217 protein-coding genes, 2 pseudogenes and 1 riboswitch (2 of these 220 cut by a window edge) are annotated in these 228947 nt (G+C 72.1%); of the genes and pseudogenes, 93 read left to right on the top strand and 126 right to left on the bottom strand.

Annotated elements, in window-relative coordinates:
• Positions 1-79: the 5' portion of a methionine synthase gene (gene metH, locus O7597_RS25275; protein ID WP_281580922.1), read on the bottom strand. It extends 3437 nt beyond the left edge of the window; the window shows 79 of its 3516 coding nt (coding positions 1-79); the start codon lies at positions 77-79; the stop codon falls past the left edge of the window.
• Between the two features lie 291 nt (positions 80-370).
• On the opposite strand from metH, the gene O7597_RS25270 reads away from it, so the two are divergent.
• Complete coding sequence (locus tag O7597_RS25270; protein ID WP_093402074.1) at positions 371-1240, top strand: PAC2 family protein; 870 nt, start codon at positions 371-373, stop codon at positions 1238-1240.
• Between the two features lie 130 nt (positions 1241-1370).
• A complete protein-coding gene (locus tag O7597_RS25265; protein WP_269741185.1) occupies positions 1371-2162 on the top strand; it encodes a GntR family transcriptional regulator in 792 nt (263 codons plus the stop codon).
• Positions 2163-2436: 274 nt separating this feature from the next.
• Here the strand turns inward: O7597_RS25265 and mshC are convergent, their stop codons facing one another.
• The 4 genes from mshC to O7597_RS25245 all read right to left on the bottom strand — a co-directional run bounded on the left by mshC (position 2437) and on the right by O7597_RS25245 (position 5941).
• Positions 2437-3675 (bottom strand): cysteine--1-D-myo-inosityl 2-amino-2-deoxy-alpha-D-glucopyranoside ligase, encoded by a 1239-nt coding sequence (gene mshC / locus O7597_RS25260; protein ID WP_281580921.1) that lies wholly within the window; start codon positions 3673-3675, stop codon positions 2437-2439.
• 64 nt (positions 3676-3739) lie between these two features.
• Positions 3740-4558, bottom strand: a complete 819-nt coding sequence (locus O7597_RS25255; protein WP_269741183.1) for an SCO1664 family protein — start codon at positions 4556-4558, stop codon at positions 3740-3742.
• Positions 4555-5133, bottom strand: coding sequence for a DUF3090 domain-containing protein (locus tag O7597_RS25250; RefSeq protein WP_164447233.1), 579 nt, complete (start codon positions 5131-5133; stop codon positions 4555-4557). The genes O7597_RS25255 and O7597_RS25250 overlap by 4 nt, the downstream gene beginning before the upstream one ends.
• A 94-nt stretch (positions 5134-5227) precedes the next feature.
• Entirely contained in the window at positions 5228-5941 is a 714-nt protein-coding gene (locus O7597_RS25245) for a histidine phosphatase family protein (protein WP_269741182.1), read from the bottom strand.
• Positions 5942-6416: 475 nt separating this feature from the next.
• Here O7597_RS25245 and O7597_RS25240 point away from each other — a divergent pair, with 475 nt between their 5' ends.
• Complete coding sequence (locus tag O7597_RS25240) at positions 6417-7010, top strand: hypothetical protein (RefSeq protein WP_281580920.1); 594 nt, start codon at positions 6417-6419, stop codon at positions 7008-7010.
• A 279-nt stretch (positions 7011-7289) separates the two neighbouring features.
• Here the strand turns inward: O7597_RS25240 and O7597_RS25235 are convergent, their stop codons facing one another.
• Positions 7290-8126, bottom strand: coding sequence for an undecaprenyl-diphosphate phosphatase (locus O7597_RS25235; RefSeq protein ID WP_269741180.1), 837 nt, complete (start codon positions 8124-8126; stop codon positions 7290-7292).
• On the bottom strand, positions 8123-9175 hold the full coding sequence (locus tag O7597_RS25230; protein ID WP_269741179.1) for an LLM class F420-dependent oxidoreductase: 1053 nt from the start codon (positions 9173-9175) through the stop codon (positions 8123-8125). The genes O7597_RS25235 and O7597_RS25230 overlap by 4 nt, the downstream gene beginning before the upstream one ends.
• A gap of 139 nt (positions 9176-9314) precedes the next feature.
• Between O7597_RS25230 and O7597_RS25225 the strand changes: the two genes are divergently transcribed.
• The gene (locus O7597_RS25225) at positions 9315-10286 is read left to right on the top strand and encodes an aldo/keto reductase (protein ID WP_164447238.1); all 972 of its coding nucleotides are present in this window, start codon (positions 9315-9317) and stop codon (positions 10284-10286) included.
• 55 nt (positions 10287-10341) lie between these two features.
• Positions 10342-10533: a DUF5703 family protein gene (locus O7597_RS25220; protein WP_053655860.1), complete on the top strand. Its 192-nt coding sequence runs from the start codon at positions 10342-10344 to the stop codon at positions 10531-10533.
• A 70-nt stretch (positions 10534-10603) separates the two neighbouring features.
• Here O7597_RS25220 and O7597_RS25215 read toward each other — a convergent pair whose 3' ends face one another.
• Positions 10604-11257 (bottom strand): hypothetical protein, encoded by a 654-nt coding sequence (locus tag O7597_RS25215; protein WP_269741178.1) that lies wholly within the window; start codon positions 11255-11257, stop codon positions 10604-10606.
• A 54-nt stretch (positions 11258-11311) separates the two neighbouring features.
• A complete protein-coding gene (locus O7597_RS25210) occupies positions 11312-12640 on the bottom strand; it encodes a M20/M25/M40 family metallo-hydrolase (protein ID WP_269741177.1) in 1329 nt (442 codons plus the stop codon).
• 114 nt (positions 12641-12754) lie between these two features.
• Between O7597_RS25210 and O7597_RS25205 the strand changes: the two genes are divergently transcribed.
• The 3 genes from O7597_RS25205 (at position 12755) to O7597_RS25195 (ending at position 14686) form a co-directional block, all read left to right on the top strand.
• Positions 12755-13354, top strand: coding sequence for a hemerythrin domain-containing protein (locus tag O7597_RS25205; protein WP_269741176.1), 600 nt, complete (start codon positions 12755-12757; stop codon positions 13352-13354).
• Between the two features lie 77 nt (positions 13355-13431).
• Positions 13432-14430: a LysR family transcriptional regulator gene (locus O7597_RS25200; protein ID WP_281580919.1), complete on the top strand. Its 999-nt coding sequence runs from the start codon at positions 13432-13434 to the stop codon at positions 14428-14430.
• A 19-nt stretch (positions 14431-14449) separates the two neighbouring features.
• Positions 14450-14686 carry a hypothetical protein gene (locus tag O7597_RS25195; protein ID WP_164447243.1) on the top strand — a complete coding sequence of 79 codons (237 nt, stop codon included), beginning with the start codon at positions 14450-14452 and terminating at the stop codon, positions 14684-14686.
• Between the two features lie 62 nt (positions 14687-14748).
• Here the strand turns inward: O7597_RS25195 and O7597_RS25190 are convergent, their stop codons facing one another.
• From O7597_RS25190 to O7597_RS25180, 3 genes are read right to left on the bottom strand one after another with little or no spacing between them, the layout of a single operon-like run.
• Positions 14749-15099, bottom strand: a complete 351-nt coding sequence (locus O7597_RS25190; protein WP_281580918.1) for a DUF3140 domain-containing protein — start codon at positions 15097-15099, stop codon at positions 14749-14751.
• Complete coding sequence (locus O7597_RS25185; protein WP_166458402.1) at positions 15099-15263, bottom strand: hypothetical protein; 165 nt, start codon at positions 15261-15263, stop codon at positions 15099-15101. Before O7597_RS25185 ends, O7597_RS25190 begins: the two co-directional genes overlap by 1 nt.
• 15 nt (positions 15264-15278) lie before the next feature.
• Complete coding sequence (locus O7597_RS25180; protein WP_281580917.1) at positions 15279-17831, bottom strand: ATP-dependent Clp protease ATP-binding subunit; 2553 nt, start codon at positions 17829-17831, stop codon at positions 15279-15281.
• 116 nt (positions 17832-17947) lie between these two features.
• Here O7597_RS25180 and O7597_RS25175 point away from each other — a divergent pair, with 116 nt between their 5' ends.
• The 5 genes from O7597_RS25175 (at position 17948) to O7597_RS25155 (ending at position 23142) form a co-directional block, all read left to right on the top strand.
• Positions 17948-18337, top strand: a complete 390-nt coding sequence (locus tag O7597_RS25175) for a hypothetical protein (RefSeq protein ID WP_269741173.1) — start codon at positions 17948-17950, stop codon at positions 18335-18337.
• 147 nt (positions 18338-18484) lie between these two features.
• A complete protein-coding gene (locus O7597_RS25170; protein WP_092379879.1) occupies positions 18485-18745 on the top strand; it encodes a hypothetical protein in 261 nt (86 codons plus the stop codon).
• An 8-nt stretch (positions 18746-18753) separates the two neighbouring features.
• Positions 18754-19815 carry a hypothetical protein gene (locus tag O7597_RS25165; protein ID WP_281580916.1) on the top strand — a complete coding sequence of 354 codons (1062 nt, stop codon included), beginning with the start codon at positions 18754-18756 and terminating at the stop codon, positions 19813-19815.
• Positions 19808-22477, top strand: coding sequence for an FtsK/SpoIIIE domain-containing protein (locus tag O7597_RS25160; protein ID WP_281580915.1), 2670 nt, complete (start codon positions 19808-19810; stop codon positions 22475-22477). Before O7597_RS25165 ends, O7597_RS25160 begins: the two co-directional genes overlap by 8 nt.
• Complete coding sequence (locus O7597_RS25155; protein ID WP_281580914.1) at positions 22474-23142, top strand: hypothetical protein; 669 nt, start codon at positions 22474-22476, stop codon at positions 23140-23142. The genes O7597_RS25160 and O7597_RS25155 overlap by 4 nt, the downstream gene beginning before the upstream one ends.
• Positions 23143-23156: 14 nt before the next feature.
• Here O7597_RS25155 and O7597_RS25150 read toward each other — a convergent pair whose 3' ends face one another.
• A complete protein-coding gene (locus tag O7597_RS25150) occupies positions 23157-24470 on the bottom strand; it encodes a cupin domain-containing protein (RefSeq protein WP_281580913.1) in 1314 nt (437 codons plus the stop codon).
• 9 nt (positions 24471-24479) lie between these two features.
• On the bottom strand, positions 24480-24722 hold the full coding sequence (locus O7597_RS25145; RefSeq protein WP_093402782.1) for a hypothetical protein: 243 nt from the start codon (positions 24720-24722) through the stop codon (positions 24480-24482).
• A 200-nt stretch (positions 24723-24922) separates the two neighbouring features.
• On the opposite strand from O7597_RS25145, the gene O7597_RS25140 reads away from it, so the two are divergent.
• Together O7597_RS25140 and O7597_RS25135 are read left to right on the top strand one after the other, a co-directional pair.
• Positions 24923-25660 (top strand): PIG-L deacetylase family protein, encoded by a 738-nt coding sequence (locus tag O7597_RS25140; protein WP_281580912.1) that lies wholly within the window; start codon positions 24923-24925, stop codon positions 25658-25660.
• 8 nt (positions 25661-25668) lie between these two features.
• Positions 25669-26433, top strand: coding sequence for a DUF72 domain-containing protein (locus O7597_RS25135; protein WP_281580911.1), 765 nt, complete (start codon positions 25669-25671; stop codon positions 26431-26433).
• A 52-nt stretch (positions 26434-26485) separates the two neighbouring features.
• Here O7597_RS25135 and O7597_RS25130 read toward each other — a convergent pair whose 3' ends face one another.
• The 5 genes from O7597_RS25130 to O7597_RS25110 all read right to left on the bottom strand — a co-directional run bounded on the left by O7597_RS25130 (position 26486) and on the right by O7597_RS25110 (position 30460).
• On the bottom strand, positions 26486-26914 hold the full coding sequence (locus tag O7597_RS25130) for a DUF2267 domain-containing protein (RefSeq protein ID WP_164447248.1): 429 nt from the start codon (positions 26912-26914) through the stop codon (positions 26486-26488).
• Between the two features lie 727 nt (positions 26915-27641).
• Complete coding sequence (locus tag O7597_RS25125) at positions 27642-28517, bottom strand: DUF72 domain-containing protein (protein ID WP_281580910.1); 876 nt, start codon at positions 28515-28517, stop codon at positions 27642-27644.
• A gap of 45 nt (positions 28518-28562) precedes the next feature.
• Positions 28563-28961, bottom strand: coding sequence for a TraR/DksA C4-type zinc finger protein (locus tag O7597_RS25120; protein ID WP_093402778.1), 399 nt, complete (start codon positions 28959-28961; stop codon positions 28563-28565).
• A 122-nt stretch (positions 28962-29083) separates the two neighbouring features.
• Positions 29084-29725, bottom strand: coding sequence for a uridine kinase (locus tag O7597_RS25115; RefSeq protein WP_281580909.1), 642 nt, complete (start codon positions 29723-29725; stop codon positions 29084-29086).
• A gap of 123 nt (positions 29726-29848) precedes the next feature.
• Positions 29849-30460 carry a winged helix-turn-helix domain-containing protein gene (locus tag O7597_RS25110; RefSeq protein WP_269741164.1) on the bottom strand — a complete coding sequence of 204 codons (612 nt, stop codon included), beginning with the start codon at positions 30458-30460 and terminating at the stop codon, positions 29849-29851.
• Positions 30461-30844: 384 nt separating this feature from the next.
• Between O7597_RS25110 and O7597_RS25105 the strand changes: the two genes are divergently transcribed.
• Positions 30845-31237: an ankyrin repeat domain-containing protein gene (locus O7597_RS25105; RefSeq protein ID WP_269741163.1), complete on the top strand. Its 393-nt coding sequence runs from the start codon at positions 30845-30847 to the stop codon at positions 31235-31237.
• Positions 31238-31241: 4 nt separating this feature from the next.
• Here the strand turns inward: O7597_RS25105 and O7597_RS25100 are convergent, their stop codons facing one another.
• The 4 genes from O7597_RS25100 to secA2 all read right to left on the bottom strand — a co-directional run bounded on the left by O7597_RS25100 (position 31242) and on the right by secA2 (position 35884).
• Positions 31242-31997, bottom strand: a complete 756-nt coding sequence (locus O7597_RS25100; RefSeq protein ID WP_269741162.1) for a class I SAM-dependent methyltransferase — start codon at positions 31995-31997, stop codon at positions 31242-31244.
• 82 nt (positions 31998-32079) lie between these two features.
• On the bottom strand, positions 32080-32580 hold the full coding sequence (locus tag O7597_RS25095) for a DUF2231 domain-containing protein (protein ID WP_332317146.1): 501 nt from the start codon (positions 32578-32580) through the stop codon (positions 32080-32082).
• A gap of 78 nt (positions 32581-32658) precedes the next feature.
• The gene (locus tag O7597_RS25090; protein ID WP_269741160.1) at positions 32659-33399 is read right to left on the bottom strand and encodes a GAF and ANTAR domain-containing protein; all 741 of its coding nucleotides are present in this window, start codon (positions 33397-33399) and stop codon (positions 32659-32661) included.
• A 190-nt stretch (positions 33400-33589) separates the two neighbouring features.
• Positions 33590-35884, bottom strand: a complete 2295-nt coding sequence (secA2, locus tag O7597_RS25085) for an accessory Sec system translocase SecA2 (protein WP_269741159.1) — start codon at positions 35882-35884, stop codon at positions 33590-33592.
• A 319-nt stretch (positions 35885-36203) separates the two neighbouring features.
• Here secA2 and O7597_RS25080 point away from each other — a divergent pair, with 319 nt between their 5' ends.
• The 3 genes from O7597_RS25080 to ctaD all read left to right on the top strand — a co-directional run bounded on the left by O7597_RS25080 (position 36204) and on the right by ctaD (position 40091).
• A complete protein-coding gene (locus O7597_RS25080) occupies positions 36204-37187 on the top strand; it encodes a glucosyl-3-phosphoglycerate synthase (protein ID WP_269742728.1) in 984 nt (327 codons plus the stop codon).
• An 83-nt stretch (positions 37188-37270) separates the two neighbouring features.
• A complete protein-coding gene (locus tag O7597_RS25075) occupies positions 37271-37999 on the top strand; it encodes an ATP-binding protein (protein ID WP_269741158.1) in 729 nt (242 codons plus the stop codon).
• An 88-nt stretch (positions 38000-38087) separates the two neighbouring features.
• Positions 38088-40091 (top strand): cytochrome c oxidase subunit I, encoded by a 2004-nt coding sequence (ctaD, locus tag O7597_RS25070; RefSeq protein WP_281580908.1) that lies wholly within the window; start codon positions 38088-38090, stop codon positions 40089-40091.
• 67 nt (positions 40092-40158) lie between these two features.
• On the opposite strand, the gene O7597_RS25065 is transcribed toward ctaD, so the two are convergent.
• The 4 genes from O7597_RS25065 to O7597_RS25050 form a co-directional block, all read right to left on the bottom strand.
• Complete coding sequence (locus O7597_RS25065) at positions 40159-41034, bottom strand: SigB/SigF/SigG family RNA polymerase sigma factor (RefSeq protein WP_164447257.1); 876 nt, start codon at positions 41032-41034, stop codon at positions 40159-40161.
• Positions 41035-41253: 219 nt separating this feature from the next.
• Positions 41254-42624, bottom strand: a complete 1371-nt coding sequence (locus O7597_RS25060) for a hypothetical protein (protein WP_281583318.1) — start codon at positions 42622-42624, stop codon at positions 41254-41256.
• A 130-nt stretch (positions 42625-42754) separates the two neighbouring features.
• Positions 42755-44038: a thiamine pyrophosphate-binding protein gene (locus O7597_RS25055; RefSeq protein WP_281580907.1), complete on the bottom strand. Its 1284-nt coding sequence runs from the start codon at positions 44036-44038 to the stop codon at positions 42755-42757.
• On the bottom strand, positions 44031-45149 hold the full coding sequence (locus tag O7597_RS25050; protein ID WP_269741155.1) for a Vms1/Ankzf1 family peptidyl-tRNA hydrolase: 1119 nt from the start codon (positions 45147-45149) through the stop codon (positions 44031-44033). Before O7597_RS25050 ends, O7597_RS25055 begins: the two co-directional genes overlap by 8 nt.
• A gap of 147 nt (positions 45150-45296) precedes the next feature.
• On the opposite strand from O7597_RS25050, the gene O7597_RS25045 reads away from it, so the two are divergent.
• Positions 45297-45836 carry a hypothetical protein gene (locus O7597_RS25045; RefSeq protein WP_269741154.1) on the top strand — a complete coding sequence of 180 codons (540 nt, stop codon included), beginning with the start codon at positions 45297-45299 and terminating at the stop codon, positions 45834-45836.
• Positions 45837-45899: 63 nt separating this feature from the next.
• Here the strand turns inward: O7597_RS25045 and O7597_RS25040 are convergent, their stop codons facing one another.
• Positions 45900-46244: a DUF3817 domain-containing protein gene (locus O7597_RS25040; RefSeq protein ID WP_269741153.1), complete on the bottom strand. Its 345-nt coding sequence runs from the start codon at positions 46242-46244 to the stop codon at positions 45900-45902.
• Positions 46245-46333: 89 nt separating this feature from the next.
• Here O7597_RS25040 and O7597_RS25035 point away from each other — a divergent pair, with 89 nt between their 5' ends.
• On the top strand, positions 46334-47812 hold the full coding sequence (locus O7597_RS25035) for a glutamate--cysteine ligase (RefSeq protein WP_281580906.1): 1479 nt from the start codon (positions 46334-46336) through the stop codon (positions 47810-47812).
• An 86-nt stretch (positions 47813-47898) separates the two neighbouring features.
• On the top strand, positions 47899-49026 hold the full coding sequence (locus tag O7597_RS25030; protein ID WP_281580905.1) for a hypothetical protein: 1128 nt from the start codon (positions 47899-47901) through the stop codon (positions 49024-49026).
• A 130-nt stretch (positions 49027-49156) separates the two neighbouring features.
• Here O7597_RS25030 and bla read toward each other — a convergent pair whose 3' ends face one another.
• Positions 49157-50071 (bottom strand): class A beta-lactamase, encoded by a 915-nt coding sequence (gene bla, locus O7597_RS25025; RefSeq protein ID WP_281580904.1) that lies wholly within the window; start codon positions 50069-50071, stop codon positions 49157-49159.
• A 278-nt stretch (positions 50072-50349) separates the two neighbouring features.
• On the opposite strand from bla, the gene O7597_RS25020 reads away from it, so the two are divergent.
• The 3 genes from O7597_RS25020 to O7597_RS25010 are packed head-to-tail and all read left to right on the top strand — an operon-like array spanning position 50350 to position 51985.
• Positions 50350-50778: a hypothetical protein gene (locus tag O7597_RS25020; protein ID WP_281580903.1), complete on the top strand. Its 429-nt coding sequence runs from the start codon at positions 50350-50352 to the stop codon at positions 50776-50778.
• A complete protein-coding gene (locus O7597_RS25015; protein WP_269741149.1) occupies positions 50772-50996 on the top strand; it encodes a helix-turn-helix transcriptional regulator in 225 nt (74 codons plus the stop codon). The genes O7597_RS25020 and O7597_RS25015 overlap by 7 nt, the downstream gene beginning before the upstream one ends.
• Positions 50993-51985, top strand: a complete 993-nt coding sequence (locus tag O7597_RS25010) for an NAD(P)-dependent alcohol dehydrogenase (protein WP_281580902.1) — start codon at positions 50993-50995, stop codon at positions 51983-51985. Before O7597_RS25015 ends, O7597_RS25010 begins: the two co-directional genes overlap by 4 nt.
• A 26-nt stretch (positions 51986-52011) precedes the next feature.
• Here the strand turns inward: O7597_RS25010 and O7597_RS25005 are convergent, their stop codons facing one another.
• Together O7597_RS25005 and argG are read right to left on the bottom strand one after the other, a co-directional pair.
• Positions 52012-52989 carry a hypothetical protein gene (locus O7597_RS25005; RefSeq protein ID WP_281580901.1) on the bottom strand — a complete coding sequence of 326 codons (978 nt, stop codon included), beginning with the start codon at positions 52987-52989 and terminating at the stop codon, positions 52012-52014.
• Between the two features lie 399 nt (positions 52990-53388).
• Complete coding sequence (argG, locus tag O7597_RS25000; RefSeq protein ID WP_269741146.1) at positions 53389-54837, bottom strand: argininosuccinate synthase; 1449 nt, start codon at positions 54835-54837, stop codon at positions 53389-53391.
• Between the two features lie 123 nt (positions 54838-54960).
• Between argG and O7597_RS24995 the strand changes: the two genes are divergently transcribed.
• The 6 genes from O7597_RS24995 (at position 54961) to O7597_RS24970 (ending at position 59092) form a co-directional block, all read left to right on the top strand.
• Positions 54961-55542, top strand: a complete 582-nt coding sequence (locus O7597_RS24995; protein WP_281580900.1) for a carboxymuconolactone decarboxylase family protein — start codon at positions 54961-54963, stop codon at positions 55540-55542.
• On the top strand, positions 55539-56417 hold the full coding sequence (locus tag O7597_RS24990; RefSeq protein ID WP_281580899.1) for an RNA polymerase sigma-70 factor: 879 nt from the start codon (positions 55539-55541) through the stop codon (positions 56415-56417). Before O7597_RS24995 ends, O7597_RS24990 begins: the two co-directional genes overlap by 4 nt.
• Positions 56418-56564: 147 nt before the next feature.
• A complete protein-coding gene (locus O7597_RS24985) occupies positions 56565-57284 on the top strand; it encodes a GNAT family N-acetyltransferase (RefSeq protein WP_281580898.1) in 720 nt (239 codons plus the stop codon).
• Positions 57285-57410: 126 nt separating this feature from the next.
• A complete protein-coding gene (locus O7597_RS24980) occupies positions 57411-57905 on the top strand; it encodes a nitroreductase/quinone reductase family protein (RefSeq protein ID WP_269741142.1) in 495 nt (164 codons plus the stop codon).
• 91 nt (positions 57906-57996) lie between these two features.
• The gene (locus O7597_RS24975; RefSeq protein ID WP_269741141.1) at positions 57997-58611 is read left to right on the top strand and encodes a GNAT family N-acetyltransferase; all 615 of its coding nucleotides are present in this window, start codon (positions 57997-57999) and stop codon (positions 58609-58611) included.
• 130 nt (positions 58612-58741) lie between these two features.
• The gene (locus tag O7597_RS24970) at positions 58742-59092 is read left to right on the top strand and encodes a UBP-type zinc finger domain-containing protein (RefSeq protein ID WP_269741140.1); all 351 of its coding nucleotides are present in this window, start codon (positions 58742-58744) and stop codon (positions 59090-59092) included.
• Between the two features lie 47 nt (positions 59093-59139).
• Here O7597_RS24970 and O7597_RS24965 read toward each other — a convergent pair whose 3' ends face one another.
• Positions 59140-60108: a LysR family transcriptional regulator gene (locus tag O7597_RS24965; protein WP_281580897.1), complete on the bottom strand. Its 969-nt coding sequence runs from the start codon at positions 60106-60108 to the stop codon at positions 59140-59142.
• A gap of 81 nt (positions 60109-60189) precedes the next feature.
• Here O7597_RS24965 and O7597_RS24960 point away from each other — a divergent pair, with 81 nt between their 5' ends.
• Entirely contained in the window at positions 60190-61161 is a 972-nt protein-coding gene (locus O7597_RS24960) for a DMT family transporter (protein WP_281580896.1), read from the top strand.
• Between the two features lie 10 nt (positions 61162-61171).
• Here O7597_RS24960 and O7597_RS24955 read toward each other — a convergent pair whose 3' ends face one another.
• The 5 genes from O7597_RS24955 to O7597_RS24935 are packed head-to-tail and all read right to left on the bottom strand — an operon-like array spanning position 61172 to position 66834.
• Complete coding sequence (locus tag O7597_RS24955; RefSeq protein ID WP_281580895.1) at positions 61172-62353, bottom strand: acyl-CoA dehydrogenase family protein; 1182 nt, start codon at positions 62351-62353, stop codon at positions 61172-61174.
• A complete protein-coding gene (locus O7597_RS24950; RefSeq protein ID WP_281580894.1) occupies positions 62350-63297 on the bottom strand; it encodes a hydroxyacid dehydrogenase in 948 nt (315 codons plus the stop codon). The genes O7597_RS24955 and O7597_RS24950 overlap by 4 nt, the downstream gene beginning before the upstream one ends.
• 5 nt (positions 63298-63302) lie before the next feature.
• Positions 63303-64742: an aldehyde dehydrogenase family protein gene (locus tag O7597_RS24945; RefSeq protein ID WP_281580893.1), complete on the bottom strand. Its 1440-nt coding sequence runs from the start codon at positions 64740-64742 to the stop codon at positions 63303-63305.
• Positions 64739-65791 carry an oligopeptide/dipeptide ABC transporter ATP-binding protein gene (locus tag O7597_RS24940; protein WP_281580892.1) on the bottom strand — a complete coding sequence of 351 codons (1053 nt, stop codon included), beginning with the start codon at positions 65789-65791 and terminating at the stop codon, positions 64739-64741. The genes O7597_RS24945 and O7597_RS24940 overlap by 4 nt, the downstream gene beginning before the upstream one ends.
• Positions 65791-66834 carry an ABC transporter ATP-binding protein gene (locus O7597_RS24935; protein ID WP_281580891.1) on the bottom strand — a complete coding sequence of 348 codons (1044 nt, stop codon included), beginning with the start codon at positions 66832-66834 and terminating at the stop codon, positions 65791-65793. The genes O7597_RS24940 and O7597_RS24935 overlap by 1 nt, the downstream gene beginning before the upstream one ends.
• A gap of 125 nt (positions 66835-66959) precedes the next feature.
• On the opposite strand from O7597_RS24935, the gene O7597_RS24930 reads away from it, so the two are divergent.
• The 4 genes from O7597_RS24930 (at position 66960) to O7597_RS24915 (ending at position 71652) form a co-directional block, all read left to right on the top strand.
• Positions 66960-67487, top strand: coding sequence for an Lrp/AsnC family transcriptional regulator (locus O7597_RS24930; RefSeq protein ID WP_281580890.1), 528 nt, complete (start codon positions 66960-66962; stop codon positions 67485-67487).
• A gap of 23 nt (positions 67488-67510) precedes the next feature.
• Positions 67511-68458 (top strand): nickel ABC transporter permease, encoded by a 948-nt coding sequence (gene nikB / locus O7597_RS24925; RefSeq protein ID WP_281580889.1) that lies wholly within the window; start codon positions 67511-67513, stop codon positions 68456-68458.
• Positions 68448-69362 carry an ABC transporter permease gene (locus tag O7597_RS24920; protein WP_281580888.1) on the top strand — a complete coding sequence of 305 codons (915 nt, stop codon included), beginning with the start codon at positions 68448-68450 and terminating at the stop codon, positions 69360-69362. The genes nikB and O7597_RS24920 overlap by 11 nt, the downstream gene beginning before the upstream one ends.
• A 163-nt stretch (positions 69363-69525) precedes the next feature.
• Entirely contained in the window at positions 69526-71652 is a 2127-nt protein-coding gene (locus O7597_RS24915) for a thiamine pyrophosphate-dependent enzyme (protein WP_281583317.1), read from the top strand.
• A 114-nt stretch (positions 71653-71766) separates the two neighbouring features.
• Here O7597_RS24915 and O7597_RS24910 read toward each other — a convergent pair whose 3' ends face one another.
• From O7597_RS24910 to O7597_RS24885, 6 genes are all read right to left on the bottom strand, one after another.
• A complete protein-coding gene (locus O7597_RS24910) occupies positions 71767-72747 on the bottom strand; it encodes a D-2-hydroxyacid dehydrogenase (RefSeq protein WP_281580887.1) in 981 nt (326 codons plus the stop codon).
• Positions 72744-72944, bottom strand: coding sequence for a tautomerase family protein (locus O7597_RS24905; RefSeq protein WP_281580886.1), 201 nt, complete (start codon positions 72942-72944; stop codon positions 72744-72746). The genes O7597_RS24910 and O7597_RS24905 overlap by 4 nt, the downstream gene beginning before the upstream one ends.
• Positions 72945-72948: 4 nt before the next feature.
• Positions 72949-73842, bottom strand: a complete 894-nt coding sequence (locus tag O7597_RS24900) for a tetratricopeptide repeat protein (RefSeq protein ID WP_281580885.1) — start codon at positions 73840-73842, stop codon at positions 72949-72951.
• Between the two features lie 82 nt (positions 73843-73924).
• Positions 73925-75538, bottom strand: a complete 1614-nt coding sequence (locus O7597_RS24895; protein WP_281580884.1) for an ABC transporter substrate-binding protein — start codon at positions 75536-75538, stop codon at positions 73925-73927.
• A gap of 30 nt (positions 75539-75568) precedes the next feature.
• A complete protein-coding gene (locus O7597_RS24890; protein WP_281580883.1) occupies positions 75569-76612 on the bottom strand; it encodes a membrane dipeptidase in 1044 nt (347 codons plus the stop codon).
• Between the two features lie 663 nt (positions 76613-77275).
• Positions 77276-79051 (bottom strand): cellulose binding domain-containing protein, encoded by a 1776-nt coding sequence (locus O7597_RS24885; RefSeq protein ID WP_281580882.1) that lies wholly within the window; start codon positions 79049-79051, stop codon positions 77276-77278.
• Positions 79052-79680: 629 nt separating this feature from the next.
• On the opposite strand from O7597_RS24885, the gene O7597_RS24880 reads away from it, so the two are divergent.
• The 3 genes from O7597_RS24880 to O7597_RS24870 all read left to right on the top strand — a co-directional run bounded on the left by O7597_RS24880 (position 79681) and on the right by O7597_RS24870 (position 83002).
• Positions 79681-80661 carry a hypothetical protein gene (locus O7597_RS24880; protein ID WP_281580881.1) on the top strand — a complete coding sequence of 327 codons (981 nt, stop codon included), beginning with the start codon at positions 79681-79683 and terminating at the stop codon, positions 80659-80661.
• A 233-nt stretch (positions 80662-80894) separates the two neighbouring features.
• On the top strand, positions 80895-81773 hold the full coding sequence (locus O7597_RS24875) for an inositol monophosphatase family protein (protein WP_281580880.1): 879 nt from the start codon (positions 80895-80897) through the stop codon (positions 81771-81773).
• A 116-nt stretch (positions 81774-81889) separates the two neighbouring features.
• Positions 81890-83002 (top strand): hypothetical protein, encoded by a 1113-nt coding sequence (locus O7597_RS24870; protein WP_281580879.1) that lies wholly within the window; start codon positions 81890-81892, stop codon positions 83000-83002.
• Between the two features lie 13 nt (positions 83003-83015).
• Here O7597_RS24870 and O7597_RS24865 read toward each other — a convergent pair whose 3' ends face one another.
• Both O7597_RS24865 and O7597_RS24860 read right to left on the bottom strand, forming a co-directional pair.
• Entirely contained in the window at positions 83016-84155 is a 1140-nt protein-coding gene (locus O7597_RS24865; RefSeq protein WP_281580878.1) for a helix-turn-helix transcriptional regulator, read from the bottom strand.
• Positions 84142-84312: a hypothetical protein gene (locus O7597_RS24860; RefSeq protein WP_269741132.1), complete on the bottom strand. Its 171-nt coding sequence runs from the start codon at positions 84310-84312 to the stop codon at positions 84142-84144. The genes O7597_RS24865 and O7597_RS24860 overlap by 14 nt, the downstream gene beginning before the upstream one ends.
• Before the next feature lie 196 nt (positions 84313-84508).
• Here O7597_RS24860 and O7597_RS24855 point away from each other — a divergent pair, with 196 nt between their 5' ends.
• On the top strand, positions 84509-85633 hold the full coding sequence (locus tag O7597_RS24855) for a helix-turn-helix transcriptional regulator (protein WP_269741131.1): 1125 nt from the start codon (positions 84509-84511) through the stop codon (positions 85631-85633).
• On the top strand, positions 85630-86202 hold the full coding sequence (locus O7597_RS24850) for an HD domain-containing protein (RefSeq protein WP_269741130.1): 573 nt from the start codon (positions 85630-85632) through the stop codon (positions 86200-86202). Before O7597_RS24855 ends, O7597_RS24850 begins: the two co-directional genes overlap by 4 nt.
• A 115-nt stretch (positions 86203-86317) precedes the next feature.
• Here the strand turns inward: O7597_RS24850 and O7597_RS24845 are convergent, their stop codons facing one another.
• The 4 genes from O7597_RS24845 to glgX form a co-directional block, all read right to left on the bottom strand.
• Positions 86318-87337 (bottom strand): DUF6236 family protein, encoded by a 1020-nt coding sequence (locus O7597_RS24845; RefSeq protein ID WP_281580877.1) that lies wholly within the window; start codon positions 87335-87337, stop codon positions 86318-86320.
• Between the two features lie 135 nt (positions 87338-87472).
• Complete coding sequence (treZ, locus tag O7597_RS24840) at positions 87473-89197, bottom strand: malto-oligosyltrehalose trehalohydrolase (RefSeq protein ID WP_281580876.1); 1725 nt, start codon at positions 89195-89197, stop codon at positions 87473-87475.
• Between the two features lie 16 nt (positions 89198-89213).
• Positions 89214-91499 carry a malto-oligosyltrehalose synthase gene (gene treY / locus O7597_RS24835; protein ID WP_281580875.1) on the bottom strand — a complete coding sequence of 762 codons (2286 nt, stop codon included), beginning with the start codon at positions 91497-91499 and terminating at the stop codon, positions 89214-89216.
• 1 nt (position 91500) lies between these two features.
• Entirely contained in the window at positions 91501-93618 is a 2118-nt protein-coding gene (gene glgX / locus O7597_RS24830; RefSeq protein WP_281580874.1) for a glycogen debranching protein GlgX, read from the bottom strand.
• 358 nt (positions 93619-93976) lie between these two features.
• Here glgX and O7597_RS24825 point away from each other — a divergent pair, with 358 nt between their 5' ends.
• Positions 93977-95380: a glycosyltransferase family 4 protein gene (locus O7597_RS24825; protein ID WP_164447279.1), complete on the top strand. Its 1404-nt coding sequence runs from the start codon at positions 93977-93979 to the stop codon at positions 95378-95380.
• A gap of 85 nt (positions 95381-95465) precedes the next feature.
• On the opposite strand, the gene O7597_RS24820 is transcribed toward O7597_RS24825, so the two are convergent.
• Positions 95466-95951: a DinB family protein gene (locus tag O7597_RS24820; RefSeq protein ID WP_281580873.1), complete on the bottom strand. Its 486-nt coding sequence runs from the start codon at positions 95949-95951 to the stop codon at positions 95466-95468.
• A gap of 129 nt (positions 95952-96080) precedes the next feature.
• Positions 96081-96527, bottom strand: a complete 447-nt coding sequence (locus tag O7597_RS24815; protein WP_269741123.1) for a hypothetical protein — start codon at positions 96525-96527, stop codon at positions 96081-96083.
• Positions 96528-96626: 99 nt separating this feature from the next.
• Here O7597_RS24815 and O7597_RS24810 point away from each other — a divergent pair, with 99 nt between their 5' ends.
• From O7597_RS24810 to O7597_RS24795, 4 genes are all read left to right on the top strand, one after another.
• The gene (locus tag O7597_RS24810; RefSeq protein WP_281583316.1) at positions 96627-97196 is read left to right on the top strand and encodes a hypothetical protein; all 570 of its coding nucleotides are present in this window, start codon (positions 96627-96629) and stop codon (positions 97194-97196) included.
• Positions 97197-97372: 176 nt separating this feature from the next.
• Entirely contained in the window at positions 97373-98029 is a 657-nt protein-coding gene (locus tag O7597_RS24805; protein ID WP_269741122.1) for a response regulator transcription factor, read from the top strand.
• Positions 98030-98150: 121 nt separating this feature from the next.
• Entirely contained in the window at positions 98151-100250 is a 2100-nt protein-coding gene (locus O7597_RS24800; RefSeq protein ID WP_281580872.1) for a M14 family zinc carboxypeptidase, read from the top strand.
• A gap of 82 nt (positions 100251-100332) precedes the next feature.
• Positions 100333-101001, top strand: coding sequence for a fasciclin domain-containing protein (locus O7597_RS24795; protein WP_281580871.1), 669 nt, complete (start codon positions 100333-100335; stop codon positions 100999-101001).
• Positions 101002-101082: 81 nt separating this feature from the next.
• Here O7597_RS24795 and O7597_RS24790 read toward each other — a convergent pair whose 3' ends face one another.
• The 9 genes from O7597_RS24790 to O7597_RS24750 form a co-directional block, all read right to left on the bottom strand.
• Positions 101083-102366 (bottom strand): citrate synthase, encoded by a 1284-nt coding sequence (locus O7597_RS24790; RefSeq protein WP_269741119.1) that lies wholly within the window; start codon positions 102364-102366, stop codon positions 101083-101085.
• Positions 102367-102605: 239 nt separating this feature from the next.
• On the bottom strand, positions 102606-104738 hold the full coding sequence (locus O7597_RS24785; RefSeq protein ID WP_281580870.1) for a sulfatase-like hydrolase/transferase: 2133 nt from the start codon (positions 104736-104738) through the stop codon (positions 102606-102608).
• The gene (locus tag O7597_RS24780; protein ID WP_281580869.1) at positions 104735-106210 is read right to left on the bottom strand and encodes a class I SAM-dependent methyltransferase; all 1476 of its coding nucleotides are present in this window, start codon (positions 106208-106210) and stop codon (positions 104735-104737) included. The genes O7597_RS24785 and O7597_RS24780 overlap by 4 nt, the downstream gene beginning before the upstream one ends.
• A gap of 9 nt (positions 106211-106219) precedes the next feature.
• Positions 106220-106369 (bottom strand): hypothetical protein, encoded by a 150-nt coding sequence (locus tag O7597_RS24775; RefSeq protein WP_155220336.1) that lies wholly within the window; start codon positions 106367-106369, stop codon positions 106220-106222.
• Between the two features lie 148 nt (positions 106370-106517).
• Complete coding sequence (locus tag O7597_RS24770) at positions 106518-107741, bottom strand: dolichyl-phosphate beta-glucosyltransferase (RefSeq protein WP_281580868.1); 1224 nt, start codon at positions 107739-107741, stop codon at positions 106518-106520.
• A gap of 5 nt (positions 107742-107746) precedes the next feature.
• Entirely contained in the window at positions 107747-109888 is a 2142-nt protein-coding gene (locus O7597_RS24765) for a glycosyltransferase family 39 protein (protein WP_281580867.1), read from the bottom strand.
• 45 nt (positions 109889-109933) lie between these two features.
• On the bottom strand, positions 109934-111370 hold the full coding sequence (locus tag O7597_RS24760) for a HAMP domain-containing sensor histidine kinase (RefSeq protein WP_281583315.1): 1437 nt from the start codon (positions 111368-111370) through the stop codon (positions 109934-109936).
• A 17-nt stretch (positions 111371-111387) separates the two neighbouring features.
• Complete coding sequence (locus O7597_RS24755) at positions 111388-112134, bottom strand: response regulator transcription factor (RefSeq protein WP_269741114.1); 747 nt, start codon at positions 112132-112134, stop codon at positions 111388-111390.
• A 91-nt stretch (positions 112135-112225) separates the two neighbouring features.
• On the bottom strand, positions 112226-112450 hold the full coding sequence (locus O7597_RS24750) for a hypothetical protein (protein WP_281580866.1): 225 nt from the start codon (positions 112448-112450) through the stop codon (positions 112226-112228).
• 164 nt (positions 112451-112614) lie between these two features.
• Here O7597_RS24750 and O7597_RS24745 point away from each other — a divergent pair, with 164 nt between their 5' ends.
• From O7597_RS24745 to O7597_RS24735, 3 genes are all read left to right on the top strand, one after another.
• Positions 112615-113562 carry a serine/threonine-protein kinase gene (locus tag O7597_RS24745; RefSeq protein WP_269741113.1) on the top strand — a complete coding sequence of 316 codons (948 nt, stop codon included), beginning with the start codon at positions 112615-112617 and terminating at the stop codon, positions 113560-113562.
• A gap of 60 nt (positions 113563-113622) precedes the next feature.
• A complete protein-coding gene (locus tag O7597_RS24740; protein ID WP_164447287.1) occupies positions 113623-114045 on the top strand; it encodes an OsmC family protein in 423 nt (140 codons plus the stop codon).
• A gap of 342 nt (positions 114046-114387) precedes the next feature.
• Positions 114388-115242: a hypothetical protein gene (locus tag O7597_RS24735; RefSeq protein ID WP_269741112.1), complete on the top strand. Its 855-nt coding sequence runs from the start codon at positions 114388-114390 to the stop codon at positions 115240-115242.
• A 42-nt stretch (positions 115243-115284) separates the two neighbouring features.
• Here the strand turns inward: O7597_RS24735 and O7597_RS24730 are convergent, their stop codons facing one another.
• From O7597_RS24730 to O7597_RS24720, 3 genes are all read right to left on the bottom strand, one after another.
• Positions 115285-115731, bottom strand: coding sequence for a response regulator (locus tag O7597_RS24730; RefSeq protein ID WP_269741111.1), 447 nt, complete (start codon positions 115729-115731; stop codon positions 115285-115287).
• A gap of 224 nt (positions 115732-115955) precedes the next feature.
• On the bottom strand, positions 115956-117002 hold the full coding sequence (locus O7597_RS24725; RefSeq protein WP_269741110.1) for a cobalamin-dependent protein: 1047 nt from the start codon (positions 117000-117002) through the stop codon (positions 115956-115958).
• Entirely contained in the window at positions 116999-118750 is a 1752-nt protein-coding gene (locus O7597_RS24720) for a SpoIIE family protein phosphatase (RefSeq protein WP_269741109.1), read from the bottom strand. The genes O7597_RS24725 and O7597_RS24720 overlap by 4 nt, the downstream gene beginning before the upstream one ends.
• Before the next feature lie 285 nt (positions 118751-119035).
• Between O7597_RS24720 and O7597_RS24715 the strand changes: the two genes are divergently transcribed.
• Both O7597_RS24715 and O7597_RS24710 read left to right on the top strand, forming a co-directional pair.
• Positions 119036-119344, top strand: a complete 309-nt coding sequence (locus O7597_RS24715) for an STAS domain-containing protein (RefSeq protein WP_269741108.1) — start codon at positions 119036-119038, stop codon at positions 119342-119344.
• Positions 119345-119399: 55 nt separating this feature from the next.
• Complete coding sequence (locus O7597_RS24710) at positions 119400-119747, top strand: STAS domain-containing protein (RefSeq protein ID WP_269741107.1); 348 nt, start codon at positions 119400-119402, stop codon at positions 119745-119747.
• 66 nt (positions 119748-119813) lie between these two features.
• Here O7597_RS24710 and O7597_RS24705 read toward each other — a convergent pair whose 3' ends face one another.
• A complete protein-coding gene (locus tag O7597_RS24705) occupies positions 119814-120116 on the bottom strand; it encodes a hypothetical protein (protein WP_269742724.1) in 303 nt (100 codons plus the stop codon).
• Positions 120117-120329: 213 nt separating this feature from the next.
• Here O7597_RS24705 and O7597_RS24700 point away from each other — a divergent pair, with 213 nt between their 5' ends.
• Positions 120330-121310: a DUF2267 domain-containing protein gene (locus O7597_RS24700; protein ID WP_281580865.1), complete on the top strand. Its 981-nt coding sequence runs from the start codon at positions 120330-120332 to the stop codon at positions 121308-121310.
• 70 nt (positions 121311-121380) lie between these two features.
• Here O7597_RS24700 and O7597_RS24695 read toward each other — a convergent pair whose 3' ends face one another.
• The 5 genes from O7597_RS24695 to O7597_RS24675 form a co-directional block, all read right to left on the bottom strand.
• Positions 121381-122682, bottom strand: coding sequence for an NAD(P)/FAD-dependent oxidoreductase (locus O7597_RS24695; protein ID WP_281580864.1), 1302 nt, complete (start codon positions 122680-122682; stop codon positions 121381-121383).
• A gap of 57 nt (positions 122683-122739) precedes the next feature.
• On the bottom strand, positions 122740-123021 hold the full coding sequence (locus tag O7597_RS24690; RefSeq protein WP_164447296.1) for a DUF6510 family protein: 282 nt from the start codon (positions 123019-123021) through the stop codon (positions 122740-122742).
• A 13-nt stretch (positions 123022-123034) separates the two neighbouring features.
• Complete coding sequence (locus O7597_RS24685; RefSeq protein WP_269741104.1) at positions 123035-123757, bottom strand: ferredoxin reductase; 723 nt, start codon at positions 123755-123757, stop codon at positions 123035-123037.
• 8 nt (positions 123758-123765) lie between these two features.
• Positions 123766-124365 carry a sulfite oxidase-like oxidoreductase gene (locus tag O7597_RS24680; RefSeq protein ID WP_164447298.1) on the bottom strand — a complete coding sequence of 200 codons (600 nt, stop codon included), beginning with the start codon at positions 124363-124365 and terminating at the stop codon, positions 123766-123768.
• A 72-nt stretch (positions 124366-124437) separates the two neighbouring features.
• The gene (locus tag O7597_RS24675) at positions 124438-125451 is read right to left on the bottom strand and encodes a TerC/Alx family metal homeostasis membrane protein (protein ID WP_269741103.1); all 1014 of its coding nucleotides are present in this window, start codon (positions 125449-125451) and stop codon (positions 124438-124440) included.
• Positions 125452-125693: 242 nt separating this feature from the next.
• Between O7597_RS24675 and O7597_RS24670 the strand changes: the two genes are divergently transcribed.
• Positions 125694-126860: a CaiB/BaiF CoA-transferase family protein gene (locus O7597_RS24670; protein ID WP_281580863.1), complete on the top strand. Its 1167-nt coding sequence runs from the start codon at positions 125694-125696 to the stop codon at positions 126858-126860.
• A gap of 20 nt (positions 126861-126880) precedes the next feature.
• Here O7597_RS24670 and O7597_RS24665 read toward each other — a convergent pair whose 3' ends face one another.
• Entirely contained in the window at positions 126881-127291 is a 411-nt protein-coding gene (locus tag O7597_RS24665; protein ID WP_269741101.1) for a DUF2267 domain-containing protein, read from the bottom strand.
• Between the two features lie 146 nt (positions 127292-127437).
• Here O7597_RS24665 and O7597_RS24660 point away from each other — a divergent pair, with 146 nt between their 5' ends.
• On the top strand, positions 127438-127710 hold the full coding sequence (locus tag O7597_RS24660) for a DUF2795 domain-containing protein (protein WP_269741100.1): 273 nt from the start codon (positions 127438-127440) through the stop codon (positions 127708-127710).
• A 209-nt stretch (positions 127711-127919) separates the two neighbouring features.
• Here the strand turns inward: O7597_RS24660 and O7597_RS24655 are convergent, their stop codons facing one another.
• Both O7597_RS24655 and O7597_RS24650 read right to left on the bottom strand, forming a co-directional pair.
• The gene (locus tag O7597_RS24655) at positions 127920-128582 is read right to left on the bottom strand and encodes a hypothetical protein (protein ID WP_281580862.1); all 663 of its coding nucleotides are present in this window, start codon (positions 128580-128582) and stop codon (positions 127920-127922) included.
• Positions 128583-128723: 141 nt separating this feature from the next.
• The gene (locus tag O7597_RS24650; RefSeq protein ID WP_269741098.1) at positions 128724-129266 is read right to left on the bottom strand and encodes a TetR family transcriptional regulator; all 543 of its coding nucleotides are present in this window, start codon (positions 129264-129266) and stop codon (positions 128724-128726) included.
• 67 nt (positions 129267-129333) lie between these two features.
• On the opposite strand from O7597_RS24650, the gene O7597_RS24645 reads away from it, so the two are divergent.
• Positions 129334-130488, top strand: coding sequence for an alpha/beta hydrolase (locus O7597_RS24645; protein ID WP_281580861.1), 1155 nt, complete (start codon positions 129334-129336; stop codon positions 130486-130488).
• Here O7597_RS24645 and O7597_RS24640 read toward each other — a convergent pair.
• The 5 genes from O7597_RS24640 to O7597_RS24620 all read right to left on the bottom strand — a co-directional run bounded on the left by O7597_RS24640 (position 130451) and on the right by O7597_RS24620 (position 136493).
• Entirely contained in the window at positions 130451-131422 is a 972-nt protein-coding gene (locus O7597_RS24640; RefSeq protein WP_269741096.1) for a pirin family protein, read from the bottom strand. The genes O7597_RS24645 and O7597_RS24640 overlap by 38 nt on opposite strands.
• A gap of 65 nt (positions 131423-131487) precedes the next feature.
• Entirely contained in the window at positions 131488-132420 is a 933-nt protein-coding gene (locus tag O7597_RS24635; RefSeq protein ID WP_281580860.1) for a hypothetical protein, read from the bottom strand.
• 308 nt (positions 132421-132728) lie between these two features.
• Complete coding sequence (locus O7597_RS24630; RefSeq protein ID WP_269741094.1) at positions 132729-133361, bottom strand: hypothetical protein; 633 nt, start codon at positions 133359-133361, stop codon at positions 132729-132731.
• A gap of 13 nt (positions 133362-133374) precedes the next feature.
• The gene (locus tag O7597_RS24625) at positions 133375-135159 is read right to left on the bottom strand and encodes a DUF4012 domain-containing protein (RefSeq protein ID WP_281580859.1); all 1785 of its coding nucleotides are present in this window, start codon (positions 135157-135159) and stop codon (positions 133375-133377) included.
• 80 nt (positions 135160-135239) lie between these two features.
• Positions 135240-136493 carry a glycosyltransferase family 4 protein gene (locus tag O7597_RS24620; RefSeq protein ID WP_281580858.1) on the bottom strand — a complete coding sequence of 418 codons (1254 nt, stop codon included), beginning with the start codon at positions 136491-136493 and terminating at the stop codon, positions 135240-135242.
• A 162-nt stretch (positions 136494-136655) separates the two neighbouring features.
• Here O7597_RS24620 and O7597_RS24615 point away from each other — a divergent pair, with 162 nt between their 5' ends.
• Positions 136656-137210 (top strand): low molecular weight phosphatase family protein, encoded by a 555-nt coding sequence (locus tag O7597_RS24615; RefSeq protein ID WP_281580857.1) that lies wholly within the window; start codon positions 136656-136658, stop codon positions 137208-137210.
• Here O7597_RS24615 and O7597_RS24610 read toward each other — a convergent pair.
• Entirely contained in the window at positions 137191-138657 is a 1467-nt protein-coding gene (locus O7597_RS24610) for a polysaccharide biosynthesis tyrosine autokinase (protein WP_269741090.1), read from the bottom strand. The two genes, O7597_RS24615 and O7597_RS24610, sit on opposite strands and share 20 nt — an antisense overlap.
• A 368-nt stretch (positions 138658-139025) precedes the next feature.
• On the opposite strand from O7597_RS24610, the gene nhaA reads away from it, so the two are divergent.
• A complete protein-coding gene (gene nhaA, locus O7597_RS24605) occupies positions 139026-140357 on the top strand; it encodes a Na+/H+ antiporter NhaA (RefSeq protein WP_269741089.1) in 1332 nt (443 codons plus the stop codon).
• A gap of 13 nt (positions 140358-140370) precedes the next feature.
• On the opposite strand, the gene O7597_RS24600 is transcribed toward nhaA, so the two are convergent.
• From O7597_RS24600 to O7597_RS24560, 9 genes are all read right to left on the bottom strand, one after another.
• Positions 140371-140661, bottom strand: a complete 291-nt coding sequence (locus tag O7597_RS24600) for a DUF1622 domain-containing protein (RefSeq protein ID WP_269741088.1) — start codon at positions 140659-140661, stop codon at positions 140371-140373.
• Positions 140658-141008, bottom strand: a complete 351-nt coding sequence (locus O7597_RS24595) for a DUF1622 domain-containing protein (RefSeq protein WP_269741087.1) — start codon at positions 141006-141008, stop codon at positions 140658-140660. The genes O7597_RS24600 and O7597_RS24595 overlap by 4 nt, the downstream gene beginning before the upstream one ends.
• A gap of 96 nt (positions 141009-141104) precedes the next feature.
• Positions 141105-141692 carry a TMEM165/GDT1 family protein gene (locus O7597_RS24590; protein WP_269741086.1) on the bottom strand — a complete coding sequence of 196 codons (588 nt, stop codon included), beginning with the start codon at positions 141690-141692 and terminating at the stop codon, positions 141105-141107.
• Between the two features lie 263 nt (positions 141693-141955).
• Positions 141956-142921: an L-histidine N(alpha)-methyltransferase gene (gene egtD / locus O7597_RS24585; protein ID WP_281580856.1), complete on the bottom strand. Its 966-nt coding sequence runs from the start codon at positions 142919-142921 to the stop codon at positions 141956-141958.
• A 75-nt stretch (positions 142922-142996) separates the two neighbouring features.
• Entirely contained in the window at positions 142997-143743 is a 747-nt protein-coding gene (egtC, locus tag O7597_RS24580) for an ergothioneine biosynthesis protein EgtC (RefSeq protein ID WP_281580855.1), read from the bottom strand.
• Between the two features lie 22 nt (positions 143744-143765).
• On the bottom strand, positions 143766-145100 hold the full coding sequence (gene egtB, locus O7597_RS24575; RefSeq protein WP_281580854.1) for an ergothioneine biosynthesis protein EgtB: 1335 nt from the start codon (positions 145098-145100) through the stop codon (positions 143766-143768).
• Positions 145097-146332: a glutamate-cysteine ligase family protein gene (locus O7597_RS24570; protein ID WP_281580853.1), complete on the bottom strand. Its 1236-nt coding sequence runs from the start codon at positions 146330-146332 to the stop codon at positions 145097-145099. The genes egtB and O7597_RS24570 overlap by 4 nt, the downstream gene beginning before the upstream one ends.
• A gap of 271 nt (positions 146333-146603) precedes the next feature.
• Positions 146604-147356, bottom strand: coding sequence for a hypothetical protein (locus O7597_RS24565; RefSeq protein WP_281580852.1), 753 nt, complete (start codon positions 147354-147356; stop codon positions 146604-146606).
• A gap of 1 nt (position 147357) precedes the next feature.
• A complete protein-coding gene (locus O7597_RS24560; RefSeq protein WP_281580851.1) occupies positions 147358-147999 on the bottom strand; it encodes an RNA polymerase sigma factor in 642 nt (213 codons plus the stop codon).
• Between the two features lie 508 nt (positions 148000-148507).
• Between O7597_RS24560 and O7597_RS24555 the strand changes: the two genes are divergently transcribed.
• From O7597_RS24555 to O7597_RS24535, 5 genes are all read left to right on the top strand, one after another.
• Complete coding sequence (locus O7597_RS24555) at positions 148508-149875, top strand: serine/threonine-protein kinase (RefSeq protein ID WP_281580850.1); 1368 nt, start codon at positions 148508-148510, stop codon at positions 149873-149875.
• 105 nt (positions 149876-149980) lie between these two features.
• The gene (locus tag O7597_RS24550; RefSeq protein WP_269741078.1) at positions 149981-151243 is read left to right on the top strand and encodes a nucleotide sugar dehydrogenase; all 1263 of its coding nucleotides are present in this window, start codon (positions 149981-149983) and stop codon (positions 151241-151243) included.
• Between the two features lie 178 nt (positions 151244-151421).
• On the top strand, positions 151422-152879 hold the full coding sequence (locus O7597_RS24545; RefSeq protein WP_281580849.1) for a hypothetical protein: 1458 nt from the start codon (positions 151422-151424) through the stop codon (positions 152877-152879).
• 148 nt (positions 152880-153027) lie between these two features.
• Positions 153028-153249 carry a DUF2188 domain-containing protein gene (locus O7597_RS24540; RefSeq protein ID WP_164447321.1) on the top strand — a complete coding sequence of 74 codons (222 nt, stop codon included), beginning with the start codon at positions 153028-153030 and terminating at the stop codon, positions 153247-153249.
• Between the two features lie 157 nt (positions 153250-153406).
• Complete coding sequence (locus O7597_RS24535) at positions 153407-154630, top strand: SLC13 family permease (protein ID WP_281580848.1); 1224 nt, start codon at positions 153407-153409, stop codon at positions 154628-154630.
• 41 nt (positions 154631-154671) lie between these two features.
• On the opposite strand, the gene O7597_RS24530 is transcribed toward O7597_RS24535, so the two are convergent.
• The 3 genes from O7597_RS24530 to O7597_RS24520 form a co-directional block, all read right to left on the bottom strand.
• On the bottom strand, positions 154672-155490 hold the full coding sequence (locus O7597_RS24530) for a MerR family transcriptional regulator (protein ID WP_269741075.1): 819 nt from the start codon (positions 155488-155490) through the stop codon (positions 154672-154674).
• A gap of 68 nt (positions 155491-155558) precedes the next feature.
• Positions 155559-157169, bottom strand: coding sequence for an asparagine synthase-related protein (locus O7597_RS24525; protein ID WP_281580847.1), 1611 nt, complete (start codon positions 157167-157169; stop codon positions 155559-155561).
• A gap of 2 nt (positions 157170-157171) precedes the next feature.
• Positions 157172-158128, bottom strand: a complete 957-nt coding sequence (locus tag O7597_RS24520) for a DUF5715 family protein (protein WP_269741073.1) — start codon at positions 158126-158128, stop codon at positions 157172-157174.
• A gap of 228 nt (positions 158129-158356) precedes the next feature.
• Between O7597_RS24520 and O7597_RS24515 the strand changes: the two genes are divergently transcribed.
• A complete protein-coding gene (locus O7597_RS24515; protein WP_269741072.1) occupies positions 158357-159211 on the top strand; it encodes an alpha/beta hydrolase in 855 nt (284 codons plus the stop codon).
• 49 nt (positions 159212-159260) lie between these two features.
• Here the strand turns inward: O7597_RS24515 and O7597_RS24510 are convergent, their stop codons facing one another.
• The gene (locus tag O7597_RS24510) at positions 159261-159836 is read right to left on the bottom strand and encodes a TetR family transcriptional regulator (RefSeq protein ID WP_281580846.1); all 576 of its coding nucleotides are present in this window, start codon (positions 159834-159836) and stop codon (positions 159261-159263) included.
• Positions 159837-159994: 158 nt separating this feature from the next.
• On the opposite strand from O7597_RS24510, the gene O7597_RS24505 reads away from it, so the two are divergent.
• On the top strand, positions 159995-161695 hold the full coding sequence (locus O7597_RS24505; RefSeq protein ID WP_281580845.1) for a DEAD/DEAH box helicase: 1701 nt from the start codon (positions 159995-159997) through the stop codon (positions 161693-161695).
• Positions 161696-161802: 107 nt separating this feature from the next.
• On the opposite strand, the gene O7597_RS24500 is transcribed toward O7597_RS24505, so the two are convergent.
• From O7597_RS24500 to O7597_RS24490, 3 genes are read right to left on the bottom strand one after another with little or no spacing between them, the layout of a single operon-like run.
• On the bottom strand, positions 161803-162900 hold the full coding sequence (locus O7597_RS24500; RefSeq protein ID WP_164447329.1) for an ABC transporter substrate-binding protein: 1098 nt from the start codon (positions 162898-162900) through the stop codon (positions 161803-161805).
• Positions 162901-162927: 27 nt separating this feature from the next.
• Entirely contained in the window at positions 162928-163812 is an 885-nt protein-coding gene (locus tag O7597_RS24495) for an ABC transporter permease (RefSeq protein ID WP_164447330.1), read from the bottom strand.
• Positions 163790-164560, bottom strand: a complete 771-nt coding sequence (locus O7597_RS24490; protein ID WP_208020872.1) for an ABC transporter ATP-binding protein — start codon at positions 164558-164560, stop codon at positions 163790-163792. The genes O7597_RS24495 and O7597_RS24490 overlap by 23 nt, the downstream gene beginning before the upstream one ends.
• 777 nt (positions 164561-165337) lie before the next feature.
• Between O7597_RS24490 and O7597_RS24485 the strand changes: the two genes are divergently transcribed.
• The 4 genes from O7597_RS24485 (at position 165338) to O7597_RS24470 (ending at position 170394) form a co-directional block, all read left to right on the top strand.
• Positions 165338-166243 carry a LysR family transcriptional regulator gene (locus tag O7597_RS24485; protein WP_164447332.1) on the top strand — a complete coding sequence of 302 codons (906 nt, stop codon included), beginning with the start codon at positions 165338-165340 and terminating at the stop codon, positions 166241-166243.
• Positions 166244-166476: 233 nt separating this feature from the next.
• Entirely contained in the window at positions 166477-167583 is a 1107-nt protein-coding gene (locus tag O7597_RS24480; protein ID WP_208020873.1) for a glycerate kinase, read from the top strand.
• 210 nt (positions 167584-167793) lie between these two features.
• The gene (locus O7597_RS24475; RefSeq protein ID WP_164447334.1) at positions 167794-169194 is read left to right on the top strand and encodes a hypothetical protein; all 1401 of its coding nucleotides are present in this window, start codon (positions 167794-167796) and stop codon (positions 169192-169194) included.
• Between the two features lie 117 nt (positions 169195-169311).
• Positions 169312-170394 (top strand): tartrate dehydrogenase, encoded by a 1083-nt coding sequence (locus O7597_RS24470; protein WP_164447335.1) that lies wholly within the window; start codon positions 169312-169314, stop codon positions 170392-170394.
• A 69-nt stretch (positions 170395-170463) separates the two neighbouring features.
• Here the strand turns inward: O7597_RS24470 and lon are convergent, their stop codons facing one another.
• On the bottom strand, positions 170464-172806 hold the full coding sequence (gene lon / locus O7597_RS24465; RefSeq protein WP_281580844.1) for an endopeptidase La: 2343 nt from the start codon (positions 172804-172806) through the stop codon (positions 170464-170466).
• Positions 172807-173079: 273 nt separating this feature from the next.
• Here lon and O7597_RS24460 point away from each other — a divergent pair, with 273 nt between their 5' ends.
• Positions 173080-173427 (top strand): Lsr2 family protein, encoded by a 348-nt coding sequence (locus O7597_RS24460; protein ID WP_164447337.1) that lies wholly within the window; start codon positions 173080-173082, stop codon positions 173425-173427.
• Positions 173428-173563: 136 nt separating this feature from the next.
• Here the strand turns inward: O7597_RS24460 and O7597_RS24455 are convergent, their stop codons facing one another.
• On the bottom strand, positions 173564-174814 hold the full coding sequence (locus O7597_RS24455) for a hypothetical protein (RefSeq protein WP_269741065.1): 1251 nt from the start codon (positions 174812-174814) through the stop codon (positions 173564-173566).
• 286 nt (positions 174815-175100) lie between these two features.
• Positions 175101-175985 carry a DUF2726 domain-containing protein gene (locus tag O7597_RS24450; protein ID WP_281580843.1) on the bottom strand — a complete coding sequence of 295 codons (885 nt, stop codon included), beginning with the start codon at positions 175983-175985 and terminating at the stop codon, positions 175101-175103.
• Between the two features lie 197 nt (positions 175986-176182).
• On the opposite strand from O7597_RS24450, the gene O7597_RS24445 reads away from it, so the two are divergent.
• The 3 genes from O7597_RS24445 to O7597_RS24435 all read left to right on the top strand — a co-directional run bounded on the left by O7597_RS24445 (position 176183) and on the right by O7597_RS24435 (position 178176).
• The gene (locus O7597_RS24445; protein ID WP_281580842.1) at positions 176183-176908 is read left to right on the top strand and encodes a helical backbone metal receptor; all 726 of its coding nucleotides are present in this window, start codon (positions 176183-176185) and stop codon (positions 176906-176908) included.
• Between the two features lie 164 nt (positions 176909-177072).
• The gene (locus O7597_RS24440) at positions 177073-177642 is read left to right on the top strand and encodes a hypothetical protein (RefSeq protein WP_269741062.1); all 570 of its coding nucleotides are present in this window, start codon (positions 177073-177075) and stop codon (positions 177640-177642) included.
• Between the two features lie 153 nt (positions 177643-177795).
• On the top strand, positions 177796-178176 hold the full coding sequence (locus tag O7597_RS24435; protein WP_269741061.1) for an FKBP-type peptidyl-prolyl cis-trans isomerase: 381 nt from the start codon (positions 177796-177798) through the stop codon (positions 178174-178176).
• 94 nt (positions 178177-178270) lie between these two features.
• Here the strand turns inward: O7597_RS24435 and O7597_RS24430 are convergent, their stop codons facing one another.
• The 5 genes from O7597_RS24430 to pdhA form a co-directional block, all read right to left on the bottom strand.
• Positions 178271-178621, bottom strand: coding sequence for an STAS domain-containing protein (locus O7597_RS24430; RefSeq protein WP_269741060.1), 351 nt, complete (start codon positions 178619-178621; stop codon positions 178271-178273).
• 181 nt (positions 178622-178802) lie between these two features.
• Positions 178803-180062 (bottom strand): Ig-like domain-containing protein, encoded by a 1260-nt coding sequence (locus O7597_RS24425; protein ID WP_281580841.1) that lies wholly within the window; start codon positions 180060-180062, stop codon positions 178803-178805.
• A gap of 286 nt (positions 180063-180348) precedes the next feature.
• Positions 180349-181788, bottom strand: coding sequence for a dihydrolipoamide acetyltransferase family protein (locus O7597_RS24420; RefSeq protein WP_281580840.1), 1440 nt, complete (start codon positions 181786-181788; stop codon positions 180349-180351).
• Positions 181785-182801, bottom strand: a complete 1017-nt coding sequence (locus O7597_RS24415; RefSeq protein WP_281580839.1) for an alpha-ketoacid dehydrogenase subunit beta — start codon at positions 182799-182801, stop codon at positions 181785-181787. The genes O7597_RS24420 and O7597_RS24415 overlap by 4 nt, the downstream gene beginning before the upstream one ends.
• On the bottom strand, positions 182801-183967 hold the full coding sequence (gene pdhA / locus O7597_RS24410; RefSeq protein ID WP_269741056.1) for a pyruvate dehydrogenase (acetyl-transferring) E1 component subunit alpha: 1167 nt from the start codon (positions 183965-183967) through the stop codon (positions 182801-182803). Before pdhA ends, O7597_RS24415 begins: the two co-directional genes overlap by 1 nt.
• Positions 183968-184071: 104 nt before the next feature.
• On the opposite strand from pdhA, the gene O7597_RS24405 reads away from it, so the two are divergent.
• Complete coding sequence (locus O7597_RS24405; protein ID WP_281580838.1) at positions 184072-184578, top strand: Lrp/AsnC family transcriptional regulator; 507 nt, start codon at positions 184072-184074, stop codon at positions 184576-184578.
• A 5-nt stretch (positions 184579-184583) separates the two neighbouring features.
• On the opposite strand, the gene O7597_RS24400 is transcribed toward O7597_RS24405, so the two are convergent.
• On the bottom strand, positions 184584-185555 hold the full coding sequence (locus O7597_RS24400) for a DNA primase small subunit domain-containing protein (RefSeq protein WP_281580837.1): 972 nt from the start codon (positions 185553-185555) through the stop codon (positions 184584-184586).
• Positions 185556-185730: 175 nt separating this feature from the next.
• Here O7597_RS24400 and O7597_RS24395 point away from each other — a divergent pair, with 175 nt between their 5' ends.
• Positions 185731-186231, top strand: a complete 501-nt coding sequence (locus O7597_RS24395; protein WP_281580836.1) for a hemerythrin domain-containing protein — start codon at positions 185731-185733, stop codon at positions 186229-186231.
• A gap of 33 nt (positions 186232-186264) precedes the next feature.
• Here the strand turns inward: O7597_RS24395 and O7597_RS24390 are convergent, their stop codons facing one another.
• Positions 186265-187134 carry a metallophosphoesterase gene (locus O7597_RS24390; RefSeq protein ID WP_269741052.1) on the bottom strand — a complete coding sequence of 290 codons (870 nt, stop codon included), beginning with the start codon at positions 187132-187134 and terminating at the stop codon, positions 186265-186267.
• A gap of 131 nt (positions 187135-187265) precedes the next feature.
• A riboswitch (ZMP/ZTP riboswitch) is annotated at positions 187266-187356 on the top strand.
• Positions 187357-187374: 18 nt separating this feature from the next.
• Here O7597_RS24390 and O7597_RS24385 point away from each other — a divergent pair.
• Positions 187375-188811, top strand: coding sequence for a glycine hydroxymethyltransferase (locus O7597_RS24385; RefSeq protein ID WP_281580835.1), 1437 nt, complete (start codon positions 187375-187377; stop codon positions 188809-188811).
• 108 nt (positions 188812-188919) lie between these two features.
• On the opposite strand, the gene O7597_RS24380 is transcribed toward O7597_RS24385, so the two are convergent.
• Positions 188920-189180, bottom strand: coding sequence for a hypothetical protein (locus O7597_RS24380; RefSeq protein WP_164450148.1), 261 nt, complete (start codon positions 189178-189180; stop codon positions 188920-188922).
• Between the two features lie 85 nt (positions 189181-189265).
• On the bottom strand, positions 189266-190357 hold the full coding sequence (locus O7597_RS24375) for an alpha-hydroxy acid oxidase (protein WP_269741050.1): 1092 nt from the start codon (positions 190355-190357) through the stop codon (positions 189266-189268).
• A 65-nt stretch (positions 190358-190422) separates the two neighbouring features.
• On the opposite strand from O7597_RS24375, the gene O7597_RS24370 reads away from it, so the two are divergent.
• The gene (locus O7597_RS24370; protein ID WP_269741049.1) at positions 190423-190866 is read left to right on the top strand and encodes an MmcQ/YjbR family DNA-binding protein; all 444 of its coding nucleotides are present in this window, start codon (positions 190423-190425) and stop codon (positions 190864-190866) included.
• Between the two features lie 239 nt (positions 190867-191105).
• Here O7597_RS24370 and O7597_RS24365 read toward each other — a convergent pair whose 3' ends face one another.
• Entirely contained in the window at positions 191106-192338 is a 1233-nt protein-coding gene (locus O7597_RS24365; protein WP_281580834.1) for an MFS transporter, read from the bottom strand.
• A gap of 88 nt (positions 192339-192426) precedes the next feature.
• Between O7597_RS24365 and O7597_RS24360 the strand changes: the two genes are divergently transcribed.
• Together O7597_RS24360 and O7597_RS24355 are read left to right on the top strand one after the other, a co-directional pair.
• On the top strand, positions 192427-193047 hold the full coding sequence (locus tag O7597_RS24360) for an ABATE domain-containing protein (protein ID WP_269741047.1): 621 nt from the start codon (positions 192427-192429) through the stop codon (positions 193045-193047).
• Positions 193048-193147: 100 nt separating this feature from the next.
• Positions 193148-194077, top strand: a complete 930-nt coding sequence (locus O7597_RS24355) for a sialidase family protein (RefSeq protein WP_281580833.1) — start codon at positions 193148-193150, stop codon at positions 194075-194077.
• 360 nt (positions 194078-194437) lie between these two features.
• Here O7597_RS24355 and O7597_RS24350 read toward each other — a convergent pair whose 3' ends face one another.
• From O7597_RS24350 to O7597_RS24310, 9 genes are read right to left on the bottom strand one after another with little or no spacing between them, the layout of a single operon-like run.
• A complete protein-coding gene (locus O7597_RS24350; RefSeq protein ID WP_269741045.1) occupies positions 194438-194794 on the bottom strand; it encodes an antibiotic biosynthesis monooxygenase family protein in 357 nt (118 codons plus the stop codon).
• A complete protein-coding gene (locus O7597_RS24345) occupies positions 194794-196041 on the bottom strand; it encodes a beta-ketoacyl synthase N-terminal-like domain-containing protein (protein ID WP_281583314.1) in 1248 nt (415 codons plus the stop codon). Before O7597_RS24345 ends, O7597_RS24350 begins: the two co-directional genes overlap by 1 nt.
• Before the next feature lie 38 nt (positions 196042-196079).
• Entirely contained in the window at positions 196080-197354 is a 1275-nt protein-coding gene (locus O7597_RS24340) for a beta-ketoacyl-[acyl-carrier-protein] synthase family protein (protein WP_281580832.1), read from the bottom strand.
• Positions 197351-197749 carry a cupin domain-containing protein gene (locus O7597_RS24335; RefSeq protein ID WP_164450155.1) on the bottom strand — a complete coding sequence of 133 codons (399 nt, stop codon included), beginning with the start codon at positions 197747-197749 and terminating at the stop codon, positions 197351-197353. The genes O7597_RS24340 and O7597_RS24335 overlap by 4 nt, the downstream gene beginning before the upstream one ends.
• A complete protein-coding gene (locus tag O7597_RS24330; protein ID WP_281580831.1) occupies positions 197742-198518 on the bottom strand; it encodes an SRPBCC family protein in 777 nt (258 codons plus the stop codon). Before O7597_RS24330 ends, O7597_RS24335 begins: the two co-directional genes overlap by 8 nt.
• Positions 198515-199894 (bottom strand): acetyl-CoA carboxylase biotin carboxylase subunit, encoded by a 1380-nt coding sequence (locus O7597_RS24325; RefSeq protein WP_281580830.1) that lies wholly within the window; start codon positions 199892-199894, stop codon positions 198515-198517. The genes O7597_RS24330 and O7597_RS24325 overlap by 4 nt, the downstream gene beginning before the upstream one ends.
• A 12-nt stretch (positions 199895-199906) precedes the next feature.
• A complete protein-coding gene (gene accB / locus O7597_RS24320) occupies positions 199907-200494 on the bottom strand; it encodes an acetyl-CoA carboxylase biotin carboxyl carrier protein (protein WP_281580829.1) in 588 nt (195 codons plus the stop codon).
• Positions 200491-202191: an acetyl-CoA carboxylase carboxyltransferase subunit alpha gene (locus tag O7597_RS24315; RefSeq protein ID WP_281580828.1), complete on the bottom strand. Its 1701-nt coding sequence runs from the start codon at positions 202189-202191 to the stop codon at positions 200491-200493. Before O7597_RS24315 ends, accB begins: the two co-directional genes overlap by 4 nt.
• Positions 202188-202514, bottom strand: coding sequence for a TcmI family type II polyketide cyclase (locus tag O7597_RS24310; protein WP_269741039.1), 327 nt, complete (start codon positions 202512-202514; stop codon positions 202188-202190). Before O7597_RS24310 ends, O7597_RS24315 begins: the two co-directional genes overlap by 4 nt.
• 398 nt (positions 202515-202912) lie before the next feature.
• Here O7597_RS24310 and O7597_RS24305 point away from each other — a divergent pair, with 398 nt between their 5' ends.
• The 6 genes from O7597_RS24305 to O7597_RS24280 all read left to right on the top strand — a co-directional run bounded on the left by O7597_RS24305 (position 202913) and on the right by O7597_RS24280 (position 208279).
• A complete protein-coding gene (locus O7597_RS24305; RefSeq protein ID WP_269741038.1) occupies positions 202913-203755 on the top strand; it encodes a BTAD domain-containing putative transcriptional regulator in 843 nt (280 codons plus the stop codon).
• 90 nt (positions 203756-203845) lie between these two features.
• Positions 203846-204193 (top strand): TcmI family type II polyketide cyclase, encoded by a 348-nt coding sequence (locus O7597_RS24300; RefSeq protein WP_210825448.1) that lies wholly within the window; start codon positions 203846-203848, stop codon positions 204191-204193.
• 14 nt (positions 204194-204207) lie between these two features.
• Complete coding sequence (locus tag O7597_RS24295; protein WP_269741037.1) at positions 204208-205557, top strand: NAD(P)/FAD-dependent oxidoreductase; 1350 nt, start codon at positions 204208-204210, stop codon at positions 205555-205557.
• A 221-nt stretch (positions 205558-205778) separates the two neighbouring features.
• Positions 205779-206603, top strand: a complete 825-nt coding sequence (locus tag O7597_RS24290; protein ID WP_281580827.1) for a helix-hairpin-helix domain-containing protein — start codon at positions 205779-205781, stop codon at positions 206601-206603.
• Positions 206604-206780: 177 nt separating this feature from the next.
• Complete coding sequence (locus O7597_RS24285) at positions 206781-207986, top strand: low temperature requirement protein A (RefSeq protein ID WP_269741035.1); 1206 nt, start codon at positions 206781-206783, stop codon at positions 207984-207986.
• Positions 207987-208072: 86 nt separating this feature from the next.
• Entirely contained in the window at positions 208073-208279 is a 207-nt protein-coding gene (locus tag O7597_RS24280) for a hypothetical protein (protein ID WP_269741034.1), read from the top strand.
• A 78-nt stretch (positions 208280-208357) separates the two neighbouring features.
• On the opposite strand, the gene O7597_RS24275 is transcribed toward O7597_RS24280, so the two are convergent.
• The 5 genes from O7597_RS24275 to O7597_RS24255 all read right to left on the bottom strand — a co-directional run bounded on the left by O7597_RS24275 (position 208358) and on the right by O7597_RS24255 (position 216885).
• Positions 208358-209929 (bottom strand): hypothetical protein, encoded by a 1572-nt coding sequence (locus tag O7597_RS24275; RefSeq protein WP_269741033.1) that lies wholly within the window; start codon positions 209927-209929, stop codon positions 208358-208360.
• Positions 209930-210121: 192 nt separating this feature from the next.
• On the bottom strand, positions 210122-212212 hold the full coding sequence (locus tag O7597_RS24270) for an amino acid transporter (RefSeq protein WP_281580826.1): 2091 nt from the start codon (positions 212210-212212) through the stop codon (positions 210122-210124).
• Between the two features lie 149 nt (positions 212213-212361).
• A complete protein-coding gene (locus tag O7597_RS24265; protein ID WP_269741031.1) occupies positions 212362-212757 on the bottom strand; it encodes a hypothetical protein in 396 nt (131 codons plus the stop codon).
• A gap of 289 nt (positions 212758-213046) precedes the next feature.
• A complete protein-coding gene (locus O7597_RS24260) occupies positions 213047-213826 on the bottom strand; it encodes a DUF5995 family protein (protein ID WP_269741030.1) in 780 nt (259 codons plus the stop codon).
• Positions 213827-214011: 185 nt separating this feature from the next.
• Positions 214012-216885: a LuxR family transcriptional regulator gene (locus O7597_RS24255; RefSeq protein ID WP_269741029.1), complete on the bottom strand. Its 2874-nt coding sequence runs from the start codon at positions 216883-216885 to the stop codon at positions 214012-214014.
• Positions 216886-217022: 137 nt separating this feature from the next.
• On the opposite strand from O7597_RS24255, the pseudogene O7597_RS24250 reads away from it, so the two are divergent.
• Positions 217023-218198: pseudogene (locus tag O7597_RS24250) on the top strand (adenylate/guanylate cyclase domain-containing protein); the annotation flags it as partial.
• 798 nt (positions 218199-218996) lie between these two features.
• Here O7597_RS24250 and O7597_RS24245 read toward each other — a convergent pair.
• Positions 218997-219563, bottom strand: coding sequence for a dienelactone hydrolase family protein (locus O7597_RS24245; RefSeq protein WP_269742722.1), 567 nt, complete (start codon positions 219561-219563; stop codon positions 218997-218999).
• Positions 219564-219714: 151 nt separating this feature from the next.
• Positions 219715-220077, bottom strand: a pseudogene (gene paaI, locus O7597_RS24240) (hydroxyphenylacetyl-CoA thioesterase PaaI); the annotation flags it as partial.
• Between the two features lie 326 nt (positions 220078-220403).
• Between paaI and O7597_RS24235 the strand changes: the two are divergent.
• Positions 220404-221162, top strand: a complete 759-nt coding sequence (locus O7597_RS24235; RefSeq protein ID WP_281580825.1) for a class I SAM-dependent methyltransferase — start codon at positions 220404-220406, stop codon at positions 221160-221162.
• 36 nt (positions 221163-221198) lie between these two features.
• Complete coding sequence (locus O7597_RS24230) at positions 221199-221909, top strand: MBL fold metallo-hydrolase (protein WP_281580824.1); 711 nt, start codon at positions 221199-221201, stop codon at positions 221907-221909.
• Between the two features lie 19 nt (positions 221910-221928).
• On the opposite strand, the gene O7597_RS24225 is transcribed toward O7597_RS24230, so the two are convergent.
• Both O7597_RS24225 and O7597_RS24220 read right to left on the bottom strand, forming a co-directional pair.
• Positions 221929-222264 carry a hypothetical protein gene (locus O7597_RS24225; protein ID WP_281583313.1) on the bottom strand — a complete coding sequence of 112 codons (336 nt, stop codon included), beginning with the start codon at positions 222262-222264 and terminating at the stop codon, positions 221929-221931.
• Positions 222265-222384: 120 nt separating this feature from the next.
• Positions 222385-223647, bottom strand: a complete 1263-nt coding sequence (locus tag O7597_RS24220) for an MFS transporter (protein WP_281583312.1) — start codon at positions 223645-223647, stop codon at positions 222385-222387.
• 154 nt (positions 223648-223801) lie between these two features.
• On the opposite strand from O7597_RS24220, the gene O7597_RS24215 reads away from it, so the two are divergent.
• The gene (locus O7597_RS24215; RefSeq protein WP_281580823.1) at positions 223802-224785 is read left to right on the top strand and encodes a LacI family DNA-binding transcriptional regulator; all 984 of its coding nucleotides are present in this window, start codon (positions 223802-223804) and stop codon (positions 224783-224785) included.
• An 18-nt stretch (positions 224786-224803) separates the two neighbouring features.
• On the opposite strand, the gene O7597_RS24210 is transcribed toward O7597_RS24215, so the two are convergent.
• Entirely contained in the window at positions 224804-225430 is a 627-nt protein-coding gene (locus O7597_RS24210) for a TetR/AcrR family transcriptional regulator (RefSeq protein ID WP_281580822.1), read from the bottom strand.
• Positions 225431-225497: 67 nt separating this feature from the next.
• Here O7597_RS24210 and O7597_RS24205 point away from each other — a divergent pair, with 67 nt between their 5' ends.
• The 5 genes from O7597_RS24205 to O7597_RS24185 all read left to right on the top strand — a co-directional run.
• Positions 225498-226655 (top strand): FAD-dependent monooxygenase, encoded by a 1158-nt coding sequence (locus O7597_RS24205; protein ID WP_281580821.1) that lies wholly within the window; start codon positions 225498-225500, stop codon positions 226653-226655.
• Positions 226656-226823: 168 nt separating this feature from the next.
• Entirely contained in the window at positions 226824-227645 is an 822-nt protein-coding gene (locus O7597_RS24200; RefSeq protein WP_281580820.1) for a DUF3153 domain-containing protein, read from the top strand.
• Positions 227646-227726: 81 nt separating this feature from the next.
• Complete coding sequence (locus O7597_RS24195) at positions 227727-228062, top strand: hypothetical protein (RefSeq protein WP_164450182.1); 336 nt, start codon at positions 227727-227729, stop codon at positions 228060-228062.
• A gap of 12 nt (positions 228063-228074) precedes the next feature.
• The gene (locus O7597_RS24190; protein ID WP_281580819.1) at positions 228075-228683 is read left to right on the top strand and encodes a glycine zipper family protein; all 609 of its coding nucleotides are present in this window, start codon (positions 228075-228077) and stop codon (positions 228681-228683) included.
• On the top strand, positions 228680-228947 hold the start of the coding sequence (locus tag O7597_RS24185; RefSeq protein WP_281580818.1) for a carboxypeptidase regulatory-like domain-containing protein. Its footprint extends 425 nt past the window's final position; 268 of the gene's 693 nt are visible here — the first part of the coding sequence; its start codon is at positions 228680-228682; the stop codon falls past the right edge of the window. The genes O7597_RS24190 and O7597_RS24185 overlap by 4 nt, the downstream gene beginning before the upstream one ends.

Below are 228947 nucleotides of genomic sequence, written 5' to 3'. Positions count from 1 at the left end.
CAGCCTGCAGCATCGTGCCCATCGCCCCGTCGGTGACGAGGATCCGGTCGGTCAACGCGTCGAGCAACGAGGTACGCACCACCTCAGGTTAGTGCGGTCGGCCGGGCCCGCACCCCTGCGTACCGTCCGATCCCACATTGTGTCATCGGGATCACGTTGCCCGTTTTGGCCGGCAATGCCCAACATCGTGGCCTGCGCGCAGCCCGACGGCGGCGCCGACGCCCGGCCCATCCGGCGCGGCCGGCGGGCCGGGTCCGGGCCTGGCACGTAGGCTGACTGACGTGAAGGACTACAGCGACACCGCCACGCACCGTGGGCGGACGACCGGGACCGCGTCCCGGACCGCCGGTGACGAGCAGGAGGTGACGGCGTGACCGAGTTCGACGGGCTGCCGGTGCTGCGGTCCCCGGTCGCCATCTGCGCCTTCGAGGGGTGGAACGACGCGGCGGACGCGTCCACCGCGGCGGTCGAGCACCTGGAACAGGTGTGGGAGGCCCGGCCCGTCACCGAGCTCGACCCGGAGGACTTCTACGACTTCCAGGTCAGCCGACCCACCATCGCCATGTCCGACGGTGCCACCCGCCGGGTGGAGTGGCCGACCACCCGGTTCACGGTCGCCAGCCCCGCCGGCACCGAGCGGGACGTGGTGCTGATCCGTGGCATCGAGCCGAGCATGCGGTGGCGGACCTTCTGCGAGCAGGTGCTGGAGATCTGCCACAGCCTGGAGGTCGAGCGGGTGGTGCTGCTCGGTGCCCTGCTGGCCGACGTGCCGTACACCCGGCCGCTGCCGATCAGCGGCAGCGCCTCCGACGCCGACGCCGCGCGCCGCTACCAGCTCACCCCGACCCGCTACGACGGGCCGACCGGGATCGTCGGCGTGCTGCACGACGCCTGCACCCGCGCCGAGGTCGACGCCGTTTCGTTCTGGGTCCACGTACCGCACTACGCCAACAACCCGCCCTGCCCGAAGGCCACCCTCGCCCTGCTGCACCGGGTCGAGGAGGTGCTCGACCTGCCGGTGCCCATGGCCGACCTGGCCGAGGAGGCCGCCGAGTGGGAACAGCGGGTACGCAGCGCCGCCGAGCAGGACGCCGAGCTGGGCGAGTACGTCCGCGAGCTGGAGGAACGCGTCGGTGACGCCGGCATCACCCCGTTGACCGGGGACGAGATCGCCCAGGAGTTCGAGAAGTACCTGCGCCGCCGGGGGGGATCCGCCGGCCCCACCGCCGGTTCCTGGTGACCCGCTAGCCCCGTTCCGCTTTCGAGACCCCGGGCGATCACCCGCCCGGGGTGTCGTCGTGTGTGTCGGGGTGGCGGCGCCCACCACCCGTACGGCATCCTAGGAACCTAGCTGAAATGAGGAGGCGGGGATGCAGATCAACCCGGGGGCGGCCGAGTTCCCGCACCGGCAGATCGCGGCGCAGCTCAAGACCCAGATCCGACGCGGCGACTGGGCACCGGGCGAGCGGCTGCCGTCCATCCCGGCCATCGCCGAGATGTTCGGCGTCGCCAAGCAGACCGTGCAACGCGCCGTCGACCAGCTGCGGGTCGAGGGTGTCCTGATCACCAAACCCGGTTCCGGTACGTACGTCCGAGGCACCCGGCGGCGACTCAACCGACTCTCCCGGGGCCGCTACGGCGGCTTCCGCGGCTACCACACCGACCTGGCCGCCCGCTATCGCCAGCAGCTCGTCTCCGTCGGCCGCTCCCCCGCGCCGCCCGAGGTGGCCGACGCGTTCGGCGTGCCCGACGGCACCGAACTGCTCTGCCGCCGCCACCTCGTCCGCGCCGAGGACTCACCGGTGGAGGTGGGCGCCTCCTGGTTCCTGCCCGCCGACACCGCCGGCACCAGCCTGGAGCGGGCCGAGGCGTTCGGCCGCCCGCTCTACCAGGAGGCCGAGGAGGCCACCGGTCGGCGGTACGCGACCGCCACCGACACCATCACCGCCCGCCAGCCCAGCCGCGAGGAGTCGGAGACCCTCCAGATCCGCCCGGACACCCCCGTGCTGCACCTGCTGCACGTGGCGTACGACCCGCAGCGCCGCCCCATCGAGGTCGCCCAGGCCACCTGGCCCGGACCGGTCACCACCCTCACCGAGGAGTACCAGATCCCCGCCCCCGCCGAATCCCCCGACCCGGACCCCGGCCTCGTCCTCGGCTGACGTCCCCCACCACCCCACGCCCGCCACCCATGGGGTCCTCGCCCCGACGGGGAACAGGAAGCAGCAACATCGGGGATGTTGTCCCCTCACCGGCGCCCGAGACAGCAACGTCGGGGAAGTTGCTGTCTCAAGGCGTCCGGGCAGGGCGCGCACGACAACAACATCGCGGACGTTGTCCTGCGGCGTCCGAGGCAGCAACATCGGCGATGTTGCTGCCTCGGGCGGGAGGGGCACAGGGCGGGAGGGGCGACGTCGGGGAGCTTGCCGGATCTGGTCAGAGGCGGATGCCGAGCAGGGCGTCGACGGTGTCGGCGAACAGGCGCGGCGCGGCCGGGTCGTCGTCGGCGCCGGCGAGCGTCCGATCGGCCCACTCGTCGGCCAGCCGCAGGGCACCGGGCGTGTCGAGATCGTCGGTGAGTCGTTCGCGTACGCCGGCCAGGAACGCGGCCCCGGACGGCCCGGCGGTCGCGGCGGCGGCCCGCCGCCAGCGGCCCAGCCGCTCCTGGGCGGCGGTGAGCAGGTCGTCGGTCCAGGACCGGTCCGCGCGGTAGTGCCCGGAGAGCAGGGCCAGCCGGACCGCCATCGGGTCGACCTTGTCGGCGCGCAGCCGGGACACGAAGACCAGGTTGCCCCGGGACTTGGACATCTTCTCGCCGTCCAGCCCGATCATCCCGGCGTGCACGTAGTGACCGGCGAAGGGTGCCGCGCCGGTCAGCCGCTCGGCGTGCGCGGCGGAGCACTCGTGGTGCGGGAAGAGCAGGTCGTTGCCGCCACCCTGCACGTCGATGGTGGAGCCGAGCAGGCCCAGGGCGATCACCGCGCACTCGATGTGCCAGCCTGGCCGGCCAGGGCCGAGGTCGCCACCCGGCCAGGACGGCTCGCCGTCGCGGGCGCCGCGCCACAGCAGCGGGTCCAGCGGGTCACGCTTGCCGGCGCGGGCCGGGTCGCCACCGCGCTCGGGGAAGATCTCCAGCATCTCCGCGCGGGAGAGGTTGGACTCGTAGCCGAAGCTCGGCGCGGCCGAGATGTCGAAGTAGACGTCGCCGGTGCCGTCGTCGAGGCGGTACGCGGCGCCGTCCTTGAGCAGCACCAGCACCTTCTCGGCGATGTCCGGGATCGACTCCACCGCGCCGACGTAGTGGGCGGGTGGGATGATCCGCAACGCCTCCATGTCCTCCCGGAACAGCGCCGTCTCCCGCATCGCCAGGACCTTCCAGTCCTCCCGGTCGCGTTCGGCCCGCTCCAGCAACGGGTCGTCGATGTCGGTGACGTTCTGCACGTAACGGACCTCATGGCCGGCGTCCCGCCACATCCGCTGCACCAGGTCAAAGGTGATCATGGTGGCGGCGTGACCGAGGTGGGTGGCGTCGTACGGGGTGATGCCGCAGACGTACATGGTGGCGGTGCCGTCCGGGTCGCTCGGCTGCACGCTCGCGCGCGCCGAGTCGAACAACCGCAACGGCTCGCTCCGGCCCGGCAGCCGCGGCACCTCGTGCCCCACCCAAGACTCCATGCCCGTCAGCCTAACCAGCCGTCGGGCGACGTCACGCCGGCCGGCGAGTGATCAACGCGACAGCTCAGATCGGCGGCCAGGGCACCGCCGGCCAGTCCTGGGAGGGCTGCGGAAAGCGGCCGCTGCGGCACAGCCGGTCGATCCGGGCGGCCAGCTCGGCGATCTCACCGAGGGTGAGGTGCTCGGCCAGTTCCTCGCCGAGCGGGCCGGCGACCTGACGGGACAGCCGACCGAGCATGTCGACCGCGTCGTCCGGCAGCGAGCGGCCGGCCCAGCCCCAGAGCACCGTCCGCAGCTTCTCCTCCACGTGGAAGCTCACCCCGTGGTCGACCCCGTGGATCCGGTCGTCCGGGCCGACCAGGACGTGGCCGCCCTTGCGGTCCGCGTTGTTGATCACCGCGTCGAGCACCGCGAGCCGGGCCAGGCGCGGGTCGTCGGCGTGCGCGAGGGCATACGCGGTGCCGTCGTCGTCGCGGGCGGCCGCGATCGGGAACCAGCGGGGTGGTACCGAGTCGGCCGGCACGAATCCCACGAGCGGTTCGGCGTCGGCCGGCTCGTCGATCCACAGCTGGCAGGATCCGGTCCCGAACGGCCCGTCCCGCAGCACCGTCGGCGGCACCAGATCCCAGCCCGTGGCCGCGGAGACCAGGTAGGCGGCCACCTCCCGGCCGGCCAGGGTGCCGTCCGGGAAGTCCCACAGCGGTCGCTCACCGCGCACCGGCTTGTACACGCACCGGGCCGACATCCCGTCCAGGGTGAGCACGCCGCGCAGGGTGGTGTTCGACGCGTCGACCAGTCGCCCCTCCACGGTCAGCTCACCGTCCCGCAGCAGGCGCAGCGCGGCACCCCCGTCCTGTCGGGGAGCCACGCCGGAGGAGGTCACCGGTGGTAGCCGTTGTTCCGGGGGCAGAGATGGCCGGCCGGGTCGAGAGGCTGGCCGCACAGCGGGCAGGGCGGCCGGCCGGCGTTGACCACCCGCCGGGCCCGCTCGATGAACGCACGGGTCGCCTCGGGGGTCAGCCGGACCCGGAGCCGGTCGAGATCCTCGTCGGGCTCCACATCGTCGGGCTCGTCCTCCGCCTCCGCCTCGCCAAGCTCGATCTCGGTCTCCGCCTCGCCGACCGCGATCGCCTCGATCACCACGGTCGCGGTGTCGGCGTCGAAGGCCAGGCCCAACGTGCCGACCCGGAACTCCTCGTCGACCGGTGTCTCCAGCGGGTCGTTGTCACCGACCGGGACGGTGGCCTCGGGCAGTTCCACACCGAACCGACGCTGAGCCTCGGTGAGCAGCTCCTCCAGCTTCTCGGCGAGCAGGGAGACCTGGACCTTCTCCAGCGCGACGCTGACCAGCCGGCCACCGCCGCGCGCCTGGAGGAAGAACGTACGCTCCCCCGGCGGCCCGACGGTCCCGGCGACGAACCGCTCCGGCGGCTCGAAGGCGTGCACCTGGTGGGTCATACCCACGACCCTATCCGGCGGCCCCACGCAGCGCGCACCCCACCGACCCGAATCGCGACGCACCCGAACGTGCCGGGGTGCGGAGCCGGACGGCTCACCGGGACACCCCCGCGCCACCGCCGACCGCGGCGTCCGAGTCGGTCGGCCGGCGGCCCCGCCGACGCCGCTTGCCGGGCGGCGGTACCAGACCGGCCAGGTCACCACCGACGTCGTTGAGGCGTACCAGGAACGGTCGCAGGGGGGTGTAGCGGATCGCGGTCACCGACGCCGGGTCCACCACGATCCGCTGAAAAAGATCCAGGTGTACGCCGAGCGCGTCGGCGACGATGGCCTTGATCACATCACCGTGGCTGCACGCCAGCCAGACCGCCTCGGGGCCGTGCTCGGCGGTCAGCCGGGCGTCCCAGACGCGTACCGCCGCGACCGCGCGGGTCGCCATCTGCGCCATCGCCTCGCCCTCGGGGAAGACCACGGCGCTGGGATGCTGCTGCACCATCGGCCAGAGCGGCTCCTTGGCCAGCTTCTTCAGCGGCTGGCCCTCCCAGCTGCCGTACCCGCACTCGATCAGACCGTCGTCCACCACCGGCGACGCCTCGGGCAGCGCCAGCTCCAGGGTCTGCCGGCAGCGGATCAGCGGGCTGGTCACCACGGCCGTCAGCGGCACCTGCCGCAACCGTTCGCCCACCGCGGTGGCCTGGGCGCGGCCGGTCTCGTCCAGCTCGACGGGCTGCCGACCGGCGAGGCCGCCGTCGGCGTTCGCGGTGGTGCGTCCGTGCCGCAGGAGCAGAAGAGTCGCCACCCGCACCACCCTAGGCCCTCACCCCACACCGCTCAGCGCGGTACGGAACTCTCAGACAGGACACCTGGCAGCCAGATCCGCCACCGGCCCCGCCCTCAGCCAGGGTGGCAAACTGGGGCTGAGCTGGCCAGGTGGGCGCGGTGTCCGGTTTCCGGGGTCGGTGGCGGGCGACCGGGCGGAATCACCGGCCGGTGGCGGGCGTTGTAACCGGTGGCTGACGAAGCAGCACCCACCCACCCCCCGGACGTGGGCGGCGGGATGTGGGAATGACCCGCCCCCGCCGGTCGTTGCACATGGTCCCGGCGCGCGATCCACCCCCGCCCCGCACACCTGCGGGACGCGCGCCCCGCCTTTCCCCTGATACGCCCGGCACCACGACCGGGTCGACGTCCCCGCTGTCTTCTGGCGCTCGACCGCGCCCCGGCCCACCCGTCATCCCCCTCCCCGACGGGCGAGGCCCACCCCCGACGCGAAGGAGCCCTCGATGAACACCACGCTGCGCAAGAGCATCCTCGGCATCGCCGGCCTCACCGCCGCCGCCGGACTCGCCGCCGGCCCGCTGAACCACGGCACCACCACCGGCAACGAGCTCACCCCGACCACCCCCATCGCCGCCGTCCAGGCCGACAAGCCCGACATGGGCACGCTGCTGCCGCACGGCACCCCCACCGGCCAGTCCCACGTCGACCTGAACGACGAGCAGATCACGAATGTGAAGGCGATCATCGCGGCGACGAAGAAGGCCGGCATGGACGAGCGTGCCGCGGTGGTGTCGATCGCGACCGCGTTGCAGGAGTCGAAGCTGGAGAACCTGGGCCACCTCGGTGACCGCAACGACCACGACTCGCAGGGCCTGTTCCAGCAGCGCCCCTCCTCCGGCTGGGGCACGGTGGAGCAGATCACCGACCCCGAGTACTCCACCCTGGCGTTCCTGAAGGGCTTGAAGCAGGTCGACGGCTGGCAGGACATGCCCCTGACCCAGGCCGCCCAGACCGTGCAGGTCTCGGCCTACCCCGACCACTACGCCCAGTGGGAACAGCAGGCCGCCGACCTCGTCGCCGAACACTGGACCAGCTGACAACCACCAGCTGACCCCAGCTGACAACCGAAGACATTCCTCCACAGGGGGAGCAGAAAGCCGCCGGCCGGCACCCGAACCCGGGTGCCGGCCAGCGGCATGTCCAGCAGACAGCAGACAGTCAAACCCACCCGGGCCGGCTGGCCCACACCCGTGCGGAGGCCAACCAGGTCAGGCTGGGGGCGACCGTGCCCGGCGCAGGGATCAAGCCTGACCGCCCGAAGCCGGGCACGGTCGCCCCCAGCCCGAACCGCAACCACCCACCACCAGAACTCAGACTCAGGTGGCGCTGATGGTTCCGGTCAGCAGCAGGGCCAGGACGAGCGTGCCGACCGCGACCCGGTAGAGCACGAAGATGTACAGGGTGTGGTGCGCGACGTAACGCAGCAGCCAGGCGATGGCCGCGTAGCCGACCCCGAACGCGATGAGCGTGGCGACGATCATCTGCGCGACGGTGGGCACCGAGGTGCCGGGCGCCGCCGGTTCGAAGACGTCCCCGAGGCTGAAGATCCCGGACATCACCACCGCCGGAATGGCCAGCAGGAACGAGTAGCGGGCCGCGGTCTCCCGGGTCAGGCTCAGGAAGAGACCGAAGGTGAGCGTCGCGCCGGACCGGGAGACGCCCGGGATGAGCGCCAGCGCCTGGGCGAAGCCCATCACCACGCCGTCGCGCAGCCGGAAGTCGCGCAGGGTCCGGGTCTGCCGGCCCCAGTACTCGGCGAAGGCGAGCACGAAGGCGAACACGATGAGGGTGGTGGCCACCACCCACAGGTTGCGGGCGGTCTCCCGGATCTGGTCCTTGAACAGGAAGCCGAAGAACCCGATCGGAATCGAACCGACGATCACGTACCAGCCCATGCGGTAGTCCAAGCTGGCCCGGACGGACTTGTCCCAGATGCCGACCACCCAGGTCCGACCGATTCGCCAGATGTCCTTGGCGAAGTAGAGCAGTACCGCCGCCTCGGTGCCCAGCTGGGTGACCGCGGTGAAGGACGCTCCGGCGTCCTGCTCGAAGAAGATCGCCGAGGTGATCCGCAGGTGACCGGACGAGCTGACCGGAAGGAACTCGGTCAGGCCCTGGACGATGCCCAGGACGATGGCTTCGATCCAGGTCACTCCCCGACTCCCGAGAGGTCCAGCGCCTCGGCGACGGTCCGCAGGGTCTGCACACCGGTGTCACGGTCGGCGGCGAAGAGGGTCACCGACAGGGTGGTGACCCCCGCCTCGGCGTACTCCCGCATCCGATCGGCGATGCGCTCCTTCGGTCCGAGCAGCGAGGTCCGGTCGATGAACTCCATCGGCACGGCGGCCGCGGCGTCGCGCTGCCGCTTGGCCAGGTAGAGTTCCTGCACCTCGCGGGCGGCGTCACCGTAGCCCATCCGGGTCGCCAACTGGTTGTAGAAGTTCTGCTGGCGGCTGCCCATGCCACCGACGTACAGCGCCGCGTACCAGCGGACCAATTCGGCGCACGAGTTCAGGTCGTCGCCGACCACGACCGGCACGGAGGGCACCACGTCGAAGCCGGCCAGTTCCTTGCCGGCCCTGGCCCGACCGGCCCGCACCGCCGCCAGCTGCTCCTGGGCGAACTCGGGGGCGTAGAAGACCGCCAGCCAGCCGTCGGCGATCTCGCCGGCCAGTTCCAGGTTCTTCGGGCCCACCGCGGCCAGGTAGATCGGGATGTGCTCGCGCGGCGGGTGGAAGCCCAACCGCAGTGCCTTACCGGGGCCGTCGGGCAGCGGCAGCGTGTAGAACTCGCCGTCGTAGGCAACCTCCTTGCGGCCCACCGCCAGCTTCACGATGTCCACGTACTCGCGGGTGCGGGCCAGCGGCTTGCCGAACCGGACGCCGTGCCAGCCCTCGGAGACCTGCGGGCCGGACACCCCCAGGCCGAGCCGGAACCGCCCCCCGGAGAGCGAGTCGATCGTGGCGGCGGTCATCGCGGTCATCGCGGGCGTCCGGGCGGGGATCTGCATCACCGCGCTGCCGATGTCGATCCGCTCAGTCTGTCCGGCCATCCAGGCCAGCATGCTCGGCGAATCGGAGCCGTAGGCCTCGGCGGCCCACACCACCGAGTAGCCGAGCCGGTCCGCCTCCTGAGCCAGGGCCAGGTGGTCGGCCGGCGTGCTCCACGCTGTCTGGTATCCGAGGCTTAGCCCGAGTCGCACAGAGTCCTCCCCCATCCGCAGTCGCATCAGGTTACGCGGTGCGGGTGGCCGGGACGATCACCGGCTCACCCCGATCCGCGGGCAGACTCGACGGGAGCGAGGATATCCGTCCGGCCCTGGTTCGAAATAAGGTTCACCCATGCAGCAGCGACCGCTCGGCCGCAGCGGGCTGGCGGTTTCCCGGCTCGCGCTCGGCACCATGACCTGGGGCCGGGACACCGACGCCGACGACGCCGCCGCACAGTTGAAGAGTTACCTCGACGCCGGTGGCAACCTGATCGACACCGCCGACGTGTACGGCGACGGCGACGCCGAGTCGGTGATCGGCTCGCTGCTTGGCAGCCTGGTGCCCCGCGAGGAGTTGCTGATCGCGACGAAGGCGGGGCTTCGGCCGGGCGGCGCCCGGCGCCGGGACGGCTCCCGTGGTCACCTGCTGCGTACGCTGGACGCCTCGCTGCGCCGGCTCGGCACCGACCACGTCGACCTGTTCCAGGTGCACGGCTACGATCCGCAGACCCCGCTGGAGGAGACCCTCGCGGCCCTGGACCACGCGGTGGCCAGCGGCCGGGTGCGCTACGTCGGCGTGTCGAACTTCTCCGGCTGGCAGACCGCCCGGGCGGCGGCCTGGCAGGCGGCCTGGCCGGGCCGGGCGCCGGTGGTCGCCGCCCAGGTGGAGTACTCCCTGCTGGAGCGAGGGGTGGAGCGGGAGGTGCTGCCCGCCTGCGAGGCGCTCGGGTTGGGGGTGCTGCCCTGGTCGCCGCTCGGTCGGGGGGTGCTGACCGGCAAGTACCGGCACGGCCGACCGGCGGACTCCCGGGCGGTGTCGCCGCATTTCGAGCGGTTCGTCGCCACGTATCTGGAGCCGCGCTGCTCCAGCATCGTGGAGGCGGTGGCCACCGCCGCGAGCGGCCTCGGCGTCTCCCCGCTGGAGGTGGCGCTGGCCTGGATCCGGGATCGGCCGGGGGTGACCGCGCCGATCCTCGGCGCGCGTACCTCGGGGCAGTTGCTCGGTGCGCTTCAGGTGGAACGGATGACCCTGCCCGACGAGATCACCACGGCGCTGGACGACGTCTCGGCGCTGGAGGTCGGCTATCCGGAGCGCGACGGTTGAGCATCACGCGCCGAAGGCTGGCGCTGCGGGGGTCCGGCTGGGCAGCATAGGCCACATGGACTACGAATACGCGCCGCTGCGGTTGCCGCCGAACGTCGACCGGTTGACCGCCGCGGCGCAGCTGGCGATCCAGGCGGAGTTCTCCGGCTGGGAACTGGCCCGGGTGCGGCTGTTCCGTGACGGTACGCGGCAGGTGGTGCTGCGTCGCCGGCGGGTCAACCAGCCGCAGCCGGGCCTGTCGTACTGACCGTCGGCGGCGCGCCGGTAACCGGGCCGACCGTTGCGGCCGGCCCGGTTACCGCTGGGCGCCTCCGCTGTCAGTGCACGTGGTCGTGCTCGTCGTCGAGTTCCAGGAAGGGGTGCTCGTCGAGGCGGCCGACCAGGCGGTCGTCGGCGCCCGGCTGGAACGGGCCCACCGGGTCGTCGTCGGCGAACGACTCCAGGTCGACCGGAGTGCCGACCTCGCTGACCATCACCACACCGTCGAGCGGCTCCAGCTCCGGCACGTCGAGCGCGCCCAGCGAACCGTCGCCGCTCTGCAGCAGCTCCAGCACCGCCTCGCCGACGCCCTCCACCGGCGGCACCTCCTCGTCACCGGGTACGCCCTCCCGGCGGGCCGCCTCGGCGACCCGGATCAACGCGGAGACGCTCGGCACCCGGTAGTCACGGCGCTGGCGTACCGAGATCACCTGCGGGTGCGGGTCGGTCGACTCGACACCCTCACCACCGCCGAAACGCTGATCGGCCTCGTCCGGGTCGATGGACTCGACGTCCCACGGGGTGACCTCGCCGAAGGCGTCCATGAGTTGCTCGTCGTAGGCGAACGACGCGTTGTTCAGCGCGACGTACGCCTGCCAGACGTCGTCGTCGTCGATCCGGCCCTGCGCGGCCCGGACGGCGGCCAGGTGGTGGCGGGCCGCTTCGATCACGCGCTCGAGGGCGGCGTCCAGCTCACCGTGCTGGTCGGTCATGTGAGGCGTCCCCTTCACGAAGAATCCAGGATGTCGCGTCCATCCGGACGCGGGCTAACAGGTGCGCAGGAACCGGTCGAGAACCCGCACGCCGAACTGTAGTCCGTCCACCGGCACCCGCTCGTCGATGCCGTGGAACAGCGCCGAGAAGTTCAGATCGGCCGGCAACCGCAGCGGCGCGAACCCGAAACACCTGATGCCCAGCTGCGCGAAGGCCTTGGCGTCGGTGCCGCCGGAGAGCATGTACGGCACCGGCCGGGCACCCGGGTCCTCGGCCCGCAGCGCGGCGGCCATGGCCGCGACCAGGTCGCCGTCGAAGGTGGTCTCCAGCGCCGGCTGCCGTTGCACGTACTCGATGGCGATGTCCGGGCCGACCAGCTCACGCAACTGCCGCTCCAGCAGCTCCGACTGGCCGGGCAGGCTGCGGCAGTCGATGGTGGCGCTGGCCCGGCCGGGGATGACGTTGTCCTTGTAGCCGGCGGCGAGCCGGGTCGGGTTCGCGGTGTTGCGGATGGTGGCGCCGATGATGTTCGCGATCGGGCCGAGCTTGGCGATGGCGGCCTCCGGGTCGTCCGGGTCCAGCTCGACGCCGAGGACCTCGGAGATCTCCGCCAGGAAGGCGCGCACGGTGTCGGTGACCACCACCGGGAAGCGGTGCCGGCCGATCCGGGCCACCGCCTCGGCCAGCGCGGTGACCGCGTTGTCGTCGTGCAGCATCGAGCCGTGCCCGGGCCGGCCCTTGGCGTGCAGCCGCAGCCAGTCGATGCCCTTCTGGGCGGTCTCGATCAGGTAGAGCCGCTGCGACGGGTCCACCGTGTAGGAGAAGCCACCGACCTCACCGATGCCCTCGGTGCAGCCGTCGAAGAGGTCGCGGTGCCGGGTGGTCAGGAAGTGCGCGCCGTACTCGCTGCCCGCCTCCTCGTCCGCGGTGTACGCGAGCACGATGTCCCGGGGCGGACGCACCCCCGTACGCTGCCAGTGCCGCACCACCGCGAGGACCATCGCGTCGAAGTCCTTCATGTCGATGGCACCGCGACCCCACAGGTAGCCGTCACGCAGCTCGCCCGAGAACGGGTGCACCGACCACTCGTCGGCGTCCGCCGGTACCACGTCCAGGTGCCCGTGCACGAGCAACGCACCGCGGCTGGGATCGGTGCCGGGAATCCGGGCGACCACGTTGGCCCGGCCGGGCGCGGACTCGTGGACGACCGGGGTGATGCCGACCTCGGCGAGCTTCTCGGCGACGTACTCGGCCGCGCCGCGTTCGCCGACGCTCGTGTCGTTGTCGCCGGTGTTCGTGGTGTCGATGCGCAGCAGGTCCCGGCACAGCTCGACGACCTCGTCGGTCGGCGCGGGGAGGGCGGCGTGGGCGTCGCTCGTCATCGTGCCTTCATATCAGCCCAGGGTTTCGGTTCGGGCTACCGCGGGTACTGCCGCGCCTGCCCGATGCCCGCCGAAGCCCCCTCGTCGCTCCGCCCGCCCACCCAGGAGGCGACCATGTCCGTCCACCTGCCGCCGCTGCCGCCCACCCCCGGGGAGGAGTACAAGCCCACCGGGCGCAGCATCGCCGACCTCGTCGCCGAGGAGCACCGGCAGCTGCTGGAGTTGACCCGGCGGCTGATCGAGCCCGGGCCGGACCCGGAGCACGGCCGCGACGTCCTGGTCGCCGCCCTGTCGCGGCATCTGTCCGGGGAGGAGCAGTACCTGCTGCCCGCCGTCCGGCACGCCGTGGCGGACGCGAACCCGCTTGTCGACGAGGTGTTGGCCGGCGACGTCGAGCTGCTGCGGACCCTGCAGGGGCTGACCGACGACGCCCTGCCCGACGTGGCCGCGCGGGTCGAGGCGCACGCCCGGGCGGTCGACCCGTTGATGCGGCGGCTCTGCGCCGCCGCCACCGAGGAGGAGCTGATCCGGCTCGGCAACCGGCTGGAGATCGCCGAGGAGGCGGCACCGACCCGCCCGCATCCGGCGGTGCCGCACAGCCCGCCGTGGAACCGGATCGTCGAGCCGGCGGTCGGGGTGGTCGACAAGGTTCGGGACGTCCTCGCCGGCCGGCACACCCAGTTGGGTGAGCTCACCGAGCCGCCACCTCGGTGAGAGACCCACGACACGTTCACGGTCGTTGATCCGTCCAGGCACTACCGCCAGCTGCGCCGTGGCCCTACCGTCACGCTATGAACCTGGAGTTGCGCCACCTGCGGGTGGTCTGCGCCATAGCGGAGACCGGGAGCGTGACCAAGGCGGCCTCGACGCTCGGCCTGGCCCAGCCGGCGCTGACCGCCCAGCTCCAGCGGATCGAACGTACCCTCGGCGGGCCGCTGTTCGAACGGGACCGGCGCGGCGCGCGGCCCACCGCCCTCGGCGAGCTGGTTCTGGCCCGGGCCCGGGTGCTGCTGCCGGCGATGAAGGGTCTGCAGGACGAGGCGGCCCGGTTGGCCGGCGCCGGCGACGCACCCCGCCGGTACCGGTTCGGCGGGGTGAACAGCCCGATCCTGGGTCGGCTGGTGCACCGGCTGGCCGCCGAGCAGCCGCAGGCACAGATCAGCACGCACGCCTCCTGGTCGGTCGACGAGCTGGCCCAGTTGGTCGCCGGTGGCCGGTTGGACTACGCGCTGACCGGGGTGTGCGGTGACTCAACACCGTCGGCGGACTACGGGTTGAGCTGGCGGGAGGTCGCCGTCGACCCGGTCATGGTGCTGCTGCCGGAGACCCATCCGCTGGCCGGGCGCGACGAGGTGGACCTGGCCGACCTGCGACACGAGCAGTGGGTGGCGGCGCCGGGGGACGGCTGCTTCGGCGACTGCTTCGCCGCCGCCTGCGCCCGCGCCGGGTTCACCCCCCGCAAGGTGTACGAGGCCGACGTGCGCAGCTGCATCGACCTGGTGGACGCCGGTGAGGCGGTGGCGCTGTGCCAGGCCACCTTCCGGCCGGTGGCCGGTCTGGTGACCCGTCGGCTGGTCGACACGCCGCTGCGCTGGCGGCTGATGCTGGGCTGGCATCCGGAGTCCGCCGCCGCCCGCACCGCCGACCTGGTGCTGGAGACCGCCCTGGTCGCGTACACCGACGCCCTCGCGCCGCATCCGGCGTACCTGGCCTGGCTGCTGCGCAACCCGGCGTTCGGTGTCCGGCGACCCGCGCCGGTGGTGACGGCACACCGGGTGCGAACCGGCTGAGCGCGGGTAAGGGGCGGGTATGACCGACCTCTATCCCGCCGCCGACGAGCGCGAACTGCTCCGTCGAGCCGCCGCCGCGCACACCGCCGCCGTCCGGGAGTGCGAAGCCTTCCTCCGCCGGTTGCCGGAGGTGCCGGACCCGGCCGACCTGGCCGAGTACGCCAACCTGCTCACCCGCGAGGAGCAGACCCGCGCCGACCGGCAGGCCGCCGCCGACGCCGCCGGGCTGGCCATCGCCAGCCTCGAAGCCGAGTAGCCCGGCCGGACGTGCCGGTATCCCCGGCGCGGTGCGGCAGCGCCGGGGACGACCCGGGGGGGTCAGCGTTCGACGAGCACGTCGTGACCCAGGTCGAGCAGGCTGTGTCGCCATTCGTCGTCGGCGTTGCCCCGGCCGGGCTTGGCGGCGGTCAGCGAGCGGATCCGCTCGACGGCGTCCCGCATCACGTCGATGTCCTCCGGGGTCAGGTCGACCTTGCGCTTGCGCAGCACGGCGAGGATCTGCCGGCCCGGCTCGGGCAGGTTCAGGTCGGGGTCGGGGCCGAACGCGTCCGCACCGGAGCCGCGGGTCAGCAGCCACTGTCGCAGTTGCTCGGACGGCATGTTGACCTCGGCGTGGAAGTCCTCCCAGAGCACTTCCACCTCCGGGTCGAGTCGCTGTTCGCGTACCATCAGCCCTCCTCTGCCGGCGGCGACCCGGACTCCTCCGGGTGCCCCTCGTCGGTCTGCCCGCCCAGCCCCTCCGGCGGCACCTGCACCCGGGCGGGGTTGGCCGTCGGCGGCGCCAGGATCGCCTCGGTCCGCTCGTCCTCGCGGGCCTCGTCCGGTTCGGTCATCGGTGCCCTTCCCGGTCAGCGGGGATGCGAGGTCGTCGCCCTGGCCTGCCCCCGACCGGCCGCCACGTCGAAGGCCAGCCGGTCGTCCCGGGCGTCGACGGTGACCCGCTGTCCGGGTGAGATCTGTTGTTCCAGCAGCATCCGGGACAGGTGGTTGTCGACCTCCCGCTGGATCACCCGGCGCAGCGGCCGGGCACCGAACTCCGGCTGGTAGCCGTGCTCGGCCAGCCAGTCGATGCCGGCGGTGGTGAAGTCCACCTCGATGTCCTGGGCGTGCAGCCGGCGACGGGTCTCCTCCAGCAGCAGCTCGGTGATCTGGCGCAGCTGCTCGGCCTCCAGCCGACGGAAGATGATCACCTCGTCGATCCGGTTGAGGAACTCGGGGCGGAAGTTCTCCTGCAACCGGCGCATCAGCCGCTCACGCAGCTCGTCGCTCTCTTGGGCGCTGCCCGGCTCGCCGGCACCGAAGCCGACCGCCCGCTGCGCGCCGGTGATCAGCTCGGAGCCGATGTTGCTCGTCATGATGAGTACGGTGTTCTTGAAGTTGACGGTGCGGCCCTGGCTGTCGGTCAGCCGCCCGTCGTCGAGCACCTGCAACAGCACGTTGAACACGTCCGGGTGGGCCTTCTCGATCTCGTCGAGCAGCACCACCGCGTACGGACGGCGACGGACCGCCTCGGTGAGCTGGCCGGCCTCCTCGTACCCGACGTAGCCGGGCGGCGCGCCGACCAGCCGGCTCACCGTGTGGCGTTCCTGGAACTCGCTCATGTCCACCCGGACCATCCGGTCCGCCTCACCGAACAACGCCTCGGCCAACGCCCGCGCCAGTTCGGTCTTGCCGACGCCGGTGGGGCCGAGGAACAGGAAGCTGCCCATCGGCCGGTTCGGGTCGGCCAGGCCGGTACGGGAACGCCGGACCGCCTCGGCGACCGCGGTGACCGCGTCGTCCTGCCCGACGACCTTCTCGTGCAGCTGGCCCTCCAGCCGCAGCAGTCGGTCCCGTTCCTCCTCGGTGAGCTGGCTGGCCGGGATGCCGGTGGCCCGGGAGACCACCTCGGCGATCTCCTCCGGCCCCACCTCCGGCACCTGGCTGCCGCCGCCGTCGTCGCCCCGGGCCCGCTGCACCTGGCTCTCCAGTTCGGCGACCCGGTCGCGCAGCGCGGAGGCGCGTTCGTACTGCTCGTCGGCGACCGCCTGCTCCTTGTCCCGCCGTACCTCCTCGAGCTGCTGCTCCAGGTCGCGCACGTCGGCGTCCGGGGTGCGGGTACGCAGCCGGACCCGGGCGCCGGCCTGGTCGATCAGGTCGATCGCCTTGTCCGGCAGGAAGCGGTCGGTGAGGTAGCGGTCGGACAGCTCGGCGGCGGTCACCAACGCCTCGTCGGTGAACCGCACCTGGTGGTGCGCCTCGTAGCGGTCCCGCAGCCCGCGCAGGATGGCCACGGTGTCCTCGACGGTGGGCTCGGGCACGAAGACCGGCTGGAAGCGCCGGGCCAGCGCGGCGTCCTTCTCGATGCTGCGCCGGTACTCGTCGAGGGTCGTCGCGCCGATCACCCGTAGTTCGCCGCGCGCCAGCGCCGGCTTGAGCATGTTGGAGGCGTCCATGCCGCCCTCGCTGCCCGCGCCGCCCGCACCGACCAGGGTGTGGATCTCGTCCAGGAAGATGATCAGCTCCTCCCGGTGGGCCCGGATCTCGTCGATCACCTTCTTGAGCCGTTCCTCGAAGTCGCCCCGGTACCGGGTGCCGGCGACCAGGCCGGCCAGGTCGAGCTGGATGACCCGCTTGCCGAGCAGCGTCTGCGGCACGTCGCCGTCGCAGATCTTCTCCGCCAGGCCCTCCACGATCGCGGTCTTGCCGACGCCGGCCTCACCGATGAGCACCGGGTTGTTCTTGGTACGCCGGGACAGGATCTCCACCGCCTGCTCGATCTCGTCGGCGCGACCGATCACCGGGTCGATCTGGTCGTTGCGGGCCAGGTCGGTGAGGTCCTGGCCGTACTGGTCGAGCGTCGGCGTGCCCCGGTCCGGCCGTGGACCGTTCGCCGGTCCCCGTTCGGCGTTGGCGGCCTGCAACGACTCCGGCTGGATCCGTCCGGCGGCGAGCATCCGGCCGGCCGGTGACTCGGGATTGAGCGGCAGGGCCATCAGGATGTGCTCGGGCCCGATGTAGTTGGCGCCCATCGCCCGGGACAACTGGTGCGCGTCGAGCAGCGCCCGTTTGGCCGCCGGGGTCAGCGACAGGTTCGGCGGCACCTCGCCGTGCGGGGCGCCGTCACCGCGTCCGCCCAGGGCGTTGACCAGGGTGTCCGGGTCCGCGCCCGCCCGCCGGACCAGGTCACGCAGCGGTTCCCGCTGCAACGCCGCCCAGAGCAGGTGGTCGGTGTCCAGGTCGTTGCTCTGCTTCTGCGCGGCCCGACGCGCCGCGTCGGCGAGCATCTCCCGCGCGTCCGCGGTCATCAGTCGGGTGATGTCGACCCGGTGCGCCGGGCGTCGCCCGCCCTCGCCCCGACCGAAGTACCGCGCCAGGAACTCGTCCCACGGGTCGGAGCCGAAGTCACCGGGTCCAATCATGTCTGTCCTCCGCGGTCGGGCGCGAGACGGTCGGCACGGGCTACCCCGGCACCGGCCGGACAAACGCCACGAAGGGCCAACCAGCCGATGCCGCCACCGGATGGCAGGCTGAGCGGATGGAACCGACACCGCTGCTGATCGTGGACGCGGCGAACGTGGTGGGCTCGCGCCCCAACGGCTGGTGGCGCGACCGGGCCGGCGCCACCGCCCGACTACGCGACACGCTGGCCCCGTTGGGTGGGCGGGGGCTGCCGCCGGACCTGCCGCCACCGGTCGAGGTGGTGCTGGTGGTGGAGGGCGCGGCCCGGGACGTGCCCGGGGTCGAGGGGGTACGGGTGGTCTCCGCCGCCGGGTCCGGCGACGACGCCGTGGTCGATCTGGTCGCCCGGGCCGGGCAGCGCCGACGGGTGGTGGTGACGGCCGACCGGGAGCTGCGGGAACGGGTCACCGGGTACGGCGCCGAGGTACGCGGGCCACGGTGGCTGACCGACGGTGGCGGTGGGTGAGCGCCCGCCCACCGGTCCCACGAATCGGACCAGGGGCGTCTGTGGTCGACAACCGGTCAGCGGGGCAGGAACACTGACAGGGCACGTGCTTCGTCCCCTACCGGCATAGGCTCTAATGGAGTCCTCCCCGCCCCCAGGAGGTTCCGCGTGGCGAGCGTCGCCGAGCTCAAGGCAGCCATCGATGTCGCACTGCAGCAGATCGGTGACGGCCAGAGCGCCGTGCAGGCCGCCGGCGAGAAACTGGCCGAGGCGCAGCAGACCCTCGCCGGGGCGCTGGAAGGAAGCGGCCACACCACGGTCGAGGCGGCGCAGGCGTCGCTGACCCAGGCCAGCCAGGAGCTGGAGGAGTGCCTCGCCGCGACACTCGTCGCGGTCGAGCAGGCCCAGCAGTACGTCTCGACGCTGTAGGGGCGGGCGTGTCCATCGTCGAGGAGGTCGGCGCGCAGGTCCGCGCCGCCGCCGAGGAGTTGCCGCTGGGCCTGCTCGGGCAGGCGCTGGAGAAGTTCGGCCTGGCCAGTGAGCGGCTGCGCTGGGTGCGTCAGGAGTCGGCCAACCCGATGGGGGTACCGGAGCTGTCCGCCGCCACCGAGCACGCGGAGACCGCCGGCTACGCGTTGCGGCTGGCCCAGGAGCAGCTGACCGCGTACCTGGCCGCGATCGGGCTGGCCCCCGACGGCGCGCCACCGGCCCCGGGGCAGCCCGAACGGCGACCGGTGCACGACGCGCCCGGGGCGGCCGAACCGGTGCTCGCCGCACCGGAGCCGGCCGGCGAGGTGCGGCTGCGTCGCTGGTGGTCGGTGCGGGTGGCCGAGCTGACCGGCGGGCGGGAGGGCTCGGCGGAGCAACCTGACGAACGCATCGCCGACTCCCGGGAGCTGCTGCACCGGGTGGTACGCGGGGTCCGGGCCGGTGATCGCGACCGACTGCACCGCGATCTACGCGGCGCGCATGCCGACGTCGGCCTGGGCCTGGCCGCCGTGGCCCCGCCGCTGCTGCGCGACCTCGCCAGCGAACTGCTCGGGCATCCGCCGCGCGGCGACGACCTCGCCCGGTTGCACCGCGAACTGGACGGTCGGGTCCGCGACCTGCTTCCCGGCCTGCCGGCCCCGGTGCTGGACACCCTGCTCAGCCGGGTGTGCCGGATGCCTCCGCCGCGCCGGGGCGAGGGCGAGCAGCCGCACGCCGCCGACCCGGCGGTCACCGCCGGCGTGCTCACCGGCGTCCTGCTCGACCGCCTCGGCCGCGACCTGCCGGCCGAGGGCGCGGGTGGGGTACGGACCGACAACGGCGGGGCGTCCGGCGGCCGGCCGGTCGGACGGGTCGGCGAGCCGGATCCCGGCAGGCGGGCGCAGCCTGGTCGGCCATCCCGGCCGACCGGTTCCGGGGACGGCCGGGACGGACCATGGTCAGGGGCACCGTCACGGTCCACCTCCAGCGACGGATCCGGCGGCCGGCCGAGGCGCGGGATCGATGGCTGACCGGCGCAACCAGCTGGTCACCCGCGTCCGGGAACTGCTCGCCGAGGCACTCGGCGCGTCCCGGGAACGGTCGGGCACGGCACAGGTCACGCTCACCGCCGCCCGCGAGCGGGCGGTGCGGGTCCGGCGGGCCGCCGCCGGCGTGCCGGAGCGCGTCGGCGCCGAACGCGACCGCCGCCTGGCCGAGATCGACTCCCGGCACGGAGCGCGGTTGGCGGTGCTGGCCCGGGAGGCGGCCGAGGCCGCCGCCCGGGAGGCGCCCGGCGCGGGCTCGGCGAACTGGCCGGACTGGCGACCCACCCCGGCCGGTCGGGCCGAACCGCCGGGAGCGACCCGGATCGGCACCGTCCGGCTGGCCGGCACCGAACCGGTGCCGGCGCTGGTGCCGCTGCTCGACGCCGGGCACGTGCGGCTGGACGGCGACGCCGACGGCTGTGCGGCCGTGGTCGCCGCGCTGCTGCTGCGCAGCCTGGGCCGGGCGGCACCGGGCAGTGTCCGGCTGGTCGGCTACGACCCGGACCGGCTCGGTGGCGGGCTGGCCGGATTCGCCCCGCTGGGTCCGGCCGGGCTGCTCACCTTCGTCGGTCCGGGTGGTCTGGGCCGGCTCCTGGACGACCTGGTGGAACAGATCCGCCGGATCAACGAGACCGTGCTGGCCGGCGAGCACGCGTCGCTGCGCGACCTGGCCGCCGCGACGGGACGACGCCCGGAGCCGTGGCGGGTCGCGGTGCTGCTCGGCGGGGACGAACTGTCCCGGCACGAGCGCGGCCAACTCGACCGGGTGGTACGCGCCGGGGTGGCCTGCGGCGTACACCTGATCGTGCGGGGTGTGCCGGTGCCCGACGGCCCGGCGGTCACCCGGGTGACGGTGACCGCCGACGGCGCCCGGATCGACAGCCTGGCGGTGCGGCTCGACCCGCCCCCGCCGGCCACCCTGATCACCGAGACCTGCCGGGACATCGCCTCCGTGGTCAGTGCCGGCCCGGCGCCCACCCCGTTCACCGACCTGCTGCCGCCGGCCGACCGGATGTGGCGGGAGGACTCGGCGAGCGGGCTGACCGCGCCGATCGGTGAGGGACCGCACGGCCGCCCGGTGCTGCTCACCCTCGGCGACTACCCGCCACACGCGTTGATCGGCGGACCCTCGGGCACCGGCAAGACCAACCTGATCTTCGCCTGGATCGGGGCCCTCGCGGCCCGCTACTCCCCCACCGAGCTGGAGTTCTACCTGCTCGACTTCAAGGAGGGGGTGTCCTTCGCCCGGTTCGCCAAGGGCCGGCGGGACCCGAGCTGGCTGCCGCACATGCGGCTGGTCGGCATCAACGTCAACACCGACCGGGAGTTCGGCCTGGCGCTGCTGCGCTTCCTGGCCGAGGAGTTGCGTCGGCGGGCGGACGCGGCCAAGAAGCACGAGGTCACCAAGCTGGCGGAGCTGCGCGCGGTGGACCCGACCGGGCACTGGCCCCGCATCGTCGCGGTGGTCGATGAGTTCCAGATGCTGCTGGCCGGCCGGGACGCGGTCGCCCGGGAGGCGGCCGACCTGCTGGAGGACCTGGCCCGTCGCGGCCGCTCCCAGGGCATCCACCTGGTCCTGGCCTCGCAGGACGTACGCGGCATCGAGGCGTTGTGGGGTCGACCCGCGCTGGTGGCCCAGTTCACCCTGCGCATCGCGCTGCCGAAGGCGCTGCGTATCCTCGCCGAACGCAACGACGCCGCCCAGTCGCTGCCGAAGTTCCACGCGGTGGTTAACGCCGAGTCGGGTCTGACCGAGGGCAACCAGGTGGCCCGGATCCCGTCGGCCAGCGACTGGGAGACGTGGAGCGACCTGCAACACCGGCTGTGGCGGATGCGTCCGGCCGACGCTTCGCCCGCCCGCCTGTTCGACGGCGACGCCGTGCCCCGGCTGGCCGACGCGCCGGACTTCCGGGCGCTGCGGGCGCCGGAGGTCGGTACCCCCCGAGGTCCGGTCGCGCTGCTCGGCGAGATCATCGACGTGCAGGCCCGCTCGGCGGTGCTGCGCCTGCCCCGGGCACCGGGCCGCAACCTGGCCGTCCTGGGTACCCGGGTCGACGAGGCGTGCGCGGTGCTGGACGCCGCGGCCCGCTCGCTGGCCCGGCAACACCGTCCCGGCAGCGCCCGCTTCTCGATCGCCTGCCTGGACCCGGACGCCGACCCCGCGGCCCGGGCCCTCTACGAGGATCTCGCCGACGACGCCGCCTGGTACGACGAGGAGACCGTGGCCGAACTGATGGCCGAGACCGCCGAGGCGCTGGGCGCGCCCGGTGCCACCGGCGCACCGCACTATCTGCTGCTGTTCGCCGTCGACGCGGCGGCCGGGACGCTGGCCGCACGCGCCGGACGGGCCACCGGGCTGGAGAACCTGCGCCGGATCCTGCACGACGGTCCCGAGCGGCGTACCCACGTGCTGGCCTGGTGGCGCGGGGTGGCCCGGATGCGCGCCGACCTGGGCGGCACCGGCGCGCGTACCGATCAGATCGGCGCCTGGGTGGCACTCGACACCCACGGCGGAGAGCTGGGCCCGTCGCTGTACCCGGGCAGTGGTGGCCCGGACTGGTATCCCCGCCCGTGGCGTGGGCTCTTCTTCGACCGGGCGGTGCACCGGACCGGGCAGACCATCATCCCGTACGGACCGGCCCGATGAACGAACCGGTCACCAGCCAGACCTACGCGGCCCAGTTGCGCCGGCTCGCCGAGCTGACGACCCGGGTGCGGGAGCAGCGCGAAGAGGCGCGGACGTGGTACGAGCAGCAGTGCGCGGCGGCGGACCGGGCGGTGGCCGAGTCCGCCGACGAGGTGAGCCGCGCCGAGCGGGAGCTGGCGGCCGCACGCGAGGCGCAGGAGCGGGTGGACGCCGAGGTGGCGGTGCTGTGGCAGGAGCTGAACGCCCGGCTCGGCGGCGGTGGGCGACGGGCCGGGGCGCCGCCGGCCCCCGCGCCGGATGCCACCGGCGACCCGTTCGCCCTGCTCGACGGGGTGCGCGATCTGCTGCGCCGTACCCGTCAGCCCGGTGAGCTGCCGGGCAACGTCAACCCGCTGCTGGCGCTGTGCGGCGTCGGCGGCGCGCTGCTGGCGTACGCGCTGGGTGCCGTCGCTCGCGCCCTGGGTACCCGCAACGACGGTGACCTGGCCGTCGGTCTGCCGGTGCTGGCTCTGGTGGTGACGTTGCTCGGTCCGGTGCTGGGTCTGATCCCGGCGCGCGTGATCGCCGACCGCCGCCACGCCGTGCTCAGCCCCCGCCCCGTTCTCATCGTCGTCGTCGCCGGCCTCGTCACCACCCTGCTCCTGCTGACCCTCCCCCTCCCCTGACCGCCCCGGCGCCGTCAGGCGGGGGTGAGGGCGGCTTCGCGGAGCAGGCGGCGGGTGAGGGTGAGGCGGTCGGCGTCGGTGTCCAGGCCAGGGAGGTCGCCGACGCGGATCGGCGGGCCGGCGAGCAGGGCACGGACGGCGGGCCCGCACTGCGCGGGCAGGGTGACCGTACGGTCGAACAGGCGCAGCGCCACCCGGTCGCCCGCGGTGATCAGCTGCCAGCGCAGGCCCGCCCGGGCGGTGACCCGGCTGTCGGCGCTCAGCGCGGTGATCGCGGCGGCCTGGGCCAGTGGCCGGATCGGTGCCGGGCGCGACGCCGGCCAGGCTCGCTGCCGCAGCCGGGCGGCCACGTCGGCCGGGTCGGCCCGCAGCAGCCACTCCCGCAGCGCCTCGACCGTCTCGGTCAGCTCCGGTTCGATGTCGTCCGGGTCGGCCACGTCGGTGCCGAACGGCAGGGTCGCCCGCAGTCGCTGATCATCGGCGGCCAGCGTGAGCAACTCCTCCACCAGCGCGTACCGGGTCAACGCCCGGACGCCGACGGTCAGGTGCAGCGAGCTGGACTCCTGCGCCTGGGCGCTGTGCAGCCATCCCCGGGGCAGGTAGAGCGCGTCACCCGGTTCCAGGACCACGTCCAGCGCGGCCGCACCCTGTGCGGTCGCCGCGACCTCGTCGGCCCGGCCGCCCCACGGCTGCCGCTCCAGCGGGTCGGGCAGCACCGGCGGGTGGATCCGCCAGTGTTTACGGCCGTCGACCTGGAGCACGAAGACGTCGTGGGTGTCGTAGTGGGTGGCGAAACCCTGACTGTCCGGTGGGGTCAGGTAGGCGTTGACCTGCAACGGCTGCCGTACCGCGAGGCTCAGGTCCCGGGTGAAGTCGATCAACGCGGGCCAGGTGCGGTGCAGGCCCTGCAGGACCAGCGTGGCGCCGTCGGCGTACAGCTGGAGGACCTTCTCGTCGAGGACCTGATCGTCGATCTCGGCGCCGGCGCCGCCGCCGCCGGTGTACCGCGCCGCCGGCAGCACCTGGCCGTCCTTGGCCACCCGCAGGAACGGGGTACGCAGACCCCGCCGGCTGAGTAGTTCGTCGGCGTCGGCGGGGCTGAGCAGGTCGGTGAAGCCGTCCGGGTTGGGCAGTTCGGCGGCGCGGGACAGCAGCGGGGTACGCCCCCAGTGGGCGGCGGCGAACTTGGCCGCCTCCACGCTGACGCAGCGGGCCAACGCGGCCGCGGCCGAGGTCCGCCCGGCCGGCTCGCCGAGGTCGGACGAAACGGCGGCCGGAGACGGAGCCGCCGGGCGGCCGTGGCCGCCCGGCGGGTCGAGATGCGTCATGGCGATCCGTTACCGGGCCGCGCCGTCGGCGCCGCCGTCCTGCTGACCCGGGGTCGCACCGCCGTCGGCCGGGCCCTCGGCACTACCGTCCGCGCCGCCGTCGTGCTGGCCCGGAGTGGCACCGCCGTCGGCCGGACCCTCGGCACTACCGTCCGCGCCGCCGTCGTGCTGGCCCGGAGTGGCACCGCCGTCGGCCGGACCCTCCGCCCCGCCGCCGCTGGTCGTCTGCATGTCGTCGTCGTTGAGTGGCATCGTGCTCCCTCGGATTGACCCGCCCCCGCCGCCATTGGTCGGGTGCGTCCTGCCGCGGGTGGTACCCCGCTCCCGATCTTCTCTAACCCCGCCTCCTCCCACCGTAATCGTGCGAACCATCCGACATGACCGGTTCGCCGTCGCGGGCGGGCCGGCGGCTCGGGTGGCAGGATTGGTCGAACCCTGCGACGGAGGTGCTGATGACCGAGCCACTGGAGCCGGTGACCGAGGACTGGCAGCGCGCCCTGGCGATCGTGGCCCACCCGGACGATCTGGAGTTCGGTGCCGCCGCCGCCATCGCCCGCTGGACCGGGCAGGGCAAACACGTCGTCTACTGCCTGGTCACCAGCGGCGAGGCGGGCATCGACGGGATGCCGCCGCCGCGTGCCCGGCAGGTACGCGAGCAGGAGCAGCGGGAGTCGGCGGCCCTGGTGGGCGTGGACACGGTCGAGTTCCTGGGCCTGCCCGACGGGGTGCTGGAGTATGGCGTGCCGCTGCGCCGGGAACTGGCCGCCGTGGTCCGTCGGCACCGCCCGGAGATCGTCATCACCAACAACTTCCGGGCCACCTGGGACGGGGCGGACGTGCTCAACCAGGCCGACCACATCGCGGTGGGCCGGGCCACCCTGGACGCGGTCCGCGACGCCGGCAACCGTTGGATCTTCCCCGAGCAGCTGGTCGACGGCGTCGAGCCGTGGGGTCGGGTACGACAGGTGTGGGCGGCCTCGTCGCCGCGTTCCGGGCACGGTGTGGACACCACCGACACGTTCGACCGGGGGGTGGCGTCGCTGCTGGCCCACGAGGCGTACCTGACCGGGCTGGGTGACGGCAGTTTCGACGCCGAGGAGTTCCTGGAGGGCGGCGCGCGGCCGGTCGGTGCCCGGCTGGGCGTGCGCTACGGCACCTCGTTCGAGGTGTTCCACTTCGACCTCTGGTAGGGCCGATCGTGATCCTGGTCGGCACCTCCGGCTGGCAGTACCGTGACTGGCGGGACCGCTTCTATCCTGACGGGCTACCCCAGCGGGCCTGGCTGGAGCACTATGCCGACCGGTTCGCCACGGTCGAGGTGAACAACGCGTTCTACCGGTTGCCGGAGCGGGAGACCTTCGCCGCCTGGCGCGCGCGTACCCCGGGCGACTTCTGCGTGGCGGTCAAGATGAGCCGTTACCTGACCCACATCAAGCGGTTGCGGGATCCCGCCGAGCCGGTGGCCCGATTCCTCGCACGGGCCACGGCGCTGGGCGACCGGCTCGGCCCGGTGCTGCTGCAGCTGCCACCGACCCTGCGCGCCGACCCACCGGCCCTCGACGCCACGCTGCGGCTGTTTCCGTCGTCGGTGCGGGTGGCGGTGGAGCCACGGCACGCCTCCTGGTGGACCGACGCCACCCGGACGGTGCTGGAACGGCACGACGCCGCGCTGGTCTGGGCCGACCGGCACGGCCGGCCGATCGCCCCCCGCTGGCGGACCGCGGGATTCGGGTATCTGCGCCTGCACGAGGGCCGGGCCCGCCCCTGGCCGCACTATGGACGCACCGCACTGGCCTCGTGGGTGCGCCGGCTGAGCGAGGCGTTCGGCGACGACGAGAGGGCGTACGTCTACTTCAACAACGATCCCGGCGGCGCGGCCGTCGCCGACGCGACCACCTTCGCCGGGCTGGCCGTGCGGGCCGGTCGCCGGGTCAGCCGGGTGCCCGAGCCGCCGGCCCGGTGATCCGGACCCGCTGGACCCGCCCCACGGCGGGGCGGGTCCTCGTGGGCGCGGGTCAGGGCATGATCCGGGCGAGGTCGGTGGGCATGGTCGCCTTGACGTCCTCCCACTCACCCTGCGTGATGTGCCGGCGCAACGTGTCCAGCACCACCTGGACCACCCGCTGCGGGCCGCCCGCCACGTCGTACGGGAAGCCCTGGCGAACCTCGTAGAGGAAGTCGTCCCGGTTCAGCTTGATCGGCACGTTCTGCGGCTGCCAGCCGTCGAAGTAGATCCCCCGCACCACGACCGGCAGTTGGGCGGAGAACTCCACGCTCTCCTGCACCGGCATCCGGTCGCGCAGCAGGTGCAGCACGGTACGCAACGCGGCGTACGACTGGTTGCGCTGCTCCTTCGGCCACCCGTACGCCTGCTCGATGTCCTTGAGGATCAGGTTGGTCTTGTCCATCGAGGACTCGATCGCGGACTGGAACTGCTCAGCCATCTGTCCACCCCCGTAGGTCGGTCTCCCACCGTCGGTCGTCGTGACGTCGCGGCGGGCCCACCGGGCCGCGCCGGTACCGGACCGGACTGCTCCATCCGAGCCGCGACGTCCGACGGGTGTCCCCGGCCACTCCGACGACATGCAGCACCGCGTCTCGCCGTCGGTGCGCTGCCACCCGAACCGTCATCGCCAACCACCTCCGTGGTGTCGCTTCCGCACGGACCATCGCCCGAGCACCGCGCCGCTGCCACCATGCTGCGCACGGACCAGGTGAGTCGCCGTCACCCCACCCGGGTGAGAACCGGCCGGCGCACTACCACCGGACAACCGCACTACCACCGGACAACCGCCGGCCGGGTCGGTGAGGTGCCGGAAAGCAACAGTCACCTGCCGTAACGTCGTTCGTTTGACGGCGACCCTCACGCTGGGTGATTGCCTGGGCGTGGGTGCCTACTGTCCTCACGCGCCCTTTGCTCTGCTTCAACCGACGCAACGGCCGGTGAACTGGTCAGACGGGGCAGTGCACCAGAGGGGTCGTCGGCCAGGTCGGTACGGAGAGTAAACCTGTGCGTCGGTTGAAGCAGAGCAAAGGAAGCAGGGGGAGGGTCTGGTCGGGCATGGCGGCTACGGAAAGTGTCCGCCCGCCGCGTCGCAGGCCGGCCGGTGGCTCCGCCGGTCCAGCCGGCGCTTCCGCATACTCGACGCTGGTCGGCGGGGGCGGGGGCGGTCAGCCGGTCTCACCCAGCAGGGCCTGGAGTTGCTGGGCGTTGGTTTGGGCGTAGTCGCGGTAGCAGTTGTTCATCAGGACGTGGGTCTGTTCGGTCTCGCCGGCCAGTTCCCGGAGCCTGGGTGCCCAGTCCTTGAGTTCCCGCGCCGAGTAGCGGTAGCCGAACTTCTCGTGGATGTCCTTGCTGGTCCACTTGTCGCTGTGCCCGTGGAAGCGCACCACCGCGAGTTCCGAGGTGGCGGCCAGCATCGGCGGGATCGACGAGCGGTGCCCCTGGGGCATGTCCACGCTGACGTACGCGAGCCGGTGCTCGCGCAGGAAGTCGAGGGTCTCGGTGGCGTTGTCGCCGTCGAACCAGGAGGCGTGCCGGAACTCGAAGACCGGACGCAGCGGCGCACACCGCCGGGCCACCTCCAGCAGGTACTGCTTGTTGTCGCGTCGGATGGTGAACCAGGGCGGGAACTGGAACAGCAGCGCGCCGAGCTTGCCCGCCTCGACCAGCGGGTCCAGGGCGCTGAGGAATCGGGTCCACACCTCCTCGTACGCCTGCGGCGGCAGGTCGTCCGGGTAGAGGTTGCGCTTGTCGGTCTCCGGCCGCAGGTCCTTGTAGATCGCGCTGACCTTGGTGGGGTGGCCGGTGAGCAGGCTGAACGCCTTCACGTTGAAGGTGAAGCCGGCCGGGGTGCGGTCGGCCCACAGCCGGGCGGTGCGCTCGGCCGGCGGGGAGTAGTAGGTGGCGTCCACCTCGACCACCGGGAACTGGCGCGCGTAGTAGGCCAGCCGTTTCTCCGGCGTGTCGGCCGTCTGGGGGTACCAGCCGGAGTCCAGCAGGGTCCGGTCGGTCCAGGACGCGGTGCCCACCTTGATCTCACCCATGGGTGGAGTCCACCGTGTCCCGGACCGGCCGGCAACCGTTTCGGGTCAGGCCGCCCGACGCTCGCGCGTCTGCTTGCAGGTGACGCAGGTGGTGGCCGACGGGAAGATCTCCAGCCGCTCCACCGGGATCGGCGCGGTGCAGCCCTCGCAGAAGCCGTAGGTCCCCTCGGCCAGCCGGGCGAGGGCGTGTTCGTACTGGGCGCGACGGTCCAGGATGGTCCGCAACAGCGACTGCGCGGTGTCCCGCTCGGCCGTCTTGGTGCCGCTGTCGGCCTGGTCGTCGCCGGCGGTGTCGCCGACCTCGACCAGCCGCAGCACCTGGCTCTGCTGCACCGCCTGCTGGTACTCCTCGGTCAGCTCGTCGTGGCGGGCCTGCAGGGAGAGCCGGATCTGGTCGGTCTCCGCCTGGGATCGGCCGGTGCCGACCGTGTCGTGGACGAGCATCGCTGCCTGCCTTTCCTGGGCCTTACGGTCACCACGGGTGGGTCGGTCCGCACCCGGTCAGCCCACCCAGGTCATCGCACCCGGGCGCTGTGAGCCCCGCGTTTACCCTTGTCGCCGACGGCTCAAACCGGCCCGTCGCCGGATTCCACGAACGCCGGACGACGTGGGTCGTCGACCCGGACCACCACGTCGGCGAAGCTGGCCGGGGCGACCTCGGCGGCGTAACGGTCGAACGCGGGCAGGGTCCAGGCCAGCGCGGAGTCGGTGCGCCGACGTAGCGCGGCGGACGACATCTCCAGGTGTACGACGACGTCGAAGATCAGCCCACCGCCGAGCAGGAACGCACCGCTGACCAGCACCACCCCGCCGGCGGGCAGGTCGACGTACGCGGCCCGGCTGGCCCGGTCCGTTCGGGCGTCCCACAGCGAGGGCAGCACCCTGCCGGGCCCGTCCGATCCCGCCGGGTCCAGCACCTCGCGCCGCAGGCCGGCCTCGTCCACCCAGCCCTCGTAGTACGAGTCCGGGTTGGTCCGACCCCGTTCCAGACGCAGCGACGCGGGGCGCAGGAAGTCGTCGGTCCGCACGTGCAGCACCGGGTGACCGAGCGCACGCAGTGGATCGACCAGGGCGTCGGCGAGGTGGTCGGGTCGGGCGGCGGGGGCGCCGTCCACCGCGACCCGCAGCCGGCCGGTCGACACCGCGCCGGCCAGCCGCTCGGCCAGTTCGCCGACCAGCAGCGGTGGAGAGATGGGACGCACCCGCATCCGACCATGGTGCCCGCTGGTCGACGACGCCGCCGCACTCCCCCGCCGCCCGGGCCGGGCGGTGATCGCACCTCGGGTCCGATGGACTCGGCCGAGCGCCGGGGCCGGGCGGCGCGACGGGCGTCAGCCGGTGCGGTCGAGGGTGACCCGGGCGTCGTCGGCCAGCCGGTAGCCGACGCCGTAGACGGTGGTGACCAGCGGAACGTCCACGCCGACCTTGCCGCGGAGCCGGCGCACGTGTACGTCGACCGTGCGTACGCCGGCGTGCTCGTAACCCCAGACGGCGTTGAGCAGCTGGAGCCGGGTGAAGACCCGACGGGGATTCGCGACCAGGTGCAGCAGCAGGTCGAACTCCAGCCGGGTCAACGGCAACGGCTCGCCGTCCCGCAGCACCGACCGGGACGAGGCCAGGATGTGCAGGGCGGGAATGGCCGGAGCGAGCTGCCGCGACGGCGTGCGGCCCGCCGGCACGGTCTCGGCGCGACGTTCCGGCACCACCGGGCCGACGGTGGTGATGGTTCCCTCGCCGCACTCCAGCATCTCCCGTGCCGCGTCGAGCAACCGACGCGCGGCCGGCGTCAGCGACTCCTCACACGCCAGCGGGATGGACAGGGTCACCGTGAGCACCGGAGCGGCGGTGTTGACCGGACGGCGCTGGCCGCCGGGAGGTCGACCGGGCACCGCGGGTTGGGACGTATGCCATCCGGCGCGCGACGAAGCGGGGCTGACCGACATGGTCCTCCTTGGCTGGTCCGGGTGTTCCCCACGGCCCCGGGACGCCGCTCTATCGATGCTTCCCGGCGCCCATGCGAGGGTCAAGGGGCGGCTGCGTTGCATGAATGTGACAATTGACCGACACATCGGAGCCGTCCGCTCGCTCTGCGTACGAGGCCAGATGATTACAGCAGAGTCGCCAAGTTGACCTGATACGGGGGTGGTCCATTACCGTTCGCGGCCTTCGGGGCGGGATGTCCGCACCCGCCCCGACGTCGACTGTTCGCGCTCCCACGCCGGCAACCGTCACGCGGACGGGACAGCGCTTGGGAGACGGAGGTCGGTCACGATCACTGGTCGGCCGGTGGGCGCGAGTGGTACGCCGCCGCCGACTAACCTGGACCGGTGAGCGACGAACTCGACGCCGAGACCCTGGAATTCGCGCACCGGATGTTCGACCTGGCGCGCGACGGCGCGACCACCGAACTGGTCGGGTACGTCGACGCGGGGCTGCCGGTCAACCTGACCAACCAGAAAGGTGACAGCCTGCTGATCCTGGCGGCCTACCACGCCCGCCCGGAGACGGTGCGCGCGCTGCTCGACCGGGGCGCCGACCACTCCCGCGCCAACGACCGGGGACAGACGGCGCTGGCCGCGGCGGTGTTCCGCAGCAACGCCGAGGCGGTACGCGCACTACTCGACGCCGGCGCCGACCCCGAGGGCGGCAATCCGTCCGCGGTGGCCACGGCCGAGTTCTTCGACCTGCCGGAGATGCTCGCGATGCTCCGCTCCGGCTAGCCGGCTACGCTCTGGCCTCGATGAGGAAGCGGCGGGCGTGGGCCACGAACGGACCCTCGACCCGGATCCGGTCGTGCAGTCGCCGCAGCGCCGGTCGGTGCGCCGCCACCGTGAAGCCGGGCACCGTCCAGATCACCTTACGCAGGAACCAGACCACCGCACCGATGTCGTGGAAGACCGTCCGCAGCGTCACCTCGCGCAGGTCGACCACGGTCAGGCCGGCCGCCCGGGCGGCCGCCACCGCGTGCTCCGGACGGCGGTGCTCGGGCGGTGGCAACGGACCGAGGATCGCCTCGCTGAGTTCGCGGACCGTACCCGGTCCGATCTGCTGGGACAGGAACGTACCGCCGGGGCGCAGCACCCGCGCCACCTCGGGCCAGTCGGTGCGCACCGGGTGCCGGCTGACCACCAGGTCGAAGACGGCGGCCCGGAACGGCAGCGGCGCGTCACCGGCCACCGCCACCACGCTCGCCCCGAGTGGCGCCAGGTTGGCCCGCGCCACCGGCACGTTCGGTGGCCACGCCTCGGTCGCGACCAGTAGCGGGGGCGGGTGGGGCACCTCGGCCAGCACCTCTCCCCCACCGGTGTCGATGTCCAGCGCCGCGCGGACGCTCGCCATCCGCGCCGCCACCAACCGCGCGTAACCCCATGGTGGACGCTCCTCGGTGGCCCGCCCGGCGAGCCAGTCGAACGCCCACCCATCGATCGGGGCGGCGGCCCCCTCGGCGATCAGATCCTCGAAACTCGTCTCCCGTGGCACACGCCTCAGCGTGTCCGGCCCGGCCTGTCACGGCAACGCCTTATCCGCCGCCCCCGGTCCGGAGGCCGCCGGGCAGTCGGGCCTACGGGCGCGGACGTACGATCTCGGCGGTGGGGGCGTCCAGGCCGCGGACGATCCCGGCGCCGGTCGTCTCGGGCGGGGTCGCCTCGAAGTGGCGCATCAGCCGCGCACCGAGGTGTACGCCCACCCCACCGACGGCGAGGCCGAGCACCTCGACGACCAGCAGCGCCGGGGTGGCTCCACGGTTCGTCGCATCGGCCCGCACCAGGCAGGAGAGCAGGAACAGCCCGGCCATGCCGGCGTTCACCACGTTGAAGCTGATCGCTGTGTGGCGGGTGCGGTCCGGCGGCACGTCCCACAGGTCGACCATCCCGGCCACCGCGGTCAACGCCGCCGTCACCAGGGCGGCCACCGCCGTCCAGTAGCCGACCTCGCCGAGGAAGACCGGGCCACCGACCACGTCGGCGAGGTCGAAGATGACGGCACAGACGAAGAGCCCGTACGGAAATGTCACAAGCATCGGTTGGATGGAGTGTCCCTGCACCCGCAGCCGGCTCTGCATCCTGTCCCCCTGGATAGGCTCACCTCGTCAGCCCAGGGTGCTACCCGCACGCCACGCGGGCGAAACGACACGCCCCGCTCAGTTGTCCCGGGGCCGGGAGACGGTGCTGACGAGCCGCTCCGCCACCTCCCGCAGCGGTATCGACAGCGACGCCGCCGCGCCACGCAGGACCTCCAGGGCGTCCGGCGCCGGGCAACCGCGCTGGGTCATGATGACGCCGACTGCCTGGCCGATGACGCCGTCGTTGAGCAGGGCGAGATCCTGCTGCACCGTCAGCGCGGCACGCCGCTCCCGGTCGCGCACCGCCGCCAGCAGCAGGCCGGCGTGTTCGGCGAGCAGCATCGCGGTCAGCTGGTGACCCGGGGTCAGCGCGTCGGGTTCGGCGGCGTACAGGTTCACCGCGCCGATCACCTGGTCGTCGATGTCGACAGGTGCCGAGATGACCCCGCGTACGCCCAGTTCGTGAGCTCGGGGCGTCCAGTCCGGCCAGCGCGGTTCGCCGTCCAGTTCCGCCGCGCCGACCATCTCCCGGCGGCGGATCGCGTCCAGCGCCGGGGTGTCCGGGCCGCACCGCAGGTCGTCCAGCCCACTCAGCCGGGCGTCGGAGGCGGCCACGCCGGCCGGCTCGCCGGCCCGCAGGGCGGTGAACCCGCACCAGGCGACGCCGGCGAGGGCGTCCCGGGTGATCCGGACCAACGCGGACAGCGCCGCGTCGAAGTCGTCCACGGCGATCAGACCGGCGGTCAGTTCCCGCAGCAGGGCGGCCGTCTCCAGCACGCCGAGCGGCTCCGCCAGCGGGGTACGCGTCTCCAGGTTCACCGGCCCGCGGCTCCCGTACGCCCGGTCAGCCTCGTCACCCGTCTCCTCCTCGGCGGGGCTCCCGCGCTGGAGCCGCCTTCGACATCACGATCCGCCCTACTACCCCCGCCGACAACGGTCGAAACGGCGCAAAACGGGGCCCCTCCCAGGGTACGGGTGCGCCCGGGAGGGGCGTGCCGGACCGGACGGGTCAGCGGGAACCGGCCCCGCTGAGCCGTCGCCCGACCGAGGCGATCAGCCGGTCCAGCTCGGAGCCGAACGGGTTGTCGTGTACCAGGTACGTCCAGGTGGCGCTGGGGCGGACCAACTCCGCCGCGTCGGGCTCCCAGTCCTCGTCGAACTCGGTCTCGGCGAACGTCGCGAGGGTCCGCGCCTCGATCGCCGGTACCAGTTCGGTGAACGCCGGCACCGCGGCCCGGTGGAACTCGTCGAGCGGGTCGAGCCGGCCCAGGGCGCGCAGGTGCACGCCCTCGCGGACCTCCGACAGCTCGGCCAGGTGCGACGCCCACAGCCGGTCGAGGTGGTAGAGGGCGATCGACCGGGCCACCTGGGCCAGCAGGTCCTCGTCCATCTCGCCGGCCTTCTCCGGCATCTTGTCCAACAGCATCAGGGCCGCGACGTCGCTGGTGAGCAGCCGTTCCCGCCGCTCGGCGAGGGCCTTGCGCTGCTGCTCGATGACCACGCTGTACCGCCAGGTGTTGCGGTGGATCTCGTGGTTGACCCCCTCCGCCACCCGCTGGGCGTGCTCGACGGCGTAGTCCACCTGCGCGTCGGTGACCAGACCGTCGGCGTTCATCCGGGGCGACGGCGGCACGGTGTCGCCGGCGTGCCGGACGACCAGGTCGTCCTCCAGGCTGACGAAGAAGACCGACCCGCCCGGGTCGCCCTGGCGACCGGCCCGACCACGCAGCTGGTCGTCGACGCGGCGGCTGTCGTGCCGGCCGCTGCCGATCACGTAGAGGCCGCCCAGCTCGGCAACCCGCTCCCGGTCGGACTGGTCGCTGCCGCCGAGGCGGATGTCGACGCCCCGGCCGGCCATCTGGGTGGAGACGGTGACCGCGCCGTACGCGCCGGCCTCGGCGATGATCGCCGCCTCCTCGTCGTCGTTCTTCGCGTTGAGCACCACGCAGGGCACCCCGGCGGCGTTGAGCCCGGCCGCCAACTGCTCGGACTCCTTGACGTCCAGCGTGCCGACCAGCACCGGGCGACCGTCGGCGTGGCAGCGCCGGATCTCGTCGATCAGCGCCTCCTCCTTCTCCGCCCGGGTGGCGTAGATGCGGTCCGGCTCGTCGACCCGCACGCACGGGGTGTTCGGCGGGATCACCGCGACCTCCAGGCCGAAGAACTCCCGCAACTGGTCGCCGACGAGCACGGCGGTGGCGGTCATGCCGCAGACCATCGGGTAGAGCCCGACGTACGCCTGCACGGCGATCGTGCCCAGCACCTCGCCCTCGGCGGAGGCGTCCAGCCCCTCCTTGGCCTCGACCGCCGCCTGGAGGCCGTCGGGCCACCGGCGACGCTGGGCGACCCGACCCCGCATCTCGTCGATCAGCTCGACCGTGCCGTCGCGGACGATGTAGTCCACGTCCCGGTGCAGCAGGGCGTGCGCGTGCAGCGCCACGTTGACGGCGGAGAGCTGCTCGACGTTCTCCTCGTCGTACAGGTCGATGCCGAGCTTGGCCTCGACGGCGGCCAGGCCGGCGGAGGTGAAGGCGACACTGCGGCCGTCCTCGGCCACCGTGAAGTGCCGGCCCTTGCGCAGGCCGCGCACGAGCGCGGCGGCGGCGTGCACCGGGTCCTGCTCGCCGGGCACCGAGCCGGCGAGGACCATCGGCACCCGGGCCTCGTCGATCAGGATCGAGTCGGCCTCGTCGACGATCGCGGTACGCAGCGGCCGCTGCACCCGGTCCTCGATGTCGGTGACGAGCTGGTCGCGGAGGAAGTCGAAGCCGGCCTCGCTGACCGAGACGTAGGTGACGTCGCAGGCGTACGCGGCACGGCGCTCGAGCGGGGTGGACGCCTCGTTGACCCAGCCGACGGTGAGGCCGAGCAGCGTGTAGATCGGCTCCATCCACTGGGCGTCGCGGCGGGCCAGGTAGTCGTTGACGGTGAGCACGTGCACCGGCCCGTTGCCGAGCCGGACGTGTCCGTACGCGGCGATCGCCGCGGTGAGCGTCTTGCCCTCACCGGTGGCCATCTCGGCGACCTTGCCGGAGAGCAGCGACATCGCACCGAGCAGCTGGACATCGTACGGGCGCTGGTCGATGCCCCGGCGGGCCGCCTCGCGACCGAGGGCGCAGATCTCCTCGTAGCTCGACGCCGCGCCGGCCGCCTCGGTGAGCTCGGCGTCGTCGAACGCCGAGATCTCCTCCTCGCGGGCCTCGATGACCGGCAGCAGCTTCTCCAGCGGGGCCAGATCGACCGTGGTCCCCGGGCGCTGGAGGAACCGACGAAACCTGGTCTTCAACCGTTGCGACACACCCATGAGCCGCAACGGTACGCGACCGGAGCGATCTTGAACGTCCCGCCCGCCCTCCCGAATTCGCGCGATCTTGCACCTTCTGTCTCGACATAAGGGGCACGCCGGACATAAAGCCGACCGGAAGTGCAAGATCGCGGAAACCGGGATGGCCGACGAGGCGCAATCAAAGGTTCATCGGCCGGGAACGTGGACGGAGCACGCTTGTGATCAAGCTGGGAGACCGATCCGGTTAGCGTGCGGGGTGCTGGGAAATCCATCTCCCGGTCTTCCCGCCGAGGAGGGGGTGCCTGTGCGCAACGACGAATCTCTGGTCTCGCCGGTGGTGGAGGCCTGGGCCACCTATCGGACCACCTCGGCGGCCGACTGGCCGACCCGACGACTCCTTCGGGCCAAGGGAGACAGCCGGGTCAGTGTGGTGCTGCCGGCGCGCAACGAGGAAGCCACCGTCGGGGCGATCGTGGCGACCATCCGCGAGCACCTGATGGACCGCGTGTCACTGGTCGACGAGCTGATCGTGGTCGACTCGCGGTCCACCGACCGCACCGCGGCGGTGGCCCGCGCCGCCGGGGCCGAGGTGGTCAGCCAGGACGCGATGACCCGCGGGCTGCCCCGGCTGACCGGCAAGGGCGACGCGCTCTGGGCCGGCCTGGCCGCGGCGGAGGGCGACGTGGTGGCCTTCGTCGACGCCGACCTGCGCGAGTTCCGGCCGCACTTCGTCACCGGGCTGCTCGGCCCGCTGTTGACCGACCCGTCGGTCGACTTCGTCAAGGGCTTCTACCACCGGCCCCTGGTCAGCACCAGCGGGGTGGAGGCCGACGGCGGTGGCCGGGTGACGGAGCTGATGGCCCGGCCGATGCTGAACCTGTTCTGGCCCGAACTGGCCGGGTTCGTGCAGCCCCTCGCCGGGGAGTACGCCGGCCGCCGGGAGGTGCTGGCGCGGGTGCCGTTCGTCTCCGGCTACGGCGTCGAGACCGCCATGCTCATCGACCTGCTCGAACTCGTCGGGCTGGACGCGCTGGCCCAGGTGGATCTCGGTGAGCGCAAGCACCGGCACCAGGACACCGCCGCGCTGGGCCGGATGTCCGCCCAGATCATGCTCACCGCCTGGTCCCGGCTGCAGCAGCGGGGCTGGGCGAACCCGGAGATGCTGCCCACCGCCCTGCTGACCCAGTTCCGCCGGGGCGGCTCGGACGCGCTGCCGAACCTGGACCGGGAGATCGTGGTCAACGACGTCGCCGTGGCGGAACGACCACCGCTCGCGCAGGTGCGGCACCAACTGCCGCGACGGCAGGTCGCCGCGGCCTGAGGTGTCCGGCCTCACCGTGGCGTTTCACCGGGTGAGGGGCCGGGTACCTGCCAGGCTGCGACATCGCCGAGACGAGGGTGGAGATGGCGAGCCGGATCACCTGCCAGGTGCACGACGGAGCACAGGTCACCGTCGTACGGCTTGCCGGCACCCTCGACATGATCTCGATGCGCGAGGTGTACGCGCACCTGGAGAGGTGCCTCGCCCGGCAGCCCGACGCGCTGGTGGTCGACCTGGCCGAGTTGGCCGTGCGCGACCAGTTGGCGGTGTCCGTCTTCGCCGCCGCGGCGCGTCACGCCGCGGACTGGCCGGCGGTGCCGCTGGTGCTCTGCGCGCCACACCCCGAGGCGGCCGCCCTGCTGGCCGGGTCGACGGCCTGCCGGGTGGTGCCGATGCGGGACGACTGCGACGAGGCGAGCCGATTCGCGGGCGCGGCCGCCGTGGACCGGCTGCGGCTGCGCCTGGACCCGGTGGCGGCGGCCTGCCGGCGAGCCCGGGAACTGGTGGCCGACGCGTGCGCCCGGTGGAACCTGCCCGATGCGGTCGGTCCGGCCTCGGTGGTGCTCAGCGAGCTGGTCGGCAACGTGGTCCGCCACGCGGGTACCCCGATGCAGGTCACGGTGACCCTGCGGCGACCCTGGCTGCACCTGGCGGTGGTCGACGGCAGCAGCGCGGCGGCCCGGCCCGGCCCGGCCGGCCAGCGCGACGAGGGCGGTCGTGGGCTGATGTTGGTACGCGAACTGGCCGACCGTTGGGGAAGTGCCCCGGCCGGCGACGGAAAGGCCGTCTGGGCCACACTACCGGCCAATTGACCGAAATTACCGCTCTCGCCTGGTTACATGGTCGGCGGGCTGGGTAGCCACGCCCGTCCTTATCCGTCGTCAACGCAGGTGAGCGCTCATGCCCAAGCGGGTAACCACCGAACCCGGACAGGACCGGGGTCCGGCGATCCTCGCCCCGGCCCGTTTCGGCGGCTATCCCGGACCGCTGCGCAGGCCGCTGCCGGGCGGAAAGCTGGTCAGGTTCCTGGCCACCACCGACCACAAGCAGATCGGCCTGCTGTACCTGCTGACCTCGTTCGGCTTCTTCGTGCTGGCCGGGATCGAGGCCATGCTGATCCGGGCCGAGTTGGCCCGGCCGGGTCTGCAGTTTCTCGCCCCGGAGCAGTACAACCAGCTCTTCACCTCGCACGGCGCGGTGATGCTGCTGCTGTTCGCCACGCCGGCGGCGTTCGGCTTCGCCAACTACATCGTGCCGATCCAGATCGGCGCTCCGGACGTGTCGTTCCCCCGGCTCAACGCGCTGGCCTACTGGCTCTACCTGTTCGGCGGGCTGATGGTGGTCGGCGGGTTCCTCACCCCGGGCGGCTCGGCCGACTTCGGCTGGACCGCGTACACGCCGCTGAGCACCGTCGAACACTCCCCCGGGGTCGGCGCGAACATGTGGGTGATCGGCCTGGTGGTGTCCGGTCTGGGCACCATCCTCGGCGCGGTCAACCTGATCACCACGATCCTGACCCTGCGCGCGCCGGGCATGACCATGTTCCGGATGCCGATCTTCACCTGGAACATGCTGTTCACCAGCGTGCTGGTGATCCTGGTCTTCCCGCTGCTGGCCGCCGCGCTGCTGGCGCTGAGCGCCGACCGGCTGCTCGACGCACAGGTCTACAACCCCGACACCGGTGGGCCGATGCTGTGGCAGCACCTGTTCTGGTTCTTCGGCCACCCCGAGGTCTACATCATCGCGCTGCCGTTCTTCGGCATCATCACCGAGATCATCCCGGTCTTCTCCCGCAAGCCGATCTTCGGCTACACCGGGCTGGTGCTGGCCACCATCGCCATCACGATCCTGTCCATGGCGGTGTGGGCGCACCACATGTTCGCCACCGGTCAGGTGCTGCTGCCGTTCTTCAGCATCCTGAGTTACCTGATCGCGGTGCCGACCGGGGTGAAGTTCTTCAACTGGATCGGCACCATGTGGAAGGGCCAGCTGACCTTCGAGACGCCGATGCTGTTCGCCATCGGCTTCCTGGTCACCTTCCTGCTCGGCGGGCTCACCGGCGTGCTGCTGGCCAGCCCGCCGGTGGACTTCCACGTCACGGACACGTACTTCGTCGTCGCCCACTTCCACTACGTGGTCTTCGGCACCGTGGTCTTCGCGCTCTTCGGCGGCTTCTACTTCTGGTGGCCGAAGATGACCGGTCGCCTGCTCGACGAGCGGCTCGGCAAGCTGCACTTCTGGACCATGTTCATCGGTTTCCACGGCACCTTCCTGGTGCACCACTGGCTCGGCAACGAGGGCATGCCCCGCCGGTACGCCGACTATCTGCCCAGCGACGGGTTCACCACGCTGAACACGATCTCCAGCGTCTTCGCCTTCGTGCTCGGCGCGTCCACCCTGTTCTTCATGTGGAACGCCTGGAAGTCCTGGCGCTACGGCGCCGAGGTGACCGTGGACGACCCGTGGGGCTTCGGCAACTCCCTGGAATGGGCCACCACCTGCCCGCCGCCGCTGCGCAACTTCGACCGGATGCCCCGGATCCGCTCCGAGCGTCCCGCGTTCGACGCCAAGTACGGCGAACTCGTCTCCGACCTGGGCCGCGACCTTCCACAACGGACCACGAAACCCCCGCAGGACTTCCGCGAGGAACTGCACATGGAGAAGCACGTGTCCGAGTCGCCGGCCGCCGAGGGCGCGCACGGCGCACGCGAGGCGGAGGCGTACCAGCCCGCGCCGCAGTCCGGCGCCCGGCCGGTCGACGTGCCGGAGCCGGAACAGGTACGCCGGCCGAGCTTCGAGGAGACCGACGAGCCGGAGGAGAACCCGCTGGGCGCGCAGCGCGACCCGCAGCCCAACGACCGGTGGCGGCATCCGCGCGGGCCCGGGGACACCCCGGAGAACTGACCGGTCGGCCGGGTACCACTCGGGGCGGCACCGGTCGGTGCCGCCCCGACGACGTTCGGTCGACCGGTCAGCGGCCGCGAACCGGAGCCACGGCGCGCGTCTGGTTGGCCGCCTCGGACTCGCCCGGACCGTTCTGCCACGGTGGCGGCGCGTCGGCGAGCATCGCCTGGCGCAGCCAGGTCAGCGCCCTCGACAACAACCGGGACACGTGCATCTGGGAGATGCCGAAGCGGGCGGCGATCTCGGCCTGGGTCTGATTGCCGTAGAACCGCATGGCCAGGATCCGCCGCTCCCGCCAGGGCAGCCGGTGCAACAGGCCGCTGACGGTCACCCGGTCGTCCACCGACTCCAACGCGATGTCCGACTCGCCGACCAGGTCGCCGAACTCCGCCGAACTCTCCCCGCCGACCGGCGCGTTGAGCGACGCCGGACTGTAGCCGGCCGCCGACTCCAGCGCGGCGAGGATCTCCTCCTCCGGCGTCTCCAACCGTTTGGACAGTTCGGCCACCGTGGGTGCCCGGGACAGCTCACTGGTCAGCGCCGCCGTCGCCTGTCCGACCTCCAGGATCAGATCGCGCAGCCGGCGTGGCACGTGCACGCCCCAGGTGCGGTCCCGGAAATGCCGCTTGATCTCACCCACGATGGTGATCGCCGCGTACGCGGTGAAGGAACCACGTTCCGGGTCGTACCGGTCGACGGCGTTGACCAGCCCCAGGCGGGCCACCTGTTCCAGATCCTCCAACGGCTCCCCACGCCCCCGGTAGCGGCGGGCCAACCGACCCGCGAACGGCAACGCGAACCGGACCAGGTCGTCGCGGGCCTCCTGGCGACGCTCCGGCGGTAGCCCTTCGATCCGTGCCGCGTACGCCAACGCCGCGGCGTCGAGGTCCTCGAGCCCCCGATCGGTGGTTGGTGGTGTGGTTGTGGTGGTCTGTCCGAACATCCGCGCCTCCCTCGGGAAGGACCCCGCCCGGATTCGCCGACACCGGGCACGCGCGTAGGCACGCACGGGCCTGTGACTGGGTTACGTGACTGGGATGCCAGCGGGCGACGGCGCCGCGCCACGCGAGGTGATCAGCCTGTCGCAGCCGGCGGTGTTCCCGCTCCGTAGGTACTCAATCACGGGATCGCGGGTTCGCGAGGATGTTTCGTCAGCCCGGTCTCAACAGATCAGCAGGCCGTGGTGGCTGCCGCCGTCGCGCAGCGCGGCCAGAGCCTCGCCGGTGGCCAGCGGCGCCGGACTGGGCAGGTCGTACGGCTGGGCGCGGAGCACCTCGGTGGCTCTGCGGGTCGGCACCGAGGTGACCGGGTAGCCGCGCGCCGCGGTGCGGTCGAGGGCCCGCCGCCGCCGACCGAAGCCGGCGACCGCCAGCCACTGCGGCAGGCCGGCCAGCGCCGGTGAGCGTACGCCGGGCGGCTCCGGCAGCACGTCGACCGAGGTGAACGACTCGCTGCCGGCCAACCACCACTCCACCTGCTCGACGCTGCGCCGGGTGGCGTTCTCGCACCAGTACGGCACCAGCCCGGCCCGGAGCACCTGCCAGGGGTCGAGCAGCCGCCCGCACTCCACCACCAGGCGGTCACCGGTCTTGCCGGCGGCCCGCAACCAGCGCCGGTACAGGTCCGCCGTGGCGGCGCTGAGCGCGGCGGGCGTGGGTACCAGGATCTGGTGCAGCGGATGACCGTGCCGGGCGGCCCAGTCCCGTACACCCCGGTCGAAACCGGACTCCACGCCGTGCTCGGCGGCGGCCGGCGGAGCGGCGATCTCCGGCGGTTCCCAGCGTTCGCTGTCACCGCCGGCCGCGCGCAGCACCTGCCGCAGCGCGTGGCTGTCGGGATGGAAGTCCACCGGGTTGAGCCCGCTGGCCGGGCAGCCGAGCTGGAAGCTGTGTCCGTCGGCGGCGTCGACCACCGGCCAGGTCCGGGTGTCGCGCAGCATCAGCACCGGGGCGCCGGGGGCCAGCCGGTCGGCCAGGAAGCTGCGGTACGCCGCCGGCAGCGCCCGCCAACGGCCGGTCAACGCCACGGTCGCCCCGGCCAGCGCACCCCGGCTGGCCGGGCAGTGCACCTGCCGCACGTGCAGGTCGGGACTGCCGGCGAGCACCCGGCCGGCGAGCGCCGCCCCGTGATCCAGGGCGGCGCGCGGCCGGTCCACCGCGCCCTGCGGCCAGTGCGCGATCATCTCGAAGCCGGCGGGCAGCCAGGGCATGCCCAGCGCAACCGCCAGATGCGCGACACCGCCGTGCGGGGAGCCCAGCAGCGCCCCCGGATAACGGCGTCGCGGGTACTGGTCGACGAACCACCGGGCGACCCGCCCCGCGTCGACCTCGGCGGCCTGCCCGGCGGTCAGGGCGGTCCGGCCGGCGGACCGGATCGCCGCCGCCCGCCGCACCGGGTCGGGCGTGCCGGCGAACCGGGACACCGGTCCGACGTGCCCGAGGTCGGCGCAGTCGCTGCCACTCAGCGCGCGGGCGATGGCCGCGACCAGGATCCGGGCGGTGCTGCCCGCCGCGACGACGCGGTCACCGGCCATGCCGGCGCCGGCCGCCGTCAGTCCCGGGCGCACCTTGCGCACCGGTCCCACCTTCCCTCGATCGCTCACCACGCGGCCCGGCTTCCCGCCACGATGCGGGTTAAACAGGGCATCTCCCCACCGGACGGCATCAACCAGCGGATCTTGCCCCTTCCCGCCAAGAGCGCCAGCCCGCCATCGCCGGCGCACCGTCGCCGTCCGGCAACATCGGGGATGTTGCTGTACCGCCGTCGCCTGGGACAGCAGAATCCCCGATGTTGTCGAATCCCGGCCGGTTCCACGAGCCGAAGGTGAGGGCGTTCGTCACGATCTCCAGCACGCACGGGCGGTCGGCGTTCAGCGCCTCGTCCCAGGCCGCGCCGACCAGCTCCGGCCGGTCGACGCGCACCCCGTGCAGGCCGAGCAACCGGGCCCAGCCGGCGTACGGGACGTCGTCGGTGACCGGCCGGGCCGGGTCCAGGCACCGGGGGTGACCGGACCGGGTGTTGTGCACCAGCACCACCAGACGCGGGTCGGGCCAGGCCGGTCGCCGCCGCGCGATGGTGATCAGCTCGGACAGCCCGTGCGAGCGCATCCCGTCGTCGGTGACCAGAGCGATCACCGGCCGGTCGGGCGCGGCCATTTTCGCCGCGAGGGCGTACGGCAGCGCGCTTCCGGGCAGCCCGGCCGGGCCGATGACAACCTCGGCCGGCGAACCCGCCGGGTTGGCGAACCCGGCCGTCGGCCCGGTGCCGTCGGCGGTCACCACGCTGTTCGGGGGCAGCCGACTGGACAGTTCGTCGAGCACCAGCCGGACGTCGATGCCGGGGCCCGACGCCGCGACCCGCATCGCACCGTGCGGCGCCGAGTGCGGCACGACCAGGCCCACCGGACCGCGGGCGCGCGTCGCGGCGCGCAGCGCCTCGTCCACCAGCTCCGGCGCCCGCGCCGGCTCGGTGACGTACCGGAGGCGGTGGCACACCTCGGCGAGCTGTCGGTGGACGACCCGGGCGGCCTCGGACGCGGAGACAACGGGCTCGGCGACGACGGGCTCGGTGACGACGGGCTCGACGACGACGGGCTCGGTGACGACGGGCTCGACGACGACGGGCTCGGTGACGACGGGCTCGACGACGACGGCGAGCACCGGCAGGCCGGCGCCCCGGGCGGCGTCGAGACCCGCGAGCAGGCCTGCGGCGGCCACCCCGCCGGCCGCCAGGCAGACGCCCGGCTCGCCGGTGAACCGGGCGTGCCCGGCCGCCATCACCGCGGCGTCCTCCGCGTCGCGGACGGGTACGAACTGCGGGTCGTCACCGGTGGCGTCGAGCGCCTCGACAACCGCCGCGACCGCCTCCTGCGGGTGGCCGAAGACGCGCGGAATCCGCCAGGCCCGCAGCCTATCGACCACCGCGTCAGCGACGCCCGGGTCAGGCACCGCCCCGTCCCGGGGTGACCGGGTCGACGTAGCGCAGCACCGCGCCCACCCCGTCCACCAGCTCCGGCGCCTCGTCGGGGCCGAGCACGGTCAGTTCGGCGTCGGTGCCCACCAGGGCACGCACCAGCGCCGCGTCGGCCCGGACCCGCTCCGGTTCGGCGACCGTGGCCAGGTGCCCCGGCTCGGTGGCGATGTCGGTGGCCGCCGGGCCGATCCAGAGCTGACCGTCGGCCGAGGGGTCGTCGACGATCAGCATCGTGTCGACCTGGTTGCGCTGCAACGCGGCCACCACGGCGTCGAGCCCGGCGCCGACGTCCTCCTGCGTGCCGAAGCGGTCCAGGGCCGCGTGCACCCGCTGATCGGCCACCTCGGCGATGGTCTGCACGGTCAGGTCGTCGAGCAGGGTCTGGTCGGCACCGCCGGCCCGGGAACCGGCGTCGGTGCGTACCACCAGGTCCTGCCAGCGGTCCGGCATCTGGGCGGCGATCATCCCGGTGGCACGGACGTCGCCGGCCACCACCACCACCTCGGCACCGACCCGCTCGGCCAGTTCGACGGTCGCGGCGGTGACGTCACCGGCGTTGTGATGCCATGCCTCCATCGCGGCCCGCTGGTAGCGCGACTGGGACCAGCCGCCCGGCTTGACCCGGCGCAGCTGGTAGCTCTCCCGGCCGGTCACGTGTGCTCGGCGCGGCACTCCGCCGGCGCTCACCGACATCGCGTCGGCGCCGGTGCGGTCGGCGAGCACCCGCACCCACGCCACCTGCTCACCGCGCTGCGCCAGCAGCGGCATCACGTGCGGCAGCGGGGCGTACGCGGCCAGATCCCGACGGGGCGGGGCGGACAGGTACTCGGAGAGCACCACCTGTCCCTGGGTGCCGAACACGGCCAACCCGTAGTCGCCGGGCATCGGATCGTGTCCCCGGATCACCCGGTCGATCGCGGCGATCGTCGGCTCGTCCGCCCCCTGTTCGGCAAGTTGCCGTTGCAGACCACGCCAGCGCAGATCGAGTGCCGCGTGCGCGTCCTCGGTGTCCAGGGAGGCGTCCAGGTAGACCGAGCACCACGGGCCCGGACGCTGGTACAGCGGGCGCAGGAAGGACAGCTGCATGCTCGACCCCTTTCCGGCTCGACCCACCGCTTACCCGCGTCGCCGTGCTTGTCACCTGCCGGCAACCGCGTGACCGGTTTTCATTCACGTCGTTCAACCCCGAGGATCGATACGATCTGTAGGCGTAGGCGAACTCTGGGTGGTGGAATGGACGCGACATCGTACTCCCGACGCAGTCTGCACCCCACCGGGCGGATCCTCACCGCGCAGATCGTGCGCCTGATGGACGGCTATCCCCGGGAGGTGCGGGTGGGGCAGCCGGCGCTGGTGGTGGTGCTCGCCGCGGCCGGCGTGGCGGGTCTGCTGGCCGGGCTGGTGCGAGCCCTGCTGTCGGCCGGTTCCGGCACCGGCCGGCGCAGCTTCAAGGAGCTGAAGAAGGGCCCTGAGTACCTGGTCACTCCGGTCCGCCTCCGCGACGGCGCCGGCCGGCTCTACGAGGTGGAGTTGCACGGGCACCTGCCGCAGAGTGCGCTGCATCCGGCCGACCACGTCCAGCTGACCCTGCGCGACCAGGGCGATCCCGACCTGGCACCGAAGATCGAACGGATCGTCAACCTCACCACGGGGCAGTTGCTCCGGCCTCGCACGGCCACCATGTGGTCGCACCTGGGGCCCCCGCTGCTGCTTCAGGCGGTGCTGGGGGTACTGGTCCTCGCCACGGTGGCCGCCTGCGCGGCGGTGACCTGAGGCGGCCGTCCGGCTGACGCCGCCGACGCACGTCGACGGCGGGACCGGCTGACCGGCCCGGCGTCAGCCGACCGGAGCCGGCTCCCGGGCCGGCGCGACGGAGCCGAGCATCCCCCGCCGCCGCGCCCAACGCTCGAAGACGACGGTGGCGAACGGTGGCACCGCGCAGGCCAGCGCCACGAGCGTGGCCAGCGGGCTCCACCGGTGCACCCGGGCCACCGCCAGCACCAGCACTCCGTACGCGACGAAGAGCGCGCCGTGGATCGGGCCGAAGACCTGCACCCCCAGCTCGTTGCCGGGTGGGCCGTACTTGACCACCATCCCGGCCAGCAGCCCGGCCCAGGAGATCGCCTCGGCGATCGCCGCCACCACGAACAGTCGGGTCACCTTGTCACGCACGCCCGCCATGGTACGGACCTTCCCGACCGGTCCCGGCCGGGTGTAGGTGGCATGGACGTGCGACGTTTGGGGTACCAGCGGTGACAGGGTGGTGACCTATGGGCGAGGAAGTCGGCGTACAGACCTTCAGCCGCCAGGATCGGGCTCGCTACCGGGACAAGGTGCGCCGCTGTCTCGACGTCTTCGCCGAGATGCTGCGCGAGTCCCGGTTCGACGTCGAGCGGCCGATGACCGGGTTGGAGATCGAGCTGAACCTGGTCGACGCCGACTCGATGCCGGCGATGCGCAACGCGGACGTGTTGCGTGCGGTGGCCGACCCAAGCTTCCAGACCGAGCTCGGCCAGTTCAACGTCGAGATCAACGTCGCACCACGGCGGCTGGCCGGCACCGGCACCGCCGAGTTCGAGGAACACGTACGCGCCGCCCTGAACGCGGCCGACCAGCGGGCCCGCACGGTCGACGCCCAGCTGGTGATGATCGGCATCCTGCCGACCGTGCTGCCGGAGCACCTGACCGCCGCCACCCTGTCGGCCAATCCCCGGTACGCGCTGCTCAACGAGCAGATCTTCGCGGCCCGGGGCGAGGACCTGCGGATCGCCATCAACGGGGTCGAGCGGCTGGCGGTCACCGCCGACACGATCACGCCCGAGGCGGCGTGCACCAGCACCCAGTTCCACCTCCAGGTCGGCCCCGCCCAGTTCGCCGACTACTGGAACGCCGCCCAGGCCATCGCCGGGATCCAGGTGGCGCTCGGCGCGAACTCACCGCTGTTCTTCGGCCGTGAACTGTGGCGGGAGACCCGCATCCCCCTGTTCCAGCAGGCCACCGACACCCGCCCCGAGGAGATCAAGACCCAGGGCGTACGCCCCCGGGTCTGGTTCGGTGAACGCTGGATCACCTCGGTGTTCGACCTGTTCGAGGAGAACGTGCGCTTCTTCCCGGCGCTGCTGCCGGTCTGCGACCCGGAGGACCCGTCCGAGACGCTCGCCGCCGGAGGCGTGCCGACCCTGGCCGAGTTGCGGCTGCACAACGGCACCATCTACCGGTGGAACCGGCCGGTCTACGACGTGCTGCGGGGCCGTCCGCACCTGCGGGTGGAGAACCGTGTCCTGCCGGCCGGACCGACCGTGCTGGACACCATCGCCAACGGGGCGTTCTACTTCGGGCTGGTCCGCGCGCTCGCCGAGGCCGACCGGCCGCTGTGGTCCCAGATGTCGTTCAGCGCCGCCGAGGAGAACTTCAACACCTGCGCCCGGCACGGCATCGACGCCCACGTCTTCTGGCCCGGCCTGGGCTACCTGCCGGTCGCCGAGCTGGTGCTGCGCCGCCTGCTGCCGCTGGCCCACCACGGTCTGGACCGGTGGGGTGTCGAGCCGGACGAGCGGGACCGGCTGCTCGGCATCATCGAGCAACGCTGCCTGACCGGCCGCAACGGCGCCACCTGGCAGGTGGCGACGCTGCACCGGCTGGAGTCGACCGATCAGCTGGACCGCCCGGACGCCCTGCGTCAGGTGGTCCGGCACTACGTGGAGCTGATGCACAGCAACCGCCCGGTCCACGAGTGGCCGATCCCCTGACCACCTCCCGACACAACGTGTGACGACTCCGTCACAGTCGCTACCGTGAGTGGGTTTTCGTCCGCCGGGTGGAGAGGATCCCGCCGATGCCGCGGTCACCACGTCACGCCGTCCCACTCACCGTCGCCCTGCTCGTCGTCAGCCTGCCGCTGCCCGCTGCCGCGAGCCCCGGGCTCGCCCAGTCCGCCGCCGCCCCGCGCGCCACCGTCGCCGCGCCGTCCACGCCCACGTTCGCCACCGCGTCCCACCGGCATGAAGCCGGTCGGACCACCGTCGACACCACTGCGGGCGAGGTACGGACCACGTTGCGCGACCGGACCACCGGGGCCCCCGTACGAGGGTGCGTGTCCCTGGTTCCCGTCGACCGCGACCGGCTCACCGTCGTGTATCAGGGGGAGGCGCAGGAGGGCCGGCACGGCGGCTGCACCGGCGTCGACGGTGGCGACCTGCTCGCCAGCAACGTGCCGCCCGGGCGCTATCACCTGCTCGCCAAGCCCTACGACAACGCGCAGTACGGCATGCAGTGGGTCGGTCGGCACGGCGGCACCGGGCAGCGGGAGCGCGGCGTGACGATCCGGGTGCGTCCGGGCAGGACGGTCACCGCCCCGACGGTCCGGCTCGACCCGCCGGGCAGCGTCACCGGCCGGGTCACCCGCGCGGCGGACGGCACCCCGGTCTACTTCGGATACGTCCTGCCCCTGCCGGTGGTTCCGCATCCCAAGTACAGCGACTACGGCGTCATCACCGATGACGACGGCCGGTACACGCTCACCGGTCTCGGACCGTACCGCTGGCCGTTGTACTACACCGGTCCCGGACTGGCCAGCCAGTGGTCCGGCGGGGTGGCCGACCGCCGGAAGGCCGACACCGTACGGGTCCGGTCCGGCACGTCCGTGACCAGCGATCAGACACTCGTCGCCGGCACCGTGGTCAGCGGCACCATCGCCGTCGACGAGATGCCGAACTACTCCCAGGTGATCGCCTTCCACGCGCGGACCGGCGACGTGACCGGGGTGGTCGACGTCGGCGCCGACTACACGCTGCGGCTGCTGCCGGGGCAGCGGGTGCTGCTGCGGTGCGACTGCGCTTTCGTGCCCAGCCGCTGGTTCCCCAACGCCGCGCAGGTGTCCGAGGCGCAGCCGGTGCGGATCGGCCACACCCCGGTCACCGCCGACTTCGACCTGACCGCCCCCGCCACGGTCCCGGCCCCCTGACGGTCGTCCGGTTAAGGCCGCGCCGACGGGCGGCGCGGCCGCAACCGGGACGCACACGAGCCGCGCCACCGACCGGGACCGGCCGCCAGGACGACCGGCGCGTCGCCCGGTCCCGGCTGCAGCGGCCGGCTCAGCTCAGCGCGTCGAGGGTCAGCTCGGCGGCCCGGGCGAGCAGGGCGTCGTCGCGCTCGGCGTCGGGCTCGGTCCGGTCGGAGAGCACGGCCAGCACGATCGGCGCCCGGTCCGGCGGCCAGATGACCGCGATGTCGTTGCGGGTGCCGTGGTCGGCCGAGCCGGTCTTGTCACCCACCGTCCAGCCCTCGGGCACGCCGGCCCGGATCGTCCTGTCACCGGTGGTGTTGCGCGTGAGCCAGTCCACGAGCACGGCCCGGTCGGCCGGGCTGAGGGCGTCGTCGACCGCGTACGCCCGCAGCGTGGTGGCCAGGGCCCGGGGTGTGCTGGTGTCGCGGCGCTCGCCCGGGACGTACGCGTTGAGCCCGGTCTCCCAGCGCACCGGCTCGGTCACCTCGTCGCCGACCCCGCGCAACACCCGCTTGAAGCCCGTGGGCCCGCCGAGCTGCTCGAGCAGCAGGTTCCCGGCGGTGTTGTCGCTGTAGCGCACCGCCGCGTCGGCGATCGCCCGCAGCGACAGGCCGGTGTCGACGTGCCGCTCGGTGATCGGCGAGTAGGCGACCAGGTCGTCACGGGAGTAGCTGACGACCCGGTCCAGCTCCGCGTCCGAGGTCGCGGCGAGTACCGCGCCGGCGGCGAGGGCCTTGAAGGTCGAGGCGTACGCGAAGCGCTCGTCGGCCCGGTGCGCGACGGTGCCGCCGCTGCCGGTGTCGATCGCGTACACACCGAGCCGGGCATCGAACTCCCGTTCCAGCGGCGCGAAGTCGACGGTGACCGGCGCGGCGGACGCCCTCGGCGTGGACAGCGTCGGCGTTGGTGTCGGCGTGGACGGGGTGCCGGCGGAGCAGCCGGCGAGCAGGCCGAGTGTCAGCGCGAGCGCGACGGCGCGGGTACGGCGGTCGGTACTGGTCACGGCTGGGTCCTTCCCTCGATCAACCGGCCTGCCGGACGTCGCCCGGGCAACCGGCACCCAGATTCGCAGCGCCGTCTCATGCTGTCGAAGACACCGACGACGGTACCGCTGGCGGATCGGATCAGACGCGGCGAACTCGACGGTGCCTGCGGGATCACGAAGACGCCCGGCAGGTCTCGATCACCCGGCATCGACCCCGCGATGTAAAACTTCCTGGACATGATGTCTAGAAAACCTTACTCTCAGATGTCACGAATTCTTTACATCGGGGAGTCGTCATGACCCATCAGGAGAAGCGGGCCTGGATCATGCTGGTGGTCAGCGTGGTCGGCTACGCCGTCTACGTGGCCGTGGTCCTGAGCCGGGTCGACGACGGCCGGCTGACCGCGACACCGTACGCCGGCGTCCTGCTCTGGACGGTCGGCGGCGCCATCGCCGTCAGCATGCTCCTCGAGATCGGGCTCGGCGTGGTGAATCCGCGTGCCTCGCGGGTCAGCGACGTGCGCGACCGGGAGATCGGGCGGCTGGGCGACCACGTCGGGCAGGCGTTCGTGGTGATCGGCGCGGTGTCGGCGATGCTCATGGCGATGGCACAGTGGCACTGGTTCTGGATCGCCAACGTGGTCTACCTCTGCTTCGTGCTGTCGGCGTTGGTCGGTTCGCTGGCGAAGGTGATCGTCTACCGCAGGGGCGTGCCGCAGTGGTGAAATCGACCCGCGTCACCAACAACATCCGGGCGCTGCGGTTCGCCCGCGACGAGATGACCCAGGCAGCGCTGGCCGAGCGGATCGGCGTGACCCGGCAGACCGTCATCGCCATCGAGCAGGGCCGCTACTCCCCCTCGTTGGAAATGGCCTTCCGGATCGCCCACGTGCTCGGCGTACGGCTCGACGAGGTGTTCCAGTATCCCGAGGAGGCATCGTGAAGGCCATCGTGCACGACCGCTACGGTCCGCCGTCCACTGTTCGACTCCGCGACCTCGACCGACCCGGCGTCGGCGACCACGAGGTGCTGGTGCGGGTCCACGCCGCCGGTGTCGACCCGGGGGTGTTGATCTTCCTTTCCGGCCGCCCCTACCTGGTCCGACTCGCCGCCGGGCTGCGCCGCCCCCGGGTACCGGTACTCGGTCGGGACGTGGCCGGCGTGGTGGTCGAGGTCGGCACCAAGGTGACCCGCTTCCGGCCCGGCGACGAGGTGTACGGCACCACGCTGCGCGGGTCGTACGCGGAGTTCACGGCCACCCACGAGCGGCGGCTGGCCGGCAAGCCGGCGAACCTGACATTCGCGCAGGCCGCCGCCGTGCCCGTCTCCGGGATGACCGCCCTGCGCGCGGTCCGCGACACCGGCCAGGTGCGACCGGGTCACCGGGTGCTGGTCATCGGCGCCTCCGGCGGTGTCGGTTCCCAGGCCGTCCAGATCGCCAAGGCCTACGGGGCGACGGTCACCGGGGTCTGCCACCCGACGAAGACCGACTTCGTCCGCTCCCTCGGCGCCGACGACGTCCTCGACTACACCAGCGAGGAGATCGACCGGGACGGCCCGGTGTACGACGTGGTCATCGACACCGGCGGCAACCGTCCGCTGTCGCTGCTGCGCCGCGCGCTCACCCCGCGCGGGACGCTGGCCCTGGTCGGCGGCGACTGGACCCGGGGTGCGCTGCTCGGCGGCTACGGCCGGCAGATGTTCGGCGCGCCGCTGTTGTCCATGGTCGTCGGCCACCGGCTGCGCGCCGTCAGCGCTGGTGAGCGCGTCGAGGACCTCGACGAGTTGCGCGACCTCGCCGAGTCCGGCGCCCTCGACCCACAGGTCGACCGCAGCTACCCGCTCGCGGAGACGGCGGACGCGCTGCACCACTTCACCGACGGTCATCCGGCCGGCAAGCTCGTCATCACCGTCTCTGCGCCGGAAACATAGGCGGTCACCGTCGCTCGGCCGGCACGCTACCGGAAAAGCGTGGCGCGCCCGGCCCGGCTCCCCACCAGGCGGCTCCGGATGTCCAGGTCATTGACCACGTCCGTGGCACTCAGCCCGTGGGCGGTCAGGTCGACGGTGCGCCCGGCCCACCACAGGACGGGTCGTCGGGCACCGGGGGCGGTGTCGGCGCTGCCGAGGACCACCCCCAGGTCGTTCACGGCGGTCGCCCGGCTCGTCGCGCCGCCCAAGGTGCCCAGGTCGGTCAGCACCCCGGCGCGCCAGCGGAAGGCCCGGCCGCCGTCGATGCCGACCACGTCGCCGAGGTTGTTGATCGCCGTCGCCTGGTCGCCGACAGGGGTGAGGACGCCGTCCCGCAACCGGCCACCCACGCAGGTGCACGGGTAGTCGTACGGCGGGACGTTGAAGGTGCCCACCACGTCGCCCCGGTTGTTGAACCCGGTGGTCAGCTCGTAGAAGTCCTGCCGGCCCAGGTCGGTGATCGCACCGTCCTGCCACAAGACACGGTGCGGGATGTCGGTGGCCGGGTTGCTCAGGCCGAGCACCTGCCCCCGGTCGTTGACGGCGACCGCCTCGCTGTAGTCGCCGCCGAGGGTACCCAGGTCGATCATCTGGCCATTTCGCCAGAGCACGGCCCGGGTGATCAGCTCAGGGCCGGTCGAGGTGCCGACCACCTCGCCGCGCTCGTTGACGTCGACAGCGGTGGACTCCACGTGCCCCGGCAACACTCCGAGGTCGGTCATCAACCCGTTGCGCCAGACGAACGCGTGCCGGGAGCCGTCGGCCGTCAGGCTCCAGCCGACGACGGTGCCCCGGTCGTTCGTCGCGGTGGCGGCGCTGGCGGCACCGCCCAGGGTGCCCAGGTCGACAGCGCGATAGGCGTACGCGGCCGGGGCGGCGGAGGCAGCGGCGGGCAGGACGGTCAGCGCGGACGCGACGAGCACGGTCGCCGTCACGGCGGCGGGCAGGCGGGTGGGATACCTCAACGGTTCCTCCTCGGCAGCGATGACGGACCGACGACACCGTCAAACCGCGAACGGTGCGCGATCGGTCGATTACGCAAAGTAGATCGAACATCCGAGCAGGTCGCCTCGGTCGATCGGCCATCGATCGATGTCCACACGCCGCCCACGACAGTTCGAGTGACTCCAAGGCCGCAGGTGGGGCGACACGCGCCGGTCAGAGCGGGCGCGATGGTCAGCCGCCCGCCTGCCACACCGTCCACAGTTCGTACGGGTCGCAACGCCCAGTGCCACCGTGCCCAGCGCGACCGACCGGCGATACCGCCCGCCCGATCGCGGATCGGCAGGCCGGAGACGGCACCGTCCGCCGCCGGCGGGGGTGACCGTGGGTGGCGAACGGCGAGCCTGGCCGGAGCCGGCCGGTCAGTCCACGCCGAACTCCATGGCGGCGCGGTCGAGCGCCTCGTCCTCCGCCGACGGCACCCCCCGGGAGGCGATGGCCTCCGCGCCACCTTCCGGCATCGCGCCGATCAGCCCGGTCGAGGCCGCCTGGGCGGCACCGACCACCCGCTGCGGAGCGCCGCCGACCATGCCCAGGTGCGCGTACTGCTCCAGTTTGGCCCGGGAGTCGGCGATGTCGAGGTTGCGCATGGTGAGCTGGCCGATGCGGTCGGCCGGGCCGAAGGCGGAGTCCGTCGTGCGCTCCATCGACAACTTGTCCGGGTGGTAGCTGAAGGCCGGGCCGGTGGTGTCCAGGATCGAGTAGTCCTCGCCCCGACGCAGCCGCAGCGTCACCTCGCCGGTGACGGCCGTGCCGACCCAGCGTTGCAGCGATTCACGCAGCATCAGCGCCTGCGGGTCCAGCCACCGGCCCTCGTACATCAGCCGGCCCAGCCGACGGCCCTCGTTGTGGTAGTTGGCCAGGGTGTCCTCGTTGTGGATGGCGTTGACCAGCCGCTCGTACGCGGTGTGCAGCAGCGCCATGCCGGGGGCCTCGTAGATGCCCCGGCTCTTGGCCTCGATGATCCGGTTCTCGATCTGGTCGGACATGCCGAGTCCGTGCCGGCCGCCGATGGCGTTGGCCTCCAGCACCAGGTCGACCGCGCTGCCGAACTCCTTGCCGTTGATGGTCACCGGCCGGCCCTGGTCGAAGCCGATCGTCACGTCCTCGGTGGGGATCTCCACCGACGGATCCCAGAACCGGACGCCCATGATCGGGTTGACCGTCTCGATGCCGGTGTCGAGGTGTTCCAGGGTCTTCGCCTCGTGCGTGGCACCCCAGATGTTGGCGTCGGTGGAGTACGCCTTCTCGGTGCTGTCCCGGTACGGCAGGTTCCGGGCCAGCAGCCACTCCGACATCTCCTTGCGACCGCCCAGATCGCCGACGAAGTCGGTGTCCAGCCACGGCTTGTAGATGCGCAGCTGCGGGTTGGCGAGCAGGCCGTAGCGGTAGAACCGCTCGATGTCGTTGCCCTTGAAGGTCGAGCCGTCGCCCCAGATCTGCACGTCGTCGGAGATCATCGCCCGCACCAGCAGCGTGCCGGTGACGGCGCGCCCCAGCGGCGTGGTGTTGAAGTAGGCCCGCCCGCCCGAGCGGATGTGGAAGGCACCGCAGGTCAGCGCGGCAAGACCCTCCTCCACCAGGGCCGCGCGGCAATCGACGAGCCGGGCGACCTCGGCGCCGTAGCTGAGCGCCCGGTCGGGCACCGAGGCGATGTCGGGTTCGTCGTACTGGCCGATGTCGGCGGTGTAGGCGCACGGAATGGCGCCCTTGTCGCGCATCCACGCGACCGCGACGGAGGTGTCGAGGCCGCCGGAGAAGGCGATGCCGACACGTTCACCGGTGGGCAGGGAGGTCAGGACCTTGGACACAAGGAAAAGTATGCACCATGGCGTATGGTCATGCAAACGCTTGGTCGGTGTTTCCGGCCGGGCTGTCACAGCGCCTCGCCGGCCGGTGTCTGGATGGGCAGGACCGACAGGCGAGGAGGAGACATGGCCCGCATTCCCGCGGCGGAACTCACCGGCGTACACGGCGCCCTGCTCAAGCGGATCATCAGGAAGAAGTTCGGCGTGGTACCCGACGCGCTCGGAGTCATGTGGCACAACCGGCGGGTGCTGCGCACCAGCATGGGCATGGGCCGGGCGGCCACCCGGTGGAACGCCTGCGACCAGGATCTCAAGTCGTACGCCCACATGGCGGCCGTCTCCCTGATCGGCTGCTCCTTCTGCCTCGACCTGGGCTACTTCCAGGCGCACCACGAAGGGCTCGACCTGACCAAGGCCCGCGAGGTGCCCCGGTGGCGCGAATCGGAGGTCTTCACCTCGCTGGAACGCGACGTCCTGGCGTACGCGGAGGCGATGTCGCAGACCCCACCGACGGTCACCGACGACCTTTCCACCCGACTGCTCACCCAACTCGGGGCCCCGGCGCTGGTCGAACTCACCGCGTTCGTCGCCGCCGCGAACCTGGCCGCGCGGATGAACGTCGCGCTCGGCATCGAGGCGCAGGGCATGGCGGCGGCATGTGGCCTACCGCCCCTGGCCCAGCCGAGCCACGTAACCTCGCGGGCATGACCGGCGACCACTTCGTCGCGCACCGCAGCCTGCTCTTCACCGTCGCGTACGAGATGCTCGGTTCCGCCGCCGACGCCGAGGACGTCGTGCAGGAGACCTGGCTGCGGTGGGCGGACCTCGACACCGAGGTCCGGGCCGAGGTCCGCAACCCGCGCTCCTACCTGGTGCGGATCGTCACCCGCCAGGCCCTCAACCGGCTACGTACGCTGGCCCGACGGCGCGAGGAGTACACCGGGCAGTGGCTTCCCGAACCGCTGTTGACCAGCCCCGACGTGGCCGAGGACGTGGAACTCGCGGAGAGCGTGTCGTTCGCCATGCTCACCGTGCTGGAGACGCTGGGCCACACCGAACGGGTCGTGTTCGTGCTGCGCGAGGTGTTCGACACCCCGTACGACGAGATCGCCGCAGCCGTCGGCAGGACACCGGCGGCGGTCCGCCAGATCGCCCACCGCGCCCGGGAACACGTGGCGGCGCGGCGCCCCCGGGTACGGGTCAGCCGCGCCGAGCAGGAGGCCGTCGTGGACCGCTTCCTGGCTGCGGTGCGCGGCGGTGACCTGCGGGAACTGCTCGAGGTGCTGGCACCCGACGTGATCGTGGTCGCCGACAGCGGTGGCCTCGCCCCCGCAGCCCGCCGCCCCGTCGAGAGCGCCCGGCGGGTGGCCCCGCTGCTGGCCAAGCTGACCGAGATGGGCCTCGATTATCAGGTCACGCCGATGTGGATAAACGGCGCCGTCGCGGTCCGGTTCGATCTCGACGGCAGACTGTTCGCGGTCGTCAACCTGCTCATCGTCGACGGCCGGATCAGCCGACTCTACTCGGTGCTCAACCCGCACAAGCTCGCCCACCTCGACCGGCGGACGCACCTCACCCGCTGAGCGCGTCGCATCCGGCGTACCGGCTCGACGGCTGGCCGCTGAGCCGGTTCCCGCCGGGGGGCGGACGGGTCGCGTGGCCGGACAGGTCGTCCCCGCCGAAGGGAATATCAGTGGCCGACGCTGACGATCGGGCAGCAGGCTGCTGACATGGATGTCGACCCGTTGCTGGCGCAGGCCCGGCAGGTGTGGACCGGGCTGGCCGGCTCGCCGATCAGCTTCCCCGCCCGGCACGTCGCGGTGGCCGCCTCGGCGAACTCGTCGATGTGTCCGCCGGGCTGGCTCGGCGTCGTCGCCCTGGGTGACGCCGCGATCTGTACGGTACCGACGGACGACCTGGTGGGCATGGTGACGCACGCCTGCCAGACCCTCCCGGTCGAGGCGCTGACCGACCCCGACCGGCTGTCCGCCGTGCTACCCGTCGCACAGGTGCTGGGTCCGGCCACCCTGGCCTACTGCGATGAGCACAGCTACCGGCCGCACCGGCGGGAGGCGACGGAACGACTACCCGTCGACCACCCTGATCTTGTCGACTTCGTGGCGTCGGTGCCGGCCGAGGACGCGGCGGAGTGCGGGCTGGTCGACATCACCTCTACCGCGTACGTCCTCCGGGTCGGAACCGCCATCGTCGCGGCGGCCGGCTACCGGCACTGGCCGGGACGGGTGGCCCACCTGAGCGTGCTGACCGCGCCGAGCCGGCGTGGACGCGGCTTCGCCCGCACCGTCGCCGCCGCGGCGACCGCAGACGGCCTGGCCCAGGGGTTGTTGCCCCAGTGGCGGGCTCGACCGGCAGCCTCCCGTCGGGTGGCGCGGGCGCTCGGTTTCCGCGAACTCGGCGCCCAGCTCAGCGTCCGCGTCGACGGCAGGTGACTCGGTCCCACCTCGCGAACAGTCGGGCCGGCTGACGTCCGCCGTCTCGGGACTTCCGCCCCTGAGCAACCGACAGCCACCGCCCTACCGTCGACGCGAGGGACGCGACGCCGGGAAGGACCCATCATGGAACAGGTCAGCGACCGACCGCTCCACCGGTTCAAGCGGTGGATGTACCGCAGCGGCAGGCCGAACTGGTTGGCCCGGTCGATGAACCGCGTCTCGGCGTGGCAGTTCTCGGCGGGCTTCCTCGCCCCCGGCAACTGGGTCACCCTGGAGGTGGCGGGGCGGCGTAGCGGTCGGACGGTGTCGTTCCCCGTGGTCACCGTCGACCACGACGGCCGGCGGTACCTGGTGTCGATGCTCGGCGAGCAGGCGAACTGGGTACGGAACGTACGGGCCGCCGCCGGGCGGGCGGTGCTGCGACACGGCCGCCGCCGACCGGTGCTGCTGGTGGAGGAGCCGGTCGAGCGGCGGGCGCCGATCCTGCGTCACTATCTGGAGAAGGCCCCGGGCGCGAGGCCGCACCTGCCGGTCCACCGGGGGGCGCCGCTCGCGGAGTTCGCGCGAATCGCCGCCGAATACCCGGTGTTCCGGATACTGCCCCGATCGGACAGCTGAACCGGCCGGGCCGGCATCCGGGCCGCGCCGCTGCCCGGGGCGAGGCGAAAATCCCGCGTCGTGCGGTGCCGGGTCGTGCGATCGTGGCCCGATGCCGCAACCGATTCTGCGTACCGATCGTCTGCTGCTGGTCCCGCTCGCCGACCGGCACCTCGACCTGGAGGTCGAGCTGGACTCCGACCCGGAGGTGTTGCGTTACCTCCACGGCCGGGCCCGCACCAGGGACGAGGTGGTCGGGTCGCACGCTAACCGGATGGCGCTGGCCGACAAGGTGGACGGCCTGGGCTACTGGATGGCGTTCGGCACCGACGGCGGGGCGCACGGTTCGACGCCGCCGACGACCGAGGACGACGGCGAGTTCGTCGGGCTGATGATGCTTCCGCCGGCACACGGCCCCGACCAGCCGGACGACCCGACGGTCAGCGATCTCGGCTACCGCCTGCCGCGCCGGCACTGGGGCAAGGGTCTGGCCAGCGAGGCCAGCCGGGAACTGCTGCGGCACGCCTTCGACACGGTCGGCCAGCGTCGGGTCATCGCGCAGACCATGACCGTGAACACCGGATCCCGCCGGGTGATGGCGGCCGTCGGCCTGCGCCACATCCGCACCTTCTTCCCGTCCTGGGACGATCCGCTGCCCGGGACGGAACAGGGCGAGGTCGAGTACGCGATCACCCGCGAGGAGTGGCAGGCCACCCGACCCGAATGAGCCGCCCGACCGGGGACCGTGCGGCGCGGAACCAGGGCGTGACCCGCCCGGACGGGCCGGGGGTAGAGTTGCCGGCTGCTGGCGCGCGGTGCTCGCCGCCGGGCGGACCGCATGACGGAGAGGACACGCCATGGAAGGCATCGACCCCGAGGTGCCGCCGAGCGGCCCGGGCTGCGCCGACTGCATGGCGGCCGACCCGCCGGGCTGGTGGTTCCATCTCCGGCGGTGCGGCCAGTGCGGTCACGTCGGATGCTGTGACTCCTCGCCCAGCCAGCACGCCAGCGCCCACCACGCCGCGACCGGGCACCGGTTCGTCCGCAGCTTCGAGCCGGGCGAGGAGTGGTTCTGGGACTACGACCAGCAGGTGCTGTACGAGCAGGGTCCGCCGCTGGTGGCACCGGCGCACCGTCCCCCGGAGCAGGGCGCACCGGCCCCGGCCGACCGGGTGCCGGCCGACTGGAAGCGCCACCTGCACCGCTAGACCCTGGCCGCGGAGCATCGCCGCACCCTCGCCTGAACTCGACGAGGTCATGCGGTTCCGGCACCGGGGAAGCCGGAATCACCCCGCCCGTCAGGCCCGACAAGTGCATGATCAGCACCGAGCGGTCGGGCGGAGTGGGCGGCGTCGCGCAGGGCGGCGACCGCCGTCCTGGCCGCCGGGGTGTGCTCGACGGCGTCGTGCACCACCACGTGGATCGACCGGGTCGGCGTCGGGCGGAGCAGCCGCACGCAGGTCACCCCCTCGGGCAGGTGTGCCGCGCCGAGCGCGGGGAGCACCGTGAGGCCGATGCCGGCGGCGACGAAGGCCAGCGCGGTCCGGTAGTCGTGCGCCTCGACCCGGAAGGCCGGGCGGAAACCAGCGGCGGTGCAGGCTTCGAGAAGGTTGGCGCGGCACCAGCCCCGCGCGAAGTCGTTGTCGACCCAGCGTTCGTCGGCGAGGTCGACCAGGTCGGTCTCCGTCCGGCCGGCGAGGCGGTGCCCGACCGGCACCACCGCGACGTACGGATCGTCGAGAAGGTGATGGGCGGTGAAGCCCGGCCCGGGGTCGAAGCCGCCACCCGCCACGACCACCTGCACGTCGGCGCGCTCCTCCCGGCTGTCCGGGATGTGTTCGCGCAGTTGCAGGTCGAGCCGTACGCCGGGGAAACCGGTGAGGACGGACCGCACCACGTGCGGCATCCACGCCGCGCCCACCGACGCGAAGTACGCGATGGACAGGGTGCCGGTGCGGCCGGTGCGCAGATCCGCGATGAGCGACTCGGCCGCACCGACCCGGGCGAGCACCCGGTCGGCCTCGGCAGCGAGGGCGTGCCCCGCGGCCGTGGGCCGCAACCCTCGCCCCGCCTTGGCGAGGAGGGTGAGGCCCGTCTCGCGTTGCAGTGCGCTGAGGTGCTGACTGACGGCGGAGGGGGTGTAGCCGAGGTTGGTGGCGGCGGCCTGGACGGACCCGGACGCCACGACGGAACGGAAGACCCGGAGGCGGTGAACGTCAAGCACCACCCAACGATAAAGCGCGACTTAATCGTTGTGAAGAAACAGTCGCTGGTGCTGAATCGTCGGGCGGCCGAGAATCATCCCATGAGCAGCCCGTCGATGACCGAGCCCGCCGCCCCGATCCGAGCCGTGCCCGCGTACACCTGGCCGGAGGACCGGCCCCGGTCCTGGCCGATCGTCGCCGCGGCCGGGACCACGGTCCTGCTCTGGGCCTCGGCGTTCGTGGGCATCCGGTTCGCCGGGCACGACTACTCCCCCGGTGCGATGGCCCTGGGCCGCATGGTGGCGGCGTCGGCCGCGCTGAGCGTGTTCGTCGCGGTCACCGCCGGTCGCCGGCGCGCCCGGACACCGTACGTCGGGACCCGCCCGGCCGCCCTGCCCCGGGGTGCGGTGCTGGGACTCGTCGCGCTGTGGGGCGTGGCCTGGTTCGGCGGGTACAACGTGGCGCTCAACGCCGCCGAGCGGCTGGTCGACGCCGGGACGGCGGCACTGCTCGTGGCGGTCGCGCCCATCCTGGTCGCGGTGGCCGCGGTCCTCGTCCTGGGCGAGCGGCTCACCCGCCGGCTCGGTGTCGGGGTGGCGGTCGCCTTCGTGGGCGTGGCCCTGATCGCGGCCAGTGGCTTCACCGGGCACGCCGACCAGGTCGGCGTCGCGCTGGCGGTGCTCTCCGCCCTGCTGTACGCCTTCGCCGTACTGCTGCAGAAGCGTCTCCTGGCGCGAATGGCCGCGCCGACGATGACCTGGCTCGGCGCGCTGGCCGGGACGGCGGCCCTGCTGCCGTTCGCCCCGACGCTGCTGGCGGAACTCGCGGCAGCCCCGCCAGCGGCCACCGTCGGTGTGCTGTTCCTGGGCGTGTTCCCGACCGCGATCGGTTTCCTCACCTGGGGTTACGTGTTGTCTCGCTGGACGGCGGGGCGCACCACCGCCGCCACCTACCTGGTCCCGCCGGTCACCGTCCTGCTGTCCTGGACGCTGCTGGGCGAGGTGCCGGCACCGCTGGCCCTGCTGGGCGGCGCGCTCTGCCTGACCGGTGTGGTCTTCGCGACGCGCCGCTGACGCCGTGCCGTCATCCGCGAAACGCGGCGTGACCCGTCAGCACCTGACCGATGATCAGTTGGTGCACCTCGGATGTGCCCTCGTAGGTGAGCACGGACTCCAGGTTGGCCGCGTGCCGGATCACCGGATAGTCCAGAGTGATACCCGCTGCCCCGAGTATCGCCCGGCACTCGCGGGCGATCGCGATCGCCTCCCGGACGCTGTTGAGCTTGCCCAGGCTGACCTGTCGATGATCGAGGGTGCCGGCGTCCTTGAGGGCGCCCAGGTGCAGCGCCAGCAGCATCCCCTTGCCGAGCTCCAGGCCCATGTCCGCGAGCTTGAGCTGCGTCGCCTGGTACGCGGCGAGCGGCCGGTCGAAGATCTGCCGGCTGCGGGCGTATCCGATTGTGGTCTCCAGGCAGTCGTGGGCGGCGCCGAGCGCGCCGAAGACGATGCCGAAGCGGGCCTCGTTGAGGCAGGACAGCGGGCCGGACAGCCCGACGGCGTCGGGCAGCAGCGCGTCGGCCGGCAGCCGGACGTCGTCGAGGACCAGCTCGGAGGTGACCGAGGCGCGCAACGACTGCTTGCGGGTGATCTCCGGCGCGGAGAAGCCGGGGGTTCCGGCCGGGACGAGGAAGCCCCGGACGCCCTCGTCGGTGCGGGCCCACACCACCGCGACGTCGGCGATGGACCCATTGGTGATCCACATTTTGACGCCGTTGAGCAGCCAGTCGTCGCCGTCGCGGCGGGCCCGGGTGCGCATGCCCGCCGGGTCGGAGCCGAAATCCGGCTCGGTCAGGCCGAAGCAGCCGATCGCCTCGCCGACCGCCATCCGGGGCAGCCACTGCTGCTTCTGCTCCTCCGAGCCGAAGCGCCAGATCGCATACATGGCAAGTGAACCCTGCACCGAGACCAACGAGCGCAGCCCCGAGTCGCCCGCCTCCAGCTCGAAGCAGGCCAGCCCGTACGCGGTGGCCGAGGTGCCGGCGCAGCCGTAACCCTCCAGGTGCATGCCGAGCACCCCGAGCTCGCCCAACTCCCGGGCGAGTTCCCGGGCCGGCAGCCTGCCGTCTTCGTACCAGCCGGCGATGTGTGGGCGCACCCGCCGGTCGACGAAGTCACGTACGGCGGCCCGCAGCTCCCGACTCTCGTCGTCGATCAGCGCCTCGGCGCCGATGTAGGTGAGAGCGGAGACGGGGTCGGTGAGGGTCATCGGGTTCCTTCCGGACTGAGGTACGCGAGCACGCCACGCGCCACGGCCATAGCCATCGCGTCCAGCGCATCGTGGGTCATCGCCGCCATGTGTGGGGTGGCCAGGACCCGGGGATGGTGCAGCAGCGGATCGGCTGCGTCGGGAGGTTCGGGCGCGAAGACGTCCACCGCGTACCCGCGCAGCCGACCGGTGTCGAGGGCGGCGAGCACGGCGGCGGTGTCCACCACCCCGGCCCGGGCCGTGTTGACGAGCAGCGCGTCGGGACGCATCCGGGCCAACGCGGCGGTGCCGATCAGCCCGCTGGTCGCCGGGGTCTGCGGCACGTGCAGGCTGATCACGTCCGCCTCGGACAACAGCCGGTCCAGGTCGACGAGCCGTACCCCCTGCGGTGGGTCGACGGCGGCGACGTCGTACGCGAGCACGGTCATGCCGATGCCCCGGGCGCGGGCAGCGACGCCCCGACCGATCGCGCCGAGCCCGATCAGGCCGAGGGTCCGCCCGGCGAGCATGGTGCCGGTGAGCCCGGTCGCGACCACCGACGACGGCAGCGAACGCCCCTCGGCGAACTCGGCGGCGGCCAGCGTCGCGACGGCCCGGGGTAGCTGCCGGGCCAGGGTGAGGGCGGCCAGGATCACGAACTCCGCGACGGATTCGGCGTTGGCACCGGGGGTGCCGACCACCGGGATGCCGAGCCGCTCGGCGGCGGCCAGGTCGATGCCGTCCAGCCCGGCGCCGTGCCGGCCGATGACCTTCAGCCGCGGTGCGGCCGCCAGCATCTCGGCAGTGACCGGTGAGGAGCGCACCACCAGGGCGTCGGCGGTGGCCAGCGGGCCGGCCAGGGTCGCCGGATCGGTGGCGTGGGCGACGTGCACCTCGCCGGCCGCGCGTAACAGGTCCAGCCCGGCGGCGGCGATCGGCTCGGTGAGCAGGATCTGCGGTGTCATGGCGCTCACCATCCCGTGTAGCAGGTGACCGGCACGGTGTAGAAGTCCCGGGCGTAGCCGCCCTGCTCCCGCGGGCCGTGGTTGGAGGCGCCGGTGCCGCCGAACGGCAGGTGCAGTTCGGTGCCGGCGGTGGGCAGGTTGACGGTGACCAGGCCGGCCCGCGCTTCCCGCTTGAAACGTTCCGCCGCGGCCAGCGAGGTGGTGACGATCCCGGCGGAGAGCCCGTACGGGGTGTCGTTTGCCACGGCGATCGCCTCGTCCGGGTCGTCAACCCGGATGACGCAGCTGACCGGGCCGAAGATCTCCTCACGGGCCACCCGCATGTCGTTGCCAGCGCCGGCGAGCAGGGTGGGGCGCATGAACTGCCCCGCAGCACGGGAGTGCTCGGCCGCACCGGCCACCACCGTCGCACCTTCGGCGACGCCGATCCGCACGTAGTCGAGATTCTGGTCGAGCTGCTCGGGGCTGACCACCGGGCCGAGTTGGCTGGCCGGGTCGAGCGGGTCGCCGACCCGCAGCGCGTCGGTCGCCTCGGCCAGGGCCGCGACGAACCGGTCGTGGATGCCCGATTGCACGATCAGGCGGCTGGACGCGGTGCACCGCTGCCCGGTGCTGAAGAAGCTGCCGTCGAGCGCGCAGGCCACCGCCACGTCGAGGTCGGCGTCGTCCAGCACGACGAGTGGGTTCTTGCCGCCCATCTCCAGTTGGAACCGCTTGTTGCCGTGAGCGAGGCACTGCCGGGCCACCTGCCCGCCCGTCGTGCTGCCACCGGTGAAGGAGATCCCGTCCACCTCGGGCGCGGTGAGCAGTTCCTCGCCGACCTCCCGGCCCGGCCCGAACACCAGGTTGAACACGCCGGGCGGAACGCCCGCGTCGACGATGATCCGGGCCAACTCGCCCGCTGAGGCGGGAACCAGTTCGGCTGGTTTGAGCACCACCGTGTTGCCGTACGCCAGGGCCGGCGCGACCTTCCACGCCGGAATGGCCAGCGGGTAGTTCCACGGGGTGATCAGCCCGACCACGCCGAGCGGCCGGCGGCGCACCTCGGCGTGCACGTCCGGCCGGGTGGAGGCGTACACCTCACCGGCCGGTTGCAGCAGCTGGTGGGCGTAGTAGCGGAAGGTCTGGCCGGCCCGGGTGACCTCGCCGCGCGCCTCGGCCAGCAGCTTTCCCTCTTCCCGGGCGAGCAGTACGGCAAGCTCGTCGACCCGGGCCAGGATGGCGACACCGATCCGGTCGAGCAGGGCCATCCGCTCACTGACGGCGCTGCGGGCCCAGGCGGGTTGGGCGGCGCGGGCCGCTTCGACGGCCGCCCGGGTGGTCTCCCGGCCGGCCTGTGCGTACTCGCTGACCAGTTCGTCGGGGCGGGCCGGGTTGGTGTTGGGCCGACGGTCGCCGTCGACCCACCGCCCGCCGACGAGGTTGCGGTGGAATTCCACGGTCACCGCCCTCCCACCGTGGCGGCCAGGGGTTGGTCCTGCGGCCCGGAGTTCTCCGGAAAGTGGCAGGCGACCTGGTGGCCGTCGGCGGTCGTCGTCAACTGGGGCTCCTGGGTGGCGCAGACGTCCTGCGCCTTCCAGCAGCGGGTGCGGAACCGGCAGCCGGTCGGCGGGTTCAGCGGGCTCGGCACGTCACCGGTGAGGATCTGCCGGTCACGCTCGGACTCGACGAGCGGATCGGGGATCGGCACCGCGGAGAGCAGTGCCTGGGTGTACGGGTGCCGAGGGCGGGTGTAGATGCTCTCGCACTCACCGACCTCGACCACCGTGCCGAGGTACATCACCGCGATCCGGTCGCAGAGGTGCCGGACCACTGCCAGATCGTGGGCGATGAACATCATGGTCAGCCCCAGCTCACCCTGGAGCTCCTCGAGCAGATTGACGGTCTGCGCCTGAACCGAGACGTCGAGCGCGGAGACCGGTTCGTCGGCGACGACGAACTCCGGGCTACTGACCAGCGCCCGCGCGATGCCGATCCGCTGTCGTTGGCCGCCGGAGAACTCGTGCGGGTAGCGGCCGTGCCACTGTGGACTGAGCCCGACCAGTTGCATCGTCTCCACCGCACGGGCCCGCCGGCCGATGCCGTCGAGGTCGGAGTGGACGAGCAGTGGCTCCTCGATCAGCTCGCCGACGCTCATTCGAGGGTTCAGCGAGGCGTACGGGTCCTGAAAGATCATCTGCATGCGGCGTCGCATGGCACGCATCCGGCCACGGCTCAACGTGGTCAGCTCGGTGCCGTCGAAGGTCACTGTCCCGCTGCTGGGCGGGATCAGTTGAAGCAGGGCCCGACCGGTGGTGGACTTGCCACAGCCGGACTCCCCCACCACGCCCAGGATCTCGCCGCGGCGGATGTCCAGGTCGACTCCGGAGACGGCGCGCAGCCGAGCCGGGCGCAGCTTGCCGCGCACCGGCACCTTGAACTCGACGGACAGGTCACGAACCCGGAGCAGGGCCGGCTCCGGCTCGGTGGGCAGCGGGTCGAGGGCTTCGGGCATCAGCTTTCCTCCGTCGTCGGGTCGAGGTGCCGGTGCCCGGTGGAAAGCCAGCCGCCCTGCTCGGCGGGGCGCATTCCCCAACACCGGGTCAACTGACCCCGTTGCGGAGTCTCGGGCGCCGTCACCAGGTCGGGCGGGCTGGCGTGACACTGTTCGCGGGCATGTGCACAGCGGGGGGCGAACCGGCAGCCGCCCGGAATCTCGGAAAGCTCCGGCGGCCGGCCGGCGATCGGGCGCAGTTTGCCGCCGCGGACGAGATCCAGCCGGGGCACCGAGCCGAGCAGCCCCCAGGTGTAGGGCATCTGCGGGCGGTGGAACAGGTCGACGGTCTCGGCCCGCTCGACGATCTGGCCGGCGTACATGACGTTCACCCGCTCGGCCATGCCGGCGACGACGCCGAGGTCGTGCGTGATCATCAGGACCGCCGTGCGGGTCTGCCGAGCCAGGTCGCGCAGCAACTCCAGGATCTGCGCCTGGATGGTGACGTCGAGCGCGGTGGTGATCTCGTCGGCGAGGATCAGACGGGGTTCGCAGGAGAGCGCCATCGCGATCATCACGCGCTGCCGCATCCCGCCCGAGAGCTGGTGAGGGTACGACGCCAGGCGGCTCTCGGCGGCCGGGATGCGCACCATCTCCAGCAACTCGACGGCGCGGGTCCGGGCCTCCCGGCGACTCAGATCAAGGTGCAGATGCAGGGATTCGGTGAGCTGTCGCCCCACGGTCAGGACCGGGTTCAGTGAGGTCATCGGGTCCTGGAAGATCATCGCGATGCCCTTGCCCCGCACGGCGCGCATCTGACGTGGGGGCAGCCGTAACAGGTCCTGCCCCTCGAAGATCACCTGCCCGCCGGTGACCTGACCGGCGGGCGGCACGATCAGGCCCATGATGGACTGCGCGGTCGCCGATTTACCGCAGCCGGACTCGCCCACCAACGCCACCGTCTCGCCCGCGTCGACGGTGAACGAGACACCGTCCACAGCGGTCACCGAGCCGCGGGCGGCACGGAATTCGGTCCGTAGGTCCCGTACCTCCAACAAGGTCATGGAGCCCTCCCGCAACTAGTTCACCTGAACGCCGCCATTCGTCAACCGGGAGTGTTGCACAGACGATGTTCGTCGTCTAGGCTCCCGACAGCGACGAATTACGTCACTAGGTCAGATGGAGCGAGATGGCATCCAAGAGCTCGATCGAAAAAGATCGCAGCATCATCCGGGAGCTGGTCCAGGATCCGAGGCAGACAAATGTCGCGCTGGCGGCGAAGGTCGGCCTCTCCGAGGGATCGGTGCGACGGCGATTGGACCGACTGATCACAGAGGGTCAGTTGCAGTTCGCCGCACTTCCCAGTGCCGCCTTCATGGGGCGCCCCGTGCACACCCTGTTCGAGATCCAGAGCGCACCCGGCGCCACCGAACGACTCATCGACAAGCTCGCGGGCATGCCAGAGATCGCGTACGTATACCACGTCACCGGGCAGTTCGACGTGATCGCGGTCGGCTACTTCGCCTCCAGCAACGCGATGCGCGACTTCTGGACCGAGCGGTTGGGCAACCTCGACGGGGTGATGGAGAGCCGTTCGGTGATGGTGCTGCGGGTCGCCAAGCGCGCCCTGGAATGGGCACGCGACATCGCCGGCACCGAAGCGGAATCCACAGTGGATGTTTCACCGGAGTTCGGCCTCGCCGGATCCGGGGCCTGAGGCCGAGGTAGGGGAGCCGAGCCGTGCTGCGCATCACGCTGATCCGGCTGTTGTCGGTCGTACCGGTCCTGTTCGGGATCTCGGTGATCTCGTTCCTGGTCATTCGGATGATTCCCGGTGACGTGATCAGCTCGATCATGGGCCAGGACTTCGCCGACCCCGTGGTCGAGGCGGAACTACGCCGCTACTTCGGCCTCGACGTTCCGGTGCACGAGCAGTTCCTGCACTGGCTCGGCGCCCTACTGCAAGGAGACCTGGGCACCTCGATGCGCACCGGCCAGCCGGTCCTCGAGGAGATCATGGATCGTCTCCCGGCGACTCTGCTGCTCGCCGTGTCGGCGCTCGTGGTCTCGATCCTCATCTCGATCCCGCTCGGGGTGGTGAGTGCCACCCGGCGAAACGGCCTGCTCGACGCCGGCACCCGGGTCGGCTCGCTGATCGGGCTGTCGCTGCCGAACTTCTGGCTGGGCATTCTGCTGATCTACGTCTTCTCGGTCACCCTGGGCTGGCTGCCCTCGCAGGGCGCCGGCGAGGGGCAGGGCTTCTGGGGCAGCCTGAAATACCTCATCCTGCCGGCCGTCACCCTCGGCGCCAGCCTCGCCGCGATCAGCATGCGGATGACCCGCTCCAGCATGCTGGAGGTGCTCAACCAGGATTACGTACGCACCGCCCGTGCCAAGGGTCTCGCCGAGCGGGTGGTGGTCGGCCGACACGCGCTGCGCAACTCGCTGATCCCGGTGGTGACCGTCATCGGCATCCAGGCCGGCGCACTGCTCGGCGGCACGGTCATCGTCGAACAGGTCTTCGCCTGGCCGGGGCTGGGCACGATGGTGCTCCGTGGGATCAGCCAGCGCGACTACCCGGTGGTCCAGGGCACCCTGCTCTTCCTGGCGTTCTTCTACGTCGTGGTCAATCTGATGGTCGACCTCATCTACACCTACCTGGATCCGAGGCTGCGCAGTGGTCACTGAAGTCGTCTCCGCCCGCCCCTTCTGGCAACGCCCGATCGAGCCCCTGACCAGGGCCGGGCGCCGCAGCGGTCAGCTGCTCCGGCTGATCGCCCGGGATCGGGTCGGCCTGGTCGGGCTGGTCATCGTGGTCCTGATGACCGGGGCTGCGGTCCTCGCCCCACTCATCGCGCCCTACGACCCGACCGCCATGTCCAACCAACGGCTCGTCCCGCCCAGCGGCACCTTCCCGCTGGGCGCCGACGAGGCCGGGCGGGACCTGCTCAGCCGAGCCCTGCACGGCGCGCGCACCTCGTTGACGGTCAGCCTGATCGTGGTCAGCTGCGCCGGGGTGATCGGCGTCGCGCTCGGACTGCTCGCCGGTTTCTACCGAGGCTTCCTCGACGCGATCATCACGCCGGCCACCGACATCATGTTCTCCTTCCCCACCCTGCTGCTGGCGCTCGCCGTGGTGGCCGCCCGGGGACCGGGCACGGAGAATTTGATCATCGCGCTGGTCATCGTCTTCGTCCCCAGCTTCGCCCGGATCGTCCGGGGCACCGCCATGGCGATCCGCCGTGAGCCATACGTCGAGTCGGGCGTGGCGGTGGGGCTGAGCAACACCCGGCTCATCGTCAAGTACATCCTGCCCAACTCGGTGGCCCCGATCGCCGTGCAGTTCACCACCAGCCTCGCGTACGCGATCCTGATCGAGGCTTCGCTGGGCTACCTCGGGCTCGGCGTGCAGCCGCCGCAGCCGTCCTGGGGCTCGATGCTCAACTCCGGCAAGGCGTTCATGGAGTTGTCGATCTGGCCGTCGGTGGTACCCGGGGTCTGCATCATGATCACCGTGCTCGGCTTCAACCTGCTCGGCGACACCCTGCGCGATGCGCTCGACCCGCGACTGCGCGGCAGGTCCGGCCGCTGAACCCCACGGCAGCCCGCCGCGACCCCGCCGACCGGCCGCCGCATCCCGTCAGACCCGGCGGCCAACCCGCTCGGGTCCGCCACGCCGAGAACAAGGAGCACCCGTGGAGACCATCGACGAGCATCTGACTCGACGCCTCACCGAATGGTCCACTGGTGCGAACCTGCCGCCGGAGCCGAGCGATCAGGTCGACGTCGACGCCGGCCGGCTACTGGCGTACCTCGACGCTCAGGTGCAGAGTCGGCACCTCGACCTGGCCCTGCGATGGTTGCAGTCCCAGCGGGAGGGGTTTTACACCATTGGGTCCAGCGGCCACGAGAGCAACGCCGCAGTGGCCCTGGCGCTGCGCCCCACCGACCCGGCCCTGCTGCACTACCGTTCCGGGGGGTTCTACGCCGCCCGCGCCGGCCAGCTTCCCGGCACCGACCCGATGAACGACGTGCTGCGCTCGGCTGCCGCATCTCGGGAGGACCCCATCTCCGGCGGCCGGCACAAGGTCTTCGGCCACCGGATGCTCAACATCATCCCGCAGACCTCCACCATCGCCTCGCACCTGCCGCGGGCGGTGGGGTTGGCCTTCGCCCTCGGCCGAGGTGCTCCGGGATCCGGATTTCCGGGCGACCCGGTGGTGGTGTGCAGCTTCGGAGACGCCTCCGCCAACCACTCAACCGCCGCAGGCGCGTTCAACGCCGCCGGCTGGTGTGCCCACCAGGGGCTACCCCTGCCGCTGCTGCTCGTTTGTGAGGACAACGGCATCGGCATCAGCACCCGTACTCCCCGCGGCTGGTCCTCCCGGATGCTGGCCGCGCTGCCCGGCATCGAGTACGTCCACGCGGACGGCACCGACCCGGTCCGGCTGCTGGCCACCGCCGCCGAGGTGGCCCACCGGATCCGCACCACCGGTCGACCAGCCGTGCTGCACCTGGGCACCGTACGGTTCATGGGGCACGCCGGCTCCGACGCGGAGCTGGCGTACCGGAGCCGCGCGGAGATCCTCGCCGACTACGCCCGCGACCCGATCCTGGCCACGGCGGTGGCGCTGGCCCGGCGCGGCATCCTCAGCCCTGCCGAAACCCTCGCCCGCTACGAGGACGCGCGCAAGCAGGTGACGGACCGGGCGGAGGCTCTGATCGGCCGGGTCGAGCGGCTGGACAGCGCGGCGGCGGTGACCGCACCCCTGACCGCCCGCCGGGTGGCCGAGGTCCGGGTGGCTGCACGCCGGGCCGGCGCCGGGCGGGAGCGGGTCTTCGCCGGGAAGCTCCCCGAGCACCGGGGCCCGCTCACCCTCGCTCAGTCGATCAACGCAGCCCTGCACGACGCCCTGCTCACCTGGCCCAACGCTCAGGTCTTCGGGGAGGACGTGGCCCGCAAGGGCGGGGTCTACGGGGCCACCCGCGGGCTGCAACGGGTCTTCGGGCCGGAGCGGGTCTTCGACACCCTGCTCGACGAGCAGACAATTCTCGGTGTGGCCCTCGGTGGTGCCCTGGCCGGCACCCTGCCCATCCCCGAGATCCAGTATCTGGCCTATCTGCACAACGCCGAGGACCAACTGCGCGGAGAAGCAGCCTCGCTGCGTTTCTTCTCCGCCGGCCAGTACCAGAACGGCATGGTGGTCCGGATCGCCGGACTGGCGTACCAGAAGGGTTTCGGCGGGCACTTCCACAACGACAACTCGGTGGCTGTGCTGCGCGACATTCCAGGGCTCGCGCTGGCGGTCGCCGCCCACCCGGCCACCGCCCCCGCCCTGCTGCGGCAGTGCCTGGCCCTGGCCGCGCAGGAGGGCCGGGTCTGCGTCTTCCTCGAGCCGATCGCGCTGTACCACCAGCGCGACCTGCGCACCGAGGGCGACGGCGAATGGCTCGCCGCCTATCCCGCACCGGCCGACTGTTCGACGGCCCCCCTGGGCGACGTGCGCACCTTCCGCGACGGCACCGACCTGGCCCTGGTCACCTTCGGCAACGGCGTACCGATGAGCCTGCGGGTGGCGGCGGCCCTCGCTGCCGAAGGGACACAGGCCCGGGTGATCGACCTGCAGTGGCTGGCGCCGCTGCCGGCGGTGAGCCTGCTCGCCGCGCTCGACGGAGTCTCCCGGGTCCTCGTGGTCGACGAGACCCGGCACAGCGGCGGGATCGCCGAGGCGGTGGTGACCGCGCTCGTGGACGCCGGTTTCGCCGGCCGGATCGCCCGCGTCAACAGCGTCGACAGCTACGTGCCACTGGGGCCGGCCGCCGATCACGTGCTGCTTCGCGAGCCCGACGTCCTCGCCGCCACCCGCAACCTGCTGGCCTGAGACGCACGGAAGGTTCCCCTCCTGACGCCTTCGCGGAGGAGGGGAACCTTCCTGACCTGAAAACGATGTCGCCGCCGGCGGTGCAGGAGGTGCGCCGCCGACGGCGACTGTGGTTCAGTAGCCCAGTTCGGGCTGCCGTTTTGTGCCGAATAACTGCTCTCCGGCCAGGTAGCGGTCGAAGTTGGCGCAGAAGTCGGCATACAGCCGCTGCAGGTTGCCGGAGCCTCGGAACGAGGTGTGCGGGGTGAGGGTGGTGCGCGGCAGATCCCACAGCCGGCTGGTCGCCGGCAGCGGTTCCTCCTCGAACACGTCGAGCACCGCGCCCCCGATCCGGTTGGTCCGCATCGCCTCGACCAGGGCGTCCTCCAGGATCAGGGCGCCCCGACCGACGTTCACCAGGACGGCGCTGTCCTTCATGGCGGCGAACCGGGCCGCGTCGAAGAAGCAGCGGTTCTCGCTGGTCAACGGCATGGCGAGCACCACCGAGTCGGCCTCCGGCAGCAGGGCGAGGTGCTCGGCGAAGGGAATCACCCGCTCGAAGCCCTCCGCCTCGGTGCCGGCCCGGTTGACCCCGATCACGCTGGCGCCCAGCGCCCGGGCCCGCCAGGCGACCTCACGGCCGATGGCCCCGGTGCCGAAGACCAGCATGGTGCTGCCGATGACGTCTCGCGCCATCACCCGGATCCACTCGCGTCGCTGCTGAGCGGCGGCCAACTCGGGGAAGGCTCGCGCGTGCAGCAGCACCGCGCCGATGACGTACTCGGCGATCGGTACGTTGTACGAGTTCGGGGAACGGGTGTAAATCAGACCCTCGTCGAGCCGGCGGTGCCAGATCTCACCGCCCACCCAGTCGAATCCGGCGGCGGTGATCTGCACCCAGCGCAGTTGCTGGCACTTGCTCAGCAGTACGTCGAAGGTGTCCTCGTTCATGGCGCTGCGCAGGATCACCTCGGCGTCGAGGTACTCCTCGCGTACCGGCTCGTCGTCGGGGACGGCGGTGAACCGGCAGTTCGGGTACCGCTGCTCCAGCTGCGGCAACAGCTCGGCCAGGTTCGGGGTGATCAGGACGTGCGGACCGGCGGTGGCGGCAGTCATGATTCCTTCGCCTGTGCCGCCCGCCTGGTGTACGACAACCCGCCCTTGGCCCAGTTGTCGTGGGACACCTCGTACAGCAGGACGTGGGTGTTCTCCCGAGGGGAGCCGTAGCGGACCAGGACATCGGTCAACTCGGCGATGATCTTGTCTTTCGTTTCCTGGTCCCGGGGGCTGATCTCGGCGCGAATGATGGCCATGTCGTCACTTCTCCTTGCTCGTGGCAGCGAGGTCCTTGTTCTCGGCAGCGGCGGCGAGGTTCGGGTCGCGGGCGTACTCGGCCTGCACGGCCAGATACGCGAACGCCTGTTTCACGCCGGTGGCGAGCACCCCGTCGAAGACCTCCCGGGCCTGGTCGAACTCGCCGTTGTAGTAGTGCCAGTTGCCCAGCCCATAGCCCTGGGTGACGGTGCGTAGACCGTTGCCGTCGCACATCTCCCACAACTGCTCCGGGCGGATCTCACCGGTGTAGAGGCGCATCCGGCCCTCGTAGCCAACCAGGTGGTCCTCCTCGACGAGCGAGATCCTGCGGAACCGGTCCAGCACCTCCTCGGCCTCGGCGGTGCGACCGAGCCGGCGCAACGCCATGTACTGCCAGTCCTGCGAGGCCACCGTGCCCTCCTGGTGTCGGGAGGACAGCTCCGCGGCACGGAAGCTGGGCAGGCAGCCCTCGAAGTCGCCGAGCAGGTACTGCGCGACGCCGAGGTGGTACCAGATGGAGGTGTGCAGGGTGGTCATGTACCGGCCGAGGACGCCCGGGTCCTGCGCCGCCGCGGTGTCGGACAGGTGCTGCGGGCGCACCTGTTCGGGGCGGCCGAGGATCAGGTGGACGACGTCCTTCTCGACCTCGAGCTGGTACATCTCGTACTCGTCCTCGACGGTGTCGAGCTGGTCGGCGGCGGCGCGCAGGTCCTCGATGGCGCCCGTGTAGTCGCCGACGGTGATCCGCCGGTGCCCCCGGAAGCGCAGCAGGCGGGCGTCACCCGGCTCCAGCTCCAACGCCTCGGTCAGCAGGGCGACCGCTTCGGTGGGCTTGTTGAGATAGCCCTTGAGCCGAGCGGCGATGATGTAGCGCTCGGTCAACGGTACGGTGGTCATGGGCTGCCTTTCGTTCGAAGGTCACGGCTACGCCCGGTGGGTGGCGGGGACCCGGTGGGTCGGGTCCCCGCCACCGTCGGTGTCAGCGGTCGAGCCAGAGGTTCTTGTAGAACCGGTAGGTGGGAGTCGGGTCACCGCGGTAACCCATGACGTCCTTCTGCACCACGTCGAAGTCGGCGTTGAGGAAGGTCATCGCCACCGGTCCACGCTCGGCCAGGATCTTCTCGGCCTGCTGGTAGAGGGCGGCGCGCTTGTCCCGGTCCAGCTCCGAGCGGGCCTGCACGACCAGCTTCTCGTACTCCGGGTCGCTCCAGTTGCCGTAGTTCAGCCCACCACCGTCGAGGAAGCTGGCGGTGAACCGCTCGTCCGGGTCGTAGGTCAGGCCGAAGCCGGACTGGTACATGTCGAAGTCGGCGGAGTTCGTCCGGCTGGTGGCGATGGTGGCCTCGACCGACTCGAGGGTCACGTTGATGCCGATCTTGGCGAGCTGTTGCTGCTCGACCTCGGCCGAGCGCACCTGGAACGCCGAGGTGGAGATCACCATCAGGGTCGCGTCGAAGCCGTCCGGGTAGCCGGCCTCGGCCAGCAGCTCCTTGGCCTTCTCGATGTCCGGCTCGCCGTACACCGGCTCGGTGAGCGCGCCGAACCGGTCCGGCGGCAGGTAACCGGCGTTGAGCGGGGTACCGAAGCCGGAGTTGGCCACGTTGAGGATCTCCTGGCGGTCCAGCGCCAGGTAGATCGCCTGCCGGACCTTCACGTTGTCGTACGGCGCCTTGGAGGTGTTCAGCCGCAGGTGCAGCGAGAGCGAGCCGGAGCCGCCGTACCACTTGAGGGCCTCGTCGCGCTTGAGCGCGTCGATGAACTCGGGGGCCGGCCGCCAGAGGAAGTCGACGGTGCCGCTGCGGATGGCCGCGGCGCGGGCGTTGTCGTCGGGGTTGAAGCTGAAGTCCATGCCGTCGAGGTACGGCACGCCCGGCTGCCAGTACTTGTCGTGCTTGTCCAGCCGGATGGCCTGGCCGGTGACCCGGGAGGCGAGCTTGAAGGGGCCGCTGCCGCCGTCGACGCTGCCGTTGAGACCGCCCTCGGCCTCCACCACCGTCCGGTCGACGATCGAGGATGCGGCGGTGGAGAGCAGGGTCAGGATGGCCGCGTTCGGCTGGGCGAGAGTCATCTGGACGGTGCGGTCGTCCACCGCCGTGACCGAGGTGATGCCCTCGTAGCTACGGGCACGGGGGGCCCGGGTGGCGGGGTCCTGGATCCGCTCGATCGAGTACTTCACGTCGGCGGCGGTGACCGGCCGGCCGCTGTGGAAGAAGGCGTTGTCGCGCAGCGTGAAGGTGAGCTGCGTACCGTCTTCGCTCTGCTCCCACGACTCGGCGATCGCCGGCTGGATCTCGCCCCGGTACGACTGCACCAACGACTCGTAGATCTGCTCGTTGATGACGAAGGCCGAGGTCTCCGACATCTTGTGCGGATCCAACTCGTCGGCGTCGAGCCGGATCATGATGCTCAGCCGACCGCCGGCCTTCGGCTCACCGGACGGCTGCGTCTCGTCCTCGAGCCGGACGTTGGACGTCAGGCCGTCATTGCCGTTTTCCCCGTTTGTGGTGGAGGGCGGCTCACCGCCTCCGCAGCCGGCCGCGAGCGCCGCAACGACGCCCACCGCCAGCACCCTTGTCAGAAGTCGAGTTCGCATGGGGGTCTCCTTGCCTGTCTCAATGCGGCGCTACCGCTCGCCCGGCTTCCATGTCTCGCCGAGCACCCGAAGCCAGTTGCCGCCGAGGATTTTGGTCACTTCCGCCGGCGTGAAACCGCCGGTCAGAAGCGCCTCGGTGAAGTTGGGGAAGTTGGCGGCGTCGTCCATGCCGATCGCGCGCCGCTCGTCCCATCGCCAGTCTCCGAGCAGGCTCTTGAACTCCGTGTTCTTGAGCTGCTCGTCCCGCATCGCCTCGGTCAGCGTCTCGTCGTAGTCGGTGGCGATGGCGACGTGGTCGACGCCGCCGGTCACCTCCACCACGTGCTTGACGTGCTCCACGAAGCGGGTCAGATCCGGGCGCCGGGACGGTGCGTCCGGGTAGTAGAGGAATCCGGAAAGAGTGGTGATGCCCATGACGCCGCCCTGCTCGCCGAGGCGACGCAGGTAGGCGTCGGACTTGGCGCGGATGTGCGGCGACAGGACGTCACAGAACGAGTGGGTGACCACGACCGGTTTGGTGGACATCTCCATGGCGTCCAAGCCGGTGCGCTCACCGCAGTGTGAGACGTCGACCAGGATGCCCAGGTCGTTCATTGCGGCGACGAACTTGCGTCCCTGGTGCGTCAGCCCCGGGTCGGTCTGCTCGCCGCAGCCGGCTCCCAGCAGGTTCTGCCGCTGGTAGGTCAACTGCAGGATGCGGATGCCCAGGTCGTAGAAGGTCCCGAGCAGATCGAGGTCGACGCCGATCATCTCGGTGTCCTGCGGGCCGAGGATGACCGCCTCCTTGCCCTCGGCCTTGGCACGTTCGATGTCGGCGACGGTGAGGGCGAGCAGGACCTCGTCGGGGTGCTCGTCGATCCACCGTCGGCAGCGGTTCAATTCCCGCAGGGCGGTGCGGGTGTCCGCGTACGGGGTGGTGACTGTGTGGTTCACAGCCGTGACACCACCTTGGCGGATTCGGTGCAGATGGGCGTCGCTGAGTTCGATGACCGTGCTTCCGTCCATCACCGTGGCGGCGGCATGCAACTCGGCAGCATCCGTGCTGGTGGTGGCCTCCGGGGCGGCAGTGTTCACTTCATCTCCATCAGGTGATCGGAAGATGCACGGACTCTACGATTGACGCCACTTGAAGTCCATAGAGTTGACGAAATCGTCGTCAAACTTCTTGAAAGTGACGAATTTCGTCGCTTCTTACTTCGAAACCTGTCGCTAGGGCGTAGCTACGGCGTCGCGTAGGGCGGCCAGGGACGGTTGGGCGCCCGGTGTGTGCACGTTGGCGCGGCACCAGCCGCGGGCAAAGTCGTTGTCGCTCCACGTGTGGCATCCAGGCCACGCCCACCACCGGGGTGCTGTTCCTGGGCGTGTTCCCGACCGCGATCGGCTTTCTGACCTGGGGTCACGTCCTGTCTCGCTGGACGGCGGGGCACCACTTACCTGGTCCCGCCGGTCACCGTCCTGCTGTCCTGGACACTGCTGGGCGAGGTGCCGGCACCGCCGGCACTGCTGGGCGGGGCTCTGCCTGACCGGCGTGGTGTACGCGACGCGTCGCTGACGGGGTGGAGACCGACCCAGTGCGAGTCGCCACCAGACAGATATGTCACCCAGACATGATCATGTCTGGGTGACATACCGCTGTCACTCACGTAGCGCCTCGCCGCCGCGTGTAGGCAGTCAACGGTGGGGCGGCGCACGCCGGCGAGTGCCGGCGTGCGCCGCATCCGGTCAGGAATGAGCTGCTCAGCTACAGGCGGCGCCGTTGAGGGTGAAGCCGGTGGGTGGAGTGTCGTTGCCGCCGTGAGTGGCCTGGAAGCCGATGGTGACGGAGGCTCCTGGCGGGATGGAGGGGTTGTAGCTGACGTTCGTCGCGGTCACCTGACCGCTTGTCGGTGAGTACGTGGCACCCCAGCCGGAGGTGATCGTCTGCCCGGGAGCGAGAGTGAATCTCAGCGACCAGCCGTTGACGGCGCTCGTACCGGTGTTGGTGATGGTGATGTTGTCGACCAGGCCGTTGTTCCACGCGTTTACCGCGTTTGTCACCCGGCACGCCCCGGTGGGCGGGTTGATCGTCGGGCTGGGGGTGGGCGTCGGGGTCGGGCTGACCGTTGGCGTGGGCGTCGGAGTGGCCGTCGGCGTCGGAGAGGCGGTCCCCTCGGTCAGGACGATCGTGGAGATGCTCCGGGCGGGCACGTTCACGGTCGCCTGGCCCCCACTGACGTTCACCGCCTGTGACTGGGCGCCCGAGGTCCGCGAGGTGACGGTGTACTCGGCCGCCGAGATGTTCTGCGGCACCTGGACGACCGCGTCGTTGACCGTGTTGTTCGACCGGTTGAGCAGCACCAGCACGACCTTGCCCCGGCCACGGTAGGCGGTGACCTCCAGCCCGGAGGTCCGCGAACTCTTCGACACGCCCACCCGGCGGTCACCGGGACGGACGTACTTGGCGTACTGGGAGAACGCCTGACCGCGCCGGAGGACCGCGCCCTTGGTGGTGCCGTACTGCGCGTCGCCGTCACCGATGAAGGAGTAGAAGCGGCGGCCGTACCACCAGATGTAGGCGCTCCAGTTCGCCTCCATCGACCGGTGCACGGTCCGCATGATGTCGTCGAGGGTCTCGTTCCAGACGGCCGTGTTGCCGGGGTCTCCCCAGATGTTCGCGCCGTTTCCGTCGGCGGCGTGCAGGTTCCACTCGGTCATCCACTGGTTCTTGCCGTACTGCGCGGCCAGCGGGTACGGCGACAGGTTTCCGCTGTTCTCGGCGTCGTACAGGTGGCCGCCGACGTATCCGATGTTGTTGCGCGCGGTCGCGTCCTGCAGGGTGGGGTCGGAGTACTGGCGCGCGAACCGCAGGGACTCGCCGACCATGAGCTGGGTGTCCCTGACCCGGGCACCGTGGTCGCGGACGAAGTTCCGCATCTCGGTGCCGGTCCAGTCCATCGAGTCGTAGTCGGGGTGCCAGTCCGGCTCGTTCTGGACCGAGGTCACGTCGACGGTGACGCCTCGGCCCTTCATGAACTGCACGTAGCTGTTCAGGTGCTCGGCATAGTCGTCGTAGTAGTCGGTCCTCAGCTTGCCGCCGTTGACCCTGCTGTTGTTCGTCTTGAAGTGGGCCGGCGCGGTCCACGGCGAGGCGAGGATCTTGACGTCGGATCCGTAGGACTTCGCCGTCTGCAGGCTGGCCGCGTACAGACCCCATTCGCTCGTCACGGGCGACACCACGGTCCGTACGATCGACAGACCGAGCTGTCCCGGCCCCGTACCGACGAGGGTCTGGGTTTCGCTCGTCGTCCACGGGTCACCGGAACCACCGAAGATCGGCGTCGCGGCGCCGAACCCGTCGATCGTCTGGTAGCTCGACGAGGTGTTGACGGTGATGTCGGGGGTTGCGGCCAGCGAAGGTGGCGCGGTCAGGATTCCCGCCACGGTGACCAGCGAGGTCGTCGCGGCGAGCACGGCGACCGCGACAGCTTTCCGGCGGCGGGACGGTGGGACGGTGTCAGGATGGGCAAGCCTCATCGGGCTTCCTCTCTACCGCCGCTGCGACGCAGGTGGCGGCGTTTCGGCGCAGCTGGCAGGGGTCAGCCCGAGCGGCCGGACGGGCAGCCGACCGGCCGCCTGCCGTCGCCCCCAGCTACAAGTCGATCAGGAACATCCGATGCCCGGCCGTTGCCCTCGGCTCAGGTCATCAATCGCTGCCACTCCCACGCGACGCATCGACAGCCATCTTGCCAGTGCGTCCCGAGGCACTGCAATCGTTTGCCGCCCGCCTGCGCCGTTCCCGCCCGCCCGCCAACTCCGCCGGCCCCACCCAGTCGATCAAGACCTTTGCGCCCTGGCCGCGCCGTTCCGGGGACGTAACCCTCTTGGTCAACACCGCCCGGCCGGCTTACCCGCCGCTGGGCATCCTGCCCTGGCAGATGGTGGGACGTCGGTGCGGCACGACCGGGTCTCGTGGTCGGGCCACGGGCAGCGGTAGGGACGGGACCGGTCGTAGACTCCCCGGACCGCGTCGCAGCACGGCGCACCGAGTCGGGAGGACGTCCGTGGCGAGTGAGGCACCCGAATCGGGCAACGACTCAGCTGCCGCCGGCGCCGAGGGGCCTCCGGATGGCAGGCGCAGTCGCCGGATCCTGATCCTGGGGGTCGTGACGACCGTGGTGGCGGTGGTGGCGGGCCTGACCGTCTGGGCCACCCGACGGGCACCGGAGACAGATACGCAGGGTGATCCACCCCGTTCGGCACCCACCCGATTCGACCCCGGCCAGCAACTGTTCCGCCTCAGCCTTCTACCTGGCCCTGTACACCAGATCCGCTACCAGACCGAGCCGGACCTGCACATCATCAACATGGCCGGACGACCCGATGCCCCCCGGAAGAGCGACGAGACGTCGACCGCATCGACCTGGCGCGTCGAGGTCTTGATGGGGGCACGGGACACCGATGTCCATCGTTACGATCGGGAGTACGACCAGGAGGCCGGATGGCGCGTCCCGGGTGAATCCGTCGCGCCGGTACGTGGTCGTCCCGCCTTTCAGAACGAGGGCGGCGTTCTGTCCTGGGAGTACGCGCCGGACGCTTGGATGCGAATTTCGGCGACCGGTGATGACCCACACGAGATGACGCGTCAGGTGGCCGAGGGCATTCGTTGGGAGACGACGCCACTAGCCTTGCCGGTCCAGGCGATGGAGCTGCCCGACGGTGCCGTGCTCGGCGGTGCCGACCTGCGATGGACCGACGACGAGCTGAGGGCCGACGACGAACCACTGGAGAACTACGCCCACGCCCAGTACGTGTTGCAACCCATCAAGGGTTACGGCGGCTTTCTGAGGCCCGACATTCAGGTCGGCATCAATACCGAGAGCCTGGCCAGCGGCAGACACAACGGCACCGATGACGTCACCGTGGCAGGCCGTGCCGCCACCGCGGTCGACTGGGTCAGGACTGGCGCAGGGGTCTACCGGGTGGAACAGCTTCCCGGTGGGTGCGCTGAGTGCGTCGCGGAGACAAGAATCATGAGCCGGCGCGGCAACGAGGCGCTGGGGGGCCGAGACATGGCGCTACGGCTGGCGGCCTCGATCCGCCTGGCCGACGGCGTCGAGGATCCCGCCGACTGGCGAGCGCGATGAGTCGACCGGCAACCGTTCGGCGGCCATAGGGATTCGTGGCAGTGCAGGAAGTCCCGACCCGGCGTGTCGGGTACCGGCACTGCCACAAATCGGTCCACCGACTCCGCAGCAGGGCCGTCTTAGAGCTCTTAGGCGGGCGACGCTGGGCCAGCACGGCGATCTATCGCCGGAGTGGGATGATGGGACCATCGATCGAGCGGTGCCGAGAGCCGGTCGCGAGGAGTGTCGAGTCGATGAACCTTGACCCGTTGTGGACCGACCTGACGACTGAGCTGTTGGACATCCTCGCCTCGTACCGATCCCGGGTAGCCAAGTTGAACGTGCGGGAAAAGGCCGACCACACCCTGCTCACCGAAGCCGACCTCGCGGTCGAAGACATGGTCATCAGCAAGATCCGGGCGGTGGACCCTGATGCTCGCGTGCTGGCCGAGGAGTCGGGCAGTGGCTCGTGGCGGCCCGGCCACGACGAGGAACCCGAGCGGATCTGGGTGATCGACCCTATCGATGGCACCGCCGAATTCGTCAATCCGCGCAGCACCGAGTTCTGCTCGGTCGTCTGTTTACTGGAGCGACGGGAGCCGGTTGCCGCGCTCATCGTCGCGCCTGAGCTGGGAGACGGCGGCAAGCCGATCGTGGTGGTCGCCTCCCGGGCCAACCAGACGATCACCGTCAACGGCAGCGTGGCGGCGTACAACAGCGAATCCGTCCGTGTCGCATCCCTGACCCGCAGCGCCCGATCGGAAGCCCCGCCGCACGAGACTGCCATGGCCGAGGCCGGCTACGCCCTGAAGACGCGCACCACGTCACAGACGCTGGACATGCTGCGTACCGCTCTGAACCTCACCGATCTCACGACGGACGCACCGCGTTTCGACCTCTTCTACCGCCCTCGCCAGAAGGTCTGGGACGGCCTCGCAGGCTTGTGCCTCGGTGAGATCGTCGGTCTAATGTCCACAGATGTGAATGGGAGCCGTCATCTGCCGGTGCCCATGGAAACGCTCGCCCAGCCAGAGCCGACTTTCGCCAGCACCGTGATGGGTCGCCCGGAGGCCGTCAAGTGGTTCGTGGAGCTAGCCCGGGACTCCCCCACCGGAACACCGAAGTCCTCGTAGACGTCACGTCGATCATCAGCGCGGAAGATTTCGTCGTTGCGCAGAACCGCGCGACTCGGCCCGACGACCCGTTCGCCCGCCAAGCGTTTGTCGAACTGATCCAATCGCTGATCTTCATGGAACGGGTATGGGTGGCCCATCCGGTACTCGCCCACCCCAGGGCCGTCGACTTCGGGGCCAGGCCCTATCTCCTCCGGGCGTTGGCCGACGCGGGGCTGCTGCATCCTCTGCAACTGACCGATGACGAAACCGGTCGGGTACGCGAGGCCGAGGAAGCGGCGCTGCACGAGTTGCAGAGCTGGCGCGGCAACCAGGTCCTCGGTCAGTTCATCGGGCAAGCTGTCACCTGCGACGAGGCCCTGCCCGACTCACGGAACTCGCTGTCGAAGCGGATCCACGGCTGGTGCGCCTTCCAGGCGGCCAATGTACGGGTAGCCGGTCATCACACGGATCGAATCACCACCTCCGACGGGGTCGAGGACGACCCTTTCGGCACCTGGGCACGAGCGGCCTCGATCGTGCTACGTGGGCCGTTACGACTGATGGCACCGCCCGGCGAGGAGGTCTACGTCGCGGCGACATTGGCGCGCGGGCTGAAGTATCAAGCGCGCGCGGACGCCACCAGCCTGTCCTATCAGGCCCATCCCGTCCGGCGCGACTTCCTGCTGACCTTCGACCTCTCCACCGAGGGTGCGACGGAAACGGTGGTCCTCGACGTCATCAAGGCCATCCGGGGGATCCACCAGTCCCTCGTGACGGCCGCGGACGACAGCGACACGCACCGCGTACAGCTTCTCGAACTCGAACTTCCGCTGCTGGGCGGCCGTCTCTGGCAGGCGAACGAGACCGGCCGGCTCGGTGAACGCGAATGGATCGACCTGATCGTCGCCCGGATCGCCGACTACCGGGACAAGGCAGCCGAGCTGCGGGCCGCCGTCGCCCGCTGCGTCACCGACGAGGATCATCTCCGCCTCGCCCGCGACATCAACGGGGCGAAGCGACAGCTCCTGGAACGGCTCGGTCTGCGCCGGGTGGCGCTCTCGCCGGTCGAACAGGAACTCGTCAACGGGGTGGCATCGGTGACCGAGTCGGTCCCCGGCGTACCCAAGGTCGCCGGCATGTGGATCGGCGCACGAGCGCTCGGCAAACAGGTCTCCGCCACCGGCACCCCGGTGCAACGCTTCCTATACAAGGAGTTCTACCGCGCCTGGAAACGCGCCGGCCGCTGATCCGCCGGGCTGGTCAGCGGGTGAGACCGACGAGGGTGGCCAGGCGAGCGACGCCGGCCGGGACCGGGTGACGGTGGGCGAGATCGGCGATGACGGTACGCGCCAACGGCCGGCAGCGGATCTCGGCCGGCGCGATGGCGTCGGCGTCGACCAGCGCGCGGGCCGCACCTCGCAGGTCACCGATCTGGAGGTACGCCCGCGCCACGTCCACCAGATACGCGCCCCGATGTTCGGCCGGCAACCGCCGCCATCCGTCCCGCCGCATGATCACCGAGTGGCCGTGCACCGCCGCCCCCGCGTCCCCCAACTCGATCGCCACCACCACCCGTGCCAACTCGACGGCCGCCGGCCCGAACCCAGTCCGCTGCGTGTCTTCACGAACCTTGGCGGCGAGCCCGGCCGCCCATCCAATCAACTCGGCGGCACGTCGGGCTTCGCCGCACCCTGCGGCAGCCAGCGCACCCTCAAGCAGCAACGTTCCTTGTACGGCGGCATGGTGTGGCCCGAGGTGGCTCGCGGCGGCATTCGTCGCGGCCAGGGCCGGCCGGTGCCGGCTCAGCGCCCGCAACGCCTGCCCCACCGACACCGCCGCCGACGCGGACAGCAACGCGTCACCGCTCGCCGCGCCCATCGCCCGGTCTGCGGCCAGCCAGCCGAGGTCGGCCTCGCCGAGCTTCACCAGCACCGACACGGTGATCCGGTACGCCTGCACTAGCAGGTCTCGCACCGGCGACGCATGAGCGGCGTCCAGCAACCCCGGCAATGCCCGCACCAACGGCGCGTAGTGCGCATGCTGGAAACTCAACCAGGCATGCTCGACCTGCCGACGCACCTCGACAGGCGAGACAGGATCGCCGAGCGCCCGGTCGTAGCGGGCCAGCGCCGCCCGGATCCCGTCCACCCCGTCCGGCGTACCGGCATCCTGCTGCTGCGGCGGGCGACGCTGACCGAGCAGCACCATCGGATCGACCCGCAACACCTCGCCGATCTGCTGGATCGTCGGGTACCGGTCCAGTCGCCGGGCACCCCGTTCCACCTTGTCCACCCAGCTTTTCGACTTACCCAACCGGTCGGCGAGCATCTGCTGGGTCATCCCACGCCGGACCCGCCAGCGCGCCACCCGCCGACCGATCGGCAGCTCACCGCTGCTCACGCCGCCACCGCCGGTCCGGCACCGCCCGCGTGGTCTCCTCAACCGGTACGCGCTCCGCCTCAGCCTGCTCCAACAGCCGCCGCCTAGCCGCCTCGCGCTCAGCCGCCTCCACCTGCTCGCTCCGGCTCACCGCCGACTTGTCGCGTGCCCCAGACATGTCGTGTCCTTTCCAGCAGTGCGGACATGGCCGAACTCGAATCACGGCCCGGATGTGGCACTCTCAGTAATCACGACGCTACGATCACGACGGCAGTCGTAGGACTCACCAGCAGTACGGATGCGCAGGCCACGCTCCGCGCGAGAGAGGCAGTCGGCGGGACAAACATCGACCACTGGTCAACGTGGGGGTATAGGTGTCGGTTCACGCTCGATCGTCCAGGCCGCAGGGCTACGTGACCGGGTACTTGCTGAAGCTGATCCGCGAGTCCATCCCGTTGACGCAGGAACAAGTTGCCGCCGAGTTGGGGGTCGACCGCGCAACGGTGCAGAGCTGGGAATCCGGGCGACGGTCCTTCACGGCCGTGCCTTTCGGGCAGGCGCTCACAGTCCGTCAGAAGCTTGGCAGGCTCGGAGCCAGTGTCCGATTGCTTGCCGCCGTCGACGACGCCGCCGAGGCAGACTCCATCGTCGCCAACATCCTTGACCAGCAGATGGAGCGAGCCGACCTGAGTCAACAAGCGCTTGGCTGGTCGGTGCTCACCCACCGGCTGAGTGATCTGATCGTCTGGGCGGTCACCGGCCGACGACCGAGCTTCGTGAGAGACCTCCCATCACCTCACCCGCGCCGAGGTCCGGTCGCCGACGGACCGATCCTCCCCGCCGATCAGCGTCACGCCTTCTTCCAGCAACTTCACGTGCTGGCCGAACGTGCTGCCGCTGGTCGGCACGACCTGCTACACCGGCAAGCCTGCTTCCTCGCCGGCACCGATCCCACGAAGGAGTCCGCCTCCTGGCTCGCGCAGCACAACTCCCGGACGGCACGCCGGATGACCAGCCTCCACACCTGGTCACCGACGTGGGCTGACGCCCGATCAGTGGTCACCTCGCTGGCCAACCAAGGCAACCCAGAACCACTCCGCGACTTCATCGCACGCGCCCACCCGGACGATGCCTGCCAGCACGCGGCGCTGAACTACTCGGCCTACTGGGTCGGCGAACTTCCCTACCGCCAGCGAAACGACTCCTTCATGCCCGCCGCTCGCACCGACTGGCGCGGGTCACGCCTCCTCCGCCACCTGGTGGCGCGCCTCAGAGCCGGACACCCGTTCGTGGACCTCAACATTCACAACACGTGGGCTCTGCTCGCCGCCCGGCGAGGACTCTCCCACGACGACCCTGCCACCAGCCGAGCGTTGGTCGACCGCAGCACCGCCCTACTCGATCACTACAGCATCTCTGCACAGTCCAGGCAGGAACTAACGTCTATCGTCTACAGCCTGCGAGCGGACGGAATCACGGGCACAAGGACGGGCACATGAGCGACGACCACGAGGCCGCCGGGGCGATGAGCTTCATTTTCGAGGCAGGTGTGCTCAAACGCGCCGCCCGCACCGGCTGGTGGTTCGCCGGGGTCAAGCACCCTGAGTCGATCGCCGAGCACTCGTTCCGCACCGCGATCATCGGCATGATCCTCGCCTCGATGGAGGGCGCCGATCCGGCTCGGGTCTCCATGCTCTGCACCCTGCACGACACCCAGGAAACCCGGATCACCGACATCCCGCACATCGCCAAGCGTTACCTCACCGCCGTGCCCAACACCACCGTCACCGCCGACCAGGTCGCCGCCTGCCCACCCGTCGTCGCCGACGTCATCAACGCTGCCGTCGCCGAGTACGAAGCAGGCGAAACCCTCGAATCCATCGTCGCCCGCGACGCCGACAAACTCGAATGCCTCGTCCAAGCCGTCGAGTACCGGCATCAGGGCATCGACGACGTTCAGCGCTGGATCGACAGCTCCCGCGCCGCCCTCAAGACCGCATCCGCCCACCGTCTCGCCGACGCCGCCCTCACCGGACAACCCCTCGCCTGGCTTCAAAGCCGCCCGTAAGCCCCCTGAAAGGTTCACAACTCACCCCATCCCGCGCGAACGTCGGCGCCGGAATGCGGCAGAGCGTCTTAATCACCCTCGTCCCCGATTAGCTGTTTTCAGCCGCGATTATCGCTCAAGCAGCACCTCCTACTGCTTCTTTCACGCGGTGCAAGTACTTGAAGTCTGCCAGTTTTCTTGAGTCATTACCGGCGCGCCGGATTCGACCCGTCGCTATATTCACCACGAGCGAGGAGAGGACTCCCATAGGAACAGCGAGTGCCGGCTCGGCGATCGCCCCAATGCCGGCAGCCCCGATGGCGACCGTCACCGCAAGCGGCCGAGCAACAAGGTTCAACTTCCGCCCTTGGGCAGCAGCACGCACATCGGTCAACGCTTCGCTGAGTTCTTTTTCGACGAGACTGATGGCGTCCTGCGGATGCCGGCCAGCCTGCTTCAGCCTGTGAAGCATCTCATCGATTGCGAACATCAGTCGCTGACGCTCGTCATCATATTCTTCGCGAAAACGCACGAGATCGTTGATTCGAATGTCACTGCTCGGAACCGGCAGCAGCGACCCTACATCGACGTGCCAACAGGCGGTCACGTCATAGTCCGACAGCGGCTCCGTACCGAGGCGGTGAGCAACCTCATGGTCCGTGTACGGGCGCAACCCTTCCGGCCCGGTACAGCCGGAACGATCATTGTGCTCGGCTGCGATTCGTCCGGCGATAAGGCTCACCACGACGTTGAGCAAGGCGGGCGCGGCCACAAGCCGGGAGGGGCTGTCCGGGTGAGGATACACCAACTGCCGTTGCAGCAGTTCATCGACGACGCTGCCATGCAGCTTTTCGACGTGGAGCGTACTGAATTCGCCGCTCGGCGGTGCCGTTGGCGGCAGCAGGTCGTCGGTCGGAATCCTTCTCAGCACACGTTCGAGTTCCCCTTCGATCTCGTGGAGCGCATAGGGGCCGAATGCACGATTGGCTTCGAGTGGTCGATAGAGGCCCGCATCCTGAACCTCTCGCATCCACGCGCTCAGCCTGGCTTCCCATCCCGGAGCCACGACCGTCGCAAGATTATCCCAGTAAAGGATCGCCCGCTGCAAAACCGACCGGGGCGCATTCGCGAAAGGATAGTAGAGCATCCCGGCCATATCGACCTCCAGAACACCGGCTCATCCCAAGCTAACCGACGCAAGCCAACTAGCTTTCGCTAGAAGGTCAAGTCGACTGTCGCGATGGTGACAGCAACGATTGATGTCCAGCATCACCGGTTCGGGTCCACTGGATCACAATGCGACGATGGCTGCTGTCTCTGCTGGCAACTCGATGCGGTCGCGTTGCACGGTGACACCGCTCCCGGTTGCCAGCAGAACCCGCCTCGCCACCCCCGGCAGGGTCACCCGCTGCGGCTTGCCGGCCAGGTTCGCCGCGACCAGGCAGCCACCCCGGCGCATCACCAGGAACTGGTCGCCGTGGCGTACCTCCATCGCGAACAGGTGTGGATCCGACAGCTCCGGGCGGGACTTGCGCAGGGCGATGAGGCGGCGGTGGAAGTCGTACATCTCGCGGTGTTCGGGTTTGTCCAGCTCGGCCCAGTCGAGCCGGGAGCGGAGGAAGGTCTGCGGGTCCTGCGGGTCCGGCACGTCGCCGGGTGGCCAGCCGTGGGCGGCGAATTCGCTGCGGCGGCCGGTGACCACGGCGGTGGCCAGTTCCGGCTCCGGGTGCGAGGTGAAGTACTGCCAGGGAGTCGAGGCGGCCCACTCCTCCCCCATGAACAGCATCGGGGTGAACGGCGCGGTCATCAGCAGGGTCGCACCCACCCGCAGCAACGCCGGGGAGAGCGAGGCCGACAGGCGGTCACCGACCGCGCGGTTGCCGATCTGGTCGTGGTTCTGCAGGTACGCGACGAAGCGGTGGCCGGGGGTGCGCTGGTCGACCGGGCGGCCGTGTTGGCGGCTGCGGAAGCTGGACCAGGTGCCGGTGTGGAAGAAGCCACCGGTGAGCACCTCCACCAGGCACTCCATGGTGCCGAAGTCGCCGTAGTAGCCCTGCCGTTCGCCGGTGAGCAGGGTGTGCAGGGCGTGGTGGGCGTCGTCGTTCCACTGGGCGTGCAGGCCGTGGCCGCCGGCCTCCCGGGGGGTGATGAGCCGAGGGTCGTTGAGGTCGGACTCGGCGATCAGGGACAGCGGGCGGCCCAGGTGGGTCGAGAGGCTCTCGACCTCGACGGCGATCTCTTCGAGCAGGTGCACGGCGCGGGTGTCGGGCATGGCGTGCACGGCGTCCAGGCGCAGCCCGTCGACGTGGTAGTCGCGCAGCCACATCAGCACGCTGTCGATGATGAACCGGCGCACCCCGTCGGAGTGCGGGCCGTCCAGGTTGATCGCCTGACCCCAGGGGGTGTGCCGCTCCCCCACATAGGGCGCGAACTTCGGCGCGTAGGCCCCGGAGGGCCCGAAATGGTTGTAGACGACGTCGAGGATCACCCCCAGACCGCGAGCGTGGGCGGCGTCCACGAACCGTTTCAGGCCGTCCGGTCCGCCGTAGGGTTCGTGCGGGGCGTACCAGCAGACGCCGTCGTAGCCCCAGTTGTGTTCCCCGTTGAAGGCGTTGACCGGCAGCAGTTCGATCAGGTCGACACCCAGGTCGACCAGGTGGTCGAGTCTGCCGATCGCGGCGTCGAAGGTGCCCTCCGGGGTGAAGGTGCCGACGTGCAGCTCATACAGGATGCTGCCGGGCAGTTGCCGGCCGGTCCACGTGCCGTCGCTCCAGCGGAACGCCGCGTGGTCGTAGATCCTGCTGGGGCCGTGCACCCCGGAGGGCTGCCAGGCCGACCGGGGGTCGGGCAGCGGCTGGTCGTCGTCGTCGAGCAGGAACGCGTAGTCGGTGCCGGCGTCGGGCACCTCGACGCGCCACCAGCCGCCCCGGCCGGCCCGCATCTCGTGGTCGGTGACACCCGGCAGGTGCAGCCTCACCCGTCTCGCCTCGGGTGCCCAGACGGTGAACTCGGTCATGACGCAGCCTCCCGGGTCAGGTGGTGGGCACCAGCAGCGCGACGGGATAGGTGGTCGACAGGTCCGCGAGGCGGACCTGAGAGCCACTGTAGACCCGACCGGTGAACAGGCACGACATCTCTTTAACGGGTAGTGACAGGGTGGTGTCCCGCCAGCCGCCGGCCGCCGCCAGCCGCAGCGGCAGCCGGGCGGCCACGGCGACCGCGCCGCCCCGGTCGAAGGCCACGGCGTGCCGGGCCGCCGGCCCGTGGACGATGAGCGGCTGGTAGTCGCCGAACAGCTCCGGGTGGTCGCGACGCGCCCGCAGGGTCCGCGACACCACGAGCAGCTTCGCCGCGCCGGTCTCGTCCACCGGCGGCTGCCAGCCGGCGTCGAGCCGGGCCAGCAGATCCCGGCGTACGGCGAAGTCGACCGGCCGGCGGTTGTCCGGGTCGACCAGGGAGTTGTCCCACAGCTCGGTGCCCTGGTAGGTGTCGGGTATCCCGGGCATGGCCAGTTGCACGAGTTTCTGCCCGAGCGAGTTCGACCAGCCGGGCGGGGTGATCTCGGCGGCGAAGGCGGCCAGCTCGGAGCTGACCGCCGGGTCGTCGTACATGGCGTCGACCAGGGCGTGCATGGCGCGTTCGAAGGCCGGGTCGGGGTCCGTCCAGCTGGTCGAGGCCGCCGCCTCCCGGGCGGCCTTCTCCGCGTACGCGTGCAGGCGCTCGCGTTCGATGGGCCAGGCACCGACGGCGGTCTGCCACAGCAGGTGGGCCAGGGCGGCGTCGGGCAGCGGCACCGCGGCCATCCAGCCGGTGACCGCGTCGGCCCAGCGCTGGGGCAGCTCGGCGAGGACGGCGAGGCGGGCGCGGACGTCCTCGCCGCGTTTGGTGTCGTGGGTGGACAGGGTGGTCATGCTCGCCGGCCAGCGCTCGTGGCGGGCGGCGGCGAAGCGGTGGAACCGGCCGGGCAGGGTGCCGAAGTGGGTGGGGCTGCCGCCGACCTCGTTCAGCGCGATGAACCGGCTCCACCGGTAGTACGCGGTGTCCTCGACGCCCTTGGCCATCACCGCGCCGGTGAACTGCGGGAAGCGGCGGGCCAGTTCGTCGTCGGGGTCGCGGAGCCGGCGGGTGATCGCGTCCAGCGCGCCGGTCAGGTCGGTGCGGCGGCGACCGGCCTCGGCGCGGGCGTTGGCCAGGTGCCGGGCCCCGTCGGGCGGGTAGCCCCGGTAGACGGCGAAGGCGGCGGCGAGTTCGGCGAGGGCGGCGCGGGCGGCGTCGGGGTCGACGTCGGGGGCGAGCGCGGCCAGCCGGGTCAGTTCGGCGGCCAGCAGCCGGGTGGCGGCACCGAGTTTCGTGTCGTGGGTCAGGTCGGCCCAGGAGGTGGCCCGGCCGGCGAGGCGGGTGTCCAGGGCGGTGAAGTCGGCCTCGGCGTCGCCGTCGACGAAGAGCCCGCCGACGGCGCCCAGCGCGTCGTAGCCGGTGGTGCCGTCGACCGGCCAGCCGGGCAGCTCCTCGCCGTACTCCAGGATCTTCTCCACGATCAGCCAGGCGTCGGGGGCGGCTTCCCGCAGCCGGGCCAGGTAGCCGGCGGGGTCGCGCAGCCCGTCGGGGTGGTCGACCCGGATGCCGTCGACCTCGCCGGCAGCCGTCCAGGCCAGGATCAGCTCGTGGGTGGCGGCGAACACGTCCGGGTCCTCCACCCGCAGCCCGGCCAGGCTGGAGACGGCGAAGAACCGGCGGTAGGTCAGTTCGGCGTCGCCGCGTCGCCAGGACACCAGCTCGTAGTGCTGCCGGTCGTGCACCTCGCGGGCGGTGCCGTCGCCGGTGCCGTCGGCGACCGGGAAGCGGTGCTCGTGGTAGCGCAGCTCCCCGTCGGCGAGCTTGAGGTCGTCGAGCGCGTCGGGGGTGTCGGCGAGCACCGGCAGCAGCAGCCGCCCCCGCTGCCAGTCGACGTCGAACCAGTCGGCGTACGCCGACTCGCGGCCCCGGCGCAGCAGGTCCCACCAGGCCGGGTTGGCTGCCGGCACGGCCACTCCGGCGTGGTTGGGCACGATGTCCACGACCAGACCGAGACCGGCGTCGCGCAGCGCCCGCAGCAGCCGCTGCCGGCCGGCCTCGCCGCCGAGTTCCGGGTTGACCTGCCGGTGGTCGACGACGTCGTAGCCGTGCGCGCTGCCCGGGGCGGCGGCCAGTAGCGGCGCGCTGTAGAGGTGGGTGACGCCGAGGTCGGCGAGGTAGCCGGCGAGGTCGGCGGTGGCGTCCAGGTCGAAGCCGGGGCGCACCTGCACCCGGTAGGTGGCGGTGACGGGCTTCGCGGGCATGTCAGGCCACCCTCTCCAGCACCAGCAGGGAGCGGTCCGGTACGCAGAGCGTGCCGCCGGCCTCCGCGGTGGTCCTCTTGTCCTGGTCCGGTTCGGCGGTGCTGATCACCAGTTCCCAACGCTGGCCGAACTCGACCGGCGGGAGGGTGAAGTCCAGCGGCGCGTCGTGGGCGTTGAAGCAGAGCCAGAACGAGGCGTCGTGGTGGCGTTGGCCGTACTGGCCGCGTTCCCGGATGCCCTCGCCGTTGACGAAGAGCGCCACCGAGCGACCGAAGTCGTTGCCCCAGTCCTCGCCGGTCATCTCCCGCCCGTCGGGGGTGTACCAGGCCAGGTCGGGCAGCGGCTCGTCGACCTCGCGGCCGTGCACCCGCAGGCCGGTGAAGAAGCGGCGACGCTGGAACACCTGGTGCTGGCGGCGGAACTCGACGAGCCGGCGGGTGAAGTCGAGCAACTCGGTGTCGGCGTCGTCCCAGTCGATCCAGGCCAGTTCGCTGTCCTGGCAGTAGGCGTTGTTGTTGCCCCGCTGGGTGCGGCCCAGCTCGTCGCCGTGACCGATCATCGGTACGCCCTGCGACAGCAGCAGGGTGGCGATGAAGTTGCGGCGCTGCCGGGCGCGCAGGCCGAGCACCCCGGGGTCGTCGGTGTCGCCCTCGACGCCGCAGTTCCAGGAGCGGTTGTGGCTCTCGCCGTCGCGGTTGTCCTCGCCGTTGGCCTCGTTGTGCTTGTCGTTGTACGACACCAGGTCGTTGAGGGTGAACCCGTCGTGGCAGGTGACGAAGTTGATGCTGTGGAAGGGGCGGCGGCCGTCGTCCTGGTAGAGGTCGGCGGAGCCGGAGATGCGGGAGGCGAACTCGGCGAGGGTGGCCGGTTCACCACGCCAGAAGTCGCGGACGGTGTCCCGGTACTTGCCGTTCCACTCGGTCCACTGGGGCGGGAAGTTGCCGACCTGGTAGCCGCCGGGGCCGACGTCCCACGGCTCGGCGATCAGCTTCACCCGGCTGACCACCGGGTCCTGCTGCACCACCTCGAAGAAGGTGGAGAGTCGGTCCACCTCGTAGAACTCGCGGGCCAGGGTGGCGGCCAGGTCGAAGCGGAAGCCGTCGACGTGCATCTCGGTCACCCAGTACCGCAACGAATCCATGATCAGTTGCAGGGAGTGGGGGCTGCGGACGTTGAGGCTGTTGCCGGTGCCGGTGTAGTCGACGTAGTAACGTCGGTCTTCCTCGGACAGCCGGTAGTAGCTGGGGTTGTCGACCCCCTTGAAGCTCAACGTGGGGCCCAGGTGGTTGCCCTCGGCGGTGTGGTTGTAGACCACGTCGAGGATCACCTCGATACCGGCGGCGTGCAACGCCTTGACCATGCCCCGGAACTCCTGCACCTGCTGGCCCAGGTGCCCCAGGGCCGAGTACGCGTGGTGCGGGGCGAAGAAGCCGATGGTGTTGTAGCCCCAGTAGTTGCGCAGCCCGAGGTCGGTCAGGCGGTGGTCGTTGACGAACTGGTGCACCGGCATCAGTTCGATGGCGGTGATCCCGAGCCGGGTCAGGTGTTCGATCATCGGGGGCGAGGCGATGCCGGCGTACGTGCCGCGCAGCTCCTCGGGGATGCCGGGCAGCCGCATGGTCAGCCCGCGGACGTGGGCCTCGTAGATGACCGAGTGGTGGTACGGGATACGCGGTGGCGCGTCGTTGCCCCAGTCGAAGTAGGGGTTCACCACCACCGACTTCGGCATGTACGGCGCCGAGTCGTCGGTGTTGATCCGCTCGGGGTCGCCGTGGACGTAGTCGTAGACCGCCGGATCCCACCGCACGTCACCGTCGATGGCCTTGGCGTACGGGTCGATGAGCAGCTTGGCCGGGTTGCAGCGCAGCCCGTTGGCCGGGTCGTACGGGCCGTGCACCCGGTAGCCGTAGCGCTGGCCCGGCCCTACCCCCGGGATGTACGCGTGCCAGACGTACGCGTCGACCTCCCGCAGCTCGACCCGGCGCTCGTGGCCCACGTCCCACTCGTCGAAGAGGCAGAGTTCGATCTTCTCCGCCACCTCGGAGAAGATCGCGAAGTTGGTGCCCATCCCGTCGTAGGTCGCCCCGAGGGGGTATCGCTCGCCCGGCCAGACCTGCATCTCGCTCCTTCGGCCCACATGTCATGAGCGCGCCCGCACCATGAGCGCACCCGCCGGAGCCACCGGTGATGCGCGCGGCCGTAATGCCCCGCACGGTCCACCGCCAATCCATCCGATCGGGTGAATGCCCGGTGTCCGCGCGACCGAGTGCAGATGAACCCTGCGGTGTCGTCGGTCACTGAGGCCCTCTTCGAGATGCGGGATCGGCCGTCATGACGTTTCCTTGTTCGCGGGCGCGTCGTCCGCGCGCCTACCAGATCCTCGCACCGCCGGCGCGCTCACGCGTGTCCGAAACCCACCCTGCCCGCTCGCCGCCACCGACGTCGGCGCGTTCCTTCCTGCACGGACGGAGACTGATGTGACCACCCTGCGGGTCGGCGGACGGACCGCCACCGCTCCGGACCGCGTCCACCGCCCCACGCTCACCTCGCGTCCCCAGGTCCCGGCGTCGTCCGGTCCCACCGTCGGGTCGCAGCCCCGCCGCATCCTGATGCTGTCGTGGGAGTACCCGCCGGTGCTCGTCGGCGGGCTGGGTCGACACGTGCACGCCCTGTCGGTGGCCCTGGCCGCCGCCGGTCACCAGGTCACCGTCGTCACCCGCCACACCGACGGCGCCCCGCTGGAGGAGTACGTCGACGGGGTGCGCGTCGTGCGCGCCGCCGAGGACCCGGTGACGTTCCCACTGGCCACCAGCTCGCTGCTGGCCTGGACGATGGCGTTCAACCACACCCTGACCCGGGCCGCGCTGCGCGCCGCCGCCACCGGCGGCTACGACGTGATCCACGCCCACGACTGGCTCGTCGCGCACACCGCGATGACCCTGCGCGACCACCTCGACCTGCCGCTGGTCACCACCATCCACGCCACCGAGGCGGGCCGGCACCAGGGTTGGCTGCCCGAGGAGATGAACCGCACCATCCACGGGGTGGAGCACTGGCTGGGCGGCGAGTCGAACCGGGTCATCGTCTGCTCCGGCTACATGCGCGACGAGGTGACCGGCCTGTTCGGCGTGCCGAACGGGCGGGTCGACGTGGTGCCCAACGGGGTCGAGCCGCACCGCTGGCGGGTCTCCGCCGCCGCCGTGGCGGCGGCGCGGGCCCGGTTCGCCGGGGACGGTCCGCTGGTCACGTTCGCCGGCCGCCTGGTGTACGAGAAGGGCGTGCAGCACCTCATCGCCGGGCTGCCCCGGCTGCGGGAGCGGCACCCGGGGCTGCGCGCGGTGATCGTCGGCGACGGACCGTACCGGAGTGAGCTGGAGGCCGACGTGCATCGGCTCGGCCTCGCCGGCACGGTCAGCCTGCCCGGCTTCCTCGGCGGCACCGACCTGCCCGCGGTGATGGCCGCCTCGGACTGCTTCGCCGTGCCCAGCATCTACGAGCCGTTCGGCATGGTCGCGCTGGAGGGTGCCGCCGCCGGCGCGCCGCTGGCGGTCGCCGAGACCGGCGGGCTGGCCGAGATCGTCGAGCCGGGCGTCACCGGGGTCACCTTCCGGCCGCACGACCCGGACGCGCTCACCGACGCGGTGCACACCCTGCTGTCCGACGCCGAACGCGCCCGGACGCTGGCCCGCCGGGCCCGGGCCATGGTGCACGACCGGTACGGCTGGGCGGCCATCGCCAGCCGTACCGCCTCGACGTACGCCTCGGCGATCGCCCAGGCACCGGCGTTCACCGCCGACCGCGCGGCACGGCAGATGGCGCACGGGCGGGCCCTGCCGGCGATCCCGGACGGCAACCTGCTCGCCGCCGCCGGCCTGCGCTGACCCCTTCTACCACTCGCGCTTGCGTGCGCCCCGACCCGGACCTCGACCGGGTCGGGGCGCTGACCCACCGGCGATCGGGTGGCGGCTATCGGGGCCCGAGGCCGGTCCTGCCGTCGAGCAGCTCGCGCGCCGCGTCGAGATGACCCGCGTGACGTGCGGTTTCCTCGATCATGTGCAGGACGACGCGCCGCAGGTCGGTGATCTCCTCTCCGAGCGGACCGGGGTGCCGTTGGCGTACCGGCGCGGACAGCGGCGTGCCGGCGAGGACGGCGTCGGACCGCTCGCACTGGGCCCGGTAGAACTGCAGCACCACCGCCGGCGGTCGGGGCGTGGTCAGCGGCGCGTGGTCGTCGTCGGGCCAGGCCAGCGGCTCGACCGAGCCGAACATGATCTCCTGGAACCAGTGCCGCTCGGCGTAGCCGAGGTGTTCCACCAGGCCCAGCGGCGTCCACCCGGAGGGCAGCACGGCGGTGGTCAGGGCCGTCACGTCGAGCCCGTCGATGATCGCGAGGACGCTTGCCCGCTGCGCCCTCAGGAACATCGACAGCGCGCTCTTCTCCTCGTCGCCCATTGCGTGCACCCTCTCCCCCGCCAGCCGGTGGCCCCTGTCGGAACGCGTCGCCCGGATCGGCTCCAGCGAATGCGGGACGGTAGCAGCCCCGACCGACAGCACTCGCTACACGACCCCTGGCGGCAACCCCTAGTCCAGCAGCCAGTGGTGCAGTCGCATGCCGTACGGGGTCAGCGCGAGGACGGCTGTCGCGCACCACAGGGCGGTGCCGACGGCGAGCCGACGGAACGTGGACCGATCGCCGACCTGCCAGGTGCGGGCGAGGGACACCAACCCGAGAAGCAGGGCCAGCGCGGCAAGCGGCTGGACGAACATCGCCACCACGCGGCTGAGTTCGAAGACCCAGAGCAGTGGATTCCACACCGAGTCGGGCCCGAAGGGCGGGAGGGAGTCCTTCGGATCGCCCAACCGCTCCACCCCCGGGCTCAGCAGCGCCGGCAGGTCGTCGACGCGCAGGGCGGCCGTGAGCAGCACACCGAAACTGCCGACGAGCGCGGCGGCCAGCATCGACAGTTGGGCCGCCAGCACCACCCGCCCGCCGAGCGAGATCGGTCGGACCCGCACCTGCTGACTCATGGGCGGCACCGTACCGCTCACCCGGTTGGTGCGGCAGCCCCGGAAAAGACGGGGCCGCCGGCCGGCCGGGCGACTGGCAGCATGGTGGACATGACGGGGATGGACGGTGGCGAAGTCGACCAGGCGGTGGCCGAGATGGTGCGGGCGCTCACGCCGCACGTGTCGCGGGACTGGCGGGAGCACCGGGCGGGCACCCTGGAGTGGAGTTGCTGGACGACGGCGGCCCACGTCGCCCACGACCTGCTGGCGTACGCGGGTCAGGTCGCAGCCCGCCCGGACGAGGCGTACCTGCCGTTCGACCTGGTCGTCCGGGACGACGCCGCGCCGCGCGACGTTCTCGCCGTGGTCACCGCCTGCGGGCGGCTGTTGGGCGACGCGGTCGGTGCCGCGGATTCGGCCGCCCGTGGCTGGCACTGGGGGGCGACCGACCCGGGTGGCTTCGCCGCACTCGGGGTCAACGAGACGCTCGTGCACACCTGGGACATCGCCCAGGGGCTCGGCATCGACTGGCGGCCACCGGCGGAGCTGTGCGCGGCGGTGCTCGCCCGGCTCTTTCCGCAGGCCCCGGCCGGGGACCCGGTCGATGTGCTGCTCTGGTGCACCGGCCGGGCCGAGCTGGTCGGCCATCCCCGGGTGACGTCCTGGGTGCTGAAGGCCGCCGTCGGCTGACCCGCCCGGCGGGCACACCGCCGGGCGGCACGTGGGACCGCACCCGCCGGGTGCTACCGGACCTGTTCGGGTGGTTCAGTCCGCCGTTACGATCTTGTGTCCACACTGGTCGGCACGGCTGCGCATCCGACACACTCGCAGGCATCCGGCAGCGGTGCGGTCCGAGGAGGGCGCGGGTGCGGGTGCTCCTGGTGGAAGACGACCTGCGCGTCTCGGCGGGGCTCGCCTCGGCGCTGCGGCGGCGGGGGCACGAGGTGGTCCAGGCGGTGACGGCCGCCGAGGCGGTCGAGGCCGATCCGGTCGACCTGGTGCTGCTCGACATGAACCTGCCCGACCGCGACGGCCTGGAGGTGTGTCGGTGGATCCGCCAGCACGACGAGGGGGTCGCGATCATCGCGGTGACCGCCCGGGCGGAGGAGCACGACCGGGTGGCCGGGCTACGGGCCGGCGCCGACGACTACGTGGTCAAGCCGTTCTCGATGGTCGAGTTGCAGGCACGCATCGAGGCGGTGATGCGGCGCACCGCCCGTACCGTCCGGCCGGCGACCACGCTGTGGGTCGGTGCCCTGCGCATCGAGGTGGATGCCCGGCGGGTGCGGGTCGGTGACCGCGAGGTCGGCCTGTCCCGCAAGGAGTTCGACCTGCTGGTGGCCCTGGCCCGGCAGGCGGGCACGGTGGTGCCCCGGGACCGGTTGCAGCTCGAGGTCTGGCAGACCACCTGGGCCACCCGGCACAACCTGGACGTCCACGTCGCCGCGCTGCGCGGCAAGCTGGACGACCCGGGTCTGGTGGAGACGGTACGCGGCGTCGGCTACCGGCTGCGCGTCACCTGACCGGCCGACCAGTCGCCGGCAACCTCAGAGCATCCTCAAGAATCCCAGCTCGCGACCCCGTGGCCGGGTGAGGGCGGGTGTGCTGTGCGTACCCAGCCATCCCTCCTGTTTGGAGATCCCCTTGAGATACAGACGGACAACGGCCGGTGTCTTCTCCGCTCTGCTCGCCGTCACCCTCGCGGCGACCGCACAACCCGCCCGGGCGACGACGGCGGCCGAGCCGCACCAGGTGCAGGACCTCACGGTCGTGCCGGGCGACGGGTACGCGACCCTGGCCTGGACGCCGGTCGACGGGGCCACCGATTACCAGATCGAGCGCACCCCGGTCGCCGAGGACGGCACCGCCGCCGGAGCATCGGTGATCGTCGGCGTCTGGCGGCCCAACCGGCAGATCAACAACTCGGCGCCGACCTTCGCCGACGCCGGCTTCGCCCCCGGCAACCGGTTCCAGTGGCGGGTCCGAGCCCGCCTCGACGGCACCGAGCAGCCGTACTCGAACCCGGTCAGCGACATCACCCGGGGGCACTGGGGCGACCCGGACGTGCCCGGCCAGAGCCTGCGTACCCAGTGGGAGACCACGTTGGGCGCGCAGTACACGGACGACGTGAACGAGTACGCCTACACGGCGGCGATCGACGAGTTGAGCGACCGGGTTCGGGTGGTCGAGATCGGTCGCACCGTACAGGACCGGCCGATCAACATGTTCGTCATCGGTCACCCCACCCCACCGGCGACCCCGGAGGCGGTGGCCACGACGAACCCCCTGGTGGTCAACTGCAACGTGCACGGCAACGAGCCCGGTGACCGCGAAGCATGCCTGATCATGGCCCGGCAGCTGGCGTTCACCGACGACCCGACCACGCTCGGCCTGCTGTCGAGGACCACCATGCTGATCGTCCCGACGATCAACGGCGACGGTCGGGCGGCCAACAGCCGGGGCAACTCCACCGGGCAGGACCTCAACCGGGACTACTCGCTGATCCGTCAACCGGAGACCCAGGCGTTCGTCGAGATGGTCCGCGACTACCGGCCGATCGCCAGCTACGACGGTCACGAGTACGGCAACGCCAACACCGGCGACCTGCCGATGCTGCCGCCCCGGCACCAGAACGTGGCACAGGGGATCTTCGACCGGTCGCAGCACATGATCGAGGGACACATGTACACCCAGGGCGCCCGGGACGGCTGGTGGGCCTGCCCGTACGGGTGTACCGGGGCCAACGTCGGCCTCGGCGAGGAGACCATCCTGCGCAACACCCTCGGGCTGAAGAACGTGGTCAACTCCCTGCTGGAGCTGCGCAGCTCGGGCGGGCCCACCCGGCCGGACGAGGGCAACACCGCCAACAACCGCCGACGCAAGACGTACTCGGCACTGTGGACGTTCCACCAGTTCCTCGCGTACCACGGGGCGAACGTCGGTGCCATCACCGCCGCCCGCGCCGAGGCGATCAGGTTCCAGTCGGCGAACACCGGCCGGATCGTCTTCCGGGGCTCGCGCCCGATCGAGGCGTACCCGGCGCCGCACCCGGGCGACACACCGCCGCCGCTGGACGCACCGAGTGCGGACCAGATCCTGGCGCAGCCGCCGTGCGCGTACCAGCTAACCGAGGAGCAGTACCACGGTGCGCGTACCGACGGCCCGGCCGGCCGGCAGACCACGGTGGCCGAGCGGCTCGCCGCGCACGGCTGGACGGTGGTCAAGGTGGCCGGCGGCTACCTCGTACCGCTGTCCCAGCCGGAGCGGGGGCTGGTGCCGCTGCTGCTCGACGAGCAGGCCGCCGAGGGCCTGGTGGCCGGGGAGCGGATCGCGCCTACGCGCACCGGCACCCACAACGGCCCGCTGACGGTCACCGGCGTGGCCTGCCTCGCCGACGCCACCGTCCGGGGTCCGGTCCGGGTCCGGCCCGGCGCCACCCTGATCGTCAACGGTGGCTCGATCAACGGTCCGGTGGACGCCGCCGGCGCGGCCGGTCTCGTGCTGACCGCCGGCACCGTCAACGGCCCGGTGAACCTCACCGGCACGACCGGTCCGGTCCTGCTGGTCGGCAATCGGATCAGCGGCCCGGTCAACGTGGTCAACAGTGCGGGCGTCGCCCCGCTGCTGGCCGGCAACACCGTCAACGGTCCGCTGGGCTGCGCCGGCAACGCCGCCGCCCCGGTGAACATCGAGGTCGCCAACGCGGTCAGCGGCCCACGGTTCGGCCAGTGCGCCGGCCTGTGAGCCGCTGAGCCGTACCCTCTCGTGCCGCCGGGCCGGACCCGCGCCCGGCCCGGCGGCCGACCGACGCAGGAGTGAGGCAACCATGACCGACACCAACTCCGCGACCACCCGACCCGCGCCGCGCCGGACCCTGCCGATCGTCGGTGCCGCCCTCGCCGCCGTGCTGCTCGTCGTGGTCGGCAGCACGGCCGACGGCGGCACCGGCGGGGCCGACGCCGGGCCGGCCGGAACCGCCGTGACCGGGCCGCTGTGCGAGCTGCTGCCCGCCGGCACCGAACCGGGCAACCCCGCCTCGCTCGCCGACCAGCCCGCCGGCGAGGCGCTGCGGTGGATTCCGGTGCTCACCACCTTCGAGGCGGCGGTACGGGCCACCGGTCTCGCCGAGGAGTTGACCCGGGAGGTGACCATCCTGGCGCCCACCGACGACGCGTTCGCCGGCAAGTTCTCCCGGACCAATCTCGACGAGCTGCTCCTGCGCGACACCGACGAGCTGCGCGGGTTGCTGCGCGATCATGTGGTCGCCGGGGCGCTGCCGGTGGCCGGCCTGGTCGCCGCCGGCACCGTGACCACGGTCGCCGGCACCCGGCTCACCGTCACCGGTGTCGGGCCGGGTGCCCGCCTCGGTGACCGGGCCGAGACGGTGTGCGCCGACTACCGGGCCGGTGCCGCCCGCATCCACGTCGTCAACGAGGTGCTCGGCGACCTGCCGACCACTGCCGGTCGGGACGACGACGGTCATCCGGCGCACTGAACACCGCACGACGACGGCCGCCGTACCCGTGGTCCGGGTGCGGCGGCCGTCGTCGTGCGGGCTGCGTCAGGTCGCTCGCGGTCAGCGCTGCTCGACGGGGAGGTAGTTTCGCTCGGCGGCACCGGTGTAGACCTGCCGCGGACGGCCGATCTTGGTCTCCGGGTCGTTGATCATCTCGCGCCACTGGGCGATCCAGCCCGGCAGCCGACCCAGGGCGAACAGCACGGTGAACATCTTCGTCGGGAAGCCCATGGCCTTGTAGATCAGGCCGGTGTAAAAGTCGACGTTCGGGTAGAGCTTGCGCGAGACGAAGAAGTCGTCCGCGAGGGCGATCTCCTCCAGCTGCATCGCGATGTCCAGCAGCGGATCCGGCTTGGCCATCCGACCGAGCACGTCCTGCGCCGCCGTCTTCACGATCGCGGCCCGCGGGTCGTAGTTCTTGTAGACCCGGTGGCCGAAGCCCATCAGCTTGACGCCGTCCTGGCGGTCCTTCACCTTGCGGACGAACGACTGCACGTCACCGCCGTCGGCCTGGATGCGCTCCAGCATCTCCAGCACCGCCTGGTTGGCGCCGCCGTGCAGCGGGCCGAACAGCGCGTTGACGCCGGCCGAGACCGAGGCGAACAGGTTGGCGTTGCTGGAGCCCACCAGCCGCACCGTCGAGGTGGAGCAGTTCTGCTCGTGGTCGGCGTGCAGCACGAAGAGCATGTCCAGCACCCGGGCGATCACCGGGTCCACCTCGTACGGCTCCGCCGGCACACCGAACGTCATCCGCAGGAAGTTCTCCACGTAACCCAGGGAGTTCTCCGGGTACAGCAGCGGCTGCCCGATCGCCTTCTTGTACGCGTACGAGGCGATGGTGGGTACCTTCGCCATCAGCCGGACCGTGGACATCTCCACGTGCTCGGCGTCGAACGGGTCGAGGCTGTCCTGGTAGAAGGTGGAGATCGCGCTGACGGCCGAGGAGAGCACCGCCATCGGGTGGGCCTCCCGGGGGAAGCCGTCGAAGAAGCGCCGCATCTCCTCGTGCAGCAGGGAGTGCCGACGGATCCGCTCGGTGAACTCGGTCAGTTCCTGGGTGGTCGGCAACTCGCCGTAGATCAGCAGGTAGGAGACCTCCAGGAAGGAGCTCTTCTCGGCCAGCTGTTCGATCGGGTAGCCCCGGTAACGCAGGATGCCCGCGTCACCGTCGATGTAGGTGATCGCGGACGAACAGGCGGCGGTGTTGACGAACCCGGGGTCGTACGTCGTCAGCCCGGTTTCCTTCAGCAGCTTGCCCACACCGATCCCGGCGGGGCCCTCGACCGCGGAATGTACCGGCATCGACAGCTGCCCGCCGGGGTGATCGAGCTTGACTTCCGTCATGTGGTTCCTCGCTTCGCCGGCAGATCTACGTTGAATTGCCTTCGCTTCTACCGTAATTGCGGTTGCGGCAACACCGCCCCTCGTGGTTCGGCGGTGAGGCATGCGTCACCCGATTCCCGACCGAAGCGCTGGGAAACCCGGACGGCGGGGACGGACAGCCACGAAAGGCACACGTGATGTGCAACCAGGCGACGTGATCGGGAGCGATCCGGCACGTACCGGCCGCGCCGTCCGACCGGTCAGGAGATCGACAGCTGGCGCAGCCGACCGTCGGGGTCGACCAGGTAGAGGTCGAGCCGGTTGCCGCCGGCCCGGAAGAGCCGGTCGTCGGCGAGCAGGGCCGCGAAGCGTCGGCCGCCCGGGTCCGGGGCGACCACCGGCACCACCGTCGCGACCGTGCCGTTGACGGCCACCGCCAGTTCGGTGCCGTCGGTGACCTCGTCGCCGACGGTCCCCCAGATCATGCCGGGCAGCACACCCTCGTCGGGATCGACGGCGCGGAAGGCGCCCAACCCGCCGACCCGGGCGCTGCCGGCGGCCGGCGCCGCACCCACGGCGGTGCCGACCAGCCGGTGCGGGGGTGCCGGTGGCGGCGCGACCGGCACCCCGCCGCTGATCGGCATCGGTTGCGACGGCCGGTCGTAGAAGACCTTGCCCGCGTCGGTGCGGGGTGCCTGTCGGGCGGACCGACCGTCGACCCGCCAGGGCAGCCGGATGGCGGCCTCCTCGGCGACCGTCGGCAGCAGGTCGACGTGTTGCCAGTTGCGGTCGTCGACCCGCCCGCCGCGCTGGCCGGGTGTCTTGACGAACAGCGGCACCCAGGCCACCTCGTCGGCGGCGGCCCGGATCGCGTCCTCGCCGCGCCCCTGCACCCCCTTGGTGAAGCTGACCCCGTGGTCGGCGGTGACCACCACCAGCGCCTCGTCCCACAGGCCGCTGGCGCGCAGCGTACGCATCGTCTCGCCGATCAGCCGGTCGGTGTAGCCGAGCTGGGCGAGGTGCCGGGCGCGGGCCAGGTCCACCCAGCCGTCACCCTCGTTGGGGAAGTCCTCCGGGGCCTCGTACCGTGCGCCGGACGGCAGGAACGCCCACGGCGAGTGGGGCATCAGCAGGTGCAGGAAGTGCAGCGTCGGTCGCGCCGACGGGGTCAGTCCGTTGAGGAAGCTGGTGAACCGGGCCGGCTGGTTGACGTTGAGGCTGTCCCAGCGGAACTTCGGGTCGGTCGGCACCGGCTCGGCGGCGTCGACACCGGCCTCCGCCGCGGTGCGCTCGCGGTAGGAGTCCTCCGGGTCGATCCGACTGTCGTGCGGGGCGGTCAGCTGACGCAGCAGCCCTGCCGTCTCCCGTACCAGCACGCCGATCCCCTGCTCCGGGGTGACCGGCTGCTCGCAGCGGCTCGGTGGGCAGAGCCGGGTGATGCTCTCCTCGGCGCGGATGTCGTAGAGCCCGCCGAAGGCGGTGAAGAGGTTGTCCGGGTAGTGCGAGTAGTGCGGGGCGACCGGCTCCGCCGGGTAGCGGCCGGTCAGCATCGCCGGCAGCGCGTACGGTGTCCAACCGCTGACCCCGGTCGCGTTGCGGTACCAGGTCGAGGCGGCGGCCAGCTCGGCGAAGTGCGGAAACCGGGCCGCGTCGACGCCACCGGCGGCGTCGAGCAGGGAGACCAGCGGAAGTTCGTCGAGGATCAGCATGACCACCGGCGGGTGCCGGTTGCCGGTCGCCGTGCCCGCCACGCCGCCGTCGCCGAGCGGCAGCACCACCGGCCCGGTCGGCGAGGCGAACAGGAACAGCCCGACGAAGATCGGCGGGCCGGCGGCCGCCAGGCGCAGCACCCGGCCGAGGGCCGTCCAGCGCCGGTGGGCGACGGCCGCGCCGGCACCGACCGCCAGCGCCACCAGCAGCAGCGGTACGCCCCGCAGCGGCGTGGTGTGCCGGCCCACCTGCACCGCCAGCGCCGCGACCAGCAGTCCGAGCAGCAGGCTGTGCGTCACCACGCGCGCCGCGGCTCCGGCCAGACCGGCGAGCAGGCCCACCAGCCCGAGCGCCACCGTCGGCACCACCGCGACCAGGGCCACCAGCAGCAGGATCTCACCCCGGTCGGCGCGGTGGAACAGGAAGAAGTCCGGGCTGCGGCCGAGGATGTCCAGCAGCGGTTGGGTGACCACCAGTCCCACCAGCGCGGTGACCTCCAGCAGCCGCCGGCCCTCGGCCCGCCGACCGGCCCAGCCCCGCCACCGCCGTACGGGCGGGGCCGGCTCCCGGGGCGCGCCCGGAGACGCGGATCCGTCAGGCGTCGGATCGCCGTCGAGGGTGTCGGCGGGCCGGGCGGCACCGCGGCTGCTCGCCTCGGCTCCGGTGCCGGGGCGGTCGGTCACGGAAGCGCCACCCGGTACAGGGTGCGGGTGCCCGAGGGCAGCTCCAGGCGATCCTCGACGGTGCCGTGTTCGGCGAGCAGCGTCTCGAAGGCGTCCCGGCGGTAGTCGGGGAAGATGCCGTCGGGCTTGTTGGCCAGCAGCCGGGCCGCCATCGGGTCGTCCGGGTGGACGAACTCGACCACCAGCCGGCCGCCGGGTGCGGTGAGGCCGGCGAGGCAGGCCACCACCTCCGGCAGCGGCACGTTGCGCCCGATCGCCAGGTGGTGCACCAGGGCCAGGGCGAGCACGGTGTCCGCGTCGGCCCGGGCGGCGAACGAGGCCCGCTCGATACCGCGCCAGCCACCTCCGGGGGACGGGTCGGCCAGATCCATCACCAGTGGCAGCACGTGCCGTTCACCCTCGCCCCGCAGGGTGCGGTACAGCCGGTCGACCACCGCCGGGTCCTGCTCGACGGCGACCACGTAGTCGGCGTGCCGGGCGGCGAGCCGGGCGTACCGTCCGTCGTTGGCGCCCAGGTCGAGCACGAGCCGGCGCCGACCGGCGGCGCTCAGCGCGGCGACCACGAAGTGCTCCTTGCTCGCCCGGTCGTCGCCGGAGTAGCCGCAGGTGTGCTGGTAGTCGACCCAGTGGGTGGCCGGCGGCTGATGGTCCAGCCGGCGGACCAGCTTCTCCAGCCCCCGCACGGTGGCGACCGCCAGCTCACGGGTGTAGCCGGCGTCGCGCAACTGGGCGCGTACGTCGGCGGTGCTGGTGGCGGCGCTGCGGCGCTGCACCGAGCCGTGCAGGTGGACGTGGGTGAGCACCCCGGGCAGCAGCCGGCGGGTGCCCCGGAACAGCGGTCCCATCTGCTCCGGCTCGATGCCGTCGACCCGGGCCCGCAGCCACGGCTGGAAGGCCAGCCCCAGGTGGGCGCCGAGCATCAGCGGGTAGAGCAGCGTCTGGCAGAACTGTCGGTAGCCGGCCCAGGGTTCACCGTCGCGCAGCGGGGTGAACGACCCGACGTCGATGAAGACCGGCTCGGTGCCGCGCCACTGGAGGTTGTACGCCGAGCCGTCCTTGGTGGTGAAGCCCGCCGGCAGGGCGGCCCGGAGGATCTCCAGGTGCAGCAGCGCGGCGTCGCGCAGCATGGCGAAGGACCATTCGTACGGGTGTGAGACGAACGGAACGCGCTCGTGCCGCAGCACCGTCGCCCAGCCCGACGCCGCCGGACCGGACGGCAGTTCCCGCAACGGCGACTCCGCCGGCAGTTCCTCGGTGCCGCAGACCTTGCCGGCGGCGAGCAGCGGCGGAAAGAAGCTGCTGGCGGCGAGGGCACGCCAGTCCTCGGCGGCGGTCCGGTCGAGCGCGCGCAGCACGTCCTCGCCGGCGTGGAACACCCGGTTGGCCGGGTCGCGGAACGAGCCGGGTTCCGGCCGGGGGCCGACGTGCGGCGGGGCCGGCCGTGGCGACCGGCCAAGGTCCGGGATCACCATCGGGTCGGGTCAGCTCTGGTCGGTGGGCTGGCGGCGGAACCGGCTGACGAGCCTGCGCCAGTAGAGCTTGGCCGCCACCGCGACCCCGGCGATTCCGCCGACCACCGCCTGCACGATCAGGCTGCCGGATCCCGCGTCCAGGTAGGCCAGGTGGTTCACCGACCGCTCCTTCCCTATGCCGTCACAAACCGACACCGCCGCCGTAGCTCACATTTCGGATACGAGCGGCCTGGCCGGACCTATGCCACCGTACGCCGCCCATCGCCCCCAGTCGGTCACAACCGCCCACTTCCCCGGGAAAAGGGGTTCAGGGGTGGTGGTGCATGGCTAGGCGGAGGAGGACGAAGCGGAGCACGGTGGCGGCGAGGTTGGCCGCCACCAGCACCGCCAGTTCCACCGCCCGGCCGGGATCGGCGGCGGCGTGCAGGGTGGCCAGCGAACCGCTGGTGAGTGCGAGGCCGAGGGCGAACGCCAACAGTCCCTGCGCGTGGTGCCGGGCGCCGTGCCGGCGTCCGGTGATGCCGAAGGTGAGCCGCCGGTTGGCGGCGGTGTTGGCCACCGCGGTGAGCAGCAACGCCAGCAGGTTCGCCGGCTGGGCACCGAGCGAAGTCCGGATCAGCGTGAACAGCAGCAGGTACGCGCAGGTGCTGGCCACCCCCACGACGGCGAACCGGACCAGTTGCCGGGGCAGTCCGGCGGGCGCCGGCTCCGGCGGTGCCGCCAGCGGCGCCCGGCCGAGCTGCGCTCTCAGCTCGGCCAGGGGCAGCGCACCGGTCAGCAACGCCCGGCCGAGGCGACCGATGCCGCGAAGATCGGCCAGGGCGGTGGCGACCACGTCGACCCGGCTGTCCGGGTCGTCGATCCAGTCCACCGGCACCTCGTGGATGCGCAGCCCGGCCCGCTGTGCCAACACCAGCAGCTCGGTGTCGAAGAACCAGCCGGTGTCCTGCACCAGTGGCAGCAGCTCGCGGGCCACGTCCGCCCGGATGGCCTTGAACCCGCACTGCGCGTCGGAGAACCGGACGGCCAGGGTGCCGCGCAGCAGCAGGTTGTACGTCCGGGAGATGACCTCCCGCCGGGCACCGCGCACCACCCGGGCGGTACGCGCCAGCCGGGTACCGATGGCCACGTCGGAGTGACCCGAGATCAGCGGCGCGACCAGCGGCAGCAGCGCCGCCAGATCGGTGGAGAGGTCCACGTCCATGTACGCCAGCACCGGCGCGTCCGACGCCGTCCAGGCCGCCCGCAGGGCCCGGCCACGGCCCTTGGCCGCCAGGTGCCGTACCCGGACCTCGGGCAGCTCGACGGTGAGGGCCTCGGCCACGGCCAGGGTGCCGTCGATGCTGGCGTTGTCGGCGATGGTGATCCGGAACGGGTACGGGAAGTGCTCGGCGAGGTGGCCGTGCAGTCGTCGGACGCACGGGCCGAGGTCGACCTCCTCGTTGTGGACCGGGACGACGACGTCCAGCACCGGGGTCGACGCGCCGGGTCGGGCGGGCACGGCGGTCCGGGACTCGATCGAGGTGATCATCGCGGTCACCCCTGCCTTCCGCTGCTCACGTCGTAGAGGCTGACCTCGTCGACGGTCTGCGTCGGGAAGTTCGCCGCGACCCAGGCGGCGATCTCCGAGGAGGCGGAGCTACCGCCGTTGGTGTTCCGGAAGCCACCCCCGCCGACGAACCAGTGGATCCTGCCCTCGGCGACGTACCGCTGGAACTGCTCCAGGGTGGGCGACGGGTCGCTGCCGTTGAAGCCGCCCACCGCCATCACCGGCCGGCCGGTGGCCAGCTGGTAGCCGGAGGCGTTGTTGGAGCCGACGGTGGCCGCGATCCAGGTGTAGTCGTCGCCGTCGCGTTCGAGCAGCTCCCGCAGTTCGGCGCTCGGCTCGCGGGAGTCGAGCAGACCGCCCGGGCCGCCACGGTTCGCTCCGGTCCGTCCGGCCGCACCCGGTCCACCCCGGACCTGATCACCGGAGGCCGCACCGCCGGGAACCTGACGGCCCTCGGCCGGGCCGGTGGCCGGTCGCCCGTCGGTCCGGCCGGTACCGGCGCTGGTACCCGGCGGGTCGAAGCCGGACCGACCGTCGCCGGGCCGACCGGTGCCGTCGAAGCGGCCGGACGGACGGCCGGCGTCGGGGCCGGCGGTGATACGTCCGCCCCCGCCCGGTCCGAAGCCGCCGCGCGCCTGGGGACCGGCCGTCGGGATCGCGCCGGTGTGCGGGGTGGCCGCGGTCTGCATCGCGTACGCGGCCGGCCCGACCAGCGCCACCACCGCACTGACCAGCAGTGCCGGGACGGCCGCGCGCCGGACCAGCCGGTGGGCCAGCAGCAACGCCGGCACCGCGATCAGCCCGCCGGCCAGGACGGCGGTACGGAGCCACGGGTACCACTCGGCGGTACGGCCCAGAAGCGTCGCCGACCACACCGCGGTGACGGCGACGGTGCCGGCGAGGACCAGGGTGGACGCGATCCGGCGCGCCCTCGACGCGACGGTGCGGGCCTGCCAGAGCAAGGTCGCGCCGATGCCGACCAGCGCGGCGACCGCCGGTGCCAGCGCCACCGTGTAGTACTCGTGGAAGATGCCGGACATGTAGCTGAAGATGCCGCCGGTGACCAGCAGCCAGCCGCCCCAGAGCAGCAGCCCGGCCCGCGCCCGGTCGGTACGCGCCGCCCGGCCGGCCAGCGCCAGCCCGGCCACCAGCAGGATCAGTGCGGCCGGCAGCAGCCAGGAGATCTGCCCACCGACCTGCGTACCGAACATGCGCAACGGGCCGGCCTGCCCGGAGAACGGGCCGCCGCCGGGCCCGCCGCCACCGCCGACGCTGCCCACCTCGGTGCCGGTGATCCGGCCGAGGCCGTTGTAGCCGAGGGTCAGTTCCAGCACGCTGTCGGACTGCGACCCGCCGATGTAGGGGCGGTGCTCGGCGGGCACCAGCTCCACCACCAGCACCCACCACCCGGCGGCCACCACCACCGCCAGCCCGGCGATCAGCACCTGCCGCAGCCGGCGGCCCGGCGTGGTCGGCGCGGCGACCAGGTACACCGCCGCGAAGACCGGCAGCACCAGGAACGCCTGCAGCATCTTGGTCAGGAAGCCGAAGCCGACCAGGGTGCCGGCCAGCACCAACCACCGGGTGCTCGCCGTCTCCAGGGCGCGGACCGTGGCGTACGCGGCGGCGACCAGCAGCAGCACCAGCAACGCGTCCGGATTGTTGAACCGGAACATCAGGGTGGCCACCGGCGTCACCGCGAGCACCACGCCGGCGATCAGGCCGGCGACCGGCCCGTACCATCGGCGCACCGCGGCGTACAGCAGGCCGACCGTGGCCACCCCGCAGAGTGCCTGCGGCACCAGCAGCGCCCAGCTGTTCAGACCGAACAGGCGGACGGAGAGCGCCATCAGCCACAGCGACGCGGGTGTCTTGTCGACGGTGATCGAGTTGGCCGCGTCCGACGAGCCGTAGAAGAAGGCCGTCCAGTCCTGCGAGCCGGCCTGCGCCGCGGCGGCGTAGTAGGAGTTGGCCCAGCCGGAGGCGCCCAGACCCCACAGGTAGAGCAGCCCGGTGGCCAGCAGCAGCGCGGCCAGGGCCGGCCGCACCCAGGCGGGGTCCGGCCTCGCCGGGGTCGGCGACGCGGTGGATGCACCGGTCGGGTGCGACGGGTTGCCTGTGTTGTCCATGCCAGCCAGCCTCGGCCGGGCAACTGTCGGGTCGCCGTGCCTCGCCTATGCGTGGGCTGTGGAGTTGGGCAGCCGGACGGTGAACACGGTGCGGCCCGGCCGGGAGTCCAGGGCGACGGTGCCGTGGTGCGCCTCCACCACGGCGACGACGATGGCCAGGCCGAGGCCGGTGCTGCCGTGCGCGCGGGACCGGGAGCTGTCGCCGCGGGCGAAGCGTTCGAACACCTCCGGCCGCAGCTCGGGAGGTACCCCGGGGCCGTCGTCGGCCACGCTGATCTCGGCGGCGTCGCCGGTTCGGCGCAGGCTGGTGGTGACGGTGCTGCCGGGCGGTGTGTGCACCCGGGCGTTGGTCAGCAGGTTGGCCAGCACCTGGTGCAGCCGGGCGGGGTCGCCGGGCACCCGGATCACCGTCTCGGGCAGGTCGAGCTGCCAGCGGTGCTCGGGGCCGGCCACGTGCGCGTCGCTGACGGCGTCCACCACCAGCGCGGTGAGGTCGACCGGTTCGACCGCGAGGGGTCGACCGGCGTCCAGCCGGGCGAGCAGCAGCAGGTCGTCGACGAGGCTGGTCATCCGGGTGCTCTCCGACTCGACCCGGCGCAGCGCGTGGGCCACGTCGGTCGGCACCTCGGCACGGCCCCGGCGGGCCACCTCGGCGTAGCCACGGATCGCCGCCAGCGGGGTACGCAGTTCGTGACTGGCGTCGGCGACGAACTGGCGTACCCGGGTCTCGCTGGCCTGCCGGGCGGCGAGGGCGGCGGCGACGTGGCCGAGCATCCGGTTGAGCGCGGCGCCGACCTGGCCCACCTCGGTACGCGGGTCGGTGTCGGCGGCCGGCACCCGGTCGGAGAGCGCCACCTCGCCCCGGTCGAGCGGTAGCTCACTGACCCGGGCTGCGGTGGCGGCCACCCGGCGCAGCGGGCGCAGCGTGGCCCGGACGATCAGCGCCCCGGCGGTGCCGGCGACCAGCAGGCCGACGGCGGTGACCCCGGCCTGCGCGGCCACCAGCGCCCAGACGGTCTCCTGCACGCCGGCCAGCGGCACGCCCAGCACCCGCACCGTCCCGGTGGCCGACCGCCGGGCCACCACCCGGTAGCCGCCCCGCTCGCCCAGGCCGACGCTGTGCGCCCGGCCGTCGGTGGGCACCTCGGCCAGCGCCCGCACCTGGTCGACCGGTACCGACTGCTCCTGTCGACCGACAAGCGTCCACGCCTCGGTGACCCGGCCGTCGACGACCTGGGCGCTGATCGTGCCGGGCGGGAAGCCGCGCGGCACCCGCACATCGCCCCACGGGCCGGTGCCGGGGCCGGGTTCCCACGGCGCGGTGGGCCGCCCGCCGGGCGTGAAGCGCAACTGCTCGTCCACCCGGGAGATCAGGAACTGCCGCAGCGCCACGGTGGTGAGACCGCCGATGGCCAGGCTGACCACGGCGAGCAGCGCCACCAGGGTCAGCACCAGGCGGGTCCGCAGCGACCAGCCGGCCAGCCACCGGCGCACCCCGGTCACTCCGCCGGCTTGAGCAGGTACCCGGCTCCGCGCAGTGTGTGGATCATCGGCTGGCGGCCGGCGTCGATCTTCTTCCGCAGGTACGAGATGTACAGCTCGACGACGTTGGCCTGGCCACCGAAGTCGTAGTTCCACACCCGGTCGAGGATCTGTGCCTTGCTGAGCACCCGGCGGGGGTTGCGCATCAGGTACCGCAGCAGCTCGAACTCGGTGGCGGTGAGGGTGACCAGTTGCCCGTCCCGGCGTACCTCGTGGCTGTCCTCGTCGAGGGTGAGGTCACCCACGGTGAGCATCGCCTCCGTACGGGTGGCCACCGCGAAGCCGGAGCGGCGCAGCAGCGCGCGCAACCGGGCGATGACCTCCTCGAGGCTGAACGGCTTGGTCACGTAGTCGTCGCCGCCGACGGTCAGCCCGGCGACGCGCTCCTCGACCGCGTCCCGGGCGGTGAGGAAGAGCACCGGCACGCTATCGTTGTCCGCCCGCAGCTTGCGCAGGACCTGGAGACCGTCCAGGTCGGGCAGCATCACGTCGAGCACCACCGCGTCGGGTCGGAACTGTCGGGCGGCGCGTAGCGCCGCCATGCCGTCGGCCGCCGTACGCACCTGCCAGCCCTCGTAGCGCAGCGCCATCGACAGCAGGTCGGTCAGGGTCGGCTCGTCGTCGACGACCAGCACCCGGACCGGCTCACCGTCCGGTCGGCGCAGCTCCACCCGATCCAGTCCGGCACCGTCGGAGATCCTCATGGCTGCCATGGTGCTGCCGCGCACTTGGTGGCGCTTGTGTGGCGGCTGTGTGCCAGCTGTGCGGTCGGGCCGGGGTGCGGTCGGTGTCGGGTCACTCGGTCACGCCGACCGGGTCGGTCCGGACGAAACGCATGGACCAGATTCCCGAGCCGTCGGGGCGTTGCCGCACGTAGAGATGGTCCGCTGCCGGCGTGGGCGCCTCCTGGGGGCGGCGCAGCACCCACAGTCGTGGTGGGGTGCCGTCCGGGCCGGCCGGCAGCGACCGGACCAGGTCGTGGGCCGGACCGCCGACGAAACGTACGGTCACTTCACTCATCACGTTCCGCCTCCAGCCCGCCCGGCGCGTCGGGCGTCCCGGCTCGCACGCTAACGCACCAGCCGCCGTCCGAGGCGGGTTTGCCCTGATCGGACCCGGGGTACCGTGCGCAGGCCACGGTTTCGCACGTCGTGGCGGAGCGACACGAGGGTAGGAGGCGGTCGATGCGTACGCTGGACGGGCGGTACCGGCTCGACCAGCGCATCGGCATCGGCGGGATGTCGGAGGTGTGGCGGGCGCACGACACCGTGCTGGACCGGCAGGTCGCGGTGAAGCTGGTCTCGCCGGGTCAGCCGGACGGGGCGGCCGCGGTGGAGCGGATCCGCTCCGAGGCGCGGTCGGCGGCCCGCCTGGTGCATCCCAACGTGGCGAGCGTGCACGACTTCGGTACCTGCGACACGGGGACGGGCCACCAGCTGCCGTACATCGTGATGGAGCTGGCCGAGGGACAGACCCTCGCCGCGCACCTGCGCACCGGCCCGTTGGACTGGCGGATCGCGGTGCGCGTCTGCGCGGAGGTCGGCGCCGCGCTGGCCGCCGCGCACGCCCACGGCATCGTGCACCGCGACATCAAGCCGGCGAACGTGATGCTCACTCCGTCGGGGGTGAAGGTGCTGGACTTCGGCATCGCCACGCCGGCCGGCGCCGCCGACACCGCGCCCGACGGTTTCGTGGTCGGTACGCCGGCGTACCTGGCGCCGGAACAGCTACACCGCGCTCCGGCGACCCCGGCGGCCGACATCTACGCCCTCGGCGTCCTCCTCCACTACTGCCTGGCGGGACGCCTGCCGTACCCGGCGGACAGCGTGAGCCAGCTGCTCGGACGGGACCGGCCCCGGGTGCCGCGGCCCCTGCCGGAGCTGCCCGGACTGCCCGCCGAGGTGACCGACCTGTGCCAACGCTGCCTCGCCGACGACCCGACCCGGCGGCCGAGCAGCCTGGTGGCCGCGCTGCTGCTGGCCGAGGCGGTCGACGCCCGGGTGTACGTGCCGATGCACGAGCCGCTGATGCCACGGCAGCGGCCGGCGGCGGTGAGCCCGTGGACGGAGCGGGCGGCGGCCGAGGTCACCGAGGCCGCCGCCGTCGCGCAGTGGAGCCGGCACGGCGGATGACTTCCCGGTTTCACGCGTCCGGGCCCGGGTAGCCGGGCGGGGAGTGACGGGAGGAACGCGATGCCGAGTTCCTGGTTGAACGAGGTTGCCGCCGCGACCGCCGAGGGCGGTCACATCCACACCGACGACGAGGCGCTGTCGACCGCCCTCGCCTCGCCGCTGGCGCCGCACTGCACCGGGCTGACCCCGTCGCAGCTGCTCGCCGCGGCGTTCGCGTCCTGCCTGCACCACGCGGCGGTGGAGGCGGCCGGCGGGATCACCGACGAGGCGCACACCGTGCAGGTACGCGCGGAGGCGAAGCTGGGGCGCGACGACGACGGCCGCTACCGGGCCGACGTGCACGCCTCCATCTCGTCGGTCGGGCTGAGTCGACAACAGCTCACCGAACTGGTCGAGCACGCCGACCGGCTCTGGCCGTTCTCCAGCGAGGACGGCGGCCGGCACCGGCTCACCGTCAGTCCGGCGGAGAACGGCCGACACTGATCCGCGTGGCGCGGTGAACGGGCCCGGCTTCGGGTCGTCCGGGCCGACACCACGGGCCGCGGCCACACCCATGGTCCGACCGCCCCCCACCGCCCCCGGTTGGACCGACCTCAGCCTCGTCCGTTCGGCGGATGCGGCCGAGCGGCGCGATCGACGTCAGCAAGATCCCGTTTCCGCCCTGTTTTATACGTTGATTTCCGACATTTACCCAGGGACGGACAGGCGTAGCTGGTCCGGTATGTCGAACAGCGCGGAGATTCACCGGGCGGATAGCCGCGAATTGTGACGCATGCCACCAACCGGGCCGATGGCAGTCGGCCGTCAACTTTCTAGCCTCGGCGGGTGCATCCCGACGACGACTTCGACCAGCAGCTGACCCCCGGGCAACCGGCGAGCCCTTCGGCCGACGAGGCATCACCCGAAAGGATGATGGGACGGCATCGCGCCGTACCCGCACCGCGCCGGGGTGTCCGCGCGGTGCTCGCCTCCACCCCGGTCCGGGTGGCTCTGGCCACCGGCGTCACCTGCTGCCTCGGCGCCACCGCCGTCGTGGCCGCCCGGCACGACGACGAGGCACCGCCGCCCCGGGTGACCGAGGCGCTCACCGACCGCGCTCTCGCGGCTCAGGAGAAGGCCGCCTCCCGTTCCCTCGACCGCAGCCCCACCCCCGCACCGACCAGCGCCAGCCCCTCCCCCACCGCCAAGCCGTCCCCCACCGCGAAGCCGAAGCCGAAGAAGAAGGCCCCCGCCAAACCAACGCGCCCCCGGCCCGTCGCCGGGCTGAGCCAGGCACAGATGGACAACGCCAAGGCGATCGTGGACGTCGGCGTCAAGATGAAGATCCCGCGTCAGGGGTTGGTGATCGCGGTCGCCACCGCCATGCAGGAGAGCACCCTGCTCAACTACGCCAGTGGGGTGCTGCCCGAGTCGCAGAACTACCCGCACCAGGCCGTCGGCTGGGACCACGACTCCGTCGGGCTGTTCCAGCAGCGCCCCAGCAGCGGTTGGGGCAGCGTCCGGGACCTGATGCGGCCGGCGTACGCGGCGCGCGTGTTCTACGAGGCGCTGCTACAGGTGCCCGGATGGCAGCAGATGAGCCTGACCCTGGCCGCCCAGGCGGTGCAGATCTCCGCCTTCCCCTACGCCTACGCCCAGCACGAGGAGCGGGCCGCGACCGTGGTGGCGGCTCTGACCTGAGCCGGACCCGGCCGTCGGGTCCGGCTCGCCGGCGACGGCGGGTCAGACCCGCTTGGGCAACACGACCACCCGGCCGAAGAACTCGTCGATCCGGTGCACCACGTCGTTGAAGTCGTCCAGGTCGATCGGCTTGGTGACGTAGGCGTTGGCTTGGAGGGTGTAACTGCTGATGATGTCGGTGTCCGCGTTCGAGGTGGTCAGCACGACGATCGGGATGGTCCGCAGGTCCTCGTCGTTCTTCACCTCGCCCAGCACCTGACGCCCGTCCTTGCGGGGCATGTTGAGGTCGAGCAGGATCACGTCCGGACGTTGGGCGTCGCCGTGCCGGCCCTCGCGACGGAGAAACTCCATCGCCTCCTCGCCGTCGCCGACCACGTCGATCACCTTCTCGACGTCCGAGGTGGCCAGGGCCTCCTCGATCATGAGCACATCGCCCGGGTCGTCGTCCACCACCAGGATGCGAACCGGAGCGAGGGTTCGTGCGCCCATCTCTACCTGCCTCAGGTCGGCCAGGACGGAACCTACCGGCCCCGTGCTGGCGGAAATGTAGCCCATCATCGGACGATCGGCGACCGCCGGGTTCCACCACGTCACAGCCGTACCCGAGCAGCCGGTCCGAGACGGTCCGGGTGCGCACCCGCCACTCGGAGACGGGTGTTTGCTGCCCGGCAAGTATAAGGAGCCCGCCCGGCAGGCCGGACGGCACGCTCCGGTCAGGCAGCTTGCCGATCCACCGCCGCCAGCACCGCGCGGCCCCGCCGGAGATGGTCCACCGCCCGGGGAAAATCGTGCAGCAACCGGCCGTAGTGCGCCAGCGACGCGTCCACCGCCGCGGCCGGCACGCCGCGACTGTCCAGGATGGTCACCAGCCACTCGACGAACTCGGTGAACAGCGAACCGTCGTCGACGTAGAGGGCGGCGCCCAGGAAGTCCAGGATGTATCCGAGGTCGCTGACCGTCGAGTCCAGTTGGGCCGGGGTGTGGTCGCGGGTGGCCGGGAACCGCTGGGCCAACTCGGCCAGGGCGCTGTCGATCAACTCGCCGCGTCGGTTGACCAGGGTGGCGTACTCGTCGTCGGCCAGGTGCGCCAGGTCGGCCGGCGGCACCGCGCGGAGGGCCCGCTCGTCAGCGAGCAGGTCGGCGGCGGCGGGGGCGTTGGCGGCCCAGGCCGCCCCGAGCCGCCGCGCCCACCGGCCGTCCACGCCGAAGCCCCGACCGCCGACCAGCACCGGCACGTCCGCGCGCCGGCACGCCTCGATCATCCGGTGCGCGTGGGGTAGCCGCATCGGCAGCGCGGAGGCCAGCGCCACGGCGTACGCGTCGTACCGGTGCAGGTACGACACCAGGTGCGCGGCGGGAACACTCGCCCCCAGGAAGGTGACCTGCCAGCCACGCAGCCGCAGCACCTCGGCCACCAGTCGGGCCGGCAGCGCGTGCCACTCACCGTCCATGCAGGCCACCACGATCCGGGCGCGGGTCGGGCGCACGTCGGCGTACGCGGCGACGGCCGCCACCACCTGCTCGCTGACGTGTGTCGCCGCGTGTTCCTGGGCCACGCTCCACTCGTTGCGCGCCCACCGCTCCCCGACCTCGGCCTGCGCCGGCGCGACCAGGTCCAGCAGCACCCGGTCGGCGGCCACCCCCGCGTCGAGCAACCCGCGCGCCACCTCGACGGCGGCGTGCTCGTCGGCCTCGGCGAGACAGTGCAGGTAGTCCGGATAGACGGCCTCGGGTGAGGTGCCCCGGGTCGCGGCGGTCACCGGTCCGTCGCCTCCGGGGCCGGCTCGGCCACGGGCGGCACCGCGTGCAGGTGCCGCTGCGGGCGGCCACCGACGCCGGTGGCGCGCAACGCCAGCACCGCGATGTCGTCGTGGTCACGCTGGGCCAGCCAGTCGCACGTCACCTGCTCGATCCGCTCGGCGAGCGCGGGCGCCGGCATCCGGTGACACCCACCGAGCGCCTGCACCAGACGATCGGTGCCGAGCAGTTCCTCACCTCGCCGACCGCCCCGTGCCTCGGTGACTCCGTCGCTGTAGAGCAGACACGTCTCACCGGGAGCGAGCCGTGTGGTGACCTGACCGATCCGCGGGTCCGGCACCACACCGATGAGCATGCCGTTCAACGGCAGCTGCTCCACCTCGCCGGAGGCGCGCAGCACCAGCGGCGGCAGGTGTCCGCCGCCGGCGAGCGTCAGCCCGAGGCCACCGTCACGGTGTGGACGGACCACCCCCAGCACCATGGTGGCGAACCGGCCCTGTCCGTGCGCCAGGGTCGTCTCCAACAGTGCGTCGTTGAGCAGCCGCAGCAGCCGGGCCGGCTGCTGCTCGACCCGGTGCAGCGCGTGCAGACACTGACGCAGCTGCCCGGTGAAGACCGCCGCCTCGACCCCCTTGCCGGAGACGTCGCCGAGGAAGAACACCGAGCCACCGTCGGGCAGCCGGTGCGAACCGTAGAAGTCGCCGCCGATGCGCAGGCCGGCCTGGGCCGGACGGTACGCCGTACCCCACTGCACACCCGGTGCCGGCGCCGGCTCGACGGGCAGCAGGCTGGCCTGCAACATGTCGGCCACCTCCGCCTGTTCGCGGTAGAGCAGCGCGGTGGTCAACGCCGCACCGGCCCGGGCGGCGAAGGCGCGGACCAGGTCGAGGTCGTCCTCCCCGTACCAGCCGCCCGCACCCCGCGCGACGAGCAGCACCCCGGCGGGCGCGTCCCGGCCCGGCAACGGGACCAGGCGGGCGGCCACCTCGGCGGCGGAGACACCGGGCAACCAGCCCGCGTCGATGGCCTGCTCGACCAGCCAGTCGACGGTGTGCGGCGACGTGCCGCGCAGACTCTCGACGATCGCCGGAGGCAGCTCCGTCGCGGCGAGCACCCCGCGATCGACAGTGGGTGTCTCGTCGGCGTCCTGGCGGGCGCGCCACCATCGGGCCCGCCCGGATCGGGGCGCGAGCACCAGTACCGCGACGTCGGCCAGGGTCGGCACGGCGAGTCGGACGACCGCGGCGGCGGCCCGGTCCGGGTGCAGCGGATTGCCCAGCTTGTCGCCGACCGTGGTGAGAAAGGCCGACCTGGACCGCTCGGCCGCCAGTTCCTCGGTCCGCGTCTCGTGGTCGCTGACATCCTCGACGTACCAGCAGCTACGCCCGGCGGACAACGGGACCTGACGCACCCGTAGCCGTCGGCCGTGCCGGCTCAGGTGTGGCTCGCTCGAGGCCAGCCGCTCGACTGCCGCGGCCGTACCGCCGACGACCACCTCGGGCAGCAGACGCCGGGCGGTCGGGCTGACGTGCCGCACGGTTCCGTCCGGACCGCACACCACCACACCCTCGTGGAGATGTTCGGCGATCTCCGGCCAGTCGGCGGCGAGCTGACCCGGTGGCGACTCCAGGGCGGGCAGCCCGGTGGCCGGCGCGGACGTGATCGAACGCCAGGCGGCGACCCGGGCGACGCTCGGCGTGGCAGACCGTCCGTCGCCGGGGTCGAGGTCCCTGACGTCGGCACCTGTCACCAGCTTGAGCCTCGCTCCTTGTCGGTTCCGCAGCCGCTTCGAGCGGCGTGCATGGTCGCGTCCTGGCACCCAGCCTACGCGGCTCTGCCGGTGCCGCCACCCGGGCGAGCGTCGCGGCGCGTACCGGCGGCCGTCCGAGAGGCGGGCCAGCTCACGGGTTGTTACGATCCGAGCGCCCCTGCCCGCCCGCCACCGCGGAAGGCGTGATCGTTGCTGTCCCACGGTCGCAGACCCCCGACGCCGCCGCTGAGCATGTCCGTCGACCGGTCCGTTCCGCTCGCACCGGTGATCCGGGTCGTCGGTGATCTCGCCTACACCACCGCCGCGCCGCTGCGGGCCGAGATCGACCGGTTGATGGGCACCGAGCCGACCACCCTGGTACTCGACTTCGGTGGCCTGCAGTTCATCGACAGCACCGGGCTCAGCGTCATCGTCCACGCCTGGCGCGAGGGGCAGCAGCGGAGCGTCCGACTGAGGTTGCGGGCGGTTCCCCGATTCCTCGAAACCATCCTCGACATGACGGGGGTCACCGGCCTGCTGTCTCGCGAGCCCGCCGGCACCGAACCGGACGGCCAGACCCCGGTCACCGCTTAGCGGTTGCCGGAGAACCTGGCCCCCGCGACTTGCGCTTGACCGGCGTACTGGGAGCATGGAGGCACAGCTGTTGGTCATCGAGGTCGTCCGGCACGACACGGGGCATGCGGAGTTGCGGCTGACCGGTGACCTCGACTTCGACAGCGCGCCGGAACTCGTCGACGCCGTGGCCGCCCTACGGCGTGAGGGCTTCGAGCAGTTCGTCATCGACCTCACTGGTGTGAGCATGTGCGACTCGTCGGGGTTGAGCGCGTTCGTGATCGCCCACCGGGGCGGCTCCGTCCCGCTGCGGCTGGTCGGCGTCAACGCCACACTGCACCAGCTGCTGGTCCGCACCGGGCTCGCCGAGCTGCTGGAGCTTCCCCCGGCCATCGGGGACCGGGACACGCAGGCGGCCGGCTGACCCACCCGGGCCACCGAAGGGGTGGCCCCCGACCCTGGGACCAGGGGTCGGGGGCCGGAGGATGGCTCAGGGAGCCGGGACCGGATACGGGCCGCTGCGGTGGGGCCGGGTGGTCGGCTCCGCGTCCTCCGGTACGCCCGAATCCGGCGTTTGAAACAGATAGCGGACGAACTCCGCACCTGATCCGTCGTCCCGATCGCCGGGCCACTGGCCGGCGCAGTCGACGCCGATCACCTCGCGACCGCCGCCGTCGGCCTCTTCCAACAGCGCCCACAGGCTCACCGGGTAGCAGCGGGTGCGCTCGGGTGCCAGCCGCCACCTCGCGTACCAACCGGGTCGGGCGGGGACGATCTCGACTATCCGCTTCATCACGACCTTCCCTTCCGCCGTGCCTCGGAAGATCTCCGGTCCACCGCGATCGTCGACCCCGCCCGGGTGACCGGCCCTCACCCCGGCCGGATGAAGCCTCGCCGTCGTGGTCGAGGGCTCCACTGCCGGCACCGAACTGATCGTTTCGCCCGGCGACCGCCGGGAAGGCCATCGACGAAGCCCGGCACCACCAGCGGAAGCGAGGTGTGCACCATGCGTAAGCAGATGGAGGGCGACAACCAGCGCCGGAGGGCACTGGCCCGCCAGGCGCGGGAACGGGGCATGCGGGCCGCCGACACCGGTGCCAGCCTGAGCGCGTCCAAACAACTGACCCACCTCGACCAGCACGAGCGGGCCGGCCCGGCGCCGGCCGGCAGCCACCACAAACCGGACGCCACGCGCGGCGGGCCCGCTCCCCCACCGGCCGGTTCCGCGCAGAACCCCCGGCCCCGCCCCGAGCCGGGCGGGCCGGCGCCCGGGGTCACCACGGTGGGTTACCGCGAGCTGGTCGAGGACGTCGTGCGCCGCGCCGGCGTCGACTTCCGTACCGCCAAGGTCGGGGTCGAGTCGACGGTGCTGGTCCTGGCCTGGGCCTTGGAGGCCGGCGAACGGCGACGGCTGCTGGAGGCGGTGCCCGCCTCGCTGCACGACGTGGTGCCGGTGGACGGCATCGAGCGACGCCAGGATCTGGCCGGCTTCCTGTCCGAGGTGGGTCGGATCAGCGGTCGACCTCCGGAGCAGGCACGCTATCAGGCCGAGGCGACCCTCGCCGCGCTCGCCGCGCACGACGGTGATCTGATCGAATCACTGCACGTACCGGACGAGCTGCGGCAACTGCTGGAGCCGCCGGAGGTCGGCGGCGGCGTGGTCGGTCCGGTCAGCGCGCTGCCACCGTTGTCCGCGGCCGAACTGCGCGCGGCCCTGACCGACCTGCCGTACTGGTCCGGAGACGGGACCGCGCTGTCCCGGACCCTGGAGCTGCCGCCAGGCAACCTGGACCGGGTGCTGGACCGGCTCGACCAGCTTCGCCAGCAGACCGGCCGCGGGCCACGGATCGGCCGCGCCGATCCGACGACCGCCGTGCTGACCGTCGCCTCGGCCAACGCCGGGGCGGTGACCGCGATGGACATCGACCTGGCGCACACGGTCGACGACGCCATCGACGAGGCGGGGGCCGGCATGGCCGCCGGCTGAGCGGCCGAGATGTCAGCCGTGCGGTCGTGGGTACCCCCACGACCGCACGCCACGTCGGTCGGCCCCGTGGTCAGCGGACCCGCACGGGCATCTCGGGCGACGAGCTCTCCAGTGGTACGGCGGTGGCGGAGATCAGTCCGAGCTGCGCCGCCGAGCGCGGCAGCGCGGCGTCGAGGAACCAGTCCGCGCTCACCCTGGCCCGGTTGCCGGGCATCGCGAGCAGGTGGTAACCGCGGGTGACCGCCTTCGCGGGCAGGCCGGACAGCGGCACCTTCAACGGGTTCGCGGCGGCCTGCTTGCCGCCCAGGTCGACCACCCAGCCGAGGTCGTGGTGCTTGTACGGCCGGCGGCGTCCCTGCCCGTACGAGGCGGCGATGTTGTGCGCGGCCAGCTTGCCCTGTCGCTGCGCGTGCTGGGCGGTCATCGTGCAGATCTCACCGGGCCGGGTCAGGTCGGGCACCGCGGCGGCGTCGCCGCAGGCGTAGACCTCGGGGAATCCGGGGACGTTGAGGTACTCGTCGACGACCAACCGCCCCTTCTCGGTCCGCAGGCCCAGTTCGGCCACGAACGGGTCGGGGCGTACGCCGACGCACCAGACCAGCGAGCAGGTGGGCACGTACTCGCCGTCGGTGAGCTTGACGCCGTCGGAGGTGGCGACCGCCACCGAGGTGCCCATCCGTACGTCGACCCCGCGTCGTCGCAGCACCTTGTCGGCGGTGACCGACATCCGTCGGTCCAGCTCGGGCAGCACGCGGGGGGCGACGTCGAGCAGCAGCCACCTCGGCCGGATCTTCAACCGGGGGTGCTGGGCGGCCAGTTCGTCGGTGAACAGGATGCCGTGGGCGGCCACCTCGGTACCGGTGTATCCGGCACCCACCACCACGAACGTGGCGCGGGCCTGCTGTTCGGCCGGATCCTCGGCCTGCTCGGCGAGTTCGATCTGCCGGACCACGTGATCGTGCAGGTAGAGCGCCTCGGGCAGGCCACGAAAGCCGTGCGCGTACTCGGTCACCCCGGGAATCGGCAGCAGTTTGTTCACGCTGCCGACGGCCAGCACCAACCGGTCGTACGCCAGCCGGTTGCGGTCACCTTCCGGCTGGGTGAAGCCGACCCACCGGTTCTGCAGGTCGACGCTGTCCGCCTCACCGATGACCACCCGCACACCGTCCAGCGTGCCGGACAGCGGCACCGCGATCCGGCCCGGCTCCACCACCCCCGCCGCCACCTCGGGCAGCAGCGGCAGGTACAGGAAGTAGTCGGTCGAGTTCAACAGGACGATCTCGGCTCGACCGCGGGCCAACCGGGTCAACGTCTTCGCCGCGTGGTACCCGGCGAACCCGGCCCCCACGATCACTACACGAGGCTTCGTCATTCCGGCCCGGTTCCCGTGATCCGCGTCGGCAAACGTCCAACCGCCCTGTCGGCGGGTCTAGCGGGTGCGTTCTGGCGGCAACGGGAACTGGAGGAAGGTGGCGCCGCGCAGGTCGAGCCAGGCACGGTCAGGGGCACGGACCAGCCGCAACATCACTTCGACGCAGGTCGGGCAGCGCCCCACCAGGCCGGGCGCGTGCGAGTAGACCCGCAGCCCGGCCACCGGGCCGGGGGTGCCGCAGTTGGCGCACCGGGCGGTGGCGGTGCTCAGGTCGACCGCGAACACCTCCCCCAACGGACCGTCGAGCATGTTGCCGTCCACGTAGGGCAGCGCGGTCATCCGCGGCCTCCTCTCAACCGGTCGGGCCGAAACGTTCGGTGCGTACCCGTCGCGCCGGATGCCCCAGCCCGACGAGCAGATCGGAGACGGCCTCCACGAAACCGGTGGGTCCGCACACGTACACCAGCGGCTCCAGCTCCGGCGGCCAGCCGTTGTTGTTGACATCGGCGAGGCCGAGCCGGTGCGGCTCGCCGCGCCATCCCTCGGGCGCCTGCCGGGTGTAGACGTGGGCCACGTCGAGACCGGCGTCGTCACGTACCCGGCGTCGCAGTTCCTCGGTGTAGAACGCGTCGTCGGGGGTGCGCACCGAGTAGATCAGCCGGAACGGGACCCGGCTTCCGGCCGCCCGCCGGGCTCTGATCATGGCCATCAACGGCACCACCCCCGATCCGCCGGCGACCAGCAGCACCGGTTCGGTCTGCTGTGGCCGCCACACGAACCAGCCGCCGATAGGGCCACGTACCTCGACCGGGTCGCCCTCGCGGTAGCCGTCGACCAGAAACGGCGACACCTCGCCGTCGGTCACCCGCTGGACGCACACCTCGATCCGGTCGCCGTCGGCGGGCGCGGCGAGCGAGTACGACCGGGCGGCCTGGTATCCGTCCGGCGCGGTGAGCCGGATGTCGACGTGCTGGCCGGGCAGGTGGGCCGGCCAGCCCGGCACCTCCAGCACCAGGGTTCTCGCTGTCGGTGTCTCGGCCCGGTCCGCCACCAACCGGGCCGCCCGCCAGCTCATCCGCCCGGTCAATCGCCCTGGTACCGCTGCTCACGCCACGGGTCGCCGTAGTCGTGGTAGCCGGCGGTCTCCCAGAAACCGGGGGTGTCCTCGACGGTGAGCCGGATGCCGCGCGCCCACTTGGCCGACTTCCAGAAGTAGAGGTGCGGTACCAGCAGCCGCGCCGGCCCGCCGTGCTCGGCCGGCAGGTCGTCGCCGTCGTAGCTGTGCACGAGCCAGGCCTGCCCGTCACGCAGGTCCTCCAGCGGGAGGTTCGTGGTGTATCCGCCGTAGGAGTGGGCCAGGGCGTAGTCGGCGGCGGTTTCCACGCCGTCGAGCAGCGTGTCCAACGAGACTCCCCGCCAGGTGGTGCCGAGCTTTGACCACCGGGTGACACAGTGGATGTCGACGGTCGGCGTCTCCTGCGGCAGCGCCATCATCTCGGCCCAGCTCCACCGATGCTCCGTACCGGTCTCGGTGCTGATCACGAACTCCCACTGCTCGCGCGGGACCCGAGGCGTCGGGCCGGCGGAGAGCACGGGAAAGTCCGGCGTCAGGTACTGGCCGGGTGGCAGATCCGCGGCGTCGGCGCGCGGCCGACCCTGGAAGCCCGGTGTGACGATACCCACCGCTCAGTCCTACCACGGCGCACACCGCCACGGGCGGGTTCGACCGGCCCGGGCGCACCGGGCCGGGAACTCTCACTTCCGCTCGGTGACGACCTCCTTGGATCCCGGCACCACGTTGCGGGTGGCCCGCAGGCTTGTGATCGTGACCACGGTCAGCACGCCGAGGATGACCAGCAGCGAGACCACGGTGGGGATCTCCGGGACGCCCTCCCAGATGCCGTGCGCCCAGTGCAGGCCGAGCTTGACGCCGATGAAGGCCAGGATGATCGCCAGACCGTAGGTGAGGTGGACCAGCCGGCTCAGCGCCGCGTGCAGCACGAAGTACAGCGCCCGCAGGCCCAACAGGGCGAAGGCGTTCGTGGCGAAGACGAGGTACGGGTCCTCGGTGATGCCGTACACCGCCGGCACCGAGTCGACGGCGAAGACCACGTCGGTGGCGAGCACCGCCACCACCACCAGCGCGAGCGGGGTGAGCGCCCGGCGTCCGTCGACCCGCACGGTCATCCTGGTGCCGTGGTACTCGTGGACCACCGGCATGAACTTGCGCAGCAGTCGCACCGAGCGCATGGTGCCGATGTCCACCGACTGCTCGTGCCCGGTGAACGCGTCGCGGAGCAGCTTGGCGGCGGTGAACAGCAGGATCAACGCGAAGATCAGGAAGGCGAAGTCCAGGGTCTGCAGGGCCGCGGCGCCCAGGGCGATGAAGATGCCGCGCAGCACCAGCGCTCCGGTGATGCCGAACAGCAGCACCCGTTGGGCGAGCTCGGTGGGCACCGCGAAGGCGGCCAGCAGCAGCATGAAGACGAAGAGATTGTCGACCGACAGTGACTTCTCGACCAGGTAACCGGTGAGGTACTCGAAGCCCCGTTCGGAGCCGTACCGGTGCCAGACCCAGGCGCCGAAGGCCAGGGGCAGGGCTATGTAGAAGGCGCTCCAGCCGAGTGCCTCCTTGAGCGACACCTCGTGCGGGCGCCTGGTCACCAGGAAGTCGAGCACCAGCAGGGCGAGCACGCCAAGGATCGTGATCGCCCACAGCGAGGGCGTGCCTACCGAATCCAGACCGGCCGCGACAGACAAATCGGACATGAGGCCTCCTCGAACACCGTGTCATGTTCGAGGTCTCCTTCACCCACGTTTCGTGGGCAACCACCCGAGGCGCGCTCCGGGCGCGCCGTACTGACCGGCATGGTTCGTGGGAAGTACTCCCCTCGTGCTGCCAAGGTTAGGGCAGCCGAATTCCGCCCGCCACGCGGGGCGCTGCCCGCCGCAGTGGCTCCGCTCACGACGAGCGGCCCGCCGGTCCCGATCCGAGCGCCTATCGTGACCCGGTGAGCGCAGACCTGGCGACCGGCCCGCTGGCCGGCGTACGCGTGGTGGAACTGGCCGGGATCGGCCCCGGGCCGTTCGCCGCCATGATGCTGGCCGACCTGGGCGCCGACGTGATCCGGGTGGACCGGGTCACCGAGGTGGACGCCTCGGTCTTCGGCACCCCGCACCCCGATCTGCTGAACCGGGGACGCCGCTCGATCGGAGTCGACCTGAAGTCCGCCGACGGACGCGAGGTGGTGCTGGCCCTGGTCGGCGACGCGGACGCCCTCGTCGAGGGGTTCCGGCCCGGGGTCACCGAGCGGCTCGGCGTCGGCCCGGCCGACTGCCAGGCGGTCAACCCGGCACTCGTCTACGGCCGGATGACCGGATGGGGTCAGGACGGTCCGAACGCCCCGTACGCCGGACACGACATCGACTACCTGGCGCTGACCGGCGCGCTGCACGGCATCGGGCGGGCCGGCGAGCCTCCGGTGCCGCCGATGAACCTGCTCGGCGACTTCGGCGGCGGCGGCATGATGCTCGCCCTGGGTGTCGTCTCCGCGCTGTACGCGGTCCGCGGCGGCGGCACCGGCCAGGTGGTGGACGCGGCCATCGTGGACGGCGTCGCGGTGCTCAGCACCCAGATCCACGCGCTGCACCAGCTCGGCATGTGGCGTACCCCGCGCGGGGTCAACCTGCTCGACGGCGGGGCACCCTTCTACGACACCTACGAGTGCGCCGACGGGCGGTACCTCGCCGTCGGCGCACTGGAGCCACACTTCTACGACGAACTGGTCCGGCGTACCGGTTTCCCACTCCCGCCGGACGGGCCGATCGACCGGACCGACCCGGCGAACTGGCCGGCGTTGCGGGCCGCCTGGGCGCGCCTGTTCCGCACCCGTACCCGGGACGAGTGGGCGGCGCTGCTCACCGCCTCCGACGCCTGCGCCGCGCCGGTGCTGGACTGGCAGGAGGCGTCGGAGCACCCGCACCTGGCCGCCCGGAGGACGTTCGTGCTCCGCGACGGGGTCGTCCAGCCGGCGCCGGCGCCCCGGTTCTCCGCCACACCGACCGCGATCCGGCGGCCGCCACCCTGGCCGGGTGAGCACACCGACGAGGTGCTCACCGAGGCCGGCTTCGACCGGAACCGGGTCGCCCAGTTACGCGCCAGCGGAGCGGTCGGTTGACATCGCGGGGCGACAACCGCTCAACGGCGGCGCAACGTCGCACCGGGGGCCAGGGCGGGCTCGACCATGTCGCGGTAGTCGCGGGGCAACTGGACCACCAGTTCGTCGAACTCTCCGCCGGTCACCGCCTCCCGCAGTGTCGTGAAGACGGCCCGGACCGCGTCCCGGGCGGCCGGCTCGGCCACCCCGGCACGCACGGCCACCCGGGCGACGAACTCGGCGGCGCCGAACCGTTCCGCCGCCTCGATGTCCGGTGTCGGGCGCATTGGCAGCCGCAGCGGGGCCGGCAGCTGAACGGCCAGGTCCAGCACCTCGCCACCGGTGAGTCGCTCGGCCAGCGTCTCCAGCGTCGCCCGGATCAGCTCTGCCGCCCGCGACGACGAGGTGGCGGTGCGCTGGGCAACCTGGTCGACGAAGGTGTCGTAGTTCATCGCGTACCCCCTCGGGCCGGCGCTTACCCAGCCGACCGGTACGGAAACGGCGACCGCATTTTCGTCGACCTCGGCGCGTGAGCTGTCCCGCGTCGGGTATCCGCGCCCGGTCGTGGCCGGATCGAGGCCCGGGAGGAGTCGACACCATGGCGAGCTACGCCGACGTCCTGCAGTACCTGTCCAGCCTGGACTACCCCGCCGGGAAGGACGAGGTGCTGCGCGAGGCCGAGCGGGAAGGGGCACCGCCGGAGGTACTGCAGGCGCTACGCGCGCTGCCTCCGGTGGATTACGCCAACGGCAACCAGGTGGCCCGGTCGGCCGGCATCGACGCGGCGCCCGAGATCACCGACGCGCAGCGTGGTGCCCAGGGGCGCGACAAGCGGCACCAGCGGGTGTCACAGCACCTGCGCGGCATTTAGCCGGGCGGCTCGGACAGGGGGACGCCCCGGCCGCGAACCGCGGCCGGGGGCGCTCCTGAGTAACCGCCTGCCCTGGCGACGGTGTGCGCCCGAACCGGGTCGCGGCCACCAGGCGGCCGACAGCCACCCGAACCGGGTGGCTGCGTGCTACTGCGATGAGCTTACCGCACGCCATCAGCCGAACGGACAGTGGGTGCCGACAAAGGGGCTCATCCTGTCAGCTCGGCGTATCGCCCCTCCAGATCGACCCGGGCCAGCGCGCCGACCAGCCAGGCGAGCCGCTCCGACTCGCGGCCGCCGGCCAGCCCGGCGAGATCCTCGGCCGAGCGCCCCAGTCCGAGCCGTCGGGCCGCCGTCAGGGCCCGCCGGTCGGCGACCGGCGCGACCTCGCCCCACAACGCCTGCACCTCGCGCAGGAACAGGTCGGCGACCCGGTCGTCGACCCCCGGCAGGGCGGTGAGCAGTGCCCGCTCGCGGGCCGGGTCACGGCGCGCCGCCGACCGCAGCCGCCGCAGGTCGCCCCGGTAGCGCCCGACGACCGCACCGGCCAACTCGCCCAGCAGGTCGGCCAGCGCCTCGATGTCACCGCGCTGGCCGCTGTCGCGCAGCGTCCTGACCCGATCGGAGCGGGATGAACCGGACAGCCGGGCCGCGCTGTCCCAGCCCGCGTCGGGCAGCGCGTGCGCTCCGTCGAGGGCCCGCCGGAAATCCCCCCGGCGGGCCAGCAGCAGGGACAGGCAGAGCAACTGGAACAGGCTGGACGGGTTGTTGGTGACCCGGAAGCCGTACTGCTCGGCGAAGCCCCGGCCACTGCCGGCGAGCCGGCGCGCCAACCGCTTCCTGTCCTCGATCGTGGCAACCGTGGTGGGCATGGGCGGCTGTTACCCGCGCCCGGGGTGAGTACGCCGGACCACGCCCGGCTGCCTGGGCCCAGATCTCAGCGCCGGTCCAGCGTTGCGGAACTGTCGACTGTCGGATCGGTAGGTCGTCGGCTGGTCCGGCCGGACCTGGGGTCACTCGGCACCCACCAGCCTCGCGAGGGTGCCTTCCAGCTCGGCGCGGCCGCGTTGCTGCCCCTCGGTCGCGGTGAGTTCGGCGAGGAGCAGTCCGTCGATGAGCGCGAGCGCGGCGTCAGCCACCTCCCGTGGGCTCGTCACGCCACGCTCGCGGAGTCGCTGCTCGATGGCACCACGCACCCGGTGCGTGCCGGCCGCCAGGAACCCGCGCAGCTCGGGGCGTCGTACGGATTCGAGTGCCAGCTCGTAGCGGGCGAGGAGCCGCTCCCGGTCGGCGCCGAGCAGCCGGTCGACCACGCGCGCGAGGTCTGCGGCGAGGGGCCCGGCGGCGGCGGGGGCGATGGCCGCCTCGTCCAGCTCGGCCAGCCGATCGACGGCCGCCCGGAGCAGGTCCGCCCGGGTACGGAAGTAGTAGGAGGTCGAGCCCATCGGAAGCCCCGCCTCCCGGTCCACGGCCCGGTGCGTGAGTCCACGTCCACCTGCCCTGGCCAGCGTGGTGATCGCCGCATCCGCGATCACGGTCCGACGCTCGGTCACCATGGGCTTCCCCTCCCGATGCTCTACAGGTGTAGAGTAGCAGGCCTCGACATCTGTAGAGGAGGAGCCCGTGTCGAACGACTACCTGGTGCACGTCCTCGTGCTCGGCCTGGCCACCACCGCCGCGTTGGTCCCACCCACTCGACCACGGCTGCTGGCGCGGGCCGCCTTCCTGGCCGGGATGGTGGTGAACGAGGTGCCGCACCTGGTCCTGGCGCTGCTCGCCGCCTCGACCGCCGCGGCGATCTGGAGCGGAGACCTGCGCACCGACGTGCTGTCGGGCGTCCTGCTGGCGGGCGCGGTGGCGACCGCGGTGATGCTGATCCTGTTGACCCGCCGGGCCGCCCGTTCGAGGTCCGTCGCCGGCGCCGCACTGCGAGCGGCCGGCATGGACCGCGCACCGGCTCGGCGCAGCTGGTGGCGGACCGCCCTCACCCCGCTGCCGATCCGACCCCGTTCCGTGCGGCGACTGCGCAACCTGCGCTACGGCGACCACCGGCGCCAGCGGCTCGACGTCCTGCGCCGCCGGGACCGACCCACGGGTGGCCCGGTGCTGGTCTACTTCCACGGCGGCGGCTACTTCTCGGGCAGCAAGAACTGGGAGGCTCGTGGCCTGCTGCATCACCTCGCCGCCCGCGGCTGGGTGTGCGTGAGCGCGACCTACCGGCTCCGCCCCGGGGCGGGTTTCGAGGAGCACCTCGCCGACGCCGAGGCCGCGGTGGCCTGGGCGCGTACGCACGCCGGAGAGCACGGCGCGGACGCCACGACGGTCGTGCTGGCGGGTAGCTCCGCAGGGGCCCATCTGACCTCTCTCTACACGCTGCGCGCGAAGCCCGAGGAACGGCCGGCCGCGGCGGTCTGCCTCTACGGCTACTACGGCCGTTACTACGGCCGCGGCGCCGACGAGGCGGTCACGTCGACCCCGTTCGCGCTGCCGGCATTCGACGCACCGCCCTTTCTGATCGCGCACGGAAGCCTGGACAACTACACCTCCGCCGGCACGGCGCGCGCCCTGGCGGAGAAGCTGCGGGCCGAGTCGTCACAGCCGGTGGTCCACCTCGAACTGCCCGGTGGCCAGCACGCGTTCGACATCGTCTCCTCCTGGCGGCTGACCGCTGTCCTGGACACCCTGGACACACTGCTGGCCGTCGTCGGCGTGGGAGCGGAAGAGACCTGCCAGCGAACGCCTAGCCGTGGAAGCCGCCGGAGCGGTCCCGGGCCTTGAGTCGGACGGTGGGCAGCGCCGGGGCGGGCAGCGGCGGGTCCGGGTCGTCGGCGACGACCCCGAACCGCCGGCCGGCCATCCAGTCCTCGCGAGCGGCGGCGATCTCGTCGTGGTCCCGGCCGACGAAGTTCCACCACATCACCAGCGGCTCCTCGAACGGTGTGCCACCGAGCAGCATCAACCGGCTGCCCGGCTCACCACGCAGGCTCAGCGCGTCCCGTCCCGAGCCGAGCCAGAGCAGCGCACCGGGGGTCAGCGGCAGGCCGTCGACCTCGCCGGCACCGTCGAGGGCCAGCAGCGCGTACTCGAAGTCACGCCGCAGCGGCAGTCCGGCGGGCGCCGGCCCGGCCAGTTCCAGTTGCGCACCGAGCAGCGGGGTGTGCACCCGCGCCGGTGAGCGTTCCCCGGCCAGTTCCCCGACCAGCAGGGTGACGTCGAGATCCCCGTCGCGCCACCGGGGCAGCTCGGCGTGGTGGGCGAAGTCGGGCGCGCCGGCCCGGGCCCCGTCCGGCAGCGCCACCCACAGCTGCACCCCGTGCATCAGGGGCGGATGCCGCGCCGGTGAGCGTTCGGAGTGGGCGATGCCGTGACCCGAGGTCATCACGTTCAGTTGACCGGGACGGATCGGCTGCTGGTTGCCGAGACTGTCGCGGTGCAGGATCTCGCCGTCGAGCAGCCAGGTCACGGTCTGCAGGCCGGTGTGCGGGTGCGGCGGCACCTCCATGCCGGGCCGCTCGGCCACGTCGTCGGGTCCGAAATGGTCGACGAAGCACCAGGCACCGACCAGCCGTCGGGTGCGCTGCGGCAGCAGCCGGCGCACCGTGGTGTACCGACCCAGCGGCACGTCGTGGCCGGGCAGCAGCACACTGCCGGGATCGACCGTCGCCACACCGGGTGGTCGGGTCTGCGCTGGCATCGCTTCGGCACGCTCCACGGTTCGACTCTACGCCCGCCCCGGTCGCCCGCCCGCTCGTCGGCGAGCCGGCGCCCGGAGGAGGCTCAACCGCCGCGTACGGTCACCACGTTGGCACCGGCCACCAGGTCCAGGAAGATCCGTCCGGCGGCCCGGTCCCAGCCCGCTGAGCCGAGCACCGTACCCGGGGCGACGCCGTCGCGGCGCTCGCCGTACACCTCGACGGCTCCGGCGCCGGAGCCGGCCCGGACGCGTACCGGCACGCCGTCGGTGACCGTGACGTCGAACTGGTTGACCCCACCGGTGACCCGCACCACGAGCGGGCCGTCGACGCCGGGCAGTCGAAGGTCGGTCCGGGTCGCGCCACCCACCAGCTCCAGTCCGGACAGCCGGGCGGCGCTCAGGTCCACCCGTCGCTCGGCGGCCCCGCCGGTGAGCCGCAGGTGCCAGGACACCCGGGCGTTCAGCAGCACCTCGACCGTGCCCGGCTGCTCGCCGACCCGCTCCATCCGCAGTGCCATCCGATCGCCCACCAGTACCGGACGTGCCCGCGCGCCGGACCCGGCGGGGCTGACCACGCGGTACAGCTCCTCCCCCAGCTCGGTGACCCGCAGGTCGACGCGGTCGAGCCCGTCAACCAGCTCGAAGCTGGCCCGCCGTCGATCGTGCAACGGTGCGGTCCACACCTGCTCGGGGTTCTCCCGCGCGGCCCGGGCGGCACCGCCCAGTCCGCCGGCGTCGTCCGGCACGGCGGTCGCGCCGGCCACCGGGTCCGTTCCGCCGGAGAAGACCAGGCCGAGCCGGTACGGGTCGGAGAGGATCGCCACGACCGCGACCGCTCCCAGACCCAGCACCAGTACCACGGCGGCGACCAGCAGCCGGGCAGCCGGCGACCAGCTCGACCGATCCGGTGGTGCCGCATCGACGTCGGCGGGCGTCGCCAGTGACATCTCGACCTGCGACACCGGGATCGACCCGGCTGGTGTTCGATCCTGTCCGTCCCGCACCGATCCGGCCATCGGTCTCCCCTTCCACGGTCCCCTACCGAGGGGTACGCGCCAGGAGGCGGGACGGATCAGTCGACCGGGCGTTGAACCCGGGCCTGAGCTGGCAACGGACCGCGGCGCACCGGACGGTGGTGACGGACCGTATCCGAGGACGCGCGACGCAACCGAGGCCCGGGCCGGGCCGGACATCGACGGTTCCGCCGGGTCGCCGAGGCGGTGCCGGCGCACAGCCCGGTGTCGGGCGCAACGGTACCGGTGCCCGTCGGAGGGAGCGGCGGGCACCGGTACCTTGGTCTCCGGGCCCTGCCCGGAATGGTGGGTCAGCTCGCGCCACCCGCACCGAAGCGGTTGCGCCGCCGCCAGACCAGCGTGCCGAGCAGCAGGACGGCACCGGCGGCGACGAGCCCGCCGCCGACCTTCATCGGCGTGTCCAGGCTGCTGCCGGTGACCGGCAGGTGCGGCTTCTTCTTGGGCAGCACCCGCAGCTGGGTCGAGGCGGTGCGGCCGGACTCCCGGCCGGTCGCGGTGAAGGTGAGCAGGCCGGTCACCGAGGGCGTGTACCGCCGGGTGAAGACCCCTTCGGAGTTGGTCCGGGCGGTGAAGCTCAACGGGGCGCTGGCCTGGAATGCCACCGGTGCCATGGCGACGGTGCTGCCGTCGCTGCGCCGTGCCGTACCGGCGGCCGGCGCGGCCAGCGGCGACACCGAGACGACGATGTCCACCGTCTCGTTCGGCCCGAAGTTGCGGCCGGTGAGGATGACCGTCTCACCGATGAAGATGGTGGGTCGGTTCACCGTCAGCGACGCCAGCACCGGCGGATACGGCGGTGGCTGGGGCGGATCGGTGACTGTTGGCGACGGCTGCGGCTGCGGTTGCGCCGCCCCCGCCGCAGCCGGCACGGCCACCACGGCCAGACCGACCGTGAGCGCCATGATGATGCGGGATAGCCGCATGGTTCGTTCCCTCCTACTGAGAACAGCTTGGTGCGGTAACAACATGGGTGGTCCATGGGGTGGCGGTCGGGGTCAGCCACAGCTCGGCCGTACCGCTGTCCGTCTTCCCGGTCAGCAGCGAGACCTCCAACGTGCGGGTCCCGCCCGGTCCGATCTCGACGTTCACGGTGGCGACCTGCCGCCGCCGTTCGGTTCCGTTGCCCACGGAGGTCTCGGCACCGTCGAGTCGGGTGTCGAGCACCGCCCCGCCGGTGGGGCCGTACACCGACACCAGGGTCCGGACGGTGTACGGGTCCCCGGCCCGACCGAGACCGAGAACCGACTCGCTGAGCCCCGAGGCCGGTGCGGTGGACCGGAGCGTCACCCGGAGGCTCAACTCACGGCGGCCGTCGGCGTGGCAGTCGCCGACCCTCAGGTCGGCGGTCTGCCGGAGGTAGTAGCCGAGCTTCGCGCCGCTGCCGTCGTTGAGGAACACGCCGACAGTCGGCACGGTGTCCTGTTCCGGAAGCGCCCCGGCCATCCGGCTGTCGCCGATTGTCCGCTGTTCCTCCGGTCGGGCACTCCAGAACAGTATCCGACGTTCTTGTATAGAGCGGTCGAATGCGGACAACAACCCATTCGGGTGGATGTTCCGGGCAAAAAGCGTGTCAAACACCGTGGCTGCCGCACCCGCGAAGAAGCCGTCCTGTTCCCCCGGACTCATCCGCTGGTAGGTGTCGCTGAGCAGGGTCCGGACCGCGTTCTCCGCACTCAACGCCACCCCGCCCGGCACCCGCACCGGCCCGGTGGCCTTGAGCAGGTACGACAGCACCACCGGGTCGACCGCGAGGACGCCGTCCACCTTCTCCCCGCTGTACCGCTTGTACATCTCCCGGTACAGCGCGGCGGCGGTCGGGAAGTGTGGACTGAGGTTGACGTCCGCCGGGTAGATGCCGGGCAGCTCACCCCAGAGGGCGCGCACCTCCGCCGGGATCTTCAGCGGCGCGGGAAACCGACCGAGGCTCGAACTGCTGCCCTGGGCACCCATCTTGACCCGGCCCTTGTTCGTCTCGATCACCGCGTACGCGCCGAACATGCCGCCGGTCGCGCGCAACTCCGCGGAGTTCTGCGACACCAGCAGGTAGCGTCGCGGCCCGTCCACGCCGAGCAACGGCGGCAACAGGCGGCTCGCCCGGTCCGCCGCCGAGGTCATCGCGACCAACCGGTCGATCTCGCCGCGCAGCTCCGCCAGGGCGCGCCGGACCTGCCCGACCAGCCGGTCGTCGGAGACCTCGGCCAGCTGCGTGCGGGTCCGCTGCACCTCGTCGTGCACCGCGACCAGATCGTCGGTGACGGCCCGCAGGCCGGTCAGGTCCAGCCGGCCCTCCTGCGGCACCAGCCCGCCGAGGTCGACGCGGAGCAGCGCCGGGAACGCCTGGCGCGCCAGGTCGTCGATGGCGACGGCGATCTGCCGGACCGCGGTGAGGTTCGCCCCGGCGACCGGGGCCTGCCGGCCGAGCCACCATCCGGGATCCCCGGTGGCCCGCCGCGCCGCCCCGGACTGCTCCTGCAGCGCGGCGAGGGTGCGCTGGGCGCGGGCGGTGTCGCCACCGACCAGATGGGCGCTCAGCTCACCGGCCAGACCGGCGGCGTTGACCAGGTGGGCGCGGGCCTGCCAGCCCCGGAAGCCGACCCAGCCGGCGAGGCCCAGCAGCAACGAGCCGACCACCAACGTGGTCAGCAGGACGCGACGCAGTCGGGCGCGCCGACGACGGCGGGACCGACTACGCCGCCGTCGAGGGCTCTCGCTCTGCGTCACGTCACACCTCTTTCCGAAACGGACAGAAGACCACATTGTTCCTAACACCTAACGGCGATTCGGGTGCGTTAATGACGGAATCAGGCGTTACGAGAGATCCGTTCGACTCTCGTGTCGCGTCTCGTGTCGCCGGCCGCCGCCTCGCGCAGCAGTTCCTCGATCCGGTCGACGCCGGACGACAGCGACATCTCCCGCAGGTACGCATCCCGACCACGCCGCCCCATCTCGACCCGCGCCGGTGCGGGGATCTGCGCCGCCAGCCAGAACCGATCCGCCAGGCTGGCCCAGTCCTCCGGCGGGCAGGACAGCCCCGCCCGGGCCCGTTCGACGAGGGCCGCGGTGTCGCCGCCGGCCGAGGCGACCACCGGCGCGCCGCACGACAGCGACGCCTGGAGCTTATCCGGCACGCTGCCGCGCAACTCCGGCAGATCACGCATCATCACCAGCTGGTAGTCCGCGGCGGCGTACAGCTCCGGCATGTCCAACGGGGAGCGCCGGTCCACGAACCGGACGTTGTCGGCCCGCAGCTCGGCGGCGAGGCCGCGCACCCGCCGCTCCTCGGCACCCGAGCCCACCAGAACCAGGTCCACGGTGTCGCCCAGGGCGGCCGCCGCCCGTACCGCCGTGTCCAGCCCCTGCCGCGCACCGATGGTGCCGGCGTGCATCACGACGCACCGCTCGTCCCGGCGGACCAGCCGTCGGGCGGCCGGGCTGGCCGGCACCGGACGGAAGATCCGCTCGTCGGTCCAGTTGAGCACCACCCGGACCCGTGCCTGGTCGATCCCGTCCGTCAGCACCGCGTAACGCAGTGAGGGGGAGGTCACCGCGACCCGGCTGGCGGCCCGGTAGGTCCGGAGCGTGGCCGCCCGGACCCGGGCCGCCCACCTGCCGTCGTCGACGGACTCGGGGAGCTGTTCGGCCCAGACGTCCGGCACGTGCAGCACCAGCGGCACCGGGCCGAGCAGGCGGAGCAGGGCCGCCGAGGCGAACGCCGCGGCCGGCGGCTGATGCACGTACAGCACGTCCACTCCGGCCAGGAAGCGCCGGCCGACGAGCGCCGCGCTGCCGGCGAAGGTGAGCCAGGAGGCCATCCGGCCCCGTACGGTGGCGTCCCCGGTGCTGTACCGGGGCACCCGCCGCACGGTCAGCCCCCGGCTGCGGGTCTCGTGGTGCCAGCGCTGCCGCCAGCCCGGGTAGACGTGCCCGCCCGGATAGTCCGGGAATCCGGTCAGCACCCGTACCTCGTGGCCCCGCGCGGCCAGTTCCTCGGCGAGGCTGCCGGGGATGAACGCCGGCTCCGGTGGGAAGTGGTACGTCACGAGCCCGATTCGCACCGGGACACCCCCGTCTCCGCGTTCCGGTTCGGCGCGCCGCCCGGGACCGGGGACGCGACGACTGCGTACGATCTCGGCATCCCCTCATCGGGTGGACGCCGCCGGCGACCGCCCGTCGTCGCGGTGCCACCGCCCGCGACCGCGTCGTCCAGGGGGTTCCACATGCTCAGCGCGGTGCTGTTCGTCTGCCACGCCAACCTGTGCCGGTCGCCGATGGCCGAGTACGCCGCGCGTCGCCTGCTCGCCGGGCGACCGGTGACGGTGGCCAGCGCCGGCACCGACGCCGTCGAGGGCCTGGCCATGCATCCGTACGCGGCGACGATCGCCGCCGAGACCGGTGACGACCCGACGTCGTTCCGCAGCCGGCGGCTGCTGCCGGAACACCTCACCGGGGCGGTGCTGGTGCTGACCGCCACCCGGCGCCAGCGCTCGATCTGCACCGCGCTGGCACCGGCCGCGCTGCATCGGACGTTCACGCTGCGCCAGTTCGGCCGGCTCGCCGCGGCGGCCGAGCCGGCAGGGAGCGAGCAGGACGATCCGGTCCGGGCCGCGGTGGCCGCCGCGGCCCTGGCCCGGGGGCGGTTGCAGCCCGCCCCCGGGGACGCCGACGACCTGCGGGACCCGGTGGGCGGCACCCCGGAGGATTTCCGACGCTGCGCGGAGGAGATCGACCGGGCGCTGCGGCCACTGGCGACGCTCATCGGGACAGCCGGGTGAGTTCCTGCGTGTGGTCGCTCACCTCGCCGGCGCGGGTCCGCTCGGCATGCCGGCCGGCCCTGCTCCGGTCGGTCGGCACCGACTGACCACCGGTCGCGGCGGCCACCACCCGGTACGCCTCGTACTGGTACGCCTCGGCCTTGGGCACCCGGGCCATGTTCAGCACGCAGCCGAGCAGCCGCACCGACACCGAGTGCAGGGCCCGGGCGGCCGCGGCGACCTGAGCCCGCGAGGTACGCCCCTGCTGGGTGACCAGCAGCGCGCCGTCGGCCTGCACCGCGACCACCACACCGTCGGTGACCGCGAGCAGCGGCGCGGTGTCGATGATGACGATGTCGGCGGACTCCCGAAGGGCGAGCAGCAGGTCCGACATGGCCTTGGAGCCGAGCAGTTCGCTCGGGTTGGGTGGTGCGGAGCCGCTGGGCAGCACGAGCAGCGACTTGTCGCCCCAGCGCTGGACCACGTCGCCCACCTGCACGTCGCCGACGAGCACGTCGGTGAGCCCCACACCCCGGTCGATGCCCAGGTAGTCGCCGACCTTGGGCCGGCGCAGGTCGGCGTCGACGAGCAGGACCCGCCAACCCGCCTCGGCCAGGGCGATCGCCAGGTTGCACGACAGCGTGGTCTTGCCCTCGCCCTGCAGGGCACTGGTGACGGCGATGACCCGGGCCGGCTCGTGCACGTCGACGAAGCGCAGGTTCGTACGCAGCTTGCGGACGGCCTCGGCGCGCGCCGAGGTGGCGGCCTCGCCGACGATCAGGGGGGCCGACCGCGCGCTGGTGTCGATCGGGATCTCACCGAGCAGCGGACTGCCGGTCACCCGCTGCAGACCGGCCGCGTCGCGCAGCCGGACGTCGGCCATGCCGCGCAGGAGCGCCAGACCGATGCCCGCCAGCAGGCCGAGCAGGGCGCCGATCGCGGTGTTGCGCACCGGCTGTGGCGACACCGGCGTGGGGGTCACCCGCGGCCCACTCACCACTTCGATCTTGATCGGCCCGGGGCTGCCGTCCGGTCGCGTCTCGACCTTCTGCACGAGTTCGACGAACTTCGCCGAGAGCGCCTCGGTCACCCGCAACGCCCGGGTCTGGTCGGTGTCGGTCACCGACGCGCGCAGCAGCACGGTACCGGTCTCGGTGGAGGTGCTGACCCGCCGCTGGACCTCCTCGGCGGTCAGCCCGAGCTGGCTGTCGGAGACCGCGGCCTGCGCCAACCGGTCACTGGTCAGCAGCTCCGCGTACGACTTCACCCGCTGCTGGAGGAAGAGCCCGCCCTGGTAGGCGTCGGTGACGCCCTGGCTCGGTGTGGTGACGAAGAAGGTGACCGAAGCGACGTAACGAGGCTGGGCCCGCACGGTGACCAGCGCGGTCACGCCCAGCGCCACCATGAGGGTGACCAGGACGATCCACCAGTGCCGGCGCACCAGGCGTAGTTGGCGGTACAGGTCCATCAGGCGGGCCTCCGTACCGGGCCGGTAACGCCAAAGAACTTCACGAAAACCCCCAAGGTCGACTCAATCTCGTGAAACCATTAAAGCGGCTCATGCGGCTTATGTCCGGAGTTAGGTATTTCTGAATAGCCGATCTCGTCCGCAGTGACCAACCGGACCAGCGGTCCGTCGGAATCGCTCCGACCCGGAAAAAATGCGATGTCGTCGCCGAGCGCCCCGGGCGGCTCGGCTCTCTCCTGTGGGAAGAGTCGCGTCGGCTCCGCTCGCGACGGCCGTCGGCACTGGATAGGGTCTTGCACGGGTGTGCCGGGAAGCCTGGTCGGCGATGGTGCCGTGCTGCCCTCCGACGGACGAGGTGGACCTCACGTATGACCGACCAGAACCCGCGCCCTGAGCGCCGCGGCGTGAGCCGCCTGTTCTCCCGCACCTCCTGGCCGGAGGCGCGCTTCGTGGCCGACGTGCTGCGTACCGAGACCGTCGGTGGAGCCCTGCTCCTCCTCGGTGCCGTGATCGCGCTGGTCTGGGCGAACTCGCCATGGGGTGACGCCTACGCGGAGCTGGGCCAGTGGGTGCCCTGGTCCGGCGGCGCCGCGCTGCACCTCGACCTCGACCTCGCCACCTGGGCCGCCGACGGCCTGCTGGCCATCTTCTTCTTCGTGGTCGGGTTGGAACTCAAGCGCGAGTTCGTCGCCGGTGAATTGCGTGATCCGCGGCGGGCCGCGCTGCCGGTGGTGGCGGCGGTCGGCGGAATGGTCGTGCCGGCACTGATCTTCGTGGCCGTCAACGTCGCCGGCGGTGGCGACGGACTGCGCGGTTGGGCGATCCCCACCGCCACCGACATCGCGTTCGCGCTGGCGGTGCTGGCCGTGATCGGGGCCTACCTCCCGCAGGGACTACGGGCCTTCCTGCTCACCCTGGCCGTGGTCGACGACCTGCTGGCCATCACCATCATCGCGGTGTTCTACACCGACGACTTCAGCGTGCTCCCACTGCTCGGCGCCCTGGTGCCGATTGCCCTGTTCGGCCTGCTGGTGCAGCGCCGTCGCACCTGGTGGTGGGCGCTCATCCCGCTCGCCGTGGTGGCCTGGACCCTGGTGCACTCCTCCGGCGTGCACGCCACGGTGGCCGGTGTGCTGCTGGGCTTCACCGTGCCGGTGCTCGCCGGCAAGGGCGGCGACGGGCGTCGCCCGATGCCCGGTCTCGCCGAGCACCTGGAGCACGTGTGGCGACCGGTCTCGGCCGGCTTCGCGGTGCCGGTCTTCGCGTTCTTCGCCGCCGGCGTCTCGCTGCGCGGCGCGGACCTCGGCGCGGTGGTCACCGACCCGATCGTCCTCGGCATCGTGCTCGGCCTCGTCGTCGGCAAGTGCGTCGGCATCCTCGGCTCCACCTTCCTGCTGGCCCGGTTCACCCGGGCCAGCCTGGACGAGGACATCAGCTGGTCGGACCTGCTCGGGGTGTCGTTCCTGGCCGGTATCGGCTTCACCGTGTCGCTGCTCATCGGCGAACTGGCCTTCGGCTCCGACGGCGCCGAGGGCGACAACGTCAAGGCGGCGGTGCTGGCCGGCTCGTTGATCTCGGCGTTGCTGGCCACCGTCGTGCTACGGCGGCGCAACAAGGTGTACCGGGCGATCGCCCTCAAGGAGCAGGCCGACGAGGACCAGGACGGCGTGCCGGACGTCTACCAGAAGCCGGCCGGCTGACCACCGCGCTCACTCATCTGGGCAACGCCCGGTCGACCCGCTCGGCCGGGCGTTGCCCGTCTCGTGACCGTCGGCGGAAGTCCGCAGTCAGCGCGGTACGCACCAGCAGGCGCAGCGCCACGATCGCCACCAGTACGGCGATCTCCGTCCAGGACTGCTCCCCGGCCAGCCGCAGCAGGCCGGCGGCGAGCAGCATGTCGAGCAGCACCCCCAGGGCCGTCGCGCGGGAACCGGTGGTCAGCAGCGCCACGGTCGCGCCGAGCACGCCGAAGGCCGTGACGAGCGCGGACAGCAGCATCCTCATCGGTCGTCGACCTGCCGCTGCTCGTGTTCGATCTCCCGGCCCAGCACGTAGTTCAACACCGTCCGGATGGCGGCGATGGCGGCCAGTTGGCCGATCTGCGCGAAGGTCGGCGACAGCGCGGTACGCAGAATGTCCGCCGCCAGCTGGAACTCCAGGCCGAGGGTCAGGAAGCGCCCGAGGGACAGCCGGATCCGGGTGAACACCGCGGCGTCGCGGTGACGCAGCCCGTCGACCACGAAACGCAGCGCGGCCATGGCCGCACCGACGACGATGACGAACGCGCCGACCAGTTCGACCCCGGTCACCAGCAGTTGGTGACCCCGTTGGAGGAGGACCTCGACGTCCACCCCGGCGCCTTACCCGGCCTGCGTCCGGGTAGTCGACGCCCGGGGGCGCACGAGTCAAGCCGGTCAGCGCGGTCGCGGGCCGGGTGTCGCCGCCGCTCAGCGCAGCTGGGTCACCGCGTCGACGATCAGCCAGACACCGCTGACGGCGAAGAGCCCGGCGGCACCGTACCGGATGGTTCGTTCCGGCAGTTTCCGGCCGAGCAGCCGGCCGGCGACGATCGCCAACGCGTCGGCCGCGACCATGCCGACGGTCGAGCCGATCCAGGTGCCGAACCAGCCGTACTGGGTGGCCAGCGTGATGGTGGCGAGCATCGTCTTGTCACCCAGTTCGGCGAGGAAGAACGCGACGCCGACGGTGAGCACGGCCGACCGGCCGCCACGGGCGGCCCGCCGCTCGTCGTCGGCGGTGAGCCGGTCGCCCCGCAGCGTCCACGCGCCGAAGCCGAGAAAGGCCAGACCCGCCAGCAGCGAGATCCAGCCGGTCGGCAGGGTCGCGCCGAGGCCGTGGCCGATCGCCACCGAGGCGAGGTGCACCAGGGTGGTGGCGACGGTGATGCCGATCAGCACCGGCAGCGTGCGGTATCTGGTGGCGAAGGCCAGCGCCATGAGCTGGGACTTGTCTCCCAGCTCGGCGACGAAGATGACGCCGAAGCTGACCACCAGCGCGGCGAGGAACCCGTCCATGATGTCCTTCCCGGATCAGGCCGGGAAGGAGGTGTGGGGACGCCCTCGACCCGGCCGCGACAGCCTGGTCGAAGGTCTCGCCCGCCTTCGCCGAAACGAGGCCGGATGGCCGGATGCGAAACGCACCAGTATGTCGACCACGCCGTTATGGGCTACTCCCCTTCGCTGCGCCCAGCCTAGCCGATCACCCTCCGGTGCCGCACCGCGGTCCAGGGGGCGGTCGGGCCTGCGGCGACATGGTCCGCGCGGACGGTACGCTCCGCTCACTCGGCGCGGGCGAGGGTCACCCCGAACAGGCCGTCCGGGTCGGTCCAGAACCGCTCGGTACGGAATCCGACGGCGGCCAGCTCACCCGCGATCCCCTCGGGGCGGAACTTCGCCGACACCTCGGTCCGCAGGTCCTCGCCGGCGGCGAAGTGCACATCGAGGTCGAGCACCCGCACCCGCATGGATCGCTCCGCCCGCAGCCGCATCTCGATCCACTCCTGTTCCGGATTCCAGAGCGCGACATGGGCGAACGCCGCCGGGTCGAAGTCGGCGTCGAGTTCCCGGTTGAGCACCCGCAGCACATTGCGGTTGAACTCGGCCGTCACTCCGGCCGCGTCGTCGTACGCGGGCACGATCACCGCCGGATCCTTGACCAGGTCGGTGCCGACCAGCAACCAGTCACCCGGCTCCAGGGCGGCCCGCATCGCGGCGACGAACTCGGCCCGTTCCACGGGCAGCAGGTTGCCGATCGTGCCACCCAGGAAGACGACCAGCCGCCGCCCACCTGTCGGCAGGTGATCCAGGTGGCGGGTGAAGTCGCCGACGATGCCGCGCACCCGCAGCCCCGGGTAGTCGGCGGTGAGGGCGGCGGCGGACCCGGCCAGCGCGCTCACCGACACGTCCAGCGGCACGAACGTCCCGAGACCGCCGCGCTGGGTGAAGGCGTCCAGCAGCAGGCGGGTCTTCTCCGAGGAACCGGAACCCAGCTCGATGAGCGTCTTCGCGCCGGTCAACTCCGCGATCTGGACCGCCTGCTCGGCCAGGACGGCACGCTCGACCCGGGTCGGGTAGTACTCCGGCAGGCGGGTGATCTCGTCGAACAGCTCGCTGCCCCGGGAGTCGTAGAACCACTTCGGCGGAAGCCACTTCTCCGTGGCGGTCAACCCGAGGCGCACGTCCTGCCGCAGACTGCGGCTGATGTCCTGGTCGTCGAGGTGGATCTCGAGTGGCTCAGCGCCCATCTGCTGTCCCCTTCCGTCGTGTCTGACAGGTGCGTGCGACTCCGCGCACGCCCGGTGGTGCGTCGTCGGCCCGCCTCACCACGAGGCCAGTGCCTGCTGGCGCACCTCGGTCGCGGTGGCCTGCACGAGCTGCCCGTCGGGCACCTCGCGCCACCCCGGTTCGTCGTCGTGCGGCTCGGAGACCAGCAGCACCGAGGCGGCGGTGGCGCGCAGCGACAGGGCGTGCCCGGCCGCGCTGGCGACCACCGTGTGACCGTCGGTGAGCAGCAGGTTGAGCCGGGAGCCGGGTGCCGCCGCGGCCACCGAGGTGACCGTCTCGGCCACCGCCCGGGCCGGCGCGACACCGGCGCGCAACCGGTCGCGGACCAGCGCCCACAGCAGCGCCGAGTCGGTGGTCGCGTCGAGGGTGAGCAGGTCCCGTACGGGTAGCTCGGCGGCGAGCGGGACCATCGAGTCGGGCCAGCCGCGCACCACGCCGTTGTGGCTGAACAGCCACCGACCGTCCGCGAACGGTGCGGCGGCGGTGTCGACGATCGCCATGCCGACGGTGGCCGAGCGGACGGCGGCCAGCACCGCGCCGGCCGAGGTGACCGCCGCCAGCTCGGCGATCGTCGGGTCGCTCCAGATCGGCTGAGCCCGGCGGTACCGCACCGGCGCGGCGCCGTCCGGGTACCACCCGACGCCGAAGCCGTCGGCGTTGATGGTCCCGCCGCCGCGCATGTCGCGTGGCGCCCAGGACTGGCGCAGCAGTGAGTGCGGCGGGTCGAACAGCAGGTCCCGCAGGGTCACCGGCGGCCCCAGATAGGCCAGGTGTCGGCACATCAGACGACCGGCTTTCCGACCGTCACCGGTGCGCCTCGTCGGGCCGGGCGTCGCGAGCGCAGCGGAAGCCGCTGAAGATCTGTCGCCGGATCGGGTAGTCCCAGTTGCGGAACGTGCCGCGGCAGGCCGCCCGGTCGGTGCCGAACGAACCGCCCCGCAGCACCTGGTGGTCGTCGCCGAAGAAGACCTCGGAGTATTCCCGGTAGGGGAAGGCCGCGAAGCCCGGGTAGCCCCGGAAGGGGGTGGCGGTCCACTCCCACACGTCGCCGATGAGCTGGTGCACGCCCAGCGGCGAGACGCCCGCCGGGTAGGCGCCCACCGGTGCCGGCGCCAGGTGCCGTTGGCCCAGGTTGGCGTGCGCGGAGGTGGGGTCGTCGTCGCCCCACGGATAGCGTCGGGACCGGCCGGTCGCCGGATCCCACCGGGCGGCCTTCTCCCACTCCGCCTCGGTGGGCAGCCGCTTGCCCGCCCAGGTGGCGTACGCCTGCGCCTCGTGGAAGCAGACGTGCACCACCGGCTCGTCGTCGCGAACCCGGTCCCAACGGCCGAACCGCAGGTAGGACCAGCCGTCGCCGTCCCGCCGCCAGTGCATCGGCGCGGTGAGCCCGGCCTGCCGACGATGCCGCCAGCCCACCTCGGTCCACCAGCGCGGGTCGTCGTATCCCCCGTCGGCGATGAAGGCGCGGTACGCACCGTTGGTCACCGGCGCGGCGTCGATGACGTACGCGGGCAGCTCCACCCGGTGGGCCGGCCGCTCGTTGTCCAGGGCCCAGGGGTCCGTGTCGGTGCCCATCACGAACGGGCCGGCGGGCACCAGCACCTCGGCGGGCACCCGTACGGTCGGCTCGGGTGGCGGCGACGCGTGCAACGCCACCGGGCCGGACCGCAACTGGTGGGTGGCGAGCATGGTCTCGTCGTGCTGCTGCTCGTGCTGCACGATCATGCCGAAGGCGAACCCGTCGGCGACCAGCCGGGAATCGTCGAAGGTGACGCGGTCCAGCAGGTCGTGGACCTTCTCCCGAACCGTGGCCACGTACGCCCGGGCCTCCGCCGGAGGCAACAGCGGCAACGACGGGCGGTCCCGACGCGGTTGCTTGAACGCGTCGTACAGGTCGTCGATGTCGCACCGGACCGCCTCCCGCCCGCCCACGTCGCGCACCAGCCAGAGCTCCTCCTGGTTGCCCACGTGCGCCAGGTCCCAGACCAGCGGGGACATCAGCGGTGAGTGCTGGCGCATCAGATCGGCGTCGTCCACCGCCTCGGTCAGCAGAGCGGTCCGGGCACGGGTACGGGCGAGTTCCGCCGCGATCCGGTCGCGCAACCCCTCGGTGTCGCGGTCGGTGCTGGTGTCGGTCACGGCTGACTCCTCTCCGCGGCGGCACACCGCCGTCGTAGTCCCTGGTCGATCTCGCGGTGCAGGGCGGGCGGCAGCTCCAGCCTCGGGAGCGCGCTCCGGGCCAGGTCGAGCAGATCAGTGGCGGCGCGGGCCAGGGTCGCGTCCCGCAGGCCGTACCGCGCGGCGCGGTGCCAGCCGTCGACGGCGGGCGCGGTCACCGCGATCGCCGCGTCGATGGTGTCGGGGCCGCTGAGCAGGGCGCTGAACACCGCCAACGGCAGGATCCAGCCCCGCCCCGGTTGGGCGTCGAGGTATCGGATCTCCAGGTAGCCACGCGGACGCACCGGCGGGAAGAGTGTGCTGACGTGGTACTCCAGGTCGTCGACGCGCGGCGGCCGGTGCAGCGCCCCGTCGATCCAGTCGGCGAACGTCATCTCGGGTGGTGCGGTCCAGTCCGGACCGTCACCCCGCACGCAGAGCAGCGGCGCGGCCAGCACGTAGGCCGTCCAGGCGGCCACCGGATCCCGGTCGGCCCGGTCCGGCGTCCAGACCGGGGCGGTCCGGGCGGGGTCGATGCGCCACCACGCGCCCATCCGGGCCGACGCCCAGCCGGTGTCCCGGCCGGCGTGCCGGCCGGCGGTGGCGAAGGTGGCGAGCAGGGGTGGGCCGGCCGCGTGTACCAGTTGCCACCGGGCCAGCAGGTGCTCGGGCTGCCCGGCGTCGAGGCAGATCTGCAGGCCGGCCGTGCTGTACATCATCGTGCGCCCGTCCGGGCCGCGCCGGTCGAAGACCTGGCGCATCGCCCGGTAGCGGGGAGTGTCGATCACCGACCGGGGAGGTCGGTACGGATCGATGCCGGACCGGCCGAGGGTCAGGCCGGCGGCGTGCAACAGTCTGGTTGCCTGCGCCACGTCGGACTGGGTGGCGTCGATCAACGAGGCGACGCGGGCTCGCGGTGGGGTGGAGATCTCCAGTTGCCCGCCCGGTTCGACGGTCATCGCGCCGCCCTGCAGGAGGCACCGGGCCGGGCTGGTCGGGTCCAGCGTGGTGGGGGCGTACGGCCCCAGTGCCGCGCGTAGCCGCGCGGCGTCGACGGAGCGGGCCGGATCGACGGCGTCGTGGACCGTCCATTCCAGCTCGACCCCCGTGAGCGTGGGTGGACCGGTCTTGAAGCAGATCCGGGCGAGGTGCCGGGCCGCAGCGGCGCGGTCCCGCAGCACCGGGATCCGGTCCACCTCCGGTGACATCACCATGCGTGGCTCCCTTCCCGATCGGATCCGCCGCCACGGTAGCCCACCCCGGTGACATCGACGCCCGACGAACCTGGACCACTCGGTGCCGGCGCACCGGCTCCGAACGCCCGGCACAGCGCGGTGACTGGCAGGAGACGAGGCGCTTCGTCCGATGTCGGCCCGGACGATGTCGCCACAACCTGTCTAGCAGGGGCACACAGCGCGTCGAAAGGATTTCACGATTCGGTCGAATTCGGTCCGGGTGGGAAGCGTGCGGGCTGTCCGGCCCGATTCAGCCGCCGGGGCTCGCGGTCGGCTCCGCGTCGGCACCGGCCCGCAGTTCGCGGCAGTACTCCTCGACGTGTTCCGCGCCGCCGGCCGCGACCACCAGTTCCTCGAACGCGGGCTTGCGTAGTGCCTTTTCCCGCTGCCGTTCCGACTTGGCCAGGTAGGCCCGACACAGCCCCGGCCGGTCGGCGGTGTTGTCCGAGTTGCCGGGACCGACGTACCCGCTGGTGTCGGGGCTCGGTGTCGCCGACGCGCTCGGCGACACCGAGGTGCTCGGTGACCGCGTGGGCACGGAGGTCGCCGTACCGGTGGGCGCACCGGTCGGGGTCGCGGTGGCCTCGCCGGCGGGCGTGCGGTCGTCGACGCCGGGGGCCGGCACGGCCGGGCTGGTGACCACCGGTGACGTGCCCGGACCGGCGCGGTTCAGGCCGACCCCGGCCAGGGCGGCGCCCGCGGTGGCGGTGGCCACCAGCCCGGCGATCCAGGCCACGGCACCGGCGGTGAACCGGTGCCGTCGTCGCCGGGCCACCGGTACCGCCGCCTCCGGCTGGCGGGCGGCCCGAAACGCCGCGACGGCGGCGTCCTCGCCGGCCAGTTCCCGCTCCCGGGCCGGAGCGGCCGCGGCCCGCAACAGGTCGGCCAGCGGGCCGGTCGGGCCCGGCGCCGCCCGGGTGGGCCGGGCGTCCGGGGCGGCGTCCAGCAGCCGCTCGTGGTCGGCACGACGCGACCGGCGCAGCATCAGCAGCAGTCCGCGCATGTCAGCCGTCCACCGGTTCGATCTGGGGCGGGAGGCCGGCCGGCCGGGTGTCCGTCCGGCTCGGGGCCCCGTCCGGTCCGGCCGCCGCGTCGCCCGGGGTGGTGGCCGCTCCTCGCTGGTCCAGTAGGACGGCCAGTCGGCGCAGCCCGCGGTGGGCGGCGGTACGCACCGCACCGGCCCGACGGCCGAGCACCCGTCCGGCGGTCTCCGCGTCGAGCCCGATCACGGCACGCAGCAGGACCGCCTCGGCCTCCCGGGGCGGCAGGCTGGCGATCAGCGCGAGTGCCGCCTCGGTACCGAGGGTCTCACCCGCCCGCTCGGCGGTGTCCGCGTCCCCGGCCAACTCGCTCAGTTCCTGCACCGGCACTGACAGTGCGGGGCGACGGCGCTGCCGGCGCAGGTGATCCATGGCCCGGTTCCGGGCGATGGTGACGGCCCAGGCACGAAATTCCCCACCGGTGAAGGTGGGCAGGTCCCGGGCGACCTGCAGCCAGGTCTCCGACGCGACGTCCTCGGCGTCCGCGCCGACCAGGGCGGTCAGGTAGCGCAGCAGCCCGGGCTGCAGGGTGCGGTAGAGCTGGCGGAAGGCGTCCTCGTCACCGGCCCGGGCTGCCGATACCAGGTCGTCCAGTTCACCGGGCACGGTCGCACCGCCGCTGACCCACCGGCCGCTGACGCGACGCCCGCCTGGCCGGGGCACGCGACGGTTCGGCCCGCTGCGCGCGCCGAACCTCGATCCGCAACCCGCCCCCGTCCACCTGACCGAACCGGGCCGGTGCGGCCCGGTAGCGGATTCTCGCCGACAACGCCGGGGATCACAACCTGGACCGCGCGACCCGCGTCGGCCGACCTGACCGGGCTGAGGTCGGGACCGCCGACGCCGCCGACCGGACGGGTCGAGGCGTACCCGCAGTGAGAATTGTCTACCCGTGTCGCTGCGGTTCGCCGTAACGCGGTGCGGGGCGACGACGCTGCGGCCACCGGCAGCCCGGACGTACCGGGCGGTACCGACGACGATGTTGCACCCGGTGCCGGTGCGATCACCAGCTGACACGTCCGTGGCCCGCCGCCGACGGACATGTCGGTTGCGGCACCGGGACGGCCCGACCCGCCGACGCGCCGGTCGAGCCCGCTGTGGGTACGGTGGTGCCGTGTTGTCTTCGGAGGTCGTACTCAGCGGCCGGTACCGCTTGGACGAGCGTGTCGCCACCGGCGGCATGGGCGACGTCTGGCGGGCAACCGACTTGATCCTCGGCCGGCAGGTCGCGGTCAAGGTGCTGCTGCCCGCGCTCGTCTCCGATCCTGACTTCATCGCCCGGTTCCGCGCCGAGGCGCGGATCATGGCGGCGCTGCGGCACCCGGGGATCGTGCAGGTCTACGACTGCGGCGAGGACGATCTGCCCGACGGTGGCCGAGCCGACTACCTGGTCATGGAGTTCGTCACCGGTCAACCGCTGTCCAAGCGGATCGAGGCCGAGGGCCGCTTGGACGTGGGCGTGGCCATGTCGGTGGTGGCCCAGGCGGCGCAGGCGTTGCACGCCGCGCACCTCGGCGGGATCGTGCACCGCGACGTCAAACCGAGCAACCTGCTGATGCAGGAGGACGGTACGGTCGTCCTGGTCGACTTCGGGGTCGCCCGGTCGACAAACGTCACGAGCATCACCAGCACGAACGCCGTCCCGGGCACCGCCCTCTACATGGCTCCCGAGCAGGCCGCCGGGCGGCCGGTCTCGGGGGCGACCGACCTGTACGCGCTCGGCGCGGTCGCCTACTGCTGCCTGACCGGCAGTCCGCCGTTCACCGGCGACAACCCCCTCCAGGTCGCCGTCCGGCACCTCGACGACCCGCCACCGGAACTGCCGCACGACATACCCGAGGCGGTCCGGGTGCTGGTCGACCGGGCGCTCGCCAAGGACCCGGCCGACCGGTTCAGCAGCGGCGCGGCGATGGCGGAGGCGGCCCGGGCCGCCGTTTCGGAGGGCAGCCTGCCCACCACGGTGACCCCGATGGGACCGGCGCTGCGCGACGCGGGACCGGACACGCGCACCGGGCAGCCGGTGTTCGACCCACGGCCACCGGGCCGACGACGGCGCGGCAAGCTGGTCGGCGCGCTGACCGCCGTGCTGGTCGGGATGACGGCGCTCGGTGCGGCGCTCGGCGCCACGCAGGAGGCGAACACCCCGGCGGTCAAGCTGCCGACGACCGCGCCGACGGCGGAGTCCAGCGTCGAGGACGAGGCACCGCCGAGCCCGCAGGAGAGCGCACCTGCGCAGGCGCCGTCGCTGCGTCCGGCGGGCTCGACCAGCCGACCGACCGAGTCCCCGTCGCCCGAGCCGTCCTCCCCGCAGCCCAGCGAGTCGAGCGAACCCCCGTCGCCGGATCCGACCGGCTCCAGCCCCGACACCCCGGATCCGACGGGCACGTCCAGCAGCCCCACCCCACCGGCCTCCCCCACGCCGTCGGCGACGAGCACCGAACCCGAGGTGGATCCGGGCACCGGCGAGGGCGAGGGCGGCTGACCACACCAGCCTCAACCTTCCCGAAATCCCCGAAACGGACGTACGGCACCACACCGCGTTCTAGGCTCCTCACCAGCAGTTATCTCCTAGGGTGTGGGAGTTCGGGTGAGCGTGGAGAAGTTGGTCGTCGTCGGCCAGGGTTACGTCGGTCTGCCGCTGGCCATGCAGGCCGTCGAGGCCGGGATGGACGTGGTCGGCCTGGACGTCGACGCCGACCGGATCAAGCGGCTCGCCTCCGGCGAGTCGTTCGTGTCGGACATCCCGGCCGACCGGCTCGGCCGGGCCCTGGCCAGCGGTCGCTACCAGCCGAGCACCGAGTACGCCGATGCGAAGGACTTCGACGTCTGCGTCATCACCGTGCCCACTCCGCTGCGCGACGGCACCCCCGACCTGAGCTTCGTGGAACAGGCCGGTACGAGGATCGGACCGTACCTGCGGCCCGGCTGCACCGTGGTCCTGGAGTCGACCACCTACCCCGGCACCACCGAGGAGCTGCTCCGCCCGCTGCTGGAGGCGGCCAGTGGGCTGCGTAGTCCCGGGGACTACCACCTCGGGTACAGCCCCGAACGCATCGATCCGGGCAACCCGACGTGGCAGCTGGCGAACACGCCGAAGGTGGTTTCCGGGGTGGACGCCGCCGCGCTGGCGCGGGTCGACTCGTTCTACCGGCGACTGGTCCAGCGCACGGTGCCGGTGGACTCGACCCGGGTCGCCGAGCTGACCAAGCTCATCGAGAACACCTTCCGCCAGGTCAACATAGCGCTGGTCAACGAGCTGACGATGCTCTCGCACCAGTTGGACATCGACGTGTGGCAGGCCATCGAGGCGGCCGAGACGAAGCCGTTCGGATTCATGCCGTTCCGGCCCGGGCCCGGCGTCGGCGGACACTGCCTGCCGATCGACCCCTGCTACCTCTCCTGGCAGGTCAAGCGCCGGCTCGGCCGGCAGTTCCGGTTCATCGAACTGGCCAACGACGTCAACCACGAGATGCCCGAGCACGTGGCCCAGCGGGTGATGGCCGGGTTGAACCGCTCCGGGCGGGCGGTCCGGGGCGCCCGGCTGCTGCTGCTCGGGTTGGCGTACAAGCGCAACACCGGTGACATGCGTGACTCGCCGGCCGTCGAGGTCGCCCGGCGGCTACGGGAACTCGGCGCCGAGGTCCGGGCGGTCGAGCCGTACGCCGAGGCGCACCACCTCCCCGACGGGGTGCTGACGGTGAGCCTGACCGAGCGTGAGCTGCGCGAGGCCGACGGGGTCGTGGTGGTCACCGACCACGACGTGTTCGACTACGACCTCGTGGTCCGCCATGCCCGATACGTCTTCGACACCCGCAACCGCTGCGCCGGCTCCATGGTGGAACGCCTCTGATGTGACGGTGGCGAACGGGCGTCCACGCCGGGCGGTCATGCCCTACCGTCTCCGAGTCGAGGTCGCCGCGATCGCATCCATTCACATTGGACGCTGAATGTGATCTGGATCACATCGACGACACTCATCTGCGAGTAGGGTACGGCCAACGTCACTACCCTCTCGAAGGGCGTCGCCGATGGTCGGATTGACCCTGCCACGGGGGCGGCAACTGCGCATCGTCAGTGTGGCCGCCACCGGGCTCCTCCTCGCCAGCGTCGCCGTTGCCTCACCCGGCAACGCGCAGACGGTCTCGTCAGCGGCAACCGAGCCAGCCGCGGCCGTCGAGGCACCGCTCGCTGTCGACGAGATCGCCAGCAGCCCCAACCTCAAACTGATCGCCAACCTGCCGAAGCAGGCGCCGTTCAACACCACCGCGGCGCTCGGCACCGACATCGCCTTCCAGGGCAGGTACGCCTTCGTCGGCAACTACGACGGCTTCGTCATCTACGACGTCGCCAAGCCGAGCAAACCGACGATCGTCTCCCAGGTGCTCTGCCCGGGCGCGCAGAACGACGTCTCCGTCTACGGTGACCTGCTCTTCCTGTCGACGGACGCGTCCCGCAACGACGACTCGTGCGGCAGCACCTCCCAGTCCGCCACGATCAAGGAATCGTGGGAGGGCATCAAGATCTTCGACATCAGCCACAAGGCCAGCCCGCGCTACATCAAGGCGGTCGAGACGGCCTGCGGCTCGCACACCCACACCCTGGTACCGGCGAAGGACAAGAAGTCGGTCTACCTGTACGTCTCCTCGTACAGCCCGAACGCCGCCTTCCCGGACTGCCAGCCGCCGCACGACTCGATCAGCATCGTCAAGGTGCCGCTCAAGAAGCCCACCGACGCGGCCGTGGTCGCCACGCCGAACCTCTTCCCCGACGGCGGTTACGGGGGTCGCACCGGCGGCTCGGCGACCTCCGGTTGCCACGACATCACCGCCTACCCGTCAAAGGACCTCGCCGCCGGCGCCTGCATGGGTGACGGGGTGCTGCTGGACATCAGCAAGCGGGAGGCACCACGGGTGCTGCACACCGTGCGGGACACCACCAACTTCGCGTTCTGGCACTCGGCCACCTTCAACAACCGCGGCACCAAGGTCGTCTTCACCGACGAGCTGGGCGGTGGCGGCGGCGCCACCTGCAACGAGGCCGTGGGCCCGGAGCGCGGTGCCAACGCCATCTACGACATCACCGGCCGGGGTGACGCGCGCGAACTGGAGTTCCGCAGCTACTACAAGATCCCGCGGACCAACGCCGACACCGAGAACTGCGTGGCCCACAACGGTTCGCTCATCCCGGTCCTCGGCAAGGACATCATGGTCCAGGCCTGGTATCAGGGCGGCGTCTCGGTGTGGGACTTCACCAACTCCCGCAAGCCCAAGGAGATCGGCTACTGGGAGCGCGGCCCGCTGTCGGAGGACCAGCTCATCATCGGCGGCTCCTGGTCGGCCTACTACTACAACGGGCACATCTACTCCTCCGACATCCAGAAGGGGCTCGACGTGCTCGAGCTCAACGACTGGCGGACGTGGACGGCCAAGCTCGCCTACTTCCGCGAACTGAACGTGCAGACCCAGCCCAGCTACCTGAGCTGGTAGGACCAGCACACCGACCGGGCCCGGTCGCCCCCGCGGGGGGTGGCCGGGCCCGGTCCGTGCCGGACCACGCCCACCAGCCGCCGCAGTGGCCACGTTTTCCCCCGCCCGTCCCGGGTACCTCGTCCGTCACGCAGGGAAGGGGTGGGAGATGACGCGCAACGAGTACCACGTGGTGCCCGACGGCACCGGCTGGAAGGTCGAGCAGGGCAGCACCGTCGTCGGGACGTACGACACGAAGCAGCGGGCGGTCGAGGTCGGGCGCGAGACGGCGCACGGCAACGAGCCCAGCCAGCTCGTGGTGCACACCGCCGACGGGAAGATCGAGACCGAGTACACCTACCAGGACGACCCGTACCCGCCCGCCGGCTGAGCGGGCCACACCGGCGGCGGCCTGCCGACACCATCCACTCCGGGTGCGGTCGGCAGGCCGCCGTCCCGGTTGCGCTGTCACCGCCGGCCGTGCCCGCCGTCACCGGCACCGGCACCGGAACCGGCAGCGTACGCCGGGCGTGTCAGGATGGCCGACCGTGACCTCCGCCGGGGCTGCCCCGCCCGCCCCGATCCGACCGACCCGACGACGCCCGCACCCGCTCGACGCGATCGCCGTCGCGCTCGCCGTCGTCGGGGCCGGCTGCGTGGCGACCGGGCTGCTGCCCCGTCCCGAGGCCGCCGCCACCCTCGGCCGGATCCTGCCGCTGCTGATCTTCCTCGGCACCGTGGTGATCCTCGCCGAACTGACCGCGGCCGCCGGCGTCTTCGACGTGCTCGCGACCCGGTTGGCCGGCGCCGCCGGAGGTAGCTGGCCGGCGCTGTTCGCGCTCTGTGTCGGCTTCGCCGCGGTGACCACCGTCGTGCTCAACCTGGACACCACCGCCGTGCTGCTCACCCCGGTGCTGCTCACCCTGGCGGTCACGCTGCGCACCGCGGTGGCGCCGCTGGCGGTCACCACCGTCTGGCTGGCGAACACGGCCAGCCTGCTGCTGCCGGTGTCCAACCTGACAAACCTGCTCGCCGCGGACCGGATCGGGCTGGACCCGCTCACGTACGCGAGCCTGATGTGGCTGCCGCAACTGGCCGTGCTCGCGGTCACCACGGTGCTGCTCTGGTACTGCTGGTGGCGGCCGGAGCGACCGCCGGGCAACCGGTTCCCGACACCGGCACCGCACCGTCCGCCCGACCCGGTGCTGTACCGCATCGCGCTCGCGGGCTGCCTGGTGTTCGTCGGCGCGATCCTGACCGGCGTGCCGGTCGGCCTCGGCTCGGCGGTCGCCGCCGGTCTGCTGGTGGTCGCCTTCGCGCTCCGCTCGCCCGCCGCGCTGCGGTACGCGCTGGTCCCCTGGCGGTTGCTGCTCTTCGTCACCGGACTGTTCCTGGTGATCCAGACGGTCGGTCGGCACGGGTTGAACGACCTGGTGGTCGGACTGGTCGGGCGGGACGGTGGGGTCCTGGGCGCGCTACGCGCGGGCGGTACCGGAGCTCTGCTGGCCAACCTGGTGAACAATCTGCCGGCCTATCTGGCCGGTGAGGTGGCGCTGCCCGCCGGGGAACGGCAGCGACTGCTGGCGCTGCTGATCGGCACCAACGTGGGACCGCTGGCGCTGCCCTGGGCGTCGCTGGCGACGCTGCTGTGGCTGGAACGCTGCCGAGCCGCCCGGGTCCGGGTACCGGTGCTTCGGTTCCTGGTGACGAGTGCCGCGGTCGCGGTGCTCGGCACGCTCGTCGCGGTCGGCGCCCTGCTGCTCACGGGCTGACCTGGACCACCGCGCGGCGGGTGGCCGGCCACCAGCCCGGTTCAGGCCCGACGTACCGGCAGCTGCAGCTCGGTGACCCCCTTGTCGGCCTCCTCCGGCCAGTACTCGACATAGAACTCGCGAGCGTAGCCGTCCGGCCGCCAGTCGTTCTCCTCGATCCACCGGGCCAGCACCTGCATGCTGCGGTCGGCCGTGTCCATCGGGCCGTGGTGGATCGTCGTCGCCGCCGTGATCTCCGGCAGTTCCACCACGGCGACGTCACCGGCCGCCGTTGCGCCTTCGATCCCCACCCCGGCATGCACGACCACGCCCTCACCGTCGGCGGCCTGGTCGTACCAGGCCACCGCCGGTCCGGCCGGGTGCACCCCGGCCTCCTCCAGCCGGCGGAACAGCTCCGGGTAGAGCGGCGTCAGTACCGGACCGATGTCCGCCGGCTCGTAGCTGCGGGCGACGGCACTCAGCTCCGCGACCCGGATCGGCGGCACCTGCTTGAGTACGACATCCTGGCTGGTCATCTGACCCTCCGTCTCGATCATGTGGAGCCTCGCCTCGACGCTCGACAGCCGCGCCGTGTCCGCCGCCACCTGGGCCGCCAACTGGGCCCGGCGCAGCCGCAGCATGCCCCGCAGCTCACCGAGGTCGACAGTCTCGTCGAGGATCGCCCGCACCTGGGCCAGGGTCAGCCCGAGGTCCTTCAGCGCGATCACCCGGTTGAGCCGACCCAACTGGGCGGCGGTGTAGTAGCGGTAGCCGCTGTGCGGATCGACGGCGGCCGGCGGTAGCAGCCCGAGGCTGTCGTAGTGCCGAAGCATCCGTACCGACACGCGGCCGAGGCTGGCGAAGTCTCCGATGGTCAACATGGCACCTCCACGGTCGGCGCTGACACCGTGTCAGAGTCAAGCCTGGCCCACCGGACGCCGGCAACGGTTCAGCCGGGCAGCGGGGCCTCGTCGCCACGGTTGCGGCGCGGGGACACCAGCCGGCGCATGATCGGGGTGGCGTTCCACTTCGCCGCGCCGACCAGGTCGCGGGCGTGTTCGAGCACCGTGTAGTCGGGCCTCGCCCGGCCGGCGGCGAGCGCGGCGTCCAGGTCGTTGCCGCAGCGCGTCAGCACGCTGTCGAAGTCGCGGCGGACCGGCTCCAGCAGGTGGTAGCCGAAGGAGCGGTGCAGGCGGGCGAAGAGCGGCTTGTACAGCCGGGTCCGCTCGTGCAGCCCGGAGGAGTACGACATGGGGTGCTTCGGCCGACGTCGGATGTAGTCGGGCAGCAGGTCGGCGAACGCCCGACGGACGATCCACTTCTCCTGGCCGTCCCGCATCTTCAACTCGATCGGCAACCGCATCGCCAACTCGACCAGCGCGAGATCGAGGAAGGGCACCCGGGCCTCGACGCCGAAGGCCATGCTGGTGCGGTCGACCCGCTGCAACTCGGTCCGGCACAGGTTTCGGATCTTGTGCAGGAAGAGTCGCCGGGACGCCTCCGGGCCCACCTCGTGATACATCGGGTAACCGCCGAACAGCTCGTCGGATCCGTCCCCGGTAAGCACGACCTTGACGCCGAGTTCCCGCAGCCTGCGAAAGATCGGTACGGAGACCACGGCGTTGATGATGTCGCCGTACTCGGTCAGCTCCGATATCCGGATCGCCTCCCGCACGTCCGCCAGCCGGATGTCGCGCGGGCGTAACTCCACCACCTCGTGCGCGACGCCGAGGTCCTTCGCCAGCCGCCGCGCGTACGCCAGGTCGGGGCTCTGCGGCACGCCGACGGTGACGGCGACGCAGTCCGGGTGCGACCGCGCCGCGTGCAGCAGCGCCAGGGAGCTGTCCAGGCCACCGGAGAGCACCACGCCGACCGTGAGATCGGTGTCCAACCGCACCCGGAGGCTGTCGGTGAGGGCGGCACGGACGAGCAGGGCGGCCTCGTCCGGGTCCGCCACCACCGGCCGGCCCGCGCCGAGGGCGAGCAGATCCACGTACGGTCGTAGCTGGACCTCACCGTCGGCGTCGGCCCAGCCATGGTGCCCCGGCGGCACCTCGGCCACCGGCGCGCCCAGCCGGACCAGCGCCTTGATCTCACTGGCGAGGTGCAGGCAGCCCGGGGTCCGCGCCCAGTACAGCGGCTTGACCCCGAGCGGATCCCGGACCAGGTACGCGCGCCCGGTGGCCCGTTCCACCACGACGAAGGCGTACTCGCCGCGCAACCGGGTCACCATCCGCTCGCCCCAGTGCTCGAACGCGGCGAGCACCACCTCGGTGTCGCTGGCACTGCGGAACCGGTGGCCGAGAGCGGTCAGCTCGGTCCGCAGCTCGTGGTGGTTGAAGACCTCGCCGTTGTAGCAGAGCAGCCAACGCTCGTCGGCGGAGACCCAGGGCTGTACCGCGCGCTCCCGGTCCACCACCCGCAGCCGCCGGGTTCCGGCGAGCAGTCCGTTCTCGTGCCGGGTCTCGGTCACCTCGCCCCGTGGCGCGAGCGTGCCGAGCATCCGCCGGAAGATGGCGGGATCGGCCTCCGGGCCGATGCTGAGCATGATCCCGCACATCGTCAGATCCCCATCTCGGCCTCGTACGCGCGGCGCAGCCGCAGCGCCGCCGACGGCGCGAGGCAGATGTGCCACGCCTGCCCCTCGTCGACCACGTTGATCTCGCCGGCCCGCTGCCGGTTCAGCAGCAGCCCGGCCAGGGTCTCGCGCACACCGAAGCGGCGGTACCAGTCCATCTCCACGTCCACCGCCCAGCCCAGGCAGTGGCCGCTGGGCACCATCGCGGCGTACCCGAGGCGTCGCAACCGGTACTGGTGTTCGGCGCTGCGGACCAGGCTGGTCACCCACAGCGGCGGGGCGCCGGCCGGGGTGGCGGCGGCGAATTCACGCCCGATGTCGTTGAGCAGCGCGATCACCTCGCGGCGGGCCCGGCGGAACAACAGCCCGGCGGTACGCGGCGTGGCGTCGGGCAGCACCCGACGACGCAGCGCCCGTACGCCCCGGCCGACGATCGTGCGGGGTTGCTCGGTGTACTGGAAGCGCAGCAGGCCCCGGCGCCGCAGCCATTCGAGGTCCACCAGCTCGGTGCTGTGGTTCACCTGCGTGTCGGTGAGGAACGTGGCGGCGTCGCGCCACCACATCACGTCGATCCGCGACAGCAGGTAGATCCGCACGAGGGCGGCCAGGTCGGCGGCGGAGCTGCGCTCGTTCGGCTGGTAGCGGGCCATCTCCAGCAGCAGGGTCTCGCGGGCTCCGATCAGGCCCTGGGAGGTGGCGTCGAGCACCCGCACGATGGCCGGCTCCCGCAGTCGCTGGTCGATCAGCACCTGACGGGCCTTCGCGCTGCCCTCTCCGGCCAGCGCGCTCACCTCGACCAACAGCTCGGCCACGGCGTCGCGGTAGGCCGCCAGGTCGGGCGGGGCCGCGGCGAGCGGGCGCACGACGCCTCGGGGGCGACGGCGAGCCGGAGTGACGGCAGGACCGGATCGGTGTCCCGGGCTTCGGCTGGGCACTCGCATGATCGGTCCTCTCTGCCGCCGCGATGATCGCTCGTAACAGAAAGTAACGTCACCGATCCGGATGAGTACGAGCAATACTCCCGTATCCCCCTAAGGCGTGGCAGAACACGCCGGTGGGCGGGCACCGCCTCGGCGACGGACAGAACGGACCCGACCGAGCACGGCCATGTACCATTCGGTACATGGCCGTGCCGCGGAGGTACGGTCGATCGACAGGAGGCCCGGTCGATGCCGACCATCACCCTGACCGCCGGGACGATCGACTACACCGACACGGGTGGTGACGGACCGGTCCTGGTGCTGCTGCACGGGGTGAACATGGACGCGACACTGTGGCGTCGGGTGGTCACCGAACTCGGGCCCACCGTGCGCTGCGTCTGCCCCACGCTGCCGCTCGGCAGCCACCGGCGACCGATGGCCCGACCGGAGCTGGTCACCCACCGCGGCGTCGCCGCGCTCGTGGGAGAACTGCTCGACGCGCTGGACCTGCGCGAGGTGACCCTGGTCGCCAACGACTGGGGTGGCGTGCAGTTCCTCGTGGCCGACGGTCCGACCGACCGGATCGCCGCTCTGGTGCTGGTCGCCTGCGAGGCGTTCGACAACTTCCCACCGGGCAGACCGGGCAAGGCGGTGGCGAAGAGCGCGCGACTGCCCGGTGCGCTCTGGCTGTCGATGCACCTGCAACGGTTCGGCTGGTTCCGCCGCGCCCCCGGTGCCTGGGGATGGATGAGCAAGTACCCGATTCCCGACGAGGTGATGGACGCCTGGTTCCGGCCCGCGCAGCGGGACCGGGCGATCCGACGGGACCTGCGCACCTTCGCGCTGTCCACCCCGCCGAAGGCGGAACTGCGGGCCCTGCCCGACCGGGTGGCGTCGTTCGACCGACCGGTCCTCGTGGTCTGGGCCCGCGAGGACAAGCTCATGCCCCGCTCGCACGGGCCCCGGCTGGCGGCACTGTTTCGGCGGGGCCGGCTGGTCGAGATCGACGACAGCTACACGCTGATACCCGAGGACCAGCCCCGCCGGCTCGCGGCGGAGCTCGCCCGGTTCGTCTCCACCGAGGTGCACCGCCCGCACCACTGAGCCCACCCACGACCGGACGCGTCACCGGGTCACCGGCCGCGGCGAGAGGTCACCCGGCTCGGCTGGTCGGACGCGTGGACTCCAGGAAGGCCGCCATGGTGGTGTCGGCGGTGGCCCGGTCACCGGTGAGCGCCAACTCGAACAACACGCCCCGAGTCATCGCCATCGCCATCCGCGCCTGCGTCCGGGCCGGCCCGGGCGGGTGGCCCACCTGCTCGAAGAACCGACCGAGCCGGTCGGTCCAGACGGTGATCCAGGTACGCAGCGCACCGGCCCACCCGTGCCCCTGCATCGCCGCCGCCGACATCTCGAAGAACAGCGGCGCGAAGGCCCGGTCGTCGGCGAGCCGGACCCAGAACCGCCAGGCGCCCTCGTACGGGTCGTCCATCGCCTCGCGGAGCAGCGATTCGAGCAGTTCCTGCTGGGTCCGCCAGACGGCCTCGACCATCGCGGTGAGCAACCCCTCACGGGAGCCGAAGTGGTAGATCAACATCCGGTGGCTGGTGCCGATCTCCGCGGCGAGCGTACGCAGACTCGTGTCGCCGACGCCGTTGGCCGCGAAGTACGCGATCACCCGCCGCAGGAGAGCCTGCTGCGGGCCGCCGGCCGACACCGTGACTGTCACGACCCGATGCTAGGTCACCGCAAGTCTTCGTCCGGGATACCGATCAGCTGTCGACGAGCCCGCGTCGTCCGTGTTCACGCCGCCGCCTCGGGCGGCCCCGCACACATCTTCGGGTGGTCGCCGCAGCGGACCGGTGGGCGTGATGAAAGGCTTGACCCATGAGTTCCACGTCCGTACTGCCCGACCCGTCCACCGAGCCGCCCGCCTTCACGGAACTCGGCCTCCGGCCCGAACTGCTCGCCGCGCTCGCCGCGCTCGGGTACGAGGAGCCGACGCCGATCCAGCGGGAGGCGATCCCGCCGCTGCTGGCCGGCCGGGATCTGCTCGGGCAGGCGGCGACGGGCACCGGCAAGACGGCGGCGTTCGCCCTGCCCCTGTTGCAGCGGATGCCCGACGACCGGGCCGGCGAGGACCCGGTCGCGCTGGTGCTGGTGCCGACCCGGGAACTCGCGGTGCAGGTCTCCGAGGCGTTCCACCGCTACGGCAAGGACCTCGGTGCCCGGGTGCTGCCGATCTACGGTGGGCAGCCGATCGGTCGGCAGCTGCGGGCGCTGGACGCCGGGGTCGACGTCGTGGTGGCCACGCCCGGTCGCGCCCTGGACCACATCGCCCGGGGCACCCTGCGGCTGGGCAACCTCGCCACGGTGGTGCTCGACGAGGCGGACGAGATGCTCGACATGGGGTTCGCCGAGGACATCGAGGCGATCCTGGAACACGCCCCCGAGCAGCGGCAGACGGTGCTCTTCTCGGCCACCATGCCGGCGCGTATCGACGGGATGGCCCGAGCGCACCTGACCGACCCGGTACGCATCCTGATCGCCCGCGAGCAGCCGGTGGCCGGCGAGGCCCCCCGGGTACGGCAGAGCGCGTACCTGGTGGCAAGGGCGCACAAGCCGGCGGCGCTGGGGCGGGTGCTGGACGTCGAGTCCCCCACCGCGGCGATCGTGTTCTGCCGCAGCCGGGAGGAGGTGGACCGGCTCACCGAGACGATGAACGGTCGCGGCTACCGGGCCGAGGCACTGCACGGCGGCATGAGCCAGGAACAGCGCGACCGGGTGATGGGGCGGCTGCGCGCCGGCACCGCGGACCTGCTGGTCGCCACCGACGTGGCGGCCCGTGGGCTCGACGTCGAGCAGCTCAGCCACGTGGTCAACTTCGACGTGCCGTCGGCGCCCGAGTCGTACGTGCACCGCATCGGCCGGGTGGGCCGGGCCGGTCGGGAGGGGGTCGCGATCACCCTGGCCGAGCCCCGGGAGCACCGGATGCTCAAGACCATCGAGCGGGTCACCGGCCAGCGGATCACCATAGACAAGATCCCCACGGTCGCCGACCTACGGACCCGCCGTCTGGAGCTGACCCAGGCCGCGCTGCGGGAGAGCCTGCTGGAGGACGACCTGGATCCGTTCCGGGTGATCGTCGAGACGCTGAGCGACGAGTTCGACCTGATGGAGGTGGCGCTCGCCGCGGTGAAGTTGGCCCACGAGGCGACGCTGCCCGGTTCCGACGAGGCCGAGGAGGAGATCCCGCAGGTCGCGGTCCGCCCGCCCCGGGAGGGCCGGGCGGCGGGGTACGAGGGCCGGGGTGAGCGCCGGCCGGCGCGTCCCCGCACCGCCGGCACCACCCAGGTCTTCATCGGAGTGGGCCGACGGGCCGGGGTACGCCCGCAGGATCTGGTGGGTGCGATCACCGGGGAGACCGGGGTCCGGGGCCGGGACATCGGCTCGATCGAGATCGCCGATCGATTCTCCCTGGTGGAGGTGCCTGTCACTGTCGCCGACGAGGTCATCGCCGGGCTGCGGGGAAGCACCATCAAGGGTCGCAAGGCCACCGTCCGCCGGGACCGCGACGAGCGCCGCTGACCGCAGCGCCGTCCGTTGCCGGTCACTGGGGCACGACGAGCCGTCGGCGGTCGCCGGAAGCGACCGCCGACGGCGAGGTCACCGCGCGGGATATACGGGTCGTGCTGTCAGCTGCCAGCACTCTCGTGGACGGTGGGGAAGGTGAGGTCCTTCCAGCTGCCCGGGGTCTTCGAGATCATTCCGATCTCCTTCATGAAACCGGCGATGTCCTGGAGACCGTGCGGTTCGGTCGTGTAGGTGATCGCCGGATTGGTGAGGTACTTCTCGAAGCTCTCCGGCGAGGTCTTTCCGCCGGAGTTCGTCGAGAGGTCGTTCGCCGCCGCGGCCGGGTTGTCCGCGAGCGCGCCGATCTGCTTCTCCAGGATCGAATAGAACTTCGTCGAGAACTCGGTGTTCTGCTCGTAGTACTCGTTCATCATGAACACGCCGTTGAACATGATCGGCCCGAAGAGGTCACTGCTCTTCAGGACGACGCGCATGCCCTGATCCTGCTCGTCGAACTGGAACGGCGGTGAGGTCAGGTGCCCGGCGATCTGGCCACTGACCAGATTCTGCAAGCCGTCCGGGTGAGACATCGGCACGATGTTGGTGTCGAGCGCCTTGGCGTCACCGAGCTGCGCCTGGGCTCCCTTGCGGAGGACCAGCGCCTGGATAGACGTCAACGAGGGCATTGCGATCTTGTCGGAGCCGGTGAAGTCACTGAGAGACTTGAGACGCTCGTCCTTGGCCATCAGCCACAGCTCCGCGTCGTTGAGTGAGGCGAGGTACCGCCAGTCGACGCCCTTGTCCCAGGCCAGAATCATCTGCGCCGCGCTACCCGCGCCGACCTGGATGTCGCCGGAGATCATGCCGTCCTGCACTGCGGCGCTGGACGACAACTCCGTCCACTCGAACGTTGTGTTGGGGAATTCCTTCTCCAGGGTGCCGCTCTGCTTGAGCAGGATGAGCGGAGCGTATGACAGGCCCGGCTGGTACGCGATGGTGACCTTGGCCGGCATACCGTCACTGGCCTGCTCGGTGGCTTCGTCCGAACCGCACGCGGTCGAGGTCAGCAGGAGCGCGGCAAGTGCGGCGACGGCGGTGAAACGGGATCGCCGAGCGGTTCGAGGCTTGGTTGAAGTCATGAAGTGAACCCCACCTTGTCTTGCTGGTAGTGGACGGGGGTGTGCGGTGGACAGTTGCGTTCCACCTGCGGTGGTGGTCACCGGAAGGCCGACGGGTCGGCGAGCCGGCTACGTCTTCATGCCCCATCGCACGACGGTACGCCGCTCGATGAGAATGAACACCATGTCAATCAGGAGACCGATGACAGCGATCGTCACCAGGCCGGCGAAAACGTCGGGGATGTCGAGGTAGTAACGGCTGTTGTTGATGAAGTAGCCGAGGCCGCCCCCACCGCCAGCAACGCCGAACACGAGTTCGGAGGCGACGATGGTGCGCCAGCCGAACGCCCAGGCGGTCTTCACCCCCGAGATGGTGTGCGGGAGAGCGGCGGGAAAGAGCACCTCGGAAATCATGCGCCAGCGCTTGAGGCCGATGTTGCGCCCCACCGCCAGAATCGTGCGGTTCGCCGTCCGAAAACCGGTATTGACATTGATGGCAATCGGCCAGATGACCGCGTTGGCGACCACGAAGACCAGCGCCGTTTCACTCAGCCCGAACCACAGGATAGCCAGCGGCAGCACAGCGATCGATGGCAATGGATTCAGCATCGAGGAGAAGACGACGAGGACGTCCTCCCCGAAACGCGTCCACACTGCGAGAGTGGTCAGCACGACCGCGATCAGACTGCCGAAGAGCATGCCGAGCAGCAGGACCCGCATCGTGGTGCCGGTCGATCGGAGCAGCTCGCCGTTCTGGAATCCGGCGACCAGGGCCTTGCCCACGTCCGCGGGCGAGGAGAACAGCAGGGGGTTGACGCCCGACACCGTGACGTAGAGCTGCCAACCGGTCAGCAGCAGGACGACAACGAGCACCCGTCGCAGCCATACCGGCATCGATCCCCACCGCCAGTCCCGCACCCGCCGCGGCGCGGCGTCGGTGGTGGTCGTCGGCGGCGCCGGAGTCCCCCCGGCCGGCGCGATCGTCTGTTGTTCAGTCGGTGAACTCAGCGACATCCTCGTCTGCCTCCTTACCATCCCGGTGCAGCAGGCTGCCCAAGTGTGTCCGCACGCTTCGGTACTGCTCTGAACCGACCACCTTCGCCTCCTCGGTGATCGTCACAACCTCGCGGACGACCGAGGGCGGGTCGGTCAGCACGACCACGCGATCGCCGAGGACGATGGCCTCTTCGATACTGTGGGTGACGAACAGGATGGTCACCCCGGTACGCTTCGCGATGGCGTTGAGTTCGGCCTGGAGGCGGGCGCGGGTGAGGGCGTCCAGGGCGCCGAACGGCTCGTCCATCAGCAGCATGACGGGCTCCAGCGCGAACGCACGCGCGATCGCCACCCGCTGCTTCATGCCACCCGAGAGCTGGTGCGGGTGGCGGTCGAGAGCACGGCTCAGCCCCATCATCTCCAGATAGCGACGAGCCTGTTGCTCCGCTTCGGCCTTTGTGCGGCCGTTGCGGCGCAACGGGTACGCCACGTTGTCCAGTACGTCACGCCAGGGAAACAGCTGGTCGAACTCCTGAAACACGACCGCGCGGTCCGGCCCGGGAGCGAGTGTGCGTCGCCCGGCGACGGTGATCGTGCCGTCGGCGAGGTCCAGGAATCCCGCGATGGTCTTGAGGAGGGTCGACTTTCCGCATCCGGACGGGCCGATCAACATGATCGTTTCGCCGGCGGCGACGTCGAAACTCACGTCTGCCACGGCTCGGGTGAAGGCGCCGTTGACCCGATAGCCGATCGACGCGTGAGACACGCGGAGCAGCGTGTCCGGTCGCTCGCCGGGGTGCGGCACGCTCCGTTCCGGCTCGGTACGCGGCGGGGACGGTTGAACCATGCAGGGACTCCCTTGGACTCGTCGGCTAGGCGACTGGCTCCGGTTGGTGGCCGTGGTGTTGGAACGGTCGGGTCCGTTCGTCGGCGCGCTGACACGCCAGTCGGGGCCGACCTGGACAGGTCTCGCGCCGCTTGCGTCCTAGCCGCAGGTTCCGCGGACGACGCCGTGCTGCGTCGGAGTCACCGACCGGACGGGCACGGGAGCGAGCCGGTCATGGCGATCCAACCTTCAGGGCACCTGACGCTCGCACGTCGCCCTGCATTTCGACAGGTCCAGTGGGGGTGGCGGGGATCGCGGCATCTGCTGTCTCCAAGCTGACTGTGTCCTGCAGCACAACAGTTAACTCGGCGGTCATAGTGACGTCCAAGACGCTGCATCGATCCAACCGATAGGTCGTGCCTATCGTTGCGGGGCTGACGCCCACCCGAGGGCGCTCACTCGTCCGTACGTCGGTGATGCAGAGCCGTCCGGCCGAGGAATCCTCGCCAGTAGGCGTCACCTATGTGATCCCTCGCGAACCGGCACTGGACCTATCGGCGTCAGCCTGGTTGCATGTCGGCAGGTCAGGAAGATCTGATCATGAACTTCGGCGAAAGGTGTGCGCGCATGACACACCGCAGGTTCACCATGGCTGTATCCGACGACGGCCGCCACCGACCACTGCGGCGTCGTAGCGGTGCCCGGCACTGACCGGCGATGGACGCCCGCCAGCTGCGCTACTTTCTCGCCGTCGTCGATGCCGAGGGCTTCGGCAAGGCCGCCGAACGGCTCTACATCGCGCAACCGTCACTGTCGCAGGCCATCGCCGGCCTCGAACGCGAGCTGGGCGTTGCCCTGTTCCACCGGGTCGGCCGCGGCGTGGTACTCAGCGACGCCGGCAAGCAACTGATCGGCCCGGCCCGACAGGTCATCCGGGACCTGGCCACGGCCCAGGCGACCATCGACGCCATCAAGGGAGTCGCCCGAGGCCGGGTCGAGATCACCTCGATGCCCTCCGCAGGCATCCAGCCGCTGGCACCGATCATGCAACGATTCGCCGCCGCCCATCCAGACGTCACCGTCAGTGTCAACGCCGCCTTCGTACCCGACGAGGTCATCGACGCCGTGCGGACCGGGGCCGTCGAGATCGGCCTGCTCGGTGCGCCTGACCTCGTCCGGGTCGCGGAGCTCGACATCGTGGCCCTGGAGGACCAGCCGCTGATGCTCTTCACCGCTCCCGGTGGCCCCTTTCACGGGCGTGACCATGTCACCGCCGACGATCTCGACGGTCACCGGCTCATCGCTTCGCAGCCCGGTTCCCTCATGCGGCAGCTCGTCGATCACATCCTGGCCCAGGGCAGCCAGGCCCGGCTGGTCGCCGAGGTCGCCCACCGTACGTCGATCCTGCCACTCGTCCTTGCCGGGGTGGCCGACGCGATCCTGCCCGCCGCCTGGAAAGATCTGGCCATCAGGGCTGGCGCTGACGTGCTGCCAATTCGCCCCACGGCGCATCTCCGGGTCGTCATGGTCAGTCGCCGCACCCAGCTGACGCCCGCCGCCCGAGCGTTCATCGACGTCGCCCAGGCGTACCGCGCCGAGAGACGTGATCGGCCGGTCGCCTGACAGACCGGATCGGCACCCGGGCCGGGCCTCGTCGGTCGCGTACCAAATCGACCCGACTCCGGTCCATCTCGCCGGAGCCAGTCCGATAGGCCCCACCTATGGGAGTGGTAGACCCAGCGTGTTGGACGCCGTACCGGGGCCAACCCAAGGTTGATGGGGCTACCGATCCGGCAGCCCATCGTGCAGCAGCAACCCCGGGAGGCACCGTGCCCACCAGCAGGACAACATGTCTTGTGGCACCGGACAAGTTCAAGGGCTCCCTGGACGCGACAGGGGTCGCGCAGGCTCTACGAGCCGGGCTGCAGGACGTACGTCCGGAACTCGACGTCGGATGCCGGCCGATGGCCGACGGTGGGGATGGCACACTCGCGGTCCTGACTGCCGCCGGCTTCGAGCGGATCCCGGTCACGGTCGACGGGCCAACCGGCTGCACCGTGCAGACAAGCTACGCGGCCCGTGACACGACCGCGGTGGTCGAACTCGCCAACACATGCGGGCTCAGCCGGCTACCCGACAACGTTCCCGCGCCGTTGGACGCCTCGTCGTACGGGCTCGGGCAGGTCGTCGCCGCAGCGGTGCGCAACGGCTGCCGGGAACTCGTCATCGGTCTGGGGGGCAGCGCCAGCACCGACGGCGGCGCCGGCCTGCTCCAGGCACTGGGCGCCCGGCTGCTCGACGGCGATCAGCGGGAGGTCCGGCGCGGTGGTCGCTGGCTCGCCGACGTCTCCTCCGTCGACCTGGACCCGGCCCGCGAACTGCTCCAGGGCGTCTCCGTGACGGTGGCCGCCGACGTGGACAACCCGTTGCTCGGTGCCCGGGGCGCAGCCGCGACGTACGGTCCGCAGAAGGGTGCCGACCCCGCGCAGGTCCACCACCTCGAACACGCCCTGACCCGGTGGGCGACCGTGGTGGAGCAGAGCACCGGTACGCGACTGGCCTCGTCGCCCTCGGCCGGCGCCGCCGGTGGGGTCGGATTCGCCGCCCTGGCCCTCGGCGCGAGCGTCCGCTCGGGTATCGAGCTTCTCCTGGAGTTGACCGACTTCGCCCCGGCCCTGGCCACCGCACGGCTCGTGATCACCGGCGAGGGTCAGCTCGACCGGCAGAGCCTCGCCGGCAAGGCTCCCGTCGGGGTGGCCGCCGCGGCACGCTCCGCGGGTGTGCCGGTCGTCGCGGTGGCCGGTCAGTCGACGCTCGACGCCGCCGAACTCGCCGCCGCCGGCTTCGCCGGTGTCTACCTGCTCACCAGCGTCGAACCGGACGTCCACCGATGCCAGTCGAACGCCGCCGAGCTGCTCACCGAGATCGGCCGACGGATCGCTCGGGACCATCTCACCGGGTGACGTCGGCGGGCGGTGCTGTAGCTGCGAGCGTCGCGGCTGATCAGGCGCGACGCGACGACTCATAGGAGCGCGCTATCGCGTCCAGAGGACACCGGTCTTGGACGTGGCGGCGATCACATTGGTTGAGTGAGTCGATCTCAGCCCCACCCGCGAGCACCCTCACCTTCCCCGTCCCTACTCCGTGCCTGCACCAGGCAATGAGGAGAAGCAATGAAACGAAGGTTGTTCCTCGCCTCGGCCACCGCGGTGTCCGGCGTCGCCATCGGTTCGACAGTCGCCGCCGCCCCGGGTTTCGCCTCCCACCTCGGTACCAGTTGGGCACCGCTGAAGGGCGGCAGACGCCTCTCGGATGCCGGCATCGCCGCCCGGTTGCGGCTGTTCGGCCCGGAGAACGTCGATCCTCGGACCGGCGCCTTTCCCCAGGAACGCGTCATCACATCCTGGCTGTCCAACTCGTCGTTCGCCGTGGCGGTCGGCGGACGGCTCGTCTACCTCGACACGTTCATCAGCCGGCTGGAGGTGGAACGGGGCCGGACGCCGCTGGTGATCGCCGACCTCATCGATGCCCGCCCGGACGCCATCCTGCTCGGTCATGGGCATGGCGACCACGCCGACAACGCGGCGTACATCGCGGCGATGACCGGGGCGACGATCTACGCCTCGGAGGAGACCTGTGCCGTGCTGGCCGCCGACTTCGCCCGGCTGAAGGCTGACCCGCTGGTCAACGCTGATCAGAAGACCCGGATCCCCGCCGACGCCGTCCTCCGGACCGTGCCGGTCACCAGCGCCGACTCCGTTCCCGGCACCGAGATGATCCGGCTCGACGTGCTCGAACCCTACGCCCAGGTGGTGGCCTTCCGGCACCTGCACTCGGTCGCGGTGCCGCAGGACCCGCAGTACCCGCCACCGCGTACCGAGATCCTCGTCGACCCGCGCGACGCGGCGCTCTTCCCGTCCGGCACATCCCTCACTCCGGGTTCCAGCCCGCAGCCCGGGCAGATGAACCTGCGTACCGGCGGAGGCTCCGGCGGCACCGTGAGCATCTACTTCCACATCACCCTGCGGCACGGCAGCAACTTCAGCTTCGGGTGGCAGAACACCGCGGGTGCCCTGAAGGAGGGCATCGGCAACGGCTGGTCCGGCACTCCCGAGGACGGCGAGCGCATCCGTGGCCGCCTCGCGTCGCTTCCCCAGACCGACCTGCACCTGGCGACCGCGTCGACGGCGAACTACACCAACAACGGCCTGCGCGACCTCATCCACTACCAGTCGGTCCTGCACCCACGCATCTTCGTGCCGAACCATCTGACCTCGGGCACCCGGACGCGGGAAGGCTGCTCCCTGGCCGTGTACGCCGGCTACCTGGAACAGATGGACCTCATGGAGGTGCCGGACGCCGACCGGCCGCACGTGCGGTGGGTCATCGACCCGGTCGACTATCTGCAGCCGCTCGCCTTCGACACCGACGACGACACGTGGCGCGATAAGAGCAAAAAGGACAGGATCAAGGCCCTGGACCGGATCAAGCTGGGCCGGCCCCGCGCGGTCAAGGCGTTCGTGGGTAAGCAGCGCATGACGGCCGGCGAGCACACCCACAGCTGCGAGGTGTAGTGCGGCGGGATTCATAGGCTGCGCCAATGCAACCGATCGGATAGCGGTGTTGGACGCCTATGGAACATCCGGGTTCACTGATTTGTGCCTACCAACTGCCACGAGGCCGGAGTTGCCATGAGCAATCAGCACCGTTTCCGTATCGCCGCCATTCCCGCCGACGGTGTCGGTCGCGAGGTAGTCGCCGCTGGACGGGACGTCCTCGACGCGCTGGAAGCGCGCTCCGGTGGCCGTTTCGGATTCCACTGGGAGGAGTTCCCGTGGGGCTCGGACTACTATGCCGAGCACGGAGTCATGATGCCCGATGACGGTCTGGAAAAGTTGCGCAACTTCGACGCCATCTATTTCGGCGCCGTAGGGTGGCCCACCGTGGCTGACCACATCAGCCTGTGGGGTCTCCGCCTGCGCATCTGCCAAGGCTTCGATCATTGGGCGAATGTGCGGCCGGTGAACTTTCTGCCGGGCATCACCAGCCCGCTGCGCAAGGCCGACACCGTCGAACTCGATTGGGTCGTCGTACGCGAGAACACCGAGGGCGAATACGCCGGCCTTGGCGGACGCAACCTTTCCGCCCGCGGTGCGGGCGGAGAGGTTGCCGTCCAGTCTGCCCTGTTCACCGAGGTCGGGTGCGAACGGATCATGCGGTTCGCGTTCGATCTTGCCCGGACCAGGACCCGCAAGAAAGTGGCCAGCGTCACCAAGAGCAACGCACAGCAGTACGGCATGGTCCTCTGGGACGACACATTCCGGAGGGTTGCCGCCGATTATCCGGACGTCGAGACCGAGAGTGTTCTGGTGGATGCTATGGCGGCAAAGTTCGTCCTGCACCCCGAGGACCTCTCGGTGGTCGTCGCATCCAACCTGAATGCGGATATCCTCTCTGATCTCGGCAGCGCCTTGGCGGGCAGCCTCGGCCTCGCCCCGAGCGCCAACCTCAATCCCGAACGTCGGTATCCGAGCATGTTCGAGCCGGTGCACGGGTCCGCACCCGACATCGCTGGAATGGGAATCTGCAACCCCATCGGCGCCATCGGCAGCGCCGCCATGATGCTGACCCATCTCGGCCTGCCCGACGAGGCAAAGAAGATAAACGCCGCCATCGAGGCAACGACCGCGCAGGGTCTACTGACGCGGGATATTGGCGGCAACGCCAGCACCAAGGCCGTCACCGAGGCCATCATCAAGAATCTGCCGGACTGATCGCCGTACTCCGCCGCACAAACCCCGTGGGGGCCTGGACCGACCTGCCCAGGCCCCCACGGGTGTGTCTCAGGCTGCGGTCAGACGCTGACCATCGCCGCCGAGCGACACCGCGTCGATGTCCACCGGGCGCAGCGCCAGCGCGAGGACGTCGGCGACATCGGCCAGGGTGTGCACGGTCAGCGCCTCGCGAACCTCGGTCGGCAGGTCGTCCAGGTCCGGTTCGTTGCGGGCCGGGATGATCACCTCGGTCAGTCCGGCCCGGTGCGCGGCGAGGAGCTTCTGCTTCACGCCGCCGATGGGCAGCACCCGCCCGGAGAGAGTCACCTCGCCGGTCATCCCGAACTCGGGACGTACCGGTCGGCCGCTGGCCAGCGACGCCAGGGCGGTGACCATCGTGATGCCGGCGCTGGGACCGTCCTTGGGCACCGCGCCCGCCGGGACGTGCAGGTGGATCCGCCGCCCGGCGAGGGCGTTCGGGTCCAGGCCGAGGCGACGGCCGTTGGCGCGCAGGTAGGACAGGGCGATGTGCGCCGACTCCTTCATCACGTCGCCGAGCTGGCCGGTGAGGGTCAGCCCCGGCTCGCCATCCATGCTGGTCGCCTCGATGAACAAGACGTCTCCCCCGGCACCGGTGACCGCCAGGCCGGTGGCCACGCCAGGTGTCGCGGTGCGTTCCGCCGATTCCGGCGTGTGCTTCGGCCGGCCGAGGTAGCGGACCAGGTCGTCGGCGCCGACGCGGGCGGGCGTCGGGTCGTCGGCCAGGGTCACGGCCACCTTCCGCATGATCTTCGCCAGGGCACGCTCCAGCTGCCGTACGCCGGCCTCCCGGGTGTACTCCCCCGCGATACGACCCAGCGCCGAGGGGTCCACGTCGACCTCGTCGGCGGTCAGCCCGGCCCGCTCCCGCTGCCGGGGCAGCAGGTGATCCCGGGCGATGGCCACCTTCTCGTCCTCGGTGTACCCGTCCAGGGTGACGAGCTCCATCCGGTCCAGCAGCGGCCCGGGGATGGCTTCCACCACGTTGGCGGTGGCCAGGAACAGCACATCGGACAGGTCGAGATCGACCTCCAGGTAGTGGTCCCGGAAGGTGTGGTTCTGCGCCGGGTCGAGCACCTCCAGCAGGGCCGCGGCCGGGTCGCCGGCGTACCCCACGGAGACCTTGTCCACCTCGTCGAGCAGCACCACCGGGTTCATCGAGCCCGCCTCGCGCAGCGCCCGCACGATCCGGCCGGGCAGCGCGCCCACGTAGGTGCGGCGGTGTCCCCGGATCTCCGCTTCGTCCCGGATGCCGCCGAGGGAGACCCGGACGAACGTCCGGCCGAGTGCCCGGGCGACCGACTCGCCGAGGCTGGTCTTGCCGACGCCGGGCGGGCCCGCGAGGGCCAGCACGGCACCGGAGCCGCGACCGCCGACCACCCCGAGGTCACGCTCGGCGCGCCGGTTGCGCACCGCCAGGTACTCCAGGATGCGGTCCTTGACGTCGGCCAGGCCGGCGTGGTCGGCGTCGAGCACGGCCCGCGCCGCGGCCAGGTCGGTGTTGTCCTCGGTACGCGTGCTCCACGGCATCTCCAGCACCGTGTCGAGCCAGGTACGGATCCAACCCGCCTCCGGGGAGGCGTCACTGGCCCGCTCCAGCTTGCCGACCTCGCGCAGCGCCGCCTCGCGTACCTTCTCGGGCAGGTCGGCGGCCTCGACGCGGGCCCGGTAGTCGGCCGAACCGTCCGGGGCGTCCTCGCCGAGTTCCTTGCGGATCGCGGCGAGCTGCTGCCGCAGCAGGAACTCCCGCTGCGACTTCTCCAGCCCCTCGCGGACGTCGGAGTTGATCTGCTCGGTGACCTCCTGTTCGGCCAGGTGGTCCTTGACCCAGCCGACGAGCAGTTCCAGCCGGGCCGTGACGTCGGGCGCGGCCAGCAGTTCGGTCTTCTGCCCCAGGCTCAGCCAGGGGGCGTAACCGGCCGAGTCGGCCAGTTCGGAGAGGTCGGTCATCCGTTCCATCGCGTCGATGACCTGCCACGCGCCCCGCTGCTGGAGCACGGAGGTCATCAACGCGCGGTACTCGCGGGCCAGCTCGCGGGCCCGACCAGCGGGGGCGGGTTCGTCGATCTCGGTCGCCTCGACCCACAGCGCGGCGCCGGGGCCGGGCACACCCGAGCCGATGCGGGCACGGGACAGGCCACGGATGACCGCGGCGGGTTCGCCGCTGGGCAGCCGCCCCACCTTCTCGATCGTGGCGATCGCGCCGACGGAGCCGTACTCGCCGTCCAGGCGGGGCACGGCGAGCAGCCGGCGGTCGCCGGTGGCCCGGGCCGCGTCGACCGCGGCCTGGGTGGTCGGGTCGAGGGTCACCGGGATGACCATGCCGGGCAGCAGCACGGCGTCGGTCAGTGGAAGTACCGGAAGAGTTGCCATCGAACACCTGCTATCGCGTTGGGTTGAGCGTGTCTGGCTCAAGTCACGGCAGGCCCAGGTTGTTCCTCGGTGTGACCCGGCACACGGCCCACCAGCCGCGGCGGTGCCGACCGGCCGCCGCGGCGAGCCGTGCCCACGCGGAGCAGATCCGAAATCGGGGATTCCGATGCCGCGCAAAACGCGAACCGCCGCCGGAAGCGCTTTTGTTGCGCAATTGGCGGACGATCAGTCAAACTTTGAGCACACCCCGCCAGACACAGGGAGTAATCCACGATGGCCAAACAAGTAATCACGGTGCTGACCGACGACCTCGACGGCGGAAAGGCCGACCGCACGGTCGAGTTCAGCCTGGATGGCGTGGCATACACCATCGACGTTTCCGACGAGAACGCGGGCGTCCTGCGCAAGGCGCTGGATCCGTTTATCAATGCCGGCCGGCGGCTCGGCCGTGGCGCCGCCGACACGGGCCGTAACCCACGTCGTACCATCGGTTCAGGCACCCCCGGAATGAACCGCGAGCAGAACCGCGCCGTCCGCGAATGGGCGATCCAGAACGGCTACAAGATTTCCGAGCGGGGTCGCATCCCGGTCGAGGTGACCGAGGCGTACAAGAACCGCTGAGCAGCGAGAATACCGCTCGGAACGGTTTGCGTCGGGTATGTCGCGGCCCGGGGCCGGGTCACCACAGGTTTGCTCGGCTTTCCGGCAGGTGACGGGGCCGCCCGGAATTCCGGGCGGCCCCGCCGCGTGTTCGCTGTCAGTTGACCTGGATACGCACCGCGTCGAAGGCGGGGGTCTGGTTGGCCCGCTCCGACATCGGGATGCGGTGCGAACCGTCACCGGCCCAGACCGCGCACTGTGCGATACCCGAGTCCGGCAGGCCCGGGATCTGGATGGTCACCTGGTCCGGCTCGGCACCGCCGCCACCGTCCTCGGTGGCGACGAAGAAGGCCGGCACCGGCTCCGGCGCGGGCGCCTCGTCGGTGTTGTTCAGCATCCGGCAGGCGGTGTGGAAGTGGCCACGGGTCAGGCCCTGCCCGTTGAGCAGCGAGCTCTCCAGGTAGTAGCCGCCCTGCCCGGCCGGCAGGAACCGGTCCCGGACGAGGTTGCGGGTGCTGACCTGGATCGAGAAGCCCTCGTTGCGGTTGATCTCCTGCGGGAAGTCGGTGATCAGCAGCGACGGGTTGTTGGCCGCGGCGCCGACCTCGCCGAAGGCGGTGCTGATGCAGCGGTTGCCGTTCTGGAAACCGTCGTGCGCCTGGAGCTGACTGTTGTCACAGTTGTTCGCCAGCACATCCAGTCCGTTGTTGTTGCCGCCGCCGTTGTCGCCACCGTTGTCGCCGCCGTTGTTGTCGCCACCGTTGTTGCCGCCGTTGTTGTTGTCGACCGGCTGCACCTGGCAGGTGGCGAGGTTGCCGAGGCCGCGCGGCCGGGGGCCGAAGCGGTCGATGGCGATCGTGATCCGGCCGAGGGTCGCCCGACGCTTGCTGGCCAGCGGGTTGAGGATGGCGTTACGGATGAATCCCTCGCCCCGGTCGCCCTCCCTGGCGAGCCGCTCGTCGGCCTCCGTGATCTGGGTCTGCAACGCGTTCAGGTTGCGGTCGACCTCGGCGCGGGCCCGGTCGGGCACCTGCGGCAGTCGGCTGACCACGTCCGGGCAGGCCACCGCGAGGGCGCCGGTGGTCGCGTCATCGGTGCCGTCGCGGGTTTCCTGGCACTCCTCGACGGTCTGCTGCCCGTCGCCCCAGTGGTTGACCACCCAGCGGCCGTTCTGCCAGGTGCGGGTCGTGGTGGCGCCGCGAGCGGTCGGCGCGGTGGCGCCGGGGCTGGGCTCGACACATTCGGCCGCCACCGGTCGCTGCTGCTGGTTTGACCGTCGGTCACCGGCCGACGAGATCTGGGTCACGGCGACGACGCCGCCGAAGACAGCGAGCGTGGCGCCAACGGCCAGAAGTCGCTTGGTCCGCGCGTTACCGGTTGGTCGGCGCGACCGGGTTGACCTGCGCATCGAATTGCTCTCCTTCTCGATCCGGTTCCTGATTCGTGACTCGACGGACCGAACGGAATCTTGGTGGCACGCTCGACGGTGACCGCCTGAACGCGCCGGTGGCACGTCGACGAACGACGATGCCCTTTCCGCACCGTCTCCCGCGCCTGCCGGTGCGGGTTGGGGAGTTCCTGTCCATTCGCGGTGAGGTACGGGCCCGCTCCGACGGCGGTTCAAAGGCCGCGGACTTTTTTTCGATGTTTCTTTCCGCGCCCGGCCGGTCACCGTCCGCCCGGACCGGCACCGTTCAGGAGGCGGTCACCGCGGGCAGCAGATGGTCGTAGGCGAAGTCACCCACGAGTTCGTCACGGCGGTCCCGCAGCCGCCGGATGTCGGCGAGCAGATCCTCGCGTGGCAGCAACGGCGGCTCACCCGCCTCGACCGTCCGCAACCGCTCCCCGACCGCGAGGACGGCCAGGTCCTCGGCGAACCGGGACGGCTCGACGCCGCAGGAGAGTCCGTACGCCTGCGTGGTCACCCGTTCCACAAGCAGCTGACCCGGACGCACCTCGGCCCAGCTCCAGCCCTCGGCCGGACCTCGCGTCCAGTGCACGTGCAGCCCGCGCAGGATGGGGTCGGCCAGTCGTCGCGCCACGTACGCCTGCACCGCCTCGACCCGGGCGAGCGCGCCGAGGTCGTTGACCGCGCCCTCGCGCCCGTCGGGCAGTCGGCCCACGATGTCCCGGAATCCGACCGCCACCACGTCCGAGCGGGCGGCACCGGCGGCGTACCGGCGGGCGTCGACGAGGTACGCGACGATCCGTGGCCCGTGTCCGGCGGTACGCAGGGTGGCGGAGACGATCCGCAGCAGCGGCAGGCCGGTCGCGGCGGCGACGGCTTGCGTGGTCCGCGCGGCCCGCCTGGCGGTGGCGTCGGTCGACGGAGCGTGGAACTCGACGGCGAACTCGGGCCGTCCGGTCGCGGCCGTGCAGACCACGTGGTCGAACAGCGTCCGGCTGGCGGTGTTCCACTGGCTGGCCGTGAGACCCGGTGGGCGCCGCCGGACGATCTCACCCAGGCGCAGGCCGGCGTGCACCCGCTGCTCCCCCCGGACCAGCACTGGTCCACGACCCGCGTTCTCCGGCACCGGGGCCAGCTCGCGGTCGTGGCCACCGTCCATCGTGGTACCCATGAGTCCTGCCCAACCTCTCCTGGCGGGTCGGCGGCCGCTGAACCGGACCGCGGCACGCGACCGGCTCGACAAGGGTCTCCTCCCGCCGGCCGACCGAGTCTAGGATGACGATCATGCCGGCGGCTCCCCCGGCGGGCCGTCGGTGACCGGACGATGGTCGACGGCGGTCACCCGGCGGCCGGCCGAGGAGGTCAACGGTGCGGGTGGTGTCCCTGGTGCCGTCGCTGACCGAGGCGGTGGCGACGACCCTGCCCGGGCTGCTGGTCGGCGCCACCGACTGGTGTACCCATCCGGCGGACCTGGACGTGCCACGGGTCGGCGGCACCAAGTACCCGGACCTGGATCGGGTCCGTTCGCTGCGCCCCGACCTGGTCCTGCTCAACGTCGAGGAGAACCGGCGTGCGGACGCCGATGCCCTGGCCGCGGCCGGCGTACCGGTCCGGGTGACCTATCCGCGCACCGTGGACGGTGCGCTGACCGAGCTGGCCGAGCTGCTGCGCGCTCTGGGCTACGTAGGGCAACCGCGGTGGCTGACCCAGGCTCGTGCCGAGTGGGCCGCGCTACCGGCGACCCCGGTCCTCCGACGCGCGGTGGTCCCGGTCTGGCGGCGTCCCTGGGTGGTGCTCGGCGCCGACACGTTCGCCGGGGATCTGCTGCGGCGGCTCGGCGTCGCCAACGCGTACGCCGACCAGCCGCAGCGCTATCCGCGGCCGAGCCTGCCGCAGCTGCGGGACCAGGCACCCGAGCTCGTCGTGTTGCCGGACGAGCCGTACCGCTTCACCCGCGACGACGGGCCCGAGGCGTTTCCCGGGGTTCCCTGCGCCCTGGTGTCCGGCCGCCACCTGACCTGGTACGGGCCCTCGTTGGCCGAAGCTCCCGCACTGTTGGCCGCGCAACTGGCCGACCTGTACGTCGCCCACTGACCCGGGCGGGCGTCCCCGGTGCCGGCCGGCCCCGGTCAGCGGTCCCGACGAACAGGGGCCGAAGGTCCCGGCCGGTAACGGCCCGCCGGCCCTGATCGCCACCTGCCCTCCCCACGTCCAATGGAAGTGCCACCGGGACACGCGGTGCGAAGCAGAGAAGGGACGTGGACATGATGACCGCGATGATCGAGCGGAACACCGCCGCCGAGACCCCGGTGGCCGAGACCAGCCAGGACCAGAACCTCCGTACCCGGGCCGCCCGCTGGCTGCTCGCCGGGCTCCGCCTGGCGCTCGGTTGGGTCTTCCTCTGGGCCTTCCTGGACAAGGTGTTCGGCCTGGGCTTCGCCACCGAGACGAAGAACGCCTGGATCAACGGGGGCAGCCCGACCAAGGGCTTCCTCAGCTTCGGTGCCGCCGGCCCGTTCCAGGGCTTCTACAACGGCATCGCCGGAGCCGCCTGGGCCGACTGGCTCTTCATGATCGGCTTGGCCGCCATCGGTACGGCACTGCTGCTCGGCATCGGGGTGCGCGTCGCCGCGGCGACCGGTGGTCTGTTGCTGGTGCTGATGTGGACGGCCGTCCTGCCGCCGGAGAACAACCCCTTCATGGACGACCACCTCGTCTACGCCGGCGTGCTGGCCCTGATCGCGGTGACCAACGCCGGTGACACCTGGGGGCTGGGTCGCACCTGGGCGCGGTTGCCGATCGTCAAGCGGTTCGGCTGGCTCCGCTGACCCTGATCACCTCCCCGAGGCGGGCGTCACCCACGGGTGGCGCCCGCCGACACCGTGTCCGTCCGGATCGGCCGCGTCGGTGCACGTCGCGCACCGGGCCGGAGCATCCGGCAGGATGGTGCTGACCGGAACCGACGCACCAGGAGAATCCGCATGAACCAGGCAGCGAGCAAGCCCGAGATCGGCCCGATCGAGGGCACCCCGCCGGCCGACCTCGTGATCGAGGACATCACCGTGGGCGAGGGCCCGGAGGCCCAGCCCGGACAGGTGGCCCGGGTGCACTACGTCGGCGTGTCCCACTCCACCGGCGCGGAGTTCGACGCCTCCTGGAACCGGGGCGAGCCGTTCGACTTCCCGCTCGGTGGTGGACGGGTCATCGCCGGCTGGGACCAGGGCGTGGTGGGGATGCGCGTCGGCGGGCGTCGCCGGCTGACCATCCCGCCGCACCTCGGGTACGGCAGCCGGGGTGCCGGCGGCGTCATCAAGCCGAACGAGACGCTGGTCTTCGTGGTCGACCTGCTCGGCGTCCGCTGACGTCGGGCGTCCGGCGCCGGCCCCGTGCCCGGCGCCGGACGCCCGCTACCCACCTACCGGCATGCCGGCACCGGCGGCCGGGCGGCGTCGACCCTCACGCCGCTGCGAGCACCCGCTCCGGCGTGCCGCCGACGACCGGGATGACCCGCCCCAGGCCGGTGGCCCGCAGCACCCGCTCCACCAAGGGCGGCGGGTCGACCAGCACCAGGTTGCCGCCCTGCGACCGCACCCAGAGCCGGGCCGCGACGAGGGTGCGGACCCCGGCCGCGGAGAGCAGCCGGACCCCGGAGAGATCCACCCGCAACTCGGTGCGGGTGGGGGCCGCCCAGAGCGCGGCGCGGAACGCCGCGACCGTGGCGATGTCGATCACACCGACCACGCGAACGCACACCGCGTCGCCGGACACGACGGTCTCGACGTGGAACCGTTCCTCGCGCTCTCGCATACGACGAACCTATCCCCCACCACCGACACTTCCACCCTGCTGAGAGGTGGTTCCGGGTAAGCCCAGGGCATGACCCGCAGGCCGCCCGGCTCCACCCTAGGGAGCAACCCCGGCCCCCGGGTGACCAGCCGCGAGGAGACGCCGGGCCGACCCACGGCGGGCGGCCCGGCGTACGCCTGGGTCAGCCGCCGCTCGCCGACGGTTGCGGCTCGGGCGAGCCTCCGGCGACCGCCCCCGGGTCCGGCGCCTGGGTGGGCGTGGGCCGCAGGCCGGCCGGCACCGGCAGCGCGCTGCCCTTGGCGAACTGCTCCCAGCTGACGTTCCACGCCGTCCAGCCGTTGCCCTCGTTGAGTGGGACCTCGGTGCCCTTGACGGTGACCAGGTCACCGACCTGCGTGACACCCATCAGCCAGTCCGCGTTGGCCGCCGACAGGTTGGTGCAGCCGTGCGAGACGTTCGTGTAGCCCTGATCCCCCTCCGACCAGGGTGCGCCGTGGATGAACTCGCCGCCCCAGGTGAGCCGCTGCGCGTCCTCCACGTCGACCACGTACGGGTCGGCCGAGCCCCGGGTGTCGAACGTGGTGAAGTCGTGCTTCTCCATGATCACCATCTTGCCGCTAGAGGTCGGCGTGCTCGGCTTGCCGAGACTGACCGGCAGCCTGCGCAACAACTTGCCGTCGCGGATCACCGACATCTGCTTGGTCGCGTTGTCGATCTCCAACTCGACCTGCCGACCGATCTTCGAGGTGGCCCGCCGGTCGGCGTCACCGACGCTGTCCTTGCCGATCGGCAGGCCCTCCAGCGCCGAGCGAACCTTGATCGTCGTACCCGGTCGCCAGAAATCGGGCGCCCGGTAGTAGACCTGGCTGCCGTCGGACACCCAGGACCAGGTGCCCGGCTGCGGCGGATCGGTTTTCACGAACAAACGGCGCTGCACATCGGCCCGCGCCTCTTTGGGAATTGGCGGGTCGAAGGCGACGGTTACCGGCATGGCAGTTCCGTACGTCCGGTCACCGGCGAAATACAAAGTGCTGACGATGGCTGGTTTGGATGATTTGGGCTGGGTCGTGAACGTCGTCCGGCGGGTGACGGTCTTTCCGGAGTCGCCGGTCGCGGTGACCTCCGCGGTGTACGTCCGCTTCGGCTCCAGTGTCCGGCTCGGCACCCAGCCGCTACCGTCCTCCCGGGGCTCCGCCGCGACCGCCGTGCCCTTGTCGTCGGTGATCCGCACGGCGGTGACCCGCCCGTGCTTGACCACGGTGCCGATCTCCCCGGTGATCGGCACGTCGCGGGTGCCCTCGGCCGGCGTCACGGACAGTTCCGGGTTTGCTCGCGCCTCGGCTGGCTGCCCGGTCCGGCGGTCGCCGGTGCACGCGCCAAGCGCCAGCGGTGCCGCTGCGACACTCACCGCCAACAGCGTCAGTCGCCGCCTCAACATCATGATGCGTCCCCCCGTTATCGCCGCTTCCTCCGCACATTCTCGCCAGCTCGGCACCGACGTTTCCGTGGTTTCGACCAAGAGCGGGAAACATTGCCTGGAGAGGCTTTTCCGTAATCGCACCGGGGGAACGGAAAATGCCAGCGACGACGGTTCGGGCGATACTCGGCCGAGTGTGGCGCGATGTCCGCCGCCGTACCACTGATCCGGTCGGACGCGTCCGCACCCGGACGGCGGTCGATCGAGGGGCCGTCCCGGGTGGGACGGGCCCCTCGCTCGACCTGAGCCGTCAGACCGCCGCGATCAGCAACCCGGGTTGCTCGACGCAGTCCGCCACGTGCCGCAGGAATCCGCCGGCCACGCCGCCGTCGCAGACCCGGTGGTCGAAGGTGAGACTCAGCTGCGTCACCTTCCGGACCGCGAGCTGCCCGTCGACCACCCACGGCTTGTCCACGATGCGGCCGACGCCGAGCAACGCCGCCTCCGGGTGGTTGATGATCGGGGTCGACCCGTCGACGCCGAACACCCCGTAGTTGTTGAGCGTGAAGGTTCCTCCGGTGAGCCGGGCCGGCGGCAGGTCGCCCGCCCGCGCCGCCGCGGTGGTGGCGGCGAGTTCGGCGGCCAGTTCGGTGGTGGTGAGCCGTTCGGCGTCCCGCAGCACCGGCACCACCAGGCCCCGGTCGGTCTGGGCGGCGATGCCCAGGTGCACCCCGGCGGACTGGACGATGCGCTGCCCCTCGGTGTCCACCCGGGCGTTGAGCTGGGGGTAGCGACGCAGCCCGGACAGACAGATCCGGGCGAGCAGGGCCAGGATGCTCACCGGTCGGTCCGGGTGGGCGGCGTTGATCGCGGCCCGGGTCTGGAGCAGGGCGGTGGCGTCGGCGTCCACCCAGATGGTCACCTCGGGGATCTCCCGCCGGCTGCGCGACAGCTTGTCCGCGATGGTGCGCCGGATTCCGGTCAACGGGATGACCAGATCCTGGGCACCGACCGGGGCCGGGTCTCCCGGTGCCGGTCGTTGTTCCGTTGTCGCCGGCCGGTCCGAAACGGCGGTGAGCCGGGCAGTGACGTCGGCCGGCACCCCGGTGACGTCGCGGGCCGCCGCCTCCACGTCGGCCCGGCGGACCACACCGCCGGGCCCGCTGCCGCGTACCGACGCCAGGTCCACCCCATGCTCCCGGGCCAACCGCCGCACGATCGGCGAGATGACAAGCGGCTGGGCCAGTTCGGGCGGGCCGGGCTCCCGGTCGGCCACCGCCACCACCGCCGGCCGGCCGGCACCGGACGGGGTCACTGCCGCACCCGAGGCCGCCGGGGCGCTGCTCGCGCCCGACGCGTCCGTGGCCGCGGCGAGCCGTGGCCGCCGACGCCGGCGGGAACCGCCGTGGCCGGTGCCGTACCCGATCAGCACGTTGCCGGAGCCGGCCCGCTCCTCCTCGCGGTAGACCGCGTGCCCGGACGGCTCGCCTCCGTCGGCGCGACCGCTCACCGGCGCGGCGACGGTGATCAGGGGTTGGCCCACCGGGCGTACCTCACCCTCGGCGCCGTGCAGGGCGACGACCCGACCGGCGTACGGGCAGGGCACGTCGACGACGGCCTTGGCGGTCTCCACCTCGACCACGGTCTGATCCACGGTGACCACGTCACCGACCGCGACGCGCCACTGCACGATCTCCGCCTCGGCGAGACCCTCACCGAGGTCGGGCAGCAGGAAAACCTTCTCGGTCATGCCGCGCCGCCCTCGGTCAGCCAGCGCCGGTCGGGCTGGTCGTCCCACTGCAACCGGGCCACCGCGTCCAGCACCCGGTCGACCGACGGGAGGTGGGTGTGCTCCAGCATCGGCGCCGGATACGGGATGTCCAGCCCGGAGACCCGCAGCACCGGGGCGTGCAGCGCGTGGAAGCAGCGCTCCTGCACCCGGGCGGCGATCTCCGCGCCGACTCCGGCGAAGCCCTGCGCCTCCTGCACCACCACGCACCGCCCGGTGCGGCGTACCGAGGCGGCGACGGTGGCGTCGTCGAACGGCACGATGGTGCGTACGTCGACCACCTCCAGGTCCCACCCCTCGTCCCGGGCGGCCTCGGCGGCCTCCAGCGCGACCGGCACCGCCGGGCCGTACGCGACAAGCGTGGCGTCGTGTCCGGCCCGCCGCACGACCGCCCGGCCGAACGGCTCGGTCCGGGTCGGCAGCGCGGTCTCGGCGCCGGCGAAGTAGAGCTTCTTCGGCTCCATGAACACCACCGGGTCGGGGTCGTCGATCGCCTCCCGCAGCAGCGAGTACGCGTCGTCGACGGTGGCCGGGGTGACCACCTTCAGGCCCGGGGTGTGCGCGTAGTACGCCTCCGAGGAGTCGCAGTGGTGTTCCACGCCGCCGATCCCACCGGCGTAGGGCACCCGGATCACCATCGGCACGCTGAGCGCGCCACGGGTGCGGTTGCGCAGCTTCGCCACGTGCGAGGCGATCTGCTCGAACGCCGGGTACGCGAACGCGTCGAACTGCATCTCGACCACCGGCCGCAGCCCCGACATGGCCAGCCCGACGGCGAACCCGACGATGCCGGCCTCGGCCAGTGGGGTGTCGAAGCAGCGTTTGTCGCCGAAGCGGGCCTGCAGGCCGTCGGTGATCCGGAAGACCCCGCCGAGCTGCCCGACGTCCTCGCCGAAGACCAGCACCCGCTCGTCGTCGAGCATCGCGTCGGCGAGCGCGGCGTTGAGCGCCTTCGCCATGGTCATGGTGGCCATCAGGCGTCCTCCTCCGTCGCCGCCGCCAGCTCGGCGCGCACCTGCTCCCGCTGTTCCACGAGCTGTGGGGTGGGTTCGGCGTAGACGTGGTCGAAGAGGCTGAGCGGGTCGACCGTCGGCTGGTTGTTCATTCGTTCCCGCAGGTCGGCCGCGTACGTCTCGGCCTGCTCGGCGATCTCGGCGACCGCCGCGTCGTCGAGCACGCCCCGGCCACGCAGGTAGGTCTCCAACCGGGCCAGCGGATCGCGGTCGCGCCACGCCTCGACCTCGTCGGTGTCGCGGTAGCGCGAGGCGTCGTCGGCGTTGGTGTGCGGCTCCATCCGGTAGGTGTGCGCCTCGACCAGGAACGGTCCCTTGCCGGCACGCGCGTGCGCGACCGCCCGGGTGAGCACGGCGAGCACGGCCACCGGGTCGTTGCCGTCGACCTGCTCGCTGGGTACGCCGTAGCCGACCCCCTTGTAGGCCAGCGACGGGGCGGCGGTCTGCCGGGACAGCGGGACGCTGATGGCGTACCTGTTGTTCTGCACGAAGTACACGACGGGGGCCTTGAACACGGCGGCGAAGTTGACCCCCTCGTGGAAGTCGCCCTCGCTGGTGGCGCCGTCGCCGATGTAGACCAGGGCCACGGTGTCACGCCCCTGGTACGACTCCCCGTAGGCCAGACCCGCGGCGTGCACGCACTGGGTGGCCAGCGGCGTGCACTGCGGTGCGGTGCGCCGCAGCGCGGGGTCGTACCCGCAGTGCCAGTCGCCGCGCAGCAGCGTCAACACCTCGACCGGGTCGATGCCGCGGGCGGTCAACGCCATCGACTCCCGGTAGGTGGGGAAGACCCAGTCGTCGTCGCGCAGCGCCAGGACGCCGCCGACCTGGCAGGCCTCCTGGCCCCGGGAGGACGGGTAGACGGCCAGCCGGCCCTGCTTGGTCAGCGCGGTGGCCTGGGCGTCGAAACGGCGGCCGACGACCATCCGCCGGTACATCTCGCGCAGCGCCTCGACGGGCGGTTCCGGATAGTCGGCGCGGGCCGGCAGCAGGGTGCCGTCCGGGTCGAGCAGCCGGACCGGTTCGGTCTCGGGCAGCAGGCCGGCGGCGGGGTCGGGCGCGGTCGGGGTCGCCGGCCGCCGCTTGCGCGGAGATGCCCTGCGGGCCGCCTGGGGGGTGGTGGTCACGGCGGAACCTCCTGGACGAGTGGTGGCCCTATGCTCCTGCTGTCGGATGATTGACTCAAGATGGCCGGTGAACGCGGGATGGATGGCACCCGAAGGAGGGTTCGATGAGCCAGGAGACCGCCGACGAGGCGGACCGGCGGGGCGGAACGGGACGTTCGGCCGTCGCCCTCGACGAGGTGGACCGGCGCATCCTCGACGAGCTGACCCGGGACGGTCGGCTCTCCATCCGGACGCTCGCCGAACGGGTGCACGTCTCACGCACCAACGCGTACGCGCGGGTGGAGCGGCTGCTGCGCGACGGGGTGATCACCGGGTTCGCCGCCCGGGTCGCCCCGGAGCCGGCCGGCCTGGGCACCTCGGCGTACATCGCGTTGACGATCAGGCAGAACACCTGGCGGGAGGTGTCGGCGGAGCTGGCCCGGGTGCGCTACGTCCAACACGTGGCGCTGCTCAGCGGCGAGCACGACGTGCTCGCCCTGGTCCGGGCGCCGGACAACGCCACGCTGCGCGACGTGGTGCTGGACCGGGTGCAGCGCATCTCCGGGGTGCTCGCCACCCGCAGCTGGCTGGTCTTCGAGGAGTACGACGGGACGCGCAGCCCCTGGGAGTGACCCGCTCAGCGTTCGGGCGGGGACTCCAGGCCCTCCCGGTCGGCCAGCTCCAGCAGGGGTTCCAGCGAGAAACGCCGCTCGTCCAGGCCCGCGTGCGGGTCGCCGCGGTCGGCGAACCGACCCGGCATGGTGGTCACGTCGAAGTCCTCCGGACGGGCGTCGTCCAGCTCCGACCAGTCCAGCGGTGCGGAGACCAGCGCGGCCGGGGTCGGCCGGATCGAGTACGCCGAGGTCATGGTGTGGTCCCGGGCCATCTGGTTGTAGTCGACGAAGACCGGCCGGTCCCGCTGCTCGCGCCACCAGGTGGTGGTGACCAGGTCCGGCCGGCGCCGCCGCATCTCCCGACCGAGGGCCAGCACCGCCCGGCGGCAGTCGCCGAAGCTCCACCTCGGCTCGATCGGGACGTAGACGTGCAGCCCCCGCCCGCCGGTGGTCTTCGGATAACCGGTCAGCCCCAGCTCGTCGAGGAAGGCGCGCACCTCGTGGGCCACGGGCACCACCTGGTCGAACCCGACACCGGGCAGCGGGTCGAGGTCGATCCGCAGCTGATCCGGCCGCTCCACGTCCGCCCTGGTCACCGGCCACGGATGAAAGCGCAGCGTGCCCAGGTTGACCGCCCAGATCACCACGGCCAGCTCCCCCGGAGCGACCTCGTCGGCGGTGCGTCCGCTGGGAAAGGTGATGTGCGCGGTGCCCACCCAGTCGGGCGCGCCGGCCGGCACCCGCTTCTGGTAGAACGCGTCACCCCGGTTGTCCTGCCGGGTGGCGATGGTCGCGCCCTCGAACACGCCGCGCGGCCACCGCTCGAGCATGGTCGGTCGGTCCCGCAGCGCACGCAGGATGCCGTCGCCAACCGCGAGGAAGTAGCGCACCACGTCGAGCTTGGTCAGCCCCCGCTCGGGAAAGTACGGCTTGTCCGGGCTGCTGACGCGGACCGTCCGCCGCCCCACCTGGATCGCCTCCGCCGCCGTGGCCACACCTGAGAGGGTACGACGCGGCACCCGGCCCGGCGGGCCACCGCCGCACGCCGGGCCGGGGCGACTCCCCCACCGTGGCCGGCGGCAGCGGCAGAGATGCGCCTGACCCGCAGTTTCCGTCGGTTCCGGCCGGGTAGGAGGGCAGACCTCGAAGTGATCCGAGGAGGTCTGCCACATGTCCACCGATGCCATCGTGCTGCTCAAAGAGGACCACCAGGAGATGCGCCGCCTGTTCAAGGAGTTCCAGGCCAGCGAGGACGCACCGGCCAGCAAACGCGGCAGGTTGGTGAAGCAGATCCTCGAGGCGCTCACCGTGCACACCTGGCTGGAGAACGAGATCATGTACCCGGAGGTCCGCGAGCGGCTGCCGGAGCTGGAGGACCACATCCTGGAGTCGTACGAGGAGCACCACGTCGCCGACGTGCTCTGCTTCGAGCTGTCCTCGATGCAGCCCGACGACGAGCACTTCAACGCCAAGACGACGGTCCTCATCGAGAACGTCCTGCACCACGTCGAGGAGGAGGAGCAGGAGTGGTTCCCGAAGGTGCGCGAGTCGATGGGGCGTAAGGAGTTGCAGGAGATGGGGCAGCGGATGATCGACCGGCGCCCGGAGGCGCCCAGGAGCCCGACGGCACCCAAGGCGCTGAAGAAGTCGCTGGACGCGATGCGGGCCTGACCGTCCGCGTCCGGTGCCGGCCGGCGCGCCCGGTCACCACGCCGTGGGCGGTACCCCCTCCGGTTGCGGCAGGATCTGCCGCAACCGGCCCGGGGGTACGCCACGGGACCGCCACTCCCGGGGGTAGCCCACCGACACCTCCTCGAACCGCACGCCGTCGTGCCAGCTGGTCCGTGGTATGTGCAGATGGCCGTAGACGACCGCGGCGGCGTCGAAGCGTACGTGCCAGTCGGCGGTGGCCTCGGTGCCGCACCACTGGGCGAAGATCGGGTACCGCAGGACCCGGGTCACCTCCCGGACCAGCGGCCAGTGGTTCATCAGCACGGTCGGCAGCGCCGGGTCGCGCCCGGCGAGCCGGCGGGCGGTCTCGGCCACCCGGGCGGCGCACCACGCCGACCGGCTCTCGTACGGGTCGGGGTGCAGCAGCACCTCGTCGGTGCAGACGATCCCGGTCCGGTACGCCTCGGCCAGCGCCGCCTCGGGCGTGTCGAAGCCGTCCGGGCGCCAGCTGTGGTCGTACAGCAGCAGCAGCGGCGCCACCGTCACCGGGCCGCCGGGTCCGGCCCACACCGGGTACGGGTCCTCGGGGGTGACCACGCCGAGTCCACGACACAGCTCGACCAGGTGGGCGTAGCGCGCCGCGCCCCGCAACGTCACCGGGTCGGCGGGCGGCGTCCACAGCTCGTGGTTGCCGGGCGACCAGACCACCCGGGCGAACCGGTCGGCCAGCAGCCGCAGCGCCCAGGCCACGTCGGCGACGGTGTCGCCCACGTCACCGGCGACCAGCAGCCAGTCCTGCGGCGTCCGGGGACGCAGCCCCTCGACGATGGTCCGGTTCTCCGGATGGCCCACGTGCAGGTCGCTGATGGCCAGGAGACTGCCACCGTCGCCCGTTGCCACCATGCGGCGATCCTAGTGCGCCCGACCGGCCGCCCGGCCGACTGCGGGCGGCGATCCCGCTGCCCGGCCGCCTTCCACCACCCGCCGCACGGTCGCCCGCCGCGGCCCGCCCTGCCGGCGTACCCGGTAGGATCCCCTCGGGCCGTGACTGGCGCATTGGAGATGGAGAACCATCGGGGAGCGGCCCCGTCACGAGGACGCATGCCGAGCGCCTGGGCCTTCCGCACGTCACCTGGAGGTCGCATGCCGCGCAACGCCGAATCCACCGCCTTCCGAAGCGCCCTCGAGGTGATCCGTGGTGTCGAGCCGCGGGTCGCCGACGCGATCGGGGCGGAACTGGCCGACCAGCGCGAGTCGCTCAAGCTGATCGCCAGCGAGAACTACGCCTCCCCGGCGACGTTGCTGGCCATGGGCAACTGGTTGAGCGACAAGTACGCCGAGGGCACCGTCGGTCGCCGGTTCTACGCCGGCTGCCAGAACGTGGACACCGTCGAGGCGCTCGCCGCCGAGCACGCCCGGGAGTTGTTCGGCGCGGCGCACGCGTACGTGCAGCCGCACTCGGGCATCGACGCCAACCTGGTGGCGTTCTGGGCGATCCTGGCCGACCGCGTCGAGTCACCGGCGCTGAAGAAGGCGCAGGCCCGGCACGTCAACGACCTCACCGAGGCGGACTGGTTCGCGCTGCGGCGCGAGCTGGGCGACCAGCGGATGCTCGGCATGTCCCTGGACGCCGGCGGGCACCTGACCCACGGTTTCCGGCCGAACATCTCCGGCAAGATGTTCGACCAGCGCAGCTACGGCACCGACCCGGACACCGGTCTGGTCGACTACGACCGGGTCGCCGAGGCGGCTCGCGAGTTCCGGCCGCTGGTGCTGGTCGCCGGCTACTCGGCGTACCCACGTAAGATCAATTTCCGGATCATGCGGGAGATCGCCGACTCGGTCGGTGCCACGTTCATGGTGGACATGGCGCACTTCGCGGGCCTGGTCGCCGGCAAGGTCTTCACCGGTGACTTCGACCCGGTGCCGCACGCGCACATCGTCACCAGCACCACCCACAAGTCGTTGCGCGGTCCGCGCGGCGGCCTGGTGCTGTGCGGCCCGGAGCTGGCCGACCAGGTGGACCGGGGCTGCCCGATGGTGCTCGGCGGCCCGCTGCCGCACGTGATGGCGGCCAAGGCGGTGGCGCTGGCCGAGGCCCGCCGGCCGGACTTCGCCGACTACGCCCGGCAGATCGTCGACAACGCCCAGGCGCTGGCCGAGGGTCTGCTGCGACGCGGTGCCAAGCTGGTCACCGGCGGCACCGACAACCACCTGGTGCTGATCGACGTGACCGGCTACGGGCTGACCGGCCGGCAGGCCGAGCAGGCGCTGCTGGACTCCGGCATCGTCACCAACCGCAACGCGGTGCCGCAGGATCCCAACGGCGCCTGGTACACCTCCGGCATCCGGATCGGCACCCCCGCGCTGACCACCCGGGGGCTCGGCACGGCGGAGATGGACACCACCGCCGAGCTGATCCACGTCGTGCTCAGCCAGACCAGCGCCGGGGTCGGCCCGGACGGCACCGCCTCCAAGGCGAAGTACGTGCTCGACCCGGCCCTCGCCGACAAGATCAGTCGCCAGGCCAGCGAGCTGCTCACCGGTTTCCCGCTCTACCCGGCCGTCGAGCTGGGCTGACGACGATCGCGTCGGGCCGGGACGGTCCGGCCCGACGCGGTCGCGGACCCGTCAGGAGTGCTCGCACGTCCAGCGGAACCACTGGGTGCCGACCGGCGCGTACGTACCTCAGGCGAGTGGACGTTTCAGGTGGTAGCGGTGCACCTCGGTGCTGCCCTGCACGTTGTTCACGTCCTCGGCGGCGGAGACGAGTTCCCAACCGTCGCGTCCGGCGCGGTTGAGATGCGCGATCGCGGTGTCGCCGTACGCCGTGATGTCCTTGCGGGACCCGTCGGGGCCGTACCAGACGAACGAGACATGAAAATTGCGACCCTGCCCCTGGTAGCGGCGGACCAGCAGGGCGTACTCCCAGGCAACCATGCCGCCCATTATGACCGTCCTGTCAGGACGGCGGCAGGGCAGCCGTCACAGGTTGCGAACCGGTGAACGCGATGAGTCGCCGCACCGGTTCCGGTCAGCCCACCGGGACCGTGCGCAGCCGCCGGGCGCTCGCCGGGTCGGCGCAGCCGGCCAGGGCCAGGGCGTCGCGTACCTCGTCGGCGAGCAGGGCCAGCGCGGAGCGGGCCGCCGGTTGCCCACCGACCGCCAGGGCCCAGAGCATCGGCCGCCCGACCAGCACACCGGCGGCACCCAGCGCCAGGGCGCGCAGCACGTCGACACCGCTGCGGATGCCGCTGTCCAGCAACACCTCGCAGCGGTCACCGACGGCCGCCACCACCTCGGGCAGCATGGTGGCGCTGGCCGGGGCTCCGTCGAGCTGCCGGCCGCCGTGGTTGGACACCACGATCGCCCGTGCTCCCGCGTCGACGGCGCGGACCGCGTCGGCCGGGTCGAGAATGCCCTTGACGACCAGCGGCAGGTCGCACCGCTGCCCCAGCCACCGCAGGTCCGACCAGGTCAGCGCCGGGGCGAATGCCGCGTCACGGTGCGCGGACACCGGGGTTACCCCGGGTGTACCGCCGTGGGCCAGGTCGTCGCGACCACCCGGCAGATTGGCCGGGACCAGCCCCGGCGGCAGCCGGAAGGAGTTGCGCAGGTCCCGCAGGCGTCGGCCGAGCACCGGCACGTCCACGGTGACCACGAGCGCCCGGCAGCCGGCGGCGCGGACCCGCGCCAGCAGGTCGGCGACCAGGGACCGCTCGCGCAGCCAGTACAGCTGGAACCAGACCTCGGCGCCGGTGGCGGTGACCTGCTCGATCGGCGTGCTGCCCAGGATGCTGGCCAGGTACGGCACGTCGGCGGCGCGGGCCGCGGCGGCCAGCGCCGGTTCGCCGTCGGGGTGCACCAGCCGTTGGTACGCCATCGGCGCCACCGCCACCGGCATCGCGTACTCCCGGCCGAGCAACCGGGTCCGCAGTCTCGGGGTGCGCACCCCGGTCAGCACCCTCGGCACCACGCCGACCCGGTCCAGCGCGCGGCGGTTTCCGCCGAGGGTCACCTCGGCACCGCTGCCACCGTCCAGGTAGTCCCAGACGCGCGGCGGCAGTACCGTCCGGGCCAGGGCGGCGAAGTCGGCCAGGCAGACCGGTTCGGGCGTGAGCTCCATGCGGTTCACCATCGCCGACCCGGCCGCCGCCGCGCCAGGCCGCCCCGACCGTGCGGGCGGGACCCATGGCGGACGCCAACCTGGCGTACCGTCAGGAGGTGGCCAGTTGGGACGACGTACGCCGGATCGCGCTGGGTCTGCCGGAGACCAGCGAGCGGCCCTCCTACGACGGGGTGGCCGCCTGGCGGGTGAAGGACAAGCCGTTCGTCTGGGAACGGCCGCTGCGCGGTAAGGAACTCCACGACCTCGGTCCGGCCGCACCGGACGGTCCCATCCTCGGGGTCCGGGTGGCGGATCTCGGCGTCAAGGAGGCGTTGCTCGCCGACGACCCCGGCCTCTTCTTCACCACGCCACACTTCGACGGCTATCCGTCGGTGCTGGTCCGGCTGGACCGGATCGGCGTCACCGAGCTGACCGAACTGATCGTGGAAGCCTGGTACGCCCGCGCCCCGAGACGGCTGGCCGCCGCGCACCAGGCGCAGACGGCACCGCCCGAAGCAGGCGGGTGACGGTAGGCACCCGGTACCCGTAGACGAGACTCAGGCCGTCGTGCGCCGGCTGGCAGCGCTTCTCCGCCTCGGTTGCCCGACCACCACGGGTGCCGGGGCCGCCCGCAGCCCGGCCTTGATCACGAAGATGGCCCGTCGCGCCACAGCGTCACCTCGACAATCAAGCTGGTGACCGGCGACCTCTACTCCCCAGCAGTTTCGGGGATACTGCTGCATCCGGCGTCCTCGAGGCAGCAGTATCAGCGAAGTTGCGGGCCAGCGCAGCGCGGGGCAACAAGCGCCGGCGTGGCGGTGGCGGGCGAATCCGGCGTGGCCCCGGCACGGGCGGGGTGGGCGAGACGCCGCTCGCCGAGCGCCAGCACCACGGCCACGACGCTGAGCAGGGCACCGATCAGCACCGTGCGGTGCACGCCGTGGCTCGGCAGCGTGAGCCCTCCGACGAAGGCACCGGCGGTGATGCCGACGTTGACGGCGGCGGAGACGGTGGCGGCGGCGATGTCCGAGCGTCCCGGCGCCACCTGCAGGACGAGGCCGCCGAGGGTCGCGGTGAACGCGGCGAAGGCCAGGCCGGCCAGCGCGATCAGGACGACGGCCGCGACCGGCCGGTGGCCCAGCGCGTACAGCCCGAGCAGGGCCAGCGACTGTAGGGCGACGGTCGCGGTCAGGGCGAGCCAGGGGTTGCGATCGACCAGCACGCCGACGGCGAGGATGCCGAGCACGCTGGCGACACCGCGGGCGAGCAGGATGGCGCCGACCGAGGTGGCGGCCATCGCGGTGTGCTCGGTGACGAAGAGGGCGACATAGGTGTAGGCGGCGATCGCGCCGGCGGTGGCCAGGACGGCCACGGTGGTCAGCAGCCAGAAGCGGCGCGCGTCCGGGGTCGCGCCCCGGGTGGCGTGTCCCTGGTCCGGCCGGGTCGCGGGCAGCAGCGCGGCGACCACCACGAACACCACCGCGCCGAGCCCGGACACCGCCAGGAACGAGGCCCGCCAGCCGGCTCGCTCGCCGAGCCAGATGCCCCCGGGCACGCCCAGGGCGAGAGCGACGTTGCCACCGGCGAACACGACCGCGACCACCCGGCCCCGCAGTCCCGGCCGGAACAGTTCCGCGGCGGCCGGCACCACCACCGCCCAGAACAACGCGTGCGTCGCCGCGGTCGCCATCCGGGCCGCCAGCAGCACCGCGAAGCTGCTCGCGACCACGGTGACCGCGTTGCAGACCACGAAACCGGCCAGCAGCGCCGACAGCAGTCGCCGGCGCGGGACGCGGCGGACCAGCGCGGTCAACGGCACCGAGGCGACCATCACCACGGCGCCGTACGCGGTGACCAGCATGCCCACGTCCGCGGGTGAGACGGCCAGATCCGCCGCCATCGGTAGCAGCAGCCCGATGGGCAGCGCCTCGGCGGTGGTGTAGAGGAAGGTCCCGCCCGACAGTCCGATCAGGACCGTTGTCGCCCGCCCGCGTCCCATCCGTCCTCCCGTGTTACCGGCAATAGGTGTTATGGGGGTAACACTAGGGAGCGCTCCGATCCCACGTCAACTGGTAAAGTCGCGTTTGATGGAAACAGTCGAGGGTGTCCGGAGGCTGCGCCTGGTCGGCGGCAACCTCGCGTTGGACTTCGTCAACACCCGCACCGGTCCACCCGTCGGGCCGCCCGACGACGACGTCCTCACCGGCTACCCCGAGCTGGTCGACTGGGCCGGCTACGCGGGCGTCCTCACCGACGCGGAGGTGACCAGGTCACACCGTCGCCGGCCCGACGACCCGGACGACCCGCAGGCCGCCTTCCTGCGGTCCCTGGACCTCCGCGACCGCCTCGACGAGGTGTTCCGGGCCCTGGCGTCCGGCCGGAGCCCGAGCGGGTCCACCCTGGCCCGGCTGCGCGACGACGAAGCCGACGCGCTCGCTCACGCGCGGCTCGACAAGGCCGGCACCTTCGTCTGGTCCTGGCGGGACGACCACACCGCCGCCCGGCCGCTACGGCCGGTGGTGCACGCGGCGGTCCAGTTGCTCACCACCGGCCCGCTCGACCGGATCAAGGCATGCGGCGGCTGCCGCTTCGTCTTCCTCGACGAGAGCAAGAACCGCAGTCGCCGCTGGTGCAGCATGGACGACTGCGGAACCGCCGAGAAGGCGCGGCGTTACGTCGCCGCGCGCCGTACCCGGGCGACCCGGTGAGCGTCCGACCCGGCCGGCAGCACCGGTCGACCGTCGCGTTCGCCCGCTGTTCGCCCCGCCGCCACACCCGCGTCGCCCGCCCCGCGTACCGTCGGCGCACGTGATCATCCGTCCGGCGACCACCGAGGTGCGCGCGTTACGCCGTATCGGTGACACCGCCCCGCACAACGCCTTCACCGACCTGGTCCGGTACGCGGGACAGTGGTTCTGCGCGTTCCGCGAAGGTCGGTCGCACCTGTCCGACGACGGCGTCCTGCGGGTGTTGACCTCGCCGGACGCGCGCACCTGGCAGACCGCGGCAGTCCTCGCCCAGACCGGTGTCGACCTGCGCGACCCACGCTTCGTGCCGCGCCCCGACGGACGGTTGCAGCTGCTCGCCGCCGCCGCGACGGGCACCCCGAAACGGTTCCGGACGGTCACCGCGCTCAGCGACGACGGCCACCGGTGGGACGAACCCCGGCCGATCGGTGAACCGGACGTCTGGATCTGGCAGGCGGCCTGGCGCGACGACGCGATGTACGGCGTCGGCTACGCCACCCGGGAGCCACGGTTCGCCCGGCTCTACCGCAGCGACGACGGATTCGACCTGCGACCGGTGGTCCGCACCCTGTTCTCCGGCGGGTATCCGAACGAGTCCGGGCTGGTCTTCGACCCCGACGGCACCGCCACCTGCCTGCTGCGGCGCGACGGCGGTACGGCCACCGCGCAGCTCGGCCGGGCCCGCCCGCCCTACCGGGAGTGGACCTGGACGGACCTCGGGGTGCGGGTGGGCGGGCCGGCGCTGTGCCGACTGCCCGACGGCACCCTGGTGGCCGGCGGACGGCTGCACGACGGTCCGGTGCGGACCGCGATCTGCGCCGTCGACGTGGCGCGGGGCCGGCTGCGGGAGCTGGTCACGCTACCCTCCGGCGGCGACTCCAGCTATCCCGGCCTGGTCTGGCACGACGAGCGACTGCACGTCAGCTACTACTCCTCGCACGAGGGGCACAGCTGCGTCTACCTGGCCGAGGTCGACCTCGGGTCGCGTTGAGGGCCCACCGGCGGCGTCGGCGACCGGCGCGGGCCCCCGTGCGGCCGGTCGCCCGAGGGCTGCCGGTCCGCGGAGGTCGGCGGGTCGACGCGGGGCCGCCGATCGGTCTCGCTCGGCGAGCACAGCGGTCCGGTCATGACTCCCCACCTCCACCATCGGCGTCGCCGCGGCACGCGCCGGACGCAGGTCGCCTGCTCGGAGCGTTTCCCGAACCCTACGGCAGCCACGATGGACATTGCGTCATGCAAATGGATGTCCGAGAAGGGCGACTGACCGGATTGCCGTCGGACCGACCGGCGAGGATGATCGAGTCCGTGTGTCAGCCTTGAGTGAGCGGATCACCACCGAGCGTTCACCTTCTCACCGCGGCGTTCCGGCCGGTACGGGCGTCTGCGCGTGGATGTGGAAGCGCAGGGACCGGGCATCGGTGAAGCACTCCCGCATCGGCCGGACCAGGTCGCGGTGTTCCGGGCTGCGCTCCCACGCCTCGAAGTCGGCCAGGCTGCTCCACTCGCTGGTGATGAGCCACTGCTCCGGGTCGGTCGACGAACGGCAGACCTGGTCGACCAGGTGGCCCGGCACCCCGTCGGCGACCAGGTGCCGGACCGCCTCGTAGGCCCGGAGGAAGTCCGCGGTGCGCTCGTCGGGCACCCGGACCAGAAACACCACCCGTGCGCGGTGCCCGCCGGCCCGCTGCCCGTCCTCCGGTGCGTCCATCACCGCTCCTCTCCGGCCGGCGGCGCACCGCGCACCACCAGCGCACTGTTGAACCCGTCGAAACCCCGGGCGCAGATCAACGCCACCCGGCTACGCGGGCGGCGGTCGACCCGCAGGAAATCCAGCTCGCATCCGTCCGCCACGACCTGCGGCCCGGCCGAGGCGGGCAGCGTGTCGTGCGCGAAGGCGAGCAGGGCGGTGGCCACGTCAAGTGCCGAGCCACCCTGATGCGCCCGCCCGGTCAACTCCTTGTGGGTGGTGACCGGCGGCGTGCGGGCACCGAAGACGGCCCGCAGGGCGCTGGCCTCGGCCCGGTCGTAGCGCGGCACCCCGAGCGCGTCGGGAACGACCACGTCCACCTCGTCCGGCTCGACACCGGCCCGGCCCAGGGCCAGCCGCATCGCGCGGGCGTACTGGTGCGGATCGCCGGCACTGTCCGCGGTGGTGTGCGTCGCGTCGTGGGTGGCGCCCCAGCCGGTCACCTCGCCGTAGCTGCGCGCACCCCGGGCACGGGCGTGCTCCAGTTCCTCCACCACGAACACCGCGCCACCCTCGGCGGGCAGGTAGCCGCTGGCGGCGGCGTCGAACGGCCGGTAGGCGCGCTCCGAATCGGTCACCTCGCTGAGCAGGCCGGAGCGCAGCTGACAGGCCAGCGCGTACGGGCTCAGCGGACACTCGGTCGCTCCGGCGAGCACCACCGAGGCGCCGCGCCGCACGGTCCGCGCCGCGTGCGCCAGGCTGTCCAGGCCACCCGCCGACTCCGCCACCAGCACCCCGCACGGCCCCTTCGCCTGGTGCCGGATGGAGAGCTGTCCGACGCTGGCCGCGTAGAACCAGGCGATCGACTGGTACGCGCCGACCGTGCGCGACGGTGACGACCAGAGGCGTTGCAGCTCCCGTTGACCGAACAGGTTGCCGCCGGAGGCGCTGGCCAGGGTCACCGCCCAGCCGTACGGGTCGGTGGCCCGCTCCGGCAGGCCGGCGTCGGCCAGCGCCAGCGCGGTGGCGGCGAAGCCGAGGTGCGTCCACCGGTCGGTCTGCACCAGGGCGCGGTTGTCGGCGTACCGGCCCGGGTCGAAGTCCGCGACCTCGCCGCCGAGGCGGGTCGGGTAGCCGGCGGCGTCGAACAGGGTGATCGGTCCGGTCCGGCGGCGGCCGGACCGGACCGTTCGCCAGTGCGCGTCCGCGCCGACGCCGCTGGGTGCCACCACCCCGACGCCGGTGACCACGGCCCGCCCGCCGGTCACGCCGGCACCGGCGGGGGCCGTCCGGACCCGACTCGCGCTCACCGCGTCACGTCCCGGGCCGACCTGCGGAACAGCATGGCCGACTGGAACCCGCCGAAGCCGCTGCCCACCGAGAGCGCCACGTCCACCGGCACCTCCCGTGCCTCGTTGGGCACGTAGTCCAGGTCGCACTCCGGGTCCCGGGTGGCCCAGTTGGCGGTCGGCGGCACCACGCCGAACTCGATGGCCAGGGCACACGCGGCCATCTCGATGGCGCCGATGGCTCCCAGCGAGTGCCCGACCATCGACTTGATCGAGCTGATCGGCACCCGGTGGGCCGCCGACCCGAGGGACCGTTTGAAGGCGGCCGTCTCGTGCCGGTCGTTCTGCCGGGTGCCGGAGCCGTGCGCGCTGATGTAGGAGACGTCCCCGGGTGCCAGTCGGGCCTGCCGCAGTGCGTCGGTGATGGCCAGCCCCATCTCCAGGCCGTCGGGGCGCAGCCCGGTCATGTGGTACCCGTTGCTGCGGCTGGCGTAGCCGGCCACCTCGCAGTAGACGTGCGCGCCCCGGCGCGCGGCGTGTCCGGCCTCCTCCAGCACCAGCACCGCCGCCCCCTCGGCCAGCACGAAGCCGTGCCGGTCGGCGTCGAACGGGCGGGAGGCGTGCGCCGGGTCGTCGTTGTCCGGGCTGGTGGCCTTGATCGCGTCGAACGAGGCGACGGTGACCGGTGAGATCGGCGAGTCGGCGGCACCGGCGAGCACGATGTCGGCCTCGCCGTCGACGACCAACTGATGGGCGTAGCCGATGGCGTCGATGCCGGAGGTGCAGCCGGTGGAGATGACCTGGGCCGGCCCGTGCAGTCCGTGGCGGCAGGCCACGTCGGCGGCCAGGCTGCTGGGCATCAGCGCCGGGTAGAGGTACGGGCCGCCGAGCGTCGCGTCGACCAGCCAGCGCCGGCCGCTGTCGCTCACCGTCACGTACTCCTGCTCCAACGCCATGGTGCCGCCGACGGCGGTGCCCAGCACCACGCCGGTGCGGTCGCGTTCGGCGTCGGTGAGTTCCAGCCCGCTGTCGGCGACCGCCTCGGCGGCGCAGGCCAGCGCGAACTGCACGTACCGGTCGGCGCGCTGCCGCTGGGCGGGGGTCAGCCCGGCGGCGTCCGGGTCGAAGTCGCACTCGGCGGCGATCTGCGACCGGAACGGCGACGGGTCGAAGAAGGTGATCCGTCGGGTGGCCGTACGCCCCTCGGTGATGCTCTTCCAGAACCGGTCCCGGGTCACCCCGCCGGGTGCCACCACCCCGACGCCGGTGACCACGGTGCGCCGGCTGGTCACGACCGGTCCCGCTGTTCGACAAGCTCGGTGTCGACGTGGCCGAGTTCCGGGCGCGGCGCCAGCGGCCCGAGGTGGAAGACGACCTCGGCGGGCACGTGCCCGGTGTTGCGCAGCCGGTGCCGGACGTTGCGGGCCACGAACAGCGCCTCGCCGGCCGCCAGCGGCACCGGTTCGTCGTCCAGGTCGACGGTGATGGCGCCCCGGGCGACGTAGAGGAACTCCTCGCTGTACGGGTGGTAGTGCTCGGCGATCCGCTCGCCGGGCGCCATGGTGGCCACGCCCATGAAACCCGAGGTACTGCCGACGGTACGCGGACCGAGCAGGACCCGCAGCTCGCCGCCGCGCCGACGGTCGGCGGGCACGTCCCGGGCGGCCACCAGGGCGAGGTCACTCATCGTCGGCTCCTGTCGCGCTCGCACCGGCCGGGACGGCCGTAGGGGTGACGCTCGTCGACGGCGGGGTCGTCCGGTCCCGGGCGAGCCGCTCGACGCGTTCCTTGATGACGGCCAGCTGCACGGCGCTGTTGGTGTTGATCCGGTCGGTCATCCCGGCGTTGTCCACCGGTGCGGTCGGCTTCATGGCGAAGTCCTGCACCCAGGTCATCCGGACGCCGTCCGGTTCCTCGGTGTAGGTCCAGCGGATCCGCATGTACTCGAACGGCCCGGTCTCCACCCGGTGGGCGCGCACCTGTCGGGTGGCCGGGTCCGCGGTGCGTTCGCTGACCCAGCTCCAGGCGACACCGTTCTCGTCGGGATGCATGGTGAGTCGGAACCGGACCGTGTCGCCGTCCCGGTCGAGGATCTCGGCCCGCGCGTACTCGGTGAACAGGTCCGGCCAGCCCGCCACGTCGTTCGTCACCGACCAGACCAGTTCCAGCGGAGCGGCGATGACGACGCTGTTCTCGGTGTGCCCGGGCGGGTCGGCCCGCCGGGCGACCAGGTCTGCCACGCCCGGGATGCTCAACTGTGCGGCCTGCTCCGGGATGCTGACCTGCCAGCGGTCGGCGACCACGGCCGAGAGTTCGAGCAGGGCGAGCGAGTCCATGCCCAGCTCCTCCAGGGAGGCGGCCGGCGCGCGGGCGGCGGCCTCCGGATCGAGTCCGCAGTTGGTGACCAGGATGTCGGTTATCTCCGCGGTCAGCGAGTCGTCGTCGGTGACGGTCATCGTTTCCTCCTCGGGTGTGTGGGTTTCGGTGCGGCGATCAGGCGGTCCACCAGCCCGGTGGAGTGACGCCCCTTGCGGAACTCGGCGTCGTCGAGCACCCGCCGGACGAACGGGATGGTGGTCCGCATCCCCGGTCCGGAGATCTCGAACTCGCCGAGCGCCCGGTCCAGCCGGCTCAACGCCAGGTCACGGTCCGGGGCCCAGACGGCGACCTTGGCCAGCAGCGAGTCGTAGTGCGGCCCCACCAGGTAACCGGAATGCCCGTGGGTGTCGACCCGGGTGAACGGGCCGCCGGGCGGCACGAACCGGTCCAGCCGGCCGGGGGTGGGCGCGAAGTTCCGGTCCGGATCCTCCACGTTGACCCGGCACTCGATGCCCACGCCGGTGAACCGGACGTCCTCCTGACGCCAGCGCAGCGGGGTGCCCGCCGCCACGTGGAACTGCTCGTGCACCAGGTCGATGCCGGTGATCATCTCGGTGACCGGGTGTTCCACCTGGATACGACAGTTGATCTCCAGGAAGTGGAACCTCTCCTCGGCGTCGACCAGGAACTCCACCGTCCCGGCACCGGTGAACCCGACCTCGAGTGCGCCACGCAGGGCGGTGCCGGCGATGGCGTCCAACGTCGCCGGGGACAGCGCCGGAGCGGGCGCCTCCTCGACGAGCTTCTGATGGCGGCGCTGCACCGAGCAGTCCCGGGTGCCCAGGTGCACGCCGTTGCCGTGCGAGTCGCAGAGCAGTTGGACCTCGACGTGCCGGGCGTCGATCAGGTAGCGCTCGACGTACACCCGGTCGTCGCCGAAGGCGGCCTGGGCGGCGGCCCGGGTGCGCGCGTACGCCCGGGGCAGGTCGGCCGGGGCCCGGACCACCGTCATCCCCCGGCCCCCGCCCCCGGCCGCGGCCTTGATGATGACCGGGTAGCCCACCTCGGCGGCCACGGCGGCGGCCTCGGCGGCCGTCGGTACCGGCTGTACCGCGCCCGGCGCCAGCGGCAGCCCGGCCCGGCTCATCAACGCCCGGGCGGAGGACTTGTCGGCGAGCACGGACATCACGTGCGGCGGTGGGCCGACGAAGGTCAACCCGTTGTCCGCGCAGATCTCCGCGAAATCGGCGTCCTCGGAGAGGAACCCGTAGCCCGGATGCACCGCCTGGGCGCCGACCTTACGGGCCGCCTCCACCACGGCGGCGGCGTTGAGGTAACTGCGCCGGCTGGCCGAGGGGCCGATCCGGACGGCCTCGTCGGCCAACCGCACCGCCACCGAGTCGGCGTCCGCGGTGGAGTAGACCACGGCGGTACGGATGCCCAGTTCCCGGCACGCGCGCAGGATGCGCAACGCGATCTCGCCCCGGTTGGCGATCAGCACCTTGGAGAACATCGCGCACCGCCCTCAGGCCGGATCCAGGGCGACCAGTGGCTGGTCGTACTCCACCGGCTGTCCGTCGGCGACCAGGATCTCGACGACCCGGCCGGGCCGATCCGCGGCGATCTCGTTCATCAGCTTCATCGCCTCGACGATGCCGACCACCTGCCCGGGTCGGACCAGGTCGCCGACGGCCACGAAGGGTGCCGCACCCGGCTGCGGCGACCGGTAGAAGGTGCCGACCATCGGCGACCGGACGCTGGCGCGGGTCGCGGGGTTCGCCGCCGGTGCGGCCGGGGACGGTTCGACGGGCGCCCGGGGGGCGGGAGCGGCGACACCGGAACCCGTGGGACCGGCCGGCGGACCCGGTTCCGACCCGACCGGCCGAGCCCACTCCACCTCCAGCTCGGCCGCACCGAGGCGCAGTCGCAGCCGGCGCACCGGATCGGCCAGTTCGGCGATCAACTGCTGGGCGTGCCGGCACAGGTCGGCCAGGGCGGCGTCGGCCGCCGGCCGCCGGTCGGGTTCCTGACCGGCGACGCCGTCGGTCCGCTGCCCGGTCGCGTCGCCGTTCGGCGTCGTCGCCGTACCGGGGACCGTGGGCGCGGCGCTCATCGGGTGCCCGCTCGGGCACCGGCGCGTGCGGCACCGAAGCGGCGGAAGCGTCGTCGCCGTCGTTGGACGAGGGTCACCGCGGGCACCTCCAGCAGCGGCAGCAGGTTCGCCAGCAGCGCCTGGCGGACGGCCCGCGCGGTCGCCTCGGGGTCGTCGGCGGCCGAGCCGTCCGGCTCGGGTACGACCTCGTCGACGATGCCGAGCCGGCACAGATCCGGTGCGGTCAGTCGCAGGGCCCGGGCGGCCCGCGGAGCGGCGGTGCGACCGGGCCAGAGGATCGCGGCGCAGCCCTCGGGACTGATCACCGAGTAGACCGCGTGCTGGAGCATCAGCACCCGGTCGGCCACCGCCAGGGCCAGGGCACCGCCGCTGCCGCCCTCCCCGGTCACCACGGTCACCACCGGTGTGGGCAGCACGCTCATGGTCAGGATGTTCTCCGCGATCGCCGCCGCCTGGCCGTGCTCCTCCGCCTCGACGCCCGGATCGGCCCCCGGCGTGTCGACAAGCGTCACCACGGGCAGCCCGAGTCGGGCCGCCAGTCGCATCAGCCGCAACGCCTTGCGGTGGCCCGCCGGGGTGGCCATGCCGAAGTTGCGGGCGGCCAGCTCGGCGGTGCTGTGTCCCTTCTGGTGGCCGATCACCATCAGGTGCCGGCCGTCGAGTCGCGCCAACCCCCCGACCACCGCCGGGCAGTCGCCGCCGAGCCGGTCGCCGTGCAGCTCGGTGAAGCCGTCGAAGGTGGTCTCCAGATAGTCCAGAGTGGTGGGCCGGCCGGGGTGCCGGGCCAGACGTACGGTTTCCCAGGCGTCGCGCACCGGTGTCCGGGACAGCTCGACCGGCCGGGCCGTCTCGGGCGGCGGGGCGTCCACGCCGGACCGCTTCGTGGCCCGTCGGCCGGTGCCCGTCGCGGCGAGCAGCGTCGCGAGTCGGGCCCGCAGGGCGTGCCGGGGCACCACCATGTCGACCTGGCCGTGCCGCAGCAGGAACTCGGCGGTCTGGAACCCCTCCGGCAGGTCACGTCCGGTGACCTGCCGGATCACCCGGGGGCCGGCGAAGCCCATCCGGGCGCCGCTCTCGGCGAGTACCAGGTCGGCGCTGGTGGCGAAGGAGGCGGCCACCCCGCCGTAGGTGGGGTCGGTCAGCACGCTGACGGTGAGCAGTCCGACCTCGCGCAGCTCGGCCATCGCCTGGCTGACCGTGGCCATCTGCATCAGCGACAGCGCCCCCTCCTGCATCCGGGCACCGCCGGAGGCGGTGACCAGGACCAGCGGGACGCCCGCCGCCGACGCCTGCTCGGCGGTCCGGGTGATCAGCTCGCCGACGGCGCTGCCCAGGCTGCCGCCGAGGAACCGGAAGTCCATCACCGCGAGCGCACAACGCGACCCGCCGATGGCGGCGGTGCCGCAGAGCACCGCCTCCGGCAGGCCGGTGTCGGCGCGGGCGGCGGCGAGCCGGTGCGGGTACGGCAGCACGTCGACGAAACCGATCGGATCCACCGCGACCGCGCGCTCCGGCAGGGTCCGGAACGATCCGGAGTCGACCAGCTGGTCGATCCGCTCGGGTGCGGCGAGTCGAGCGTGCAGGCCGCACTCCGGGCAGACGTCGAGGTTGCGGCGCAGCCGCTTGCGGTAGAGCAGGGCGGCGCAGCCGCCGCACCGGGACCACAGGGTCTCGCCCGAGGGCGCGGTGGCGGTCATGGCCGGCCTCCGTCGAAGCGGTAGAAGCAGCGCGCCATCGCGTCCCGGGGCGACCGCCAGTCCGGCCGGTACGGCGAGATGTACGAACTCAGCCGGCTGCTGACCCGGACGAACTCGGGGTGCTCCCGGACCGCCTCCACGGCGCCGTCACCGGCCGACTCGGTCTCGATGAGGTGCACGTACAGGTCGTGCAGGCGGTACAGCGAGCGGTGCCGGACCCCCACCAGGCGCGGCAGCTCGGTCGTGTCGGACTCAGCGAAGATCTCGGCGACCGCCGCCTCGGCGGTCGGGACCACCTTCGCGACGATGAGCGTTCGGTCCATGCTGGTCCTCCCCACGGGCCGGTCGGACGCCATCGGGTGGGCCCGGACGGCTGCCGCCACGATGCGGAGCACCGCGTCACCCGGGCGTCACCGTCCCTCCAGGAAACACCGCAGGTCGGTGACGCTCAGTTGACGCAAGCTGTGCTTCAGCTGAGCGGCCGCGAGCGCCATGATCGGCAGGATTGACCAGTTCAGAGGCGGTTTCACAGAAGACCTGCGAGTTACATTACCGACAACATCGTTGACCCAGAGTAACGATGATTGATAATCTTCGCGGCGGTCGGACCCGGCACCGCACCCCGCGTGCGACGGCCCGACGAGTCGACAGTGGCGGCACGGCGGCCACGCCGGGACCTGGCCGAGACCCGCAACCGACGCGTTCCGCAGGGGGTGCCGCCGTGGCCGCCGTTTCGCCCACGCCCACCACCGGCCAACCCCACGACGCCGAGATCCGGCTGCACCTGCTCGGTGGCTTCCGCCTGACCCACGGGGACACTCCCGTGGTGGTGCCCCGCGGCCTGCAACGGATCATCGCGCTGATCGGGTTGCGTCCCGGTGCCACCCGTACCCACCTCGCCGGCCTGCTCTGGCCGGAGGCCACCGAGGAGCGGGCGCTGTCCTCGCTGCGGACCGCACTGTGGCGACTGCGTCAGGACCCCTACTGTCCACTGACCACCGCCGCCGACACCGTCCGCCTCGACCCGCTGGTCCGGGTCGATGTCGACCTGCTCATCGACACGGCCGGCCGGGTTCGCGACGGGCACGCCCCGGGCGGCGCCGGGGAGGCCCTCACCGCCGGCCGGCACGACCTGCTGCCCGGCTGGTACGACGACTGGGTGCTGGCCGACCGGGAACGGCTGCGCCAGCTCCGACTGCACATGTTGGAGCAGGTTTCCGGCCAGCACCTGGCCGCCGGCCGGCACGGTGAGGCGTTGGAGGCGGCGCTGGAGGCGATGGCCGCCGAGCCGCTGCGCGAGACGCCGCACCGGCTGGTGGTGCGCATCCACCTCGCCGAGGGCAACGCCTTCGAGGCGGTACACGCCTACTACGTCTACCGGGACCTGCTGCTGCGGGAACTGCGACTGGAGCCGTCGCCGGCGATGAGCGCGCTGCTCGCGGAGACCCTCGACCCCATTCGCCAGGCCAGCCGGCCGACCGGTGGACCCCGCCGGCACGTGGTCACCCGCGCCGCCGCGCCGAGCCCGACGGCGATGCGTCACCGCACCGATCCCGGCCGTTGACGGGTAGGTGACTGCGCGGGCGACAGGGTGGGGCCACAGCGGCCCGGACCCGGTGTCCGGCCGGGCCGACCCACCGGTGAGAGGGATCCGATGAGCCGTCTAGTGATCGTCAGCAGAATCATCCCGGGCGCGGAAGGTCGCGTGGCCCAGATATTCGCCGAGTCCGACGAGACCGAACTGCCGAGCCTGACCGGGGTACGCCACCGGTCCCTGTACTGCCTGCACGACCTGTGCGTACACCTGATGGAGACCGACGACGTCGGTGCGGACGCCCTCGCGGCGGCCCGAAACCATCCGTTGTTCCAGCAGGTCAACGAGCGACTGTCCGCACACACCTCGCCGTACCTGCCCACCTGGCGCTCGCCGCGCGACGCGATCGCCAACTGCTTCTACCGCTGGGACAGCGCGGAGGTTCCGGCACCGCGCGTGGCCGGCTGACCGGGCAGCGAGGCATGACGACCCGAACACCGCACGTCCTGGTCGTCGGTGCCGGCACCGGCGGCCTCTGCCTGGCGCACGGGCTGCGCCGGGCCGGGATCGACGTCGAGGTCTACGAGCGGCACCGGGCCAGGGGCGAGGGGTTGCTCGGCTACCGGGTGGGCATCGGTCCCACCGGCAGTCGGGCCCTGCGTGACTGCCTGCCGCCGGAGCTGTTCGAGATCTACCTGGCCACCTGTGCCCGCTCGCCGCGCTACTTCAACGTGCTCAGCGAGAAGATGCGGCACACGGCGTCCTTCCCGCTGCGGCCGGACACCCACCCGGTCGACACGGAACGCTCCGTGGCCCGGATGACGCTGCGCCAGGTGCTGCTGACCGGCATCGAGGACGTGGTGCACTTCGACCGCACCTTCACCCGGTACGAGCAGCACGACGACGGCACCGTCACCGCCCACTTCGCCGACGGCGGCACCGCGACCGGTGACCTGCTCGTGGCGGCGGACGGTACGCACTCGGCGGTCCGTCGTCAGTACCTGCCGCACGCCGTCATCCGGGACGCCGGCACGGTCAACATCGCCACCCGGGTGCCGCTGACCGCACACACCCGGTCCCTGCTGCCGGAGAGTGTGCAGCGGGGCATCTCGCTCATCTTCGGTACCGGCGGGGTGATGGGCGTGCTGCACGTGATGGAGTTCAAGTGGGACCGCGACGGTCGTCTCAAACCGGAGACCAGTTCGGCGGACGCGAAACTGCTCAGCGACTGGCCGGGGCTGCGGCACGACCCCACCCGCGACAACATCAACCTGGTGGTGTGGAGCACGGCCCGCCGGTTCCCGCCGGACGTGATGCGACGCCGGGGCACGGAGCTGATCCAGGTGGCGCTGGAGCTGACCGCCAACTGGCACCCGCACCTGCGGGAACTGCTCAGCCTGGCGGAACCGGACAGTGCCCTGCCGATCCGGGTGTCCACCTCGGAGCCGGTGCCGCCCTGGCGAAGCAGCACGGTCACCCTTCTCGGCGACGCGATCCACACCATGACGCCGGGTCGGGGCGTGGGCGCCAACACCGCGCTGCGCGACGCCAACCTGCTGCGGCGACAGCTGATCCTCGCCGCCGCCGGGGAGAAGACCCTGGTGCAGGCGGTCGCCGACTACGAGGCGGCGATGGTGCCGTACGGCTTCGCCCGGGTCGCCGACTCGTTGGGACGCAGCGGCACCAACGGTGACGACCGCATGTACCAGCCGGTGTTCGGACGACTCGCGTTGCTCGGTGCCCGGGGATACTTCCGGGTCACCAGCCGGGTTCCCCGGTTGCGGCGCAAGTTCGTCGACGACTTCTACACCTACCGGGGCGAGCAGGACTGATCCTCGTCGCGACCCCGGCACCCGACCCGGTGCCGGGGTCGCGGCGTGTCCAATCACGTGCGGTTACCGCACCGTCCGTCCCGGACCGGACACCTGCCGTAGCCTCCGCGCGTCCGGTACGGACTGTTACCTGGCCTGCCTGTCGTCCCGGGCGCGCGTGTGCGAAGCTGCGGCGAGTTTTTCTCGCGACGATCCGGACGTGAACCTCAGGGAGGGTTACCGTGGGCGAGTCCTTCGGGAACTGGCTGATACTGCTCGTGGCGCTGGTGGCGGGGCTGGCCGTGGGCTGGCTGTTGCTGCGCGGCCGGCGGGCGGAACCGACCGAGCCGACCGTCGGTACGGCGGGCGACGCGACCGGCGAGGCGAGCGATTCCGCCCCGGTCGCCACCGGGACCGCGCAGTCGACCGCCGTGACCGAACCAACGACCGAGCCCGATCCCGCCTCACCGGCGGGCAGCGAAACGACCGCCACGGCGGCCGAGCCCACCGGGGCCGACGCGGCCCCGACCGGCACCGAGCCGACCGACGGCACCCGTGAGACGCCGGTGACCGGTGCGGAGTCCACCGAGGCGCCGCGGGCCGCCGAACCGCTCGCCGATGTCACCACGACGGCCGTCCAGGACGGACCGACGGTGGACGCGACCGCGGAACCGCGACCGGCGGTCGCCACCCCGCCGGTCCGGCCGTCGGCCACCACCGAGTCCGCCGCGGCGTCCACCACGGCCACCAGCGCGCCGGTCACGGCGGCGGAGCCGGTCGCCGCCGCCGAGCCGGTCGCCGCCGCCGAGCCGGTGGACGCCGAGCCAGCGACGACGGAGCCGGTCACCGCCGAGGTCGACGACTTCCGGCGCATCCAGGGCGTCGGGCCGAAGATGGCGGCGGCGCTGCACGGAGCGGGCATCCGGACCTACCAGCAGCTGGCCGACATGGACGAGGCCGCGCTGCGGGAGACCGTCCGGAGCGCCGGTCTGCGCGCCACCGCCAGCCTGGCCACCTGGCCTCAGCAGGCGAAGGTGCTGGCCACCCCGGCCGACAGCGGGTCCTGACGATCCCGGGCCGCCGGTCGCGGGAACGCCCCTCGCGGGCCCCGCGCCGGCGGCTGCGCTGTACACCATTCCGGTGACCGGCCCCGACCCCGACGCGCTCCGGCCGGAACCGCCGTTACGGTCGATACGCCGGCCATGCCGGCACGCCGCACCGCCGCCGGCTGCCGGGAGCCATCCGTGCCGTTCGCCCACCTACAGCCCGACAACCCACGGCGACCGCTCACCCGCAGCGCGTCCACGACCCGCCGAGTTCCCCTCCTGGAACTCTTCTTCGACCTGGTCTACGTCGTCGCGCTGGCGCTGATCTCGCGCGGGCTGGCCGAGGAGATCAGCTGGTACCAGGCCGGCCAGGCCCTGATCCTGCTGGCCGCGGTGTGGTGGACCTGGGCGATCACCGCCCTGATCACCGACCTGTACGACCCGGAGCGCACCGAGATCAAGGCCCTGGTCCTCGCGGTGATGTTCGGGGTGCTGCTGATGGCCAGCGCGATCCCCAAGGCGTTCGGCGATCGGGGGCTCACCTTCGCCGGTGCGTACGTCGCCATCCACCTCGGGCGCGGCCTGTTCATCATCCCGGCGGTACGCGACGACCCGGAGATCCAGCGCCGGGCGGCCCGGGTCTTCTGCTGGTTCGCGCTGTCGGCGGTGCCGTGGTTGGGCGGCGCCTTCGTCTCGGAGGACCCCCGGATGGCGCTGTGGCTGCTCGCCCTCGGCCTCGACTACCTCGGGCTGCGGCTGTCCTACCCGGTGCCCGGGCTGGGCCGCGTCCCCGCCGCCCTGTTCAGGTTGACCGCCGAGCACCTGGCCGAGCGGTATCAGCAGTTCTACACCATCGCGCTGGGCGACGCGATCCTCGTCATCGGCATGGCCTACACCACGCACCACTCGGAGTTCGAGGACGCCGTGGCGCTGCTGCTGGCCTTCGCCACCACCCTGCTGCTCTGGCGGATCTACGTGCACAAGGCCGGGGAGCTGCTGCCCATGGCCATCAAGATCACGAGGGCGCCGATCCGCTTCCTGAACACCTCCCCCTACACCCACGTGGTGATGGTCGCCGGGGTGGTCGCCACGGCGGCCGGCTTCGAACTGGTGCTGCACACCGACACCCTGCCCGCGCGTACCCCGCCCGAATGGGCGGCGATCATGCTCGGCGGCCCGGCGCTGTTCCTGGTCGGCCGGGCCCTGTTCGAACGCGAGGTCTTCAACCGGATGTCGTGGTCCCGTCCCGGCGGCGTGGTGGCACTGCTGGCCGTCACACCCGCGGTGCTGGTCCTGCCGGCAATCAGCGCTTCGCTGGCCGCGCTGCTGGTGCTCGCCGTGGTGGCGCTGGACGACCTTCGCCGCAGCCGCGGTCGTCCACCCGAGGCGCCCATGCCGCCGTAGGGCCCGCCGGTCTCGTTAGCCGCTCGGCGCGGCTGGGTACAAGGTCCGCACCTTGCAACCCGAACCCCCGACTCGTGGAGGAAACCATGCGCGGCACGTCGATATTCGGAGTCCTCGTGGTGATCTGGCTCGTCATCGGCGCCATCGCCGCCGGCCAGCGCGGCTACTACAGCGACGACGAAGCCAACTGCGCCGAGGTCGGCACGATCCTGGTGACCATCGCCGCCGGGCCGCTGAACTACGTCGGCGCCAACCCGAAGATCGACTGCGAGCTGCCCCAGCCTTCTCAGTGAGCCCGGTGACGCACGACCAGGGCCCGTGCCGGCTGCGGACACGGGCCCTGGTCGTCGGCGCGGAGCCGGACGTCCGGCTCAACGGAAGCAGTGCGCCACCGGCACCTTGCTGCCCAGGCAGTTGGTCGGAGTGTTCTCGACCACGACGCTGTCGTCATCGATCTTGACCTGGGCCCGCTCGGCCTGGATCCCACCGGCCTTGACGGTGGACTGGTTGCCGAGCACGTGGCTGCGGTAGAGCGAGGTCGAGCCCGCCGTCACGAACAGCCCCGCACCCTGCGACCGCTTGCCCACCGCGGCGTTGCCCTTGACGTCGCTGCCCCGCACGAGCAGGTTCGACTTCTCGGCGTGGATCCCGCCGCCGTTTCCGCGCGTGGTGTTGCCGCTGACCACGCTGTCGTCCAGCGGCAGCAGGCCCTGGAAGGTGGAGATGCCGCCGCCCTTGCCGGTGGCGATGTTGTCGCGGACCGTCAGCTGCCGCAGCACCAGCACGGCGTCGGAGTTGGCCAGCCCGCCGCCGGTCTCGGCGCTGTTGCGCGCCACCAGGGTGTCGAAGACCTTGGTACGCGCGGAGAAGCTGGCCATCCCACCGCCCTGACCGGCGTTGTTCTGCACGAAGGTGGAGGCGTAGACGTCGCCGGCGGCCCGGAAGTTGGCCAGGCCACCGCCGTAGCTGACCGCGCTGTTGTGCCGGAACTCGGTCCGGTGCATGGTCATGACGCCGCCGTTGAGCAGGCCCCCGCCCTTGCCCTGGGTGCCGGCGGCCCGGTTGCCGATCAGCTTGCTGTCGCTGATCTGGAGGTTGCCGTCGTTGAAGATGGCACCGCCGCCGCCCTCCGCGGACAGCGAGGTGCTGCCGACGACGGTCACCCCTTCGACGACCGCCGTGGCGCCGTGCACGATGTGAATGCTGCCGCCCTCCGCCGCCGAGCGGCCGTTGCGCAGGGTGACGTCCCGGAGAGTCAGTTCGCCGCCGTCGCGGACGGTGAAGAAGCGGAAGTCGGGCGCGTGCACGCCCCGGACGATTGTCGCGCCGGAGCCCTCGATGGTGATCCCGTGGTAGATCACGGGCAGTCCCGCCTTGTCGTCGGCGGGATTGCGCGGCGGAGCCTCGGCGTCGCCGGGGTTCTCGGCGGTGTCGGCGGCTTCCCGCGCGTCGCGGATGCCGCCGTCGTACTCGTCGGGCTGCTGGAACGCGTGGGTCAGCAGGTACGTGCACTTCTCCGCCAGGCGCAGGGTGGCGCCGCCCTCGGCGTTCGCCCGCACCAGCGCCGCGACGAGCCGGGCCGAGTCGCAGGGCACCGGCACCACCGTGCCGTCCGGTACCCGCCCGTGGTGACCGGTGGACCGGCCGGTCGCCCCTGCCGAACTGTCCGGCGTCGCGCCGGCATCGTGTCGCCACTCGGGTCGCTGCCGGTCCGGCCCCCGGCGTTGCGGTGTCTCGTCGATTCCGGGTACGTCATCCTGGTACATCGCCGCGGGTCGGCCCGGGTCCGGTGCCGCCGGGTCACGGTCGGCGGCCGAGGCGGTGACGGCGGTCAGGCCCGCCGCCCCGGCCACCAGGCTGCCCGCCACCAGGCCACCGGCCAGCAACCACCGGGACCGCCGACCGGGTCGGGTGGACCCACGGCTCCCTTGGTACGTGGACATCAGCGCTCCTGCCTCTCGTGCGTGCGAAGAACACGGCCGCGCCGAATCGGGCGCGGGGTGGCTGACATCGCCTCAGCCCACCAGAGGCCACCGTACGGCGACACAAGGAGCAAATCAGGCATAAGTGAACGCGTACCCCATTCGGCTTCATGTCTGGTCGAACGGGCGGTCACCGGACGGCGGGAACGGGTGTCAACCCCCGACGTGGATCCCGGGGCGGCGCGCCGGCTCGGGTTCGGACTTGCGCAGGATTTCCCGGACCACCGGCGGGGTGTCCCCCCGACCGAGAATGAGGTAGCGCAGCAGGTGCGCGATCGGGTTCCCCTCCGACCACTCGAAGTGGGCGTGCGGGCGTACGCCGGTGGCGTCCCGCAGCGCCAGCAGGATCGCGGCGATGGCGTTGGGCGCCGCCGGGCTGCTCGCCCGCAGCACCCGGTAACCGCCCACCTCGACGCCGCACACCCGCAGCACGTGACGGAACCCGGAAGGATCCACCACGTCGATCTCCAGGAAGAGCACGTCGGTCGCCCCGGGGACCGGGTTCTGGCCCCGCTGTGCGCGCTCCTTGATGGTGTACTCCTTGATCGCCCCGCTGCGCCGCTTGTGGGCGATCACGTGCAGCCGCCCGTCGTGGGCGACCGAGTCGGCGATGAACCGCCGTGCCGTCTCGTCGAACTCGACCCGCTCCGCCCGCAGTTCGGTGGTGCGGGTCACCCGGGACACCAGCGACACGACGATGATGCCGAGGATGAACAGCCCGGAGATGGCGATCCCGTCCGGCTTCTCGATCACGTTCTCGACCAGCGCGTACAGCAGCACCAGGGTGAGCACCGTGAAGCCGGCGGCGACGCCGCGTTGCCGGCGGCCGGCGGCGGCGATGGCCACCGCGACGGCCGCCGAGACCATCATCGCGAGGATCCCGGTGGCGTACGCCCCCGCCTGGGCGTCGACGTCGGCGCGAAACACGACGGTCAGCACGATGCAGACGAGCGTGTAGACGATCACCACCGGACGCACGGCGCGGGCCCACTCCGGCGCCATCCCGTACGAGGGCAGGTAGCGCGGCACGATGTTGATCAGCCCAGCCATCGCCGACGCACCGGCGAACCAGAGGATCAGCACGCTGCTCACGTCGTAGGCGGTACCGAACGCCTCACCGACCTGCTCGTGGGCCAGATAGGCGAGCGCTCGTCCGTTGGCGGCTCCACCCGGCGCGAACGCCTCGGGCGGGATGAGCACCACGGTGACGAAGGTGGTGGAGAGCAGGTACACCGACATGATCAACGCAGCGACGGTGAGCAGCCGCCGGGTGTTGCGGATGCGGGCGGCCAGCCGGGCCGGCGCGTCCGGCCCCTGCCCCGCCACCAACGGCATCATGCTGACCCCGGTCTCGAAACCGGACAGGCCCAGCACCAGCAGCGGGAAGGCCAACGCGGCGGTCAGCGCCACCTCACCCGGACCGCCGCCCGCGGTCAGCGCCGCCGTCCAGTCCGCCAGTGGACGCGGATCACCGGCCAGTTCGGCGAGCGACACCACCACGATCACCGCGTTCAGCCCGAGGAAGGCGGCCACCAGCGGTACGGCCACCGCCACCGCCTCCCGGAAGCCGAGCAGGAACACCGCACCGAGGATGAGCAGCAGGAAGACGGTCACCCCGACAGCGACGCCGGTACCGCCGAACCACTCCGGCAGGTACGGATTCTCCAGCACGTGCACGGTGGCGTCGGCCGAGGACAGGGTGATCGTGACGATCCAGGACGTGGCGACGAATCCGAGCAGCACCAGCACGAATATCTTGCCCCGCCAGAACGGCAGCAGTCGCTCCAGCATCGCCACCGAGCCCTGACCGTGCGGACTGTCCCGGGCTACCCGGCGGTACATCGGCAACATGCCGAACAGGGTGAGTGCCACGATCAGCAGCGTCGCCACCGGAGACAGCGCGCCGGCGGCCAGGGCGGCGATACCGGGCAGATAGGACAGGGTGGAGAAGTAGTCGACGCCGGTCAGGCACATCACCCGCCACCAGGCGTGCGACCGGGTCTGTCCCTCGGCGGTCTCCGGTCCGACCGGCTGCACCCGGTGCACGAACAACCACCGGCGCAGCCGGCTCTCCGGTGCCGCCGGACCGGTCGGCACGGCCACCCGCTCGGGCACGGTGACCCGCCGCCCCGCCCGTTCCCCCTTGCCCGTGGGATCCCGCGCGGCACGCAACCCCGGCTCCGGCGCGCCGGGCGTCGGGCGGCGGCGTTCCCGGCCGCGTCGCGCTCTCGTCCCGTCCCCCATGCCCCCGCCTCACCGTTGTCGAACAGACCGTAGGTGGTGGTTCGGTCGCACCCACCGCAACGCGACGGTCGGGCCGCCCGACCGGATTCGTCGCTCGGCCCCCGGGCCGCGGTCGACCGGTCCGCCTTCCGTCAGCCGCCGCCGGGCCGTCAGCCGCCGCCGGGTGCGGCCAGCGCCCGGGCCAGGTCGGCGGGTTCGGCCACGGTGACCGTCATCCCGGGATGACGCGGCCACCCGCCGGGAAGCAGGCCGGGCACCGGTCGCACGAACCGGACGCAGACCCCGGCGGCCGTGGTGGTGCCGAAGGTGACGCCGGTGTCGGTGCCGGACAGGTGCGGGCCGATCACCCGCCACCAGCGGTACGGGCCGCCGCGCTGCACATCCGCGACGTTCTGTCGCTCGGTACGTAGCCGCCAAGGGCCGAACCGGACCAGCAGCTCACCGGAGTCGACCCGCACCCAGGCGGTGCCGGGCCGGACCCCGATCAGCGCCAGCAGCCAACGGAACCGCGACTCGAAGCGGAACTCGAACACCTGAGCGGTCATCACCGGGCTCCGCGGCCGGCGCGATCTCCGGGCCGAGCGGGGCGCGGTGGGGCGGCGGGGCGCGGTCGCGGTCGGGCGGCAGGACGGCGCCGGGACACAGCGGTCATGGTCGCGGCGTACCCCGCAGGGGCCGGCCGACACCCCCCGGGCCGGCCGGCCCCTGTTCCCCGTGGTCCCCCCGTGCTCCCCGTGGCCCCCCGACGGCCACCCCCGGACGTTGCCGTCCGGGCCTCGGGTCGGTTGTCCCCGCGCCCACAGGTGGGCGGGGCGCGGGGACCCCCCGTCCCGGTTACTGCAGGAACGCCCCGAGGGGCGACAGCAGCAACCGACCGAGCGCGGCGGCCGTGTCGTCGAGCCGCCTGCGCTCGCGCTCATGCTGGTGCGGGTCGTGCCGGCACCGCCAGATCCGCTGCGCGTTGCGCCAGGCGACATCGCGCGTGTAACCGATCAGTTCACCCTGGTACCAGTCGTCGATGTCGCCGTTGAGCATGTCGATGAGCAGTTGCCACTGCTCCAGGTAGCCCCGGCGCAGCCCGGGGATCTTGTCGGCGAAGATCTTGTTGATCTCCAGGTAGTCGCGGTGCTGGTCGCTGCCGTCGACCGGCTCGGACTCCAGGTGGTCGAACGTGGTGACCAGCGCGAACGGCAAATCGAAGTTGATGTGCGCGTTGACACCGGCCGCCGCCGAGGGAAGCGGCCGGGCGTCCGGCCCGCGCATCCGCTCGAACAGGCACGTCCAGGCCCGGGGCGTGCCCGGGCTGGCGTCGCTCCACATACGTAAGGCGTCGAAGTACCGGGCCGCGAACTCGACGTCCAGTCGGGACAGGAAGACCGGATCGACGAAGCGGTCGGTGTAGAGCCCGTCCAGCACACTGCTGGTGATGGTCAGATACAACTTGTTGAAGTCGGCGAGCGGGCAGCTGTCCAACAGGGGCGGGAGACGGACCAGCATGTCCTGCAGCTTGGTCAGGTGGTCGACCACGGCGGGCACGTCGGTGGGGTGATCGGCCAACAGGTCGACGATGTCCCGGTGCACCGGCCCCCACACCGGCTCCCCACACGCGCTCACGCGCACACCCCGCTCCGCGGCGTGCCGGCGCGGCGCGTCACAGCGCTGACCCTGTCGATCCGCTCGCCGCGCTCGCTCATGTCCCCTCCAGGCTGCTCGCCGGCGTCGTCGTGCCCGTTGCGACGCCGGGCTCAGCCTTTCAGGCGTCCGCCGCGCGGACATCAGTAGAACGACGTATCCGACACCTACGCGCGACTACGCAGGAAGATGGCGCTCGCCTGGACCCGGGTACGTACCTGGAGCTTGTCGAAGATGTGCGACACGTGGACCCCGATGGTCCGCTCGCTGATGAACAGTCGCTGGCCGATCTCCTTGTTGGTGAGCCCTTCGGCCACCGCGGCCAGCACCTCACGTTCCCGCGCGGTCAGGGCGGCCAGTTCCTCACCACCCGACCCGTCCGGCGTCGGCATCCCGACCGCGTCGCGCTCCTCCAACGCGACCCGGGCCCGCCCGGCGAGCGTACGGATCTCGTCGGTCAACGGCACCGCGCCCAGCGACTGCGCCATCTGGTACGCCTGGCGCAGCAGCTTTCCCGCGGTGGCGGCCTTGCGGCGACTGGCCAGCAACGCCTCCGCCTGACGCAGCCGCGAGTACGCCGCCGGGTACGGATGGTTGCGGTGGTCCCACTCGGCCGCGGCCCGTGCCCACAGCTCCGGATCCGCCCCGTCGAGCCGACTCACCTCGGCGGCGCACAACGCCAGGTACCCGTCGACCACGTAGCGCACCGGCCGGGCCGCCCGTTCGCTGCGCTCCGCCACCCGGTCGGCGATCCCGCGCAGCCGGCGCACCGCGTTGTCGTCGACGGCGACGGTACGGCTGGCGTGCGCCTCCGCCTCGGCGCGCAGCCCGTGCCAGACCAGCACGGCGAGGATGACCAGGTCGTCGGAGCGGGTCTCGGTCAGGCCCCGCTGCACGGCGTGCCGGGCCACCTCGTGCCGCCCCTGCCACATGGCCAGCCCGGCCCGCAGGGTGAGCAGCGGAATGACGTGCCGGGCACCGCCGCCGGCCAGGATGGTCGCCACCGCGTCCAGATCCCGGTCGGCCGCCTCGACGTCGCCGTAGCCGACCGACAGCCGGCAGCGGGCCAGCAGCAGTTCGACGGCGTCCGCGCCGGAGGGACGGTGCCGCAGGGCCGAGGCGACCACCTTCTCGGCCTCGGCCCACTGTCCCACCCGGAACAGTCCATTGGTGGCGATGGCCAGCAACCGGGTCTCGTAGGACCGACCCAGCCCCAGCTCGGCGACCCGCTCGGCCCCCCGGCGGGCGACCACGACGCCCTCCTCGAGGATGTTCAGCGGCCCGGTCAGCAGCTCGGCCAGGTGCAGGTAGGCCAACGCGACGTCCTCCGGGCGGCCGGCCCGCTCGGCGGTGGCCAGGGCCCGCCGCAGCACCGCCAGGCCGGCGTCCGGATCCTGGCGGTACGCCTCGGAGAAGCCCAGCGCGGCGCTGGCCAGCACCACCTCGGTGGTCGCGCCCTCCACCTGCTCGGCCAGGGCCAGCGCCTCGCGCGCCCGCTCGCCCGCCTCGGCGTACCGGCCGAGTTGCAGCAGCAGCTCCGCCCGCCGGGCGGCGGCGGTGGCCCGCTGCCCGGGGGTGCAGTCGGCGACGGCGAGTGCCTGCTCGTACTCCACCTCGGCCAGTGCGGAACGGCCGGCGGCGGCCAGGTAACGGGCCCGCCGGATGTGCAGCTCGCAGGCGGGAAGGGCGGTGTCCGCCCCGGCCAGTTCTTCGAGCAGGGCCAGCGCCCGCGCGTACTCACCACAGTGGTGCGCCGCCTCGGCCGCCCGCCCGAGCAGCGCGGCCCGGTCGACGTCGGGCAGCCCCTCGGCCGACTGCACCGCCACCGACCAGTGGCGATGCGCCTCGGCGTAGCCGTACAGCCGCTCCGCCTCCTCGGCGGCGGCCACCGCCGCCGGCAAGGCCCGCTGCGGCTCACCGGCCAGCCGCCAGTGATGGGCCAACCGGGCCTGGTGCAACTCGGCGGGCGCGGAGGTCAACGCCTCGGCGTAGCGGCGGTGCAGCACCGCCCGTTCGGCGGGCAGCAGCTCGTCCTCCAGCACCTCGGCGACGAGCCGGTGACGCAGCCGGTAGCCGTCGGCGGACCCGACGAGCAGCCGGTGGGACACCGCCGCCCGAACCGCGTCGAGCAGCTCGTGCTCCGGCAGCCCGACCACTCGGGCGAGCAGCCAGTGCTCCACCGGTTCGACGCCCGCGGCGACGGCGTGCACGGCCCGGTGGGCCGGTCGCGGCAGGGCGTCCACCCGGGCCAGGAAGACCTCGCGCAGGGTGTCGGACAGGCCGTCCCGACCGTCGCGCAGCTCCCGGGAGAGTTCCTCGACCACGAAGGGGTTGCCGCCACTGCGCTGCCACAGCTGCTCGGCCGCCTCTGGCGTCAGTGGCCGACGCATCACCGCGGTGGCCAGTTCCTCGGTGCCGGCCCGGTCCAGCGGAGCCAGATCGAGCACCCGCACCGACCGCAGGCGGCGCAGCTCGGTGAGCACCCGGCGCAACGGATGCGCACCCTGCAGCGACTCCGAGCGCACCGCCGCGAGCACCGACAGTTGCAGGTCACCGAGGCCGGCGAGCAGATACAGCAGAAGCTGCCGGGTGGTCCGGTCGACCCACTGAAGGTCGTCGAGCACCAGCACCAGCGGGCGGCCGCCGGCGATCACGTGCAACCCCCGGGACACCCGCTCCAGCAACGCACCCGCGCCGTCCGGGCCGGCCCGGTCCTCGGCGAACACCCCGAGCAACGCGCGCACGGACGCCGCGGCCGGCGGGGCGAGGTCGGCGTCGAGGCGGCGCAGCGCCTGTCGCAGCGGGTGCAGTGGGGAGGCGTCGCCGATGTCCAGACAGGACCCGGTGAGCACCAGGGCTCCCCCGTGACCCAGCTGGTCGCCGACCTCGCTCAGCAGCCGGGTCTTGCCCACGCCGCTCTCACCGGTCAGGAACACCGCCGCGGTGTGTCCCGGCACCACGTCGTCGAGCAGCGCGGATCGTACCGTCGCCACCAGGTCGTCCCGACCCACGAGCGGTGTGGTGTCCACGTCGCTGGCCATGGCTCGCAGCCTAGTCACAGGTTCCGCCCCCGTTCTACAGGTGCCGGGCGTCTGTCCTACTCATCGCGTCGACATTGCGACCAAAGGTTGCGTCCGGCCGACATACGTCGTTCTGCCGATCCGCCGTCAGACCAGCGATGACAGGCTCCGGACATCGTCGGCGCGAACGGGGGGAGAGGCAGGGTGCGATCTCCATGCCCAGTTCTGTTGTCGCTGGTCAGGCCGCCGCAGGGCGGATGCGTTGGCCCGTGGCGGAGGAGCGGCGGACCGTCACGGTCCTCTTCGTCGACATCGTCGGGTCGACCCGGTTGGTCGACCGGCTCGACCCGGAGGACGTCCGCGCCCTGCAACGGGCCTACTTCGGCGGCGTCGCACGGGTGCTGCGCCGGTGGAACGGCGCGGTGGAGAAGTACGTCGGCGACGCCGTGATGGCCCTGTTCGGCGCGCGCCGCGCGGACGGATGGGACGCGTACCGGGCGGTGCGCGCCGGGCTGGAGATCCAGCGGGTGCTCGACGGTCTCCGGCTGGCTCCCGGGCTGCGGGTCCGGGTCGGCGTCGCCACCGGCGAGGCCGTCGTCGACCTGGCCACCGACCACGACGGCGGGCACGGCGTCGCCAGCGGCGCGGTCGTCACCCTCGCCGCCCGGCTACAGGAACACGCCCTACCCGGTGGGGTGGCACTCTGCCCGGCCACCCATCGGGCCGTCGCCGGGCTGATCGCCCAGCGCCCGGTCCCGGCGGTGACCGTCGCCGGCAAGGCCCTGCCGGTCGACGTCTGGCACGCCACCGGCACCGAACGTCCCCGACCGCCACGCCACGGCGGCGCACTGCTCGGCCGGCGACGGGAGTTGGCCGTCGCCCGCGAGCACCTCGCCGAGGCCACGCGTGGGCGCGGCGACCGCCGGGTGCTGCTGCTCGGCCCGCCCGGTAGCGGGCGCAGTAGCCTGTTGCGGGAACTGGTGCGGACCACCGGCACGCTGGACGGGGTTCCGGTGCGTTGGTGTCCCACGGCCTGCCCGCCCTATCCGGAAGCCCCGCTGCAACCCATCGCGGACCTGGTCCGCGGGCTGGCCCGGGCTCGCGTCACCGACGACACCGAGACGGTACGCGGCCGGCTCGCCGCCGCCCTGACGCCACTGGTGCCGGCCGACCTGCTGACGCCCGCCCTGGACACTGTGGACGACCTGCTCGGGGCTCAGCTCGGCCAGTCCCGCGCGGTGACGTACTGGTGGGAGGTGCTGCTGAGCCTGGCGCGACGGCAACCGGTGGTGGTGGCCGTCGACGATCTCGACCGTGCCGCGCCGGCGCTGCGCCGCGAACTGGCCACGCTGGTCGACCTGGCCGACGAACGTGACCTGCCGCTGGTGCTGGTCGCGACCGGTGACCGGGAGCGCGGCGTCGCCGCACGCCGGGGGGCCCGGGTGCGCCTGTCGCCGCTGGACACCATCAGCTCCGGCCGGCTGCTGCGCCGGCTGCTGCGCCGGGCCGGTCAACCGAGCGGGTTGACTACCCGGCTGATCGCCGTGACCGCTGGCAACCCGGGGCGTGCGGTGGCCTACGTCCGCATGCTCACCGCGCTGGCCGGATTCGGTCGGCCGGGCCGGTTCGGGGCGGACAGCGACCTGGCCGCGCTACCCGTACCGGAGGGCGTCCGTCGGGTCGTCGAGGCCCGGCTGGACCGGCTCGGCGGTGGTGCGCGTGCGGTCCTGATGGCCACCGCGCTGCTGCCGGGACGCACGGTGGCGGAACTGGCCGAGGTCCTTGACTGGCCGGCTGCCCGGGCGGCGACGGAGCTGGCCGCCCTGACCCGCGACGGCCTGCTGCTCACCCGGCCGGCCGGCGGCTACGAGGTGGCCGACCCGGTGGTGCGGCAGGTCGCCCGGGCCCGGCTGCCCCGAGCCGTGCGCGCCGCCTTCGCCCGGCGGGCCGCGCGAGGCGCGGCGACGAGCGCGGCGGGCCCGGACCATCTCGACCCGGACCGCGCGGCCGGCACCGTGCCGGCGACCCGCGTGCCGCGCCACCGGGAGTCGCCTCCGGCGCGCCGGGCCGGGATGCCGGCCCCGACCAGCGGTCCCGTCGCGCGCTTCGGTTGCCGGCCCCGGACGGTCAGGTCAGCGTCGGGCGAGGAAGGCCGTGACCCGGTCCCAGGTCAGCGCCGCGGCGGCCGGGTCATGGTCGGCGACGGTCGGGTCGGTGAAGAGGTGCCCCACCCCGGGATACCGGTGGGCGACGAGATCCGCTCCGGCCGTGGTCATCTCCCGCTGCCACGCCTCGACCTCGTCGGGCGGGTCGTAGACATCCGGGTCGGCCAGGTGCAACTGCACCCGCAGGCCCGGCCGGACCGCCGCCGGGGACCCTCCGGTGCCGTGCAGCAACAGCAGGCCGGCGGCCGCTGGTCGTTCGGCGAGCAGCGCGCCAGCGACCCCGGCACCCATCGAGAAACCGGCGAGCACGGTGTCGGGCGGCAGGCCGTCGAGCGCCGCGCGTGCCCGGTCCAGCACGGTCTGCTGGCCGATCCGTTCCAACAACGCGAATCCCTCCGCCACGGAGTTAACGGCGGGCACGCCGTACAGGTCGGGCGCGTGCACCTGGTGGCCGGCGGCGCGCAGCCGGTCGGCGGCCGCCAGCACCGCCGGTCGCAGCCCGTACACGGAGTGGAAGAGCACGACATGTCCCATCGGGACATCGTGCCCGACCCCGGCGCCCCCGGCGGGTCGGCGCGCTCGGGTGCCGTACCGGGCGGCCGGCTCAGCGGCGCTGGTCGGCTGCCGGCGCTCGGTCCCGCTCCCCCGGTTCCGGTGCGCCACCGTCGGGATCAGGCATCGGCCGCAGCGTCCGGCTCTGGCCGCGGAACTCCGCGACCACCTCCCCGTCCGCCCGGCACACGGTGACGTCGTAGATGCCGCTGCGGCCGTACCGGGTGCGCTCGCTGGCCCGGGCGACGAGTACGTCTCCCCGCCGGGCCGGGCGGACGAAGGTGATGTCGGCGCCGGCGGCGACGGTCACCGGACCGTGGCTGTTGCAGGCCAGCGCGAACGCGGTGTCGGCCAGCAGGAAGACGAAACCGCCGTGCGCGATGCGGTGTCCGTTGACCATGTCGTCGGTGATCCGCATCCGGGCCACCGCCGTGCCGTCGGCGGCGCTGAGCAGCTCGATGCCGAGCCGGTTGGAGGCCACGTCGGCGTCGAACATCTCGTGCGCGGCGGTGCGCTGTGGTTCCACCTGGTGTCCAGTCCGTTCCGGCCGGGCGCCTCGCCCTCGCTCAGGAAAATCATGGCAGCACCGGTCGGTGCGGTCTCCCGCGGGCCCGCCCGAGCGGAGGCGGCTGCCGGTCCAGGTCGACGACGGCGTCGCGGGTCGTCCGGTCCTGCGGCGCGGGTGCCGGCCGAGGCGCGACCGGGCCGGACCGTTGTCCCGGTCCGACCCGATCCGATCATCGCTCCGCCATTCTCTCGCAGTTGCAAAAGGTTGGCAACAAGGCTGGACAGGTTGGTCGTTCCGTAACTAGCGTGCTGGTCATGAGTCCTTACATCAGCAATGTCGCCGCCTGGCAGGAAAGTTGGGACCGCCAGCAGGAGGCGTACCTGCCCGACCGCGAGCACCGGTTCGCCACCATGCTCGACGCCGTCGACGCCGTCCGCGAGGCCACCCCACCCCGGCTGCTGGACCTGGCCGGCGGCACCGGCACCATCTCCCTGCGGGCCCTGCGCCGCTTCCCCGACGCCGAGGTCACCCTGGTCGACCTCGACCCCGCGCTGCTCGCCCTCGCCACCGCCTCCCTCGACGACCGGGCCAACATCGTCGCGGCCGATCTCAGTCGGCCGGACTGGACCACGGCTCTGCCGCACCAGCGCTACGACGCCGTGCTCACCGCGACCGCCCTGCACTGGCTGCCGGCGGAACGGTTGCGCGCCCTCTACCCGGAGATCCACGACCTGCTCCGACCGGGCGGTGTGTTCGTCAACGCCGATCACATGCCCGACGACGGTCTGCCCGAGTTGACCAAGCGGCTGCTCGCCCGCGCCGAGGAACACCGCGCGGCCCGGTACGCCGCCGGTGCCGTGCTGTCCTGGTCGCAGTGGTGGGAACAGGCCGGGCAGGACCCGAACCTGGCTCCGCTGGTGCGGCAGCGGCACGCCATCTACCCGACCGGGCACAGCCCGGAGTGGACGCCGCCGATCTCCTGGCACCTCACCGCCCTCGCTGACGCCGGCTTCACCGAGGTCGGCACCCTCTGGCGCGGCGCCGCCGACGCCGCCGTCATCGCCGTCCGCTGACCCCCACGGCAGGGGGGTGGGGGCTAGGGTGCGGTGATGGTGGTGGCGTTCGAACATCTCGCGGGGCGGGTGTGGCTCTGTCCGGGGGATCCTGATCCGGACCTGGTGCAGGCGGGCGTCGCGGTGATCGCCGACGAGCGGGGCAGCGTGCTCGTGGATGCCGGGCAGAGCCCGTCGCACGCCCGCGAGATCCAGGCGGCGCTCCGGGCCGCCGGCCTACCGGCACCCCGCTGGCTGGTCTACACCCACCACCACTGGGATCACGTCTGGGGTGCCTGCGCCTGGCCGGACGTGGAGATCGTCGGGCACGTCAGCGGTGCCGAACTGCTGCGCGCCGAGTCGAACCGGCCGTGGAGCGTGCGGTACCTGCGCGAGGAGGTGCTGCGCAACCGCCGGCTCGGGCCCAGCTTCCGGGCCCGCGCGCTCGCCGTGGACTCCTGGGACGAACTGCGGGTGCTGCCCCCGACCCGGGTCTTCGTCGACGAGCTGGAGCTGCCGACCGGCGTCCTGGTACGCCACGTCGGCGGCCGGCACGCCCCGGACTCCACGATCGTGGTGGTACCCGATTCGGGGGTGATGCTGCTCGGTGACAGCTGGTATCCGCCGCCGGCGCACCTACGTACGCCGGCGGACGAACCGGATCTCGCGCTGGTCGGCCGGCTGCTCGACGACGACATCGGCTGGTACGTCTCCAGCCACAGCCCACCACTGACCCTCGACGAGGCCCGGGCGGCTATCGCCTACTGAACCGAGCCGCGCGAGCCGCTCAGCGGGCGCGGCGCTCCGGATGGGCCCGGTTCCAGGCCCGCATCCGATCCGGGTAGCCGACCTTGGTGGCCTCGTAGAGCGGAACGGCGTGTTTGCGGGCCAGGGCACCGGCGGCGCGCGGCGTGCCGGTGCGGCGGCGGATCCACTCCCCGTCGTGGGCGATGGCCATCACGGTGGTGTCGGTGGCGGTGGTCTCCGGCTCCAGGTAGAACTCCACCCCCTGCCGGCTGGTGGCGAACTGCTCCAGCGCGGCGAGGTCCTTGGGGGTGGCCTCGCGGTCGAGTTTCGTCGGGGTGCCCTGCGCGGCTCGTGACCGCCGGCTGAACCAGCCCATGCCCGGCTCCTCTCCTCGGCGTGCCTCCCAGTTCACCACCGTCACCTGGCAGATCCCTGTGAGCCGGCTGCGAATCCCCGGCGCGTGGCACCACCCGACGGCCTGCCGGGCGACGTCCCGCTACCCGGTCGGCTCCGCCGAGCCCGCCCGCGCCGGCGCCCCCGTGCCGCCGGCGACGGGCGGGCGGGCCGCCGGGACCAGCAGCAGGGTCGGCAGCAGCAGCAGCGGTACCACGAGCAGCGCCCGCAGCGTGCCCACCTGGTCACCGAGCAGGCCCAGCAGCGGTGGCCCGGCCAGGAACGCCGTGTAACCGATCACCGCGACCACGCTGACCCGTACGTGCGCGTGCTCCTCCTCGTCGGCGGCGGCGCTCATCCCCACCGGGAAGCCGAGCGAGGCACCGATCCCCCACAGCGCGACGCCGACCACGGCCACCGGACCGGAGCCGGCGAGCACCGCCAGGCCGGCGCCGACGATGGCGAGCAGGATGGTCGTGGTCAGCACCGGCCCCCGCCCCCAGCGGTCCAGCGCGACCGTGCCGACGGTGCGGCCCAGCGTCATGCCGACCACGAAGACGCCGAAGACCGCCGCGCCGGCCGCCTCGCTGAAGCCGTAGCCGTCGACGAAGGCCACCGCCAGCCAGTCGTTGGCGCTGCCCTCGGCGAACGCCGCCGCCAGCACCAGCAGGCCGATGAGCAGGGTGCGTGGCTCCCGCCAGGCGGCCAGCAGCCGACGACGCCCGGTCGAGGCGCCGGCCGTGTCCGGCTCGACCGGCAGGAACGCGCGGGCCCCGAGCAGCGTGCCGCCGAGCACCAGGGCGGCCAGCACACCGAGGTGCACGGCGACCGGGACACCCAGGCGGGCGGCCCCCGCGCCGAGGCCCGCGCCGGCCACCGAGCCGAGGCTCCAGGCGGCGTGGAAGCGTGGCATCACCGTCCAGCCGAGTCGCCGTTCGACCGCCGCGCCCTCGACGTTCATCGCCACGTCACAGGTTCCCGAGCCGTAGCCGAGGGCGAACAGACCCACCGCCACTCCCGGTAGCGACACGGCCACCCCCGCCGAGAATCCGGCGATGATCAGCCCGAGCGCGACGAGCAGGGTGGACGCCGCCACGGCCCGGGCCGCGCCGAGGCGCTGGGCGACCAGGCCGGCGGTGGGCATGGCGAGGATCGCCCCGAGAGACAGGGCGAGCAGCAGCAGGCCGAGCCGCCCCGGGCTGAGGCCGAGGCCGTCGCGGATCGCCGGCACCCTGGCGAACCAGGTGGCGACGGCCAGTCCGTTGAGGGCGAACACGACGGCCACCCCGTTACGGGCGGCCAGTACGGCGCCCGACGGGCCGGGGTTGGTCGGCGGGGTGGCGGGGGTGGTGACGGCGGGATCCACGTACTTTCCGGTCCTCTCCTCGGACAGTACGACGATCACACACCTGGGAGCGCTACCACCACAATCCGCCTCCGGTCCTTACCAGCAGCCGTCGGGCACGGCATGATGCTGGTGGGCGCCCAGGCGGGCGCGAGCAACAACGGGGAGAACGATCATGACGACGGCAGCGCGCCGCCCGGCGACCCTGGACGACGTGGCCCGGGCCGCCGGGGTGTCCCGTTCGACGGCGTCCCGGGTCCTCGCCGGAAACGGCTTCGCGTCACCGACCGCCCGGGAGCGGGTACGCACCGCCGTGAACCTGCTCGGCTACGTGCCGAACCCGGCGGCGCGGGCGCTGGTGCACGGTTCCGGTGTACGGCTGCTGATCGCGGTGGCGGGCACCGACCCGGCCGTCCTCGACGACCCCTACGTCGACCAGGCCGTCGCTGCGGTGGCCCGGGCCTGCACGCCGCACGGTCTGGGCGTCGCCGTGCAGTGGATCCCGCTGGGGGAACCGCAGCGGCTGACCCGGTTGACCGACGACCGGGGCGTGGCCGGCCTGGTCCTGCTCAACACGACACCGGCGCTGCTGGACCTGGTGCCGCGCCGGCTGGCTGGCCGGGCCGTGTCGATCGGGATCGGTTCGGCCAGCGTGCCGTCGGTGGACATCGACAACGGCGGCGGCACCACGGCGATCGTCCGCCACCTGTACGACAGCGGCCGGCGGCGGATCGCCATGGTCACCGGCCCTCGCTGGCTGGCCTGCGCGAACCGCTCCGTACGGGCGTACCGGGCGCTGGTGCACGAGGCCGGCCTGCCGGCCCGGGAGGTGGTCGGCGACTTCAGCGCGACCCGGGGGTACGCCGCCGCCCGGGAGGTGCTGCGACGCTGGCCGGACACCGACGCGATCGTCGGGATCAGCGACGCGACCGCGCTCGGGGTGATCGGCCGGCTGCGCGCCGACGGCATCCGGGTGCCCGACGATGTCGCGGTGACCGGCTTCGACGACATCCCGCTGGCCGCCACGGTGGCGCTCACCACGGCCAGTCACCCGGTACGGCAGATCATCACCGCGGCCGCGACGATGGTGCTGGAACAACGCTCGGCACCGGAGACGACGGTCTTCCCGTCGACTCTCGTGGTACGCGGCAGTGCCTGAGTTCCACCCGTCGTCCGCTCAGCCGACGAGGGCGCGCAGCAGGTCACGGACCGCCTCGGTCAGATCGGCACGACTGGCCGGCGTGCCGGGTGCCGGCGCGCTGAGCGCACCGGCGCCGACGAGCCGGTCGAACAGCAGGCCGTCGACGAAGGCGACGAACCGGTGACCCCGGCGGCGGGGGTCCGGGGCACCGGCGCGGGTGAGCAGGTCTTCGGCCTGGGCCCGCAGCACCACTCCGTGTTCCAGGATGGTCCGCAGTTGCGGTCGATGCACCGCCTCCAGCAGGCAGGCGTACCGGGCCAGGGTGCGTGTTCGGGCGGCGGAGAGCCAGTGGTCGAGCACCCCGGCGATACCGGCGGCGAGCCGGTCGAGGTCCGTCGGGGACAGCGGCGGTCCCGTCGGCACCGACGGCGCCCCGCCGGGTAGGTCGTGGCCGGCGATGTCGGCGCGGTCCAGGTCCGCGAGACGCCGCACCACCGCCTCGATCAACGCCTGCCGGGTACGTAGGTACGCCGAGGTGGTTCCCGTGGGCATCCCGGCGCGCACGTCCACCGCCCGGTGGGTCAGGCCCCGCATGCCGCTCTCGGCGATCAGCGCGATGGCGGCGTCGGCCAGTACCGCGACCCGCTTCTCCCGCCCACCCAACCGGTGCCTCCCGCCATGGTTCTACGGATGTAGTATGCCCTTCTACAGGCGTAGAAAGGTGGTCGCCGTGACGGAGAGACATGCGGTCGTGGCCGGCGCCGGCATCGGTGGCCTGGCCGCCGCGCTCGCCCTGCACCGGCGGGGCTGGCGGGTCACCGTGCTGGAGCAGGCCCCGCAGCCGCGTGAGGTCGGCGCGGGAATCACGCTGATGGCGAACGCGGTACGCGGGCTGGACACCCTCGGCCTCGGCACCGAGGTACTCCGGTTGGGGCGCGACGGGGCCACCGGCGGGCTGCGCACCGCCGACGGGCGCTGGCTGTCCCGGGTGGACGCGGCCGAGCTGGAACGGGTTCTCGGCACCACCGCGCTCGGCATCCACCGGGGCGCCCTGCACCGGGCGCTGCGCGAGGCGCTGCCGGCCGAGGCGCTGTGGACCGGTTGCGCGGTGTCAGACGTCGACCCGGCCAGCGGCACGGTGCGCTACCAGCGCGGCGGTGCGTCGGCCGAGCTGTCCGCCGAGCTGGTGGTCGGCGCCGACGGGCTGCGCAGCACGCTGCGTACCCGGCTCTGGCCGGACAGTCCGCCACCGGCGTACTCGGGCTCCACCGCCTGGCGGGCCGCGATCACCTTCGACGGGCCGGTCCCCGCGGCGGTCAGCTGGGGGCCGGGCAGCGAGTTCGGCATGGTCCCGCTCGGCGACGGCCAGGTCTACTGGTACGCGGCGATCACCGCCCCGCCCGGCGGGCACGCCGCCGACGAGCTGGCCGAGGTACGCGAACGCTTCGGCCACTGGCACGACCCGGTACCGGCGCTGCTCGCCGCCACCGGAGCTGACGACGTGCTGCGCAACGACCTGTACCACCTGGCCAGGCCGCTACCGCACTACGTGCGCGGCCGGGTGGCCCTGCTCGGCGACGCGGCGCACGCGATGACCCCGCATCTGGGGCAGGGCGCCTGCCAGGCGATCGAGGACGCGGTCACCCTCGGTGCGGTGGCCGGCCCGGCGGTCGACGTTGCGGCGGCGCTGCGCGCGTACGACCGGCTGCGCCGGCCCCGCAGCCAGGCCGTCGCCCGCGCGGCCGCCCGTACCGCGCGGTTCGGCCAGGAACTGCGCCACCCGGCGGCCATCGCGGTACGCAACGCGATGCTGCGCCTGACGCCGGGCCGGATGGCGCTGCGGGGCATGGCCCGCCACGCCGACTGGCAGCCACCACGACCCGCCTGACACCGGAGCGACGCGACTCGATCAAGTAATTGTGGTCAACCTTTCAGAATATCCATTCTGTCGGTTCGTGACCTCGGCCGAATGTGACGGGATCCCGGTAAGATCGGCGACTGGCATGTGACTGATCGCTGACTGATGACTCGGACGGCGAGAGCACACACTGAGCCCATGAATTCGAGGCTCAGTCGCTTCAGCGCACTCCGCGGCGCGGCGTGCCTCGTGCTGGTGGCGGCCCTTTCCGGCTGCATGCAGCTCAATGCCGGGCTGACCGTCAACGCCGACGACACGGTCACCGGGCAACTTCTGCTCACCGCCGAGCGGAACGTCCTGACCTTGAACAACAGGCCGGTCGAGGCGGGCTTCGCGGAGTTGCGGCAGAACATACCGGCGCTACCCGCCGGACCGGAGACCCGATACGAGGACGACACCCACTTCGGATCTCTGATCGACTACCGGAACGTTCCGTTGCACCAATTCGACAGCGAAAGCCTGAGCATCGTCCGCACCGACGACCGGTACGTGTTCACCCTTCCGCTGGACCCGAAGAAGTACGGCGGGAAAGTGGCCGAACAGGACCCCAAGAATCAAGAACGATTCATGTTGTTGATGTCGTTCGAGATAGCGGTGACGTTTCCCGGCCGCGTCCTGGACGCGAGCACCGGCGGTCAGGTCAACGACCGTACCGTCACCTGGCGGGTCAATCGCAACGAGCAGAAGCCCGCCGAGCTGCGCGCCGTCGCCGAGGCGCCACCGCGACCGTCCTCGGCGGCGGGTGCGGACTCCGGCGGCGGGCTCCCCTGGCTGCTGATCGGTGTCGGGGCCGTGGTGCTGCTGCTCGTCGCGGTGCTCGTCGTGGTCCTGCTCCGCCGCTCCGTGGCCGGCGGTCCGCCGCCCGACGGTCCGCCGCCCGACGGCGGCACACCACCGGTCGGCGGTCCCCCACCGGTCACGCCGGCCACCACGAATCCCGGCCCGCCGGACGCCGGCTGACGACCGCCGGCCGCCGCCGTCGAGGACGGCGGCTCACCCACACCCCACCCGGCAGTACGCAACACCGAAGGGGGATCGGCGATGAACGATCTCTTCACCTGGGCGGCCCTGGGCAGCCTCACCGGCGCCAGCGCCGCGACGCTGCTCACCACCAACGTCATCGGCGGACTCATCGGCCCCAGCGCCGACAAGGCCCGCAAGTGGATCGCGCTGGGCATCGCGCTCGCGCTGTCGTACCTCACCGCCGCCTTCGCCACCGACGCGGGCGCCGAGAAATGGATCATCGCGTTCTTCAACGGCCTGGTCATCTTCTCCGCCGCGCTGGGCATCAACCAGCTGCCGCCGGGCAACCGGCAGGCCACGCCGATCCAGCTGGCGCAGGGCAACGAGCCGCGGTTCATCCGCTCCTGGGCCTGAGGGGAGCCGGAGATGGTCTTCGGAATCCTCAGCGCCGCCGTGCACGTCGCCACGGGCGCCGTACTCGGCCAACTCCTCGGCGGTGGCGTCGGGGTGCTCATCGGCGCGGGCATCGGTCTGCTCGTCGGCACGGTCTTCGGCTGGGCCGTCGCCGCGGCCGAGGTCTACGCGGCCAGCCCGCGCGGGGTGTTCCTCTTCATCGTGGATCACACCTGGAGCCTGCTGAACACCCTCGTCGGCGCGATCTATCTGGCTCTGCACCTGGTGTCCGGTCACTCGCTGGACCGGGCCACCTCCCGGCACAGCTGCCGGGTGAACGTGGTCGAAGGGGTCTCCCCGCGCTACGCCACCACGCTCGGCACGGTCTGCGCCGGCTCCGGTCCCGGTATCCAGCGACACGAGGACGTGCACATCTTCCAGGCCCGGCTGCTCGGTCCGCTGTACATCCCGCTGGTCGTGGCCAACTACGTGCTGTTCACCATCGCGCCGGTCTGGCTGCTCTACCACGACCACACCGGCGCACCGATCAACCGCTTCACCCGGTACTTCGAGATCGGCGTCTACCCGCACGTGTGGAACGAGGCCATCGCGTACCGGATCCAGGGGACGCCGCCGCGATGACCGACGACGGTCCGATCAGCGCGGCCACCGCCGAGGTGGCGGCGTGGTTGACCGGGACGGTGGGAGACACCGTCCCGGTCGGCCCGCCACGACCCGACGCCGACCCGGGCCGGTTGACCCTGTGGCCGCTGGAGATCCGGCCGGCCCGGCAGACCCGAGGCACCGGCAGCGGACCCGAACCGTACCGGTTCACGGTGCGCTACCTGCTGGCCGCCGGTGGCCCGGAGTCCCTGGCCACACTGGACCGGGTGCTCGTCGCGGCCA

This window comes from Verrucosispora sp. WMMC514 (assembly GCF_027497295.1).
Lineage (GTDB): Bacteria > Actinomycetota > Actinomycetes > Mycobacteriales > Micromonosporaceae > Micromonospora > Micromonospora palythoicola.
This window is presented reverse-complemented; position numbering and strand designations above follow the sequence as displayed.

Bases quoted from the DNA above. Each gene is read 5' to 3' on its own strand.
- O7597_RS24370 (WP_269741049.1), top strand. From the start codon at position 190,423: ATGGCGGACGCCAACCTGGCGTACCGTCAGGAGGTGGCCAGTTGGGAC.
- O7597_RS24270 (WP_281580826.1), bottom strand. From the start codon at position 212,212: ATGGGGGACGGGACGAGAGCGCGACGCGGCCGGGAACGCCGCCGCCCG.
- O7597_RS25115 (WP_281580909.1), bottom strand. From the start codon at position 29,725: ATGCGGGTGCGTCCCATCTCTCCACCGCTGCTGGTCGGCGAACTGGCC.
- O7597_RS24430 (WP_269741060.1), bottom strand. From the start codon at position 178,621: ATGCGAGAGCGCGAGGAACGGTTCCACGTCGAGACCGTCGTGTCCGGC.
- O7597_RS24470 (WP_164447335.1), top strand. From the start codon at position 169,312: ATGAGCAATCAGCACCGTTTCCGTATCGCCGCCATTCCCGCCGACGGT.
- O7597_RS24335 (WP_164450155.1), bottom strand. From the start codon at position 197,749: ATGAGTGACCTCGCCCTGGTGGCCGCCCGGGACGTGCCCGCCGACCGT.
- O7597_RS24685 (WP_269741104.1), bottom strand. From the start codon at position 123,757: ATGAGCTGGCGGGCGGCCCGGTTGGTGGCGGACCGGGCCGAGACACCG.
- O7597_RS24980 (WP_269741142.1), top strand. From the start codon at position 57,411: ATGGAACAGGTCAGCGACCGACCGCTCCACCGGTTCAAGCGGTGGATG.
- O7597_RS24740 (WP_164447287.1), top strand. From the start codon at position 113,623: ATGCCGAGTTCCTGGTTGAACGAGGTTGCCGCCGCGACCGCCGAGGGC.
- O7597_RS24665 (WP_269741101.1), bottom strand. From the start codon at position 127,291: ATGAACTACGACACCTTCGTCGACCAGGTTGCCCAGCGCACCGCCACC.
- O7597_RS24375 (WP_269741050.1), bottom strand. From the start codon at position 190,357: ATGGAGCTCACGCCCGAACCGGTCTGCCTGGCCGACTTCGCCGCCCTG.
- O7597_RS24525 (WP_281580847.1), bottom strand. From the start codon at position 157,169: ATGTGCGGGATCATGCTCAGCATCGGCCCGGAGGCCGATCCCGCCATC.
- O7597_RS25220 (WP_053655860.1), top strand. From the start codon at position 10,342: ATGGACTACGAATACGCGCCGCTGCGGTTGCCGCCGAACGTCGACCGG.
- O7597_RS25065 (WP_164447257.1), bottom strand. From the start codon at position 41,034: ATGTTCGGACAGACCACCACAACCACACCACCAACCACCGATCGGGGG.
- O7597_RS24275 (WP_269741033.1), bottom strand. From the start codon at position 209,929: ATGTCCACGTACCAAGGGAGCCGTGGGTCCACCCGACCCGGTCGGCGG.
- O7597_RS24515 (WP_269741072.1), top strand. From the start codon at position 158,357: ATGCCGACCATCACCCTGACCGCCGGGACGATCGACTACACCGACACG.
- O7597_RS24790 (WP_269741119.1), bottom strand. From the start codon at position 102,366: ATGACGGAAGTCAAGCTCGATCACCCCGGCGGGCAGCTGTCGATGCCG.
- O7597_RS25185 (WP_166458402.1), bottom strand. From the start codon at position 15,263: ATGACCGAACCGGACGAGGCCCGCGAGGACGAGCGGACCGAGGCGATC.
- O7597_RS24955 (WP_281580895.1), bottom strand. From the start codon at position 62,353: ATGACCCTCACCGACCCCGTCTCCGCTCTCACCTACATCGGCGCCGAG.
- O7597_RS25075 (WP_269741158.1), top strand. From the start codon at position 37,271: ATGGCGAGCCGGATCACCTGCCAGGTGCACGACGGAGCACAGGTCACC.
- O7597_RS24380 (WP_164450148.1), bottom strand. From the start codon at position 189,180: ATGGGCGGCATGGTTGCCTGGGAGTACGCCCTGCTGGTCCGCCGCTAC.
- O7597_RS24395 (WP_281580836.1), top strand. From the start codon at position 185,731: ATGTCCACCGATGCCATCGTGCTGCTCAAAGAGGACCACCAGGAGATG.
- O7597_RS24870 (WP_281580879.1), top strand. From the start codon at position 81,890: ATGGAACGGGTATGGGTGGCCCATCCGGTACTCGCCCACCCCAGGGCC.
- O7597_RS24540 (WP_164447321.1), top strand. From the start codon at position 153,028: ATGACGCGCAACGAGTACCACGTGGTGCCCGACGGCACCGGCTGGAAG.
- O7597_RS24425 (WP_281580841.1), bottom strand. From the start codon at position 180,062: ATGATGTTGAGGCGGCGACTGACGCTGTTGGCGGTGAGTGTCGCAGCG.
- O7597_RS24300 (WP_210825448.1), top strand. From the start codon at position 203,846: ATGAGCCGTCTAGTGATCGTCAGCAGAATCATCCCGGGCGCGGAAGGT.
- O7597_RS24985 (WP_281580898.1), top strand. From the start codon at position 56,565: ATGGATGTCGACCCGTTGCTGGCGCAGGCCCGGCAGGTGTGGACCGGG.
- O7597_RS24810 (WP_281583316.1), top strand. From the start codon at position 96,627: ATGGACGGTGGCGAAGTCGACCAGGCGGTGGCCGAGATGGTGCGGGCG.
- O7597_RS24255 (WP_269741029.1), bottom strand. From the start codon at position 216,885: ATGGCCAGCGACGTGGACACCACACCGCTCGTGGGTCGGGACGACCTG.
- O7597_RS24545 (WP_281580849.1), top strand. From the start codon at position 151,422: ATGGTCGGATTGACCCTGCCACGGGGGCGGCAACTGCGCATCGTCAGT.
- O7597_RS24565 (WP_281580852.1), bottom strand. From the start codon at position 147,356: ATGCGCGGACTGCTGCTGATGCTGCGCCGGTCGCGTCGTGCCGACCAC.
- O7597_RS24310 (WP_269741039.1), bottom strand. From the start codon at position 202,514: ATGGACCGAACGCTCATCGTCGCGAAGGTGGTCCCGACCGCCGAGGCG.
- O7597_RS24635 (WP_281580860.1), bottom strand. From the start codon at position 132,420: ATGGCCGGATCGGTGCGGGACGGACAGGATCGAACACCAGCCGGGTCG.
- O7597_RS24750 (WP_281580866.1), bottom strand. From the start codon at position 112,450: ATGAGTGAAGTGACCGTACGTTTCGTCGGCGGTCCGGCCCACGACCTG.
- O7597_RS24770 (WP_281580868.1), bottom strand. From the start codon at position 107,741: ATGATCACCTCGATCGAGTCCCGGACCGCCGTGCCCGCCCGACCCGGC.
- O7597_RS25205 (WP_269741176.1), top strand. From the start codon at position 12,755: ATGTCCGTCCACCTGCCGCCGCTGCCGCCCACCCCCGGGGAGGAGTAC.
- O7597_RS24570 (WP_281580853.1), bottom strand. From the start codon at position 146,332: ATGGTGATGTCACCGGAGGTGGACCGGATCCCGGTGCTGCGGGACCGC.
- treY (WP_281580875.1), bottom strand. From the start codon at position 91,499: ATGCCCGCGAAGCCCGTCACCGCCACCTACCGGGTGCAGGTGCGCCCC.
- O7597_RS24970 (WP_269741140.1), top strand. From the start codon at position 58,742: ATGGAAGGCATCGACCCCGAGGTGCCGCCGAGCGGCCCGGGCTGCGCC.
- O7597_RS24190 (WP_281580819.1), top strand. From the start codon at position 228,075: ATGGTCTTCGGAATCCTCAGCGCCGCCGTGCACGTCGCCACGGGCGCC.
- O7597_RS24850 (WP_269741130.1), top strand. From the start codon at position 85,630: ATGAGCGACGACCACGAGGCCGCCGGGGCGATGAGCTTCATTTTCGAG.
- egtC (WP_281580855.1), bottom strand. From the start codon at position 143,743: ATGTGCCGACACCTGGCCTATCTGGGGCCGCCGGTGACCCTGCGGGAC.
- O7597_RS25030 (WP_281580905.1), top strand. From the start codon at position 47,899: ATGCCGCGGTCACCACGTCACGCCGTCCCACTCACCGTCGCCCTGCTC.
- O7597_RS24745 (WP_269741113.1), top strand. From the start codon at position 112,615: ATGCGTACGCTGGACGGGCGGTACCGGCTCGACCAGCGCATCGGCATC.
- O7597_RS24390 (WP_269741052.1), bottom strand. From the start codon at position 187,134: ATGGTGGCAACGGGCGACGGTGGCAGTCTCCTGGCCATCAGCGACCTG.
- O7597_RS25050 (WP_269741155.1), bottom strand. From the start codon at position 45,149: ATGCAGCTGTCCTTCCTGCGCCCGCTGTACCAGCGTCCGGGCCCGTGG.
- O7597_RS24655 (WP_281580862.1), bottom strand. From the start codon at position 128,582: ATGCCCACCACGGTTGCCACGATCGAGGACAGGAAGCGGTTGGCGCGC.
- O7597_RS25160 (WP_281580915.1), top strand. From the start codon at position 19,808: ATGGCTGACCGGCGCAACCAGCTGGTCACCCGCGTCCGGGAACTGCTC.
- O7597_RS24450 (WP_281580843.1), bottom strand. From the start codon at position 175,985: ATGGGTACCACGATGGACGGTGGCCACGACCGCGAGCTGGCCCCGGTG.
- O7597_RS24650 (WP_269741098.1), bottom strand. From the start codon at position 129,266: ATGGTGACCGAGCGTCGGACCGTGATCGCGGATGCGGCGATCACCACG.
- ctaD (WP_281580908.1), top strand. From the start codon at position 38,088: ATGCCCAAGCGGGTAACCACCGAACCCGGACAGGACCGGGGTCCGGCG.
- O7597_RS24950 (WP_281580894.1), bottom strand. From the start codon at position 63,297: ATGACACCGCAGATCCTGCTCACCGAGCCGATCGCCGCCGCCGGGCTG.
- O7597_RS25215 (WP_269741178.1), bottom strand. From the start codon at position 11,257: ATGACCGACCAGCACGGTGAGCTGGACGCCGCCCTCGAGCGCGTGATC.
- accB (WP_281580829.1), bottom strand. From the start codon at position 200,494: ATGAGCGCCGCGCCCACGGTCCCCGGTACGGCGACGACGCCGAACGGC.
- mshC (WP_281580921.1), bottom strand. From the start codon at position 3,675: ATGGAGTCTTGGGTGGGGCACGAGGTGCCGCGGCTGCCGGGCCGGAGC.
- O7597_RS24930 (WP_281580890.1), top strand. From the start codon at position 66,960: ATGGCATCCAAGAGCTCGATCGAAAAAGATCGCAGCATCATCCGGGAG.
- O7597_RS24475 (WP_164447334.1), top strand. From the start codon at position 167,794: ATGAAACGAAGGTTGTTCCTCGCCTCGGCCACCGCGGTGTCCGGCGTC.
- O7597_RS24990 (WP_281580899.1), top strand. From the start codon at position 55,539: ATGACCGGCGACCACTTCGTCGCGCACCGCAGCCTGCTCTTCACCGTC.
- O7597_RS25200 (WP_281580919.1), top strand. From the start codon at position 13,432: ATGAACCTGGAGTTGCGCCACCTGCGGGTGGTCTGCGCCATAGCGGAG.
- O7597_RS25045 (WP_269741154.1), top strand. From the start codon at position 45,297: ATGGACGCGACATCGTACTCCCGACGCAGTCTGCACCCCACCGGGCGG.
- O7597_RS24900 (WP_281580885.1), bottom strand. From the start codon at position 73,842: ATGACCACCGTACCGTTGACCGAGCGCTACATCATCGCCGCTCGGCTC.
- O7597_RS25125 (WP_281580910.1), bottom strand. From the start codon at position 28,517: ATGGGTGAGATCAAGGTGGGCACCGCGTCCTGGACCGACCGGACCCTG.
- O7597_RS24420 (WP_281580840.1), bottom strand. From the start codon at position 181,788: ATGACCGAGAAGGTTTTCCTGCTGCCCGACCTCGGTGAGGGTCTCGCC.
- O7597_RS25040 (WP_269741153.1), bottom strand. From the start codon at position 46,244: ATGGCGGGCGTGCGTGACAAGGTGACCCGACTGTTCGTGGTGGCGGCG.
- O7597_RS25240 (WP_281580920.1), top strand. From the start codon at position 6,417: ATGAACACCACGCTGCGCAAGAGCATCCTCGGCATCGCCGGCCTCACC.
- O7597_RS24195 (WP_164450182.1), top strand. From the start codon at position 227,727: ATGAACGATCTCTTCACCTGGGCGGCCCTGGGCAGCCTCACCGGCGCC.
- O7597_RS24610 (WP_269741090.1), bottom strand. From the start codon at position 138,657: ATGGACCTGTACCGCCAACTACGCCTGGTGCGCCGGCACTGGTGGATC.
- glgX (WP_281580874.1), bottom strand. From the start codon at position 93,618: ATGCAGGTCTGGCCGGGCGAGCGATACCCCCTCGGGGCGACCTACGAC.
- treZ (WP_281580876.1), bottom strand. From the start codon at position 89,197: ATGACCGAGTTCACCGTCTGGGCACCCGAGGCGAGACGGGTGAGGCTG.
- O7597_RS24365 (WP_281580834.1), bottom strand. From the start codon at position 192,338: ATGGGACGCGGGCGGGCGACAACGGTCCTGATCGGACTGTCGGGCGGG.
- O7597_RS24315 (WP_281580828.1), bottom strand. From the start codon at position 202,191: ATGACCGCCACCGCGCCCTCGGGCGAGACCCTGTGGTCCCGGTGCGGC.
- O7597_RS24765 (WP_281580867.1), bottom strand. From the start codon at position 109,888: ATGGACAACACAGGCAACCCGTCGCACCCGACCGGTGCATCCACCGCG.
- O7597_RS24700 (WP_281580865.1), top strand. From the start codon at position 120,330: ATGCGTAAGCAGATGGAGGGCGACAACCAGCGCCGGAGGGCACTGGCC.
- O7597_RS24905 (WP_281580886.1), bottom strand. From the start codon at position 72,944: ATGGCCATCATTCGCGCCGAGATCAGCCCCCGGGACCAGGAAACGAAA.
- O7597_RS25095 (WP_332317146.1), bottom strand. From the start codon at position 32,580: ATGCAGAGCCGGCTGCGGGTGCAGGGACACTCCATCCAACCGATGCTT.
- O7597_RS24295 (WP_269741037.1), top strand. From the start codon at position 204,208: ATGACGACCCGAACACCGCACGTCCTGGTCGTCGGTGCCGGCACCGGC.
- O7597_RS24520 (WP_269741073.1), bottom strand. From the start codon at position 158,128: ATGCGAGTGCCCAGCCGAAGCCCGGGACACCGATCCGGTCCTGCCGTC.
- O7597_RS24860 (WP_269741132.1), bottom strand. From the start codon at position 84,312: ATGTCTGGGGCACGCGACAAGTCGGCGGTGAGCCGGAGCGAGCAGGTG.
- O7597_RS25250 (WP_164447233.1), bottom strand. From the start codon at position 5,133: ATGACCCACCAGGTGCACGCCTTCGAGCCGCCGGAGCGGTTCGTCGCC.
- O7597_RS25195 (WP_164447243.1), top strand. From the start codon at position 14,450: ATGACCGACCTCTATCCCGCCGCCGACGAGCGCGAACTGCTCCGTCGA.
- O7597_RS24815 (WP_269741123.1), bottom strand. From the start codon at position 96,527: ATGAGTCAGCAGGTGCGGGTCCGACCGATCTCGCTCGGCGGGCGGGTG.
- O7597_RS24755 (WP_269741114.1), bottom strand. From the start codon at position 112,134: ATGAGGATCTCCGACGGTGCCGGACTGGATCGGGTGGAGCTGCGCCGA.
- O7597_RS24705 (WP_269742724.1), bottom strand. From the start codon at position 120,116: ATGAAGCGGATAGTCGAGATCGTCCCCGCCCGACCCGGTTGGTACGCG.
- O7597_RS25225 (WP_164447238.1), top strand. From the start codon at position 9,315: ATGCAGCAGCGACCGCTCGGCCGCAGCGGGCTGGCGGTTTCCCGGCTC.
- O7597_RS25130 (WP_164447248.1), bottom strand. From the start codon at position 26,914: ATGGCTGAGCAGTTCCAGTCCGCGATCGAGTCCTCGATGGACAAGACC.
- O7597_RS24845 (WP_281580877.1), bottom strand. From the start codon at position 87,337: ATGGCCGGGATGCTCTACTATCCTTTCGCGAATGCGCCCCGGTCGGTT.
- O7597_RS24280 (WP_269741034.1), top strand. From the start codon at position 208,073: ATGCGCGGCACGTCGATATTCGGAGTCCTCGTGGTGATCTGGCTCGTC.
- O7597_RS24710 (WP_269741107.1), top strand. From the start codon at position 119,400: ATGGAGGCACAGCTGTTGGTCATCGAGGTCGTCCGGCACGACACGGGG.
- O7597_RS24325 (WP_281580830.1), bottom strand. From the start codon at position 199,894: ATGTTCTCCAAGGTGCTGATCGCCAACCGGGGCGAGATCGCGTTGCGC.
- O7597_RS24350 (WP_269741045.1), bottom strand. From the start codon at position 194,794: ATGGACGCACCGGAGGACGGGCAGCGGGCCGGCGGGCACCGCGCACGG.
- O7597_RS25140 (WP_281580912.1), top strand. From the start codon at position 24,923: ATGACCGAGCCACTGGAGCCGGTGACCGAGGACTGGCAGCGCGCCCTG.
- O7597_RS24615 (WP_281580857.1), top strand. From the start codon at position 136,656: ATGCTCAGCGCGGTGCTGTTCGTCTGCCACGCCAACCTGTGCCGGTCG.
- O7597_RS24230 (WP_281580824.1), top strand. From the start codon at position 221,199: ATGGTGGTGGCGTTCGAACATCTCGCGGGGCGGGTGTGGCTCTGTCCG.
- O7597_RS24485 (WP_164447332.1), top strand. From the start codon at position 165,338: ATGGACGCCCGCCAGCTGCGCTACTTTCTCGCCGTCGTCGATGCCGAG.
- O7597_RS24630 (WP_269741094.1), bottom strand. From the start codon at position 133,361: ATGCGGCTATCCCGCATCATCATGGCGCTCACGGTCGGTCTGGCCGTG.
- O7597_RS24820 (WP_281580873.1), bottom strand. From the start codon at position 95,951: ATGGGCGACGAGGAGAAGAGCGCGCTGTCGATGTTCCTGAGGGCGCAG.
- O7597_RS25210 (WP_269741177.1), bottom strand. From the start codon at position 12,640: ATGACGAGCGACGCCCACGCCGCCCTCCCCGCGCCGACCGACGAGGTC.
- O7597_RS24895 (WP_281580884.1), bottom strand. From the start codon at position 75,538: ATGCGAACTCGACTTCTGACAAGGGTGCTGGCGGTGGGCGTCGTTGCG.
- O7597_RS24530 (WP_269741075.1), bottom strand. From the start codon at position 155,490: ATGTTGACCATCGGAGACTTCGCCAGCCTCGGCCGCGTGTCGGTACGG.
- O7597_RS24675 (WP_269741103.1), bottom strand. From the start codon at position 125,451: ATGTCCGATTTGTCTGTCGCGGCCGGTCTGGATTCGGTAGGCACGCCC.
- O7597_RS24455 (WP_269741065.1), bottom strand. From the start codon at position 174,814: ATGCGCAGGTCAACCCGGTCGCGCCGACCAACCGGTAACGCGCGGACC.
- O7597_RS24940 (WP_281580892.1), bottom strand. From the start codon at position 65,791: ATGCCCGAAGCCCTCGACCCGCTGCCCACCGAGCCGGAGCCGGCCCTG.
- O7597_RS25020 (WP_281580903.1), top strand. From the start codon at position 50,350: ATGACCCATCAGGAGAAGCGGGCCTGGATCATGCTGGTGGTCAGCGTG.
- secA2 (WP_269741159.1), bottom strand. From the start codon at position 35,884: ATGGGTGTGTCGCAACGGTTGAAGACCAGGTTTCGTCGGTTCCTCCAG.
- O7597_RS24360 (WP_269741047.1), top strand. From the start codon at position 192,427: ATGGAAACAGTCGAGGGTGTCCGGAGGCTGCGCCTGGTCGGCGGCAAC.
- O7597_RS24405 (WP_281580838.1), top strand. From the start codon at position 184,072: ATGAGCCAGGAGACCGCCGACGAGGCGGACCGGCGGGGCGGAACGGGA.
- O7597_RS25180 (WP_281580917.1), bottom strand. From the start codon at position 17,831: ATGATTGGACCCGGTGACTTCGGCTCCGACCCGTGGGACGAGTTCCTG.
- O7597_RS24225 (WP_281583313.1), bottom strand. From the start codon at position 222,264: ATGGGCTGGTTCAGCCGGCGGTCACGAGCCGCGCAGGGCACCCCGACG.
- O7597_RS24995 (WP_281580900.1), top strand. From the start codon at position 54,961: ATGGCCCGCATTCCCGCGGCGGAACTCACCGGCGTACACGGCGCCCTG.
- O7597_RS25155 (WP_281580914.1), top strand. From the start codon at position 22,474: ATGAACGAACCGGTCACCAGCCAGACCTACGCGGCCCAGTTGCGCCGG.
- O7597_RS24215 (WP_281580823.1), top strand. From the start codon at position 223,802: ATGACGACGGCAGCGCGCCGCCCGGCGACCCTGGACGACGTGGCCCGG.
- O7597_RS24495 (WP_164447330.1), bottom strand. From the start codon at position 163,812: ATGTCGCTGAGTTCACCGACTGAACAACAGACGATCGCGCCGGCCGGG.
- O7597_RS24690 (WP_164447296.1), bottom strand. From the start codon at position 123,021: ATGACCGCGCTGCCCTACGTGGACGGCAACATGCTCGACGGTCCGTTG.
- O7597_RS24885 (WP_281580882.1), bottom strand. From the start codon at position 79,051: ATGAGGCTTGCCCATCCTGACACCGTCCCACCGTCCCGCCGCCGGAAA.
- nhaA (WP_269741089.1), top strand. From the start codon at position 139,026: ATGACCGACCAGAACCCGCGCCCTGAGCGCCGCGGCGTGAGCCGCCTG.
- O7597_RS24935 (WP_281580891.1), bottom strand. From the start codon at position 66,834: ATGACCTTGTTGGAGGTACGGGACCTACGGACCGAATTCCGTGCCGCC.
- O7597_RS24660 (WP_269741100.1), top strand. From the start codon at position 127,438: ATGGCGAGCTACGCCGACGTCCTGCAGTACCTGTCCAGCCTGGACTAC.
- O7597_RS24415 (WP_281580839.1), bottom strand. From the start codon at position 182,801: ATGGCCACCATGACCATGGCGAAGGCGCTCAACGCCGCGCTCGCCGAC.
- egtD (WP_281580856.1), bottom strand. From the start codon at position 142,921: ATGGGCGCTGAGCCACTCGAGATCCACCTCGACGACCAGGACATCAGC.
- O7597_RS24780 (WP_281580869.1), bottom strand. From the start codon at position 106,210: ATGGTGATCCCGGACCTTGGCCGGTCGCCACGGCCGGCCCCGCCGCAC.
- O7597_RS25120 (WP_093402778.1), bottom strand. From the start codon at position 28,961: ATGCTCGTCCACGACACGGTCGGCACCGGCCGATCCCAGGCGGAGACC.
- O7597_RS25035 (WP_281580906.1), top strand. From the start codon at position 46,334: ATGGGCGAGGAAGTCGGCGTACAGACCTTCAGCCGCCAGGATCGGGCT.
- O7597_RS24435 (WP_269741061.1), top strand. From the start codon at position 177,796: ATGAACCAGGCAGCGAGCAAGCCCGAGATCGGCCCGATCGAGGGCACC.
- O7597_RS25190 (WP_281580918.1), bottom strand. From the start codon at position 15,099: ATGGTACGCGAACAGCGACTCGACCCGGAGGTGGAAGTGCTCTGGGAG.
- O7597_RS24265 (WP_269741031.1), bottom strand. From the start codon at position 212,757: ATGACCGCTCAGGTGTTCGAGTTCCGCTTCGAGTCGCGGTTCCGTTGG.
- O7597_RS24590 (WP_269741086.1), bottom strand. From the start codon at position 141,692: ATGGACGGGTTCCTCGCCGCGCTGGTGGTCAGCTTCGGCGTCATCTTC.
- O7597_RS25150 (WP_281580913.1), bottom strand. From the start codon at position 24,470: ATGACGCATCTCGACCCGCCGGGCGGCCACGGCCGCCCGGCGGCTCCG.
- O7597_RS24245 (WP_269742722.1), bottom strand. From the start codon at position 219,563: ATGGGACATGTCGTGCTCTTCCACTCCGTGTACGGGCTGCGACCGGCG.
- O7597_RS24875 (WP_281580880.1), top strand. From the start codon at position 80,895: ATGAACCTTGACCCGTTGTGGACCGACCTGACGACTGAGCTGTTGGAC.
- O7597_RS25110 (WP_269741164.1), bottom strand. From the start codon at position 30,460: ATGTCGGTCAGCCCCGCTTCGTCGCGCGCCGGATGGCATACGTCCCAA.
- O7597_RS24235 (WP_281580825.1), top strand. From the start codon at position 220,404: ATGAGTCCTTACATCAGCAATGTCGCCGCCTGGCAGGAAAGTTGGGAC.
- lon (WP_281580844.1), bottom strand. From the start codon at position 172,806: ATGGCAACTCTTCCGGTACTTCCACTGACCGACGCCGTGCTGCTGCCC.
- O7597_RS24910 (WP_281580887.1), bottom strand. From the start codon at position 72,747: ATGACTGCCGCCACCGCCGGTCCGCACGTCCTGATCACCCCGAACCTG.
- O7597_RS24460 (WP_164447337.1), top strand. From the start codon at position 173,080: ATGGCCAAACAAGTAATCACGGTGCTGACCGACGACCTCGACGGCGGA.
- O7597_RS25265 (WP_269741185.1), top strand. From the start codon at position 1,371: ATGCAGATCAACCCGGGGGCGGCCGAGTTCCCGCACCGGCAGATCGCG.
- O7597_RS24960 (WP_281580896.1), top strand. From the start codon at position 60,190: ATGAGCAGCCCGTCGATGACCGAGCCCGCCGCCCCGATCCGAGCCGTG.
- O7597_RS24600 (WP_269741088.1), bottom strand. From the start codon at position 140,661: ATGAGGATGCTGCTGTCCGCGCTCGTCACGGCCTTCGGCGTGCTCGGC.
- O7597_RS24695 (WP_281580864.1), bottom strand. From the start codon at position 122,682: ATGACGAAGCCTCGTGTAGTGATCGTGGGGGCCGGGTTCGCCGGGTAC.
- O7597_RS24505 (WP_281580845.1), top strand. From the start codon at position 159,995: ATGAGTTCCACGTCCGTACTGCCCGACCCGTCCACCGAGCCGCCCGCC.
- O7597_RS24330 (WP_281580831.1), bottom strand. From the start codon at position 198,518: ATGACCGTCACCGACGACGACTCGCTGACCGCGGAGATAACCGACATC.
- O7597_RS25060 (WP_281583318.1), bottom strand. From the start codon at position 42,624: ATGGCCGGTGACCGCGTCGTCGCGGCGGGCAGCACCGCCCGGATCCTG.
- O7597_RS24385 (WP_281580835.1), top strand. From the start codon at position 187,375: ATGCCGCGCAACGCCGAATCCACCGCCTTCCGAAGCGCCCTCGAGGTG.
- O7597_RS24795 (WP_281580871.1), top strand. From the start codon at position 100,333: ATGACCGACACCAACTCCGCGACCACCCGACCCGCGCCGCGCCGGACC.
- O7597_RS25175 (WP_269741173.1), top strand. From the start codon at position 17,948: ATGGAACCGACACCGCTGCTGATCGTGGACGCGGCGAACGTGGTGGGC.
- O7597_RS24200 (WP_281580820.1), top strand. From the start codon at position 226,824: ATGAATTCGAGGCTCAGTCGCTTCAGCGCACTCCGCGGCGCGGCGTGC.
- O7597_RS24975 (WP_269741141.1), top strand. From the start codon at position 57,997: ATGCCGCAACCGATTCTGCGTACCGATCGTCTGCTGCTGGTCCCGCTC.
- O7597_RS24730 (WP_269741111.1), bottom strand. From the start codon at position 115,731: ATGGGCGCACGAACCCTCGCTCCGGTTCGCATCCTGGTGGTGGACGAC.
- O7597_RS25145 (WP_093402782.1), bottom strand. From the start codon at position 24,722: ATGCCACTCAACGACGACGACATGCAGACGACCAGCGGCGGCGGGGCG.